Annotated in this window: 206 protein-coding genes (2 of these 206 only partly in view); 92 read left to right on the top strand and 114 right to left on the bottom strand. The window is 55.4% G+C overall.

What is annotated here, in order from left to right:
* Positions 1–120 carry the end of a ShlB/FhaC/HecB family hemolysin secretion/activation protein gene (locus AAAH10_RS11875; protein WP_343563793.1) on the top strand. 1,329 nt of this gene lie to the left of the window's left edge, so the window shows 120 of its 1,449 coding nt (coding positions 1,330–1,449); its start codon lies beyond the left edge, outside the window; the stop codon is at positions 118–120.
* Positions 121–800: 680 nt separating this feature from the next.
* On the opposite strand, the gene meaB is transcribed toward AAAH10_RS11875, so the two are convergent.
* The 6 genes from meaB to AAAH10_RS11845 form a co-directional block, all read right to left on the bottom strand.
* Positions 801–1,844 carry a methylmalonyl Co-A mutase-associated GTPase MeaB gene (gene meaB, locus AAAH10_RS11870; protein WP_343563791.1) on the bottom strand — a complete coding sequence of 348 codons (1,044 nt, stop codon included), beginning with the start codon at positions 1,842–1,844 and terminating at the stop codon, positions 801–803.
* A 4-nt stretch (positions 1,845–1,848) separates the two neighbouring features.
* Positions 1,849–3,762 carry an ABCB family ABC transporter ATP-binding protein/permease gene (locus tag AAAH10_RS11865; protein ID WP_343563789.1) on the bottom strand — a complete coding sequence of 638 codons (1,914 nt, stop codon included), beginning with the start codon at positions 3,760–3,762 and terminating at the stop codon, positions 1,849–1,851.
* Between the two features lie 21 nt (positions 3,763–3,783).
* Complete coding sequence (locus AAAH10_RS11860; RefSeq protein WP_343563787.1) at positions 3,784–6,174, bottom strand: hypothetical protein; 2,391 nt, start codon at positions 6,172–6,174, stop codon at positions 3,784–3,786.
* Between the two features lie 110 nt (positions 6,175–6,284).
* Complete coding sequence (gene scpA, locus AAAH10_RS11855; protein ID WP_343563785.1) at positions 6,285–8,429, bottom strand: methylmalonyl-CoA mutase; 2,145 nt, start codon at positions 8,427–8,429, stop codon at positions 6,285–6,287.
* A 363-nt stretch (positions 8,430–8,792) separates the two neighbouring features.
* Positions 8,793–10,340, bottom strand: a complete 1,548-nt coding sequence (locus AAAH10_RS11850; RefSeq protein WP_343563782.1) for an ABC transporter substrate-binding protein — start codon at positions 10,338–10,340, stop codon at positions 8,793–8,795.
* A 40-nt stretch (positions 10,341–10,380) separates the two neighbouring features.
* The gene (locus AAAH10_RS11845) at positions 10,381–11,898 is read right to left on the bottom strand and encodes a sulfatase family protein (RefSeq protein WP_343563780.1); all 1,518 of its coding nucleotides are present in this window, start codon (positions 11,896–11,898) and stop codon (positions 10,381–10,383) included.
* Between the two features lie 101 nt (positions 11,899–11,999).
* Here AAAH10_RS11845 and AAAH10_RS11840 point away from each other — a divergent pair, with 101 nt between their 5' ends.
* The gene (locus AAAH10_RS11840) at positions 12,000–12,878 is read left to right on the top strand and encodes a LysR family transcriptional regulator (RefSeq protein ID WP_343563778.1); all 879 of its coding nucleotides are present in this window, start codon (positions 12,000–12,002) and stop codon (positions 12,876–12,878) included.
* A 57-nt stretch (positions 12,879–12,935) separates the two neighbouring features.
* Here the strand turns inward: AAAH10_RS11840 and AAAH10_RS11835 are convergent, their stop codons facing one another.
* From AAAH10_RS11835 to AAAH10_RS11785, 11 genes are all read right to left on the bottom strand, one after another.
* On the bottom strand, positions 12,936–13,328 hold the full coding sequence (locus tag AAAH10_RS11835; protein WP_343563776.1) for a carboxymuconolactone decarboxylase family protein: 393 nt from the start codon (positions 13,326–13,328) through the stop codon (positions 12,936–12,938).
* A gap of 20 nt (positions 13,329–13,348) precedes the next feature.
* The gene (locus tag AAAH10_RS11830) at positions 13,349–14,797 is read right to left on the bottom strand and encodes an NAD-dependent succinate-semialdehyde dehydrogenase (protein WP_343563774.1); all 1,449 of its coding nucleotides are present in this window, start codon (positions 14,795–14,797) and stop codon (positions 13,349–13,351) included.
* Between the two features lie 10 nt (positions 14,798–14,807).
* Positions 14,808–15,893, bottom strand: a complete 1,086-nt coding sequence (locus tag AAAH10_RS11825; RefSeq protein ID WP_343563772.1) for an ABC transporter ATP-binding protein — start codon at positions 15,891–15,893, stop codon at positions 14,808–14,810.
* Complete coding sequence (locus tag AAAH10_RS11820; protein ID WP_343563770.1) at positions 15,890–16,690, bottom strand: ABC transporter permease; 801 nt, start codon at positions 16,688–16,690, stop codon at positions 15,890–15,892. Before AAAH10_RS11820 ends, AAAH10_RS11825 begins: the two co-directional genes overlap by 4 nt.
* Before the next feature lies 1 nt (position 16,691).
* Complete coding sequence (locus tag AAAH10_RS11815) at positions 16,692–17,579, bottom strand: ABC transporter permease (protein ID WP_343563768.1); 888 nt, start codon at positions 17,577–17,579, stop codon at positions 16,692–16,694.
* Between the two features lie 207 nt (positions 17,580–17,786).
* On the bottom strand, positions 17,787–18,803 hold the full coding sequence (locus tag AAAH10_RS11810; protein ID WP_343563766.1) for an ABC transporter substrate-binding protein: 1,017 nt from the start codon (positions 18,801–18,803) through the stop codon (positions 17,787–17,789).
* Positions 18,804–18,839: 36 nt separating this feature from the next.
* Positions 18,840–20,306: an aldehyde dehydrogenase gene (locus AAAH10_RS11805; RefSeq protein ID WP_343563764.1), complete on the bottom strand. Its 1,467-nt coding sequence runs from the start codon at positions 20,304–20,306 to the stop codon at positions 18,840–18,842.
* Positions 20,307–20,331: 25 nt separating this feature from the next.
* A complete protein-coding gene (locus tag AAAH10_RS11800; protein ID WP_343563762.1) occupies positions 20,332–21,369 on the bottom strand; it encodes an LLM class flavin-dependent oxidoreductase in 1,038 nt (345 codons plus the stop codon).
* A 34-nt stretch (positions 21,370–21,403) separates the two neighbouring features.
* A complete protein-coding gene (locus AAAH10_RS11795) occupies positions 21,404–22,312 on the bottom strand; it encodes a flavin reductase (RefSeq protein ID WP_343563759.1) in 909 nt (302 codons plus the stop codon).
* A 3-nt stretch (positions 22,313–22,315) separates the two neighbouring features.
* Positions 22,316–23,152 (bottom strand): alpha/beta fold hydrolase, encoded by an 837-nt coding sequence (locus tag AAAH10_RS11790; protein WP_343563757.1) that lies wholly within the window; start codon positions 23,150–23,152, stop codon positions 22,316–22,318.
* Entirely contained in the window at positions 23,118–23,726 is a 609-nt protein-coding gene (locus tag AAAH10_RS11785) for an amino acid synthesis family protein (protein ID WP_343563755.1), read from the bottom strand. The genes AAAH10_RS11790 and AAAH10_RS11785 overlap by 35 nt, the downstream gene beginning before the upstream one ends.
* A 109-nt stretch (positions 23,727–23,835) precedes the next feature.
* On the opposite strand from AAAH10_RS11785, the gene AAAH10_RS11780 reads away from it, so the two are divergent.
* Both AAAH10_RS11780 and AAAH10_RS11775 read left to right on the top strand, forming a co-directional pair.
* Complete coding sequence (locus AAAH10_RS11780) at positions 23,836–24,528, top strand: GntR family transcriptional regulator (RefSeq protein ID WP_343563753.1); 693 nt, start codon at positions 23,836–23,838, stop codon at positions 24,526–24,528.
* 22 nt (positions 24,529–24,550) lie between these two features.
* The gene (locus AAAH10_RS11775; RefSeq protein ID WP_343563752.1) at positions 24,551–24,841 is read left to right on the top strand and encodes a DUF1330 domain-containing protein; all 291 of its coding nucleotides are present in this window, start codon (positions 24,551–24,553) and stop codon (positions 24,839–24,841) included.
* 92 nt (positions 24,842–24,933) lie between these two features.
* Here the strand turns inward: AAAH10_RS11775 and iolG are convergent, their stop codons facing one another.
* The 10 genes from iolG to AAAH10_RS11725 form a co-directional block, all read right to left on the bottom strand.
* Positions 24,934–25,920 carry an inositol 2-dehydrogenase gene (gene iolG, locus AAAH10_RS11770; protein ID WP_343563751.1) on the bottom strand — a complete coding sequence of 329 codons (987 nt, stop codon included), beginning with the start codon at positions 25,918–25,920 and terminating at the stop codon, positions 24,934–24,936.
* A 75-nt stretch (positions 25,921–25,995) separates the two neighbouring features.
* Entirely contained in the window at positions 25,996–27,513 is a 1,518-nt protein-coding gene (locus tag AAAH10_RS11765) for a CoA-acylating methylmalonate-semialdehyde dehydrogenase (protein ID WP_343563750.1), read from the bottom strand.
* 74 nt (positions 27,514–27,587) lie between these two features.
* Positions 27,588–28,397, bottom strand: coding sequence for a 5-deoxy-glucuronate isomerase (gene iolB / locus AAAH10_RS11760; protein ID WP_343563748.1), 810 nt, complete (start codon positions 28,395–28,397; stop codon positions 27,588–27,590).
* Between the two features lie 11 nt (positions 28,398–28,408).
* Complete coding sequence (iolE, locus tag AAAH10_RS11755) at positions 28,409–29,308, bottom strand: myo-inosose-2 dehydratase (protein ID WP_343563746.1); 900 nt, start codon at positions 29,306–29,308, stop codon at positions 28,409–28,411.
* A 5-nt stretch (positions 29,309–29,313) separates the two neighbouring features.
* A complete protein-coding gene (gene iolD, locus AAAH10_RS11750) occupies positions 29,314–31,146 on the bottom strand; it encodes a 3D-(3,5/4)-trihydroxycyclohexane-1,2-dione acylhydrolase (decyclizing) (protein WP_343563744.1) in 1,833 nt (610 codons plus the stop codon).
* 69 nt (positions 31,147–31,215) lie between these two features.
* Complete coding sequence (locus AAAH10_RS11745) at positions 31,216–33,117, bottom strand: bifunctional 5-dehydro-2-deoxygluconokinase/5-dehydro-2-deoxyphosphogluconate aldolase (protein ID WP_343563742.1); 1,902 nt, start codon at positions 33,115–33,117, stop codon at positions 31,216–31,218.
* A complete protein-coding gene (locus AAAH10_RS11740) occupies positions 33,117–33,896 on the bottom strand; it encodes an ATP-binding cassette domain-containing protein (RefSeq protein WP_343563740.1) in 780 nt (259 codons plus the stop codon). The genes AAAH10_RS11745 and AAAH10_RS11740 overlap by 1 nt, the downstream gene beginning before the upstream one ends.
* Positions 33,896–34,993 carry an ABC transporter permease gene (locus AAAH10_RS11735; RefSeq protein WP_343563738.1) on the bottom strand — a complete coding sequence of 366 codons (1,098 nt, stop codon included), beginning with the start codon at positions 34,991–34,993 and terminating at the stop codon, positions 33,896–33,898. Before AAAH10_RS11735 ends, AAAH10_RS11740 begins: the two co-directional genes overlap by 1 nt.
* Positions 34,994–35,073: 80 nt before the next feature.
* Entirely contained in the window at positions 35,074–36,015 is a 942-nt protein-coding gene (locus tag AAAH10_RS11730) for a sugar ABC transporter substrate-binding protein (RefSeq protein ID WP_343563736.1), read from the bottom strand.
* Positions 36,016–36,244: 229 nt separating this feature from the next.
* Positions 36,245–37,084, bottom strand: a complete 840-nt coding sequence (locus AAAH10_RS11725) for a MurR/RpiR family transcriptional regulator (protein ID WP_343563734.1) — start codon at positions 37,082–37,084, stop codon at positions 36,245–36,247.
* A 146-nt stretch (positions 37,085–37,230) separates the two neighbouring features.
* Between AAAH10_RS11725 and AAAH10_RS11720 the strand changes: the two genes are divergently transcribed.
* A complete protein-coding gene (locus AAAH10_RS11720) occupies positions 37,231–38,385 on the top strand; it encodes a Gfo/Idh/MocA family protein (RefSeq protein WP_343563732.1) in 1,155 nt (384 codons plus the stop codon).
* On the opposite strand, the gene AAAH10_RS11715 is transcribed toward AAAH10_RS11720, so the two are convergent.
* Entirely contained in the window at positions 38,366–39,604 is a 1,239-nt protein-coding gene (locus tag AAAH10_RS11715) for an MFS transporter (protein WP_343563730.1), read from the bottom strand. The two genes, AAAH10_RS11720 and AAAH10_RS11715, sit on opposite strands and share 20 nt — an antisense overlap.
* A 67-nt stretch (positions 39,605–39,671) precedes the next feature.
* Between AAAH10_RS11715 and AAAH10_RS11710 the strand changes: the two genes are divergently transcribed.
* Positions 39,672–40,334 (top strand): cupin domain-containing protein, encoded by a 663-nt coding sequence (locus tag AAAH10_RS11710; protein ID WP_343563728.1) that lies wholly within the window; start codon positions 39,672–39,674, stop codon positions 40,332–40,334.
* A gap of 82 nt (positions 40,335–40,416) precedes the next feature.
* Positions 40,417–40,728, top strand: coding sequence for a Dabb family protein (locus tag AAAH10_RS11705; RefSeq protein WP_343563726.1), 312 nt, complete (start codon positions 40,417–40,419; stop codon positions 40,726–40,728).
* A 29-nt stretch (positions 40,729–40,757) separates the two neighbouring features.
* Here AAAH10_RS11705 and AAAH10_RS11700 read toward each other — a convergent pair whose 3' ends face one another.
* Positions 40,758–41,639 carry a TIGR01459 family HAD-type hydrolase gene (locus tag AAAH10_RS11700; RefSeq protein ID WP_343563725.1) on the bottom strand — a complete coding sequence of 294 codons (882 nt, stop codon included), beginning with the start codon at positions 41,637–41,639 and terminating at the stop codon, positions 40,758–40,760.
* A 106-nt stretch (positions 41,640–41,745) separates the two neighbouring features.
* Positions 41,746–43,179 (bottom strand): EAL domain-containing protein, encoded by a 1,434-nt coding sequence (locus tag AAAH10_RS11695; protein WP_343563724.1) that lies wholly within the window; start codon positions 43,177–43,179, stop codon positions 41,746–41,748.
* A gap of 156 nt (positions 43,180–43,335) precedes the next feature.
* Between AAAH10_RS11695 and AAAH10_RS11690 the strand changes: the two genes are divergently transcribed.
* Entirely contained in the window at positions 43,336–44,226 is an 891-nt protein-coding gene (locus AAAH10_RS11690; RefSeq protein ID WP_343563722.1) for an aldo/keto reductase, read from the top strand.
* 28 nt (positions 44,227–44,254) lie between these two features.
* Here the strand turns inward: AAAH10_RS11690 and AAAH10_RS11685 are convergent, their stop codons facing one another.
* A complete protein-coding gene (locus AAAH10_RS11685; protein WP_343563720.1) occupies positions 44,255–45,526 on the bottom strand; it encodes a multidrug effflux MFS transporter in 1,272 nt (423 codons plus the stop codon).
* Positions 45,527–45,677: 151 nt separating this feature from the next.
* Here AAAH10_RS11685 and AAAH10_RS11680 point away from each other — a divergent pair, with 151 nt between their 5' ends.
* Complete coding sequence (locus AAAH10_RS11680; protein ID WP_343563718.1) at positions 45,678–46,958, top strand: methyltransferase; 1,281 nt, start codon at positions 45,678–45,680, stop codon at positions 46,956–46,958.
* A gap of 7 nt (positions 46,959–46,965) precedes the next feature.
* Here the strand turns inward: AAAH10_RS11680 and AAAH10_RS11675 are convergent, their stop codons facing one another.
* Both AAAH10_RS11675 and AAAH10_RS11670 read right to left on the bottom strand, forming a co-directional pair.
* A complete protein-coding gene (locus tag AAAH10_RS11675; protein WP_343563717.1) occupies positions 46,966–47,910 on the bottom strand; it encodes a DMT family transporter in 945 nt (314 codons plus the stop codon).
* Positions 47,911–47,970: 60 nt separating this feature from the next.
* Positions 47,971–48,996: an asparaginase gene (locus tag AAAH10_RS11670; RefSeq protein WP_343563716.1), complete on the bottom strand. Its 1,026-nt coding sequence runs from the start codon at positions 48,994–48,996 to the stop codon at positions 47,971–47,973.
* 189 nt (positions 48,997–49,185) lie between these two features.
* Here AAAH10_RS11670 and AAAH10_RS11665 point away from each other — a divergent pair, with 189 nt between their 5' ends.
* The 3 genes from AAAH10_RS11665 (at position 49,186) to rlmN (ending at position 51,928) form a co-directional block, all read left to right on the top strand.
* On the top strand, positions 49,186–49,734 hold the full coding sequence (locus tag AAAH10_RS11665) for an RNA methyltransferase (RefSeq protein WP_343563715.1): 549 nt from the start codon (positions 49,186–49,188) through the stop codon (positions 49,732–49,734).
* A 212-nt stretch (positions 49,735–49,946) separates the two neighbouring features.
* Positions 49,947–50,543, top strand: coding sequence for an invasion associated locus B family protein (locus tag AAAH10_RS11660; protein ID WP_343563713.1), 597 nt, complete (start codon positions 49,947–49,949; stop codon positions 50,541–50,543).
* Positions 50,544–50,758: 215 nt separating this feature from the next.
* Entirely contained in the window at positions 50,759–51,928 is a 1,170-nt protein-coding gene (gene rlmN / locus AAAH10_RS11655) for a dual-specificity RNA methyltransferase RlmN (RefSeq protein WP_343563711.1), read from the top strand.
* Positions 51,929–51,992: 64 nt separating this feature from the next.
* Here the strand turns inward: rlmN and AAAH10_RS11650 are convergent, their stop codons facing one another.
* Positions 51,993–52,550 (bottom strand): cysteine hydrolase family protein, encoded by a 558-nt coding sequence (locus tag AAAH10_RS11650; protein ID WP_343563709.1) that lies wholly within the window; start codon positions 52,548–52,550, stop codon positions 51,993–51,995.
* A gap of 134 nt (positions 52,551–52,684) precedes the next feature.
* Here AAAH10_RS11650 and AAAH10_RS11645 point away from each other — a divergent pair, with 134 nt between their 5' ends.
* Together AAAH10_RS11645 and AAAH10_RS11640 are read left to right on the top strand one after the other, a co-directional pair.
* A complete protein-coding gene (locus AAAH10_RS11645; RefSeq protein ID WP_343563707.1) occupies positions 52,685–53,134 on the top strand; it encodes an Lrp/AsnC family transcriptional regulator in 450 nt (149 codons plus the stop codon).
* Positions 53,135–53,254: 120 nt separating this feature from the next.
* Positions 53,255–54,181 (top strand): DMT family transporter, encoded by a 927-nt coding sequence (locus AAAH10_RS11640; RefSeq protein WP_343563705.1) that lies wholly within the window; start codon positions 53,255–53,257, stop codon positions 54,179–54,181.
* 94 nt (positions 54,182–54,275) lie between these two features.
* Here the strand turns inward: AAAH10_RS11640 and AAAH10_RS11635 are convergent, their stop codons facing one another.
* The 3 genes from AAAH10_RS11635 to AAAH10_RS11625 form a co-directional block, all read right to left on the bottom strand.
* Complete coding sequence (locus tag AAAH10_RS11635) at positions 54,276–54,668, bottom strand: YkvA family protein (protein ID WP_343563703.1); 393 nt, start codon at positions 54,666–54,668, stop codon at positions 54,276–54,278.
* Between the two features lie 10 nt (positions 54,669–54,678).
* Positions 54,679–54,981 (bottom strand): 4a-hydroxytetrahydrobiopterin dehydratase, encoded by a 303-nt coding sequence (locus AAAH10_RS11630; protein ID WP_343563702.1) that lies wholly within the window; start codon positions 54,979–54,981, stop codon positions 54,679–54,681.
* A 201-nt stretch (positions 54,982–55,182) separates the two neighbouring features.
* Entirely contained in the window at positions 55,183–58,782 is a 3,600-nt protein-coding gene (locus AAAH10_RS11625; RefSeq protein WP_343563701.1) for a hydantoinase B/oxoprolinase family protein, read from the bottom strand.
* 150 nt (positions 58,783–58,932) lie between these two features.
* On the opposite strand from AAAH10_RS11625, the gene AAAH10_RS11620 reads away from it, so the two are divergent.
* Both AAAH10_RS11620 and AAAH10_RS11615 read left to right on the top strand, forming a co-directional pair.
* Complete coding sequence (locus AAAH10_RS11620) at positions 58,933–59,457, top strand: winged helix DNA-binding protein (RefSeq protein WP_343563700.1); 525 nt, start codon at positions 58,933–58,935, stop codon at positions 59,455–59,457.
* A gap of 194 nt (positions 59,458–59,651) precedes the next feature.
* Positions 59,652–60,113 carry a metallopeptidase family protein gene (locus AAAH10_RS11615; RefSeq protein WP_343563699.1) on the top strand — a complete coding sequence of 154 codons (462 nt, stop codon included), beginning with the start codon at positions 59,652–59,654 and terminating at the stop codon, positions 60,111–60,113.
* A gap of 36 nt (positions 60,114–60,149) precedes the next feature.
* Here the strand turns inward: AAAH10_RS11615 and AAAH10_RS11610 are convergent, their stop codons facing one another.
* Complete coding sequence (locus tag AAAH10_RS11610; RefSeq protein ID WP_343563697.1) at positions 60,150–60,737, bottom strand: uracil-DNA glycosylase family protein; 588 nt, start codon at positions 60,735–60,737, stop codon at positions 60,150–60,152.
* Positions 60,738–60,847: 110 nt separating this feature from the next.
* Between AAAH10_RS11610 and AAAH10_RS11605 the strand changes: the two genes are divergently transcribed.
* Positions 60,848–61,345, top strand: a complete 498-nt coding sequence (locus AAAH10_RS11605) for a low molecular weight protein-tyrosine-phosphatase (protein ID WP_343563695.1) — start codon at positions 60,848–60,850, stop codon at positions 61,343–61,345.
* Here the strand turns inward: AAAH10_RS11605 and thpR are convergent.
* Positions 61,342–61,941, bottom strand: coding sequence for an RNA 2',3'-cyclic phosphodiesterase (gene thpR / locus AAAH10_RS11600; protein WP_343563693.1), 600 nt, complete (start codon positions 61,939–61,941; stop codon positions 61,342–61,344). The genes AAAH10_RS11605 and thpR overlap by 4 nt on opposite strands.
* 237 nt (positions 61,942–62,178) lie before the next feature.
* Between thpR and AAAH10_RS11595 the strand changes: the two genes are divergently transcribed.
* Together AAAH10_RS11595 and AAAH10_RS11590 are read left to right on the top strand one after the other, a co-directional pair.
* Positions 62,179–62,637, top strand: a complete 459-nt coding sequence (locus AAAH10_RS11595) for a hypothetical protein (RefSeq protein ID WP_343563691.1) — start codon at positions 62,179–62,181, stop codon at positions 62,635–62,637.
* Positions 62,634–63,188 (top strand): isochorismatase family protein, encoded by a 555-nt coding sequence (locus tag AAAH10_RS11590; protein ID WP_343563689.1) that lies wholly within the window; start codon positions 62,634–62,636, stop codon positions 63,186–63,188. The genes AAAH10_RS11595 and AAAH10_RS11590 overlap by 4 nt, the downstream gene beginning before the upstream one ends.
* Before the next feature lie 9 nt (positions 63,189–63,197).
* Here the strand turns inward: AAAH10_RS11590 and AAAH10_RS11585 are convergent, their stop codons facing one another.
* The 11 genes from AAAH10_RS11585 to AAAH10_RS11535 form a co-directional block, all read right to left on the bottom strand.
* A complete protein-coding gene (locus AAAH10_RS11585) occupies positions 63,198–64,331 on the bottom strand; it encodes an alpha-hydroxy acid oxidase (RefSeq protein ID WP_343563687.1) in 1,134 nt (377 codons plus the stop codon).
* 2 nt (positions 64,332–64,333) lie between these two features.
* The gene (gene comE / locus AAAH10_RS11580; RefSeq protein WP_343563685.1) at positions 64,334–64,888 is read right to left on the bottom strand and encodes a sulfopyruvate decarboxylase subunit beta; all 555 of its coding nucleotides are present in this window, start codon (positions 64,886–64,888) and stop codon (positions 64,334–64,336) included.
* A 3-nt stretch (positions 64,889–64,891) separates the two neighbouring features.
* On the bottom strand, positions 64,892–65,389 hold the full coding sequence (locus AAAH10_RS11575) for a hypothetical protein (protein ID WP_343563682.1): 498 nt from the start codon (positions 65,387–65,389) through the stop codon (positions 64,892–64,894).
* Between the two features lie 64 nt (positions 65,390–65,453).
* Positions 65,454–65,870, bottom strand: a complete 417-nt coding sequence (locus tag AAAH10_RS11570) for a universal stress protein (protein WP_343563680.1) — start codon at positions 65,868–65,870, stop codon at positions 65,454–65,456.
* Positions 65,871–65,882: 12 nt separating this feature from the next.
* On the bottom strand, positions 65,883–66,890 hold the full coding sequence (locus tag AAAH10_RS11565) for an alcohol dehydrogenase catalytic domain-containing protein (protein ID WP_343563678.1): 1,008 nt from the start codon (positions 66,888–66,890) through the stop codon (positions 65,883–65,885).
* Positions 66,887–67,651, bottom strand: a complete 765-nt coding sequence (locus AAAH10_RS11560) for an SDR family NAD(P)-dependent oxidoreductase (RefSeq protein WP_343563676.1) — start codon at positions 67,649–67,651, stop codon at positions 66,887–66,889. The genes AAAH10_RS11565 and AAAH10_RS11560 overlap by 4 nt, the downstream gene beginning before the upstream one ends.
* Positions 67,651–68,961: a histidinol dehydrogenase gene (gene hisD, locus AAAH10_RS11555; RefSeq protein ID WP_343563674.1), complete on the bottom strand. Its 1,311-nt coding sequence runs from the start codon at positions 68,959–68,961 to the stop codon at positions 67,651–67,653. The genes AAAH10_RS11560 and hisD overlap by 1 nt, the downstream gene beginning before the upstream one ends.
* A 12-nt stretch (positions 68,962–68,973) precedes the next feature.
* Positions 68,974–70,302, bottom strand: a complete 1,329-nt coding sequence (locus AAAH10_RS11550; RefSeq protein ID WP_343563672.1) for a TRAP transporter large permease — start codon at positions 70,300–70,302, stop codon at positions 68,974–68,976.
* Positions 70,303–70,313: 11 nt separating this feature from the next.
* On the bottom strand, positions 70,314–70,829 hold the full coding sequence (locus AAAH10_RS11545) for a TRAP transporter small permease (protein WP_343563669.1): 516 nt from the start codon (positions 70,827–70,829) through the stop codon (positions 70,314–70,316).
* Positions 70,830–70,952: 123 nt separating this feature from the next.
* The gene (locus AAAH10_RS11540; protein ID WP_343563667.1) at positions 70,953–72,098 is read right to left on the bottom strand and encodes a TRAP transporter substrate-binding protein; all 1,146 of its coding nucleotides are present in this window, start codon (positions 72,096–72,098) and stop codon (positions 70,953–70,955) included.
* Between the two features lie 22 nt (positions 72,099–72,120).
* Positions 72,121–72,315 carry a hypothetical protein gene (locus AAAH10_RS11535; protein ID WP_343563665.1) on the bottom strand — a complete coding sequence of 65 codons (195 nt, stop codon included), beginning with the start codon at positions 72,313–72,315 and terminating at the stop codon, positions 72,121–72,123.
* A gap of 175 nt (positions 72,316–72,490) precedes the next feature.
* On the opposite strand from AAAH10_RS11535, the gene AAAH10_RS11530 reads away from it, so the two are divergent.
* On the top strand, positions 72,491–73,519 hold the full coding sequence (locus AAAH10_RS11530; protein ID WP_343563663.1) for a LacI family DNA-binding transcriptional regulator: 1,029 nt from the start codon (positions 72,491–72,493) through the stop codon (positions 73,517–73,519).
* A gap of 4 nt (positions 73,520–73,523) precedes the next feature.
* On the opposite strand, the gene AAAH10_RS11525 is transcribed toward AAAH10_RS11530, so the two are convergent.
* Genes AAAH10_RS11525 through AAAH10_RS11515 form a run of 3 tightly spaced genes read right to left on the bottom strand, consistent with a single transcriptional unit; the run spans position 73,524 to position 76,607 of the window.
* Entirely contained in the window at positions 73,524–74,570 is a 1,047-nt protein-coding gene (locus AAAH10_RS11525) for an NADP(H)-dependent aldo-keto reductase (RefSeq protein WP_343563661.1), read from the bottom strand.
* 43 nt (positions 74,571–74,613) lie between these two features.
* Entirely contained in the window at positions 74,614–75,876 is a 1,263-nt protein-coding gene (locus AAAH10_RS11520) for an FIST signal transduction protein (RefSeq protein ID WP_343563659.1), read from the bottom strand.
* A gap of 56 nt (positions 75,877–75,932) precedes the next feature.
* Positions 75,933–76,607 (bottom strand): arylesterase, encoded by a 675-nt coding sequence (locus tag AAAH10_RS11515; protein ID WP_343563657.1) that lies wholly within the window; start codon positions 76,605–76,607, stop codon positions 75,933–75,935.
* Between the two features lie 258 nt (positions 76,608–76,865).
* Between AAAH10_RS11515 and AAAH10_RS11510 the strand changes: the two genes are divergently transcribed.
* Positions 76,866–77,600: an ABC transporter ATP-binding protein gene (locus tag AAAH10_RS11510; protein ID WP_343563656.1), complete on the top strand. Its 735-nt coding sequence runs from the start codon at positions 76,866–76,868 to the stop codon at positions 77,598–77,600.
* A complete protein-coding gene (locus AAAH10_RS11505; RefSeq protein ID WP_343563654.1) occupies positions 77,597–80,182 on the top strand; it encodes an ABC transporter permease in 2,586 nt (861 codons plus the stop codon). The genes AAAH10_RS11510 and AAAH10_RS11505 overlap by 4 nt, the downstream gene beginning before the upstream one ends.
* A 2-nt stretch (positions 80,183–80,184) precedes the next feature.
* Here AAAH10_RS11505 and AAAH10_RS11500 read toward each other — a convergent pair whose 3' ends face one another.
* Entirely contained in the window at positions 80,185–80,601 is a 417-nt protein-coding gene (locus AAAH10_RS11500) for a MerR family transcriptional regulator (RefSeq protein WP_343563652.1), read from the bottom strand.
* A 101-nt stretch (positions 80,602–80,702) separates the two neighbouring features.
* Between AAAH10_RS11500 and AAAH10_RS11495 the strand changes: the two genes are divergently transcribed.
* Entirely contained in the window at positions 80,703–81,341 is a 639-nt protein-coding gene (locus tag AAAH10_RS11495) for a cation efflux transmembrane domain-containing protein (RefSeq protein ID WP_343563651.1), read from the top strand.
* 151 nt (positions 81,342–81,492) lie between these two features.
* Here AAAH10_RS11495 and AAAH10_RS11490 read toward each other — a convergent pair whose 3' ends face one another.
* Positions 81,493–82,233 carry an SOS response-associated peptidase gene (locus tag AAAH10_RS11490; RefSeq protein ID WP_343563649.1) on the bottom strand — a complete coding sequence of 247 codons (741 nt, stop codon included), beginning with the start codon at positions 82,231–82,233 and terminating at the stop codon, positions 81,493–81,495.
* A gap of 144 nt (positions 82,234–82,377) precedes the next feature.
* Between AAAH10_RS11490 and AAAH10_RS11485 the strand changes: the two genes are divergently transcribed.
* From AAAH10_RS11485 to AAAH10_RS11475, 3 genes are all read left to right on the top strand, one after another.
* Positions 82,378–82,776, top strand: coding sequence for a hypothetical protein (locus AAAH10_RS11485; protein ID WP_343563648.1), 399 nt, complete (start codon positions 82,378–82,380; stop codon positions 82,774–82,776).
* A complete protein-coding gene (locus tag AAAH10_RS11480; protein ID WP_343563646.1) occupies positions 82,776–82,952 on the top strand; it encodes a hypothetical protein in 177 nt (58 codons plus the stop codon). Before AAAH10_RS11485 ends, AAAH10_RS11480 begins: the two co-directional genes overlap by 1 nt.
* A 231-nt stretch (positions 82,953–83,183) precedes the next feature.
* Positions 83,184–83,648, top strand: a complete 465-nt coding sequence (locus AAAH10_RS11475; protein ID WP_343563644.1) for a hypothetical protein — start codon at positions 83,184–83,186, stop codon at positions 83,646–83,648.
* Between the two features lie 36 nt (positions 83,649–83,684).
* On the opposite strand, the gene AAAH10_RS11470 is transcribed toward AAAH10_RS11475, so the two are convergent.
* Positions 83,685–84,059, bottom strand: a complete 375-nt coding sequence (locus tag AAAH10_RS11470) for a PilZ domain-containing protein (RefSeq protein WP_343563643.1) — start codon at positions 84,057–84,059, stop codon at positions 83,685–83,687.
* Between the two features lie 274 nt (positions 84,060–84,333).
* Between AAAH10_RS11470 and AAAH10_RS11465 the strand changes: the two genes are divergently transcribed.
* The 10 genes from AAAH10_RS11465 (at position 84,334) to AAAH10_RS11420 (ending at position 99,194) form a co-directional block, all read left to right on the top strand.
* A complete protein-coding gene (locus AAAH10_RS11465) occupies positions 84,334–84,984 on the top strand; it encodes a glutathione S-transferase family protein (RefSeq protein WP_343563642.1) in 651 nt (216 codons plus the stop codon).
* A gap of 50 nt (positions 84,985–85,034) precedes the next feature.
* Positions 85,035–86,399 carry an MFS transporter gene (locus tag AAAH10_RS11460; RefSeq protein WP_343563641.1) on the top strand — a complete coding sequence of 455 codons (1,365 nt, stop codon included), beginning with the start codon at positions 85,035–85,037 and terminating at the stop codon, positions 86,397–86,399.
* 401 nt (positions 86,400–86,800) lie between these two features.
* Positions 86,801–87,676, top strand: coding sequence for a HalD/BesD family halogenase (locus tag AAAH10_RS11455; protein WP_343563640.1), 876 nt, complete (start codon positions 86,801–86,803; stop codon positions 87,674–87,676).
* Between the two features lie 41 nt (positions 87,677–87,717).
* Positions 87,718–89,271: an ABC transporter substrate-binding protein gene (locus tag AAAH10_RS11450; protein ID WP_343563639.1), complete on the top strand. Its 1,554-nt coding sequence runs from the start codon at positions 87,718–87,720 to the stop codon at positions 89,269–89,271.
* A gap of 79 nt (positions 89,272–89,350) precedes the next feature.
* Entirely contained in the window at positions 89,351–90,307 is a 957-nt protein-coding gene (locus AAAH10_RS11445) for an ABC transporter permease (RefSeq protein WP_343563636.1), read from the top strand.
* Positions 90,308–90,311: 4 nt separating this feature from the next.
* Entirely contained in the window at positions 90,312–91,139 is an 828-nt protein-coding gene (locus AAAH10_RS11440) for an ABC transporter permease (protein ID WP_343563634.1), read from the top strand.
* A gap of 12 nt (positions 91,140–91,151) precedes the next feature.
* Positions 91,152–92,795 (top strand): ABC transporter ATP-binding protein, encoded by a 1,644-nt coding sequence (locus AAAH10_RS11435; RefSeq protein ID WP_343563632.1) that lies wholly within the window; start codon positions 91,152–91,154, stop codon positions 92,793–92,795.
* A 61-nt stretch (positions 92,796–92,856) separates the two neighbouring features.
* On the top strand, positions 92,857–94,353 hold the full coding sequence (locus tag AAAH10_RS11430; RefSeq protein ID WP_343563630.1) for a trimethylamine methyltransferase family protein: 1,497 nt from the start codon (positions 92,857–92,859) through the stop codon (positions 94,351–94,353).
* 4 nt (positions 94,354–94,357) lie between these two features.
* Positions 94,358–96,775 carry a GcvT family protein gene (locus AAAH10_RS11425; RefSeq protein WP_343563628.1) on the top strand — a complete coding sequence of 806 codons (2,418 nt, stop codon included), beginning with the start codon at positions 94,358–94,360 and terminating at the stop codon, positions 96,773–96,775.
* A 4-nt stretch (positions 96,776–96,779) separates the two neighbouring features.
* Complete coding sequence (locus AAAH10_RS11420; protein ID WP_343563626.1) at positions 96,780–99,194, top strand: GcvT family protein; 2,415 nt, start codon at positions 96,780–96,782, stop codon at positions 99,192–99,194.
* A gap of 14 nt (positions 99,195–99,208) precedes the next feature.
* Here AAAH10_RS11420 and AAAH10_RS11415 read toward each other — a convergent pair whose 3' ends face one another.
* Positions 99,209–100,135 carry a LysR family transcriptional regulator gene (locus AAAH10_RS11415; protein ID WP_343563623.1) on the bottom strand — a complete coding sequence of 309 codons (927 nt, stop codon included), beginning with the start codon at positions 100,133–100,135 and terminating at the stop codon, positions 99,209–99,211.
* A 106-nt stretch (positions 100,136–100,241) separates the two neighbouring features.
* Here AAAH10_RS11415 and AAAH10_RS11410 point away from each other — a divergent pair, with 106 nt between their 5' ends.
* The 5 genes from AAAH10_RS11410 to AAAH10_RS11390 are packed head-to-tail and all read left to right on the top strand — an operon-like array spanning position 100,242 to position 106,719.
* On the top strand, positions 100,242–101,618 hold the full coding sequence (locus AAAH10_RS11410; protein WP_343563621.1) for an aminotransferase: 1,377 nt from the start codon (positions 100,242–100,244) through the stop codon (positions 101,616–101,618).
* Between the two features lie 51 nt (positions 101,619–101,669).
* A complete protein-coding gene (locus tag AAAH10_RS11405) occupies positions 101,670–103,160 on the top strand; it encodes an aldehyde dehydrogenase family protein (RefSeq protein ID WP_343563619.1) in 1,491 nt (496 codons plus the stop codon).
* Entirely contained in the window at positions 103,157–104,428 is a 1,272-nt protein-coding gene (locus AAAH10_RS11400; RefSeq protein WP_343563617.1) for a PLP-dependent aminotransferase family protein, read from the top strand. Before AAAH10_RS11405 ends, AAAH10_RS11400 begins: the two co-directional genes overlap by 4 nt.
* Positions 104,421–105,434: a glutamate cyclase domain-containing protein gene (locus tag AAAH10_RS11395; protein WP_343563615.1), complete on the top strand. Its 1,014-nt coding sequence runs from the start codon at positions 104,421–104,423 to the stop codon at positions 105,432–105,434. Before AAAH10_RS11400 ends, AAAH10_RS11395 begins: the two co-directional genes overlap by 8 nt.
* Positions 105,435–105,453: 19 nt before the next feature.
* A complete protein-coding gene (locus AAAH10_RS11390; protein WP_343563613.1) occupies positions 105,454–106,719 on the top strand; it encodes an aminotransferase class V-fold PLP-dependent enzyme in 1,266 nt (421 codons plus the stop codon).
* Positions 106,720–106,844: 125 nt separating this feature from the next.
* Here the strand turns inward: AAAH10_RS11390 and AAAH10_RS11385 are convergent, their stop codons facing one another.
* Together AAAH10_RS11385 and AAAH10_RS11380 are read right to left on the bottom strand one after the other, a co-directional pair.
* On the bottom strand, positions 106,845–107,399 hold the full coding sequence (locus AAAH10_RS11385; protein ID WP_343563611.1) for an ActR/PrrA/RegA family redox response regulator transcription factor: 555 nt from the start codon (positions 107,397–107,399) through the stop codon (positions 106,845–106,847).
* Between the two features lie 155 nt (positions 107,400–107,554).
* Positions 107,555–108,955, bottom strand: coding sequence for an ActS/PrrB/RegB family redox-sensitive histidine kinase (locus AAAH10_RS11380; protein ID WP_343563609.1), 1,401 nt, complete (start codon positions 108,953–108,955; stop codon positions 107,555–107,557).
* Between the two features lie 158 nt (positions 108,956–109,113).
* Between AAAH10_RS11380 and AAAH10_RS11375 the strand changes: the two genes are divergently transcribed.
* Positions 109,114–109,941: an ABC transporter ATP-binding protein gene (locus tag AAAH10_RS11375; RefSeq protein ID WP_343563607.1), complete on the top strand. Its 828-nt coding sequence runs from the start codon at positions 109,114–109,116 to the stop codon at positions 109,939–109,941.
* Entirely contained in the window at positions 109,934–110,782 is an 849-nt protein-coding gene (locus AAAH10_RS11370; RefSeq protein WP_343563605.1) for an ABC transporter permease, read from the top strand. Before AAAH10_RS11375 ends, AAAH10_RS11370 begins: the two co-directional genes overlap by 8 nt.
* A gap of 89 nt (positions 110,783–110,871) precedes the next feature.
* Here the strand turns inward: AAAH10_RS11370 and cobT are convergent, their stop codons facing one another.
* The gene (cobT, locus tag AAAH10_RS11365) at positions 110,872–111,921 is read right to left on the bottom strand and encodes a nicotinate-nucleotide--dimethylbenzimidazole phosphoribosyltransferase (RefSeq protein WP_343563603.1); all 1,050 of its coding nucleotides are present in this window, start codon (positions 111,919–111,921) and stop codon (positions 110,872–110,874) included.
* Positions 111,922–112,039: 118 nt separating this feature from the next.
* Here cobT and cobS point away from each other — a divergent pair, with 118 nt between their 5' ends.
* The 3 genes from cobS (at position 112,040) to AAAH10_RS11350 (ending at position 114,297) form a co-directional block, all read left to right on the top strand.
* Positions 112,040–112,846, top strand: coding sequence for an adenosylcobinamide-GDP ribazoletransferase (gene cobS / locus AAAH10_RS11360; RefSeq protein ID WP_343563602.1), 807 nt, complete (start codon positions 112,040–112,042; stop codon positions 112,844–112,846).
* 4 nt (positions 112,847–112,850) lie between these two features.
* Complete coding sequence (locus AAAH10_RS11355; RefSeq protein ID WP_343563600.1) at positions 112,851–113,492, top strand: histidine phosphatase family protein; 642 nt, start codon at positions 112,851–112,853, stop codon at positions 113,490–113,492.
* A 94-nt stretch (positions 113,493–113,586) separates the two neighbouring features.
* Positions 113,587–114,297, top strand: a complete 711-nt coding sequence (locus AAAH10_RS11350) for a lipid-binding SYLF domain-containing protein (protein WP_343563599.1) — start codon at positions 113,587–113,589, stop codon at positions 114,295–114,297.
* A 61-nt stretch (positions 114,298–114,358) separates the two neighbouring features.
* Here the strand turns inward: AAAH10_RS11350 and AAAH10_RS11345 are convergent, their stop codons facing one another.
* Complete coding sequence (locus AAAH10_RS11345; protein WP_343563598.1) at positions 114,359–115,417, bottom strand: cobalamin biosynthesis protein; 1,059 nt, start codon at positions 115,415–115,417, stop codon at positions 114,359–114,361.
* A gap of 160 nt (positions 115,418–115,577) precedes the next feature.
* Here AAAH10_RS11345 and AAAH10_RS11340 point away from each other — a divergent pair, with 160 nt between their 5' ends.
* Entirely contained in the window at positions 115,578–116,921 is a 1,344-nt protein-coding gene (locus AAAH10_RS11340; RefSeq protein ID WP_343563597.1) for a solute carrier family 23 protein, read from the top strand.
* A gap of 185 nt (positions 116,922–117,106) precedes the next feature.
* Here the strand turns inward: AAAH10_RS11340 and AAAH10_RS11335 are convergent, their stop codons facing one another.
* Positions 117,107–118,288 (bottom strand): methionine gamma-lyase, encoded by a 1,182-nt coding sequence (locus tag AAAH10_RS11335; protein WP_343563596.1) that lies wholly within the window; start codon positions 118,286–118,288, stop codon positions 117,107–117,109.
* A gap of 112 nt (positions 118,289–118,400) precedes the next feature.
* Between AAAH10_RS11335 and AAAH10_RS11330 the strand changes: the two genes are divergently transcribed.
* On the top strand, positions 118,401–118,874 hold the full coding sequence (locus tag AAAH10_RS11330; protein ID WP_343563595.1) for an Lrp/AsnC family transcriptional regulator: 474 nt from the start codon (positions 118,401–118,403) through the stop codon (positions 118,872–118,874).
* A 58-nt stretch (positions 118,875–118,932) separates the two neighbouring features.
* Here AAAH10_RS11330 and AAAH10_RS11325 read toward each other — a convergent pair whose 3' ends face one another.
* The 4 genes from AAAH10_RS11325 to AAAH10_RS11310 all read right to left on the bottom strand — a co-directional run bounded on the left by AAAH10_RS11325 (position 118,933) and on the right by AAAH10_RS11310 (position 122,446).
* Positions 118,933–119,127 carry a tautomerase family protein gene (locus tag AAAH10_RS11325; protein ID WP_343563594.1) on the bottom strand — a complete coding sequence of 65 codons (195 nt, stop codon included), beginning with the start codon at positions 119,125–119,127 and terminating at the stop codon, positions 118,933–118,935.
* Positions 119,128–119,238: 111 nt separating this feature from the next.
* Positions 119,239–121,128, bottom strand: coding sequence for a molecular chaperone HtpG (gene htpG / locus AAAH10_RS11320; protein WP_343563593.1), 1,890 nt, complete (start codon positions 121,126–121,128; stop codon positions 119,239–119,241).
* Positions 121,129–121,235: 107 nt separating this feature from the next.
* The gene (locus tag AAAH10_RS11315) at positions 121,236–122,078 is read right to left on the bottom strand and encodes a CopD family protein (RefSeq protein ID WP_343563591.1); all 843 of its coding nucleotides are present in this window, start codon (positions 122,076–122,078) and stop codon (positions 121,236–121,238) included.
* Positions 122,078–122,446, bottom strand: a complete 369-nt coding sequence (locus tag AAAH10_RS11310; protein WP_343563588.1) for a copper resistance CopC family protein — start codon at positions 122,444–122,446, stop codon at positions 122,078–122,080. The genes AAAH10_RS11315 and AAAH10_RS11310 overlap by 1 nt, the downstream gene beginning before the upstream one ends.
* A gap of 206 nt (positions 122,447–122,652) precedes the next feature.
* On the opposite strand from AAAH10_RS11310, the gene AAAH10_RS11305 reads away from it, so the two are divergent.
* Both AAAH10_RS11305 and AAAH10_RS11300 read left to right on the top strand, forming a co-directional pair.
* A complete protein-coding gene (locus tag AAAH10_RS11305) occupies positions 122,653–125,478 on the top strand; it encodes a helicase-related protein (RefSeq protein ID WP_343563587.1) in 2,826 nt (941 codons plus the stop codon).
* 12 nt (positions 125,479–125,490) lie between these two features.
* A complete protein-coding gene (locus tag AAAH10_RS11300; protein WP_343563585.1) occupies positions 125,491–125,949 on the top strand; it encodes an RNA-binding S4 domain-containing protein in 459 nt (152 codons plus the stop codon).
* Positions 125,950–125,966: 17 nt separating this feature from the next.
* Here the strand turns inward: AAAH10_RS11300 and AAAH10_RS11295 are convergent, their stop codons facing one another.
* Complete coding sequence (locus tag AAAH10_RS11295) at positions 125,967–126,728, bottom strand: substrate-binding periplasmic protein (RefSeq protein WP_343563582.1); 762 nt, start codon at positions 126,726–126,728, stop codon at positions 125,967–125,969.
* Positions 126,729–127,137: 409 nt separating this feature from the next.
* On the opposite strand from AAAH10_RS11295, the gene AAAH10_RS11290 reads away from it, so the two are divergent.
* Positions 127,138–127,605: a tellurite resistance TerB family protein gene (locus AAAH10_RS11290; protein WP_343563580.1), complete on the top strand. Its 468-nt coding sequence runs from the start codon at positions 127,138–127,140 to the stop codon at positions 127,603–127,605.
* A 25-nt stretch (positions 127,606–127,630) separates the two neighbouring features.
* Here the strand turns inward: AAAH10_RS11290 and AAAH10_RS11285 are convergent, their stop codons facing one another.
* The 3 genes from AAAH10_RS11285 to AAAH10_RS11275 form a co-directional block, all read right to left on the bottom strand.
* On the bottom strand, positions 127,631–128,287 hold the full coding sequence (locus tag AAAH10_RS11285) for a DUF938 domain-containing protein (protein WP_343563579.1): 657 nt from the start codon (positions 128,285–128,287) through the stop codon (positions 127,631–127,633).
* A 78-nt stretch (positions 128,288–128,365) separates the two neighbouring features.
* Entirely contained in the window at positions 128,366–129,154 is a 789-nt protein-coding gene (locus AAAH10_RS11280) for a transporter substrate-binding domain-containing protein (protein WP_343563578.1), read from the bottom strand.
* A 186-nt stretch (positions 129,155–129,340) separates the two neighbouring features.
* Positions 129,341–131,497: a transglycosylase domain-containing protein gene (locus AAAH10_RS11275; RefSeq protein ID WP_343563575.1), complete on the bottom strand. Its 2,157-nt coding sequence runs from the start codon at positions 131,495–131,497 to the stop codon at positions 129,341–129,343.
* 264 nt (positions 131,498–131,761) lie between these two features.
* Here AAAH10_RS11275 and AAAH10_RS11270 point away from each other — a divergent pair, with 264 nt between their 5' ends.
* Positions 131,762–132,355, top strand: a complete 594-nt coding sequence (locus AAAH10_RS11270; protein WP_343563573.1) for a PhnA domain-containing protein — start codon at positions 131,762–131,764, stop codon at positions 132,353–132,355.
* Between the two features lie 76 nt (positions 132,356–132,431).
* Here AAAH10_RS11270 and AAAH10_RS11265 read toward each other — a convergent pair whose 3' ends face one another.
* The 3 genes from AAAH10_RS11265 to AAAH10_RS11255 all read right to left on the bottom strand — a co-directional run bounded on the left by AAAH10_RS11265 (position 132,432) and on the right by AAAH10_RS11255 (position 136,040).
* Entirely contained in the window at positions 132,432–133,508 is a 1,077-nt protein-coding gene (locus AAAH10_RS11265; protein WP_343563571.1) for a M48 family metallopeptidase, read from the bottom strand.
* Complete coding sequence (locus AAAH10_RS11260; protein ID WP_343563799.1) at positions 133,508–134,596, bottom strand: YjgN family protein; 1,089 nt, start codon at positions 134,594–134,596, stop codon at positions 133,508–133,510. Before AAAH10_RS11260 ends, AAAH10_RS11265 begins: the two co-directional genes overlap by 1 nt.
* A 304-nt stretch (positions 134,597–134,900) precedes the next feature.
* Entirely contained in the window at positions 134,901–136,040 is a 1,140-nt protein-coding gene (locus AAAH10_RS11255) for a YjgN family protein (RefSeq protein ID WP_343563570.1), read from the bottom strand.
* Between the two features lie 378 nt (positions 136,041–136,418).
* Here AAAH10_RS11255 and AAAH10_RS11250 point away from each other — a divergent pair, with 378 nt between their 5' ends.
* Complete coding sequence (locus tag AAAH10_RS11250) at positions 136,419–138,233, top strand: DEAD/DEAH box helicase (protein WP_343563568.1); 1,815 nt, start codon at positions 136,419–136,421, stop codon at positions 138,231–138,233.
* 98 nt (positions 138,234–138,331) lie between these two features.
* Here the strand turns inward: AAAH10_RS11250 and AAAH10_RS11245 are convergent, their stop codons facing one another.
* The 3 genes from AAAH10_RS11245 to AAAH10_RS11235 form a co-directional block, all read right to left on the bottom strand.
* A complete protein-coding gene (locus tag AAAH10_RS11245) occupies positions 138,332–140,491 on the bottom strand; it encodes a methyl-accepting chemotaxis protein (RefSeq protein ID WP_343563566.1) in 2,160 nt (719 codons plus the stop codon).
* A gap of 156 nt (positions 140,492–140,647) precedes the next feature.
* Entirely contained in the window at positions 140,648–141,301 is a 654-nt protein-coding gene (locus AAAH10_RS11240; RefSeq protein ID WP_343563797.1) for a glutathione S-transferase family protein, read from the bottom strand.
* Between the two features lie 242 nt (positions 141,302–141,543).
* Positions 141,544–144,336 (bottom strand): bifunctional aconitate hydratase 2/2-methylisocitrate dehydratase, encoded by a 2,793-nt coding sequence (locus AAAH10_RS11235; RefSeq protein WP_343563564.1) that lies wholly within the window; start codon positions 144,334–144,336, stop codon positions 141,544–141,546.
* 297 nt (positions 144,337–144,633) lie between these two features.
* Here AAAH10_RS11235 and AAAH10_RS11230 point away from each other — a divergent pair, with 297 nt between their 5' ends.
* Positions 144,634–145,815 carry a GmrSD restriction endonuclease domain-containing protein gene (locus AAAH10_RS11230; protein ID WP_343563562.1) on the top strand — a complete coding sequence of 394 codons (1,182 nt, stop codon included), beginning with the start codon at positions 144,634–144,636 and terminating at the stop codon, positions 145,813–145,815.
* A gap of 1 nt (position 145,816) precedes the next feature.
* Positions 145,817–146,455, top strand: coding sequence for a HEPN domain-containing protein (locus AAAH10_RS11225; RefSeq protein ID WP_343563560.1), 639 nt, complete (start codon positions 145,817–145,819; stop codon positions 146,453–146,455).
* 83 nt (positions 146,456–146,538) lie between these two features.
* Here AAAH10_RS11225 and AAAH10_RS11220 read toward each other — a convergent pair whose 3' ends face one another.
* The 7 genes from AAAH10_RS11220 to AAAH10_RS11190 form a co-directional block, all read right to left on the bottom strand.
* Complete coding sequence (locus AAAH10_RS11220; RefSeq protein WP_343563558.1) at positions 146,539–146,886, bottom strand: RidA family protein; 348 nt, start codon at positions 146,884–146,886, stop codon at positions 146,539–146,541.
* A 22-nt stretch (positions 146,887–146,908) separates the two neighbouring features.
* Positions 146,909–148,027, bottom strand: coding sequence for an NAD(P)/FAD-dependent oxidoreductase (locus tag AAAH10_RS11215; RefSeq protein ID WP_343563555.1), 1,119 nt, complete (start codon positions 148,025–148,027; stop codon positions 146,909–146,911).
* A complete protein-coding gene (locus AAAH10_RS11210; RefSeq protein ID WP_343563553.1) occupies positions 148,024–149,463 on the bottom strand; it encodes an FAD/NAD(P)-dependent oxidoreductase in 1,440 nt (479 codons plus the stop codon). Before AAAH10_RS11210 ends, AAAH10_RS11215 begins: the two co-directional genes overlap by 4 nt.
* Positions 149,456–149,764, bottom strand: coding sequence for a (2Fe-2S)-binding protein (locus AAAH10_RS11205; RefSeq protein ID WP_343563551.1), 309 nt, complete (start codon positions 149,762–149,764; stop codon positions 149,456–149,458). The genes AAAH10_RS11210 and AAAH10_RS11205 overlap by 8 nt, the downstream gene beginning before the upstream one ends.
* A 124-nt stretch (positions 149,765–149,888) precedes the next feature.
* Positions 149,889–150,893: a TRAP transporter substrate-binding protein DctP gene (gene dctP / locus AAAH10_RS11200; RefSeq protein ID WP_343563549.1), complete on the bottom strand. Its 1,005-nt coding sequence runs from the start codon at positions 150,891–150,893 to the stop codon at positions 149,889–149,891.
* A gap of 60 nt (positions 150,894–150,953) precedes the next feature.
* Positions 150,954–152,252, bottom strand: coding sequence for a TRAP transporter large permease (locus tag AAAH10_RS11195; protein WP_343563547.1), 1,299 nt, complete (start codon positions 152,250–152,252; stop codon positions 150,954–150,956).
* Positions 152,245–152,724, bottom strand: coding sequence for a TRAP transporter small permease (locus AAAH10_RS11190; RefSeq protein WP_343563544.1), 480 nt, complete (start codon positions 152,722–152,724; stop codon positions 152,245–152,247). The genes AAAH10_RS11195 and AAAH10_RS11190 overlap by 8 nt, the downstream gene beginning before the upstream one ends.
* 152 nt (positions 152,725–152,876) lie before the next feature.
* On the opposite strand from AAAH10_RS11190, the gene AAAH10_RS11185 reads away from it, so the two are divergent.
* Positions 152,877–153,791 carry a LysR family transcriptional regulator gene (locus AAAH10_RS11185; protein WP_343563542.1) on the top strand — a complete coding sequence of 305 codons (915 nt, stop codon included), beginning with the start codon at positions 152,877–152,879 and terminating at the stop codon, positions 153,789–153,791.
* A 205-nt stretch (positions 153,792–153,996) separates the two neighbouring features.
* Here AAAH10_RS11185 and AAAH10_RS11180 read toward each other — a convergent pair whose 3' ends face one another.
* The 4 genes from AAAH10_RS11180 to AAAH10_RS11165 form a co-directional block, all read right to left on the bottom strand.
* Complete coding sequence (locus AAAH10_RS11180; RefSeq protein ID WP_343563540.1) at positions 153,997–154,980, bottom strand: MBL fold metallo-hydrolase; 984 nt, start codon at positions 154,978–154,980, stop codon at positions 153,997–153,999.
* Between the two features lie 125 nt (positions 154,981–155,105).
* Positions 155,106–156,071 (bottom strand): LuxR C-terminal-related transcriptional regulator, encoded by a 966-nt coding sequence (locus AAAH10_RS11175; RefSeq protein WP_343563538.1) that lies wholly within the window; start codon positions 156,069–156,071, stop codon positions 155,106–155,108.
* Positions 156,072–156,288: 217 nt separating this feature from the next.
* Positions 156,289–156,645: a helix-turn-helix domain-containing protein gene (locus tag AAAH10_RS11170; RefSeq protein WP_343563536.1), complete on the bottom strand. Its 357-nt coding sequence runs from the start codon at positions 156,643–156,645 to the stop codon at positions 156,289–156,291.
* A gap of 11 nt (positions 156,646–156,656) precedes the next feature.
* Positions 156,657–157,427: a Smr/MutS family protein gene (locus AAAH10_RS11165; RefSeq protein ID WP_343563534.1), complete on the bottom strand. Its 771-nt coding sequence runs from the start codon at positions 157,425–157,427 to the stop codon at positions 156,657–156,659.
* A gap of 126 nt (positions 157,428–157,553) precedes the next feature.
* Here AAAH10_RS11165 and AAAH10_RS11160 point away from each other — a divergent pair, with 126 nt between their 5' ends.
* Complete coding sequence (locus AAAH10_RS11160; protein ID WP_343563532.1) at positions 157,554–158,441, top strand: NAD(P)-dependent oxidoreductase; 888 nt, start codon at positions 157,554–157,556, stop codon at positions 158,439–158,441.
* Positions 158,442–158,512: 71 nt separating this feature from the next.
* Here the strand turns inward: AAAH10_RS11160 and pgl are convergent, their stop codons facing one another.
* Genes pgl through edd form a run of 4 tightly spaced genes read right to left on the bottom strand, consistent with a single transcriptional unit; the run spans position 158,513 to position 163,166 of the window.
* On the bottom strand, positions 158,513–159,199 hold the full coding sequence (gene pgl / locus AAAH10_RS11155; RefSeq protein WP_343563530.1) for a 6-phosphogluconolactonase: 687 nt from the start codon (positions 159,197–159,199) through the stop codon (positions 158,513–158,515).
* Positions 159,192–160,652, bottom strand: a complete 1,461-nt coding sequence (gene zwf, locus AAAH10_RS11150; RefSeq protein WP_343563528.1) for a glucose-6-phosphate dehydrogenase — start codon at positions 160,650–160,652, stop codon at positions 159,192–159,194. The genes pgl and zwf overlap by 8 nt, the downstream gene beginning before the upstream one ends.
* A gap of 50 nt (positions 160,653–160,702) precedes the next feature.
* A complete protein-coding gene (gene eda / locus AAAH10_RS11145; protein ID WP_343563526.1) occupies positions 160,703–161,344 on the bottom strand; it encodes a bifunctional 4-hydroxy-2-oxoglutarate aldolase/2-dehydro-3-deoxy-phosphogluconate aldolase in 642 nt (213 codons plus the stop codon).
* A gap of 1 nt (position 161,345) precedes the next feature.
* Entirely contained in the window at positions 161,346–163,166 is a 1,821-nt protein-coding gene (gene edd / locus AAAH10_RS11140; protein WP_343563524.1) for a phosphogluconate dehydratase, read from the bottom strand.
* A 181-nt stretch (positions 163,167–163,347) separates the two neighbouring features.
* On the opposite strand from edd, the gene AAAH10_RS11135 reads away from it, so the two are divergent.
* Positions 163,348–164,361: a LacI family DNA-binding transcriptional regulator gene (locus AAAH10_RS11135; RefSeq protein WP_343563522.1), complete on the top strand. Its 1,014-nt coding sequence runs from the start codon at positions 163,348–163,350 to the stop codon at positions 164,359–164,361.
* Here AAAH10_RS11135 and AAAH10_RS11130 read toward each other — a convergent pair.
* From AAAH10_RS11130 to pdxR, 10 genes are all read right to left on the bottom strand, one after another.
* Entirely contained in the window at positions 164,358–165,383 is a 1,026-nt protein-coding gene (locus tag AAAH10_RS11130) for a glucokinase (RefSeq protein ID WP_343563520.1), read from the bottom strand. The genes AAAH10_RS11135 and AAAH10_RS11130 overlap by 4 nt on opposite strands.
* Before the next feature lie 144 nt (positions 165,384–165,527).
* Positions 165,528–166,586, bottom strand: a complete 1,059-nt coding sequence (locus AAAH10_RS11125) for an ABC transporter ATP-binding protein (protein ID WP_343563518.1) — start codon at positions 166,584–166,586, stop codon at positions 165,528–165,530.
* 10 nt (positions 166,587–166,596) lie between these two features.
* Complete coding sequence (locus AAAH10_RS11120; RefSeq protein ID WP_343563516.1) at positions 166,597–167,850, bottom strand: MGH1-like glycoside hydrolase domain-containing protein; 1,254 nt, start codon at positions 167,848–167,850, stop codon at positions 166,597–166,599.
* 7 nt (positions 167,851–167,857) lie between these two features.
* Positions 167,858–169,057, bottom strand: a complete 1,200-nt coding sequence (locus AAAH10_RS11115; protein ID WP_343563514.1) for a carbohydrate ABC transporter permease — start codon at positions 169,055–169,057, stop codon at positions 167,858–167,860.
* Complete coding sequence (locus AAAH10_RS11110; protein ID WP_343563512.1) at positions 169,054–170,319, bottom strand: carbohydrate ABC transporter permease; 1,266 nt, start codon at positions 170,317–170,319, stop codon at positions 169,054–169,056. The genes AAAH10_RS11115 and AAAH10_RS11110 overlap by 4 nt, the downstream gene beginning before the upstream one ends.
* A 77-nt stretch (positions 170,320–170,396) precedes the next feature.
* Positions 170,397–171,758: an ABC transporter substrate-binding protein gene (locus AAAH10_RS11105; RefSeq protein ID WP_343563510.1), complete on the bottom strand. Its 1,362-nt coding sequence runs from the start codon at positions 171,756–171,758 to the stop codon at positions 170,397–170,399.
* A 41-nt stretch (positions 171,759–171,799) separates the two neighbouring features.
* Positions 171,800–172,786 carry a substrate-binding domain-containing protein gene (locus AAAH10_RS11100; RefSeq protein ID WP_343563508.1) on the bottom strand — a complete coding sequence of 329 codons (987 nt, stop codon included), beginning with the start codon at positions 172,784–172,786 and terminating at the stop codon, positions 171,800–171,802.
* Positions 172,787–173,075: 289 nt separating this feature from the next.
* Positions 173,076–173,411, bottom strand: a complete 336-nt coding sequence (locus tag AAAH10_RS11095) for a hypothetical protein (RefSeq protein WP_343563506.1) — start codon at positions 173,409–173,411, stop codon at positions 173,076–173,078.
* 209 nt (positions 173,412–173,620) lie between these two features.
* Positions 173,621–174,019, bottom strand: coding sequence for a GFA family protein (locus AAAH10_RS11090; RefSeq protein WP_343563504.1), 399 nt, complete (start codon positions 174,017–174,019; stop codon positions 173,621–173,623).
* Positions 174,020–174,144: 125 nt separating this feature from the next.
* Complete coding sequence (gene pdxR, locus AAAH10_RS11085) at positions 174,145–175,635, bottom strand: MocR-like pyridoxine biosynthesis transcription factor PdxR (RefSeq protein ID WP_343563503.1); 1,491 nt, start codon at positions 175,633–175,635, stop codon at positions 174,145–174,147.
* Between the two features lie 431 nt (positions 175,636–176,066).
* Between pdxR and AAAH10_RS11080 the strand changes: the two genes are divergently transcribed.
* From AAAH10_RS11080 to AAAH10_RS11055, 6 genes are all read left to right on the top strand, one after another.
* Positions 176,067–177,620, top strand: coding sequence for an alkaline phosphatase family protein (locus AAAH10_RS11080; RefSeq protein ID WP_343563501.1), 1,554 nt, complete (start codon positions 176,067–176,069; stop codon positions 177,618–177,620).
* Positions 177,621–177,700: 80 nt separating this feature from the next.
* Positions 177,701–179,707 (top strand): ABC transporter substrate-binding protein, encoded by a 2,007-nt coding sequence (locus tag AAAH10_RS11075; RefSeq protein WP_343563499.1) that lies wholly within the window; start codon positions 177,701–177,703, stop codon positions 179,705–179,707.
* A 117-nt stretch (positions 179,708–179,824) separates the two neighbouring features.
* The gene (locus tag AAAH10_RS11070; protein WP_343563497.1) at positions 179,825–180,820 is read left to right on the top strand and encodes an ABC transporter permease; all 996 of its coding nucleotides are present in this window, start codon (positions 179,825–179,827) and stop codon (positions 180,818–180,820) included.
* Between the two features lies 1 nt (position 180,821).
* Entirely contained in the window at positions 180,822–181,967 is a 1,146-nt protein-coding gene (locus AAAH10_RS11065; protein ID WP_343563495.1) for an ABC transporter permease, read from the top strand.
* A gap of 13 nt (positions 181,968–181,980) precedes the next feature.
* Positions 181,981–182,994 carry an ABC transporter ATP-binding protein gene (locus tag AAAH10_RS11060; protein WP_343563494.1) on the top strand — a complete coding sequence of 338 codons (1,014 nt, stop codon included), beginning with the start codon at positions 181,981–181,983 and terminating at the stop codon, positions 182,992–182,994.
* Complete coding sequence (locus AAAH10_RS11055; RefSeq protein ID WP_343563493.1) at positions 182,991–184,034, top strand: ABC transporter ATP-binding protein; 1,044 nt, start codon at positions 182,991–182,993, stop codon at positions 184,032–184,034. The genes AAAH10_RS11060 and AAAH10_RS11055 overlap by 4 nt, the downstream gene beginning before the upstream one ends.
* Positions 184,035–184,109: 75 nt before the next feature.
* Here AAAH10_RS11055 and AAAH10_RS11050 read toward each other — a convergent pair whose 3' ends face one another.
* Positions 184,110–185,366 carry a protoglobin domain-containing protein gene (locus AAAH10_RS11050; protein ID WP_343563491.1) on the bottom strand — a complete coding sequence of 419 codons (1,257 nt, stop codon included), beginning with the start codon at positions 185,364–185,366 and terminating at the stop codon, positions 184,110–184,112.
* Positions 185,367–185,744: 378 nt separating this feature from the next.
* Between AAAH10_RS11050 and nhaC the strand changes: the two genes are divergently transcribed.
* The 3 genes from nhaC (at position 185,745) to hemN (ending at position 190,295) form a co-directional block, all read left to right on the top strand.
* Complete coding sequence (nhaC, locus tag AAAH10_RS11045; protein ID WP_343563488.1) at positions 185,745–187,211, top strand: Na+/H+ antiporter NhaC; 1,467 nt, start codon at positions 185,745–185,747, stop codon at positions 187,209–187,211.
* A gap of 175 nt (positions 187,212–187,386) precedes the next feature.
* A complete protein-coding gene (locus AAAH10_RS11040) occupies positions 187,387–188,862 on the top strand; it encodes an NAD-dependent succinate-semialdehyde dehydrogenase (protein ID WP_343563486.1) in 1,476 nt (491 codons plus the stop codon).
* 74 nt (positions 188,863–188,936) lie between these two features.
* Complete coding sequence (hemN, locus tag AAAH10_RS11035; protein ID WP_343563484.1) at positions 188,937–190,295, top strand: oxygen-independent coproporphyrinogen III oxidase; 1,359 nt, start codon at positions 188,937–188,939, stop codon at positions 190,293–190,295.
* A 34-nt stretch (positions 190,296–190,329) separates the two neighbouring features.
* Here hemN and AAAH10_RS11030 read toward each other — a convergent pair whose 3' ends face one another.
* A complete protein-coding gene (locus AAAH10_RS11030; protein WP_343563482.1) occupies positions 190,330–190,827 on the bottom strand; it encodes a PAS domain-containing protein in 498 nt (165 codons plus the stop codon).
* A 287-nt stretch (positions 190,828–191,114) separates the two neighbouring features.
* Here AAAH10_RS11030 and AAAH10_RS11025 point away from each other — a divergent pair, with 287 nt between their 5' ends.
* On the top strand, positions 191,115–192,008 hold the full coding sequence (locus AAAH10_RS11025) for a DUF1223 domain-containing protein (RefSeq protein ID WP_343563480.1): 894 nt from the start codon (positions 191,115–191,117) through the stop codon (positions 192,006–192,008).
* Between the two features lie 9 nt (positions 192,009–192,017).
* Here AAAH10_RS11025 and AAAH10_RS11020 read toward each other — a convergent pair whose 3' ends face one another.
* The 3 genes from AAAH10_RS11020 to AAAH10_RS11010 form a co-directional block, all read right to left on the bottom strand.
* Entirely contained in the window at positions 192,018–192,530 is a 513-nt protein-coding gene (locus AAAH10_RS11020; protein WP_343563478.1) for a DUF2244 domain-containing protein, read from the bottom strand.
* A 77-nt stretch (positions 192,531–192,607) separates the two neighbouring features.
* Complete coding sequence (locus AAAH10_RS11015; RefSeq protein ID WP_343563476.1) at positions 192,608–193,090, bottom strand: hypothetical protein; 483 nt, start codon at positions 193,088–193,090, stop codon at positions 192,608–192,610.
* Positions 193,091–193,106: 16 nt separating this feature from the next.
* Positions 193,107–193,829 carry an EI24 domain-containing protein gene (locus AAAH10_RS11010; protein ID WP_343563474.1) on the bottom strand — a complete coding sequence of 241 codons (723 nt, stop codon included), beginning with the start codon at positions 193,827–193,829 and terminating at the stop codon, positions 193,107–193,109.
* 316 nt (positions 193,830–194,145) lie between these two features.
* Between AAAH10_RS11010 and AAAH10_RS11005 the strand changes: the two genes are divergently transcribed.
* Positions 194,146–194,763, top strand: a complete 618-nt coding sequence (locus tag AAAH10_RS11005; protein ID WP_343563471.1) for an SCO family protein — start codon at positions 194,146–194,148, stop codon at positions 194,761–194,763.
* Between the two features lie 45 nt (positions 194,764–194,808).
* Here the strand turns inward: AAAH10_RS11005 and AAAH10_RS11000 are convergent, their stop codons facing one another.
* From AAAH10_RS11000 to AAAH10_RS10985, 4 genes are all read right to left on the bottom strand, one after another.
* Positions 194,809–196,233, bottom strand: a complete 1,425-nt coding sequence (locus AAAH10_RS11000; protein ID WP_343563469.1) for an FAD-binding oxidoreductase — start codon at positions 196,231–196,233, stop codon at positions 194,809–194,811.
* A 15-nt stretch (positions 196,234–196,248) separates the two neighbouring features.
* Positions 196,249–197,664 (bottom strand): 2-oxoadipate dioxygenase/decarboxylase HglS, encoded by a 1,416-nt coding sequence (gene hglS / locus AAAH10_RS10995; RefSeq protein ID WP_343563467.1) that lies wholly within the window; start codon positions 197,662–197,664, stop codon positions 196,249–196,251.
* Between the two features lie 137 nt (positions 197,665–197,801).
* Positions 197,802–198,266, bottom strand: coding sequence for a DUF6789 family protein (locus AAAH10_RS10990; RefSeq protein WP_343563465.1), 465 nt, complete (start codon positions 198,264–198,266; stop codon positions 197,802–197,804).
* Between the two features lie 138 nt (positions 198,267–198,404).
* A complete protein-coding gene (locus AAAH10_RS10985) occupies positions 198,405–199,295 on the bottom strand; it encodes a LysR substrate-binding domain-containing protein (RefSeq protein ID WP_343563463.1) in 891 nt (296 codons plus the stop codon).
* 194 nt (positions 199,296–199,489) lie between these two features.
* On the opposite strand from AAAH10_RS10985, the gene AAAH10_RS10980 reads away from it, so the two are divergent.
* The 15 genes from AAAH10_RS10980 to AAAH10_RS10910 all read left to right on the top strand — a co-directional run bounded on the left by AAAH10_RS10980 (position 199,490) and on the right by AAAH10_RS10910 (position 218,305).
* The gene (locus AAAH10_RS10980) at positions 199,490–201,124 is read left to right on the top strand and encodes a GMC family oxidoreductase (RefSeq protein ID WP_343563461.1); all 1,635 of its coding nucleotides are present in this window, start codon (positions 199,490–199,492) and stop codon (positions 201,122–201,124) included.
* A gap of 41 nt (positions 201,125–201,165) precedes the next feature.
* Positions 201,166–202,275 (top strand): mandelate racemase/muconate lactonizing enzyme family protein, encoded by a 1,110-nt coding sequence (locus AAAH10_RS10975; protein WP_343563459.1) that lies wholly within the window; start codon positions 201,166–201,168, stop codon positions 202,273–202,275.
* 13 nt (positions 202,276–202,288) lie between these two features.
* The gene (locus AAAH10_RS10970) at positions 202,289–203,779 is read left to right on the top strand and encodes an aldehyde dehydrogenase family protein (protein WP_343563457.1); all 1,491 of its coding nucleotides are present in this window, start codon (positions 202,289–202,291) and stop codon (positions 203,777–203,779) included.
* Between the two features lie 40 nt (positions 203,780–203,819).
* A complete protein-coding gene (locus AAAH10_RS10965) occupies positions 203,820–205,403 on the top strand; it encodes an ABC transporter substrate-binding protein (protein ID WP_343563455.1) in 1,584 nt (527 codons plus the stop codon).
* Positions 205,404–205,560: 157 nt separating this feature from the next.
* Positions 205,561–206,517, top strand: coding sequence for an ABC transporter permease (locus AAAH10_RS10960; RefSeq protein WP_343563453.1), 957 nt, complete (start codon positions 205,561–205,563; stop codon positions 206,515–206,517).
* Between the two features lie 17 nt (positions 206,518–206,534).
* Positions 206,535–207,353 (top strand): ABC transporter permease, encoded by an 819-nt coding sequence (locus AAAH10_RS10955; RefSeq protein ID WP_343563451.1) that lies wholly within the window; start codon positions 206,535–206,537, stop codon positions 207,351–207,353.
* A 15-nt stretch (positions 207,354–207,368) separates the two neighbouring features.
* Positions 207,369–209,024: an ABC transporter ATP-binding protein gene (locus AAAH10_RS10950; protein WP_343563450.1), complete on the top strand. Its 1,656-nt coding sequence runs from the start codon at positions 207,369–207,371 to the stop codon at positions 209,022–209,024.
* Positions 209,025–209,104: 80 nt separating this feature from the next.
* Complete coding sequence (locus AAAH10_RS10945) at positions 209,105–209,989, top strand: bifunctional transcriptional activator/DNA repair enzyme AdaA (RefSeq protein ID WP_343563447.1); 885 nt, start codon at positions 209,105–209,107, stop codon at positions 209,987–209,989.
* 37 nt (positions 209,990–210,026) lie between these two features.
* Complete coding sequence (locus AAAH10_RS10940) at positions 210,027–210,782, top strand: M48 family metallopeptidase (RefSeq protein WP_343563446.1); 756 nt, start codon at positions 210,027–210,029, stop codon at positions 210,780–210,782.
* Between the two features lie 231 nt (positions 210,783–211,013).
* Positions 211,014–212,012 (top strand): threonine/serine dehydratase family protein, encoded by a 999-nt coding sequence (locus tag AAAH10_RS10935; protein ID WP_343563445.1) that lies wholly within the window; start codon positions 211,014–211,016, stop codon positions 212,010–212,012.
* Between the two features lie 113 nt (positions 212,013–212,125).
* Positions 212,126–213,940 carry a methyl-accepting chemotaxis protein gene (locus AAAH10_RS10930; protein WP_343563443.1) on the top strand — a complete coding sequence of 605 codons (1,815 nt, stop codon included), beginning with the start codon at positions 212,126–212,128 and terminating at the stop codon, positions 213,938–213,940.
* A 190-nt stretch (positions 213,941–214,130) separates the two neighbouring features.
* On the top strand, positions 214,131–215,612 hold the full coding sequence (locus tag AAAH10_RS10925) for an alkaline phosphatase (RefSeq protein WP_343563440.1): 1,482 nt from the start codon (positions 214,131–214,133) through the stop codon (positions 215,610–215,612).
* A gap of 89 nt (positions 215,613–215,701) precedes the next feature.
* Complete coding sequence (locus AAAH10_RS10920; RefSeq protein ID WP_343563438.1) at positions 215,702–216,172, top strand: hypothetical protein; 471 nt, start codon at positions 215,702–215,704, stop codon at positions 216,170–216,172.
* Positions 216,173–216,224: 52 nt separating this feature from the next.
* On the top strand, positions 216,225–216,905 hold the full coding sequence (locus AAAH10_RS10915) for an ABC transporter ATP-binding protein (protein ID WP_343563436.1): 681 nt from the start codon (positions 216,225–216,227) through the stop codon (positions 216,903–216,905).
* Complete coding sequence (locus tag AAAH10_RS10910; RefSeq protein WP_343563434.1) at positions 216,905–218,305, top strand: ABC transporter permease; 1,401 nt, start codon at positions 216,905–216,907, stop codon at positions 218,303–218,305. Before AAAH10_RS10915 ends, AAAH10_RS10910 begins: the two co-directional genes overlap by 1 nt.
* Before the next feature lie 14 nt (positions 218,306–218,319).
* Here the strand turns inward: AAAH10_RS10910 and AAAH10_RS10905 are convergent, their stop codons facing one another.
* The 3 genes from AAAH10_RS10905 to AAAH10_RS10895 all read right to left on the bottom strand — a co-directional run bounded on the left by AAAH10_RS10905 (position 218,320) and on the right by AAAH10_RS10895 (position 220,804).
* Positions 218,320–219,345, bottom strand: a complete 1,026-nt coding sequence (locus tag AAAH10_RS10905; RefSeq protein WP_343563432.1) for a glycosyltransferase family 4 protein — start codon at positions 219,343–219,345, stop codon at positions 218,320–218,322.
* Positions 219,342–220,316, bottom strand: a complete 975-nt coding sequence (locus AAAH10_RS10900) for a UDP-2,3-diacylglucosamine diphosphatase (RefSeq protein ID WP_442490271.1) — start codon at positions 220,314–220,316, stop codon at positions 219,342–219,344. The genes AAAH10_RS10905 and AAAH10_RS10900 overlap by 4 nt, the downstream gene beginning before the upstream one ends.
* Before the next feature lie 119 nt (positions 220,317–220,435).
* Positions 220,436–220,804, bottom strand: coding sequence for a VanZ family protein (locus AAAH10_RS10895; RefSeq protein ID WP_343563429.1), 369 nt, complete (start codon positions 220,802–220,804; stop codon positions 220,436–220,438).
* A gap of 220 nt (positions 220,805–221,024) precedes the next feature.
* On the opposite strand from AAAH10_RS10895, the gene AAAH10_RS10890 reads away from it, so the two are divergent.
* The 3 genes from AAAH10_RS10890 to AAAH10_RS10880 are packed head-to-tail and all read left to right on the top strand — an operon-like array spanning position 221,025 to position 225,181.
* A complete protein-coding gene (locus AAAH10_RS10890; protein ID WP_343563427.1) occupies positions 221,025–222,158 on the top strand; it encodes an ABC transporter substrate-binding protein in 1,134 nt (377 codons plus the stop codon).
* Between the two features lie 49 nt (positions 222,159–222,207).
* Positions 222,208–224,802 (top strand): ATP-binding protein, encoded by a 2,595-nt coding sequence (locus tag AAAH10_RS10885; RefSeq protein WP_343563425.1) that lies wholly within the window; start codon positions 222,208–222,210, stop codon positions 224,800–224,802.
* A complete protein-coding gene (locus tag AAAH10_RS10880; RefSeq protein ID WP_343563424.1) occupies positions 224,768–225,181 on the top strand; it encodes a response regulator in 414 nt (137 codons plus the stop codon). The genes AAAH10_RS10885 and AAAH10_RS10880 overlap by 35 nt, the downstream gene beginning before the upstream one ends.
* 93 nt (positions 225,182–225,274) lie before the next feature.
* Here the strand turns inward: AAAH10_RS10880 and AAAH10_RS10875 are convergent, their stop codons facing one another.
* Positions 225,275–226,228: an NAD-dependent epimerase/dehydratase family protein gene (locus tag AAAH10_RS10875; protein ID WP_343563422.1), complete on the bottom strand. Its 954-nt coding sequence runs from the start codon at positions 226,226–226,228 to the stop codon at positions 225,275–225,277.
* 235 nt (positions 226,229–226,463) lie between these two features.
* Here AAAH10_RS10875 and AAAH10_RS10870 point away from each other — a divergent pair, with 235 nt between their 5' ends.
* The 5 genes from AAAH10_RS10870 to AAAH10_RS10850 form a co-directional block, all read left to right on the top strand.
* A complete protein-coding gene (locus AAAH10_RS10870; RefSeq protein ID WP_343563420.1) occupies positions 226,464–227,507 on the top strand; it encodes a glycosyltransferase family 4 protein in 1,044 nt (347 codons plus the stop codon).
* Positions 227,504–228,376, top strand: coding sequence for an archaeosortase/exosortase family protein (locus AAAH10_RS10865; protein WP_343563418.1), 873 nt, complete (start codon positions 227,504–227,506; stop codon positions 228,374–228,376). The genes AAAH10_RS10870 and AAAH10_RS10865 overlap by 4 nt, the downstream gene beginning before the upstream one ends.
* Positions 228,366–228,872 (top strand): hypothetical protein, encoded by a 507-nt coding sequence (locus AAAH10_RS10860; RefSeq protein ID WP_343563416.1) that lies wholly within the window; start codon positions 228,366–228,368, stop codon positions 228,870–228,872. Before AAAH10_RS10865 ends, AAAH10_RS10860 begins: the two co-directional genes overlap by 11 nt.
* 89 nt (positions 228,873–228,961) lie before the next feature.
* Complete coding sequence (locus AAAH10_RS10855) at positions 228,962–230,461, top strand: lipopolysaccharide biosynthesis protein (protein WP_343563414.1); 1,500 nt, start codon at positions 228,962–228,964, stop codon at positions 230,459–230,461.
* On the top strand, positions 230,445–230,686 hold the 5' end (the start) of the coding sequence (locus AAAH10_RS10850; protein ID WP_343563412.1) for an O-antigen ligase family protein. It continues 1,156 nt past the right edge of the window; 242 of the gene's 1,398 nt are visible here — the first part of the coding sequence; the start codon lies at positions 230,445–230,447; its stop codon lies beyond the right edge, outside the window. The genes AAAH10_RS10855 and AAAH10_RS10850 overlap by 17 nt, the downstream gene beginning before the upstream one ends.

Here is a 230,686-nt window from a genome sequence, read left to right as displayed (position 1 = left end):
CTGCGCTTGAACGGAGGACTGATCAGAGGACAACTGGTTTTTGCCAAACCCTTGTCAGCGCCATCCTTCATCGACAAGCAAAGTCACGAAATCTACGCAAGAATAACGCTCAATTTCTAACCTGAAGCCCCTGATCTCTCAAAGGAAAGGAACAAGGGATCAGGGGTGCCATACCTCCCTAACATCCCCTCGACACAACTGTCGATTAATTGTCTGAAACCAAATTCCCCCGGTTATGAAATCAAAGAGAAGTTTTCCCGCCATACTCTGGGCCTATGAAAACAGTCTCTGTAACAAGACCTGTCCACAGCACGACGTCCACATCTGATTCCAGAGTTTTCAGCAATCACGGGCGCACGGAATTCGACGCGTCCTCGCTTCACTTGTAAGCCTGCAACCTCCAATGACGTCCTCCTTGTGTTCCCCACTGTCTCAACTAGACCCTGAGGCAGGTTTAAGCACAAGTCGCAACACTTGCTGCTTCACAGGGAAGACGTCCCTTCGCGGCAACCAGTTTTACACGGCCTGCTGCTGCCGTCTGGTTGCCGCGAAGACCTTTTGAAAGGAGAGTTCAGAACAGGAACAGGGAGGCAGACAAGGAGACAGATCAGACCGGAACAGCTGATCCCAAACCCTCAGTGGAACCAGAGACAATCTCCCCCGCTTGAGGAATCCGGCGGGTAATCTGCCCTTTTGCATGAACCTTGTGCTGCGACCCTGCCGCCCTGAACAGGATCGCAAGAGATCATTTCACAGACTGGAACTGTCGTGTGACACCGACCCCAGGTCGCTTTCACAGATCATTCTTTCCACAACAGCTCCAACAGCTCCTGCGCCCCCTGTCCGGGTCCGAGCTGTCCTTCCAGAACAGCCTTGCGGATTTTCTCAACAGCGGGCTCTGCCGCATCCAGCTTCGTGAAAAGCTTTTCCATCGTCTGATGACGCAGCTCCTCTTCAAACCATCGCTGTCTTTGTTGCAGGCGGCGCTCTTCAAAAGCGCCCAGATCAAGGCGCTCCTGCTTCAGTGACTGCAACTCCTGCCACAACAGGTCCAGCCCGCTCTTCTCCAGCGCGGAGCACAGCAGAACGGAACGGCGGCCTGATGGTGCATTCTCTGACGGGCGATGCCCCGAAAGCTGAAGGGCGGCCCGGCAATCAGAAGCGGCTCTGCGGGCAAAGGGCAACAGTGCCCCGTCTGCCTTGTTCACAACAAAACAGTCCGGAATCTCCATCACACCCTTTTTCATGTTTTGCAGATCATCCCCCGCACCGGGAGACAGAACGAACAAAAAGAGATCGGTCAAATCGGCCACGGCAGCTTCTGACTGCCCCACTCCGACGGTCTCAACAATCACAATGTCATAACCGGCCGCTTCACAGAGCAGGATACTCTCACGGGTGCGAAAGGCCACGCCTCCCAGCGAAACACCATCGGGGGAAAACCCGGACGGTGCCGGACGGACAAAAGCCTGATCGGAACAGGACAGCTGCTCCATCCGCGTTTTGTCCCCCAGCAGGGAGCCACCCGATTGCCGGGACGAGGGATCGACAGCCAGAACCGCCACGCGGTGACCCTGCTCCAGCAGGAAAAGCCCGAGGGCTTCGATCAGGGTTGACTTGCCGGCACCCGGTGCGCCGGAAATCCCCAACCGCAAGGCAGGGGCTCTCTGCCCTTTTTCAAGCACGCTGATCAGCTTCAGAGCCGCAGGACGGTGAGACGGAGCATGGGATTCAATCAGTGTCAGGGCCTTGGACAGAGCGCGACGCTTCCCGGCCATCAGATCATCAGAAAGCTTTTGCAAGGCCTGATCACTGTATCGGCTGACGTCACGCGAACGGGTCATCGCTCTATTCCTCCAAAGCTTTTTCCGCCTCGCTCTGACGGCTCTGTTGCTTCTGCCACATCTGGGCGTATTGCCCCCCAAGCGTCATCAACTCACCATGGGTGCCCCGCTCTGCGATCTGCCCCTGATCCAGCACGATGATCTCGTCCGCGCCAACCACAGTGGAAAGCCTGTGCGCAATCATCAGCGTCGTCCGGTTTTGGGACACGGCATCCAGACTGGTCTGGATTTCCTGCTCTGTCGCAGTATCCAGTGCAGAGGTCGCCTCGTCAAAAATCAGGATTTCCGGTTCTTTGAGAACAGTCCGGGCAATTGCCACACGCTGTTTCTCACCCCCCGAAAGCTTCAGTCCACGCTCCCCGACCATGGACTCATACCCGTCCGGCAGGGACAGGACAAAATCGTGGATCCGCGCCATGCGGGCCGCTTCCTCGACTTCTTCGCGTGTCGCATCCGGGCGGCCATAGGCAATGTTGTAATAGATGCTCTCGTTAAAAAGTACCGTGTCCTGCGGCACGATCCCGATTGCCAGACGGAGGCTTTGCTGGGTCACATCCGCAATATTCTGCCCGTCGAGAAGAATTTCCCCCTCGCTGACATCATAGAAGCGATAAAGCAAACGGCTGATCGTCGACTTCCCCGCACCGCTGGAACCGACAATGGCCAGCGTCTTTCCGGGCTCAAGCCTGAAGGAAACGCCCTTCAGGATCGTTCTTCGCTCATCATAGCCAAAGACAACATTCCGGAATTCCAGTGCTCCTCCCTGCAGAACCAGATCGGCCGCATCGGGATTGTCCCGCACCTCGACCTTTTCCTTCATCAGCTCGAACATCGTGTGAATATCGATAAGCGCCTGACGGATTTCCCGGTAAACAAAGCCGAGAACATTCAGCGGCATCGAGAGCTGGATGAGATAGGCATTGACCATCACAAACTCCCCCACTGTCATCTTGCCTTCCGACACGTCATAGGCCGACATGATCATCAGCACAGCCATACCCAGCGAGATGATTGCCGACTGAATAATATTCAGAAAGGACAGGGATGTCCGGCTCCTGACTGCTGCAGTCTCATACTCGGCCATCCCCTTGTCATAACGCGATGCTTCAAATTCCTCGTTACCGAAGTACTTGACCGTCTCAAAGTTCAGCAGACTGTCCACTGCACGGTTGTTCGCATTGTTGTCGGCATCATTCATTGCCCGGCGCAAGGCAATGCGCCAGTCCGTGATCCTGATGGTCAGATAGACATAGGCAAAGATCGTCGCAAAGGGCAGAACACCAAAGCGCCAGTCAAAAAGCCACCAGAGAAGACCACAGACAAAAACAATTTCGAGGATCGTCGGAACAACATTGAACATCATGAAGATAAACATGAATTCAATGCCCTTGGTGCCCCGGTCAATAGCCCGGGTCAAACCGCCGGTTCTGCGCTCCAGATGAAACCGCAGGGACAGAGCGTGAAGATGCCTGAAACTGCGAAGGGCCACCTTGCGAATGGCATTCTGCACCACTCTGGCAAAGGTGCCCTCCCGCAGATTGTCAAAGGCAATGGCCCCGGTCCGCGCCAGGGCATAGGCCACCAGCAGGCCGACAGGGATCAGGATGAAATCCAGCGTCCCGCTCCCGACCATATCCCCGAGCCCCAGTGTCTCCAGAATTCCGTTGTCTTCCGCTGTCGGGGTGGCCCCCTTCTCATAGCCGTTCAGACTGTCAATCGCCTCCTTCAGAAAAAAGGGAACCGAAATGTTGCTGAACTTGGCAAAAAGCAGAAACAGGAAGGAAACCGCGATGCGTGAGCGCAGTCCGGTCCTGGCTTCCGGCCAGAGATAGGGCAAAACCTTTTTCAGGGACTGAAACTGGCTTTCTTCCCTTGCTCCCTTGTCTTCCTTGCGAACCGGACTGGTTGTATCACTCAAAAAAAATACTCCGGAGAGGCTCTATTCCATCCGCCCGAGCGAACGGGACAGGAGAATATAAAGCTTGCCAACATCGGCAGTCATGAAGGTTGCTGCCAGAACATCATTGCTGTCGCAATCACGCGCCTGTTCCATCAGGGAATCAAACTGATCCACATAGCGGTTCACCGCATTGCGGAAGTCACGATTGCTTTCAAAGTTCTTCTTGATCGCAGGAATGGTGAACTGATCTTTCTTGCGCAGGATATTGCGTGCGAAAATCCCGCGTTCACCGCGCTGATAGCGCTTCCAGTATTCCTCTGGGATTTCCTCATCCAGCAACCGGTTCAGCTCGACAGCAGAGGAATTGATATCCTCGATCAGAAGAGTTGCAGAACGCAGGAACTGGTCACGCTTGTTGCTTTCCGTATCCTCCCTCAGGCTCAGGGACTGACGCAGTGCCGCCTCCGTCACATGGCGGACATCCTTGCTGCGCTGATCAAGTTCTGCCACCAGTCGCGACGTGGCGCTCTGTGCTGTTTCAACAGCAGAGGTCATGATGTCGGACTGATTCTGCAGGGATGTCAGCAGTTCTGCAGATTTCATCAAGGCTCCGGCCGCAGTGGAATCAAGGGAGGCGATCACCTTGTCCGCGCGTTCTCCCATCGAACCGATCCGCTCCAGCGTTTCACCGGTCATCTGCTCCAGACGCTTGCGCTGATTGTCCAGTTCGCGCCTGAGGCGATCACCGGAATCCCGGGCATCCCGGCTTGATTCACGCAGCAGCTGCACACGGCTGTCGACAGTCTGGCGCGTGTCTTCCAGCAAGGCCTTGTAATCATCTGTCAGGCTGCGGAAGGCATCAATCTCCTCGAAGACCCCCTGCCGCAGATCCCGCACGGCAACAGAGGCCGCATTGGCACCCTCTGCAAGGGCCGCAGTCTGAATCTGATAGACCTTTGTCACTTCGGTCGTATGGCGCATGGCCTTCTCGGCCGTGTTTTCAATCAGCTGGGCCTGTTCCTGAATGCCCTGGTTGTATTCGGCAAGACTGCCACGGGCCTCGTTGTAAACCCGGTTGATCTCGCGGGTGTGCTCGGCAACACCGCCCATAATCACATCGGCCAGATCATTCAGGCGTTCACTGCCTTCCTGCAGGCTCTCGATGCTCGGGGAAATACTCTGGCTCGCACGCAGCAGTGTCTCCTGCGCCTGCGCCGTCGCCTCTGTCAGACGCGACGCCTCATCCTGTCCTGCAATTGCAACCGCTTCAGCCAGATTGCGCGTCACACTCCTGAGGTTTTCCTCAATGCGCTGGGCCTGATCTCCCAGGGCGTTGCTTTCCGTCCGGAAGCTCGCGGCCAATTCACGGGCATGCTGTGTGTTGTCCTCGAAGACCTGGTGAACCGATTTGACCTCGCTTTGCAGGGCCGAGGTAAAGCCGTCTGCCTTCGCCCCGAGATCACCGACAAGGCCTTCCATGGCGCGGTTTTCCTCACCCAGGCGCTCACGCAGCTGATCCAGCTTGTCACCCGTACCGGCCAGAACGGCTTCCACATCTGCCATGCGTGTCTGAATCAGCTTCTTGTGGCGTTCGACCTCCTCATTCACCCGCTCCTGCACCTGTGTCATCAGCTCCAGATCCTGCTGGAGACTGTTGCGCATGGCCTCGCAGGACACCTCGGCCGTGGTTCCGGCGGCTGCCATATCCTCCGCATGCTGTTTCAGCAGATCACTGGCTTCTTCCGTCCGGTCAATGGCACGCTGAACCGCCTTGTCCAGATCCGAAGTCGCCCGGTTGATGGTCCCGGCAATGGTATCCGCCATCGCTTCGCTGCGCGCACCGGCTCCCTCAAGCGCCTGGACCTGCGTGTTCACAGACTGCTGGGAACGCTCGAGAGCCTGTTCGAAAGCCGCATTGGCCCGGTCCAGACTCTCTTCCTGTTTTTGCATGGTTTCGTGAATCTGCTCGGCATTCCGGGCCGCTTCAACAGTCAGATCACTCAGACTCTCGCTGTGGGAACCAAAGGTCTTGACCAGCGAACCGACCCGCTCCTCTGCAAAGCGCGCCGCATTGGTCAAATCGTCAGCCTGTTCCTTCAACTGGTCCGTGATGGCCCGGACGCGTTTGGCATCCTCGTCATCGGGATAGGTGAGCATGTCCATCCGCCGCAGGAACTCCTGCGCTTCATCCGACAGGGCCATCCCCCGGCCATAAAAAAGCAGCCAGCACCACAGAAGCAAGAGCGGCAAAACAACGCCGGAAACAATAAGCGCCTGTTCATGAGGCAGAAGGCTCTGCACCGCAGGCCAGCCCATCTGCCTTTCAATGTAGGTGTAACATGCCCAGAGCCAGGACAAACTCGCTGCCGCCCCCGCGACCCCCAGAATACGGTGTGACGTCTTGTAGCGTGACGTCTTCTTTGTGGACATGAAACCCCCGGCAGACAAATGCTTGAAATCTTTTTGCTACTATAGCCGTTCTGCCAGCCTCACAACAACCTGTGAATGCTGTCTTTTTTTCAGGCCTTTGAGCCAAAAGCTCAGGCGTTCGCAATCAGCTCCAGAATTTCAAGCGCTGCCTTTGGAATATTGCTGCCCGGTCCATAGATTGCAGAGACCCCGGCCTCGTGGAGAGCCGGGTAGTCGTCCTGTGGAATAACCCCGCCACACACGACCAGAATGTCGTCGGCTTCCTGTGCCTTCAGCGCCTCTATCAAAGCCGGGACGAGGGTCTTGTGACCAGCAGCCTGTGTGGAAATCCCCACCACATGGACATCGTTCTCGACAGCCTGACGCGCCACTTCTTCGGGTGTCTGGAACAGCGGTCCCAGATCAACATCGAAACCGAGATCGGCAAAGGCTGTCGCGATAATATGAGCCCCGCGGTCATGACCGTCCTGTCCGAGCTTGGCAACAAGCATCCGCGGCTGTCGTCCCTCTTCCCTTGCAAAGGCAGCGACTGCACTCCGGGCTGCTTCAAAATCCCTGTCCTCTTTCATGACGGCTCCATACACTCCTGAAATCCCCGCCGCCGAAGAGTGATGCCGTCCCCAGACATCCTCCAGCTTGTCGGACAGCTCGCCAACGGTCACCCGCGCGCGCATCGCAGTCACAGAAAGCTCCAGCAGATTGCCCTCGCCACTGCGTGCTGCCTTTTCCAGGGCAGCCAGCGCCTCTTCAACCGCAGACGGATCACGGGTTGCACGGATCGTCTCCAGACGGGCAATCTGGGCATCGCGCACCACTGTGTTGTCGATATCCAGCACCTCCAGGTCTTCCTGTTCAGCAGGCTGATAGCGGTTCACGCCGACAATAACCTCTTCTCCACGGTCAATCCGCGCCTGTTTGCGCGCAGCCGCTTCTTCAATACGCTGCTTGGGCAGACCGCTTTCGACAGCACGGGTCATGCCCCCCAGTTCCTCGACTTCGGCAATCAGCGCACGTGCTTCCCGGATCAGGCTGTCTGTCAGGTTTTCGACGTAGTAGCTCCCCGCCAGAGGGTCGATGACCTTCTCCAGTGCAGCCTCTTCCTGCAGGATCAGCTGAGTGTTACGGGCAATCCGCGCAGAAAAATCCGTGGGCAGGGCAACAGCCTCATCCAGTGCATTGGTGTGCAGGGATTGCGTGCCCCCCATGACAGCAGCCATGGCCTCGATTGTTGTCCGGATCACGTTGTTGTAGGGGTCCTGCGCAGTCAGGGACACGCCTGATGTCTGGCAGTGCGTGCGCAACATCAGCGATTTTTCCGACCTGGGCTGAAAAAGCTCCTGCATGTACTCCGCCCAGAGGATCCGCGCGGCACGCAGCTTGGCAACCTCCATAAAGAAATTCATGCCGATCCCGAAGAAGAAACTCAGACGCGGTGCAAAGCTGTCCACATCCAGTCCCTTGTCCAGCGCAGCGCGCACATATTCCAGACCATCTGCAATGGTATAGGCCAGCTCCTGAACCGCTGTCGCTCCGGCTTCCTGCATGTGATAGCCGGAAATGGAGATGGAGTTGAAACGCGGCATCTCCCTTGCCGTGTAGCCGATGATGTCAGCAACAATCCGCATCGAGGGTCTGGGAGGATAGATGAAGGTGTTCCGGACCATAAACTCCTTGAGAATATCGTTCTGGATTGTCCCGGACAAAGCCGAACGCTCGACGCCCTGTTCCTCGGCCGCAACAATATAGGACGCCAGAACAGGCAAAACCGCACCGTTCATCGTCATGGAAACAGACATCTGGTCCAGCGGAATCCCCTCAAAAAGGATTTTCATATCCTCGACAGAATCAATGGCAACCCCGGCCTTCCCGACATCACCAATCACACGGGGATGATCGGAATCATAACCCCGGTGAGTGGGCAGATCGAAAGCAACGGACAGTCCCTTTTGCCCGGCTGCCAGATTGCGTTTGTAAAAAGCGTTTGACTCCTCTGCGGTCGAGAAACCGGCATACTGGCGGATTGTCCAGGGGCGCCCGGAATACATCGAGGCACGGGGCCCCCGTTTGAAAGGTGGCAAACCGGGATAATCATCCAGCGAACCTGCGTCTTCCGGCAGGTCATCAGCCGTATAGAGGGGTTTGATCCCGATCCCTTCAGGGCTCAGCCAGACCTTGTCTTCCGGTGTCGTGCCCTTGAGTTCCTTGCTGTAACGCTCTTCCCACTGAGATCTGCATTCGCCAGACGTCTTACCCATCAAACAGCCTCCCGCTCTGGAAATTCATGTCCGTTTTCTGATTGTTTTTCTTTTTTCCGGGCAACAGTATGTCGGAGATCACCCGACAGGTCCACGCTTATTCCTTACTTCCAGTAATGGCTTTCTTTCCGGCTCCCTGCTTTCAAAGCAGCAAACAATCACCCTGCATTTTCCTTGAACCAAAAATAAAGCGCACTCTCCCGAAAGATCGTGCGCTTTCATTCATTAAAATCATCCCGGAACACATCAGGACCAGCAGTTGCCCGCTACAGCAGACGCAACGGAAAGCTGTTCTCTGCATGAATACTCCAGTATCACCAGCGATTTTCCAGGAAATCCGGATTTGTCTCTGTTCGGGAACAGCTATTCTGCAAACCACCACCGGTCCAGAATCTTCCAGCCATCAAGTTCCCAGTTTGATCCCAGATGACCGCTATGCGCCAGCTTGCTGGATCTCGCGTCAACATAGTTGGCATACATCGGAACAATCGTGCCTCCATCATCCCGGACAAGAGACTGCATTTCGAAGTACATGGATCGCCTTTTGTCTTCATCCAGCTCTGATCTGGCCATAATCAGCAAGCTGTTAAAACGTTCATTCTTCCAGCCCGTATCATTCCATTTTGCATCTGCTGAATAAGCAGTCGAAAACATCCAGTCCTCTGTTGGGCGCCCTCCCCAAAAACACATGCAAAATGGTTTTTTTCTCCAGACATTAGCCCAATAACCATCATTTGCTTCCTGATTAACCGTTACATTGATCCCGGACTTCAGTGCCTGCTCCTTGAACAGAACCGCAGCATCAACAGCCCCATTAAAAGCTGCATCAGCTGCTGAGAGTTCAATATTCAGGTGATCCAAACCTGCTTTGTTCAAATAAAACCTTGCCTGATCGGGATCATAAACCGTTTGTTCAAGATCTTTGGCATAATACCGGTTTGATGGGGCGATAGGATGATCATTACCAATCCGGCCTCTGCCCTTTAATATGAATTCCACCATTAAATCCCGATTTAACGCGTGCTTCAAAGCCAGCCTTACGTTTTTGTCACGAAAAGGAGCAGTATTGATAGCCATGGGCATTGTCATGTGCTGAGTACCCGTGACCTCTTCGATAACAATATGCTGTAACCTTTCCAGATGGTGAATCGTTTTCAAATCAACGCGATTTATTGCGTGGACTTCGCCTGTTATCAGGGCTGTCTGGCGCGCAACAGCATCAGCAATCCCCAGAAGCTCCACTTCATCAAAGTTGCCGTGCCCGTCTTTCCAGTAATTGTCCTGGCGCTTCAAGATCAGATTAACGCCTGGCTCAAAGCTTACGAATTTATACCCGCCTGTACCAATGGCAGATTGCCAGTCGGCCCTGCCATCTTTTTCCTGCATGATAACAAGATGCACATCGTTGAGAATAAATGGAAAATCGGCGTTTCCATCATCCAGATGGAAAACAACAGTATGTTTGTCAGGCGCTTCCATACTGTGGATCGGAGCAACCAGCGCCCGGGCAACAGATTTTGAATCTTCAACCCTGTGATGATTGATAGAAGCAATGACATCCCTGGAGGTCATTTCCTTGCCATTATGAAACTGGACACCTTTTCTTAACTTGAAAGTCCAGGACTTTGCGTCAGGAGTACTTTCCCAGCCAACGGCCAGCTCGGGCTTTAGTTCTCCCCCTGCGGCAACTTCTGTTAAATTGTTATAGACTCCTCCCATCATTCCAACCTGCATCATCACAGAAGTCCAAAGCGCGGGATCCAGAGAGTCAGATGTATTGGCTCCAGCCAGAGCAAGACGCAACTTCCCTCCCACTCTTGGTTTCGCCCGAGTTGGCGAAATACCCACAGCCATAGCCATAGCTGTGTATGCTGATGCTTTAAGTATTCCCCGACGGTCTATATTGAACATTTGCAAAAACTCCTCTGGATTTACCGGTTTTTATTTCTCTTCAATAAACAGCGATCATCTCTCCGCCTGCGTCAGGTCGTGCGGGCCAGTCTCTTTGAATTTTCAAGATCAACTCATCCCTGACAGCTGCAAATTTTTCGTCTGAAAACAAATTCTCATGCTCATTGGGGTCATTTCTCCGGTCAAACAACTCACCCCATTCCTGATTGAGCGGGTAAATAGTCAACCGCCAGTTTTTTGTAATAACTGTTTGATTATAAAGACCTCTGTCTACTCTTGGATGATATTCGCAGAAAATATGAGACTGACCATTACAATCAGGCAAAGCCAGCATTTCGGAAAAGGACTGTCCATCGCCGCTGCTTTTCTCCAAACCGAAATAATCCTGCAGGGTCGAACGGATATCCACATGGCTCGTCAGTTGATTACGGCTACCGGCAGCAATTCCCGATCCGGAAAAAATCAGAGGAATATTAAGGACCTGCCTGTACGGGGCCGGACCTTTACGAATTAAACCGTGGTCCCCCAAGAGTTCTCCGTGATCGGAAGTAAACAGAATAACTGTATTGTCCTGGAGCCCGTTTCTGTAAACAGCCTCTTTTATCTGTCCTACCTTGGCATCAATCATAGAAACCATACCGTATGTATGCGCGATGGCCTTCCGGATTGATTTGTTGGAAATATGATGAGTCGTTTGCATAAACCCCTGTTCTTTGGGCGCACCAGGACGAACCAGGAAATCCACGTAACTCTTGCTGCTCTCATCCATGCCGTCCGAGATATAAGCAGGCATTTTGCAGAGTTCCCCATCCTTTACTTCTGGCAAGGGCATGTTTTCAGGACAATGCAATTCACTCCACGGTCTGGGCGGGGAAAAGGGATGATGGGGATCAGGAAAGGAAACAAAAAGGAAGAATGGATCATCTGAAACATCTTCCAGAAAGCGACAGGCGGATTCTGCAATCCAGCTGTTGTAATGCAATTCTTCAGGTATGGCGCTTGTCCAAACCTCATCAAAATCTTCCGGAACTGCAGATGGGCTAAATTCCGGAGAATAAAGCTTGGCAGCGTCTGAAGAGATACTGCGAAGCCATTGCGCATAATGCCCACCCTGCGTCGCTGCGACAGATTCCCCGATCAGCATATCGACAGTATCAAAGCCATAAAAAGGGCCATTCCAGCTTTGATTTTCAGGTTTTTCCCAAAAGGCATTTGAATCCGGCATCTGATATTCAGGATCAGCCAGAATTGGCTGGAAATGAAACTTGCCTACACCGTGTGTCCTGTAACCAGCCCTCTTGAAATCATGAGTGATCAAAGCAGTGTCTTCAGGAAGAGAAATCCCGTTATGCGTTAGACCGTGATGACGGGGATACAGCCCTGAAAACAGCGTTGATCTGCTGGGAGAGCAAATTTGATTAGGCGTCATATGCTGCCTGAAAACGGCGCCACTTTTCGCGAGTTCATCAATATGGGGAGTACAGGCCAGAGAGTTTCCATAACACCCAAGACTGTCAGCCCTTTGCTGATCAGACATGATGACAATCAAGTTTTTCATTGAGTCTTCCTAAAAAAATCAATGAAAAGCATGCTTCAAATTTTGTATAACAAATAGTAATTTTTATTTTGTCTGTTATTCAAAAATGATATGGATCGTAAATGTTCACCTATAAACATATAGATGCGTTCCGGGCAGTCATGACGACAGGATCGGTCACACTGGCGTCCCAGACACTTAATGTGTCACAGCCCAGCGTGAGCAGGCTTTTGAATGACCTCGAACGTAAATTTGGATGCCGCCTTTTCACCCGCCAGAGTCGCGGGATGTCACCAACACAGGAGGCACTCTTTTTTTTCGAGGAAGTCGAGAAAACATACGGAGCCATAGCAAAGCTGGAAGAAATCGCACAGGAAATCAGTCAGAGTAAATTCGGCTCGATCAATATTGGCTCAATTGCAGCTTTTGCCCAGGATATCGTTCCAAAAGCTCTAAAGGATTTGGATTTAATCGAAAACAATATATCAACGCGCTTACACACGTTCAGCTCCAGAAGAATTACAACCTGGGTTGCGAACGGATATCTGGACCTCGGCATTGTTTTTGCCGAACAGGATCTGACTGCCATAGAAACGATATATACCTCTTCCGCCAGTCACAAATGCCTTATGCTCCCCGAGCATGCACTTGCCCAAAATCAGGATTCTCTGGATATAACAGATCTTCAACAAAACACTTTCGTGTGTATCCCTGACACAGCCGAAGAGTCTACACACAAGAACAAGAGCAATATACTGGCAGAAACATCGATTGCTGCAGCAAACATTGCCCGAAACCTGAAGTGTCTGGCTTTGGTGGACCCGTTTACAGCGCAGTTCTTCACGGAAAACTTCGGAATGATAGCAAAGGATATCCGAAACATACCGGAATATAGGTTCGCGATAATTAAACCTGTTGGAAAGCAGGCTTCACAACTGTCGGAAAAATTTGTGGCAACCGCGATCAGAGAGATCGAAAAAATAAGCAGTAAACCGGCATAACTGTTAATAACGCCAATTATGCCGGTTCAGGAACACTGCGCGATCAACTCGCGCAAACTACAACAGCCCCTCTTCCTCCAGAACCTTGCGGGCGACACGAAAACATTCCACGCCCTGGGGAACACCGGCATAAATCGCAATAACATGACAGGCGGCCCGGATTTGATCTCTGGTCACACCATTGCGCAGGGCGCCCTTACAATGCAGTTCCCATTCATGCATCTTGCCCAGGGCACCAATCATGGACAGATTCATCAGGGATCTTGTTTTTGCATCAAGAGTTTCATCACCCCAGCCAAAGCCCCAGCACCACTGGGTCATGGCTTCCTGAAAGGGTCTGGAAAAATCATCGGCAGCAGCCAGATTTTTCTCGACATACTCGGCCCCGAGTGTCGCCTTTCTCTTTTCCAGACCGACAGAGAAAAGCGTTTCATCAAAACTGTTCGACATTTTCTGCTTCCGATCTGTGACTAAAGGCTGAGACAGACATATTTCAGCTCAAGGTAATCCTCAATTCCGTATTTGGAACCTTCCCTGCCAAGACCCGATTGCTTGACGCCGCCAAAGGGAGCCACCTCTGTGGAAATCAACCCTGTGTTGACACCGACCATGCCGTATTCAAGCGCCTCGGCAACCTTGAAAACATTCGAGAGATCCTGCGAATAGAAATAGGACGCAAGACCGAACTCCGTGTCGTTGGCCGCCTCCAGAACCTCTTCAACCTCCGAGAAGCGGAAAAGGGGCGCGAGAGGACCAAACGTTTCTTCCTTTGCAATCTTCATCCCGGCTGTCACGCCGCTCAGAACCGTTGGCTCGAAAAAGGTTCCTCCCTGTTCGCCTCGTTTTCCTCCAACCAGAATTTCTGCTCCTCCGGCCACAGCATCGCCAAGATGCTCTTCCACCTTTTCAACAGCAGCCTGGCTGATCAGGGGACCAATCGCAACATCGGCCTCGAAACCGTCACCCATTTTCAACTGGCGGACCGCCTTTGCAAGCTTGCCTGCAAAGGCATCATAGACGCCATCCTGCACATAGATACGGTTGGAACACACACAGGTTTGTCCGGCATTTCGGAACTTGGAAATCAAAGCGCCCTCAACAGCCTTGTCCAGATCAGCATCGTCAAAGACGATAAAGGGTGCGTTGCCACCAAGCTCCAGACTCAGCTTCTTGATCTGTTCGGAACTCTGCCGCATCAGGATGCGTCCGACATTGGTTGAACCGGTAAAGCTCAGCTTGTTGACTTTCGCACTTGTGCACAGCTCCAGCCCGATACCGCGGCTGTCCGTGGAGGGAAGGACAGACAAAACGCCCGCAGGAATGCCGGCTTCCTCGCCCAGCAGCGCCAGCGCCAGTGCAGAGAGGGGCGTTTCCTGTGCGGGCTTGACAACCATTGCGCAGCCCGCAGCCAGTGCCGGAGCAACCTTCCGGGTAATCATGGCATTGGGAAAGTTCCAGGGCGTGATCGCCCCAGCCACACCGACAGGCTGTTTCATCACAACAATACGCTTGTCACGCTGATGTCCCGGTATGGTGTCACCATAGATCCGCTTTGCCTCTTCGGCAAACCACTCGACGAAGCTGGCACCGTAGGCGATCTCTCCCATGGCCTCGGCCTTGGGCTTTCCCATTTCCGCGGTCAGCAGGGTTGCAAGGTCCTCCTGATGCTCCATCAGCAGATCATGCCAGCGGCGCAGAACAGCAGAGCGCTCCTTACCCGTCAGGGCAGCCCATTCCTTCTGTGCCTTGTACGCCCGGTCAATCGCCCGTTTCGCATCATCAACAGAAGCATTGGCAACCAGCGCCAGTCTTTCCCCGCCAGAAGGATTGACAACCGGAAAACGCTCTTCCTTGCCGCACCATTCTCCTCCGATAAACATGTCTGATTGAAGGAGGTCCTGTCTTTTTAAATTCAGCATTCCTGTCTCTCTACTCTGCAAAGATATGCGCCACATCAGGTGACCAGTTCACGAAAAGCCGATCGCCCCGGGACAGCCCCTGAACACACTCGTGCCCGTACGGCAGGCGAACAGCCAGTTCATCATCCCAGGCCGTCGTTGCCTTCACATGCGTGTTGTTACCCAGAAAGGTCACGTCCGAGATCGTAACCGGAATACTGGACCGCATGGCATCGGGCTGACGGGCGAGATCAATGCGCTCCGGGCGCAGCATCAGGGAGGTTTCATTCCCGACCAGAACATTGCCGTGCGTCGGAATACCGGATGCAATGGAACCATCGGCGAAGCGGATATTGGCCTTCCCGTTCTCGACAGCCATGACCTGGCATCGCATAAAGTCGGAATCACCAATGAAATCGGCCACAAAACGCGTCGAGGGATTGCTGTAAAGCTCCGGCCCTGTTCCGATCTGGTCAATCACGCCCTTTGAGAAAACCGCGATCCTGTCAGACAGGCGCAGGGCTTCCTCCTGATCATGTGTGACATAGAGGATCGTCACACCGGTTTCGTGGTGAATGCGCCGGATTTCGTGCTGGATTTCCTCCCGCAGCTTTTTGTCCAGCGCGGAAAGAGGTTCATCCATCAGCAGAACCGGAGGATCGTAGGCCAGCGCCCGGGCCAGCGCGACACGCTGCTGTTGTCCGCCCGACATGTTGGCCGGCATTCTGTCTTCAAAACCTTCAAGGCGAACCAGGGACAGCACATGCCTGACCCTTTCGGCAATTTCAGCCTGCGGACGCCTGCGGACGCGCAGGGGGAAGGCTACATTTTCCCCCACGGACAGATGTGGGAAAAGCGTGTAACGCTGAAAGACCATACCGATATTGCGCTGATGCGAAGGCGTATCCAGCAAGGTTCTTCCGTTCAGCAGAATATCCCCTCTGGTCGGGTCCTGAAACCCTGCAAGAATATAGAGCGTGGTTGACTTCCCGGATCCCGACGGCCCGAGAAAGGTCATGAACTCCCCTTTCTCGATCGTCATGGAAACATTCTCGACAGCAACAACCTTGCCGTACTGTTTTTTCAAACCGTCAATTTGCAGAAACGGGGATGTCATGACTTTTTCCCTTTTCGAATGAAGGCCACCAGCACCATCAGGGCAACGGTAAAGGCGATAAGCAGGGTGGAAGCTGACGCAATAACCGGCGTCAGATCCTGACGAAGTGTTCCCCAGATCTTTACAGGCAGGGTCTGCAGGGTTGGACTTGCCATGAAAATGGCCAGCACCACCTCGTCCCAGGAAATCAGGAAGGAAAAGATCGCTGCGGAAAACAATCCATGCTGAATGGAGGGAAGTGTGACCCGGAACCGGGCTTCCCACGGGGACGCCCCGCAGAGGACAGCAGCATCTTCAATCGACTGATCGAATGACTCCAGGGCATTGGAAATCGTGATGATCGAAAAAGGCAGGGCAACAATCAGATGGGCGATCACAAAGCCTGTCAGGGTTCCGTTGAGACCCAGCTCTAGAAAAAGAGCATAAAGAGCCACAGCCAGCACCACGAGAGGTAGAACCATCGGCGTCAGGAAAAACGCCCTGAGCACTTCCCGTCCCCTGAAAGTTCCCTTTGTGAGAGCAATGGACGCCAGCAGACCAAAGATCAGCGACAAGACAGTCACAATCGATGCAATCTTGGCCGAGGTCAGCATGGATTCCAGCCAGCGCGGATCGGCGAACAGCTCTTCGTACCACTTCAGGGTCCAGTCCGGAGGCGGGAAAATCAGCCAGCGAGAAGAACCAAAGGAAAGAGCGACAATAAAGAGGATTGGAACCAGCAGGAAAACACCGGTCAGGACCGCAATCCCGTTCAGCACCCATTTCCAGGACCCAAGGCGTTGATACGACAACAACATCTCACTGTCCTCCCTTCTGCACGCCAACAAACTTCAATTGCAAACTGTAAAGAAGGAGCGTCACAACCAGCAGAACGAAAGCAGCGGCTCCACCCAGCCCCCAATCCACCAGGGACTGGACAAGCTGTGCGATCAGCTCGGCAAGCATCATGTTTGACGTGCCACCGAGCAATGCAGGCGTGACGAAGTATCCCAGAGACATCACAAAAACCATCAGTCCACCAGCAGCCATGCCCTGGAAGGAAAGAGGCAGCAACACACGGGTCAGGGCCTGCCATCGGCTCGCGCCGCACAGCGATGCAGCCTGGAGGATGGCCGGGTCTATTTTTTTGATAACGCCATAGAGCGGAAGAATGATGAAAGGCAGCATAATATAGGTCATGCCAATTGTGACCCCGACGAGATTGTTCACAAGAGGCAGCGGACTGTCGATGAGACCCAGGTCCAGAAGCGTCTTGTTGATCACGCCTGTTCTTTGCAGCAACACCATCCATGCATAGGTTCGCGCCAGCAGGTTCGTCCACATTGACAACAGGACAATGGCAAACAGTATCGTGGCCCAGCGCTGGGGCATGATGGCCAGCATCCACGAAACAGGGAACCCCACAAGAAGGGATAACGCGGTCACCAGCGCAGAGACCATAAAAGTGTTCAGGAAAACCTTGGCATAGGTCGCTGTACCAAAGAGTTCGGCATAGTTCTGAAAACCGGTCACAGGCTCTGTTACCGAACGCAATAGAAGCGACAGAACCGGCACAACGAAAAACAGCAGCAGGAGAATCAGGGCAGGCAGTGCAAAGTTGAAACCGTTTGCCTGCATGCGTTTCACCAGACTTCTCCGGTCCTTATCCTCTGGTGTTGTTCCTCCAGACAGAATTGTCTGACTCATCGTCTCATCCTCAATCAGGGTCTGTCAGATAAGGCAAACCAGCCTGCCGAGCTTTGCATCAGCAGCCTTCGCCTTCTTCCCGGTTCTTTTGTTTGATTTTTCAGACTTGCGGAGTGCTGTTTCCCTTCAGGACCCCGGCATCTGTCAACCTGAATGCCTGAGGCAGGAGCGCGGGAAAGACACCCTGGCTCCTGCCTCCTGCAACGTTTACTCGGCCTGCCAGGCGTACCAGCGCTTCCCGATGACATCCCGGTTTTGAGCCCAGTACCGGACATCCGTGTTCACCTGGTTTGCATCCTGAACATCAGGAAGCGTTGCCCGGACATCCGGCTCCATCACGTCACCTGATTTCAGGTTGATCGGCGCGTATCCGGAGAGTGTGGCAAACTCTGCCTGCCCCTTGGCACTGGACGCAACAGCCAGAAACTTCATGGCCGCATCCCTGTTTTTCGCTCCCCTGGGAATGACAAGCGCATCTGCGGCTGTAATGTTCTGGTCCCAGGAGATTCCGATATCAAGTCCGTCCTTCTGCAGGGCCGTCAAACGGCCGTTCCAGAACATGCCAAGCGGTGTTTCGGATGAAGCCAGAAGCTGCTGGGACTGCGCACCGCCGCCCCACCAGATGATGTCATCCTTGATTGTGTCCAGCTTCGCAAAAGCCCGGTCCAGATCGAGCGGATAAAGATTTTCCGGAGCCACACCGTCCGCCAGCAGGGCCGCTTCAATCACACCGGGTGCAGACCATTTGTAGAAAGCCCGCTTGCCGGGAAACCTTTCCGTATCAAACAGATCGGCCCAGGTTTTGGGGGTCTCACCGCCAAAGGCACCTGCATTGAAACCCAGCACAAAGGAATAGTAGAAACTGCCAATGCTGTAATCCGTTACAAAGCGCGGGTCCAGATTGCTCCGGTCAATAATGGAGAAATCAAGCTTTTCCAGCAGTCCGGCCTCACCGGCCTGGACAGCGTAATCGAACTCGACATCAACAACATCCCAGCTCACAGAACCGGATTCAACCATGGCTTTGATCTTGCCATAATCCGTCGGGCCATCCTGAACGACACTCACACCGCTTTCTTCGGAAAACGGCTTGGCCCAGGCTTCAGCCTGTGCGTCCTGCGTCGTGCCTCCCCAGCTGGAAAAAACCATTTCGTCTGCTTTTGCGCCCAGAGAGCTGAAGCCAAGTGCAACGCTCAGGGCACCAATAATGATACCGTTTTTCATCATAGTTGTTCCTTTTTTGAAGCTTTCCTCTGTTCCCTACCGCATGACAAACGGGTCATGGATCGGTTCGTCTGATGTTCTCAGCCAGACTGTTTTTGTTGTTGTGTAGTCCAGAGCGGCCTGCAAACCGCCCTCGCGTCCATGGCCGGAGAGGCCATAGCCGCCAAATGCAGCAATGGGCGAAACAGCCCTGTAGGTGTTGACCCAGACAACACCCGCCTGCAGTTTCCTGATCATGCGATGCGCACGTGTCAGGTTTTGGGTAAAGACCCCCGCTGCCAGACCAAAAGCTGTACCATTGGCCAGACGAAGGGCTTCTTCCTCCGTTTCAAATGAAAGAACGGACAGAACGGGTCCAAAAAGCTCATTGGTCACAGATGCAGCCTCTGGCACCTCTGAACAGTCCAGAATGGTCGGGGCATAATAGAAACCGGGTCTCTCAAGGGCTACGCCACCTGTCACCAGTCTGGCTCCCTGCTCACAGCTTTTCCCGACAATGGTCCGGATGTGATCAAGCTGCCTCTGCGTACACAAGGGCCCGACTTCCGTCCCCATGTCATCCGGCAGACCAATGGTGATTTTCTCGGCCTTTTCCTTCAGACGGGCCAGAAAACGGTCCTTGATCCCCTTCGCAATCAACAGGCGTGATCCGGCAACACAGCTTTGACCGGCAGCCGCAAAAATGCCGGAGACCTGTGCATTGGCAGCACTTTCAATATCCGCATCATCGAAAACAATAAACGGTGATTTCCCGCCCAGTTCCAGAGACGTCGTTGCAAGATTTTCTGCAGAATTGCGCACGATATGTCGCGCTGTTTCAGGGCCTCCTGTAAAGGCGATATGGTGGACATCCGGATGTTGTGTCAGCGCCTGACCACAATCCGCCCCAAAACCGGTGACAATGTTCACAACTCCGGCAGGGAAACCGGCCTGATGAATGATCTCGGCAAATTTCAGGAGCGGAGCAGGTCCGTCCTCTGAAGCCTTGAGAACAACAGTACAGCCCGCAGCAAGAGCCGGTCCCAGTTTGACAGCGGCCAGGAAGAGCTGACTGTTCCAGGGAACAATCGCGGCAACAACCCCGACAGGCTCCCGGCGCAGCCAGACATCCATGTCAGGCTTGTCGATCGGAAGGTGTGCCCCTTCGATCTTGTCTGCCAGACCGGCATAGTAGCGATAGTAATCCGCAACATATGCAATCTGGGCAGAGGTCTCCCGAATGATCTTCCCGGTGTCACGGGTTTCCAGCTCGGCCAGCTGCCCGGAATGCTCCTCGATCAGATCAGCAAGCCGCGCCAGCAGTTTCCCGCGCCGGGTCGCATTCAGATCCGCCCACTCCGGAGAGAGAAAAGCCCGATTGGCAGCTTTGACAGCTCTATCAACATCCGATGCGGAAGCCCGGGGCATCATTGCCCAGACTTTCCCGCTGGCAGGATCAAGGCTTTCGAACCGGGCAGAACCCTCTTCAAAAACCCCGTCAACATAGCATTTGAACTGTTGCATCGGGCTGTCCTTTCAAATCAGGCCTTTACTCAAAAGCAGGCATGACATCGTTGATAAAGCGCTCAAGCGAGGCCTTTTTACGCTCGAAGCTCATGCCGCTGTCGATCCAGAAGGAATACTCGTCATATCCCAGGGCCTCATAAGCCTTCAGACGTTTGATCACGGTGTCTGTATCGCCGATCACATTGTTCTCGCGCATGCTCTGCGCAGAATAGATCGGGTGGTTGGCGATATCCTCTTCACTCAGCTCTTCGATCAGTCCCTGCGTGATCGGCCGCTCATTTTTGAACCAGGCACCAAAGTAGTTGTAAAAACGGTTGATCTCTTCTGCACCCTGCTGAACATCAGCTTCGCTGTCACCAACATAGGTGTGACGCAACAGCATGATTTTGGGACGCTGAACATCCGGATTTTTATCGCAGGCAGCATTGAAGCGGTCCATCAGGCTTTCGACTTCATCATCCCCGAGCCACAGGGGGGTCACCTGGACATTGCATCCATTGGCAACGGCAAACTCGTGGCTGTTGGGATCACGCGCGGCAACCCAGATCGGCGGATGGGGGTCCTGCACGGGTTTTGGCGCCGAGGTTGTTTTCGGGAAAGACCAGAATTCCCCCTTGTGCTCGTAGTCGCCTTTCCACAGTTCCTTGACAGCCGGAACAATCTCGCGAAGCATCTGGCCACATTTCCACGGCTCAAGATCGTCTCCCATCCGCTCGTATTCAAACGAATAGGCCCCCCGGGCAATACCGATGTCCAGGCGTCCATCCATGATGATATCAGACATGGCAGCTTCACCGGCCAGTTTGATCGGATGCCAGAAAGGAGCAACAATCGTTCCTGTTCCCAGCCGCACATTTTTCGTCCGGCGCGCCAGATCAACCAGATTGAGGAAAGGATTGGGCGCAATGGTAAAATTCATCCCGTGATGCTCGCCGGTCCAGATCGCGTGCATACCGCCTCTGTCAGCAATCTCACAAAGCTGGATAAACTCGTCATAGAGCTTTTTCTGGCTCTCTTCAGCCGAAATACGTTCAAGATGAACAAAAAGAGAAAACTTCATCTTCGGTTGTTCCCTGTCTTTATAAGGTTAAGGTTCAATAAATCTGGCGAACCTCGCCCCTGTCCTGATTTCCCAGATAAATACCGTAATTGCCCATATGGCTCTCTTCCACAAAGCGGCGCAGCATGACCTGGACAGCAGTGTCTGCAACGCGCCCGACATTCTCCTCGTCTGCCGGGAGGAAAACACCCTTCACACTGCTCTCGTCAGCTGCGGTGCAGTGATAGACAAGATGCTGTGTGCTGCTTTGAAGATCCTCGTAAACCGAATAGATAAAACCGATCGAAGCCGTCGCCCCGACCTCTCCAAGGAGCTGTTCGAGATTGTTGCTGGGCACTCCCTGCTTCACGTCTCTGGTCGGAAGCGAGAGCTGTCCCCCTTGATCCTGCACAAAGAGAATTTTCCCGTCCTTTTCAATCAGGGCACTCACCACAACATCCGTATTGGACTGAAGCGCCTGCGCTTCCAGAGCCGGAGTAAAATAGGCTCCACGAGCATAACCGAGCCCGCTTGCAGAGCCATTTTCAAAGGCCTTCACCTCTCCGATCAGAATGGCGTGATCACCGGCATCAACAACCTGGTGCATGGAGCAGTCGAACCAGGCAGACACACCCTCGAATACGGGAGAACCGTTCGGCCCGTCTTTCCACGAGACAGCAGCAAAACGATCCTCGACCCTGCTGGCAAAGGTGTTGGAAACGTCCTTCTGTTCTTCAGCCAGAACATTCACGGCAAAACCGGCCGCAGACGTCATTGCTTCATAGTTGGAAGAACTCCTGGCCAGACAAACCAGCAGCAAAGGCGGATCAAGCGAAACGGAGGAAAAGGAGTTTGCTGTAAACCCTAGAGGTTTGCCATCTGCGCTGTAACTGGTCACAACGGTAACGCCGGTCATAAACGCTCCGAAGGCATCTCTGAGTGCACGTGGATTATCAATTGTCATGGCTCACGCCCTCTCCATCTCCGTCTGGTCAACGGCCTCTTTCAGCCATTCGGCCATCACTGCATTCACCTGATCCGGTGCCGTCAAATTAACCATGTGCTTGTGTTCCCTGATCACACAGGCTGTTCCATTCGCAGCAGCAGAAGCCATTTCCCGGCTCATGCTTTCGGTCGAGTTCGGATCATCCTCACCAGTCAGGAACAAGGCGGGGCAGGTCACCTGCTCCCATTGATCGGCAAAGACATCGTCGCCTCTGGAAAAGGCGCTGTAGGTCACGGCATAGCCCTGCGGATCCACCGCTTCCAGCCACTCCCTGACCCGGCGTCTCGCACTTTGCTCGGCTCCGCTCTCTCCAAACCAGCGTTTGAGTGGCCCCTGGACATCCATGTCGCCCTTTGCGATCTGTAACGCTCTTTCCTCGACAGCCTTGCGTGCCTCGGGTGTACGGCGATGAACACTGTTCAACAGAGCCACACGCCGCACCCTTTCAGGAAAGGTGATCGCGAAACCTCCAGCGATCAGGGCGCCCATCGAGTGTCCGGCCAGATTGACAGCCTCGAGATCAAGAGCATCCAGAACCTCGCCAAGCCAGCGGACGAAATCACGCAGATCCGCTCCCGTCGGCAAAGGCGTGCTCCCGCCATGCCCCGGCATGTTCAAGGCAATAACCCTGTGGGTTTTTGCAAAGAAGGCAATCTGCGGTTCCCAGGCATGGGAACACATGCCGACCCCGTGCACAAACACCAGTGGCTCACCCGTTCCCTGCTCATGATAGCAGACAACCCTGAAATCCTCAGGCAGGCCGTCAGGCTTTGATAGCTGCAGGGTTTTCAACGTCATGGCCCAGTTCTTTCAAATCCTGATAACGATCACCAATCCTGTGATGAGGGCGACCTCCGATGGATGCGCCCAAAGCAACAATAATTTCATCAGGCCCGGGAGCATCGGCAACAGAAAGCTGGATCGTCAAATAGTGGGAACGACGCCCTCCGTCATTCTTGTCCATAAGCGGGATCATGACCGGCGCATCCGCTCCCCCGCGTGTATTACAAAACGCGAGATAGGACTTAGCCCCGACAGCTTCCCTGTAATGATTGCCAAAGCGCAAGGTGTGAATCAGGGCCGAAGCGTGCTCGACCTCACCGTTCACACCGACCACTGCTGACTTGCCATAGCCCTCAACAGCCTCGCCGGAACCGGCAACATCGAGGATCATTTTTGTCAGCAGTTCCCCCAGACCGGGAGCGCAGTCATGAATGCCGGGCCTGAGGTCCTCGACAAAGCCCTGCCCTGCCCACGGATTTTTGATAACAGCAAGCGCCGCGATCATGCGCAGAGGCACCTCGGCAACCTTGCCTCCCTCAATAAGGGTATCCTCAACATGCAGGAGAGTTTTACGAATTTCGGTTGGCATTCTTTTCTCGTTCATTCTCTGGAATTCAATATTATCGTAATATGGTATACCAAAATATGGAATGTCAAGCTTTCTTGATTCCTTCTCCGGGACGCGTTAGACTAAGTCCATGAATCAAGAAACAAAATCACCGCTCAAAATTGAACGCCCACCCCAGACTCTGAGAGAGATGACTCTGGAGCGCATGCGCACAGCTATCATTTCAGGTCACTTCAAATCAGGGGAGCGTCTGGTTGAGCGCCCCCTGTGTGAACAGCTCGGGGTCAGCCGGTCCGTTGTGCGTGAAACCATCCGCTATCTGGAAGCAGAAGGCCTTGTGGAAATTCTGCCAAACAAGGGTCCCATTATCGCAAGAATGGACTGGACGCTTGCGGAACAGATCTACGATATACGCTGCCTGCTGGAATCCAATGCGGCCCGCGCCTGTGCCCGACATGCTGACACCGAAACAAAGGCAAAGCTGAAAAAGGCGCTCGATGATCTGAAGAAAGCCTACTCCAACGGGGAAACCGGAAAGCTTTTCAGGGTCACAACAGCCTTTTACGAAATCATCTTTGCTTCAAGCCGTCATGATGTGGCCTGGGAAATCGTCCAGCGTCTGAACGGGCGCATCAGCAGATTGCGCGCCATGACTCTCAGCACAAGGGACAGACATGAATCCGGTTTTGCCCGCATGGAAAAAATCTACAGTGGCATTGTCAACAACGATCCCGAGGCAGCAGGCCAGGCCACAGAAGAGCACATCCGCGAAGCGGCGGAGATTGCCAAGACACTGCTGACTCAAAACGAACCCGCGCTTTAGACGCTTATCAGGGAAAGAGGAAATGGCAAAAGGATACTGGATTGGTCGTGTTGATGTGACAGACCCCGAACAGTATAAAAACTATCTGGCGACCAACGGTCCGGCCTTTGAAAAATACGGAGCAAAATTCCTTGTCAGAGGTGGGGATTTTTCCTCTCTGGAAGGAGAAAACCGTTCCAGAAATGTTGTGATCGAGTTTGAAAGCGTCGAGACCGCACTTGCCTGTTACAACTCTCCGGAATATCAGACCGCCAAGGCCCACCGCCTCCCGGCCAGCGAGGCCGACATTTTCATCATCGAAGGCTATGAATAGCGTCGCGCTTTCCTGATCTTCCAATCAAAAAAGAAGGCTGTCTTTCCCCCTCTCGGAAAGACAGCCTTTTGACATCACACTGAAAAATGTGATCAGAGAAACACGGTTTTGCCCGTTTTCATGGCCTCTTCAGCCGCATCGGCAAGAAGCAGGGCCTGCAGGCCGTCCTGCCCGTCAGGGACCGAAACGCTCTCGCCCTGAAGCAGACGGCAGAAGCTCTCCAGTTCGCGGCTGTAGGCCTCTGCGTAACGCTCCATGAAGAAATCCATCAATGGCTCATCCTGGTAGCCCGCTGCATTGGCTGTCACAACCGTTGTGGTCTTCGGATTGTCCGCCATGACCAGCCCCCTGGAGCCATGCACTTCAACGCGCTGGTCATAGCCATAGGTCGCGCGACGGGAATTGGTGATCACGGCCTGTTTGCCTGAAGCCGTTTTCAGAAGGGCACAGGCCGTATCCACATCACCGGCCTCCCCAATGGCAGGATCTGTCAGCGCTGCACCGGTCGCGCGCACTTCGCTCACCTCTTCTCCCAGAAGAAAACGCGCCATGTCCAGATCATGGATCATCATGTCACGGAACAGGCCACCGGACCGTCCGATATAATCAACAGGCGGAGCAGAAGGATCACGGGATGTGATCTGAATCAGCTCGACTTCACCGGCAGTGCCCCTGTCCAGTTCGGTCTTCACACGCTGAAAACTCGGATCAAAACGACGGTTGAAACCGACCATCAGATGAACACCGGCTTGCTCGACCACCTTCAGGCAGTCCCGGACGCGCCCTGCATCGAGATCGATCGGCTTTTCGCAGAAAATCGACTTGCCGGCACGGGCAGCCAGCTCAATCTGGTCGGCATGGAGATCAGTTGGTGTCGCAATGATCACAGCGCCGATTTCCGGATCGGCCAGAATAGCCTCGACGGATGCACGCTTTGCACCTGTAAAGGCCATGACGGCTTCGGCAGCAGCATCAACCGGATCAAAGACAGCTGCAATCTCGGCACCGGCAACAGATTGAACAGCACGCGCATGAGTGACGCCGATACGACCAGCGCCCAACAAACCAATTTTCAACATATCAAAGGCTTTCAAGGAAAGGGTTTGAGCCTCCGGTGTTCCGGAGGCTCAAAACAAACTTGGACAGAACGCGACTTAACCCAGTGTCGGCATCACGAACTGAGGATTCTCGCGCTGACCGGACGGCCAGCGGGTCGTTGTCGTTTTCAGGCGGGTATAGAAGCGGATCCCTTCCATGCCGTGCATGTGGTGATCCCCGAACAGGGAGTCCTTCCAGCCGCCAAAGGAGTGAAACGCCATCGGAACAGGAATTGGAACGTTGATACCAACCATGCCCACTTCAATGTCCTGTGCAAAGGCACGCGCCACATCGCCATCACGGGTAAAGACCGCTGTTCCGTTCGCGTAGCTGTGGCTGTGGATCAGATCAACAGCATCCTGATAGCTCTCGCGGCGGACCATGGACAGCACGGGACCAAAGATTTCATCCCTGTAGATTTCCATGTCCGGTGTCACGTGATCAAACAGGGAACCGCCGACATAATAGCCGTTCTCGTATCCCTGTCTGTCCTGCTTGAAGGAACGCCCATCGACAACCAGTTTCGCTCCGGCTGCCTCGCCGGAATCAATGTAGCCCCGCACCTTGTCCAGATGCTGCCTTGTCACCAGCGGACCCATTTCGGAAGAACGGTCCGCAGCCGGGCCAATCTTCAGCGCCTCGATTTTCGGCACCAGCTTTTCAACCAGGGCATCTGCCACAGCATCCGTCACCGGAACGGCAACAGAAATCGCCATGCAACGCTCCCCGGCAGAGCCGAAGGCCGCGCCCATCAGGGCATTTGCAGCCATATCCAGATCCGCATCCGGCATAATGATCATGTGGTTTTTCGCACCACCCAGAGCCTGGACACGTTTGCCGTTTGCCGTGCCGGTCGTATGAATGTACTTCGCGATCGGAGTGGAACCGACAAAGGAGATCGCCTTGACATCCGGGTGCTCAAGCAGGGTGTCAACGGCAAGCTTGTCGCCCTGGACAACGTTGAACACGCCTTTTGGTACACCCGCTTCACTGAGCCACTCGGCCATCAGCAGCGATGCTGAAGGATCACGCTCGGATGGCTTCAGAATGAAGGTGTTGCCACAAGCCAGCGCCACCGGGAACATCCACATGGGAACCATGCAGGGAAAGTTGAACGGTGTAATACCGGCAACAACACCCAGCGACTGACGCGTGGAAAAACTGTCAACACCCGTGCCGACACTCTCGGTGTATTCCCCTTTCAGAAGATGGGGCGCCCCAACGGCGAACTCCACAACCTCCAGACCGCGCGTCACCTCGCCAAGGGCGTCGTCGTGCGTTTTGCCGTGCTCGGAGGAAATCGCCTCTGCCAACTGGTCTGCACGCTCCTGAATAATGAACTTGAACCTGTCCAGAATACGGGCACGGCGCAACGGAGGCATCTTTGACCACTCCGGCCACGCAGCCCTGGCCGAGGCAACTGCCGCTTCCACATCGGCCGCAGCAGCCAGACGAACCTGCTTTTCAACGCCGCCTGTTGCAGGGTTGAAGACATCCTGTGTCCGGTCGGAAGAACCGGAGACGATTTCACCGTCAATGTAATGAGCAATTTCCGGAAGGGAACTGTTTGTCATTAATCTAATCCTCGTGTTTGCTCTGTTCTACGCAAAGAATTCTTTATCGCTGATAGTCCCGCAAGAAAGCCTCTTCAGGCATCCTTGCTGTCACGCTGGAAAATCCAGTCGTGATCAGGATGATTCTGGAAACGCCACTTCCGCATGGGGCCCGCCATCACATTGAGATAATACATCTCGTACCCATAGGGCGAACCACAGGGATGATGTCCCTTCGGCACCAGAACAACGTCTCCATCACTGACAGCCATTGTTTCATCCAGTTCACCATCTTCGGTGAAAACGCGCTGAAAGCCAAATCCCTGTTTCGGATTCAGGCGATGATAGTATGTTTCCTCAAGATAGGTCATCTCGGGATAGTTGTCCTCGTCATGGCGGTGCGGAGGATAGCTTGACCAGTTGCCCTGTGGCGTAAAGACCTCGGTCACCAGCAGACTGCCGGCCACATCGCTTTCTTCCATCGCAATCGGATAGATATAGCGCGTATTGCTTCCCTTGCCCCGCTCGACAAGACCGATATCCCCGAGGACACGAACAGGATAGTTTCCTCTGGCCGGAGCCGTACAGACAGCAAGCGTACAGTCGGTTGTTGCCACAGCAGACCAGTCCGTTTGTCCCGGAACATAAACACAGTGAGGAGGCGTCTTCTCGAAAACATTCAGACGCTCGCCCAGTTCACCCAGCTCCTGACCATCGGCGACGATCTCCGCCTTGCCTTCGACAAGCACCAGGATAACTTCACGATCCCCCGTGTTCTCCTGTGCCCTTTCACCCGCTTTCAGATGATAGAGGCCAAAACCGACATAGCCCCAGTTTGCACTTTCAGCAGTGATGTCATGGACCTTGCCAGACGTTCCCTTTCGTTTCACCAGAAGTTCGCTCATTTGCCCTGCCCTCAAGCCTTGTCCAGTCCTGTGGAATGCGCCATCTCCCTGAGCGCTTTCAGCCCCATGGACTGATACTCGAAGGGATTGCGCACATCCGGATCCTGCTCCGCCTCAATCACAAGCCAGCCTTCATAACCGGCCTCCGCTGCAACCTTCAGAACCGGCTCAAAGACAACAGCACCCTCTTCATCACCCGGTACAGTGAAAACACCGCGGCGGACACCTTCCAGAAAACTCAGGCCCTCGGCATAGACCTGATCCCTGATATCCTTGCGAACATTCTTGGCATGGAGGTGAGCCACACGCCCCATGTATCTCTTTGCAAGCGCCTCCGGATCAGAACCGCCAAACCAGGCGTGACCGGTATCCAGCAACAGCCAGGTGTTCGGGCCGGTCACATCCATAAAGCGGTGTATCTCTGCTTCTGTTTCGACAATGGTCCCCATGTGATGGTGATAAACCAGCTTGATGCCCTGTTCCGCACAACAGGAAGCGATAGCTTCAACACCTTCACCAAACGCATCCCAGCGGTCATCATCCAGCACAGGACTTTCAGACAAAGCCTTGCTGTCGTCGCCATGAATGGCATTTGACGTTTCGCAAACGATACAGACCTTGCAGCCCATCGCCTTGAGCAGGTCAAGATGCGGCTGGATGGATTTCCTTTCCTCTTCAACAGAGCGCGTCAGCAGGTTCAGGGAATGCCAGCCGGATACAAAACGCAGGCCATGAGGATCAAGCGCCGCTTTCAGAGCAGAAGGCTCTGTTGGCATCTTGTGCCCCTTTTCAATGCCGTCAAAGCCGATCTCGGACGCTTCTGACAGGCAGGTTTCCAAAGAGATATGGGCGCCCAGGGTTTGATCATCATCGTTCGACCAGGCGATAGGGTTTGTTCCGTAAAGGATCATGGCTGTCAGTCTCCTGCACGCTGAATCTTGCGTGCCTCTTCATAGTTCCTGCGGGCCTGCTGAACCTGTGTCCGCCCGGACACCTCCGGCACAGCAACATCCCACCAGTGACCACCGGCCTCTGTTGAAGGCAGCGGGTCGGTATCAATAACAATGGCATAGGAACGCTCGGCCTTGCGTGCGCGTTCCATTGCCGCTTCCAGTTCATCCAGGGAACCAACCTTTTCGGCCAGAGCTCCCATAGAACGGGCGTGTGCCGTAAAATCAATGTCGGACGGGATCACGTGGCGCGCGGTATCCAGCAGGTTGTTGAAGCTTTCGCCCCCGGTTGCCATCTGAAGGCGGTTGATACAGCCATATCCGCGGTTGTCGAGAATCACAGTGATGATTTTGTGCCCCAGCATGACAGAACTCGCCAGTTCGGAGTTCATCATCATGTAGGAGCCATCACCAACCATCACGACAACCTCGCGCTCCGGCAGGGCCATCTTTACGCCCAAACCGCCTGCGATCTCGTACCCCATACAGGAGAAGCCGTACTCCATGTGATAGCCGTTCGGGCGACTTGCCCGCCAGAGCTTGTGCAGCTCACCCGGCAGACCACCCGCAGCACAGACCACAATTGCATTCTCATCCAGTGATCTCTGAACAGAGCCGATCACCTGTGCATCTGTCGGCAGGGCATTGCTGTCAGCCGGCTTTGCAGTCACAGCCTCCACAGCCGCATCCCATTCGGCTTTCAGCGCGGCATCCGGTACAGGAACAGCGTGATCCCCCAGAGCCTCAGTCAGTTTTGTCAGGGCAACCTTCGCATCACTCAGAACGGCGATAGCATTGTGCTTGTGCGTGTCATAGGAGCAGACATTGATCGACAGCAGCTTGCGCGTCGGATTTTTAAACAGCCCCCAGCTTCCGGTTGTGAAATCCTGCAGGCGTGTCCCGAGAGCAATGATCAGGTCTGCTTTTTCCGCAACAGCATTTGCAGAAGAAGCCCCGGTCACTCCGATGGACCCCAGATTAAGACTGTCATCCCAGGCAAGCGAAGACTTGCCCGCCTGCGTTTCTGCCACCGGAATGCCATGCCTGTGGGCAAAGTCCTTCAGGGCCCCCTCTGCACCGGAGTAGAGAACACCACCACCGGCAACAATCAGCGGATTTCTGGCTGCCCTGATGGCAGCAACAGCAGCTTCAAGCTCCAGCGGATCAGGCTGCACACGGCGCAGGGGCCAGACCTTTGGCTCGAAGAAGCTGACAGGCCAGTCATAGGCTTCCGCCTGGACGTCCTGACAGAACGCCAGTGTTACCGGCCCGCAATCGGCAGGATCGCGAAGGGTCGCCATGGCACGCGGCAAAGCTGTCAGGAGCTGCTCCGGACGCATAATGCGGTCAAAATAGCGGCTGACAGGCTTGAAGCAATCGTTCGCGGAAATGGTGCCATCCCCGAAATCCTCAACCTGCTGGAGCACGGGATCGGGCGCACGGTTTGCAAAGACATCCCCCGGGATCAGCAGAACCGGAAGGCGATTGACATGGGCAAGCGCTGCGGCCGTGACCATGTTGACCGCTCCCGGTCCAATTGATGTCGTGACAGCCATGGCACGGTTGCGGTTGTGCGCCTTGGCATAGGCAATGGCTGCATGGGCCATACTTTGCTCGTTGTGCCCGCGCCAGGTCGGCAGGTCATCACCGGCCGCATGAAGTGCCTCCCCCAGACCGGCAACATTGCCGTGTCCGAAAATGGCCCAGCAGCCTCCGAAGAAAGCTTCGCCCTCCCCGTTCTGCTGATTGGCGAGATAACGCACCATAGCCTGTGCTGCAGTGAGTCGAATGGTTTTCATAACAGCGGTTCCTGTTTCCATCGTCTTTATCAAGAAACACCGGGGCCTTTGACAGCCCGGTTTTCATCGTTAGCCTTGAGCACCGTGAACGCTGTCCCAAACCTGACAGAGTTCACTGTATTTGTCTGCCATCTGCCGAACGGCTGTTGCATCGTCGATTTGACCGGCAAACCACTCACGCGCCACATCACCAAAGATGGTACGCCCGATCGCAAAGCCTTTCACCAGCGGAAAGTCCGCCGCAAGCCTGAAGGACGCCTGCAATTCGGCACTAGGTGCATCCAGCCCCAGCACAACGATACCACGGCAATGCGGATCGTTCTGCTGAACGGCCTCACAGGATTTTGCCCAGGCTGCAGTTGTTTTCATCGGCTCCAGCTTCCACCAGTCCGGATAGACCCCCAGATCATAGAAACGCCGGATGATTCGCGCAGTGGTCTCATCGTCGCACTCCGCAACCTTGGACGGAATAACCTCCAGCAGGAATTCCAGACGGTTCGCACGCGCAGCCCGAGCCAGACGACACACGGTCTCTTCCTGTCTGAGCCGCATGTCCTCCGGATCGTCCGGATGATAGAAACACAGCACCTTGACGACATGCTCCAGCGGCCAGTCGCTCAGAGCCGATCCGTAATCATCACCGATTTCAAGCTTCAGTGGACGGGTTCCGGGATCTTCAACAGGGCGGCCAATCCAGAGCCCCTGTCCGGCAGCGGCATGAAGCGCATCCTCACCCAGACGATTGTCGCACAGCAGGCCGAAGCCGTCCTCGCCTTTGGAAACATCCAGCGCCGCTTCGAGGCAAAGCTTCTTGAAATCCCCGATGCGCTGGTGCGGCGCCCCTGCTGCATCAGCAATGTCTTCCAGCTGGGAACGATGATCAAAGGCAAAGACCTTCATGTTCGGCCACTCACCCGTGCGGGTTGTCGACCAGTGCAGCTGCTCCAGTTCCCCATCGTGACGCACGGAAGGATTTTTCACTCCCCGCTTCAGGAAGAACTGCAGCTCTTCCCAGCTTGGATAGGCCGGTGTACAGCCATGCCGGGACACGGCAAAGGCCCCGCAGGCATTGGCAAAGGTCAGGCTGGTTTTCCAGTCCTCATCCCTCAGCCAGCCTCTCAGCAAACCGGACATGAAACCGTCACCGGCCCCCAGAACATTGAACACTTCAACAGGAAAACCCGGTCCGGAGATACCGTCACCCAGATGGCTGCCGATTTCATCCGTAAAGGCAACCGCACCCATCGGTCCGCGCTTGCACACAAGTGTAGCGGACGAGAGTGTGCGAACCACCTTCAGGGCAGCCAGGGTATCCGTGCTTCCCCCTGCAATATGGAATTCTTCCTCGGTCCCGACAATCAGATCAAAAAGCCCAAGCGTTTCCTGCAGGGAAGCCGTTACCCGATCGGACTCGATGAAGCGGTTCTCACCGTCACCATGACCGGAAAGCCCCCAGAGGTTTGGCCGGTAATCAATATCAAGCGCTGTTTTCGCGCCGTTTTCACGCGCCAGTTTCAAGGCCTTGATGGTCGCCGCGCGCGTATCGGGGTGGGACAGATGTGTTCCTGTTGCAACAACGCAACCGGCCTCTGCGATAAAGTCAGGATCAATGTCCTCTTCGCAGATCGCCATGTCCGCACAGTTCTCCCGATAGAAAATAAGCGGGAACTGTTCCTTGTCGCGGATCCCCAGCAGGACCAGAGCCGTCAGTCGCTCGGGATCTGTTTTGACACCGCGGACATCAACGCCCTCGGCCTGGAGCTGCTCGCGGACAAAACGTCCCATATGCTCGTCACCCACCCGGGTAATCAACGCAGACTTCAGGCCCAGCCGGGCAGTTCCCGCAGCAATGTTCGTCGGAGATCCGCCAATGTACTTGTTGAAAGACGCCATATCTTCCAGACGGCCACCAACCTGCGCACCATAGAGATCAACGCTGGATCGGCCGATCGTAATCACATCAAGCGTCATTAAATGGTTCCTCCCAGGGAGCTTTCCAGTTCAGCCAGTTCCTGACCGCCGGCCATCAGATCCTGCAATTCCTCCGGCTGGATTTCACCCTTGGCAGCCGTTCCCAGCGTCTTGCCGCGGTTCAGAACAGTAAAGCGATCACCAACAGCCATCGCATGGCGCACGTTGTGCGTAATAAAGACAACGCCGATACCGGACTTGCGCACCCGGTCAATCGTCGCCAGCACATTGGACGTCTGGCGCACACCCAGTGCGGACGTCGGCTCATCCAGAATCAGAACCTTCGCACCGAAATAGACCGCGCGGGCGATCGCAACAGTCTGGCGTTCGCCACCCGACAGCGTTCCGACAGCCTGATCCGGTTCACGCAGGTTGATCCCCATCTTTTTCATCTCGTCCATCGTGACCTGATTGGCCTTTTCAAAGTCGATGGATTTGAAGGGACCAAATCCCTTTTCAGGTTCACGCCCCATCCAGAAGTTGCGGGTCACAGACATCAGCGGGATCATGGCCAGATCCTGATAGACGGTTGCAATCCCGGCTTCCATCGCATCACGGGGGCTTTCAAAGACAGCATCCTCACCACTCACGCGCATCAGGCCCGAGGTTGGCTTGTGCACACCGGCCATGGTTTTGATAAAGGTGGACTTGCCCGCCCCATTGTCGCCCAGCAGGCAGTGGCATTCACCCGGCATGACGTTGAAGGAAACACCACCCAGCGCAATCACTGCGCCGAAATGCTTTTCAATATCAATCATTTCAATCAGCGGCGTGGTCATCAGCGCTCTCCTGTAATCAGACGACGGATGTAGGTGTTCATGATCACAGCAAGGATCAGGATGGTTCCCAGGAAGACGCGGAAGAGAGAGCTTTCCGCCCCGGCAAAGAACAGCCCCTGCTGAACAACCCCAAAGATCAGCGCACCAAGTGCAGCACCAACAACAGAGCCATACCCGCCTGTCAGAAGGGCTCCGCCAATCACCACACAGATAATCGCCTCGAATTCCTTCAGCAGGCCGCGGTCTGCTGCGGCAGAACCAAACTCGATCACCTGACAAACGGCAAAGACAGTCGCGCAGAAAGCAGTGAACATGAACATCAGGATTTTGACGCGATTGACCGGAACGCCCACATACCGTGCCGCCTGGGTGTTGCCACCAGCTGCATAGATCCAGTTGCCAAACTTCGTTTTGGTCAGCAGCCAGTGCCCGAAGATGACAAGAACAATGGCCCAGACCACCAGCATCGGAACCCCTTCAACAACAGGCTGCCCCAGACGCTTGCCGCGTGTGTAGGCTTCCAGCAGACCAATGTCTGCAAACCACTGGAACAGATCCGTGAAGATCACACCACCAAAGAGGAATGCCAGCGCATCCCCTTCAGCCACATCCTTCACGCCGCCAATAATGGTTTGACGGGTTGTCAGGATCGACAGCCAGATGGTCAGTCCGCGCAGAATATAGAGAAAGGCAAGTGTTACAATAAAGCTCGGAAGCCCTGTCTTGATCACCAGAAAACCGTTCAGGGCCCCCAGTGCAAGACAGAGAATGAAAACAAGAATGATCGAGAACCAGACCGGCAGACCGAACTGAACGGACAGAATTGCCAGAATGACGCCGGCAAAACCGATCATGGAACCAACAGAGAGATCGAATTCTCCCGCGATCATCAAAAGACAGGCCCCAACAGCAATAATCGCAAACTGGGCAGAAACCACGCCCCAGTTCTGCACACCTTCCGGTGCGAACATACCGCTGTCACCAGCAATCATCAGGAAGAAAACAAAAACCAGAATGGTGCCGCAGATCGCCCCGAGTTCCGGCCGAATCATGGCGCGCCGAAAACCCGAGACCTGCTTGAGCCGCTCGTCAGACATGGGATCACTCTTATTCAAGAAAAACCTAAAAGAGAAGGCGGGGCCTCAATCGCCCCGCCCAACCAGGAAGAAATCAGCGCCTAGCGGTATTCACCAGCGTATTTCTCGACAAAGGAAATGCTGTCCTTTGTGATGAAGCCCGGACCGGAGTTCATGTGACCGGATGGCAGAACGCCGTAACGTGCATAGTTGGTCAGCACAACAACTGGCATGTAGCCCTGCAGATAAGGCTGCTGGTCAATGGCAAAGTTGATGTCCCCGGCCTTGATGCCGTCGGCGATTTCACCGGACAGATCGAAGGTACCAAAGAAGATTTCACCGTTCAGACCGGCATCTTTCAAAGCCGCCAGTGTCGGGTGTGCAGAGGTCGGACCCAGTGTCAGGACTGCACCTGTATCGGGGTTGCTGGACAGATAGGCCGCAACCTTGTTCTGAATTTCGGACGGATCCTGACCGGCATCAATCATCTGGTCACCCAGATCTGTACCGATGGCCTCGGCAAAACCGCGGCAACGCTCAACAGAAGCAGGGTTTGTGATGTAGTGATTGACGCAAAGGAAGGACGTCACACCAGCCGCCGCAGCCTTCTTGCCCGCCCCATAGCCGGCATCGTATTCGGGCTGACCAACGTGCATCAGGGCGCCAAGCTTCTCGGACTGCTCCTGTGTGCCGGAGTTGATGGTGATCACGGGAATACCCTTGTCGACAGCATCAGCGATCGGGCCTTCCAGCACGTTGTAGTCCGCGATGGTGACAATAATGCCATCAGGATTGGTCGCTGCAGCCTGCTGAACAATACGCGCCATATCCGCAAGGTCGCCGGTCGGCGGATTGCGATACTCAACATCAGCGCCCATCTGATCACCGGCAACCTGGATCGCATTCTTGATGGTGTTCCACCAGGAATCAGAATCAGGTGCGTGGCTGATCAGAACGATTTTTTCGTCTGCAGCCTGTGCAGACATGCCGAAACCGCCCACAGCAAGAGCGGCTACAGCCAATGAGCCAAGAAATTTTTTCACAGTTAAGTCTCCCTATTGAGGCCCTGCCCTTTCGACAGGAAATTCATTGCCTGCTGTTATGTCCTGCAGGTCGATGAAATGGATCACTGAGGATCATCCGGCCCCACCCTCCCCTGCAACAGGGGCAACAGAATGTGACGCCATATTCCGAAAAACAGCGATGCAGAATTTTTATTCCATTTTTGACTGAAAGCAACCCTCTTTTTGAACTTTCTGGCAAGCCGGAAAGTCAGCTTTCCCGAAGCGCTTGTTTTTCCTTGCTTTCCCTGGCGGCTCCAACCGCAACAGACAGAGCCACAGCCAGCGAAATCGTTGCCGCGAGTCCACGAAAGGCCCCGACATCAACCTCGGAAACACTCAGTGGAACAACATCAAGACGGCGCAGGGGACTCGTCAGACTGTCCGTAATGGCAATGACCTGATTCCCCATTCCACGCGCATAGGCAGCCAGATCAATCGTCTCCTGGGAATAGGGTGAAAAGGTAATGGCAATCACCACATCTCCCTTGCGCATGGCATGCCGTGGGTTCAGCTTTCCAACGCCATCGTGCAGAATGGCTGAAACATCCATCTTTTCAAAGGAATAGGCCAGATAACTGGCAACAGGAAAAGCCCGTCTGAACCCGATCAGGTGGATCATTGGCGCTTCTGCCAGAACCTCGACGGCACGGCCGAAACTCTCGGGATCAATCGTTGCTGTCAGGTTTTCCAGCGACTGCCGGCCAGCCTCGATAAACTCGGCCAGCAAGGCTGTGGGATGATCGCTGCGGGCCTCCTTGAGATTGTGGAGGCGACTCGCATAATCAGGCCACCCACCGGAATAGTTTTCACGAAAGAGCTTTTGCATTTCGCTGTAACCGGAAAACCCCAGCAACTGGCAAAACCGCATCACCGCCGAAGGCTGAATCCCGGCTCCCTGGGCGAGATCGGCAACAGTGGAAAAGGCAATACGTTCCGAGTTTCCATGAATGAAATCAGCGCATTGCTTCATACGCTTAGGCAAATCCCCTCCAACAGCGATCAGACGCTCGTTGAAGTCCTCCACAGTTTCCGGCGCGGAATCAAACATCTCGTTCCCAACCCAAAGTCTCGTTGTGCATCCCCCACCTTATAAAAAGCCACCGCAATCAGGTCACGTTCAAAGAGGGTCTATTGCAGTTTTTCGCAAAACAGAATAAATATTCTATTTTCGAAAACCGACAGGGTCCAGTTCTAATGTCAGAAACGACAAAACAATCTTCAAAAACCTTGGGCATCGGCCTGATTGGAACAGGTTTCATGGGCAAGACACACGCCCTTGCTTACAGAACAGCCAAAGCTGTCATGGGCGAAGGTGTTCCGGATATCAAACTGGCTCTTCTCTGTGACACGCCTGCAGACCAGGCTGAACGCATGGCAAACCAGCTTGGCTTTGAAAAGGCAACAGACCGCTGGCAGGATCTGGTCAGCAGCCCGGATGTTGATGTCGTTTCCATCACGACCCCCAACAAGTTTCACTTTGAAATGGCTCTGGAAGCCATCAGGGCCGGAAAGCACGTCTATTGCGAGAAACCCCTGGCCCTCACACTGGAACAGGCCCTTGAAATGAAGAACGCCGCTGAAAAAGCAGGCGTTCGCACGATGGTTGGCTACAACTACATCAAGAATCCGATCTTTGCGCATGCCTGTCAGTTGATAGGAGCGGGCGCCATCGGACGCATTGTTCACTTCCGCGGCTGGGTTGATGAGGACTACCAGGCCAATCCGGACCTGCACTGGACCTGGCGCAGCACACTGGCAGATGCAGGTCTTGGAACACTGGGCGATCTCGGTTGTCACCTTGTGTCGATGGCCTGCGGGCTTGTCGGCCCTGTTGAAAGCCTGATCGCGGAGATGCAAACCGTCCATGAAACCCGTCCGTTGCCAGACGGCTCCGGCAAGGCGGCCGTCGAGAACGAGGACACGGCAACAGCTCTCATCCGTTTCGAAAGCGGCGTTCACGGCAGTCTTTCCACATCCCGCTCAGCCTGGGGACGCAAGAACAGGCTGGCCTGGGAGGTTCACGGCACCAAAGGCATGATCTGCTTTGATCAGGAACGCATGAACGAGCTGCAGCTTTACCAGAATGAAGGACCTGTTTCCGAGCAGGGTTTCAAAACCATTCTGGCGGGGCCGGCCCATGCGCCATACGGAAATTTCTGTCCCGCACCCGGGCACCAGCTGGGTTTCAACGACCTCAAGGTCATCGAAGCTGCCACATTCCTGACAGCCATTGCCGAAGATCGGGAGGCCTCGCCAAACTTTGCGGATGCCTACGCATTTGAAAAGGTCATCCATGCTGTTGCACAGTCTGCACGGACGGAAAAACGCATCAGGCTGAGTGATCTCTGACACCGGAGTTTTTCGGGGCTGGTTTGCCCAGCCCCAGAAGCCCCGCGACGGGCCCCAAAGCCAGAACGACGATCACAACAGGCCAACCCTGCTGCTCTGCCAGCACAGGGACAATCTGCACGGACACAATTGTAATTCCAAACCCGATTGCAGTCTGCAGTGTCAGAAGTGATCCGGAAACCTCTGCCGGTGCAGCCTCGGCAACCATTGCAGAAAAAAGCGGAGAGTCCGGAATAACAAACAGCCCCCATCCCAGTATCAGCAGGATCGTCACGCCCTGCAGCCAGATGGTCCATCCCTGCTCACCCGCTGCCGAAATCGCCAGGGCACAGAGCAATGCAGACGCTCCGCTCCCCATGAGCATCCAGCGGGCGACCCGGTCCTTGCCCAGCCTGTCAGCCAGCAACCCGAAAGGGAAACAGGCCAGTCCGCCCAGCCCCATGGCCACAAAGGTCAGAAGCGCGGCAAAGGAACTCTCCTCACCCGAAGCCACGGCCTGAGCCAGACCAGACCCTGTCAGGATCAGGGGCACCCAGGCCCAGAAGGCATAAAGCTCCCACATATGTCCGAAATAGCCAAGATAGGCGCGCCGCAATTCCCGGTCCGTAAAGGTCAGCCTCAGGGCAGAAGCCGAAAACCGGGCAGCACGGACCAGCCTCATCTCCGGCATCAGGAGGCCAATTATCGCTCCGGCAGCAGCAAGGCCGGTCGTCACGACCAGCAAAAGGCTCCAGTCCTGAAACCTGAAAAGGGCCACCAGATGAGGCATGGCTGACCCAAACACCAGCGCCCCGACAAGCAGGCTGGCCAGAAGTCCCCTGCGATGCGGCGCAAAGCTCATCGCCATTTTTAGCCCGACCGGATAAACACCCGCAAGGGCAGCCCCGACCAGCAAGCGGGAAAGCGTCGCCCACACGCCGTCTGCCGGAAAAACAAGCAAACCCAGATTGGCAAAAGCCGCCAGAAAGGCAGAGCTGGCAAAAAGCCGACGCGGATCCAGACGATCCGGCAAACCAGTAAAGGCCAGAACCAGAGCTCCCAGAACAAAGCCCGCCTGCGTCGCCGTTGCCAGATGGGACAGGGATGACAGAAGCAGCCCCTGCTCCACAGCCAGTTCCGGCAGGATTGCAGAGGAGGAAAACCAGACACTCAGGGCAAAAACCTGTGCGGCAATCAAACCGGTAAGAGGCAAAAAAGCTGTAGAGGATGACTTTTCCATCACGACCCAACTTGCAGACTGGCAGAAACACACTACCTGTTAGTAGACAAAAATGCAGGAGGACACCATGGAGCTCAATTCCGATTTTTCCAAGCGTATTCTGATTCGAACCTCGGAAAACCCCTGGCGGGAGTCTCCGGCTGCCGGAGTGGAACGAAAAATGCTGGATCGCATCGGGGATGAAGTTGCACGCGCCACCACAATTGTCCGCTTTGCGCCGGAAAGCGCCTTTGCAGCCCACACTCACGGAGGAGGCGAAGAGTTTATCGTCCTCGAAGGCACCTTCCAGGATGAGCATGCCGACTATCCTGCAGGAAGCTATGTCCGCAATCCGCCAACCACCCGTCACACACCACGTTCTGATGACGGTTGCACCATTTTCGTCAAGCTCTGGCAGTTTGATGAAGCCGATCGCAACCAGTTTGATCTGATGATGTCACCGGACAGGGCGGTCGCTGACACCCATCGTTCCGGTGTCAAAAGCCAGCAGCTTCACAGGGACCAGCGCGAAGCGGTCTCCTTTGAAGTCTGGGACGCCGGGACAAGCCATGAGCTGGATGCTTCCGGTGGTGCAGAAATCCTCGTTCTGGAAGGCGAACTTCAAGAAGGAGGCGATCATCTGACCAGACAGGACTGGCTCAGGCTCCCGGCCGGCAGTCACACCATCCTCACCAGCGGAGAGAACGGGGTTCGCTTCTGGATCAAAACGGGCCACCTGCGCTTCGTCTGAAAAAACAGCCCTGAAACCATCCGGGACACCGGCCTGTGCTACAGTTGCGCTCAACCGAACCAGCCCGTTCAGGAAAGCGATCATGATCAGACATCTTGTCTTTCTCCGCTACAAGCCGGAGATCCCGCAGGACACCAGGCAAAAACTGATGGAGGCCCTCTCGGCACTCCAGGAGGAAATCGGCGGCATTCTGGCTTTTGAGCACAGGCCCAACGTTTCACCGGAAGATGCTGTTGTCCACAATTTCCGCGACATGTTCTGGTTTGACTTCAAAGATGCCGAAACGCGTGACAGCTACCTTGCAAACAGCAAGCACAAAGCCATTGGCAAGCAGCTTGTGGAAGCAACAGAAGGAGGCATCAAAGGCGTCTTCGTCTGCGATATCGAACTATAACCAGTCCCGCATTCACAAGGCTGCAGGGATCAGAACCGGAAGACCGGCAGAGCCGCAACAGGCTGTGTTCCATAATCGTTGCAGAGTTCTTCCAAAGCGGCTTTACCCTGCGGACTGTCCAGATCACCGATCTGATCCTGATGGATCCCGCCCGCAATAAAGAGGGCAGCCATACCGGCACGGTTTGCGCCTGTCACATCCGTACGCAGGGAATCCCCGACAGCAATCGCACGGGACAGGTCATCCACGCCCATTAACTCCGCGCAACGGTGATAGATATCCTGATGGGGTTTGCCGTGATACTGAACCCGGCCACCCAGCGCTTCATAACGTTCTGCAAAGGCTCCGGCGCAGGTTTCCCGGCTTCCTCCGCGAACAACAACAAGATCAGGATTTGCACAGACCATCGGGCAGCCCCGCTCTGCTGCCGGCTTGAGGAAATCGTCATATCCGGTCGGGTCCAGATCCCGCGGGGAATGTTCCATCAACCCACAAAGCAAAAAGAAATCGGCATCCTGCGGATCCTCAACAAACTCCAGATCCAGCCCCTTTTTCATTCCGTTGTCCCTATGCGGACCAATCAGAAAGACCTTGCGACCCAGCGTCCCGTAAAAATCACCTGTCGGGTTCTTCAGATTTTGCCAGGTCACCTCACCGGAAGACAAAACGGCATCCGCCATTTCCTCTGCAATGCCCTGCTCCCTGTTGCGTGCAACTACAGCATCCACCCGGCGCGGCGCATTGGAAAGGATCACAATCCTCTTCCCGGCCTCCCTCAAGCCTTTGAGAGCCTCCAGAGCTTCAGGAAAAGCCTGTCCTCCGCTGTGCATGACACCCCAGAGATCAATGACAAAACCGTCGTAGTTGTTCAGAAGCTCGGATGCACCCCGGATATAGCGAATGGAAGCCATGGGAAATCTCTTTTCATGGAAGGAATGGTCTCATCTGCTTTGCAGGAAACTGCCGGTTTTTCAAGCCCGGAACGATGCAGAAAGGGAAAAAGGACAGTTGGCCCTTTTACTCACGGCTCGGACGTGGCTCACCAAAGAGGAACCCCTGCCCGTAACTGACATCGTAATCCAGCATCTGGATCAGCACGTCTTCCGACTCAACCTTTTCCAGAACCAGCTCAACAGGCAGCTCCGCGATTTCATCCTGCAAGCGCTGTGTGGCCGTTGGGGATGCCAGCATCTGTTCTGCTGTAACGCGGATAAAACGCACGTCGCGGCGGGCCATCATGCCCGGATCAAAATCAAAGTGATTGACGGTATCCACCGAGAAGCGGCACCCCAGCTCGAATAGCTTGCGCAGATGGCGGTGATCCGGCTCTTCAAACTCCAGGAACTCGTCCAGACGAAACTCGAGAATAATGTAATTGGCCAGATGCTGATTGCTGCGGATGAACTCGATAAAGTCATCAAAAAACGCCCGATCCCGCAGGGAATGGGCCGAAAGATTGATAAAAAAGGACAGTTCTCCGTTTCGGCGGGCCACCTTGCGCACAGACTGAACAGCCCGGAACAGCAGCATGTTGTCGATTGCCGTAATCAGCCCGGCATCCCGCGCGACACGCACATAGTCGTTCGGCATGATCAAACCACCCTCGGGCGTGTTCAGGCGACTGAAGCATTCATAGAACCTGAGCTTGCGCTGGGGCAGTGAAAAAACTGGCTGCATGAAAAGCTCAACGCGATCCTCGCGCGTTGCCTTGCGCACGATATCCAGCAGTTCGCTTTCATCCAGACCACGCACCACCGGAGCCAGCATGACAGCAGGCACAACATCACTGTTGATCTGGGCCTCGTTGCTCTCCATCTTTTTGGGCAGGAAATCGGACCAGAAGTTTTCATCCTTTTCCGCTGCATTTGCCCGGCGACGATTGAGATCAACAACACGGGCATCGGACAAACCGTTCCCGTCGCGCTTGAAGCGATCATGATCTGACAGGACAGGATCAGAACGCATGGGCTCCCCCGCTCCCTGACTGGCTGAAAGGAACTCCGGCAGGGGAGAAAAGTCACTTTGTCCGCTCTCGACAAAGAAACCGTCCTGAGGATTGGACAGGGCCGGCATCAGGGATTTCAGCAGGTTCAGTTCACTGAGGGCTTTATTGAGGATGCCTTCCTCCTCATCCAGCGCCTCACGCTGTGCAGCTGATTCCAGTGCTTCCTGCAGGCCTTCCAGTTCGCGCTGACACAGACCGATCCTGTCGCGGAGAACGACCTGATTGTGATGGAGAACATCCATTTTTCGGCGCGAGGCATCTTCTGTCAGCCTTCTGCGCACAAGCTCGTGCGCGCCTGCTGCCACCAGAAAGAAAGCCAGCCCGAGCAGCCAGGCATCAAAGGAGCGCAACCCCTGCAGAACATCAGCCCCCCAAAGGGCAAGAAAGATTGCAATCAGGCTGTAACCCAGAAAAAGAGCGATGTGGACAGGGCCAGTCAGAGCCATGGAGTCAGATATTCCTTGAAGATGATAGAACCGAAACCTAGCATAGCAGCCCTTGAAAGAGAGTTAACAAAAAACGCTTGTCCTCAATCTCTTACCGACTGTTCTGCCTGTGTATTTCCTGTTTCTGAACACATTTAAAAAGTAAAGGCCCGCAGCATGCAACGTGTTTCTCTGAACCCGGATCTCAACCTCAGCCGCCTTGTCTACGGGATGTGGCGCCTTGCCGATGATCAGGATCGCTCTGCCGGCAGGACAGAGGCAAAGATTCAAGCCTGTCTTGAACAGGGTATCACGACCTTTGATCAGGCCGATATCTATGGCGGTTACCAGGCTGAAACCATTCTCGGGGAAGCTCTGAAAGCAAATCCGTCCCTGCGCCCGAAGATGGAAATCATCACCAAATGCGACATTGTCGTTCCCGGTGGTCCCTTTTCCCGTAAGGGTGTCAAACACTACAACACATCAAGGGAATATATCGAAGCCGCCGTTCAGCGCTCCCTTTCGAAAATGTCGACAGACTATCTGGATCTCCTGCTGCTTCACAGGCCCGATCCCCTGATGGACCATCACGAGACCGGCGCGGCTCTGGACGATCTGGTTAAAAGCGGAACAGTGCGCGCCATTGGTGTTTCCAACTTCCGCCCGTGGGACTGTGAGCTTCTTCAATCGGCCATGAGCAACAGGCTGGTCACAAACCAGATTGAAATCTCCCTGGTACAGCTGGCCCCCTTTACAAACGGAGACATCGCCTTTCATCAGAAAAACAGCCAGGCCCTGATGGCCTGGTCCCCGCTGGGAGGCGGCCGGATCCTGTCCGACAGTGGCGAACTGGGGCAGACCCTGGACAGGATCGCCGGGGAAAACGGCGTTGATCGCGCGGCCGTCGCAACGGCCTTTCTTCTCCATCACCCGGCGAACATCATGCCGATCATGGGCACAAACACCCTTGAACGGATTGCCTCCATTTCAGATGCCCTGCGCGTCAGGATGGATCGCGAGGACTGGTTCCTGCTCTACACGGCTGCCCTTGGTCACCGGGTGCCGTGAAACCAAGGGGGAGAGCTCTGTTTCGGCTTTACGCCTTTCTGAGTGCCAGAAGCCAAAGCAGGACACCCCCCATCAGCGCAGACAGGAACATGGTCAGGGCAACCGGGAAGAGCGTCTCCCCGACAAAGAGTGACGACAGGCTGCCAAGCCCTGCCCCCATCAGAAAGGTCGCTGCACCGCTGACTGCTGTTGCCGCTCCCGGACGATCTCCGAAATTGGCAAGATAGCAGGTCATGGCATTTGGTCCGTGCATTCCCAGTGCCCCGATCGCCAGAACAATACCGGGCATGACCAGCGCAATTGAAACAACCCCAAACGCAACCGGAACAAAGAAAAGCAGGGCCCCTGCAATCTGCAGGAAGACCGCCGTTTTCAGCAGATCCTCCGGCAATCTGTAGCGCAGGAAAAAACTGTTGAGACGGTTCATCACCATCATCAGGGCAATGTTCGCTCCGAAAAGCAGCGGGAAGGTTTCTTCGGAATAATCAAAATAATCCAGATAGATAAAGGCTGCATGGGTCAAAAATACAAACATTGTTGCCCAGCCCAGTGCCAGCGACCCCAGATAGCCCCAGCCCCGCCTGTGCCGGACCACACCGCCATAGCGACGAAAGGCCTCGAACAGTCCCCTGCTGGGAGGCGCCGTTTCAAGCGGCAGAACCGTTGGACGCTTGCCGCGCGTTTCCGGAATAACCATCAGGAAAACCGGCACGAGAATCAGGGAATAGACGCCCAGCATCACAAAAATGGAACGCCAGCCCCACAGCTCCAGCAACCCCACCCCGAGCGCGGGGGCAACAAGCGGGGCCAGCATCATGATAAAGCTCACCAGTCCGAGCAACCGCGAAGCATCCTTTCCTGTAAAGAGATCGCGCACCAGAGCATGGGGATTGACCATGATAAAACCCCCGCCGACTGCCTGACACACCCGCCAGAACAGGAAAAGCTCCAGTTGATCCGTAAAGCTCAGGGCAAAAGAGGACAGACAGAAAATACCAACCCCGATCACACCGATAAAGCGTCGCCCGTAGATGTCCGAGAGCGGTCCACCCAGAAGCTGACCAAAGGCATAGCCGATCAGATAGGCACTGACAGAAAGCTGCACATCCTCGACCAGGGACAGGTAATCCTGTGCGATGGCCGGAATGGCCGGAAGATAAACATCAATCGCCAGGGGGCTGAGAGTGATGACAAAAGCCAGAATAAAGGCCAGACGACGCGCATCTGTAATACCCGGAAAACGTCGCTTTTGACTGTCGTCTTCATCTTCTGACAGCACGCTGTCTTCATGACCTTGCATGGGTTCCGCCTGTTTTACTGTTTTTTTCTGTTCATTCCATAAGCCCAGAGACCTCCCGGCCTTGCAAGAACTTTTAAAAGAAACTTGCAGATCAGAAGCTTTATGAGGATGATCCCCGCACTTTCCTTCGCACTCCGGATCCGAAAAGACCATGAACCAGAACAAGACAACAGCGATCAGCACACTGCGCGACCAGTATGAAAACTATCCCTATCCGGATCGCAGGGCCGCAGATGAAAAAAAACGCCTGATCACTGGTTCACCCGGCATCCTCAACGAGATCAATCATTATCTCTTTGGCGGACAGCGCGACTTTTCAAAGCCCTTCCGTGTCCTCTTCGCAGGTGGCGGGACAGGCGATGGCACCATCATGCTTGCCCAGCAGCTGGCAGATGCCCGTGAAGCAGGCTGGATCACCGGAGAAGCGACCGTCCATTATCTGGATCTTTCACAAAAGGCACGCGAAACAGCCGAGGCACGGGCCAAAGCCCGCGGTCTGACCAATATCACCTTCCACACCGGCTCCCTGCTCGAGCTGCCCACCATGGGACTGGGAGAATTCGACTACATCGATTGCTGCGGCGTGCTCCACCATCTGCCGGAACCAGGCGAGGGACTGAAGGCTCTTGAAGCTGTCCTGGCACCCCGGGGCGGTATCGGGATCATGGTCTACGGCGCGCTTGGCCGGTCCGGGCTCTATCCGATGCAGGATGCCCTGCGCCGTCTGACATCCGGCCTGCCCGACCTCAAGGATCGCGTGGTCCTTGCAAAACGCGTTCTGGCCGACCTGCCCGACACCAACGGCTTCAAACGCAATCCCTTCCTGAACGATCACAGGGAAAGTGACGCGGGGCTGGTGGACCTCCTGCTCCACTCCTGTGACCGGGCCTACCGGGTTGAACAGCTGTACGATCTCGCCCAATCTGCCGAACTTCAGATCACAAGCTTTGTCGATCCGATCCGCTACAGGCCGGAGACCTATACAAAAGACCCGAAAGTCAGGGCTGCCTTTGCCGGGCTGGACAGACAGCAGAGCGAGAGCCTTGCAGAGGAGCTCGCAGGCAATCTGAAGGTTCACATCGCCTATCTCACCCGACAGGATGACCGGGCCAGTTCCGGGGTGGCCCGACCGGAAGACGACATGCTTCCGGTTCTGCGGGACATGGAAGCGGCACAGCTGGGAGCCTTTTGCAAAAAGAACAGGAAATTCCCCGCCTCCGCTGACGGCCTCAAGCTCAGTCTTCCATTGCCACGTCTGGCCGGAGCAATTGCAGAGCGCTGTACAGGGCAGATGACTGTGGGTGAAATCCTCGTCGAGCTGCAGGAGCTGGACCCCAGACTTGATCGCTCAACCTTTGACCAACAGTTCCGGGAATTTTTCGACATCCTCAACGGGATCAACCGCCTCTATCTGCGCAGGCGGGAGATCTGAGGCACCATCAGGCATCGCTGCTCCTGCGCAGCGACAGCACAATACCGCCTGTCACGACACCAAGCCCGATGACGGTTTCCACAGATGGGACTTCCCCCAGAACCAGCAGGGCCAGAACTGTGGCCCCGGCCGGAACCATGGCTGTGAAGGTCGCCTGTTTCGACGGCCCCAGAATCAACGCCGTTTTGACAAAGCAGCTCATGGCAAGCAGCGTTACGATGGGGCCCTGATAAACGGCCTGAAAGATCACCTCTTCCCACGGCCAGTCTTCAACGGCTGTCATCCGGAGATGTGATTCACCGAAACCGGCAAGCCAGATGATCAGAATCATCACCAGTGAAAAGCTCGGCACAACAGTCATGGCCTGGGCAGGCCGCACCCCCCACAGCCCCACAGAAACAGTGTAAAGCGCAAAGAAAAGACCTGCCCCCAGGAACAGGAGATCCCCGAACCAGACAGCCTGGCCACTGTCGCCGGAAAAGCTACTCCAGCCCACCAGGACACACCCGGCGACCAGAAAAAGGATCGAGATCAGCCTGTTCAGGCTCACCTTCTGACGGATCCAGAGGAAAAGCAGCAGCGCCACAAAAACGGGAACCGCACCATTGATAAAGATCCCTGCGTGCGCCGCAGGAGCATAGGCGAAACCGCCATAGGCCATAACCGCATAAGGGGTTCCGATGCCTGTCGTGATCACCAGTGCCTGAAAGAAACTCAGGCCGTGCCACCAGCCCCGCTTCATCCAGCGATTAACCAGAAAGGGCAGGATCAATGCTGCAGCGGTCAGGTAACGAACAAGCGTGATGTCAATTGGTGTCAGGGTCTGCTGGACACCGTAGCGCGAAACCACAACCCATCCGGACCAGATCAGCATGCCGAGCGTACCGCAAAGATAACCAAAGAGCTTGCTGGTCCAGAAGTTTTCCGGCTCTGAAAGGGCGGGGTTACTCATTGTCAAATCCGGTCCGGGGTCAGGAGACCCGACACCCTCTCCTGTCTTGGAGGGGATCAGTTAAAAGGGCAACTGTCTGGGAACACGCACATCCCCGACATGAACCCCTGCGCGATTGCGCAGCGGCTGCGTGATACGGTCTTTCAGTTCGGCTTCTGCTGCATCATCAAGGATTTTCAGTTTTCTCAAAACAGCCAGCAGGGCTGTTTCAGCGGCACGTGTCGCACCATCGCGCGCCTTGAGAGCAATACCAAGACCGTCTTCCGGCAAAATGGCACAGAAGAAACCTTCCGCACCGGTTTTGACAACAGCCCTGCCCTTGAGGGCACGGATCACATGGGAACAGAAACGATCTGTGCCTGCAATCATCACCGGTTCCCTGACAATCGCCTGAACAATACGCTCACAGGCCTTTGCGCGAGCCGCAGGCAGATCAACCGGATCAGCCATACGCGCCATACCCAGCGCGGTCTTGGCAAGGGAAATTCCGATCACGGGAATGCCGCAGCCGTCTGCACCGCGCGGTGCATTGCCAAGATCTTCGGAACACATGCTTTCCAGCACGCCCAGAATGCGCTGCTGAACAGGGTGTTCATACTTGATATATCCCCCGGTCGGCATGCCGCAGTGACGGGCAAAAGACAGAAATCCCGTATGCTTGCCGGAGCAGTTGTTGTGCAGGGCAGAAGCCTCGCCATTGGCGCGCAGAAGAGCCTCCATCGACGGCAGGTGATAGGGCAGATGCGCACCGCATTCCAGATCATCAACACTGCAGCCGATTTTTTCCAGCCACCCGGCAACGGTTTCAGTGTGAACTGTCTCGCCATCATGGCTGGCACAGGCCAGCGAAAGCTCCCGGTCTGTCAGGCCGAAGGCATCCGCTGCACCGGTTTCAACCAGTGGGATGGCCTGCAGCATTTTCAGTGAGGATCGCGCATAAACCGGAACATTGTAGTCTCCTGCAGCAGTGATAACCTTACCCGCAGCATTGACCACCGCAAAGGAAACCTCATGGCGGCTTTCCACCATTGTTCCGCGAGTGACTTCGACTTCGATGTTGCTGGATACGATATCGGATTGCTGCATTATTCTGTCCTGAAAATAACCTTGCCGCGGCGTCATGTTTTCTGCCACAGGAAACCCATGACTTGATTTTCTGGTCAAGACGCTATAGGCGAAGAAGCTAATCAGCCTCTCCCGGCTTTGCAAGAACTGGATTGTCACCCTGACAATTATTGAACCCGAGGCAAAGCCTGCAAGAAACAGGATCGAACAATGCAAATGCGCGGTTTTTTCGGAATGGGTGTAGAAGGTGGCAACAAGGCCATGAACCTCGGCAACCTGATCCGCAGTGCCCACAGTTTTGGCGCCAGCTTTTTCTTTACGGTGAACCCGAACTACAATTCCCGTGAAGTCCGGATGTCCGATACATCCTACGCAGAAAAGAACATGCCCCTTTACACCTTTGAATCAGCAGAGGAAATGGTGCTGCCCAAGGGTGTTCAGCTTGTCGGCGTCGAGCTGACAGACGAATCAATCGAGCTGCCAAGCTTCCGCCACCCGACGCAGGCGGCCTATATCCTCGGCCCCGAGAAGGGAAGCCTCTCCCCCGAGATGCAGGCCCGCTGTGACTACATGGTCAAGATTCCGATGAAGTTCTGTGTAAACGTCGGCGTTGCAGGAGCTATCGTGCTTTATGACCGCCTGATGTCCATGGGCCGTTTTCCCAAGCGTCCTGTCAATCCCCGTGCCGCCCTTGAGGCCCTGCCGGAGCACGTCCACGGCTCGCAGGTTATCCGCACAGGCAAAAACACGGACAAGTAGGGTTCTGTCATAAGAAAGCTGTGAACTCTTCGCAAATGGCTTGTTCAATGCTGCATATTTGCGTAACGTTCCCGACCATATAGTGATTTCACGAAGATCACAAAAAGGCCACACCAGCTTTCTTACGGACTGGGCATTTTCGCCACAGAATTTCCAATATTGGCATTTATGTCATTAATGACAGCAATCGACGGACAAGGATAGGAAGACCCTTGAAGACTACAAAAAGCCAACTGAACTCTGCTCTTCAGACTGTTACCAGACGCTGCCGCGACACTGCAGGCAAGGCTGTTCAAGGTCTTGCAGCCGTTGGTGCCCTGTCAGCAGCCCTGTTGACCTTTTCCTCCCAGGAGGCGTCTGCCCAATCCGTCAGGGTGCTTCTGGAAAGCCGTGACTGGACAGCCTACAGCTTCCAGGAGAACGGAAAGACAGTCTGTTATATTGCCTCTGCCCCGACCAAGGCAGTCGGCAACTACACCAAACGTGGCGACATCTTCATGCTGGTCACCCACAGGCCTGCAGAAAAGCTCTGGAACGAGGTCAGCATCTCCACAGGTTACACCTTCAAGGACAAGAGCGAGGTCGATCTGGCAATCGGCAAGCAGAAGTTCAAGTTCTTCACGGGCGGCGACACAGCCTGGGCCTATGACACTGCAGCAGACCAGAAGATCATTGATGCCATGATCAAGGGCAGCACCCTGAAGGCTGTGGGCTATTCCAGCCGGGGGACAAAGACAACCGACACCTATTCCCTGAGTGGTTTCACAGCAGCTTACAAGGCGATCAACACCACCTGCAAAAAGCCCTGATCTGCCCGGAACATCCTTTAGGAAAAGCCCTGCCCTCTTCCGGGACGGGGCTTTTCTTTTGCTTGAGACTTGATTCCTTTTATCCACAGGAGTAAGTAAGGCGCCAGAACCTGACCGCAATGCGCTTCCTGCTCCCGCTCTGGCACTGACCAGACATCTTCCCGGAAGCGCGCCTGCCCGAACGGGTCAAGGCGGTCTTCACACTGGAGCCTGACATGACGGATCAAAAAGCAGCCAAAGGCCACGCCGCAGCCTTTGCACCACCTTCCCTTACGGCAAAAGACGGACGCAAGGTCCTGGTCGGCCTGTCTCTCGAAGAGATGCAGGATGAAATCACCACCATGGGGGAATCAAAATTCCGCGCCAAGCAGCTCTGGCAGTGGATTTACAATCGCGGAGCCAGCGAATTTGCGGACATGACCTCCCTCAGCAAAACCTTTCGGGCCAAGCTGGAAGAGCACTATGTCGTCGGACGCCCGGACGTTGTCGAGGATCTGATTTCCTCTGACGGTACACGCAAATGGCTGCTCCGTTTTGCAGATGGCAATGAAGTCGAGACTGTTTTCATTCCGGACACAGAGCGCGGAACCCTCTGCATCTCCTCACAGGTTGGCTGTACCCTGACCTGCAAGTTCTGCCACACCGGGACCCAGCCGCTTGTGCGCAATCTCTCCCCCATGGAGATTGTCGGCCAGTTGATGCTGGCGCGTGATGCCATGGACGAATGGCCCAGCTCGGCCCCTGACCGTTCCATCACCAATATTGTCCTGATGGGCATGGGCGAGCCGCTGTACAACTACGACAATGTTGCCAAGGCCATGAAAATCGTCATGGACGGCGAAGGCATGTCGATTTCCAAGCGCAAGATCACACTGTCCACCTCCGGCGTTGTTCCGCAAATCTGGCAGTGCGGCGAAGAGCTGAATGTCAATCTCGCCATTTCCCTGCACGCAACAGATGACGAGACACGCAGCAAGATCATGCCGATCAACAACAAGTATTCCATCAAGGACCTGCTGGATGCCTGCCGCAACTATCCCGGCCTGAGCAATGCACGCCGCATCACCTTTGAATATGTGATGCTGAAGGATGTTAACGACAGTCTTGAGGACGCACGCCGTCTGGTCAAACTGCTCAAGGGTATTCCGGCAAAGATCAACCTGATCCCGTTCAATCCCTGGCCCGGCTCCTTTTTTGAATGTTCCTCGCGCAACCAGATCAACCGCTTTGCGCAGGCCCTGAACGATGCGGGCCTGTCCGCACCGATCCGCGCAACACGCGGAGAGGACATTCTCGCAGCCTGCGGTCAGCTGAAATCGGAATCAGAACGCAAACGCAAGGTGCGGCCATCCTCAACGGCTGTCCCGCAGGAAGCCGCAGAGTAGCTTTTCCCGTATCCACAAGGCACAAGGCCGGAGCGCACACTGCTCCGGCCTTGTGCTGTTTCACTCAGAGCAGGTCTGAACTCCTGACCACCTGACAGAACTCTCCATGCAGGTCAGACAGACAGACCCGATGGATCAGATCCGCCGGAAAGCTTTCCCCATCCGGCCCGACCCGGTCAAAGGTTGCACAGGCATCCCCGACCAGACGCACCTCGAAACCGAGATTTCCGGCCATTCGCGTTGAGGTCGAGACACAGTGGTTTGTGGTAAGACCGGAAATGACGAGTCTGTTGATCCCCAAACGTCTCAGCGCGACAGCCAGATGTGTTCCGACAAAGACGGAATTCTCCCGCTTGTGCATCACTTCTTCCCCTTCAAGCGGGGCAAGCTCCGGCACAATCTGTCCCGTTTCCTTTTCCCGGCGCAGGGGACTGGCCGGATTGGTACTGTGGTGAATAACATGAAAGACAGCCCCGTTCTTTTCCCGCCAGTGCGCCAGCAACCGGGCGGCATTGCTTTGCGCTTCCGGATTGTTTCTGTTTCCGCCCCAGTAATCCCAGTCATCAAAACCTGTTTGCCAGTCAATCATGATCAGTGCAGCATGATCAGGTGCGAAGGTCATGGTTTTCTTATCCTCTTGCTATTGCCTTGTTGCCCCCTATGATCCTCCGGGAGACAGACAGTCTCAATATGGGGAAAGCACCAAACTTTCGCTCTTCCATGTCAATTCCACATAGCAGACTGACCAAACGAGACATGAACAGGCCCTCAGACATCATGCTGGATGACCGCGATCAGAAGATCCTGATGCTTCTGGAAGACAATGCCCGCATTCCGATCAGCGCCCTGGCGCGCGCGGTCAATCTTTCCCCGACAGCAGTGCGCCAGCGCATGGCCCGCATGGAAAGGGAAGGCACAATCGAGGGCTTCACAGTTCTGCGCAAAAAGCCTGATGTGACCTCTGCAATGCAGGCCGTTGTCATGCTGCAACTCACAGGGTCCTTCTGCAAAAGACTGAAAGAGGCCTTTGGTCACCTGCCTGAAATCCGCAAGTTCTGGTCCACAGCAGGTGAACTGGATGCCGTCATGCTGCTGGAGGTCACCTCGGTCCAGCGCCTGAACGAGATCACCAGCCAGCTCAACGATCATGACCTTGTCTCCCGGATACAAACCCATCTGATCACCGAAACACAGCTCGACCGCTAGAAGCTTCTGAAAGAACCGGGAACTTTTGCTTGAAACTTCACCGGAGCTGTTCAAGAGTAGGGGAAACAGGTCCTTTCTTCCTGAACACACTTTTTCCTGTTTCTTCCGAAAGTCCGGATTATGCTCGCCCTTATCCCCGCATCCGTTCGGGGACCCGCCATTATGATGCTGGCTGTCGCCGGCCTTGCATTGATGAACCTCACGGTCCGTCTGATGTCGGAAGAGCTGCACGTCCTCCAGACCACCTTTTTTCGCAACGCCTTCGCCCTGCTCTTTATCACGCCCTGGCTGTTCTCAGCGGGCCTGAGCGGCCTGAAGACAACGCGCCTGCGCTTTCATGTTCTCAGATCACTCAATGGCTTTACTGCAATGGTGATCTGGTTTCTGTCCCTCAGTCTGCTTCCCCTTGCAGATGCGACAGCACTGAATTTCACCATCCCTCTTTTCGTGACACTGGGCGCGGCACTCTTTCTGGGTGAAAGCCTTCGCCTGCGACGCAGTCTGGCAACACTGGCAGGGTTCATGGGCGTGCTGATTATCATTCGTCCCGGCTTTGCAGAGGTCTCCCTTGTCACCGGTCTGCCTGTTCTGGCTGCGGCCTTCATGGCGGGTTCGATGCTCATGGTCAAGGCTCTCTCCAGGACGGAAAATCCTCATGCCATGGTCTTCTACATGAACCTCTTCATGACCATCCTGTCGATTGTTCCGGCTCTCTTTGTCTGGATCTGGCCATCCTGGGAAATCTGGCTGATGGGGGCCTTCATCGGTTTTCTGGGGGTTGTCTGCCATATCGGTATCAACAAGGCCATGAAACTGTCCGAGGCCTCGACCCTGGCACCACTGGATTACACACGCATGCCTGTCACAGCCGGCCTCGCCTTTCTGTTCTTTGGCGAGTTTCCAGATCTCTGGACCTGGCTTGGCGCCTTCGTGATCATGGGATCATCCTTCTACATCACCAGACGCGAGGCACAGCTGGCCCGCGAAGGCCAGCGCAATGTCAGCTGTTCTGCAGAAAGCCGCCTGCGCCAGAAACCAGTCCAGTAGGATCCCGAAGGCAAACAGCCTGTCTGTTCCCTCAGTCCGCCCACAACGCAGATCCGGGACGCAAGACAACGGGCCCCTCTTGCCAAAAGCACAGCTAGCGAAACTCCTCCATCTTTTGGCGGGCTTTCTCGCGGTGCTCGTCCGTGATCTCGCTGGACACCGCAGCAATGGCTGCCATCAGGACAGACAGATCGTCCGTGAAGCCGATAAAGGTCAGAAGATCGGGGATCATATCCAGCGGCACGACGAAATAGGCCAGCGCAGCCAGAAGGATCAGGCGGACACGCTTTGGCGTCTTCGGGTCCATCGCACAGTAATAGGCCGCCAACGCCGTTTCCAGAAAGGTGACACGTCCCAGCAACCCCTTCACCTTGGGCCAGAACCCCTGTTCGACCGTCCGCAAGTCCGTGCTGAGCCGGGTCCTGTCCGGATTGTCCGCATCCGGTCTGTCGCGTCTCAAGTCTCTGAAGCGATCAAGGATACGCATCAGCAATCCGTCAGGCCTGCTTTGCAAAGCGTTCGATCTTGCGCGCCAGTTCCAGATCAAGATTGCTCAGACGATCCAGATCATGTGTGGTCAGAGCTATGGAGACGCGATTGTAGACATTGGACCACTCCGGGTGGTGGTTCATTTTCTCTGCAGCCAGCGCAACCCGGTTCATAAAGCCCCAGGCCTGATTGAAGGTCTTGAAAACAAATTCCTTGTGGATGGCATCCCGGCCATGAACCAGCGCCCAGCCCTCCAGTTCCTCAAGGGCTTCCTTGCGCTCGTCTTCAGTCAGTGCATAGGCTTTGCTCATGCTCTCGGTCTCCTTCTGTGCTTCTATGATGTAGGAATATCTCACGGAAAGACCAACAATTTTTGAAATCCGCATGACAAGCCTGTGTCATTCCCGGGGATATTGCGTCTGTCCGGCCCCACAGAAAGCATTACACACAAAAAAGCCCTCCGGCCACATGCAGGCCAGGAGGGCTTTTGACAGAGCTCTTTCCGGAACAGGTCAGGCTGTCCCGTATCCGCCACCTCCCGGAGTGTGCATGACAAAGATATCACCCGGCTGCATCAGAGCCTCGTCATTGCCTTTGAGTTCCTCGACAGAACCATTCTGACGCTCGACCAAGTTCTCTCCGACTTTCGCAGTTCCACCGCCTGCCGCACCGTGAGGGGAGACCTCCCGGTGAGAGGAGAGAACCGTCGCCGTCATTTCCTCGAGGAAGCGCAGACGACGTGTGATCCCGTCCCCTCCGTTCCAGCGGCCCTTTCCTCCGGATCCCCTGCGGATGGAAAACTCCTCTACACGGACCGGGAACCGGCTTTCCAGAACCTCCGGGTCGGTCATGCGGGTGTTGGTCATGTGGCTGTGCACGGCACTGGTTCCATCAAAGCCGTCACCGGCCCCTGCCCCCCCGCAGATCGTTTCATAGTTCTGCAGCCTGTCATTGCCGTAAACAAAGTTGTTCATCGTTCCCTGGGACCCGGCTATCACTCCCAGTGCTCCATACAGGGTATCGGCAATCGCCTGACTGACCTCGGTGTTCCCCGAAATCACAGCAGCAGGGTATTCAGGGTTGATCATGCTTCCCTTCGCAGCCCTGATCTCAATCGGCTTCAGGCACCCCTCGTTCATCGGAATGTCTGCCCCGACCAGCGTGCGGAAAACATAGAGCACCACGGCCCGGCAGATCGAAAAGGGCGCATTGTAGTTGAACTGATCCTGAGCAGAGGTCCCTTCGAAATCAACCAGGGCAGAGCGCTCTGCACGATTGACCGAGATTTTCACCTTCAATTCGGCACCGGAGTCCAGCGGATAGACAAAGGAACAATCCCTGAGGACATCCAGAACCCTGCGGACACTCTCCTCGGCATTGTCCTGAACATGCTTCATATAGGCCTGAACAACCTCCAGCCCGAACTGCCCGACAATCCGGCTCAACTCCTGCGCTCCGGTTGCATTTGCGGCAACCTGGGCAGCCAGGTCGGCCATATTTTCATCAATGTTCCGACAGGGATAGCGACCAGAGGCAAAGAGTTTCCGTGTCTCTGCCTCTCTCAGCCTTCCCTGTTCAACAAGCAGGAAGTTGTCGATCAGCACACCTTCCTCATCAATGTGTCTGCTGTCCGGTGGTGCAGAACCCGGTGTTTTCCCGCCGATATCGGCATGGTGCCCCCGCGATGCCGTCAGGAAAATGATGTTGTCTCCCGCCTCATCAAAAACAGGAGTGATCACTGTCACATCCGGCAGGTGCGTTCCCCCGTTGTATGGATTGTTGATCATAAAGACGTCACCGGGGCTGATCCTGCCATCATTCTCCCGCAGGATCGTACGCACACTCTCGCTCATTGATCCCAGATGCACCGGAACGTGCGGAGCGTTGGCAACCAGATCCCCCTCTGCATCAAAGATTGCGCAGGAAAAATCAAAGCGCTCCTTGATGTTGACGGAATAGGCCGTGTTGGCAAGCGTTGCCCCCATCTGATCCGCGATCGACATGAAGAGGTTGTTGAACACCTCCAGCATCACCGGATCAACAGAGGTACCGATTGCTTCCTCGCGCTGGAGCGGCACAACGCGGCGCAACAGAAGCCCTCCGTCGGACAGGCCTTCAGCAACCCAGCCCGGCTCGACAATGTTGGTCCCGGTGGTTTCAATGATAATGGCCGGCCCCGTGATGACATCCCCCGCATCAATGGTTTCACGCTCCACCAGAGGCACACCCCACCAGTCATTGTTGGTGTACATGCTTGCCTTGCGGCCCTGGTTCCGTCTGCTTTCAGACTGCAGAAGCTGAACACCCTCCCCTGTCGAACCGACAGCCTCTGCTGTCAGGAGATCAATGATCAGATCATCATAATCCGGCACAAAGCCGAACCGCTGTTCATGGGCGCGATCGAAATCCCGGCGCATCGCGACCTCTTCCCCGAAAGAAACGGGAAGGGTCTGATGTGATCCGGGCGTGCGGATATGCGCCGTATAAATCAGGCTCAGACGTGCCTCGTCAATTCCCTGGGACAGTACTTCTTCCCTTGCCTGTGCGCCGATCCTCTCAAGCGCCCTGAGAGCCGCATCCCGTCGGGAAAGCGAGTCCGCAAACTGGTGTTCGCGGATGGCACGAATATCGGCCAGCCCCATGCCAAAGGCAGAAAGAACACCTGCAAAGGGATGAATATAGATACTTTCCATGCCAAGAACATCAGCCACCTGGCAGGCATGCTGTCCACCCGCACCACCAAAGCAGTTCATGGTGTATCCCGTCACATCATACCCGCGCTGCACACTGATCTTCTTGATCGCATTGGCCATGTTCTCGACCGCGATGCGCAGGAAACCCTCGGCCAGTTCCTCAACAGGCTTCGGGGCCTCTCCCGTTTCAGCAGCGATCTCCCGCGCCAGCCTTTCAAAGCCCTCACGCGCGGCCCCGACATCCAGCGGTTCGTTGCCTTCAGGCCCAAAGACAGCCGGGAACTCGTCAGGCTGGATTTTGCCCAGCACAACATTGCAGTCTGTCACAGCCAGCGGACCACCACGACGATAACAGGCCGGCCCCGGATTGGCGCCTGCACTTTCAGGCCCCACCTGCATGCGCCCCTGACGGAACGACAGAATGGAGCCTCCACCCGCAGCGACGGTGTGAATGCTCATCATCGGAGCACGCATCCTGACACCTGCCACCTCGGTTTCAAAGGAGCGCTCGTATTCTCCGGCAAAGTGACAGACATCTGTCGAGGTTCCCCCCATATCAAAACCGATGAGCCTGTCGAAACCCGCTTCCTGGGCCGTGCGCACCATGCCGACGACGCCTCCTGCCGGACCGGACAGGATGGCATCCTTGCCCTGAAACAGCTCCGCATCTGTCAAACCACCATTGGACTGCATGAACATCAGGGCGCCACAGCCTCCCTTGTCCGCGCCGAGCGCATCGCTCACCTGTTTGACATAGCGCCGCAGGATCGGAGAGAGATAGGCATCCACAACAGCCGTATCCCCCCGTGACACCAGCTTGATCAGCGGACTGACCTCATGGCTGAGAGAAATCTGGGAAAAACCGAGATCCTTTGCAATCCGCCCGATCCTTTGCTCGTGATCTGTGAAACGGTACCCATGCATCAGTGCCACGGCAACCGAACGGAAACCCGCTTCCCGGGCCTTGCCCAGGGCCTCCTGGACAGCCTGCTCATTCAGCGGCCTGATCTCGTTGCCATCTGCATCAAGGCGGGCATCAACCTCGATCACCTCGTCATACAGCAAATCGGGCAAAACAATATTGAGATCAAACAGTCTGGGGCGGTTCTGATAGCCGATACGCAACAGGTCGCGCATCCCCTTCGTGATCAGGAGAACCGTGCGATCCCCCTTTCGCTCCAGCAGGGCATTGGTGGCAACCGTCGTCCCCATTTTGACAGAATCAATGGTTCCGGCAGGTATCATCTCCTCAGGCGTCAGCCCCAGCAATTCGCGAATGCCCTGAACGGCAGCATCCCTGTATCTCTCCGGATTTTCGGAAAGCAGTTTGTGTGATTGCAGGCTTCCGTCCGGGCGCCGTGCCACGATGTCCGTAAAGGTGCCACCACGATCAACCCAGAATTGCCAGGTTCCAGACATTTTGTGCCTCCCAGAAAGATACTGTCTTTGTATGTTGACCAAGAAAATAATCAAAACACTGACATTTTGTCAACGTTTTGATTAAATCATTGAAAAAACACCCCGACACATGCTAGAAATGGTACAGACGCTTTCAAAAGAGATGGCAAAATGAGCGAAAAGACCAAGAAAACCAAACCGATAGTCTCTTCCCTGCATCTGGCGAACAGCAGTGAGGGCTGGCAGATCAGCGAGCTTGAATATGCCATGATCATGACCTTCAATGCCTTTTCCCGCTGGATGATGCATTGCATGAAAGCAGTCGGTTACAAGGATTTCAGCCCTCTGGACATCCTCGTTCTTCACAACGTCAACCATCGCAACAAGGAAAAGCGGCTGGCAGACATTGCCTTTATTCTCAACATCGAGGATCTGCACACCGTCAACTATGCGCTCAAAAAGCTTGTGAAGCTTGGCCTGGTCTCCGGGAAGAAAACCGGCAAGGAGATGTTTTACAGCACCACCGCCAAAGGCGTCGAAGCCTGCGAAGCCTACGCAGAAATCAGAAAGGTCTGCCTGCTGGAGACCGCAAACCTGTCCACATCGGACTATGAGGAAATCTCGGAAATTGCCAGATTTCTCAGAAGCACCTCGGGCCTTTACGATCAGGCCTCAAGGGCCGCTGCCTCACTCTGACCAGCCCCCCACGGTACAGGCCTCCGAACCCGATCACCCGTTTTCGCGGTGATCTCCGGTCTGTTTCCCGCCCGGTATCAGGCAATAACACGTCATCCGGATCAAAGAGACACCGAAATGATTTGACTCTTTGTCAAAGACAGGGCCTATTCGCCGGATTAATCACACGAGCACAAGGGCAAGGACCTCCGCAAATGGCGCAGTTCCACAGAATAGGTCGCTTTACGACACCGCCGGACCTGATTGATATCGAGTCCCTGGCGCGCGAAGCCTATGCCCACATGCCGGAGGAACTCCGTCAGTTCGGACAGAATGTCACCATTCAGGTTCTGGACTTTCCGACCGAACAGATGATGGAATCCATGGACTGTGAAACGCCCTTTGACATGCTCGGCCTCTATCAGGGCGCCGATCATCAGGCTAGTGAAGACGGACAACCCGCACTGGATCGCCGCAAGAGCGAGCGTCTGCCAAGCGGAACCCACCCGGACACCGTCTACCTTTTCCGCCGCCCCATTCTGGATTACTGGAGTGAAACGGGCGAGGAGCTGCCGCAGGTGGTTTCACACATCCTGTTCCACGAGATCGGCCACCACTTCGGTTTCTCCGATGACGATATGGAACGCGTCACGGTAAAGGCAGCCCTGCTGTCCTGACTCTGACAGCTTTTCTGTCCACCCATCAGCTCTGCTCTATTGCATCAGTGTCCCGACACGACTGCGCAAATGGGGCAGCACGTCCTCCTCAAACCACGGATTTTTCCGGAGCCACATGGTGCTGCGCCAGGAAGGATGCGGCGTGGGCAGGAAATCCGGACCGAAGGCGCGCCAGTCCTGAACCGTGGCCGTCAGGTTCTTGCGCCAGTCCTTGCCCAGATAATATTTCTGCGCATAGAGCCCGACCAGCAGCGTCAGTTCCACAGCGGGCAGCTCTGCGCGCAAACGGTCATGCCACAGGGGAGCACATTCCGGACGTGGCGGAGCATCACCGCCCTTGTCCAGCCGCCCGGGATAGCAAAACCCCATCGGCATGATGGCAACTTTGCTTTCGTCATAGAAATCATTCGGCTCCAGTGCCATCCATTCCCGCAGGCGCTGACCCGATGCATCATCCCACGGCTTACCGCTTTCATGCACCCTGGTGCCCGGTGCCTGTCCGATAATCAGAATACGGGCAGACGCCTTTCCCCTGACAACGGGACGAGGTCCCAAAGGCAGATGGGCTTCACAATGCCTGCAGGCTCTGATTTCCTCCTGCAGGGATGCCAGCGGGTCACTCATTTTCTTTCCTGACTCTTTTGTTTTCTTGAACCCTTCCAGATAAGTCAGGATAATAATTTTCCCCAGCCTGACCAAGAGCTTCGCTATCAAGAGATCGTGACAGAACTTCCATGACAGACACTCAACCGAAATCCCGCTGCTCCATCCTGTTTGTTTGTACAGGGAACATCTGCCGCTCGGCAGGCGCGGAGGGCATCCTGCGCCATCACCTGAAAGAACGCGGCCTGTGGGAAAGGGTTCATCTCGACTCCTGTGGAACATCCGACTACCACACAGGTGAGCATTCAACCCCGATGGGACTCGCCCTGTCATCAAAGCGGGGCTATGACTACAGTGATCTGAGCGCACGCCAGCTGCGTGAAAGCGACTTTGAGGATTTCGACCTGATACTGGCCATGGCCGGAAATCACCTGACCAAGCTCAAGGCGCGCTGCCCCTCGGAACACCAGCACAAACTCAATCTCTACGGGGAGTTCTGCGCAGGGCCTTTCAAGGGCGACAGCGTCAACGATCCCTATTACGGCGGTGCAGCAGATTACGAGGAAATGTTTGACCGCCTGGAAAGCGCAACGGAAAACCTGATCCGCTGGATTGAAGCCAGAAGCTAGAAGGCCGAGCCCGGAACAAAACCGGAAAGGCCATAGTCATCATCCGGATCGGCAAAGCAGCCATTGGCTTCATAGCTGTCCTCGATGAAGTAACTCGCCCCCTTCTCCCCCAGATGACTGGAGTAGAGGTGGAACTCTTCGATCCAGAAACACTCACTTCTGAAAAAGGCATGTTTTTCCAGATAGCGCGCCAGAGAAACCCCGTGTGGCCGTTTCAGTCTGGACAGGGTGACATGGGGCACAAAGCCGGCCTGACGCTCCAGCGCAATTCCGGCCTGACGGGTCGCATGGTCAACAGCCAGCTTGAGTTCCGACAATGCCTCCGAAGGCTCGACTGCAACGTAAAGCAGCTTTGGATTGTCTGCCTTCCCGAAGAAATCCACCCCCTTGAGCGAAAGAGGAAAGGCATCGAAGGTCACGGACTGAAGCTCCTCGCGCAAATCCTTGAGCTGCGCGCCCCTGACTTCATCCAGAAAACGGAGAGTAATGTGGAAATTCTCGCGGGCCTGCCAGCGCTGGCCATCCAGTCCCTTCTGCAACTCCTGCACTGATCGACAGATTTCCCCGGGCAGAGACAAAGCGGTAAAGCAGCGCATATCGACCCCCTCTGTTCAGAAGTTGCTTAACGGTGTCAGCCTATCACACAAACGGGCATCACCCATCCATAAATAAGACCTGAAATCTGATGATTTGATGACAGGATGGATTTTTTTGCCGTTCTTGCGGTGCTGGCGTAATCAGCAACAATTGTTTTCTTGCCAGGCGCCCCTGCAGACGCACAATGGAAACTCAAGGATAACAACACGCCGTTCAGGCAAGAGACAGGATCAAGCATGTCAGCACTCGCTTCCGGATCATCCGGCATTCCCCCGACCTTGAAAAAGGCTTTTCTGGTCAATTTTATCTGGATCAATCTGTCTGAAGTCTTTCGCTACTTTGTATTCATCATGCCCATGATCCGCAAAAGCTTTCCCGAGCTGCCGGGCATTGCCCCCATGAACCTCGGCATTTTCAGTCTCTGGGGCCTGTGGGACCTGATCCTGATTATCGCCACGACCGGTTTTGTCTGGCTCTATCAGAACCAGTTTGGCCTGACGCTGAAAAACAGCCTGAGCGCCGGTTTTCTGGTCTGGGTTGCAATCTTCGGGATCCTCTGGCTGGCACTGTTCAATCTCAATCTTGCAACAGCCTCCATTCTGTCCATAGCCCTGCCGCTGTCCTGCCTTGAACTGCTCATCGCGGCCTGGATCGTCTTTCGGGTCCGGACAGGCAGAAGGCAGGTCCCGGAATGAGCAGGGAACAAAAGATGTTGCCGCTGGTCATCCTCGATGTTCAGGATGCCATCGACCAGCCTGTGTGGACAGACAAGAACAATCCGCACTATCTCGATGTGATCTGCAAGCTCCTGGCCCACTGGCGGGCAGAGAACCGGCCTGTGATACACGTCAAACACAATGAAGCCACACCGACATCAAGCTATCACATCCACGGCCCCTGGAATGCCATCAAGCAGGAGGTCGTGCCTCTTCCCGACGAACCCGTTATCACCAAGGAACAGAACTGCGCCTTTATCAATACGGATCTGGACAAGACCCTGAAAGAGATTGGAGCATCAGGCTTTGTTCTGACAGGCGTCGTGATTCACAATTCCATGGACGCCACAATCCGGGCCGGCAAGGCGCTGAGGTACAGGATCATCCTCCCCCGGGATGCCACAACAGCAGTTCCGGTGCGCTCACCATCGGGGGAAAGCTGGGATGCCCGGACTGTTTTCGAGATGACACTCGCCATTCTGGGCAGTGAATATGCCGACGTTACCCACTCCAGCGAACTGCTGAAATAAAGCGCGACATCAGGAGGCCCGTACAAGCTCCAGAGCGTTCCGGTTCTGTCCGGTCGGCACTTCGGTCAGCCCTGTCTGCGCCAGCGTCAGACTGACCTCTTCTGACAGGACATCCCACAGCTGTCGAAGACCCCGCTCCCCGTCAGCCGCCAGTGCAAACAGCAGGGCCCGCCCCAGGAACACATAATCCGCCCCCATGGCACAGGCCTTGACAATATCCTCGCCGGAACAGATGCCTGAATCATAGAAAAGCGGGAAACCTTCCCCCAGTTCCTTGCGGATTTCCTGAAGGGCAAGAACGGGGGGCAGGACAGATTCCAGCTGCCGGGCACCGTGGCTTGAAACCTGAATGGCATCAGCCCCGCTTTGCTTGAGTCGGGTCGCATCCTCCGGGTGCAGGACACCCTTGACCACAAGCTTCCCCGGCCAGAGCTCGCGCAGACGGGCAAAGGTCTCCCAGTCCGCAGCAGCACGGCTTTCGGTCCGGTCAAAGACGTAATCCCTGCCATCAAAGTTTGCCATCTGCGGTTTTCCGGCGAGCAATGTCGAAAGGGACCAGCGCGGATGCAGGGCAAAATCCACAAACTGTCGAGGCCCGATCCGAAAGGGCATTTTGAAGCCGTGACGCAATTCACGCGGACGGCGACCGACTTCCGGCACATCCAGCGTCATCACCAGCGTCTGATACCCCGCTGTCTTTGCCCGCTCGACCAGCTTTACGGTCCCGACCCCGTCTCCACTGAAATAGAGCTGGAACCAGGCCTGACCATCAGAGGCCTCCAGAATCTCTTCCATTGATGTCGAGGACACCGTAGACACACCATGAGGAACCCTGAAGTCTGCAGCCAGCCGTGCCAGCATCAGATCGGCCCCCGGGGTTGCGAGGTTGCACATCCCCATCGGACTGATCCCGAAAGGACGTGTTTTCTCCTGACCGAAAAGGGAGACAGACAGGCTGCGGTTGCTGACATTCCTGAGGACACGCGGCCTCAGGTGCAGGGACCGAAAGGCCTGACGGTTTGCCCCGACCCCTGTCTCGTCCCCTGCAGCACCGTCGATGTAGTCAAACACCATCCAGGGCAAGCGCCGCCGCGCCAGCCGGCGTGCATCGGCAACCGCGTGAATGCCTCCCTCAAAGAGCATGATCAGGCCTGTACCGCTTTCATGAAGCGGTCACGGATCACAACCGGATCCATGGTGATGACCGGCATCTTTGCGTTTCCGCTCTCACACTTGCAGACAATAATCGTCATCCGGCGCGAGGCAATGGCGTCCTTCAGCACCTGCCCGGTTTCCTCGGCCTGACACTCAATGACAGTGTCACAGCCACAGGCACTGGCAACCGCACTCAGGGAAGTCTTCTTGCCGGCATAGGTCACCTGATCCCCGGTAGAGCCATAGGAGCCGTTGTCGACAATCAGCAGGATGTAGTTGTCAGCCGGATTGTTGGCAATGGTCGGCAGGGTTCCGAGATTGGTCAGGACCGAGCCGTCCCCGTCAATCACAATCACCGTCTTTTCCTGCGCCAGAGCCAGTCCCAAACCGATGGAAGAGGCCAGCCCCATGGTGCCCAGCATGTAGAAGTTGGTTGGCTGATCATCAATGGCGTGCAGCTCCTGACTGGGAATGCCGATGTTGCAAACCACAAGTTCGTCACGAATGATCGGCGCAATGTCCTTGAGAATTTCCGAACGGATCATGGCTTAGTATCCTCCCCAGAAGGTGGCATCAGTCAGAATGGCAACGGGCTTGTTACACATGAAGGTGTATTTCAGGATCGCGTCCAGTTCGTCGGCATCCTCGCGCCTGTGGAAATGGTAGGTCGGGATATTCATCTGGGCGAGCAGTGCCTTGGTGTGCAGGGCCATTTCCACCTGACAGGCCACAGGCTCGCCAAGCTCCCCGCGATAGGAAATCAGCATCGGCAACGGCATCCGGTAATACTGGGTCAGGGTCGCCAGAGTATTCAGCGTCACCCCCAGTGCGGTGTTCTGCATGATGATCGCGGGACGCTTGCCCCCCATCCATGCCCCCGCACAAAGGCCCATGCCTTCGTCCTCCTTGTTGGAAGGAATGTGAAAGACCTCCGGGCGATTATCGATCTCGTCGATGACCCCGGCCAGCTGCTTGCAGGGAACCGTGGTGACAAAGCTGACATCATTTGCCACCAGATCATCCACAATTTTCGTGTTAATGGACACCAGTCATACTCCTGTTCAATAAGGTCCTGTGAAACTGAAAAAGGACCTGTCCGTTGTATTTCTCTTATTCTTCCGGGTGTCTGAGAACATGCACATCACATCCTGCATGTCTGACAATGCGCGAGGCCGTCGACCCCAGGAAATAGTCACTCAGCCCCGGCATGTGGGACCCCACAATGATCAGATCTGCCTGAGTCTCGTCGGCATAGTCCATGATGGCTCTGGCGGAGTGCCCCGTCAGCATCACGGCCTGGACATCGCCCTCGTTGCCCACCTTGTCATGAAGCCGCTGCTTTGCTTCCGCATAGGCCTGCCTGACAAGTTCCTCGTCCAGAAAGGCCTTTACGGAACCGCTCGGCATTTCATAAACGTGAACCGCAACGATCTCGCCTCCTTCAGCGCAGAGATTGCGCGCCACGGTCAGGGCCTTGGGTGCAAAGCCGTGTGCCAGGGACAATGAAAGAATGATGCGCTTGTACATGGTCTTTCTCCTTCAGGGTTCTGATGATGTCTCTGGTACAAGAATGATCTTTGGTGCAGCGGTCTGTCCACTGCGAATATCAACAAAGGCCTGTGCTCCTTCCGAAAGCGAGCGCTCCTCTGTCCAGTCCAGCTTGCCAAGAGCCCCCTCAAAAATTGCTGCCGCCGTCTGCCGGAAATCCTCCTGCGTGTAGGTATAGGTTCCAATAAAGGTCACCTCCTGCAGGGTCATCCGGCGGACATCCAGCCCTCCTTCATTTTCTCCCAGCCCGATGTGCGCAATCACCCCGCCCGGTTTGGTCAGGCGCGTTGCACTCTGGCGGGTTGAGACATAGCCGACACCATCAATGATGATGTCAAAGCAAGCCTCATCCCCGAGGTCTTCCAGCCCGATCACAGGCACATCAAGCCGGGTCGACAGATAGTCCCGTCGCAGGGAACTGGTCTCAAGCACTGTGACATTGCCAATGCCCTGTGCCTTCAGGCTGAGCGCAGCGCCCACACCAATCGCTCCTCCGCCCAGAACCAGGGCGACCGGAGCAGAAACACTCTCGTCCAGAACCCGCCTCGCCAGTCTGGAGGCATGCCAGCCACAGGCAACCGGTTCCGCCAGCGCAGCCTTGCGCAAGGGAATATCGTCCGGCACCGCGACAAGATTGCTGCGCGGCATGGCGACAAGCTCTGCAAAGGCACCCTCACGGGGCGGCATGGAAATGATCTGTCGTTCGGCGCAGAGATTTTCCCGCCCGGAACGGCAGACCTCGCAGTTCAGGCAGGAGACAAGCGGATTGATCGTGACACGCTGCCCGTCATTCCCGCCCCCGACAACGACACCTGCAGCCTCATGCCCCAGAATAAGCGGCGCCGGTCTGCGCTCGTCGTGCCCCAGAAAGGCGTGCATGTCCGAACCACAGATGCCGACATGCGAAATCCGGACGAGTTCTTCTCCGTGCTGCGGTCGGGCATCGGGAACATCCTGATAGCTCAACTGCTCCGGTCCTCTGTAAACCAGTGCCTTCATTTCGCAGTAAAGCCTCCGTCCACCATCAGAACCTGTCCGGTTACATAGCTTGATGCCTCCGAACACAGGAACAGCAGGGGGCCATCCATATCTTCCGGCTCCCCGTTGCGTCCGATACAGGTCTGGGCTGCATTGCGCGCTGCACGTTCAGGATCGGCGAAAACCGGAGCTGTCAGCTCTGTCCTGAAAAAGCCCGGCCCCACGGCATTGACACAGATCCCGTCCCCCGACCAGGCCTCCGCCATGGCACGGGTCAACTGCCCGATGGCAGCCTTTGAAGCGCCGTAGGCAATACCTCCCGGAAAAGCCCGGGTTGTCTGGAGAGAGGCAAAGTTCACAATCCGCCCCCACCGTCTTTCCTTCATGCCGTGGACCAGGTGCTTGCTCAGAAAAAATGGCACCGTGAGATTCAGGCTCAACGTTGTGTCCCATCCCTCTTCGGTCACATCATCGGCTGCCTCGCGCGTGTTGATCCCGGCTGCATGAATCAGAATATCCGGTGTTCCAAAGGGCTCACAGATCTCTCTGGCAAGCTGTTTCACACCGGAGCGATCTGACAGGTCACAGGAAATCGCATGGGTCTGCCCACCGGCTTCCTCCTGCCAGGCCTCCAGAGCGTCCCGGCGCCGGGCAATGCCGACCACGCTGGCACCGGCCTGTGCCAGAACCGAAGCAGCCCTGCGCCCCAGACCGGAACTGGCTCCGGTCACGCACGCCACCTTGCCCTGCAGATCAAACAGAAAATTCGTTCGCTCGCTCATCAGGTCCGATCCGCTGTCAGATCAAAGGTTTCATCCGGGAAATACTTGGCCAGCCGCACATCTGCTGCACGGGCATGCCCTTCCATCCCTTCCAGTCGGGAAATACGCGCCGTGGCCTCGCCAATCTGTTTCGAGGCATCCCGGGTTGCCTGCTGCCAGGTCACGATCTTCATGTACTTGTGGACCGACAGCCCTCCCGTATAGGACGCCGAACCGGACGTCGGCAGCACGTGGTTGGTCCCGGACGCCTTGTCTCCGTAGGAAACGGTTGTTTCCTCGCCCAGGAAAAGCGAGCCGTAACAGGTCAGTCGACCCAGCCACCAGTTCAGATCATCGGCCTGAACGGTCAGATGTTCCGGCGCGTACCGATCGGATGTCTGCGCCATTTCCTCCCGGGTGTCACAAAGGATCACTTCGGCATAGTCCCGCCAGGCAGCCGCCGCGTTGTCACGGTTCAGCTCCGGCAGGTCGGCAATCAGGTCCGGCACCAGTCGCATGACCTCTTCCGCGAGGGGACGATCATCCGTCACCAGCCAGACAGGAGAGTTGTAGCCATGCTCCGCCTGACTGACGAGATCAACGGCAACAACCATGGGATCAGCGGACTGATCGGCAAGGATCAGGCTGTCTGTCGGCCCGGCAATCATGTCGATGCCGACACGCCCGAAGAGAATGCGCTTGGCTTCGGCGACAAACTGGTTCCCCGGTCCGACAAGAATGTTGGCTTTTGGCAAACCGAAAAGCCCAAAGGTCATGGAGGCCACACCCTGGACGCCTCCCAGAGCCAGAATGGTATCCGCCCCGCAAAGATGGGCCGTGTAGACAATGGCCGGTGCGATCCCCTCCCCCGGACGAGGAGGAGAACAGGCGATGATGCGCTCGCACCCGGCGACCTTTGCTGTTGTCACCGTCATGATCGCACTGGCGATGTGGCTGTAACGCCCGCCCGGAATATAGCATCCCGCCGTGTTCACCGGGATGGACTTCTGCCCGCAGATCAGGCCAGGAATCACCTCGACCTCGATATCCTTCAGGGTTTCCTTCTGGGCTTCTGCAAAGCGTTTGACGTTTTCGTGGGCAAAACGGATATCCCGTTTCAGGCGCTCGGGCACAAGGGCGCTAGCGGCCTCGATTTCCTCCTGTGTCAGAATGACATTGCCTTCATAGCGATCAAACTTTGCGGCATAGCTCAGGGCAGCCTGATCCCCGCCAGCTTCGATTTCATTGAGGATGGTCTGAACGGTTTGCGACACGTCTCCTGCATCGGATCTGGATGTCAGCGTTGCCTTTTTCAGATATTCAATCGACATTTTTTCTCAATCCTACTTGTAGATATCAGGCAGAAGCGTTGTGGAGAGTTCCGGCACATAGGCAATCATCAGCACAACTGTCAGCATAAAGAAAACAAAGGGAACAGCCCTTGCGGCAATCCTGAGAATGGACTCACCGGTGATCCCGGAGACAACAAAGAGGTTCAGGCCAAGAGGCGGCGTGATAAAGCCAACCCCGAGCGCCGTGATCATCATCACACAAAACTGGATTTCATTCATTCCGATGTTGTCAGCCAGCGGCTTGAGGATCGGAGCCAGAATGACAATGTTCGGCGTCGTCTCCATCACGCAGCCCGCAGCAATCAGAATGGCGATCATCAGCAAAATCAGAATGGCCGGGTCGTTCGTCAGGGAGGTCACGGAATAGACGAAACTTTGCGGAACTCCCATGATTGCCAGCGCCTGCGCCAGAGGAAGGGAAAAGGCAATAATCGGGAGGATCACCCCGTTGACCTTGGCCGAACTGACCAGCATCGAGGGAAAATCCGAAAGCTTCAGGGTCCCCAGAATGAAGCCAAGAACAATGGTCACAACAACAGCGATTGCCCCTGCTTCGGTGGGGGTCAGGCGACCGGAAAAGATGCCGTAGAAGATAATGCCCGGAACAATGAAGGCATACCATCCGGACTTCAGCGCCGCACCGACATTCCCCAGCCATTCGCGGGTCGAGATCATTCCGCCCCCCTCATAGGCATGGAGACGGTTGACCACAATGTTGGTGATCAGGATCGAGATCAGGATCGCCAGCCCCGGAATCAGGGCAGCAAGGAAGAGTGTTGAAGCAGAGATTCCCAGAACCAGACCAATGATGATGTAGGCGATCGAGGGCGGGATCAGAATGCCCGTACAGGCACCTGCTGCAACCAGCGCACAGGCATAGGGTCTGGGATATCCGCTTTCCACCAGACGCTCGATTGTCATGCGCCCGACCGCAGCCGCGCCGGCAGCATCCGATCCGGAGATGGCAGAGAACATGCCGCAAACCAGAACCGTCGCAGAACCGAAGCCGCCTTTGGCCCAACAGGTCAGGGCATCGGCGACATCCAGAAATTTCCGGCTCAGGCCCGTTCTGACAAGCACATCGCCCGTCAGAATAAAAAGGGGCACAGCCGTCAGGGCAAAGGCATCAATCCCGTCAAAGAGGCTTTCCCCGATCAGCGACAGCGGCAGATCTCCGGACAGCACCAGCATGGAAATGGCCGCCACACCGATTGCGGCCCAGACAGGAACCGCCATGGCACAGAGGAGAACAAACAGCAGGACAGGCAGATAGAAATCCCATCCCAGTTCAACTGTCTGATTTAAAGCATTCCAGAGCATCGCATCCTCACTCAGTCAAACAGTCGATCCCCTTCGTAAACGGCCTTGCCGTCCCGAAGGCTTTTCACATCACGCAGGAGGGATTGGAGCAGACGCCAGATCATCAGGGCAAAACCAAGCGGCACCGCCATCAGAAACCAGACCATGGACACCCGAAGCCCGTGACTGACCGAACCGAACTTTGCCGAAACCAGCACTGTCTCGAAGGACCAGTAAAGCGCCACCAGAGCCACGCCGAACATCACCAGATCACCAAAGATGTAAAGCAGGGCCTTGGCGCGGTGCCCCAGATAATGCATCACCACATCAATCCGGATGTGCGCGCGTTCCTTGACAGCCGAAGCAGCCCCGACCCACGCCAGATAGATAAAGGAATAGCGGACGATCTCCTCCCCCCAGATAGAGGAATAGGCAAAGATCTCGCGCCGCAGAACCTCGACGGCCATGGTCACGACCAGCATGGTGTAGAACACCAGCAAGGCCCAGCGTTCCGCATTCCGATCCAGGATTTTCAGGAACCCTCTCATGCGCACTCCTTTGGATCACCAGCCCTTCCGGGCAGAGAAATCCTGCTCTCGTTCAATTTCACAGGGGGGAGAATAATGCGGGATCAGGCCGACAGCCGGACTGCCCCGCATTCTGTTCCCGGATCAGGCGTCGTGGACGTAATAGCGCCCTTGTGTGGATGCCGCTTCCTCAAGCTTGTCAAAGGCATCCAGAGAACCCGCCAGTTCCTTCTTGAACTCGTCCCATTCCGAACGCTGGTATCCACCAGCAGCCTGCCACTCGGCCAGTTGATCCGTCCCGAGGGAGTGGAATTCAACACCCGACTTTGTCAGTTCCGACATGGCATAGGCCCGGGCTGCGGGAACCTTTGCAAGGTTCTGATGCGCTGTGATCTCCGACGCGAATTCAATAGCCTCCTGCACATCGGAAGGCAGACCATTGAACCACTCGAGGTTACAGGAATAGACCTGACTGTCCGGAACAGCCTGGGTGAAGGTTACGTGGCTGAGAATGTCCTTGAAACCGAAGACATAGAGCGCACCAACCGAAGGATCCAGAGCATCAGCCACGCCCTGTTTGATCGCAGAAGGTGTCTCGCCCCAGGCAACAGGGGTCGGGTTCGCACCGACAAGACGGTAATACTGCTGAAGCATTTTGGAACCCGGCACGCGGAACTTCACACCATCCAGATCACCCGGTGTGATCACCGCATTGCCGCCCTTGCGAACGGCCACAACACGCGGATCGATCACAACATAGAACAGGGCCTTGAATCCGGAGGCCTCAATCTTGGGATGGACCTCTTTTTTCCAGGCATCGGATGTCACCAGATTTGTGAAACGCTGGTTGGAGCCGCAGAAGTAGGGCATGTTGATCAGATCAACAGCCGAGGCAAAGGGGGCAAAGTTCGACAGCGAGTGCTGTGCCGCCTGAATGGTCCCGGTCTGAACCTTCTGGGCCAGGGCGCCACCCGCACCGAGCTGCCCGCCGGGAGCCAGCTTGACATAGACCTTTCCATTGGTCGCGTTCTGGATGTTCTCCTTCAGATCAAGCTGCAGAATGGGATAACTGCGTGATGCACCCAGCACATAGGCCGTTGCAACAGTCATGATGTGATCTGCCGCCTTTTCACGATCGCGTTCTTCAGCCGCCGTCTGGGCGACAGCCTCTTCCGACCACAAGGTTCCTGCCGCACCGGCAACCATCGCCGCTGTAAAGGCACCCGTACCAACCAGTTTGAAAAAATTGCGTCGTTCCATCGACACAATTTCCCTGCGTTCCTTATCCATGTTGAGCCTCCCTAAATGGCTATCAATGGCGCTGCCCTTTTTCTTTTTCCTTCTGAGCAGCTTCCTTTTGCAGAATCATCGCCACAAAAACGATGGTCGCCGCGAAAAGAACAAGCATCTCCATGACATCACCAAGAAAGACTGTCTGTCCCAGTGATCCCAACACCACGTTTGCCACGAAGACAAAAAATAACGCTATTGCAATACCTTGGAGCATGAGCCCACCTCAGTTTCGAGATGACAAAATCTTTAACGCAAGGACAATGTAAGCGCTTACATTTTTTTATGCAAGCGCTTACATTGATCTCATGGGCACGAATGGTCTAAAAGAAACCTGTTGTCACAGCGCCATGATGGCCTGCTTCCAGAACTTGCCAGAGGACCGCAATCCATTGAGCACACAGGCTCCTCCAACACTTTCAGACGTTGCCCGGCACGCAGGGGTTTCGACTGCGACAGTCTCCCGCTGCCTGAATTTTCCGGACAAGGTTTCCGCCGCGACTCGCGATCGCGTCCTGTCGGCTGTTTCAGAGCTTGGCTACACCCCGAACTTTGGCGCACGGGTTCTGGCAGCCAAGCGGACCAACACCATCGGCGCCATCATTCCCACGATGGAAAACGCGATCTTTGCCCGGGGATTGCAGGCCTTTCAGGAAGAGCTTGAAAAACATGGCGTGACCATGCTGGTTGCCAGTTCATCCTACAGTCAGGACATCGAAGAGCAACAAATCCGGACACTGGTTTCCCGCGGCGCAGACGGTCTGCTGCTGATTGGTGCCCACCGGTCGGAAGCCATTTACGATTTTCTGGAGCGCCAGCAGATCCCGGTGGTGCTGTCCTGGGTCTACAGGCCTGATCTGAAACCCTTTTCTGTCGGTTTTGACAACTGCATCGCCATGGAAGAGCTGACCCGCAAGGTTCTGGAACTGGGTCACAGAAAGATCGCCGTCATCTCTGCCCCCACAGCGAACAATGACAGGGCCTATCAGCGTGTCCTCGGGGTTCGCCAGGCCCTGCAGTCCGCAGGTCTCGACCCGGCAGAGCTTCTTATCCGGGAAACGCCATACGGTATTGACGAGGGCGCCGAGGCTTTCAGGGAAATCATGGCCGTACAGGACAGGCCGACAGCCGTTCTCTGCGGCAACGATGTGCTCGCAGCCGGCGCCATGAGACAGGCCCGCGAGATGGGGCTTTCCATACCGGATGAGGTCTCTGTTACAGGCTTTGATGACATCCAGCTGGCAAGCATCGTATCACCCGCCCTGACAACGGTTCACGTTCCGCACAGAAAAATGGGTGCGGAAGCGGCCCGCACCCTTGTTCGTCTGGTCAAGGGAGAAAGGGATGTCTCCAAAAGCCTGCGCCTGGACACAACCCTTCACCTGCGGGGTTCACTTGGCCCCGTCACCGGCCGCACCTGACACCTTACGGGCAGGGGAAGGTGTGCCTGTGTCCCAGTTCTTCCAGATCCGACAGCAGCTCCTCTGACAGAGACAGCTCTGCAGATTTGATCACATGCCTGAGCTGATCCATTGTCCTCGCTCCGAAGATGTTGGACGTCAGGAAAGGACGGGAGGTAACAAAGGCCAGCGCCATATGAACCGGATCAATACCGCGTTTTTCGGCAAGTTCCAGATAATCGGCAACGGCATCCTGTCCGCTCTGTTTCATGTAGCGGGTCTGTTCAGGGAACAGTGTCATGCGAGCACCGACCGGACGTGCGCCGTTCAGATACTTGCCGGTCAGTGTACCCGCAGCCAGAGGCGCATAGGCCAGCAGACCGACATTCTCGCGAACGGCCACCTCTGCCAGTCCGACCTCGAAGGAACGGTTCAGCAGACTGTAGGGATTCTGGATTGACACCATGCGAGGTCCCTTGCCCTGCTCGGCAAGTTTCGTATAGGTCATGACACCCCATGGTGTTTCATTGGAAACACCCACATGGCGAACCTTGCCCTCCTGCACCAGCTCATTCAGCGCAGAGAGCGTTTCTTCGGGGTGAACCATGTTTTCCTGCGGATCGTGCCTGAAATTGAGCGTTCCGAACTTGTTCACATTGCGGTCGGGCCAGTGAAGCTGATACAGGTCGATGTAGTCGGTTTGCAGCCGGCGCAAAGAGCCTTCAATGGCTTCCCTGATATTCCTGCGATCCAGACGCGGGGCACTGCCATCCTCGCGCATGTAGGTCATGTGCTCACTGGGGCCGGTCACCTTGCTGGCCAGAACAACCTTGTCACGGTTGCCTGTCTCCCGGAACCAGTTCCCGATGATTTCCTCGGTCGCACCATAGGTGCCGCTGCGTGGCGGAGCCGAGTAGAGCTCTGCCGTGTCAAAGAAATTGATCCCCTGTTCCAGGGAATAGTTCATCTGCTCAAATGCTTCGGCCTGTGTGTTCTGCTCTCCCCAGGTCATGGTTCCCAGACAAAGTGCGCTGACAGAGATATCTGTCCTACCTAGTTTGCGGTATTCCATTTTTCTTACCTATTTTGAAAGTTCATCAAGCGAGTGGCGAGACTCAATAAAAGAGTGTCAAAACGCCCGTATAGGAATAGAGCTGCTGGCCACAGATTTCCCCGCTGGCATAAAAACCAACCATCGGAATACTGCCCAGCTCTTCGTTGAGAATGCTCCATTCCTCGGAATTCGGACCAAAGAGTGCCCTGCCCCGCCCTATACAGGAAATATAAATGCCGCCTTTGGGTTCGGAAGGAAGCTTGCTGCGCATTTCATCCAGCATGCGATAGAAATCCTGACGCGCTGCCTGATTGTCCCTGCGACAGAAGAAAATCTCGTCCCCTTCGGCAAAGGATATATCGAGATGAAGCTCTCCGGTTTCAACCGTTATGCCCAACAAATGATGCACGCGATAGTCCCCGCCCGATACCTGATTGTGGCCTGCCCTCTCCTCATCCTGATAGCGGCGCGCCACGAAGACATAACCGCCAAGACGCCGCAGATCGCGGGCCAGAAGTTCGCCAACGTCCTCCTTGAGCACATCAAGCGCCGGTCGACCATCAAGGGACGTCAGCATGGTTCCGTCAACACCCGTTACCCTGTGCACCTCGCCAATGGCACTGCAGCCCTGCGTCAAACCGGCCATGACACCAACGGCATCATTGAGAATCACACCGCCAAAGCCGCCGTCCTGAACAGTGTCAGCCACCAGAGGCCACTCCATCCGGGAAGAGGTCAGTCCGCCGATCAGATCACAGGACAGAGTTTTCTGCAGTTCGGGGAAAACACTGGGCAGCTCCGTTTCACGCGGATCCGCATGGATCATACTCAAACGGGGTGTCTGCTTTTCCAGCCAGTCCGCCAGACCATTGCCCCGCATGTCCAGAAACATGGGAACCTCCAGCGGAAGGTTCGCAGCAAGATCGCGGTCAATCTCCGTGATATCGCTCTGTTCAGGTTTCAGATGCGCCTGAAAGGGCTGAAAGGCTCCGTCAGGCAGGGAAGCGATCATGACGCTCAAACAGGGAACATCATAAAATTCCCCGGTCCTGAATGCGCCCTGGCTATCGCGTCCCATGACACCGATCCCCAACCCGACAGTCCCGCAAAAACAGGATATGGCTGTTCGCGTTTTCAGCAGGGTAATGATGCTGGAAAGCTCTTCGGAAAGACCGTCACTGGCGTAGACAAAACCGATCGTCGCTCCGTCAAATCCTTTCGACGCCCCGCTCCAGTCTTCTTCCAGTGCAGAAAGAACCTCAAGGGTGGCCTGGGACCAGTCAGTCTTCAGACTGAAGGCTGAAGCGAACCGCAAGTTCGGCATAGGCAATACTCTTTAATCAATGGCTTCAACAAATTGCCCGCCCCGTGCAGATTTGCTCAGGACGCCGATTTGTACTCCGATGGTATCAGAGGAAGCAGGCTTGGCAAAAGCCTCTCTGTAATTTTCTCAACCCCTGCCCTGTTCGGATGGATGCCATCGGCCTGGTTCAGCTCCGGCACCTGGGCAACGCCCTCCAGAAAAAACGGATAGAACGCCGTGCCCTTGCTTTGCGCCAGCTCGGGATAAAGGCTGTCAAAAACACTCACATACTCTGTCCCGAGATTGCGGGGCGCCATCATCCCCGCCAGAAGGACCTTCACATCGGCCGCCTGAAAGCGATCAATAATCGCTTCGATGTTGCTGCGGGTCTGCTCGGGGTTTAAACCGCGCAGGCTGTCATTCCCGCCGAGGACGATAATGGCAACATCGGGATTGTCCCCCAGAGCCCAGTCCACCCGTGCCAGTCCGGCTGCGGTTGTATCGCCCGAGTTCCCTGCGTTGATCATGCTGATGTTATACCCCTGTTCCAGAAGAACCTGTTCCAGCTGGTCGGGGAAACTCTGCCCGGCCGGAAGGCCGTAGCCATGCACAAGGGAATCTCCAAAGGCCATGATCCTGAACGGCTTTTCCTGGGCCTGAGCCCCGGAACTTGTCACACCGGCCACAACCAGCAACGCTGCCAGCAGGGACAGCAAGGTTCGGGAAAGCTTCAGGGAAGGAAAAAAAGGCATACGCAAGGGTCCGAAAGGCAATTGGAGGAACATCTATAGCAACTGGGTTGAAAACCTTCCTGTTTCAAGAGCGAAATCTTTCAGATTCATCCGGCCCGGTCATCCGGAAAGACGCCCTGCCGTAAGAAGGAACAAGGGTCTGCCCTGATTGTTCTATAGAGAATTGGCTCCATGACATTGATTGTCAAATCATCTTCACTATATCCAGTTCTTCAACACGACCTCTTACCCGCGCGTTTTCTTAAACAGGTACAGCCGATGACCAGCACGCTTATCTCGATCAGGGATCTTTCCTACAGCCAGCCTTCCGCAGCCCACGCTGCAGAGGGAGGACTTGTTAAAATTCTCAAGGACATCGCGCTGGATATTCCCTCCGGGCAAACCCTTTCCATCGTGGGTCCGTCCGGCTCCGGCAAAACCTCCCTGATGATGCTGATGGCCGGACTTGAGGCACCAACCAGCGGCGACATTTCCATTGCAGGACAAAACCTCGGAGAGATGAACGAGGACGAGCTGGCACGTTTCAGACGCGACAATATCGGAATTGTCTTTCAGGACTTCCATCTGATTCCGACCATGACAGCACTGGAAAACGTCTCCATCCCGCTCGAATTTGCACGCGTACCCGATGCGCGGAAGCGGGCCGAAAAATGCCTTGAGGACGTTGGACTTGGACATCGTATGGACCACCTGCCCAGCCAGCTGTCCGGTGGTGAACAGCAGCGCGTGGCACTGGCCCGGGCCTTTGCGGTCGCTCCCAAGCTTCTCCTTGCCGACGAACCAACGGGAAATCTGGACACAGGCACAGGCGCCATCATCACGGATCTGCTTTTTGAAATGCAGCGCCAGCACAACACCACGCTTGTTCTGATCACTCATGATCCCGCACTGGCAGAGCGCTGCAACCGGACGATCACCATCCGCGATGGCGAGGTTATCAGTGACACCACAGAGACACGCCATCATGCCGAGCCTGTGGAGGCTGCTCAATGAGTTCCATCAGCGAAGCAGGAATTCCTGCATCCGGGCAAGGCAGCCGACGATCAAAAGCCCCCTCACTGGGCATGGCCTTCACTGTCGCCTTGCGCGAACTTCGCGGCGGCCTGAAAGGCTTTCGTATCTTTCTCGCCTGTCTTTTTCTGGGCGTCGCGGCCATTGCCGTCGTGGGCTCGCTCTCAACTTCGATTGAACAGGGTCTGAAAAACGATGGCCGCAGTCTTCTGGGCGGTGATCTGGCTCTCAACCTTGTGCACTACCCCGCAACCGATGAACAGCTGGACTGGCTGAACGGTCGGGCCGATGTCTCCCGCATTCGGGAAATGAACGCCATGGCCCGGGTGCCGGAAGACGGTGGCAAACGCAGCATGGTTGAGTTGCGGGGTGTTGATTCTGTCTACCCTCTTTTCGGGACTGTAGACCTCAGCACCGGCCAGGAGCTGAAAGACGCTCTGGCCTTCAGGGACGGGCACTGGGGGATTGTTGCCCCGGCCAGCATTGTCAACAAACTGGGCCTTTCCGTTGGGGACAAGGTCATGATTGGCGAGACAGCCTATGAGATCAGGGCCGAACTGGAAAAGCAGCCCGATCTGAATTCCCGTGCCTTTTCCTTCGCAGCCAGTGTGATCGTTGCCGACGAAAGTCTGGACAGCACCAACCTGATTCAGCCCGGAAGCCTGATTCGTCACGACTACCGTCTGGTTTTGCCAGAGGGCAGCGATGTAACGGCCTTCAGAACCGAGCTTGAGAGCAGCTTTCCCGATGCAGGATGGCGCATTCGTGATTCCAGCGGCGCCGCCCCGAGAATTACCCGCTTTGTCGGTATCCTCGGCACCTATCTGACGCTTGTCGGTCTCGCCACACTCCTCGTCGGCGGTGTCGGCATTGCCAATGCCGTAAAGAGCCATCTCGACAGGAAGGTCGCCACCATTGCCACCCTCAAGTGTCTGGGGGCTGATGCCGGTTTTATTTTCAAAAGCTATCTGATCCAGATTCTGGGGCTTTCTGTCATTGGCATTCTTGCCGGACTGGCTGTCGGTGCCATCACCCCGACCATTGCAGCTGTTCTGACGGAGGGACTGTTCAACTGGTCACTGGCAGGCGGCGTCTTTGTTGCACCTCTGCTGATCGCTGCTGCTTTCGGCCTTCTGACTGTGCTGGTCTTTTCGACCTGGGCTCTGTCCCGCGCCGGTCTTGTTCCCCCGGCCCGCCTCTTCCGTGATCTGACCTCGCCCATCACAGGACGCCCAACCAAACCGGCCATGCTTTTCATCCTGCTGTGCGTGATGGCTCTGGCTGCCGTCAGCCTGGTCTTTGCCCATGACCCGAAAATCGCCGGCGGCTTTCTGGTGGGAACGGCTGTTGTCTTCGCTCTCTATCAGGGGGCCGGGTCTCTGGTGACGCGCCTGTCGCGCAAGCTTCCCCGCGTCAGCAATCCTGCCATCCGAACGGCCCTGTCCAATCTGGGACGCCCCGGCGCCCCCACCGGCAGCATTATCCTGTCTGTCGGCATGGGCCTGACAGTGCTGGTGATCGTTGCCCTGCTGGAGGCCAATGTCCGGCAGGCCATCAATCAGAGCCTCCCCGAAGAGGCACCCGGTTTCTATTTCATCGACATCCAGCCCGATCAGGTTGAGGAGTTCGACCAGATCGTCAATGGCTTTGAGGGGATCGAGAAGGTTCAGCGCGTTCCCATGCTGCGCGGACGCATTTCTGCCGTTAACGGACGTGATCCGCAGAGTTACACCATCCCCGAAGACATCGAATGGATTTTCCGCAGCGACAGAGGCCTGACCTGGTCTGCAGACGCACCGGAGGGGACCGAACTGGCCAGCGGGACCTGGTGGTCCCCCGACTATGACGGTCCTCCACTGGTTTCCATTGATGATCGCGTGGTCCAGGGGCTCGGGCTCAAGCTTGGCGACAGCCTGACACTCAACATTCTGGGACGCGAGCTGGACGTCGAGATTGCCAACACGCGCGACATCGACTGGAGCGGCCTGCAAATCAACTTTGTCATGGTCTTTTCTCCCGGCGTTCTCTCCAGGGCGCCCCAGACCCATATCGCAACCATCAAGGCTTCACCGGATATCGAGGACGAACTGGAAGTCACCCTGACAGACCGTTTTCACAACATCTCCTCCGTCCGGGTCAAGGAAGCCCTGGCTGCGGTTACGGAAATCCTGAACCACGTTTCACTGGCCCTGACAGTGATTGCCGGTCTGACACTTGCTGTTGGCGTTCTGGTCCTCGGCGGCGCCATTGCTGCCAGCAACCAGCGCCGGGTCTATGACACTGTTGTTCTCAAGGTTCTGGGAGCCTCCAGAAAAGCGCTGGCCACAACCTTCTTTGTTGAGTTCGGCGTGCTTGGCCTGATTGCTGCTGTCTTCGCAGCACTGGTCGGAACAGCCGGAGCCTGGGTTGTTACGACAGTGATCTTCAAACTCGACTTTGTTCTGGCCTCCAGCGTGATTGTTCTGGTGCCGCTTTCAGGCCTGCTCTGTGCTGTGATCTTCGGTTATCTCGGCACCTGGTCCGCCCTGCGGCAACGCCCCGCGGCCCTGCTCAGGAACGAATAGCATCAGTCGTGCTCTCCAGAGCAGAGCGAGTGATCGGAAATAGCCGAGAGAATATTGCATTCACCCGCTGTGTGACTGTCACAGCTGGCCGTAATGCGCTCCAGTTCGCTCTCCAGGGCCTTCAGGCGACGAAGGCGATCCCGGACATGCTCCAGATGCGTGTTTGCAATGGCATGGGCCTCGGTACAGGAACGGTCGGGGTGATTGCTCAGTTCGACCAGTTCCTCGATCTGCTCCAGTGAAAGCCCCAGGTCGCGGGCATGACGGATAAAGCGCAACCGTTCCAGGGCAGCCGGCGGGTAGCGTCGCTGATTGCCGGCTGTGCGCTCGGCTTCTTCCAGCAAACCGATTTCTTCATAATAGCGGATCGTCGGCACCTTGACGCCTGATTCGCTGGACAACCGGCCAATCGTCAACATTTTTCAATTTTCCTCTTGAACCTCTAGTTACTAGAGCAATTAGGTTCACACTGTACAGATATCAAGGCCTCTTTGACAGGCCGGAAACGAGGACATGAAAAATGGCTGGATGCGGTTGCAACCACAACGCCCGCTTTGACGGACTCTCCAGGGATTACAAACGCAGGCTGTGGCTGGTCATTGCCATCAACGCCACCATGTTTGCCGTGGAGATGACCGCCGGACAGCTCGCCGGATCACAGGCTCTGCAGGCTGACGCGCTGGATTTCTTCGGCGACACCATGACCTATGGCCTGTCTCTTGCCGTCATTGGCTGCAGCCTTGCAATCCGCGCGCGCGCCGCCCTGCTGAAAGGAGTAAGCCTCCTGCTGATGGGGCTCTGGGTGCTGGGTTCAACGGCCTATCAGGTCCTTGTCCTCGACGTTCCCTCGGCGCCCATCATGGGTGCGATCGGCTTCCTGGCACTGATTGCCAATCTGCTGTCCGTACTTCTGCTGGTCCGTTACAAGGACGGCGATGCCAATGTCCGCTCGGTCTGGCTCTGCTCCCGCAATGATGCCATCAGCAATGTCATTGTCATGATCGCTGCAGCAGGGGTTTGGGGCACGAGCAGCGGCTGGCCCGATCTGGCTGTTGCCGGAGTTATGGCCACCCTGTTCCTTTCTTCAGCCTTCCAGATTCTCAAACAGGGAATGGAAGAATATCAGCAGGGTAAAAACGCTCCGAAGCCTCTGGCATAAATCTGTCGGGCTCAATGCAAGACGATGTGTCCCCCCAAACTCCTGAAGATCAGGAGGAAACGGCCCCCTTGAAAACGAGACAGGTCCGCGCTCTTTCCAGGCAACACCCGGACTCTGTTCCGGACAGACGCCTCACTCTCGCACTCCTCCCCTAAAAGAGGGAGAACTGGTCACTTTGACCGGACTGTACTGCTGATGCCTCGGCATCCTCTTCCTCCTGAAGGGCTTCCATACAGGCGGGATCGTCATGCCTGACCGCATTGACCCGTGTCGAAACCCTGAAAGCCTCCAGCACACCGGCCGGTGGCGCTCTCAGGAATAGTTCTCCGCCTTCCCATAACCAGCGGTTATAGTATGCAGGCGGCACCAGCACCGGTGAGCGATGGTGCAGATGGCGGATATCGGGACCGGCCGCCGTTGTCAGAATGGCACAGGACTGCACCTCACTGCCGTCTGCCCCCAGCCAGTCATCCCAGATTCCGGCGAGTGCAAAAGGCTCCCGGCTTTTCAGGCGTATAAACCAGGGCTGTCGCTTGTCACGCTGTTGCTGTCCGTTTTCCGACCACTCATAAAAGCCGTCGAGCGGGATCAGACACCTGCGGCGGCGGAACGGTCCCTTGAAAGCCGGTTTTTCCGCAACGGTCTCGGAGCGGGCATTGAACAGGTTCGCCCCCTTCATCGGCTCCCGGCTCCACGACGGAACAAGGCCCCAGCGCATAAGCGTCATGGACGGCACCGGCCGTTCTCCGTGCGCCGGAGATTTCAGACAAACCGTCACGACAGGTTGTGTTGGAGCCAGATTGTAGCGCGGCTCCAGATTGGGCCGTTCCCTGAACCCGAACTGGCGGGCCAGAAGCTCCATTGGTGTATAAAGCGCATAGCGCATGCACATGCCAGCACTCCCGGACAAAAAATCTCGTCACAAGGATATTGCACTGACTGCGCAAAAACACCAGATCCGGCTTGACCTCGGGACAGTAAAAAGAGACCTTGCGCCAGGCGGCGAAATCCCGAGCGGGTAGATGAGGAAGCCTTTATGCTTTTTGGAATGTTTGGTGCCTTCGGGCGCAAAAAGGAACTCCATATGATCGACGAGGGACTGCGTCGGCATGCTGTCATCTCGTCCAGTGTTCCCGAGTCTGTAAAGATCGCACTCTGGAAACGCGTCAGGGACCGCAACCCTGCCCCGGAGGAGAAGGAAGGCATCCTCAACGATCTCGGGGCCTTTCTGGCCTATCTCTGCCAGGGGCACGAAGACTTCAGCCATAATCTTGATCCCGATCTCGCCAACGGGATGGCAAGGCGTGTCGATCTGGCCGAAACCTTTGATGAATCACTGGATGCCGAAACCATTCTTCTGAGCCTCTATGCCGGTCTTGCTCACGAGGACTTCGCAAGCCGCTTTTCCATTGAAGAGACAGAAGGAGAAGAGTGATGCGCAACCCGGTTCTGATTCGCCTGGTCTATATCTTTTTCTGGCTGATCTTCATTCCCTTCATCCTGCTGCTGAACCTCTTTGAAGCAAGGAAGGGGGAAATCCGCCATGAAGAGGGCGGGAGTGATCCGCGAAAGACCATTGCCAAACGTCACCAGCCCCGTCATTTTCCCTAGAAGCAGGGTCCTCACAACAAAAGTGATCGCTGCAACTCCAGCTTTCCTTTCACAAAACAGCTGCTTTTGGTTAAAATAGCAGACTGCCGACCGAGAAATTTCAGGAGAAATCCGATTAGCAAGACCGGCTTTACAGAGTCTGAAAGAACAAGGTTCCGGAACCTTCTGGAGGTTGCCGCACAAAGCCCCTATGAGGGTGAGCGCGACAACGCCCTGAAGGCTGCTGAACGCATGGCCAAAAACCGGGGCATGACCCTTGATGAAGCGGCCTCGGGCGGAATCGATGATCGCCATTCGCGCGGCTCAGCCGATTTTCATCGCGAACGCTCCCAGGCCTCCGGCGAACGCAGACACAGCGGCAAGAGAAGCCGGGGTCCGGCAACAGCAACAGAACGCGTCTTCGCAAATGCCCTGCACCTGATGGACTTTCACCTGCAACAGGCAAAGGCACAAAGGGAGGCTGCCCTCAAGGCAGCCTATGACCGCGGCCTGGACAAGGGCGACAAGCCGACAGCCCAGCTGGCCAGCCCGGGCGGACGGAGCAAACGCAACCAGGGCAGGCGTCTGCCTCCGGAAGTGCACGCCCGCATTCTTCTGAACGAAACACAGTTTTCAATCAAGGAAGTGGCCCGCATCACCGGACTTGATGTCTACAAGGTCACAAGTCTGAAGCTGCAAATGCGAAAGGCGGCCTGAGCCGCCCTGTTTTTCACCCGGTGCATTCCGTCACAATCAGCCGAAGAGTTCGGATTGGCGGCCCGACTTTCCTGACGGCTTCGACAGGGATGCCTTGATCACGGAAGAGCCTTTGCTCCCCTGGGCATCAAGCCGGCTTCCGCTCGCAGACGGCATGGCCACAGCACTTTGCTGTTCGAGAATTTCAAGCCCCACACCATCCCAGGCATGACGCACGACCAGCGCACGCACCTCGCCCATTGTGGTGGAGTTCAAAAGCACTTCCTTCCCGATCGCCGGACGCGCCACAGTCTCGACAAAGACCCCGTTGCACGAGATATCGTGTAACAGGCACTCATGCCAAGCCTCGCCAATCCGGAGACTGGCGACATCATTTGCGCGATAACGTTTGAACTTACGGCTTTCTTCCATACAAGATCTCTTGTGCAATCAGGTACATAGAGAAAATACTCGTAAAATCTTACCAATTCCTTAGCACTCGGCCCCAAGGTGATCATTTCATCACAAAAAAACACTTTTTCTCACTTCCGGCCCCGCCAGAGAGGCTTTTTTTGTGTCAGTGACCGCACGCAGGAAAAAAGTGTTGTTGTTGACATTTGAAAAGATGTAGACAGCCGAAAAGGAAGCACGGAGAATTCCCTGTCACGATTTGCTTCCACCTCCACCTCTTGGAACAGGATTGAACATGAGCGCTCAATATCGCCTCCATTACGCGCCGGGTCTGGCCAACCTTCCCATCCACATGATGCTGGAAGAGATCGGTGCAGACTACGAACTGGTTCGGGTTGACAACAAAAAAGGCGAACACAAAAGTGAAGAATATCTGAAACTTAACCCGCTTGGCCGCATTCCTGTTCTCGAAGACGGACGTCTGGCAATCAGCGAGACGGCAGCGATCATGCTTCATCTTGCAGACCGCCACATGGAAGCACGCCTTGTCCCGGATTTCACCTCTCCGGAACGCGCCCGTTTTTACCAGTGGCTGATGTATCTCACCAACACCGTTCAGCCCGATTTCATCATCCTGAATTACGCAGACAGATACACAACCAGCGCAGATGGACAAGACGCTGTGGTCGAGGCCGCTCAAAAAAGGCTGCAGGAACATTTCGGTTTCATTGATGCCCACCTTGCACAAAAGGGACCCTTCATGATGGGGAAAGCCTTCTCGGCACTGGACTTCTTCCTGATCATGCTGTGCCGTTTTGGTCGCAATCTGCCATCCCACCCCCGCGATCTTCCTGCTCTTGGACAGTTCTGTGAAGCAGTTCTGACCCGCCCTTCTGTTCAGCGAAGCTTTGAACAGGAAGGCCTCCAGGACGCACCACTCGGTTAAAACAACAACAGGATCATCTTGATCCACAGGCTGGAAAGGACGGATCAGCCATGCTGAACGCCATCAGAGACACCTGGGCCATTCTCCTCGGCGTTGCCTTCATGATGCTGGGGAACGGTCTGCAAGGTTCAGCACTGGGCCTTCGGGCCGACCTGGCCGGGCTCGATACCTTTGTCACCGGTATTGTCATGACCGGTTACTTCATGGGTTATTTTATCGGCTCCCTCACCACCCCGAACCTGCTGGCGAAAGTCGGGCATGTCAGGGTTTTTGCGGCTTTTGCCTCGCTCGCTTCCGTCGCCAACCTGCTGTTCCCCATCTATACGGATCCGGTTTTCTGGTTCTTTGCCCGCGTCATTACCGGGATCAGTTTCTCTGCCCTGTACATTGTTGTGGAAAGCTGGCTGAACGAAAGCTCCACGAATGAAAACCGCGGACAAATCCTTTCCATCTACATGATCCTGTCCTACGGCGGTCTGTCCCTCAGTCAGCTGCTTTTGAACGTCGGTCCCGTCGAAGACTATATCCTCTTCGTCATCATGTCCGTGCTTGTCTCCCTCGCACTGGTTCCGACATCTCTGACGGCGACACGCGTTCCGAACTTCGAGGCACCGAGTCCTGTCTCCATTGTCAGGCTGTGGAGAATTTCACCGCTGGGTCTGACCGCATCACTCAACAGCGGCCTGAGCATTTCGGCCATTCTCGGTGTCGGGGCCGTCTATGCCAACCAGGTCGGCATGAAGACTTCTGATGTTGCGCTGTTCATTCTGCTGATGAACATGGGTGGCCTTGTCTTCCAGTATCCGATCGGGAAGCTGTCCGATACAATGGACCGACGCCAGGTCACAGTTGTCCTGTTCTTTGCCTCGGCCATACTGGCCTTTGCCTGCCACAAGCTTGCCAGTGCAGATGCCACGCTCTGGTTCCTTGGGGCAGCCTTTGTTTTTGGCGGAACAGCCCTGCCGATCTATTCCCTGTCGATTGCTCACACCAATGACCACCTGGACAGCTCGGAAATCGTCAATGCAACAGCGGCCCTGATCAAGGTCAATGCCGTTGGAACCATTCTCGGCCCCCTGCTCGTTTCCGGCGCCATGTCCTATCTCGGGACAGAAGCCTACTTCCCCTTCATGATCACGATCATGCTGCTGACCGGCGTCTTCGGTCTCTATCGTATGACCCGTCGTGCCGCTGTTCCGCTGGAGGATCAGGGCGACTTCGTTGCTGTCCCTGCCAAGGGTACAGCCATGGTCGCCACGCTGACACCGGAAGCCGAGGAATGGCTGGAAGAACAGGAGGCTTCAGTCTCCGTTTCCGACAGTGAAATCCTGACTGATGCCGAGGAACTGCTGGACGACGGCCCGGCCCTTTTCGAGGAAGAGACAGACGACAACAAACCGGACAAGGACTTCTAGTTCCGGTTCAGGAAAACGGCAAAAAACTCGAAAACAAAGCTGATCAAAGGCTCAGGCCCTCACCAACTGTGAGGGCCTTTTCCACTTCCCCCTGCATCCCTCAAAAGCCGGATAAAACACATCCGCACAACAGTGGACAAACAGAGGGAACAGAGGAATTTCCCCTCCCCCCATTGATGTGCTCCGTCTGTTTTTGAGCAAACTGCCCTGCTGCCAAAAACTGATCCCTGTTGGTTTTTTCATGAAATGACTGAAATCCATTCACGTAAATTGGAATATTATGTGATTGAATTTAATCCAATTGAAGCTGAGCCTAAAACCGATATCGCAGACGTCGTCGTTGAGTATTTTGACAATGCTTCGCGTGATTGGTTTTCATCTGGCAGAAGGACAATTGGAAGATGGCAGCTCTTGCAACTGAGACACCAACTCATCAATTAGGCTTCAGGACCGAAGAGCTGTTTGATACAGCCAACTACCCAATCCATCAGGCCGACAGCTCTGCATTCCGAGAACTTGTCGAGGACACAACCTTCAGGCTTGGCGAGACCAATTGCGCCCAACTCGGCAGCTTCATCCGCCCGGTCATTGTCGAACAGATGCAGGAAGAGGCCGCTTCGCTGTCCGGACATGCCGTCTTCCACTCCACATCCCTGAACCCCTATTTTACCGAACCCCCGGAAGGATTGCCCCGTGAGCATCCCCTGATGAGGTTCGCCCCCCGTCGCCACGGCATGGTTCGCGCCGACCGGTTTCCAAGAGAAGGCGTGATCTGGTCCATCTTCCAGAATGCAGACCTCTGCCATTTTGTCGCCCGGGCCCTGGGCCACGAGAAGCTCTACACCTACCGGGATCCCTTTGGCAGTGTGAACATCAACGTCCAGCCCGAGGGCTGCGAGTTCCCCTGGCATTTTGACAACAACGAATTCACGATTTCCCTTGGCCTGACCCAGTCCCCCGGGGGCGGGGCGTTCGAATACGTGCCCAATCTGCGGACAAGCGAAGACGAAAACTATGACGCTGTACAGAGGGTTCTGGATGGTGACCGCAGTCACCTGCGATCTCTTGTTCTCAAACCCGGAGATCTGCAGCTTTTCAAGGGAGGTTACACCCTTCATCGCGTAACAGCGCCTTCCACAGGCGAGCGGCAAAGCCTGCTGCTGAGTTACGTCACAGACCCCGAAGACATCACAACATCGGACAAGGCTATCCGCATCTGGGGAGAAGCCGCAGCAGAACACTATCAAAAAGACAAGAAGATCAAAGAAACTCAATAACTTTGACACATAAAAAAAGCGAAAACTGGGAGGTCTACAAAATGAAAGACAAACTGTTCAAAAAGGGATTAAATCGACGCCACTTCCTTGCCGGAAGCGCAATCGCGGCAGGTCTGACTCAACTGCCTGCCCCCTTGCTTGCAAGCCCCAAAAAGGGAGGAACATTCCGGGTCTCTGTCAATCAGGGCGGCACAAGCGACACTCTGAACCCGGCCGAAGCCAACGGTTCACAGCAGATCATGGTTGGCTGGGCTCTTCGCAACAACCTGACGGAAATCGGACCGGACAACAAGTTGCGGGCGGAACTGGCCACAGACTGGCAATCCGACGATGCTGCAACATGGATTTTCCAGCTTCGTCAGGGCGTTACCTTCCACAACGGAAAAACCCTCGGTGCGGAGGATGTTATTGCCTCCCTGAATCTCCACAGAGGTGAAGACAGCACCTCAGGGGCCAAGTCGCTCCTTGCGGCTGTGACCGAGATCAGTGCCGAGGGAAACAGCGCGGTTCGGATCACGCTGTCCGCGCCAAACGCCGACTTCCCGTTTATCCTGTCAGACTATCACTTCCAGATCATGCCTGTCGGTGCTGACGGTACGGTGGATACCTCCGGTGTTGGCACAGGCGGCTATACCCTGAAAGAATGGAACCCCGGGATCAAAACAGTCCTGTCCAGAAATCCGGATTACTGGAAGGAAAACGCAGCCTACTTTGATGAAGTCGAAGTGCTTCTCATTTCTGATTCCGCTGCAGCAACGACTGCGCTGGTCACTGGCGAGATTGATGCAATCCAGTCCGCCGAATACAGAACGCTGTCACAGCTCGAACGAAGCAACCACGTCTCCATTGAGTCGATATCCGGCGGCTTCCACCCCACCTTTGCCATGCAAACCGGCATGGCCCCCTACAACAATCGCGACGTCCGTCTTGCCCTCAAGTACGGCATCGACAGGGAAGCAATGGTCAAGCGCGTCCTGAGGGGCCATGGCATTGTGGCCAACGACCACCCCGTTGCACCAACCATGCCGTACTTTGATCCCGATCTGGAACAGAGAACCTACGATCCTGACAAGGCCAGATACCATCTCTCCAAGGCCGGTCTGGAAAGCCTTGATGTCAGTCTGAGTGTCTCGGACTCCCTCTTTGCCGGAGCCGTGGATGCCGTGACCCTCTACAGGGAACAGGCCCTTTCCGGAGGGATCGGAATTGAAGTCGTGCGCGAACCGAACGACGGCTACTGGTCAGATGTCTGGCTCAAAAAGCCTTTCTTCACCAGCTCCTGGGGCGCACGCCCCGTGCCGGACATGATCTTCTCGACAGCCTACGCAGCAAAAGCGGACTGGAATGAGACCCAGTTCAACAATGAACAGTTCGAACAGTTGATGGTCGCGGCCCGATCGGAACTGGACGAAAGCAAACGCGCCAGGATGTACGCAGACATGCAGTTGATCCTCCGGGATGAAGGTGGTGCTGTCATCCCCTTCTTCCGCAACTTTGTATACGCGCGACGCAAGAACATTGAACGCAGCCCGGAGGTTGCCTCCAACTGGTCCCTGGACGGTTACAAGGCAATCGAAAGATGGTGGCAAGCCTGATTTTCATCAGTCGCAAAGAGGTGACGGCACAGCTGTCACCTCTCTTCAACAACACGATTCTTTTTGGTTGGGCCGCGTAATGTACCCCCTTTTATTCCTGGTGCTTCAACGCCTTTTCCTGGGGGCGTTGACGCTGTTTGTCGTTTCCCTGGTCATCTTCGCTTCCATTGAACTGCTGCCCGGAGATGTTGCCGAACAAATTCTCGGTCAGTCCGCCACGCCTGAAACGCTGGCGGCCTTCAGGACAGAACTCGGGCTTGATCTGCCCCCGCACACGCGATACCTGAACTGGCTGAACAACCTGCTGGCCGGTGATCTGGGAACATCCCTGATCTCTCAGACGCCGATAACAGACCTCTTGTCGGAACGGCTGTACAACACCTTTTTCCTGGCTGGTTTCGCAGCGCTGATTTCTGTTCCGCTGGCGCTCTTTCTGGGCATCCTGACAGCGCTTCACAGAGGTTCAAGCCTCGACAAGGCTGTCAATGTCGTCTCTCTGGCAGCCATTTCAGTTCCGGAATTCTTCGTCGCCTATATTCTGGTCTTTATCTTCTCGGTCGAACTGGCCTGGTTTCCGTCAATTGCCAATCTGTCCTCGGATGCCTCCCTGCTTGAACGCCTGCACCGGACCTTCCTGCCGGCGCTGACACTCACGCTCATTGTGACGGCGCATATGATGCGCATGACGCGGGCCTCCATCATCAATCTGCTGGCCCTGCCCTACATTGAAATGGCGCGCCTGAAAGGGGCCACGCCAACGCGAACCATCGTTCGCCACGCCCTGCCCAATGCCGTTGCCCCGATTGTAACGGTCGTGGCCATCAACATGGCCTATCTGATCGTCGGTGTTGTCATTGTCGAGGTTGTCTTTGTCTACCCCGGTCTGGGCCAGTTGCTTGTCGACAGTGTGTCAAAGCGTGATTTCACCGTTGTCCAGGCCGCCTGTCTGATCTTTTCCGCAACCTACATCCTCTTCAACATGATTTCAGATCTGATTTCAGTCATGTCAAACCCGCGCTTGAGGCATCGGAAATAGAACCATGACTTCTGCTCTTCAAAAACTGCACAACATTCCAGCCACAGCCCTGTTCGGGATGTTTGTCATCGCCTGCTATATTTTTGTTGCCCTCTTTGCACCGGTTATCGCACCGTACGGGGAAAGCGAAATTGTCGCCTACGAGTTCGAACCCTGGTCGCGGGACTTCTGGCTTGGAACAGATTCACTGGGGCGGGATATGGCAACCCGCATGATCTACGGAGCCCGCAACACCATTGGCATTGCCTTTGTCACAACACTGCTGACTTTTCTGCTTGGCTGCGTTGCCGCCTTTCTTTCGGCAACGCTTCAGGGGTGGGTCGACCAGATCATTTCCCGCGCTGTGGATGTCATCATTTCCATCCCCACCCTGATCTTTGCCCTGCTTTTGCTGACCATTTTCGGGACCTCTGTCTACAGCCTGATCATTGTGATTGCGATCATCTACTCGACCTTTGTCTTTCGGATCGCCCGGGCTGTTGCTGTCGGAATTGTGGTGATGGACTACGTCGAGGCCGCACAAATTCGCGGAGAAGGGCTCTGGTGGATCATGAGCAGGGAAATCCTTCCCAATGCCGCCCCGCCTCTAGTCGCCGAATTCGGTCTCAGATTCTGCTTCGTCTTTCTGACCATTTCCGGCCTGAGCTTTCTCGGTCTGGGCATCCAGCCCCCCGCAGCGGACTGGGGCTCCATGGTACGGGAAAATGCATCACTCATCACCTTTGGCGATCTGACCCCGCTGATCCCCGCGTCTGCCATCGGCCTTCTGACCATCGCCGTGAACTTCATTGTTGACTGGATGTTGCACAAGGCAAGCGGACTGAAAGAATAAAGAGGGCGAAACATGAGCAAAGACACTCCACTGGTAGAAATCCGCAACCTTGTCATCGAAGGAAAGTCGGACAATCAATGGCAACCCATTGTCAAAGGCCTTGATCTCACGCTCAACCGTGGCGAGGTCCTCGGGCTGATCGGGGAAAGCGGAGCCGGAAAGTCAACTCTGGGCCTTGCAGCCATGGGATTTGTCCGCGACGGATGCCGTTTTGCCGAGGGCACTGTGCACTTTGACGGAACAGAGTTGACGAATTCGGACTGGGAAACACGAAGAGGCCTGCGCTCAACACGAATTGCCTATGTTGCGCAGTCTGCTGCAGCCAGCTTCAATCCGGCCTTTCAACTGATTGAACAGCATGTTGAATTTCCTGTCCTGCGCCAGACCCACACTGCCGAAGAAGCGCGGGAAGATGCGATAGCACTCTATGAGAAGCTCAGGCTCCCCGATCCCGGGAACATCGGTTTCCGCTACCCTCACCAGGTCTCCGGCGGTCAGCTGCAACGGGCCATGACAGCCATGGCCATGGCCTGTCGCCCGGATCTGATCATCTTTGACGAACCCACCACAGCGCTGGATGTCACAACACAAATCGAGGTTCTGAGTGCAATCCGGAATATCGTTGAGGAGTTTGGCACCGCTGCAATCTACATCACGCATGATCTGGCCGTGGTCGCACAGATGGCCAGCAAGCTGATGATTTTGCGCCATGGTGAAATTGTCGAGGAAGCCCCAACCGGACAGATCCTGACTTCGCCAAAGGAAGACTATACCAGGAGCCTCTGGGCTGTGCGCTCCTTTGCAACAGAACACAAGAAAGAACCATCTCCAGAGGCACAGCCGGTTTTGTCCCTGCAATCAGTAACAGCCACTTACCCGGGAATGGCCTGGCCGGTCCTCAAGGATGTGTCGATTGATTTCCACGCAGGACGAACGGTTGCCATTGTCGGTGAGAGTGGCTCAGGAAAATCGACACTGGCCCGAACGATCACAGGCCTGCTGCCGCCTGACAGCGGAACAGTCCTTCTGGAAGGAAAAGAGTTACCCGGACAGTACAAAAACAGGTCAAAAGACCAGCTCAGACAGGCACAGATGATCTACCAGATTGCCGACACAGCCTTGAATCCCAAGCAGAAGATCCGCGATATCATCGGTCGCCCCATGCAGTTTTACCGGGGGCTGAAGGGCAGGGAACTGACAGAAGAAGTCCGCGCCCTGCTCTCGGCCATTGAGCTTGATCCGGACACCTATATCGACCGCCTGCCCTCGGAATTGTCAGGAGGCCAGAAACAAAGGATCGGCATTGCCAGAGCACTGGCAGCAAAGCCCAAGTTCATTATCTGTGACGAGGTGACATCTGCACTGGACCAACTGGTCGCAGAAGGCATTCTGAAACTTCTGGACAAGCTGCAACGTGAATTTGAACTCAGTTACATGTTCATCACACACGACATTTCAACAGTGCGCGCAATTGCCGACGAGGTCGTGGTCATGAAAACGGGGCAGATTGTCGAACAGGGTTCCAGAGACCAGATCTTCTCCCCCCCACACGAAGCCTACACGGATCTGCTTTTGTCATCTGTGCCGGAAATGGATCCGACATGGCTGACACGGCTTCTGGAAGAACGCGCCAGCAAAGAACTTTCAGAGCTTTGATGCGTCAGGGATTTCCTGAACGAAATCCCTCCGAATACACTCTTCATGAACGAGACTTCCCATGCGTAGAAACAGACAAAAACGTGTCTCTTCGCCTTCTCAGGCGATGCCCACCCTTCCCCCGACTGGCGGACGGTTCCACCCCCTTACAGATGAAAAGGCAACGCTTATCACTGATGCTGCCTTTGATATCCTCGCACGGATCGGTGTCTCCAATGCCCCTGACGCGATCAGGGAGCTGGCTCTGAACAATGGAGCTCAGCAACGACCGGACGGACGTCTGGTCTTCTCCAGAACCCTGGTCGAGGACTTTATTGCGAAGGCCTGCAAAAAGGTTGAACTCCCCGGTTACCTCAAGAACAGGGGCATTGAGGTCGGCGGAGGCCGCGTTCACATCGGAACAGGCGGAGCAGCGGTACAGGTGCTCGACACTGTCCGGCAGGAGTTCAGGCACAGCACAGTTCAGGATCTCTACGAGCTGATGCGTATCGTGGATATCTGCGACAACATTCACTATTCCCTGAGACCCGTGGTGGCCCGGGATCTGGAAGACCCGCTGACACTGGACATCAACACGGCCTTTACCGCCATGAAGGCAACATCAAAGCCGATCGGCACCAGCTTCTTTGAAGCGGCCAATGTCGCCCCGGTGATCGAGATGTTCGATACAGCACTGGGGGGACAGGGTGCCTTTCGCAGGCAGCCTTTCTGCTTTGCATCGATCTGCCATGTGGTTCCGCCCCTGACACTGGCCGAGGAAGCCTGCGATGTCATGCTGGAATGCGTGAACCAGGGCATGCCCCTGCAAATCTGTTCCGCAGCCCAGGCCGGCGCGACCAGTCCTTCGGCTCTCGCAGGCGCTCTCGCACAGGGGCTCGCAGAATCACTGGTCGGCCTTGTGCTGACCAATATGATGCAACCGGGTTTCCCTTGCATTCTGGCGTTCCTGCCCTTTATTTCCGACCTGCGCACCGGCGCAATGACGGGCGGTTCCGGTGAAGCGGCAGTCGCCAATGCTGCCGCAGCACAGCTCCTTTTGCGTCTTGGCCTTCCATCAACGGTTTCGGCAGGCATGACCGACGCCAAAACCGCGGATGCCCAGTCCGGCTATGAAAAAGGCTACACCATTGCCCTTGCCGCCCAGGCCGGCGCAAACATGATCAATCTCAGCGTTGGCATGCTCGGGTCCATTATGGTTGCCAACAAGGAAGCCCTGGTCATTGACGATGACATGTGCGGAGCAATTCTGCGCTCGGTGAGAGGCATCGAACTCTTTGACGGAGCGATTGATCTGGACATGATCGAACAGGTCGTCACCGGAGAAGGGCATTTCCTCGGGACAGCACAAACACTGGACCTGATGACCAAGGAATTTGTCTATCCGTCACTCGGCAACAGACAGAGCGTCAACGACTGGCTGGACAGTGGAAGCCAGACAATTCTCGACCGTGCCCTCGCAAGGGTTTCCGAAATAGAAAACCTGCCTGCGCCCGAGCATCTGCCTGCAGATGTCGAAGCGCGCCTGCGTGCGCATTTCCCCATTCGCCTGAAAGATTAAGACTATGAAGAAACAAGCAAAAGTCGTCATTATTGGCGGTGGTGCCGTCGGTGTCTCCACCCTTTATCACCTTGCAAAGGCCGGTGTAACAGACACATTGCTGATCGAGAAAAACGAACTGACAAGCGGTTCGACGTGGCATGCTGCGGGGAATATCCCGACCTACGCCAATTCATGGGCGGGCATGCGCGCAGGCAATTACGCCTGGCGTCTGTACAAAGACCTTGCCGAAGAGGTCGATTACCCCATCACCTATCGCCACACCGGCGCCTTCTGGCCTGCCCACACACAGGAGCGCATGGAACTGTTCAGACACCTCGTCGGGATTTCCAGGGGGCTGAACTATGACATGGCAATGCTCACACCGTCTGAAATGGATGCGATGCACCCCTATTTCTCATCAGGTGACAGCATTCTCGGAGGAATTTATGACCCGTACGAAGGCGATGTTGATCCCAGTCAGCTGACACAGGCCCTGGCAAAGGGTGCCAGAAGCCTCGGAGCAGAGATTGCCCGCTTCACAGAGGTCAAAGCTGTCAGCCGTCGTCCTTCCGGTGAGTGGCAGGTTTCAACAGACAAGGGCGAGGTCCTGTGTGACATCGTCATCAATGCCGGGGGATACTACGGGCGCAAGGTCGGTGAAATGGTCGGACAGAAACTGCCCGTCGTGACCCTCGAGCACCAGTATCTTGTGACGGAGCACCTCTCTGCACTGGAAGAAAACCCCGAAAACTTCCCGCTCGTTCGCGATCCGGACATCATGTATTACCTCCGTCGGGAAGGAAACGGATTGCTGCTGGGCTCCTATGGGCACGAAGGTCGCCCGGCCTGGCTGGACGGAATGCCGGACTGCTTTGCCAACCAGCTCTATCCGGACAATGTCGATGATTTTATGGGTGTCTTCGAAGCAGCCATGGAACACGTTCCCCTGCTCGGAGAAGCCGGGGTCAGCCGCTTTGTCAACGGCCCGATCCCCTACAGTCCCGATGGCGCGCCTCTTTGTGGTCCGGCCTTTGGCCTGCCAAACTTCTATCATGCCTGCTGCTTCCCGGTCGGGGTCACCCACTCCGCTGCCGCAGCCAAAACACTGACGGAATGGATCACCGAGGGCGAAACGGAATGGGACATGTCCATGTGGGATCCCCGCCGTTTCGGAGAGGAATGGGCAAGCTTCGACTACACCGTCAAGCGCGCCAGCGAGCTCTATGAAAACCAGTATGCGATCCCCTACCCCCATCGCGTGTGGGAATCAGCCCGCCCGGTCCAGACAACTCCCCTCTACGACAAGCTCAAGGAAAAGGGAGCTGTCTTCGGACAAGTTGCCGGATGGGAGCGGGCCTTCTGGTTTGAAACAGACACAATCCGGAATGATGGCACCTTAAGCTTCCATCACGAAATCTGGCATGATGCCGTCAAGGCAGAATGTGAAGGCGTCAGAGACAGGGTCGGTGTCATGGATCACGGCGGCTTCACCCGTTATGAAGTTGACGGCCCGGATGCAACGGCATTTCTGGATTATGTTTTCTGCGGCACCATGCCAAAGGTCGGCCGCGTTAAGCTCAACTACATGCTGACCCCCAAAGGCAAGGTCTGGTCAGAAGCCACGATCGCCCGTCTGGAAGAAAACAGATATCTCCTGTGCGGCCCCACACTGGCTGACCAGCGCGATTTTGACTGGATGTCCCGCTTCTCATCAGACTTCAATGTCAAGATTCGCCGCGGTTCGGAGTTTGATGCTGCACTGATGGTCATGGGACCAAAGTCCAGAGAGACACTGCAGCCCCTGACCAGCAGTGATCTCTCTGCAGAAGCAGCCCCGTGGATGTCGGTTCGCGAGATTGACATTGCCGGTGTCCCGGCACTGGCCCTTCGTGTTTCCTATGTCGGCGAGTTGGGTTGGGAGCTGCACATCAGGTCCCGCGACCTTGAGACCGTCTATGATGCAATCCTTGCCGAAGGTGCCGACAAAGGTCTGGTTGAGTTCGGCTCCTACGCCCTGAATGCCATGCGGGTTGAAAAGGCCTACCACGGCTGGGGACAGGACTTTGGCATTGAATACACCGCCTTTGATGCCGGTCTGGACCGTTTTGTCAGCAAAACAAAGGAGACTTTCATCGGTCGGGACGCCTTTCAGGCCCAGTCCGAAGCCGGGCAGGACTACCATTTTACAAAGTTCGAGCTGGATGGCATCGGGGCCACTCCGCTTTCCTCCGACCCGATTTGTCGCAACGGCCAACCGGTCGGCTATGTCAGTTCGGGGGCCATCGGCTTCCGCATCGACAGGCGTATTGCGCTTGGTTTCCTGAATATCAAGGCTGAAGCGGGCGAAACCTTTGACATTGAAATCCTTGGTGAACCCGTCAGGGCAACCATTGTGGACGCGCCTTTCTATGATCCTCAAAACGACCGTCTGAAAGGATAACCCCATGACGAAAACCATCCCTTCAGAGGTTCAGGTTGCAATTGTCGGCGGCGGTATCATTGGCTGTGCAACAGCCTATCATCTCGCCAAAGCAGGCTGGGCCGTCGCCCTTTTCGAACGCAGGAAACTGACCAGTGGTACGACCTGGCATGCAGCCGGACTTGTCTCTGAAACCCAGGGTGTTCCCGTGATGTCGAAACTGGCCCGGTACGGTCTGGATCTGATGGAAAGCCTGGAAGAGGAAACAGGTCAGAACACAGGGTTCAAGCGCAACGGCTCCATAACCCTGGCCCTGCATGACGCCCGGATGGAAGAATTGCGGCGCAAGGTCGATTATGCGCACGGCTGTGGTATCAGGGCAGAGGAAATCTCCCCCGGGGAGGCCCGCGAACGCTGGCCCCTCCTTTCCACACATGATGCGAAAGGTGCCTTCTGGTTCCCCGGAGACGGCTATACCAATCCGATTGACACCACCATGGCTCTGGCAAAGGGAGCCAGACAGAATGGTGCACAGATTTTCGAGGACACCAAAGTCAATCAGGTTGTTATCGAAAACAGTCGCGCTATCGGCGTCGAGACCGATCAGGGGTTTGTCCGCGCAGAGCACGTTGTCAATGCAACCGGTATGTGGGCACGGGAATTCGGCCTGTCCCATGGCGTCCAGGTTCCGCTTCACTACACAAATCACTATTACGTCGTGACAGACCCCATCGAAGGTGTGACAGGCGACCTGCCCATTTTGCGTGTCATGGACGAATACGCCTATTACAAGGAAGACGCCGGCAAGCTCCTCATCGGCTGTTCCGAGCCCGATGCGACACCATGGCTCCCCGAAGGAGGAATCCCGGAGAAGTTCAGCTTTGATGAACTCCCCTGTGACGAGGAGCACCTTTTCCCGATCCTTGAAGCTGCAGCCGAGAGGGTTCCCGCCCTGGCAGAAACCGGCATTCGAAAGTTCTTCAACGGCCCGGAAAGCTTTACGCCCGATGGCAGACATTATCTTGGCCCGGCCGGTGACATCAGAGGACTCTGGATTGCAGCAGGCTTCAATTCCACCGGTATCCAGAATGGTCCGGGCGCAGGCAGGGCTCTGGCCGAATGGATCATGACAGGTCACATGACAATGGATCTGACCGATGTTGATTCACGAAGGATCATGCCGGGGCTGAACGCCCGCAGCTACACAGCGGAAAAGGCAGCGGAAACATTGTCGCTCGCCTATGCCATGCACTGGCCCTATCATCAGAAAACAGTGGCGCGGGGGCTGCGTCGCACGCCCTACTACAGGGATCTGAAAGTCGCCGGAGCCCGGTTTGGTTCCAGCAATGGCTGGGAACGCCCGCTGGTGTACAGCCCGGATTTCAGTGACGGCTTTGATCCGCAGCCCTGGTTTGAAGACTGGGAAGCAGAACACAAGGCCCTGCGCAGCGATCTGGGGATGATCGATCTGACCTTCGGACGCTTTGTTGTTGACGGGGAAAGGGCAGAGCAGCAAATGCAGCACCTTTGCTGTTCCGACATGGCAAAAGGTACGGGCACACTGACCTACACCCACATGCTCAATGAACAGGGGGGTATCGAAGCAGACATAACCGTCGCCCGCCTGTCCGAAAACCGCTTCATGATCATGGCTTCAGCAGGAGCCGAACCGCAGACAGAACACTGGCTCAGAACGCAGCTGGAGGGATCAGGCACCTCTGTTGTGAATGTCACCTCTTCAGAAGCGACGCTTGCGCTCATGGGGCCCCGTTCCAGGGAATTCCTTGCACAGCTGACAGATGCCGATCTTTCAAATGAGGCCTTTCCCTTCGGAAGCTGGCAGGATCTTTACATTGGGCATTGCCCGGTCAGAGCCCAGCGGATCACCTATGTCGGCGAACTGGGCTGGGAGCTTCATATTCCCTCGGAATTTGCCCAGCAGGTTTACGAAACCATCACATCCGCTGAAAAGCCGCCCAGACACTGCGGAGGGATGGCCGTTGATTCCTGTCGTATTGAAAAGGGGTTCCGCCACTGGGGGCATGACATTGGCCCCTTTGACAGCCTTCTTGAGAGCGGTTTGCTCTTTACCTGTGATTTCAACACGGACTTCCTTGGCAAGCAGGCCGTCTTAAAACGCCGCGAAGACGGTGCAAAAAGCAGAATGCTCCTGTTCCGCCTGAACGACGAAAGGGCTCTTCTCTTTGGCAAGGAACCCATTTTGCGCGATGGGAAAATCGTCGGGCGTCTGACCTCTGCAAGCTATGGCTGGACAACAGGCGGAGCCATTGGCATGGGGTATGTCTCCCGCTCCGGGGAAACCACATTGCAGGAGCTTGCCAGTGCCTCCTACCAGATTATGGTCGCAGGTCAGGCAATGGAAGCCACCGCAAGCCTGAAAGCCCTCCACGACCCGGCCAGCGAGCGGATGCGCGCATAAGCCCGGCCACCCGGCTAGACTGTATTGAAACCTGCTGCAGACTGCTCGCACCATTCGGCGAGCAGCTCTGCAACCTGATAGTTGGGATCTTCCTTGCTCATGTCTTCAGTCCGCAAGACAGCTTTCCAGGGAACATTGATGCCTTCCTCGGTGACCTGTGCACCAACAATCCTCTTTTCCGACAGGGCTGTCTGAATAGCCCAGCCTGCCAGCACACTGGTTCCCAGTCCTGACGCAACCAGCTCGACAATCGCTTCGGGAAGCTCGACCGTTGTCGACCATTTCGGATAGGTGTCTGTCGGTCTGAAAAGGCGCGCAAACTCCTTATCCGGCTCCGGCACCTTCGTGTAGGTGATAAAGGCTTCGCCAACGATATCGTCACCAACAATGAACTCGCGCCCGGCCAGACGATGCGAAGGCGGCATAATAAAATACAGGGGGTCTTCAAACAGCGGTACAGAAGAGAGGCCAATCTGGTTGTGCTCTCCCGAGACGATCGCAATGTCAATGTTGCGATTCATGATACTGGTGAGCGGATCCTTGCGCGCACCGGCCATGATCTGAAGATCAATTCCCTTGCGCCTTGATTTCAAAAACTTAACGAAATCAGGCAACCAGCGATAGTTGCTGTAAGCTTCCACAGCCAGACGCACCACATGCTGAACCCCGGCATTCATCCTGCGCACATCCTCTTCTGCCCGACCGAGATCGGACAGGATACGCTCGGCAACCACAGCCATGTAATCTGCTGCAGGTGTCCTGCGCAAACGCTTGTGTACCCTCGTAAAAAGCTGAACATCAAGACGGCGCTCGGCCTCGCGCAGGCGGTGAGACAAGGCCGAAGGCGTCACCCCCAGCTGCTCTGCTGCGTCTGTGATACGCCCTGTTTCGATAATGGCCTGAATTAGCTGAAGATGACGAAGATCAAGACGGGGCTTCATAACAATACCTGAAAAAAATTCAACAAAATTAGAAAACTTCGAGATTGGAATTCAGTCAAGTAAATTGTGAAATCCACAAAACGACACCTCATTTGGAGCCTTGAAAATGCATAACAACGCAGGACGTGCCATCTCCCAGGACATCGCCCACCACGTCCATCCCCAATCCAATCTTCGCCAGCATGCCGAAAAAGGCCCGACAATGATCACCCATGGCAAGGGTGTCTTCATCTATGACACTGAAGGACGTGAAATCATTGACGGTTTCTCAGGTCTGGGGTGTGTCAGCCTGGGCTACCACAATGAGCGCCTGGCAGAGGCCGCTGTGCGCCAGATGAACACCCTGCCCTTTGCACCGACCTTCTACAACCGCTCCCACCCGAGCGTCGCTGAACTGGGCGAACGCCTGACGGGCCTCGCGCCAAACGGCATGAACCGGGTGATGTTCCAGTGCTCCGGTTCGGAAGCCAACGACACGGCAATCAAGCTTCTGTGGTACACGAACACTGCCAAGGGAGAACCCAAGCGCCGCAAGATTATCGGTCGGGTCCGTGGGTATCACGGCAACACTGTCGCAACAGTATCCCTGTCCGGTCAGCCTCACATGCATGCCAAATTCGGTCTTCCCCTGCCGGAGTTCAAGCATACAGAACTGCCAAACTACTATCGTTTCCATGTCGACGGAGAAAGCGAAGAGGAATTCTCTGCGCGCATGGCAGCACATTTCGAGCAACTGGTTCTCTCCGAGGGGCCTGAAACGATTGCCGCCTTCTTTGCAGAGCCTGCGATTTCCGGCGGGGGCGCCCTGATGCCGCCCAAAGGCTACTGGGAAGAGATGCAGGCCGTCCTGAAAAAATACGAAATCAAGTTCCTGGCAGATGAAGTCGTTTGCGGCTTTGGCAGAACCGGCAACATGTGGGGATCTGAAACCTGGGGCCTGAAGCCGGATATGGTGTCCTGTGCCAAGGCTCTCTCGGCAGCCTTTTTCCCGATCTCCGCCCTGATGTTCAAGGACGAGATGTACGCAGACATGATGAAAAACTCCGATGAAGTCGGTGTTTTCGGGCACGGCTACACCTACGCCGGGCACCCGGTTGGCGCAGCAGTCTCTCTGGAAGCTCTGAACATTTACGATGAAATTGACCTCGTTGGACACGTCCGCAAAGTCAGTCAGACGTTCCTCGCAAACTGCCAGGCACTGAATGACCATCCGCTTGTTGCCGAGGTCAGAGGCGTTGGCCTGTTCTGCGGCTTCGAGCTGATGAAGGACGCCAAGAAACGCGAACCCTTTGATCCCTCATGGAAAGTCGGCGAGCTGGTCCAGAACTTTGCCCACGACAGAGGTCTCTATCTGCGTGCGATTGGTGACAGGATCAGCTTTATGCCTCCGCTGATCATCAATGAAGAGGAAATCGGCATCGCAACCAGCCGCTTCAAGCAGGCGCTTGATGATGCCTGGGCCGTGGTCAGGACACGGATCTGAGTGCTTCTTTCATCAGGATGCTGAAAACCGAAACATGCCAAGGATAAGAAGATGACGACGCTTCTTGAAATGACTCCCCCAACGTCCGGTCTGGCGGGAAGCTATATTAACGGCGAGTGGCATCGCCCGGAAGACGGGCGCACACTGGTCATAGAGAACCCATCCCGCCGCACCGCCATTTGCGAAATTGGCCGGGGCGGTAAAACAGAAATCGACAGGGCAGTCAAGGCCGCACGTGCTGCCCTGCCGGCCTGGCGCGCACTCCCCGCAAGCGAAAGAGGCAAGCTTCTGTCCGAGCTCGGGCGTCGTCTCGAAGAAAACGCCGAGGATGTTGCCCGCACTCTGGCGGCAGAATCCGGAAATGCCATCAAGACCCAGTCCCGTGGCGAAGCAATGGGGGCTTCAGGTGTCTTCAAATACTACGGGGGTGTCGCGGTTGAACAGAAAGGCGAAACCCTGCCGTTCGGCTCGGGTCTCTTCAGTTATTCCGTTCGCGAACCGCATGGAGTTGTCGGCTCCATCATCCCCTGGAACTCTCCGCTCCAGCTTGGTGCTGTCAAGATCTCCATGGCTCTGGCCACAGGCAACTGCATTGTCCTGAAACCTGCTGAAGACGCACCTCTTGCGGTTCTCAAGCTTGCAGAACTTGCAGATGGCCTTTTTCCTCCGGGCGTTTTCAACGTCGTCACCGGAACCGGGGAAGAAGCAGGCGCGGCCCTCGTCAGTCACCCCGATGTCAACAAGGTCTCCTTCACCGGTTCCAGCGAGGTCGGAAAACTGATCGGACACGCAACAGCAGAACGTTTTGCCAAGGTCACCCTGGAACTGGGCGGAAAATCACCAACAGTGGTTTTCCCCGATGCCATTGAAGGCGATCGGCTGGAACACACGGCCCAGCACGTTGTAAACGCCATGCGTTTTGCCCGTCAGGGCCAAAGCTGTACCGCGGGCTCCAGGCTTTTCATTCATGAAGAAATCTGGGACCGTCTGATGCCCCGGATCATTGAAAAGACCTCCGCCCTGAAAGTCGGCGATGCCCTTGATCCCGATGCAGACATCGGCGCCCTTGTAAACAGTGAGCGCTACAGCGAGGTCCGGGCCTTCATCGCAGAAGCCAAAGCACAGGGAGCAACATTCCTCCTTGGGGATGAGCCGGATGACAACCCGGCAGGCTTTACGCCTTCTCCTGTTATCCTGTCCGGGCTCGACAACAGCTGGCGCATTGCCCGTGAAGAGGTTTTTGGCCCTGTTATGGTCGCCATTCCCTTCAGGAACGAAGAGGAAGTCATTCAGATGGCAAATGACACCCACTATGGCCTGGCTGCCTTTATCTTCACACATGACAACAGCCGCATCACACGCCTGACCCGCGCCATTGATGCGGGCTGGATACAGGTCAATCAGGGAGGGGGTCAAATACCGGGCATGTCCTATGGCGGCACCAAACAGTCCGGCACAGGCAGTGAATACTCTATCGAAGGTGCTCTTGATGCTTACACCTATCGCAAAAGCATCACGATCCATGTGGAGAATGCCGGATGACTGTCGATCGCTTCGGCAATGCAATCAGCAAGAGTGTCGGGTACGCACGCGGGTCCCTGCTGGGGGAATCTGCTGACGAAGTGCGCCGTCTGACACAGGCCAATCGCACAGCCGCCGGTTTTGTGCAGCAACAGGGCATCGAGAAGGTTTCGATCTTCACAGGAAACCTGCGGTTCTATCCTGTTCAGGCCCCGGACCTCCCTGCGCTTTGTGAGGAATGGGTCGGCCCGAGCCTCTACGCCGAAGAACTGCGTGACGCTGCGATCAAACACATGGGGGGCAAAGGAGACGAAGCTGCAACCGTCATCAATCGCACGAGTGCAGGCATCATCGCCACCGTTCTGGCCCATGCGAAAGAACGCCCGGTCATTTCCCTTGTTCCGGAAAATGACCGGTCCCACGCATCGGTGACACGCGGCGCAAAACTTGCGGCAATTCCGGTCATCGACGCCTATCAGTTACCAGAGTTCAAACGGCTTCTGGCTGCTCACCTGCCCAGACTTGTGGTGATCACAACGGTGACATCCGAACTCTCTGTTCTTCAGGATGACGTCATTGCCAGGGCCGTCCATATGGCGAAACAGGCCGGGGCGACTGTTTTGCTCGATGAAGCTTACGGAACGAGGTTTAGACCCGTCCTGTGCGACGGTGCTCCCTCTCTCTCCTTCGGTGCCGATCTGGTCATCACCAATGCGGACAAGGCGGGGCTTTCCGGTCCGCGCGCGGGCGTTCTTTGCGGATCACGGGAGGCGCTGCTCCCCGTTCAGGCCAAAGCCGCAGAACTCGGGATGGAAGCCCGTGCACCTGTTGCGGTTGGCGCCATGCGAAGCCTGCAGAACTTCTCTCCCGATCTGCTTGTTCAGGAGGCCCGGGACGGCCAGGCGCTTGCCGATGCGATTGCAGACGTGATCAATCCGGATTTTGTGTCCCGCTCGGCTCTCGGGCCGAAAATTCAGGAAGAGGATGCCATGGAGGCCGTCCTGAAAATCGCCGGAACAGAAACAACCGGACGTGTCCCTGCAGAAATCACGGCCGCGATAGGCATGATCCTGCTCCGCGACAGGGGAATTGTCACCGTCAACACGCACGGACAGCCGGGCGGGCGCGTCTCGATCAGACTGAAACCAACGATCAACGCCGTTACCAGAGCCGGAGGTGCCGAGGCCATCGCCGGGGCCTTGCTTGCTGCCATGCAGGAAACAGCAGCCAACCTTGAGGACGACAAATGGTTTTCGGCACTCCTGTTCGGGGACACACAAAATGACTGATCAGAAGCTCCTGTCCCGGCTCGACAACAGGCTGGATCAGCTTGTGAACATCGATATCGGAGAACGCGGTGTGGAACACCTGTTCCTCGCGGCCCGAGAAGCACAGGGAGGTTCTCTGGTCGGTGCCGCTGCCGACGCCCTTCTCTCGGTTCCCCGGGGAGGAACAGTGTTCCTGACAACCGGCTCTGTCTCGAGGGCCTGGATCACCCCGGATCTGGGAGAAAACGATGGTCCTTCAGGTGCAGCAGCCGTTGCACGAGCGCTGGTTCTTGAACGGAATGCAACCTGCTTCATGCTCTGCGAAGAGACTCTCTTGCCTGCCATACAAAACGTGATGATGGCTGCCGGTCTTTTTCCCGTGACACCGGAGCAGGCTGCAATCGCCAGAGCCGACAGAAGCCTTGCGACAATCGTCATGCTTCCCTACGCAACAGAAGACGAAGAAGGCAAAAGTCAGGCGCAGACACTTCTTGATGACCTCAAGCCCGATCTGCTCTTCTCGACAGAACGGGTTGGTCGCAATGCGTTTGGAATTTATCACTCCATGCGCGGGATTGACTATGGCATGGGACGCGCCAGAGTTGACTTTCTCTTTGATGAAGCTCTGGAGCGCAACATTCCTGTCGTCGCAGTTGGCGATGGAGGCAATGAAATCGGCATGGGCAAGGTCGCCCGGCACGTGAAGGAATACGTTCCCTATGGTGACCGCTGTCAGTGCGGTTGCGGAGGAGGCATTGGGGCAACGACAAGCTGCGATGTTCTCGTCACAGCCGCCTGTTCAAACTGGGGCTGCACGGCCATTGTCGCAGCCATGGCAGCCAGAACAGGGCGGGCAAAACTCCTTCACACGCCAGAACGCGAAGCCCTCCTGCTTGATACAATGGTCGCAAACGGCCTGATCAACTCCACACACGGACTGGTCGATGACAATGTCGACGGCTTCCCCCGTCAGGCTCATCTTTCCATTGCAGAACTCTGCACAACAATCGTTAACTGCGCACTCTAGTGCCGTTCGGAAGAAAACCATGCTCCAAAACAATCCTGCACTCATTGATGCCATTCGGGACCGCTTCGCACACGTCGACAGCTGCCCTTTCCAGGGCCCTCGCACTTTCTTTGAAAATGCCGGGGGAGCGCTGACGCTAAAATCTGTCACCGAAACATCCGCCTTTTACGCTGCCATTCCCGACAATCAGGGACGGGAAAACGTGGCCTCCAAAGCTCTGGTGGAAACCATCGCGAAAAGCAAATCCGACCTCGCCACCTTCATGAATGCAAAATCCGGACAGTTCTTTGTCGGTGAAAGTGGAACGGAACTCCTGTTCAGAATGATCCGGACCGCCTGTGTCAATTCTCCGGAAGGCTCAAGAGTAATCGGCTCTTCCATCGAACACCCTGCCAGCCGAAGCGCCGCAAAGCGCTGGGCTGATATCGCCAGTCTGACTTATGTAAATGTTCCACATGATAATGAAACCGGGATGGTCACAGCAGAAGATTACGCCGCCCGGATGACACCCGATGTCAAGGTCGCAACCATTCTTCACGCTTCCCCTGTGACGGGCATGGGAATGGATGTTGCGGCCATTTCCGGCGCAATTCGTGCTGTTTCGCCCGATTGCCTGATCATTGTTGATGGCATTCAGCACGCTGCTCACGGCCAGCTGGATCTCTCGTCCTATGATGTGGATGGCTATGCGATCTCCCCCTACAAGGTTTTCTCCCGTCATGGCTACGGCATCGCATGGATTTCAGGCCGCCTCACCTCCCTTCCCCATGACATGCTGATCGATGCGCCTGCAAATGGCTGGGAGTTCGGAACCAGAGACACAGGGGCCTATGCAACAATGTCGGATGTTGTGTCCTATTTCGACTGGCTGGGCGGCGAACTGTCAGACGAAACAGAGCCTCGCAAACGCATCGAGGCCGCAGGCCGGGCGATCCACAGTTACGAAACCCATCTTACAAATCTCATGATCAACGGCACAGGCAATCTGCCCGGCCTCCGCGACATGAAGCACGTCACCATTCTGGCTGGCGCAGACAATCCGGCCCGGGAAGGCCTCGTCTCCATCACCGTTGAAGGCATTCCTTCACCCGAGGTTGTCGAGCTTCTCAACAAACAGGGCATCCGCACACACACCAGAAAGGCGGACCATTACAGCGGCAATGTACTGGAACCTCTGGGCTTGCCAGACTGTATCCGGATTTCACTCTGTCATTACAATACAGAGCAGGAAATCAGTCATCTTCTGTCGGTTCTCAATACCATCGGATCAACTGACGCTCCCTGAAGAACCTCAAGATCAGGACGGCCTGACAGACAAAACCGGTCACCCGAACAGCAAAAAGCGGAAGGTTGAGCCCTTCCGCTTTTTGCCTTGCAAGACTTTTCGGGTGTCACTCCTTGAAGGAGACCTCAGTCGTTCGGGGCATATTTCGCCAGAATACGCTGCAGTGTTCTGCGGTGCATGCGAAGGCGACGCGCAGTTTCAGAGACATTGCGATCACACTGCTCGTAAACGCGCTGAATGTGCTCCCAGCGCACACGGTCGGCTGTCATCGGCAGCTCCGGTGGTGGAGGCAGGGTGCCATCATCGCCGGTTTTCAGCAGCGTTGCGATAATCTGGTCAGGGTCCGAGGGCTTTGGCAGATAATCGATGGCACCGACTTTCACCGCAGCAACAGCAGTCGCAATATTTCCGTAGCCGGTCAGAATGATGGCGCGGGTCTGTGGAGAGTAATCGTGGATCGCCTTGATGATATCAAGCCCGCTGCCATCCTGCAGCCGGAGATCAACAATGGCAAACTGGGGTGGTGACTGATGCGCAATCCGGATGGCATCCTCAACAGAAAAGGCTGTGATCGGATCAAAGCCCTTGCGTTCCATGGTGCGCGCCAGACGCTCTGCAAAACGCTCATCATCATCCGCGATCAAAAGGCTCTTGAGATCGTCTTCTTGAATATCACTCATTTTATTCCGTCCTGTCGTTCAGCCTCTTCAGGCCATACCACCTTATCACAAAGCGATGTCCATCGCTTTTCCTGATCTATCCTGCCCTGTGGCAAAAAGCATTGAGATAAATCAGCCTCAAATCAAACGGATAGCAAACCCTGTCAGGCCTGCGTTCAGGACTCGCTCAAAACAGGCTGATACTCCAGCCGTTTGCGCTGCCAGGAAATCGAGACGACCGCTCCACCGTTCGGAGCATTGTCAAACTCCAGCTCTGCTCCTGTCCGGCCCAGCAGTGTGGTTGCGATAAAGACGCCCAACCCCATGTGCTCGCCGTCTTTTTCCTCCCGCAGGTCTGTCTGGTTCTCCGACAGGTTTTCCTCGGCCTTTCTGTTGGAAAGGTACGGATCACCCAGACGGGAAAGAACAGAAGCAGGAAATCCTGGTCCGTTGTCCTGTATCCTTAATAAAACCTGCTCATCATCCCAGTGAAGATCAAGGACCACTTTGTCGCGGGCAAACTGGATTGCATTCTGGGAAAGCAGCCCCAGGGCATGCAGCATCTCCGGACTGCGCACAACAGCGGGGGTAACACTTCCGTCCTCACTCCTGCTGTTGTACTCAATCGCAACACTGCTTTTTTCATAGGGAGAGACAGCCTCCTCAACCATGGAGAGGAAGGGCAGCACATTGTAGGGTTCACCGCCATCGATCTCCTTCCAGGCCGCCATGTCTCTGAGGATATCGCGACAGCGCATAACCTCGGACAGCATCAGGTCCAGATCTTCCTTCATTTCGATCTGATCCGGTTCCAGCTGTTCCTGCATATCCTTGGCCACAACATAAAGTGTCCCCAGCGGCGTTCCCAGTTCGTGTGCAGCTGCTGCAGCCAGTCCACCCAGGGCAGACAGACGCTGTTCACGCGAAAGGGCATCCTGAGTCGCCTGCAGCGCAGAGCGCATGGTATGGGCCTCACGCGTCAGGGAACTGACATAAACGGCAATGAAAACAGTCCCGACAATCAAAGCTCCCCAAAGACCATAGAGGTAAAGAGGCGTCAGGGTCAGTTCGGTTACGAGTTCCAGCTCCGTTCCCAGCTGAAGCGGATAATAAAACAATGCCAGAACAGTGATACAAATCAGGGTCAGTCCGGAGATAACCATCGTGCTCTTTTGCCCGAGAACCGAGGCCGAGACCGTCACAGGAGCCAGAACCAGCAGGGCAAAGGGATTGTAAAGCCCGCCGGTCAGGGCCAGCAGCACCGTCAGCTGGATCATGTCAAAGGCCAGTGAAACCGTTGCCTCGCGATCCTGTATCCAGGCCGTCTGGGGCCGGGACACCATCTGGATCCCGTTCAGGATTGCCGAGGCAGAAACCACGACAAGACACTCGACAAAGGGCAGTTTGAAACCGAGCCCGAAATAAACCAGCAAAAGCGTCACCAGCTGCCCCATGACAGCAAGCCAGCGGATCAGAATCATGGTGCGCAGCCGCAAGGCTCCACCCGGCAGCACCGGCGCGCTGTTCATTCCGATTTTGCGTTTGATGCGCTGGCGTTGTTCTCGGGCTTCTGGCATGGTGGCTGTGTCCATTTCGTCTGGCAGACGGTTTTTCACGCGTTTTTGATTGTCGCCATACTGGATGACGCAATCCTTTCAGTACAAACTTACGTAAGTTTCAAGTGCTTGCAACCACTTTGGCTGTTGAGCAGTCAAACAGGATCAGGACCCGAACAATGCTGGGAAAACGCGCGGAAAAAGAAGAAACGCCCCCCTTCATCCCGTCTGCTGTTATCGACGTGCAGAACCTCACCAAACGCTATGGCGATGTGACTGTGGTCAACGATCTCTCCTTCAAGGTGCACCGCGGCACCACTGTTGCGCTGCTCGGCGGCAATGGAGCAGGGAAGACAACCACCATTTCCATGCTGATGGGTGTTCTTCTGCCCACATCCGGTTCCATCCGTGTCCTGGGAGAAAACATGATCAGGGACCGTTTCCGGATCATGCATCGGATCAACTTTTCCTCACCCTATGTGGACATGCCCAAACGCCTGTCAGTGCGCCAGAACCTGATGTTCTTTGCGCGTCTTTTCGGGTTAAAAAAACCGCGGGACCGGATTGCGGAACTGGTAAACGACCTGCAGCTCAAGGACTTCCTGAAACGCCCCGTCGGCACACTCTCGGCCGGACAGAAAACACGCGTCTCTGTCGCCAAGGCCCTGATCAACAGGCCGGATATCCTCTTTCTGGATGAACCAACAGCCTCTCTGGATCCCGATACCGCAGACTGGCTGAGAAGCTACCTCGAAGACTATCAGCGCCAATCCGGAGCCGCCATCATGCTTGCCTCCCACAACATGGCAGAGGTCGAAAGGCTCTGCGATCATGTCCTGATGATGAAAAACGGACAGATTGTCGATAACGGCACGCCAGAGGGGCTGCTGGAACGCTATGGCCGAACCAATATGGAAGAGGTTTTCCTCGACATCGCCCGGGACAGGCAAAAGATCGAACCGGACAACCTTCCCGAATTCAACAACGGAGGACAGGGCCATGAATAGTCCCATGCCCCCCCTTGATCAGACCTCAGAGGATTTCCCCCAGTCTCCGGGCCGCCGCTATCGTATCCTCGCCCTCTTGCTGCGTCATATCTATCTGATGCAGGGCTCGTGGCCCCGGGTTCTGGAAATGATGTACTGGCCAACCATCCAGATCATTCTCTGGGGCTTTATGACCGAGTTCTTCCTGACACACTCCAGCTGGGTGGCCCAGGCATCCGGCGTCCTGATTTCGGCTGTTCTGCTCTGGGACATGCTGTTTCGCGCGCAGTTGGGTTTTAGTCTTTCCTTCCTTGAAGAGCTGTGGTCCCGCAACATAGGCAATCTTGCCATCAGCCCGATCAGACCGTGGGAATTCCTCACCGGTCTGATGCTCATGAGTTTGCTGAGAACAATCATTGCCATCATTCCGGCAACCTTTGTGGCCATCCTCCTCTATGAAACCTCGATCTATGATCTTGGTCTGCCTCTGGTCGCCTTCTTTGCCAATCTGATGCTGATGGGCTGGGCCCTGGGGATGATTGTCTGCGCTCTCATCCTCCGCGTGGGACTGGGCGCTGAATCAATGGCCTGGCTCGTGATCTTCCTGATCGCGCCGGTTTCTGCCATCTACTACCCGGTTACAGTCCTGCCGGAATGGCTCCAGACCGTGGCCTGGTCCCTGCCGACGGCTCCGGTCTTCGAAGGCATGCGCTCCGTTCTCTTTGAGGGAACCTTCCGGGAAGACCTCTTCACACGGGCCCTTTCTCTCAATGCTGTCTACTTCTCGGTCTCTGCCCTGCTGTTCCTCTGGTCGTGGCGCGATTCACGCAGGCGTGGCAAGCTGCTGGACATCGGAGAATAGCCTGCAGGCCCGGGAGAATAACAAAAAGGCCGGATAAAATCCGGCCTTTCCCGTTCTGTATCTTCCCTGGTCCCGGAAGTCGAAACCCTTCACGCCTCTTCGACAGGGCCGCTTACAGCAGCTTCTGCAAAGGTTGCCATGCCATTGTGGCAGGCCAGCGCAGCACGCAGGATCAGAACCGCAAGCACAGAGCCGGAGCCTTCACCAAGACGCATGCCAAAATCAACAATCTCTTTCTTGCCGATCCGTTCCATCAGGGCTTCATGCCCCGGCTCTTCCGAGCGGTGGGAGACGACACAATGATCCAGCAGAGCGGGATCGACAGCGTGCAGTACAGCGGCTGCAGCCGTACAGGTATAGCCATCCAGCACAACAGGTGTTCTCGCCAGACGTGCCGCAATCACAGCACCGGCAATGGCAGCAAGCTCAAGACCGCCAACACAGCGTAAAATCTGCAGGGGATCATTTTTCATGGTCGCACCATGCAGCGCCATGGCCTGATCAATCAGTCTGGTCTTCAGCGCCAGTGTTTCATCATCAACACCGGTCCCCCGGCCAACCCAGTCAGCAGCCGACCCGCCGTAAAGCGCTGTACAGATCGCAGCAGCAGAGGTGGTGTTCCCGATCCCCATCTCGCCAAGCGCGACAATATCCAGCCCTTCCTCGACCGCCATCATGCCATAGGCCATGGCCCGCACGAACTCTTCCTCGCTCATGGCAGGCTCTTCGGAGAAATCATGGGTCGGATCATCCAGCGCCATCTCGAAAACCCGCAGGTCCGAATCAGCAAGGCCACAGAGCTGGTTTACAGCCGCGCCGCCATTGATGAAGTTCGCAACCATCTGCGCTGTAACCTCTGACGGGTAGGCGGAAACACCTTTGGCTGCGATGCCGTGATTGGCCGCGAAGACAGCCGTGTAGGGACGCTCCAGCTGGGGACGCTCGCGACCCTGCCATGTGGCCATCCAGATTGCCAGTTCTTCAAGGCGTCCCAGTGCACCGCGTGGTTTGGTCAGTTCATTCTGGCGGGCTTCTGCGGCCTCGGCTGCCTTGAGGTCCGGCCCCGGCAAATCTTTCAAAAGATTACGAATTTCAGCAACAGTGTTCAACGATGTCGGGGAGACAGATGTCTGGCTCATAAAGCAGCTCCGCATTTCTTGACTTTACCGTGCAAGGCAGGAATGCTGCTGCCAGGCAGGGGACATGGATTTGGCGTGGACCCTAGCACGGCTTTCTGCTGGAAACAAAGGGTGAAGAATGGCGCAGGCCACAAAAACAAACGGATTTTTGAAAGCGGCTGTGGCCGACTTACAAATGGCAAGCTGCTTTCTGACACGCCTGCCCGTCGGCTGGCCCAAAGACCCTGACGGAAACTGGTGCCAGCGCCCGCTTGCCGACACAGTCTGGAGCTATCCCCTGGTTGGCGTCCTGCTCGGTCTGCTGCTCGCACCTGTTCTCTGGCTGGCAACCAGTCTGGGGTTGCCCGAGCTTGCAACGGGTATCCTTGCCGTGATTGCCCTGGTCCTTCTGACAGGAGCCCTTCATGAGGATGGTCTGGCCGATGTGGCTGACGGCTTTGGCGGGGCCTTCGAAAGGGAGCGCAAGCTTGAGATCATGAAGGACAGCCTGATCGGGAGCTACGGTGCCGTTGCCCTCGTTCTGATCACGATCCTCAAGGCCAGTCTCATCGGCGCCCTGAGCCAGAAACTGGACCTCCAGAGCCTCATTCTTTCCCTTGTCAGCGTCTTTGCCCTCTCCAGAGGAACCATGCCTCTGCTGATGCTCATCCTGCCCTATGCGCGCAGTTCCGGTCTGGCATCCAGCGCCCAGACGCCAACCAGACAGCGAACGGCTCTCGGGCTGTTCCTCTCGCTCACCATCGCCTTTCTTTTGCTCGGTGCAAGTCCGGGCGGCGTGGTTTTCCTGTGCGTTCTTGCAACGGTTGCCCTGATTGGCTTCATTGCGAAAAAACAGATCGGCGGCATCACTGGTGATGTTCTCGGCACCGCGGTCAAGCTGTCCGAAACCGTTGCCCTGATCGCGTTGACAGGCCTTGCAGGATAGCCCCATGGAACAGTTCGCCCCAACCCGCTGGTTTCTTGTCCGCCACGCCCCGGTCCGGGAAAACAACGGCAGCCTGTATGGGCGCCTTGATTTCAACTGCGACTGCTCGGACTCCGAAGCTTTTGGCAGGCTCCGGACCCAACTGGAAAGGCTGAAGCTTTCAGAAAACCCGGTTGTCCTGACAAGCACTCTGAAACGCACCAGCCAGACCCTCCACGCCCTGCAACTCCCCTGTGGAGATTCGGAAGCTGCGGCATTCCCGGAGCTGAATGAACAGGATTTCGGCGACTGGGAGGGCAAAAGCCATCAGGAACTCGACAGCACCATTCCGGAGATCATGAAAAGCTTCTGGGACAATGCAGCCGAGAGCATCCCGCCGGGCGGAGAGAGTTTCAGACAGCTCTGCGAACGGGTCAGTACCTTTGTTGGGACCAGTACAGAAACACACAGGGGACAGGATATCCTCTGCATCTGCCACGGCGGGACAATCCGCTCGGCCGTTGCCCACGCCCTGGGTCTGTCACCAACACAGGCACTGCAACTGAAAATCGACACGCTTTCCCTGACAGTGCTGGAAGCCTATGAACAGGACAATGAGGTTTCCTGCGGGCTTTCCTGGGCTGTTTCCGGCCTGAACCTTCGATGAACCCCTGAAGCCTTTATCATCTTTTCGCCACAACTGTTGTAGTATAGTTGGCGCAGTCCTTTTCAGAGCACCACCCTACCGGAGGTTTTCCAAGGTGTCCCACCGTTCTTTTGCCCTCACTGAAAAACAGAGTTCCCCGCTTCTTCTGCTCACAGCCTTTCTTGCCGTTCTCTTCAGCATGCTGTTCATCTCCAGCGGAAAGGCCCAGTCCAGCGAAGCGCAGGAAATTGTAGCGGAGTCCCGCTATACCGTTGAAAAGCTCAAGGCTGACAAGGATTTCGCCAATGTCAGCGACTATATCAGCCGGGCCAAGGCTGTTCTGATCATTCCGCAACTGATCAAGGCCGGCTTCTTTATTGGCGGTGAAGGCGGAACCGGTGTTCTTCTGGTCAAGGGCGATGACGGCACCTGGAGCAACCCGGCCTTCTACACTCTGGCCGCAGGAAGCATTGGTCTTCAGATTGGCGGAGAGGTCTCCGAGGTTGTCTTCACACTGATGAACGACGGTGCTGTCCAGTCCATCATCGACAATGAAGTCAAGCTTGGTGCGGATGTTTCCGTTGCCGTCGGTCCGCTGGGACGTGGACTGGAAGCCTCCACAACAACCAATTTCGATGCTGATATCTACGCCTTTTCAAGAACGGTCGGTCTGTTCGGTGGCGGCGCCTTTGAAGGAGCAAAACTCTTTGAGCGCGAGAGCTACAACAACGGATACTACGCCAACGGCGCAACACCCCGTGCGATCACGATCGAGCGAAAGTTCAACAATCCGCAGTCTTCCGAGCTTCGCAAGGCACTTCAGTAGTTCCGACCGAACAGCGAACCCGCAACAGCAGAAAAAAGGTCAGCCTCCCGCTGGCCTTTTTTCACGAGAAGCTGAAGGAATAGAGCAGCAGAAGAGCCAGAATCGTAACCAGAAAGATACCGGCAAAGGTCAAAAGCAGAGCCAGCCGCCCCAGCAGGGTCAAGGCCTCCGAACGTGAAGCCGGAAGCCCTTCAAGCTTCATGGCTCCCCCCACAGCGCCAACAGCAACGTTTCCACCCTGCCAGGCGCGGGCCAGAGCACCCGCCGGATTTGCTGAAGGGGTCAGACAGGCTGCGGCGATGAAAACAAAGGCCGCAATCGCCTCAGGAAAAAACTGGAACAGGCGATCCAGCTGTCTTGCCAGCCAGTCAAAGCCTTTTTCCATCGGAGCCTGAAGGTGCCTCTGCCTGTAGAAGCGGGCCACCTGTGCAACGGCCTGCTGAACAAAAAGCCCAGGCAATCCCAACAGACAATACCAGAAAACCGGCGTCACAAGTCCTGTCACAAAACCGGTGGCGATTCCTCCCATCACACCTGTTGTCACAGAAGGTTCCGACAGGTTCTGCAAATCCCGGTGACGCATCACATCGCTGATCAGGGGAAAGAGCTCCTCCCGCGCTGTGATGGGGCTGCCCGCCCCCAGCGCCTTGCGTATCCGTGACAGACGCATCTGCAATCCGCGCAGGGACAGAAACAGTGTGAGAATCAGGATCTCCAGCATCCAGACATAGGGGGCCTGCCTCAACAACAGTTCCAGAAAAAGGGCAAAACCGAGTGCAACCAGACCAACAATCAAAAGCATCAGGCTGCCCTGGACAGCCTGCCCGACCTGCGAAACCCCGGCCTTGCTCTTCCCTGTCGCCTGTCCGCGGTTGAACTGCCTGTCAAGCGCGCGGATCAACCGGACAATCCACTGCCGGGGATGCCATCCCCGCCCCGTGAAAAGGCCGTAGCCTCCCAGCAGGGCTTCCAGCCCCAGCGCAAGCAGCAGAAGCACCAGCGGCTCGGAAGAATTCAGGGCACCCCACTTGAAAAGGCCGGCCTCAGCCACCCCGGAAAGGTCGGGAAAAAGCGCAAACAGTGGCTCGAAGCAGGACTGGATTTCGGCAAGGAGAGACATCAGGCAGGTTTCTTTATTTTACAGGTCAAACTGTGCAATCCGCACACATTTGTCTGTAATATCTTGCATTTCTTTGCACTTTACGGCAAGTCTGTGCAGCTCTGGGTCTCAAAGAACAGGGCTGAATGGTTTAAAAACAGAACCTGACAAGGACACAGTGATGACTGATACCACAGCTTCGAATTCAGAAACGGTGCTGGGTGTTTCCGAGAAGCCACCCGTCAAGCTTTGGGGCCTTTTGAGCCTTCAACACCTCTGCGCCATGTTTGGTGCAACCGTTCTCGTCCCCTTCCTCGTCACTGGCGGCATTCAGGCTGCCAACCCTGACTCCCAGGGTCTGAGCACAGCCATTGCGCTGGTTGCTTCCGGTGGTGGCACACTGCTTTATCTGATGATCACCGGCTTTCGCATTCCGGCCTATCTTGGCTCTTCCTTCGCCTTTATTGCGCCCCTGATCGCCGCCGGGGCGGCAGCAGGACTGCCCGGCGCCATGCTGGGTGCCTTTGCAGCAGGTACCGTTTATATTGTGGTTTCCATCCTGATCACACTCTTTGGTGTGAACTGGCTGATGCGCATGCTTCCCCCGGTTGTGGTTGGCCCGGTGATCATGGTTATCGGTCTCGGTCTTGCACCGATCGCCATCAGCATGGCCACCAAGGGCGCAGGCAGTGACTACAACAGCACCTACTTTGCCGTTGCACTCTTCACACTGGTCATGACCATGATTTTCTCTGTGGTCCTGCGCGGTATCTTCAGCATCATCCCCATTCTGCTGGGCGTTCTTTCCGGCTATATTCTCTCTGTCATCCTTGGTCTGGTTGACCTGTCCTCCGTTGCCAATGCCCCGTGGTTTGCAGCACCGGACTTCACCAGCTTCCCGACTGCACTCGAAGGCGACTGGCCCTGGTTCGTTCTGCCTCTGCTGGTGCCTGTTGCCCTTGTCACCATTGCCGAGCACATTGGCGACCAGATGGTTCTCTCCCGCGTTGTTGGCCGCAACTTCCTGCGCAAGCCGGGCCTGAACCGCTCCCTGCTGGGTGATGGTGTGGCAACAATGTTTGCAGCCCTGATCGGTGGCCCGCCCAACACGACCTATGGCGAAAACATCGGTGTGATGGCCATCACACGCGTTTTCTCTGTCTATGTTATCGCCGGAGCTGCTGTGATTGCGATCCTGCTTGGCTTTATCGGCAAGATCTCGGCTGTCATTTCCTCCATTCCGGTTCCGGTCATGGGCGGTGTTGCCATTGCCCTCTTCGGAGTGATTGCCTCCTCCGGCCTGCGCACAATCGCAGAAGCAAAGGTTGACCTGAACGAGAAGCGCAACCTGCTGATCACCTCTGTGATCCTCGTTCTGGGTATCGGCGGTGCCGTCATCCACATCGGTGAATGGGCAACCCTGTCTTCCATGGCTGTTGCAACTCTGGCCGGCATTATCCTGAACCTTGCCATGCCGGGCCGTGACAAGGCCGGTGACACAGACGCCATGCTGAACAACGAATAAACCCGTTTCAGCTTTCAATTAAAAAGGTGCAGGCCTTTTGCCCTGCACCTTTTTTTCTGCCTGCTTTTCTGGGGTTCAATTTTCTGGGGTTCAATTTTCTGGAGTTCGATTTTTCACCCGATCTTTCGACCCGCCCTGTCTCTTTGAAAACTTGCAGTCTCTGAAGACATGCAGCAAGCCGGCTCTTACGACAGGGCCTGCTCCAGATCGGCCAGAATGTCCTCAACCTCTTCCAGACCAACAGAGAGACGCACCAGACCGTCGGAAATGCCGTGCAGGGCCCGTTCCTCCGCTGTGTAGGTTGAATGGGTCATGGAAGCCGGATGCTGTATCAGGGTCTCCGCATCCCCCAGGGATACGGCACGCTGGATCATCTCCAGACGGTTCATCAGGGCAATACCCGCATCATGGCCGCCCTTGAGTTCGAAAGCGATCATGGCACCGGGCTGCGCCATCTGTCTTTGAGCCAGCTCGTGCTGGGGAAAGCTCTCCAGCCCGGGATAGAATACAGCTCCGACAGCCGGATGAGCCTCCAGCCAGGTGGCAACAGTTGCTGCAGAGCTGCAATGACGATCCAGCCTCAGGGCCAGCGTCTTGATCCCCCGCAGGATCAGCATGGCATTGAAAGGTGCCATGACAGCGCCCGTCATGTCCTTCATGCCGATCAGACGGATATCCTGAATCTGCTCTGCAGAGCCGACAACCAGACCGGCAACCACGTCGCCATGCCCACCCAGATACTTGGTCGCGGAATGCAGCACAATGTCTGCTCCCTTTTCAATCGGACGTGTCAGAAAGGGCGTCGCATAGGTGTTGTCCACCACAACCGAGGCCCCGTGGCGACGGGAAATTCCTGACACCTGTTCGATATCAACCAGACGCATGTTCGGATTGGCAGGCGTTTCAAAATAGACAACCCGCGTCCTGCTGCTGATCACATCTTCCAGATTTTCGGGAACCGTCATGTCCACGTGAGTGATGGTCACGCCCCACTTTTCCAGACCATGCCGCATGTAGGCAAAGGTGCAGCCATACAGCGTCTTGTCGACGATCACCTCGTCCCCCGGTGACAAAAGCGTCCAGAGTGTCGCCGTAATGGCCCCCATGCCTGATGAGAGGGCCAGCCCCGCCTCTGCTCCTTCCAGAGAGGCAACGCGCCTTTCCAGCAAGTCGCAGGTCGGATTTGATATGCGGGAATAGATATGCCCTGCCCTCTCACCGGCAAACATTTCACCACCGGCTTCGGCCGTTTCAAAGGCAAACGTCGATGTCAAATAAAGCGGCGGCGTCAGCGCCCCCTCGTTTTCCTGCGGATCGTATCCAAGGTGAATGGCGCGGGAGGCAAAGCCTTTGGCTGTCGATGTCATAATGTCCTCACTCTGCAGTTTAAAGCAGATTACACCAAGAAGAAGAGCATTTAATTGCCAATACAAGCTTTTTTTATTAATATTTTGGCATATTATGCCAAAAGGAAGCATTATGGACGCAAAAGATCGCCAAATTATCAGAGCCCTGCAAAAAAATGGCCGGATGAGCAATCAGGATCTGGCAGATGCGGTTCAGCTTTCACCTTCCCCCTGTCTGCGCAGATTGCGCAATCTGGAAGCTGACGGCATCATCAGGGGTTTTTCAGCTGAAGTTGACGAGAAAGCCTACGGTCTTCCCATTACTGTTTTCGTCCGGATCAAACTGGAACACCACAATGCCGGGGATGTCCAAAACTTCGAGCGTCATATCCTGAACATCGATGAGGTTCTGGAATGTCACGTGCTGACCGGCGTCACCGACTACCAGCTGCGTGTTGTTGTCGCCGACCTCAATGCCTACGAGGATTTCATCCGCAAGCGCATTCATCCCATCGGGGGTATTGCCTCGATTGATACCAGTTTTGTCTACAGCACCGTCAAGAAAACCAGCGTCTTCCCGATGGTTCACCGGGAGCATCCCTCATAAACAAAAGGTGCAGAGCATCTGCCCTGCACCTTTTGGGAATTCAAAAATCTCTGGAACGCTAGCCCTTTTTCAGATCGACAGCGAGCTTCCCGTTTTTCGCCCAGCCTTCTTCGGCATCCACTTCATTGAAGAAAACATAGACAACGTTCGGATCGGCGTCATAGGCCTCAATGAAAGCCTGGGTAATACCCTCCACCAGTTTGCGTTTCTGATCTGCCGAGCGGGGGGACTGTTGAACGGTAACAATTGGCATTGTTCGCACTCCATGTTCTGCCTGTATTTTTATGCGACACAACCATGAAGTACATTTTTCAACAACTCAAGCTTTCATTGAAAAACTTTCAGAGACATTTCGGTGACAGCTTCACGCAGCCAGCCCCTTTGCCATGAAGTCCGTCAATCTTTTTGCAAAAGCAACAGGATCACGCGGCTGTTCTCCTTCCAGAATACGGGCCTGATCCAGCAACATGTTCGCAGCATCTTCCAGTCGGTCTGCTGCCCCGTCCTTCTTGGATTCCTCGATCAGATTCACAATCAGGGGATGCCTCGGGTTGATTTCCAGAATGCGTTTTGAGGCCTCGTCAAGTTGCTTGTGACTGCGCAGGATACGCTCCATGTGCATGTCCATATCGCTGCCGTCCGCAACCAGACAAACCGCTGAGTCCGTCAGCCTGCTGGAAGAGCGGACATCCTTGACTTCCTCGCTGAGGGTCAGCTTCAAAAGCGCGAGAAGGGTTCCAACATCCCTGTTGTCCTCTTCCTTTTCCTCTGCAGTGTCCTGATCGGCATTCTCCGCCTTCACCTGATCCAGCTCTGTGCCACCACGCGTGACAGACTGGAAGGATTTCTCTTCGAACTGCGGGACAGTGGACAGCCAGAACTCGTCAACCGGATCTGTCAGAATCAGAACATCAACGCCCTTGGCCCTGAAGCCTTCGACCTGAGGGCTGCGACGCAGAACATCGGCATCCTCACCAGAGATGTAGTAGATCTTTTCCTGTCCCTCTTTCATGGCGGCAACATAGTCTTTCAGGGAAACCCAGCCATCAGAATTCAGGGTTCTGAAACGGGCCAGTTCCAGAAGCGTCTCCCGCTGGGTAAAGTCCTCGTAAAGGCCTTCTTTCAGCACGGCGCCGAAATTGTCCCAGAACTGCAGATAGGCTTCCTGATCCTTGTCCGCTTTCTTTTTGAGGACAGAAAGAATGCGCTTGACCAGACCGCTGCGGATCTTGCGCAGCATCGGATTGTCCTGAAGCATTTCCCGGCTGACGTTCAGCGGCAGGTCCTCACTGTCCACCACACCGCGTACAAAGCGCAGATAGGGCGGAATCAGTTCTTCGGCTCCTTCGGTAATAAAGACACGGCGCACGTAGAGCTTGACCGAGTGCTTGCGCTCCGGCTGGAACAGATCACCGGGTTTGCTGCCCGGGATATAGAGAAGACCGGTGTATTCCAGATTGCCTTCCACACGGAAGTGCTCGCGCAGCCAGGGTTCATCATAGGCATGCGCCACATGATGATAGAATTCGCGATACTGCTCGTCCGTGATATCGGATTTGGAGCGCGTCCAGATTGCAGAGGCCGTGTTGAGGACATCCCACGCGCCCTCCTGTCCCTCTTCGCCTGCTTTCCACAAACGGATCGGCAGGGAAATGTGATCGGAGTAGGTCTTGACGATGTGATCCAGACGATAGGGTGTCAGGTATTCCTTTGCATCGTCTTTCAAATGCAGCGTGATACTTGTTCCGCATCCCTGGGGACGGCTGTCTTCTGCAACGGTGAACTCGCCCTTGCCATCCGATGTCCAGCGCCAGGCCTGATCCTCACCCGCCTTGAGAGACAGGACGGAAACCCTGTCCGCAACCATGAAGGCGGAATAGAACCCAACCCCGAACTGACCGATCAGGTTTGCGCCATCCTTGCGGTTTTCAAGCGCGTTCAAGAAGGCACCTGTTCCGGATTTGGCAATTGTTCCGAGGTTTTCGATCAGTTCACTGCGATCCATACCGATACCGTTGTCTGAAATTGTCAGCGTGACGGCATCGGGATCAGCAAGGAGATCGATCCTGAAATCGTGGCCTGCAGCGGCAAGATCCGGTTGCGTCTGTGACAGATAACGCAGCTTGTCACAGGCATCCGAGGCGTTGGAGATCAGCTCGCGTAGGAAGATTTCCTGATTTGAATAGAGTGCATTGGCTACGATATCCAGCAGACGGGAAACCTCCGCCTGAAATGACAGCTTTTCTTCTGACATTGATATCCTCTGTTTTTTATGACTGAAAAGATGAAATGGTTTTGCGGGCCTCAATAGGAATTCCGGATCCGGCCCTGTCTGCCATATGGCGCAAAGCTGCGCGTTTTTCAAGCCTCTCGATGCCAGAGCGGCGGCTCTGCAATCGTCATGACAGACAGACTGAGGAAAATTCCCACCATCAGAAGAAGCTCCAGCTTCATGCTGATGCGCAGCAGTCTGAAAGGCGCTCCCAGGGGAACCAGCACAAAACGGTTCAGCACCCCCAGCAAAAGAAGTCCTGCGGCCAGGAACAGCTTCAGGAGAAACCAGCCCCCATAACCCTCGAGTATCAGGAGATTGGCAAGGCTCTGCACAATGCCAAAGGCAAGGAAGCCCCCGGACAGGACCAGCGCAACCAGAAAGGCAGGTGCACGTTGTCCGAAATCCTCCGGGAAGGAACCGGCCTGCCGTTTCCCGGTCAGCACAAGCATCGGCACCAGAGCGGAAAACCAGAAGGCCGCAGCCAGAACATGCAGCCCGTGCGCCAGCTTCATCATGTAAAAGTTGCCGAAGCTTCCACTGTGCCCCGTCAGAACAGTCCCCAGCCCCAACCCCGTGACAGAAAAAACAATCCGGACAGAAGCCGGAAGACGCCAGATCCCGAGCGCGGCAAATCCGATCAGAAAGAGAACAAGCTGATACCCCTGATCCGACCCAAGCAGAATCAGGGCGATATCACGTGCAAAGGCAAGATCATCTGCAAAGCCGCCCGACCAGTGCCAGAGCGCCAGAAAGAAACCGGTCGTAACGAGCCCGCCACACAGAGCCGTCGGAGCGGCAAAGCGGCGCAGAGCCGGTGTGCTTTCCTGAAAGAACATCGCCAGCAGTCCCTGTCCCGCACCTGCCAGAACAAAGGCATAAAGCAGCGTCTTCAAAAGAATCAGGGGAAGAAGCTCACCGTCCAAAACCACTACTCAACACCAAAATCGAATGCACCTTTCACGGGATGTCCGTCCGCAGACAGAGCCTTCCAGAGCACCTGATACTGTCCCTTTCCGGCCTTTGCCTCTTCCAGAGACAGGGCATGCTTGCTGCTGCGCTCCAGGCCATCCAGAGGCAGCGCAACCTTGCGACCATCCGGAAGAACAAGCTGGACTCTCGTGAGGATGACCTCCTGATTGAATTCCATTTCGAGCTTTTGTGGCAGGGCCTCCAAAACCTGTCCGGCTTCCGGAGAGGTCCGTGGTCCCTTGGCATGAGACAGGGCCTCCTGCGAGAAGACAAGGCTCATCATCAGAACAAGGGCAAGAGAGCTGATCACATTTGACAAGGGTAACATTCTGAACAATCCCGAACTTCAATCCTGTACATTACATGATGAAGCTTCCCTCAAGAGGAAGGTCAAGCCACCAAAACGGATTTTATTCGGTTTGCAACGCTGCTTTTTCCTTGGAAGCACCGCACACAGAGGATACAAATCATTCAGCTTTTACCGATTTGAAGACAGTCTTTTCCCTGTCGCATTACCATGTGGATCTTGACCTGATGGGTCTGTTGCAATCATCCCGTATCACAGCCGTTCTGGGACCAACGAACACTGGCAAGACCTATTTTGCCATGGAACGGATGCTTGCCTATTCCTCGGGGATCATGGGCTTTCCCCTGCGCCTTCTTGCGCGCGAGAATTACGACAAGGCGATCAAAATCAAGGGCAGCAACAAATGCGCACTGGTGACGGGCGAGGAAAAAGTCATTCCTCCGGCTGCACGCTATTTCTTCTGCACAGTTGAGTCCATGCCACTGGATCGTCTGGTCGAGTTCGTTGCTGTCGATGAAATCCAGCTCTGCGCAGATGAGGAACGCGGTCACATCTTTACAGACCGCCTGATGAATCTGCGCGGTACGGCTGAAACAATGTTCATGGGCTCCAGCACCATCGCCCCGATCATCCGAAAGCTGGTCAGGGATGTCGAGTTCGTCGAACGCCCGCGTTTTTCGAAGCTCAGCTACAACGGCACCTGTCGGGTCACACGTGTGCCGCCCCGCTCTGCCGTGGTCGCCTTTTCAGCAAGCGACGTTTATCAGACAGCCGAGATGATGCGTCAGGCCCGTGGAGGAACAGCTGTTGTTCTGGGCGCCCTGAGTCCGAGGACACGCAACTCCCAGGTCGAACTCTTTGAAAACGGTGATGTTGACTACATGGTCGCCACCGATGCTATCGGCATGGGTCTGAACCTGAACGTTGATCACGTCACCTTTTCACGCATGGGCAAGTTTGACGGGCGTATCTCGCGCCGGTTGACCCCTGCCGAGGTCGGCCAGATCGCCGGGCGCGCCGGACGCCACACCCGTGATGGAACCTTTGGCACGACCAACGAGGTCGGCGGCATGGACCAGGAACTGATAGACCGGATTGAAAGTCACAACTATGCGGACATTGCAGCAATCTACTGGCGCAACCCCGATCTGGACTTCCGCAGCCCCAAGACCCTGATCAAATCCCTTGAGCGCCGTACAACGGAAGAATGCCTCCTGCGTGTCCGCGATGCCGAGGATCATCAGGCTTTGGTCGCTCTGGCGATGGAAGGCTCCATTCTGGATATGGCAAAAGGTCGTCAGGCTGTCGAACTGCTCTGGGACGTCTGTCAGGTTCCCGATTTTCGCAAGACCCTGACAGATCAGCACATCCGTCTGCTGTCCCAGATTTACCACTTCCTGATGACCGGCAAGGGGAAACTTGACACGGACTGGGTTGCTCAGCAGATTGAACGCATTGACAAAACGGGCGGGGACATTGATACCCTTGTCCAGCGCATTGCGTGGATCCGGACCTGGACCTATATTTCCCACCGTGAAAACTGGTTGGAAGATGCCGAACACTGGCAGGGGCAATCCCGTGCCATTGAAGATCGATTGTCAGATGCTTTGCACGAGCGTCTGACGCAACGTTTTGTAGACAAGAGGGCTGCGACACTGGTGCGCAGTCTCCGTGCGGGAGAAAGAATATTGGCTTCTGTCAAGGCGAATGGTGACGTCGTTGTTGAAGGTGAACTGCTTGGACGAGTGGAAGGCTTTGCCTTTACGCTTGATTCCAGCCTGCAGGGGGGCGACGTCAAGCCAGCACTGACTGCAGCGCGCAAGGCCCTGCTGTCCGACATTCCGGAGCGCGTTGCGCTGCTGGAACAGGACAATGATGGTTCCTTCCTGCTGGATGATCAGGCCCAACTGACCTGGCGCGGTGTACCCATCGGCAAGATCACCAAAGGCGACGCGCCCCTCAAGCCGCTGGTCGAGGTTTACAACAGCGAATTTCTCGACGGTCCCTCCCGCGAGCGCATCCGCGTCCGCATGCAGGGCTGGCTGGATCGTCACCTCAAGGCACAGCTCAAGGCCCTTTTCGCACTTCAGGATGCCAAACTGGATGCCGGTGCGCGCGGTCTTGCATATCAGCTGAGCGAAGAGCTTGGCTCGGTTCAGCGCCGCACTGTGCGCGACATGGTCAACAGTCTGGGCAAGGACGTGCGCAAGGAGATGGGCACACTCGGCGTTCGCATTGGCCGGGAATACATCTTTGTGCCAAGCCTCATGCGCCCGCGCCCGAGCCGTCTGCGCGCCCTGCTGTGGGCAAACTGGAACGGAAACAGTGTCCCCGCCCTCCCCGATTTCGAGGCAACGCATTTCGAACCTTCTGACGAGCACAGTGAAAACTTCTGCAAGGCTATCGGCTATCGTCTGATGCAGGATCGCAAGGGCAAATCCCTCGCCGTTCGCATTGATGTCCTCGAACGCCTGTCCCACGAAGCCTTCAAACTGCTCCGTGGCGAGAAACCCAAAACGGAAGCTGCCGGTCCTGCCGAAGAGAACAAGGCCGAAGAAAGCAAGACAGAGGAAAAGGCTGCTCCTGCGGATGCCACACCTGTTGCTTCAGAAGCTCCCGAAGCAGCCGTTCCTGGCGAGGAGGCAACTCCCGCTGCAGAGACAGAAGCACCAGCTGCTGAAGAAACCCCATCCGAAACAGCTGCTGACGCAGAGCCGGCAGAAGCTGCAGAAGGAAAAGCCGAAGAGCCGGAAATTCCGGAAGGTTCCTTTGCGATCAACGATGCCATGCGTGACATGGCAAAGATGGACGAGACAGCACTGGCCTTTACCCTGAAGTCCCTGCGGTTCCACCCGACACGCCTCAAAGGTGGTCTGACAGTCTTCTCCCAGCGCCAACCGGGCAAGGGGGGCAACAATGCCAATCGCAATTCCTCCTCTCCGGCCTCTGCCAACAAGCAAAAGCAGCGCAACAGGCAGCGTCAGGAAGAAAAGGCCCGTATGGCTGACTCTCCCTTTGCTGTCCTGCAAAGCCTGAAGACTGGAAAACGCTGAGCGATCAGCCCTATGGCAAAAGCGCGCAAACCCACAGTCGCAGCCGATGACAAATCATCAGGCTCAGACGTGCAGAGCGAAAGCCTGCGCCTCGACAAATGGCTCTGGTTTGCGCGCTTTTTCAAAACCCGTTCCCTGGCCAGCACAGTCTGCAATGGCCAAAAAGTCCGTGTTGACGGGCAAACGGTCTCCAAAGCCAGTTACAGCATCAAGCCCGGGCAGGTCCTGACCTTCCCGCAGGGCAAGCAGATCAGGATCATCAGAATAGAAGCCCTGGGAAGCAGACGCAGCCCGGCCCCGGAAGCCCAGGCTCTCTATACGGATCTGGCTCCTCCCGCAAAGGGTGGTTCCGATGACAGCTCACCGGACAGCAAACCGGAGGCAGCCCTGCCAAGGCGGGAACACGGCTCCGGACGCCCGACCAAGAAAGAACGGCGTCAAACGGACTCTCTCAAGAACCGGTTTGATTAAACCGTCATAACACCCGATCAGTCCTGCTCCTGCTGAACACCTGCTGTTCTTTTGCCCCTCAGATACGCTTCCCGAATGATCCGGATTTTCCCTGTGGTCCGCATCTCCATCAGAACCCTGTCAAGTTCCCGGATGAACTCGGCCTGATAGGGAAAGCTCTGCGAAGCCAGCGCGGAATAGCCCACATAACCGTTTTCGACAGAGACGATATCCACCTCGACAAAACGCGCAGCTTCACGTTCAGTGATAAGGCCTGCATCAAGCAGATCGCGGATGGCAACCTGAATATTGAGCCTGTCATTCACATAGCAGTCTGCACGCCTGGCCAGAAGCTTCTTCAGGTTCATTCGGGTCGAGGGTGCTTCCTCCAGCAGGATCTCCCCCCTTTCGACCATGCTGAGAAAGTGGTCTCCCCCGACAAGATATCCCGAGTTGTTGACAAATTTCAGTCCCCTGTAATCCAGAGGGTAGTGATCAAGCCTGCGACTGTCGACGATGCCTCTTCGACAGACCACAACAGTAATTTCGCTCAGGATCGGAACGGAATAGTGAGTCAGAAAGGGACGTTTTTCCGGATGATAATAAGGGGGAACCATCCCGACCCCCTTGCCCAGTTGCATACGAACCAGTGCACGTTTCCAGGGAACCGGTCTGAAAACAATTTCAAAGCTCTCAAGACGGCGGGAAGCTTCTTCCAAAATCCTCACATAAAGCCCATCACTCCGGTTGTTCCTTTCAAAGGAATAGGGAGGATAGGAATCATCAGCGTAGAGAATCACGCTTTGTTTGGAGACCTGTGCCCACGCTCCATCATGCAAAAAAATCAGCAAGAAAAGGCAAATCAATCCACGCAACACAGCCATGACCACACTCGGAGATTTGCTCGACATCAGCCTGAATCAGAACTGCTTCATCTCTGTCCAGGCCCTGTAAACCTTCAGTTTGGGCGTCTTTGAAAAAGGGACCAGTCTGCTGCCTTTTTCCTGTCGTGCCGGACAGCTTTTCAGTCCGGCTGTCTTGTACGCCCGTATTCATGAAAACATTTTAATACCATTCTGTCATTAAATATTGAACGGATCCCTTTATGCGCCGAGCCGTCATTTCCCGGATATGAACACAGTCTTGCCTTCTTTCCTTGCTGGGGTATTGTTGAGAGAAATTCCAAAAGCCTGCCTCGAAGGATGATCAATGCTCGACAAATTGAAAGAGCTTTTCCAACAGGGAAACAATCCCCTGACCGGGACCGGTTCGTCCGGTTCAAATGAAATGCAACTGGCCACAGCTGCCCTGCTGATTGAAGCCGCACAGCTGGACGGTGAATACTCCGTGGAGGAACATGGCAAGATATCCAGCCTGCTTCAAAAGCACTTCAAACTCGACGAGATCTCGGCCGGCACTCTGATCAAGCAGGCCGAAGACAAATCCGATGAGTCCATCCAGATCTTCGGCTTTACGCGTGTGATCTCTGATCACTGCACAAACGAAGAGCGCATTGAGATCATTGAACTGCTCTGGGCTGTTGTCTATGCAGACGGAGAGCTTCACCCCTACGAAGGCAATCTGATGCGCCGGATTGCAGGCCTTCTGCATGTCAGCGACCGGGACAGCGGCGATGCCCGGAAGCGTGCACTGAAATCACTGGGCCTGGAACAGTAGACAGACACAGCAGAGGCAGGCCCGCTCAGGCCTGCCTTTCATAAACCAGCACAAAATTGTTCGCCGGCATGGCGCGTTCCTGCCTGAAAGTCAGTGAGCTTTCACGCGCCAGATCATTCAGATCCTCAAAATAGCGAATACCCCAGTCTTCATTCCTCTGTCGAAGCGAAAGATCAAAATTCAGATTGCTCTCCACCGCTTCCCTGCCCTTCCAGAAGAACGGACCATAAAGCAGCAACAGGCCCCCGGGCTTCAGGCACTGCTCCGACAACCGGAACAGCTGTCGCGTCACATCCCAATGTGCAATGTGCGTCATGTTTGCTGAAAAGATGGCGTCATAGCAGCCCACACCATCCCAGCTCTCTTCTGCCAGCAAATCCAGCAACAGGGCGCGCCGGTGTTCAAAAGGGCTTTGCTCGCGTGCGACAGCAAGATGGGCGTCAATGGACTGCAGAAGCCTTCCCTCACGTTCACTCGCCTGCCACCCGAGAGGTGCCAGAGCGGGCGCAAAATGCGCAGCATGCTCGCCCGTCCCGCTGGCGATTTCCAGACAGCTTCCCTCTTTGGGCAACAGGTCCCTCAAAACCGGCAGGATCACATCCCTGTTGCGCACTGCTGCCGGTGCCGAAAGTCTCAGGTCTTCAAAGGCTTCTTCACTGTAAGTGTTGTCTTTCGTGACCATCGCCACCCATCCGTTGTGTTCTGACAAAAAAGGCAGGGAAAATCCCCTGCCTTTCGTTTGAAATATCTGTCGAAGGGTCTAGTTCAGCTTCCACTTGTCGCCAAGCTGTCTGAAGAAACCCTGCTCCTGCTTGAGGCGGATCCAGGTGTTCACATAGTTGATCCAGACCTGATCATTCTGTGGAAGCAGCATGGCAATCGGTGTCGGAGCCTTTGGCTCTGCAACAGGAACAATCATCATCTGCTCATACTTGTCGATCAGTTTGTTTGCCTCGACATTTGATGTGATGTGGGCATCGGCGCGACCTGCCAGGACTTCCTGGAAATCACGCGCCGGTGCTTCGATGATCCGGTGCTGTGCATTCGGGAAGAACTGCTTGACCTGCTTTTCCTGGGTTGTCCCCAAAGTTGCCGCAACAGAAACCCCGTCCTGATTGAGATCATCCCACGACTTGAAACGGTCCGCATTCTTTTTGAGGGTCAGAGGAACAGTCGCCAGAGAGAAATAGCTGGTGCTGAAGCCCGCAGCCTTCGCGCGCGCCGGAGAAATGGAAGCAGACCCGGTCATATGATACTTTCCGGATGTCACCCCATTGACCAGGGTCTTCCAGTCCGTCGGCACGAATTCCAGCTCGACACCCAGATCCTTGGCCAGCTCCGTCATGACATCGATGTCATAGCCCTTATAGCTGTCTGTTGTCGGATCCTTGATGGTCATCGGGTTCCAGTCACCAGTTGTACCAACCTTCAGAACACCGTTGTCCAAAATGTCATTCAGTGCGGATTGTGCTGAAGCAGTACCGGCGTTAACGCTCATACCCAGGCCGGCCGCCAGAGCCAGCGACGCCAGTTTCTTCATGATTTTCATAATACCCTCCCCGGGGATCTGTTTGTGTGGCAAATGCCTTAGTTATTGATCTGCAAAGAAGCCTTACGCTGTTTCCTCCAAACAGGATCAACAAAAGCATAGCAAAGTTGCCATGCAAAAGACAGTCTGCCCTCTCATCACGAAAACGTCACCCATAATATTGTGCTAATGCTTCAGTAGCAGTAACTAATCCTTGTTGTTGCGTTCCCAGATCGGGGTGTTGTTCGGTTTCCAGCGACTCTCGGACTTTTCCCCGTCTTTCCTGCTGTCCGATCCTCCCCCGAAGATACCCCCCAGCAGGCGTCCGATCGCGGTGGAGAAATCACCGGCGTCCTTCTGTACCTGTTCCAGAGCGGTGTCCAGTGAAGAGGGCACCTGCGTGTTCAGCGCCAGCGCAGGCGTTCCATATTCCAGATCCCGGACAATTTTCCCCCAGGACCGTGCAGGCAGTGTTCCACCTGTCACCCCCTTCATCGGTGAACCGTTGTCGTTTCCGTACCAGACCCCCACAACATGCTTGGGCGTATAGCCCACAAAAAGGGCATCGCGATTGGACTGCGTGGTTCCGGTCTTGCCCGCAACCGGACGGTCGATTTTGGCAGCCTTTCCGGTTCCCCAGTCAACAGCCGCAACCATGATGTTGTTCATCATGGCAACATGACCTTCCGTAACGACACGCGCCCCCTGTTGCGTCTGACGGCTGTACAGCACCCGTCCCTGACGGTCCCGGATACTTTGAATACCATAGGGCTGTGACCACAGTCCTCCGTTTGCAAAGATCGCATAGGCTCCGGTCAGGTCCAGCAGGGTTGTTTCCGATGATCCCAGTGCCAGTGCAGGCGAAGGATCAAGCGTGGCATCAATGCCCAGCCTTTGCGCCACATCCGCCACCCGCTCCGGCGAAACGCGCTGGGACACCTGAACGGCAACAGAGTTCGAAGACCGTGCAAAGGCCTCGCGGAGGGTTACTTCCCCATAGTATTTGTTTTTGTAATTGCCCGGTTTCCAGCCATCGACAGAGATCGGCTGATCATTCATCACCGTGTCCGGATTGAGGCCCCGTTCAAACCCCGCCAGAAAGACAAAGGGCTTGAAAGCAGAACCGGGCTGACGCAGCGCCTGTGAGGCCCTGTTGTACTGGCTGGCTCCGTAATCCCGCCCGCCAACAAGGGCCTGCACCGCTCCATCCGGTGCCAGAACCGTCACAGCTCCCTGTTCCACGCCATTCTTCTTCCCCGTTGCGGACAGCTGCTCCTGCAGGTGCTGTTCGGCAATGCGCTGGGCCCGCCGATCCAGTGTTGTCCGAATGGTCAGATCACCCTCGTATTCTCCGATCAGGCCATCAATCTGTCCCCGGACCCAGTCTGTGAAATAGGGCGCCTGTTCCTGTTTGCCTTTCCGGAATGAAACCGGGTTTTCCCGTGCTTTCTGTAACTGATCCTGTGTGATAAAGCCCTCTTCCGCCATGGCTCCCAGAACAAGCTGTGATCTCTCGCGCGCCAGCTTGGGCGAACTCGACGGATTGTAGCGGCTTGGCGCCTTGAGAAGCCCGGCCAGAACCGCCGCTTCGGACAGCTTCAAATCCCTTGCAGACTTCCCGAAGTAAACCCGCGAAGCCGCATCAAAGCCATAGGTTCCCGCTCCCAGATAGACGCGGTTCATATAGATGGACAGGATTTCATCCTTGGTAAAGTTCTGTTCCAGCCACAGGGACAGCAGGGCTTCCTGGATCTTGCGCTTGATGCTGCGTTCGGGACTGAGGAAGAGGTTCTTCGCCAGCTGCTGGGTCAGGGTCGAACCACCCTGGGTAAAGCGCCCGGTCCGCATATTGATCCACATGGCCCGGGCAATCCCCAGAGGATCAACCCCGAAGTGATCATAAAACCTGCGATCCTCGATTGCGATGATGGCCTGCGGCAGATAGCGGGAGACCTCTCCGACCTCGAGCGTATCCCCATAATAGTCACCGTAGCTGGCAAGACGGGTTCCATCTGCCGCCTCAAAGGTGACCGAAGGACGGCGGGAGGCCTGCTCCAGCGTCCCGACAGACGGAAGGTCCAAAGCATAATAGCCGATCACCAGTGCAACCGCGATCGAGCCCCAGATTCCCAGAACGAAAGCCCAGCCAAAGAGACGCCGCACCCAGCTTTTGCCCGATTTGCCCGACGCTTTTTTCCTTGATCCTGCAGAAGATCCGGAGGCTGCACGCTTCCGTTTTTCGCCCTTGATGTCACCGGCAGCAGGACGCCGCACTTTCGAACGGGTGGTGCCTTCCGATTTGCTCTTCGTCCCTCGCGTTGCAGTTCTCCGGCGGGAAGAGGAAGAAGTGGGTCGTCGTGCCATTCAAAGTGCGTCCTGTGTCATTATGAAGAGCCCTGCTCTTGACAATACATGAAAGTCCATTGTCACAATTGATGAAAGATTGTGAAAGTACAAGGGGCAGAGTGCGTTCATTTAAAGATAACTCTGTGTCATAAAAAAGACAGGAATTCCTCAGGATAAGGGTTCCTGCCGACAGAACTCCAGGGTGACAAAAGCGTAGCGGGCTGTCAGAAGGATTTTCAAACAGGCTTAACACCAGCATTCCCCGGGAAGGCAGAACGGACCATGGACACAGACGCTTTGGAAACAATGCTCACCACACGCAGCAACACGCAGTGCGAACTCTGCGGAGCTTCCGGAGAACTGGGCATCAAAACCCTGACAGATGCGCCGGAGAACCTGTCACCGGATGAGGCAAGCTTTCTTGTTTGCCCCCTTTGCGAGGAGGGTCTTGGTCGCCCTGACCTTCTTGATGAGGCCCACTGGGGCTGTCTTTCAACATCCATGTGGAGCACAGTACCGGCCGTTCAGGTCAGCTCGGCGCGTGTCCTCAAGGCACTCTCGAGAAAAAGCTGGGCCCAGGATCTGCTGGACATGCTCTACCTCGAACCGGAGCTTCAACTCTGGGCCGACAGCAAAGTCCCCTCTTCCTCAGAAGAGATCGAAACACCCCACAGGGATTCCAATGGTGCTATTCTGGAGGCTGGTGATTCTGTTGTCCTGATCAAGGACCTGCCCGTCAAGGGAGCCGGTTTCACAGCCAAGCGCGGCACAGCCGTTCGCAATATCTCTCTGGTCCCCGGCAACCCGGAGCAGATCGAGGGACGCGTCAACAATCAGCAGATCGTTCTCCTCACCAGATTTGTGCGGAAAAACTGAGACCGACCCGTACAGCAAGGACAGTCCCTGAAAAACGAAAAGATCTCTTGCAGGCGACGCCCGCCCGGCTCTTTCCCTATTGCAAGGCCTCTTCCAGCATCTGCAGGCGTTCATCCATACCCGGGTGACTGTCAAACCATCCCGTTCCCTCACAGCTGGCTCCACAGTCCTCGGCCAGTTTCTGCATGGCCCAGAGAGCATCACTGACAGGCAGATGAGCCGCCTTGAGCGCTTCAACAGCAAAAGCATCGGCTTCCCGCTCGAAGCCTCTGGAATAGGACGAGGTTTCAGCAGCAATACCGATTGTCAGCAACTCCTCCAACAGGCTTTCGTCCGCACCAAAAACCAGAGTGGCAGCGAGGATCAACCCGGCATAGCGCAGGGTCTGTCGCATTCCGTGCCGATGCAGGACATGACCGTATTCATGCGCGATCACAGCAACGACAGCACCATCGTTGTCAAACAGCTCAACCAGCTGGTCCGTCACGACAATCGGCCCTCCCGAAAAAGCCAGCGCATTTGCGCCCAGCGCAGGAGATGAACGGAAAAGGATATCAACAGAGGACAGATCATAGGAAGCCTCCTGCCTGTCCTGAATCATCCACTGGGAAATCATGCCCCTTGCCTTGGACCTGATTCGTTCCTGATCGGCCATGGAAAGTTCAGAGGGTTCGAAAAGCGTCCCGTCAGACTGCTCGAATGCACTTCGTCCAATGCTCTGATCCCAGGTCGCCGGGACATAGGCAACAGAATAGTCCGCAAGCAACGGCGTCCCCCACCTCAGACCGAGGATGAAACCGACAACGATGCAAAGCATGAGCGCAGCTTTGACAAGATTGAATTCCTCGAACCAGTAAACAACGGCTTTCAAGCCGCTTTCCGCTCCCTTGGGCAGAAAACCACTCGGAACAACGCCGGTTGTATGGAACACAAAACCGTTCGAGAGATGAAGCTGTCGCTCCTGTCCTGCGAAGGGGGTCGAAACAGAATCAATTCGGACGATCTCGTCCTCTCCCCAATTCATACGCTTCAGAACAAAGCGGTCACCATCGGCAATCAGCACGGCATTGCTGCGGCTTGAGGACCCCGCCTGATAGACAAGCCCTTCTACCTGCAGGCCGATATAATTCTTGTTTCTCTCGGCAACTTCCATCACAGGCCCACCCCGAAATCCAGACTTTCAAAGTCAGTAAAGCCTTCACCTATCGCGGATTGTTCGCTTTGCTGCGCCGAAACAAAGACAGCCAGCTCCCTGCTGGTCACAACGCCAGTCGTTTCCACAAGATACTTCTGATAGCGCACCATAAGCCAGGGGGTCGCAACCCCGAGGGACAGAACAAACAGAACCAGATTGGAAACGATAATCCATCCGCCCTTGCCCATATCAAGGAACGAAGTAAAGCGTGCAACATCCGGCAGTTGAAGGCTTCTCAGCATTTCCCTCAGAAGCCACAGCCTGAAAAGTTTCCAGGACAGGAAAATAACAACAATGAAAAGGATTAATATCGCTTCGACCAGACCGGAGAGAATCAGGTTGCGCAGTTCTTCACCTTCTGTCGACCAATTCAGAAACTGCCCGTTTTCTGCAGTGGAAACAGCCGCAAGGACAACTCCGCCCAGCAAAAGGACCAGGGACGCAAACAAAACAGCAAACGGCAACATAATGCAGAGAAAATAGGTCAGGGAAATCCGCCCCAGGCTCATTTTGGACAGCGAGAGGCGTCTGGTGCCCAGACTGTGATTTTCAACAAAATACTCCGCCGTTTTGCGCGCAACCCAGGGCCCAGCCAAACCGAAGCTCAGCAGAACCAGATAGGGTGCCAGAGTATAATAGACAAAGGTCCGCCCAAACGTTCCATGCCACTTGAAACGGACAGTACGCCACGATGTCATTCGCGCACTGAAGGCAAGACTTTTGTTCATCGCCCAGGGGTAGAGAACAAAAAAGAAAAGAATCATGAGGACAGGGAGGTAAAGGATCAGCTCTTCATCCATCAACAGGAAATCCTGCAAAAAGGTGAAACCTGCAAGACAGCCCAGAACGACAAGACGTCCCTTCAGAATCTGCATACCCGTTGCGTGATAGCCAAACCCGTCACCCAGTATTTTCGTGTGTCCCAGGAAATACTGTTTGTTCCTGACCTTGGCCCAGGCGGAATAAATTCCGGCCGTAACAATCGACAGAAAAATGTTGTTCAGCCAAATGCCGAAGTACTCCTTCCCGTCACCCGAGAAGGCCATCAACTGTCTGAAAACTTGTCCTTGAGACGAATCACCTTCAGATACAGCCCGTTCCAATGAACCAGCTGTGCCGACAAAATCACTCAACGATTTAACCCCCGGTTTTCCGCTTTTTTTATATCGCGATTAAACACAGAGACAAAATACACGAAAAAGATGCAGATATACAAACCTTTTGGAGAAATCTGCTTTAAAAACACTCTCTCAAAGGTCCCCCGAAACGGACGTCATACCTGTTTTTTATACAGAAAAGGCCAGTCCTGAAACGGACCGGCCTTTTGATCGCTCCTGTTCTTTCAGAGATCTAGAGACCTGCTCCGATGTCAAAGTCATTCATGTCCATGAACTCTGCACTTGCCGCAGACTGGGCCTGTTGTTCCTGTGCAATCAGTGTTGGCAGGTCATCCGATACACTGATCGCTGTCGTGTCCGTCAGATAACGATGCAGCCGTACAGCCAGCCACGGGGTCGCCAGTCCCAGAGTCAGGACAAACAGCACAACATTGGACAGGACAATGCCGACAACCTTCAGGTTCCCCTGTTCAGACCTGAAAGACGCCACCCTGTCGAGGGTCAATACATTCAGAGCCAGTTTTCTCAACTGGTACTGATAAGCGACGAAACCAAGGAAAAGCAGACCAAAGCCAAGATACTGGATCAGAACAAGATCTGTCCGCCCGGCGTCGATCAGCCCAAAGATATCAGGTGTGTCCACCTGACCGGACCGGATCAGACTGAAAAGCTCAACATACGCATAAGACACAATGGCAACACCTGTCACAACACCCAGCCCCAGAGTGCTCAGTGCAGCGCGATAGATGGCAGAGGTTTTCAAAGCCTCCAGATCAAAGCGATATTGCCCCAGAGAACGGTTCCGGGCGAGATAGCGTGCGACCTTCCCGGACACCCACGGCAAAGCCAGACCAAAGGAGAAATAGGCGGCAACCGGGTAGAGATACAGAAGGCAAAAGGCTTCAAAGTAGGTCCCGTGCCAGCCGAATCTGATGGTCCTCCACGAGGTGACACGTGCATCAAACGCCATGCTTCTGTTCAGAATAACCGGATAGAGCCCCAGAAGTACCGGGACCAGGACAATCAGCAAAAGCGGCAGAAAGCTCGAAAGCAGGAAAATCGCACCCAGAACGGCAAAGATGATCAGTCGTCCCTTGAAAATCTGCATCCCGGTCGCGTGGTAGCCGAAACCGTCCCCGAGAACCCGGGTATGCCCGTAAAAGTACTGTTTGTTCCGTACCTTCGCCCAGGCAGAATAGATCCCCAGGGTGATGATGCTGAGAAAGATATTCCCCAGCCAGATACCAAAGTATTCTCTACCTGTACCTGTAAACTCCAGCGATTTGAAATCACCTGTTTCCCTTTTCATGGACGGGGTAACGGCCTCTTCACCCGGTTCATGAATCCCTGTAGTCAAACCCAAATCAGTCACAGTTTCCCCCTCGGATCTGATTATATTACTGTATTCAACAAAGGGAAAATACACCAAATAGACGAAACCTTCATTCCTTTTATAGCAAAGACTGCAGCCAGAAGAGCAGACGGCTTTTCTGCGGATTTTCCTCTTCACAACGCAGCTATGCATCTCTCAGGCACAGCAAGGGATTGACCGCCCCACTGCAAGAGGATACAAGCGGCCTGACAAACACCTGCCTGCATGCTTCGCTGCGACCTGAAAGAACGGTTCCTTTTGCAGCGACCTCGTTTCTACACAGTCCGGAAAAGGACTGTCCGGTTCTCTTCGGTATCCTCTCAGCTATCGAAACAGAAACAACGATTGGGCAGACGAACAATGGAAAGCCCAATCACGATGACTGCACTGGAAAACCATGCAGAGCGTTTGCCTGAGGTAATCGCAGAAGCCCTTAGGGACAAAGGATACAACAGCCTCACTCCTGTTCAGGAAGAGGTCATTGCCGTAGAGGATCACGAACGCGATCTTCTGGTTTCCGCCCAGACCGGTTCCGGCAAGACCGTGGCCTTTGGTCTGGCCATGGCTGCCAGCCTTCTCGGCGATGCCAAGCGCCTCAAGCCTGTCTGGCGCCCTCTGGCCCTGATCGTTGCCCCGACGCGAGAACTGGCCCTTCAGGTCAATGAAGAACTCAAATGGCTCTATGGCAAGGCTGGCGGGACAACAGCAACCTGTGTTGGCGGCATGGACCCGCGCCGCGAGCGCCGCGTACTGGAACAGGGAGCCCACATTGTTGTCGGCACACCCGGACGCCTGCGCGATCACATCGAACGCAAGGCTCTGGATACCTCCAACCTGCGTGTTGTTGTGCTGGATGAAGCGGACGAAATGCTGGACATGGGCTTCCGCGACGATCTGGAATTCATTCTGGATTCAACGCCGGAAGAACGCCGCACCCTGCTGTTCTCGGCAACAATGCCCAAGCCGATCCTGTCGCTGACCACCCGCTTCCAGAACAATGCCCTGCGCATCAGCACAATCACAGAACGCGAGCAGCACCGCGATATTGAGTATCACGCCCTGACAGTTGCGCCAAGTGATCGCGAAAATGCCATCATCAACCTGCTGCGCTATCACGAATCCCCAAGCACGATTGTTTTCTGCTCGACACGCGAGACCGTAAAACACTTCGCCAGCCGCCTTTCAAACCGTGGTTTCTCGGTTGTCGCCCTTTCCGGCGAACTCAGCCAGAGTGAGCGCAACCATGCCCTCCAGGCAATGCGCGACGGGCGTGCGCGCGTTTGTATTGCAACAGATGTTGCCGCGCGCGGGATTGACCTGCCAAACCTCGATCTGGTTGTTCATGCCGACATTCCGAATAACTCGGAGACCCTTCTGCACCGTTCCGGACGCACAGGCCGTGCAGGCCGCAAAGGCATCTGCGCCATCGTCATTCCGGTCAACAAGCGCCGCTCTGCCGAGCGCCTGATGCGCTTTGCCAAGATCAATCCGGACTGGCGCACACCTCCGACCATTGAAGAAATCACAGAACGCGACCGCGAACGCCTGCTGAACGATGCCATCTTTACGATGCCGGCCTCCGAAGATCATGCAGAACTGATCAAGGAGCTGATGGAGCGCTACAGCCCGGAAGCACTCGCAACAGCACTTCTGGCTCTCCGCATGGAGAAGCTGCCCTCTCCCGAAGAACTGGCTCCTGTACGCGAACGAGCACCGGAAGGAGAACGTCGCGAGCGCAAGAAGTCCGATTTCTCTGACGGTATCTGGTACAAGCTCAACACCGGTCGCAAACACAAGGCTGATCCGAAATGGCTCCTGCCGATCATCTGCAAGGCAGGTGATGTCACCCGCAACGACATCGGTGCCATTCACATTCAGGATACAGAAACCTTCTTCGAGGTTTCCGGCCAAAGCTCTGCTGTTTTCTGGGAAACAGTCCAGGAACAGGGCACTGGTGAGAAATCACTGCACATCAACTTTGTTGGCGACATGCCTGACATCAAGCCATCCTCACGCCCAAGGGGCGGGCCACGTGGAGACCGGGACGGCAAGCCTTTCAACAAGAGCCGCAACTTTGGCGGCCGTGGCAAAGGCGGCGACCGGGAAGGCGGCAAGTTCCACCGCAAGGGTGGAAAGCCCGGTGGCGGAAAAGGCAAGCCGGGTGGCAAGAGCTACAAGCGCAAGAAAGACTGATTGCCAACTGTCCTTTCAGGAAACAAAAAAAGCCCTCGCATCAGCGAGGGCTTTTTCTCTGGTTTTTCCCTGAGGCTTTCACCCCGTCCGTTTCCGGATCAAATGGCCTTGATATCGGACGAAAACTTGCCGACCAGCTCCCGTATGTTAGTGGCCCGGTCAGAGACCTCCACAGCCACTTCACTGACAGAACGCGCAGCGGTATCCGTCTGGCTTGAAGCCTCGTTGACCGAGTGAATGTTTGTCGTCACCTCGGACGTTCCGGCAGAAGCCTCCTGAACAGAGCGGGAAATTTCGGAGGTTGCAGCGCCCTGCTGTTCGACTGACAGGGCAACGGACGCAGAGATCTCGCTCATCTTGTGAACCGTCTCCCCGACCCCTTCAATTGCCGTGACAGCCCCCTTGGTCACCTGCTGGATTTCATGAACCTGACCGGAGATTTCCTCGGTCGCCTTGGCCGTCTGGTTGGCCAGGTTTTTCACTTCACTGGCAACCACCGCAAAACCCTTGCCGGCCTCTCCTGCACGTGCAGCCTCGATTGTCGCGTTGAGAGCCAGAAGGTTGGTTTGCTCGGCAATCTCGGAAATCAGCTGCACCACCTCTCCGATACGGTTCGAGGAATCTTCCAGCTTGCGAATGGTCTGAACGTTTTCGTTCACCTCTGTAACAGCCGCTTCTGCAATGGTATTCGACTCACGAACCTGACGATTGATCTCCTCAATGGAGGAACTCAACTCCTCGGCCGCGGAAGCAACTGTCTGAACATTGGCAGACGCCTCTTCTGCTGCGGCAGCAACCGCATGAGAACGCAGGCTTGTGTCCTCGGCACTCTGAAGCAGCTGATCAGAGGTCGCTGTCATTTTCGTCGCAGATCCCGTGACCTCTTCCAGCAGCTCCCCGCTGGACTGTTCAAATTCACTGATCAGACGTTCAATGGCCCGCGTTCTGTTCTCGCGGAAAGCCAGCATCTCCTTCTCTTTTTCAGCCATCTCGTCCTGTTTGATCGCCGAAGCCTTGAAAACAGCCAGAGCACGGGCGATGTCCCCGACCTCATCCAGGCGGTCCTCTCCGGAAATCTCAAAGGACTTGTCCCCCTCGGCAAGCGCCAGCATTTCCCGGCTGGAACGCGAGAGAGGTACAACGATGGATCGGGAGAACAAAAGGCCCAGAACCACAGCCACCAGTAGCACAACAGCGCCGACGATCAGAACCGTGATTTCGAGGTCAATGACGGATGCAAGGGCTTCATCGCCGGCAATATCCAGAACCAGCGCCCAGCGGGTTCCGTGGAAATCAATCGGCTGATAGGACATCAGATAGTCACTGCCATCGGCACGGGTTTCCCACAACACACCGGTTTCTCCGGCCAGACCCTTGCTGACAGCTTCACTGTCCAGAGCAGGCTGAAGCACCTGGCTCTCGCCCTCCGGTGTGAAGCGCGTGTTGGTTCTCAGCAAATTGTCGGCACCGACAAGGATCGCCTGCCCCTGCTCCCCGAGGCCGACAATGTTGGCAATGATTTCATTAAGACGCCTTTTCGGCATCTCGGCAACCAGAATGCCCCGGAACTTGTTTGCGGCAAAGACAGGGACGCCGATGAAACTCTCTGCTTCACCATCCTTGCCCGGATAGCTGGTAAAATCGGCAAAGGCCACCTGACCTTCCTGCGGATTTTCAACAATCCTGTTATAGACCTCTGCCAGCCCCGTCTGGGCCCATTCACCCTGGGTGAGATTCACCCCGAGATCATTGTTCTTGTAGACAGAGTAAATAACGTTCCCCTTGGTATCCACCAGAAGGACATCATCATAGAGGTTCTCTTCCGCAATCGAACGGAAAGGGGCATGAAAAATCTTGTGAAAGCGGTCATAGCTCTCGGAGCTTCCATCCACACCATCCATCAGGTGACGTTCACCCGCAGGATTGGGGTTGTCCTGGATGTAGGCCTTTTTCAGGTAGGCTTCGACATCAGTTCCCTGTCTGACAATTCCGTCAAACCCTCTGGAAAAGGAGTTCAAACCTCCCCAGACGGCTTTGGCCTTTGTTGCCGTCGTCAGTTGGTTCTCAATCGTCCTGAGCTCCTTTTGCAGGAATTCAGAACGGGTCTCTGCCAGAGAAACCAGTCGTTCCTTCGCAATGCTTTCCAAAGAGGAAGAAGAGCTGAGAAAAGTCGCGAAACCCAATGCAAACACACTAAGTGTAACCATGAGCGTGATGAGCACAGGTAGCTTCACGCTGATCTTGAAACGAGATAACATTCTTTTGCCTTTTAATTTGAGACGGCACCACACCCGCACGATGCCTCAAACACAATCATGACAAATTGTTACCCGTGATCATTTAAGACTTTCTGAATCCCGTGTGCAAAATACGACCATATTGATAAAAAAAACGACTGATCTTGTGTCGCCCTTTCACCCCTCTGCCAGCTTTCGCCTGACCCAGGCATCTGTTGCCTCAACGGCACGGGGCATCACCTCCTGCACAGCCGGGGTTTGCAGGAGCGTCTGATACCAGTCCTCAAGCGGTTTCGAGAGCCTGAAATCACGTTCCAGTGTCTCGAACATCTTTTGCATCATCATGATTGTCGGCCCATAGGCGCAATCGGCAAGGGAAAAGGCACTGCCGGCAAGATAGGGGGCAAAACGGCCCTGTCTTTCAAGTCCCTCTAGTGCTGTCATCACGGCTTCAAACTTCTCTGTCACAAAGGCCTGATCCCTCTGGGAAGGCGCCATGTGTTTGAAAAGCGCTCTGGCATGGGGTTCAAGCTTCTGATCGTGATAACGCGACAACAGGCGAACCCGGGCGCGTTCGCGGGCATCCACGGGCAGCAGGGCAGGACGATCCGGATAGGCATCTTCCAGATATTCCATGATCAGTTCGGATTCAGAGAGAACAAAATCCCCGTCCACCAAACCCGGGATCGTTCCGAGCGGGACAATTTTCCTGTACTCGTCAGACCCATATCCTCCGGGTGGCAAGCTGCGCTCGCAGTCCAGCCCCTTCCAGGCCAGAGCGATATCAACCTTGTTGCAAAAATTACTGACCGGATTGGTGTAGAGATGCATGGCCACGCCGCAGTTTTCCTTTTCCTGTTCAGTCGCACCTTGGGCGGATGTTTTTATGAAAGGGAGATTGATCCCCTCCTTCGGAAGACAGCAATCAGACAGTTTTCGTCCGGCAGAAAATTTTCTGCCTGCATTTGCTGCCCCACAACAGAAGCATAGGCCTGAAAGGCTTCCGGATACAAGGACGGACCCGCACCAGGGCACGGGTCCGTCTGTACAGATTCGGAAATGAAATCCGGCTGTTAGAAGTGAACCGACTGACTGTCCAGCGGTTTCTGCAGCGGAGGAGCAAACTTTGTCAGGTCAATTCCTTCTACTGCCGCCTTGTACTCCTCGATTGTCGGGGTCCGGCCCAGAATGGCGGACAGGACAACAACCGGAGTGGAAGCCAGAAGGGATTCACCGGTTTTCTCTGCAGAATCCTCAACAACACGTCCCTTGAAAAGGCGGGTGGAGGTCGCCAGAACCGTGTCGCCCTTTGCAGCCTTTTCCTGGTTGCCCATGCAGAGGTTACAGCCGGGTCTTTCCAGATAGAGAATGTTTTCGTATTCGGTCCGTGCCTCCTGCTTCGGAGCCATATCGTCAAACTCGAAACCGGAATATTTCTGCAGAACAGTCCAGTCTCCCTCTTCCTTCAACTCGTCAATGATGTTGTAGGTCGGGGCAGCAACAACCAGCGGCGCCTTGAACTCGACACTGCCATGTTCCTTTTCGAGGTTGCGAAGCATCTGCGCGACGATCTTCACATCACCCTTGTGGACCATACAGGAACCGACAAAGCCCAGATCAACCTTTTTCTCGGCATGATAATAGGAGATCGGCCTGATTGTATCGTGGGTGTAACGCTTGGAAACATCGGCGTTGTTGACATCCGGATCGGCAATCATCGGCTCGTCGATTTCACTCAGATCGACGACAACCTCCGCAAAATACTTCGCATTGTCATCCGGACTCAGAGCCGGTTTCTCGCCGGACCTGATCTCGGCAATACGCTTCTCGGCAATATCGATCAGACCGCGGAGCATCTTCGCATCGTTCTCCATGCCCTTGTCAATCATGACCTGAATACGGGCCTTCGCAATCTCGAGGGATTCAATCAGAACAGAATCTTCCGAAATACAGATCGAGGCTTTCGCCTTCATTTCTGCCGTCCAGTCCGTGAAGGTAAAGGCCTGGTCCGCCAGCAGGGTTCCGATATGAACTTCAATCACACGCCCCTGGAAGACGTTGTCGCCAAACTGTTTGAGCATCTGCGCCTGTGTGGCATGAACCACATCGCGGAAATCCATGTGGTCTGCCATGGCTCCCTTGAAGGTCACCTTTACGGACTCAGGGATCGGCATGGTTGCCTCACCTGTCGCCAGCGCCAGTGCAACAGTCCCGGAGTCTGCACCAAAGGCCACGCCCTTGGACATCCGGGTGTGCGAGTCACCACCGATGATCACCGACCAGTCATCCACAGTAATGTCATTGAGAACCTTGTGAATCACATCTGTCATGGAGTGATAGACGTCTTTCGGGTCACGCGCGGTGATCAGGCCGAACCTGTGCATGAAGGCCATCAGCTTCGGTGTGTTTTCCTGCGCCTTGAAGTCCCAGACAGAAGCCGTGTGACAGCCCGACTGATAGGCGCCGTCCACTGTTGGCGACAGAACGGTCGCCGCCATGGACTCCAGTTCCTGCGCGGTCATCAGACCTGTCGTGTCCTGCGAACCCACAATATTTACCTTCACGCGGACATCAGAGCCCGCATGCAGGACAGAGCCTTCGGGAACACCAACAGCGTTGGCATTGAAGATTTTCTCGACAGCCGTCAGCCCCTGCCCTTCATGGGAAATTTCCCTGGAAGCCGCAAAGGCGGATTTCAGCTCGATCCCGAGCGTTTTACAGGCAAAGGTCTGGAGCTTCTTGCCAAAGACAATGGCGTAGGAACCGCCAGCCTTCATGAACTCGACCTTCTGGGGGCTGAAAGATGTTGCAACATCTGCCAGCTCTTCATCGCCCGCATCGTTCAGCAGCTTCTTGTCTTTCGTGTTGATGGTCAGCACAGTCCCGGTCTCGACAGAATACTTCTGTTCAAGGATCGGGTTGTCGTCATTGTTCAGAATCGGCTTGCCATCGGAGTCCAGCTTCTTGACCCAGTTTTTCAGATCAATCCCGATGCCACCGGTTACGCCCACCGTTGTCAGGAAGATCGGGGAAATCCCGTTTGTGCCTGCAACAATCGGGGCAACGTTGACGAACGGTACGTAAGGGCTGGCCTGCTTGCCGGTCCACAGCGCGACATTGTTCACACCGGACATGCGCGAGGACCCGACACCCATGGTCCCCTTTTCAGCGATCAGCATGACGCGCTTGTCAGGGTGCTGTTTCTTCAGCGCTTCGATTTCATCCTGTGCTTCCTTGGAAATAAAGCACTTGCCATGCAGTTCCCGGTCGGAGCGGGAGTGTGCCTGATTGCCCGGAGACAGCAGATCCGTGGAGATGTCCCCTTCGGCAGCAATGTAGGTAACAACCTTGATTTCTTCCTCGACATCGGGAAGCTTGGTAAAGAATTCAGCAGCGGCATAGCTTTCAAGGATCTCGCGCGCCACAGCATTACCGGCATCGAAGGCCGCCTTGAGACGGTCGGTATCGGCATCGTAAAGGAAGACCTGCGTTTTCAGAACCTCGGCCGCCTGCGCGGCAATTGCCGGATCATCACCCAGCGCCAGATCAAGCAGCACCTCAACGGACGGGCCGCCCTTCATGTGGGACAAAAGCTCAAAGGCAAAGGCCGGAGTGATTTCCTCGACATCCGCATCCCCGAGAATGATGTCCTTGAGGAACCCCGCCTTTTCACCCGCAGCAGAGGTCGTGCCCGGCAGGGTGTTGTAAATAAAGAACTTCAGCGAGTCCGCGCGGTGTTCGTGGCTCTTGTCTTTGATTTGCTCGATAATCTCTTTCGTCAGAGCACCGTCATCAATCGGCTTGGGGTGCAACCCCTGCTCTTTACGCTTTTCTATCTCTTCAAGGTAGGCTGTGTACAATCTCATGGCTGACCCGGTCATATCTGTTTGATAATTATTTTTTACCGGCGCGTCGGGTTTTCAACGCACCCGCTGAACATTTTTATAGCAGAGTGACTTCACCGTTGCCAAGTTGATTGACCCACAAAGCAAAAAAGCAGTCCAAGATTAGCTATATATTTTGTTATTTTTGATTCTTGGCAACTAAAATTCGCTTGTTGCAACTCATACTGCTTAACCTCTAACAATCAACCCTTCTTTTAATAGAAAAACATTGCAAAATAACACAACCAAATATACACAGAAAAAGTTCTCGGAGGTACCATGTTAGAATATAGAGACGATCTTTTTGAAGACGAAGAAACTGCTTCAGAAACAGACGAAAATTCAGAACCCAATCTAGGCGATTTTGACGGCCTTTTAGTTGCGCCTAGTGACTGGACCATCAGTTCTCTATACGGACTGATTGGTAAACAAATTGACCTCGACCCTTCATTTCAAAGAAGAAGTGTTTGGGCCGAAATGTCACAATCATCACTCATAGAATCATTATTTCTTAATATACCAGTTCCACAGATACTACTTGCCTCAAAAAGAAAAGATAAAAATTCTTTTATTGTTATTGATGGAAAACAGAGACTAACTGCCATTAAAGAATTTATGGATGGTAAGCGTCACAATGGTAAAGTATTTCGCTTAAAAGGTATGAGAGTTTTAAAACAGTTAGAAGGTAAAACTTGGAACGAAATTGAAGAAGAGCCTGAGACAGCCAATCTATTTAAAAATGCGACTCAAAGATCAATTGTTTTAAGAGGTTGGGAACATGATGAAACATTATATGAGATTTTTTACAGATTAAACTCTGGTTCTGTTAAGCTCTCTCCAATGGAACTGAGAATGTCTCTCTATCCTGGGCAATTCATTAAACATATTATCACTTGGACCGAGAGTTCTGAAGCGCTCAAAAAGTTATTGAATTTAAAAAATCCTGATAAACGTATGGCAGATGTTGAACTCACAATTCGCCATATTGCCTTTTCTAATCAAAACGCCATTTATCAAGGAGATCTTAAGAAATTCCTCGATGAAACTTGCAGTACTTACAATGAGAAAATTTCAAGAGATGAAAATTTCCTCCATAAAGTCAATACGACTTTAGAGAAAATGGAAACTGCAATAAATATAGCAATAAACATTTTCGGAACAAATGTCTGCAAGAAATGGGATGCTCACGAACAACGCTATGAGACACGTTTCAATAGAGCAGTATTTGACATTATAGTTGGGAGCCTCACCAATCAGCAAGTATTAGATTGGGCACATCAGAATAAACGAGAGTTTGAGAAACTCTTCATTGAAACTTCAAATGCAGATAGAGAGTTCGTAGCAGCTTTTGAAACCTCAACGAAAAATACAAAGATAGTTAGAAAGCGCTTCGAAACTTGGTACAACAAAGTAAACGAAATTTCCGGATCTGAACTAGTAATTCCCCAATTAAGAAATTGACATGAAATCTCCTACTAGTCATTTACGGGCAGTCAAACGCTCTCTAAAAAAAGCTGAAAAAATTGTTTCTGGGGTTGATCCGAATCAAACAACGACAGATCTTCAACGTTTGAAAGTAAGATCTTTCATAATGCTCACGCACGCAGCATTAGAAGAATACTTCGAGACGATATCGAAGTCTGTAGCAATGGAAGCCAGAAAGGCTTTCATAGAAAGAGGAACTATTTGTCACTGCTTGATGGCTTTAATCTCATTAAAAGCACAAAACGGCAAAACTGATTCAGAAAAAAGAGATAACATCAAGAACTTATCAAAAAACATAGACGATTTCTCAAAAGAAGCCCTGAATCAATATATCAATATAATCAATAACAATCATGGAATCAGAAAACAAAACCTTAACAACATACTATTACCAATAGGAATTGACATAGAATATGAAGATATTTTGTTATCAAATGCTTTAGATACATTTGGCTCTACTAGAGGAAATGTCGCTCATAAATTCCACCACATCCAAACGGAGCCAACACTATCGAGCATAAAAACCGAACTACAAACAATAGAAAACAATCTTATAGACTTTGATAAAGCTGTTTGTTCTACATTGCGTTATAAAAAACAAATACGGCCAACATAGATATTACAAGACAAAAGGCCCCGCCGGTACCTGCTGGCGGGGCCTTTCTTTCAAACATGGTGACTGTCTGATCAGTTGTCTGATTACAGGGCTGCCGTGACAGACAGCTCGACCAGAATTTCAGGGCGGGCCATGCGGGCTTCAACGCAGGCGCGGGCCGGTTTTTCGTAGTCGGCAATCCAGGCGTCCCAGACTTCGTTCATCGCCGCAAAGTCCTTCATGTCACGGACATAGATTGTCACAGACAGAAGTTTGTTGCGATCACTGCCCGCTTCTTTGAGCAGGTCCTCGATCTTGTCCAGACAGCGCTGCGTCTGTTCCTTGATATCCCACTCCGCTTCACCAGCCGTCTGACCACAGAGATAGACTGTGCCGTTGTGCTTGACGATTTTGCTCATGCGCTGGGTGGAGCCAATCCGTTCGATTGTCATATGTATTCCCCTGACCTGTGAATTAAAGAACCTTGCGTTCAAAGCGGTCGACCCTGAACGCATCCAGTGAAAAGTTACAGCCCCCCGTTAATACGAGATCTGCCATGATTCGTCCAACAACAGGTCCCATCTGAAAGCCATGGGCCGAAAAACCGAAGGCATGCCATGCATTTGGCTCCTGCACACCCGGTCCGATAACCGGCAGATTGTCCGGCATGTAGGCTTCCAGCCCCGCCCACATCCGGTTGATGGACGCCGACGCAATAATCGGAAAGAACTCAATAGCGCTGCGTGCGCCATTGGCAATCCTTGCATAGTCCAGTTCTGTCCGGTTGTTCTCCCGATCGGCAAAGCCCTTGGCTCCGCCCCCGATCAGAACAGTCCCGTTTTCAAACTGCTTGAAGGAAAGCGGACGGCTCACAGCCCCCACCACAGGATGCGCAAACTGCGGAACCCGTGTTGTGATCATCAGCATGGGCGCACTGCAGGACATCGGCGCATTGTCCCCGATCATCATCGCGATACGATCCGCCCAGGCTCCGGCGCAGTTGACCAGATGTCCGGCTTCATAGCTGCCCTTGTCGGTCTGCACCAGCCAGTTCGACCCGATCCGGCGCAGGTTCTGAACCTCCTCACCCTCATAGAAGGCCGCACCATGGCGCAGGGCCGCACGCCTGAAAGCCAGAACCGCCTGATAGGGAATGGCATAGCCATCATCCTCGCTGACAGCACCACCGACACAGAAATCAGCCACCTGCGGCAAGCGTTCACGCAGTTCCCTGCGATCCAGCAGCTTCTCGTGGTAATAGCCCAGCCCCTGCATGATTTCCTGTCGCCTGCAGAGCGTTTCCATGTCCGCATCATCCGCAGCAATATTGATCAGCGAACGGGAGCGAAACCCCGTTTCCTCCCCCAGCTCATCAGCAAGCTGCAACCAGAGTTCCATCGACAGCTTGCTGAGGGGAACCTCGGCCGGATCACGACCCAGAAGGCGAACGCCTCCGGCATTCACCCCGGATGCGTGTCGACCGCTGTAATCCTTTTCCACCACCAGAACACGAACCCCCTGCCTTGCAAGGTTGTAGGCTGTTGCGCAGCCCTGGATACCACCACCAATGATCAGAACGTCAGGGTTTCTCATTGCGCGGCACTCCCGATCCTGTCCTCTTTGTCCTTCAGGGCACTGCTTTTGGGCTTGACCAGATTGAAATTGCTGAACTCCTGCAGGGACAGGAGTCTGAGTGGCGAACGAAGCCTGTAGTATCCGACCCCGGCCACGGGTTTGTTCTGCCAGCGGGCCAGAAGTTCGGAAACCGTGTGTCCGCACTGCCTGCCCTGGCAGGGCCCCATCCCGCAGCGCTTCAGGGCCTTGAGCGCATTGGGATCTGTTGCCCCCTGTTCAAATCCTGCTCTCAGATCCCCCAGCCGTTGCTCTTCACAGCGGCAAACCATCGTATCCGGGTCCGACGGCATCCGCAGCTCATCCGACGGACGATAGAGGCGATCCAGGAAAAGACGCAGTCTGCGCAGACTTGCCATCTGTTCGTGCAGGGTTGCTGCCTTTCTGTCCCGCTCCAGGGATGAGAGATATCCCAGCTTGCCCAGCTGGTTGAGCGCAACAAGGCGTCCGGCAATGACGGCGCCATCAGCGCCCACAATACCGCTGCCATCGCCAGCAACAGAAATGTTCGGGACCGAACTTTGCCCCCATCTGTCCAGTCGTGGCTGCCAGCTGAGCTGCGCGCTGTTCCAGTCGTGTTCAAGGTTCAGGGCACGGGTCAGATTGAGATTTGGCAGAACACCCTGATGCAGGAAAACCTGTTCTGTCATCAGGTTCTGAAGCCGCCCCCCGCAGGAAAAGGAAAGCCCTTCTGCTGCTGTTTCTCCCAGAACCCTGAGGTCCCTTGCCCCCCTGTAAAGCGGCAGGCCGCTCCGGCGTATCTCCTGCAGAAGCCCCAGGCCCTTGCGCAGGGTTTTCCACTCCTTCAGTGCGCCCAGAAACTCGGGGATCACTTGAAAGGCTGTTCCGGGTTGTGTGGTATCGACAAGCGCACGGACCCTGACGCCAAGGCGCAGATACTGTGCCACAATCAGGTAGAGAAGCGGACCGCTTCCGACAAAGACAGCGTCCTCCACCACCAGCCCGTCCGATTTCAGCATCACCTGCGCACTTCCCGCTGTCATCACGCCGGGAAGGTGCCAGCCCGGAACGGGAAACGGGCGTTCCATGGCTCCCGTCGAGACCATCACTTCCCGTGCTGTCAGGCTGTGGGTCTTCCCTTCTCTGGAAAACAGGACCTCGCCTCTTGTGCTCACATGCCAGACAGAGGCTTCCCGGATGGTTTCAACCGCTGATGCTTCAAAACGCGCAACCAGCGCTTCGCCCCGGGTATAGTCCTCTCCCAGAACTGAACGATCCGGAAGGGGACTGCTGCGCACGGAGCGATAGATCTGACCGCCGGCTTCGGCCTTGTCATCCAGCACCACGACAGAGGCACCTGCCTCACTTGCCTCAAGCGCAGCCGCCATCCCTGCCGGGCCGGCACCGACAATCGCAATGTCAAAGCAATCACGCATCTGCAGCCCCTCCTGTTTCCTGAACAATGGTCTGGCGATTGATCGCCATGCCATCGCGCACTCTGTGGAGGCAGGCCTGCTGGTTGGGCAGTCCGTCAATTTCGACAAGGCATTCAAAACAGACCCCCATCGCGCAATAGGCGGAACGGGGCCCGGAACTGACCGGAGACAGACGTGTCACCGGTTGCCCGCAAAGCGCCATCGCCGCCCAGACCGAGAAATGACCGGGGACCTTCACCGCTTCTCCATTGATCACCACTGTGACCTGCGGACCATTGTCCTTGGCAAGGGATCGAAACATGGAAATCTTCCTGCATCTTGATCATGATCAGAAGGAAAGAGGCGCTGTAGCCATGCCAAGCGCCTCTTCAATACAGGCAGGACCGGAGGAAAGGGTCACTGTCTGACAGGGATGTTCAAGAGGATCAGTTGGCGATCTTGTCCAGGATGCCCTGACCCCAGTCGGCACCGATGTCTTCAAGAATTTGCGGCCAGACTTCGGCACGGACCTTTTGCGCTGTTGCCGTCAACTCCTCATCGGAGAGCTTGACGATGTTCACACCCAGCCCCGCAAGCTTGTTTTCGTACTCGCCCTGATCGGCTTCCGCGCTTTCCCAGCGTTTGGCTTCAAAGTTCAGCGCCGCTTTCCTGAGGGCTTCCTGATCCTCTGCGTCCAGATCAGCCAGCACTTCGGAGTTGATGATCATGTACCAGACCTCAAAGTGCGTGTTCACAGGGATATAGGTTTTGGTCACATCGCGGAAGGACGCGTAATAGCCCTCCGCACCGGAGCCGATAACGCCATCGACGACACCGGTCTGAACTGCGGTGAAGGCCTCGGAGAACGGGATCGGAGAGCTGATGTAGCCCAGTGCATCACTGGTCAACTGGAAGCTCTTGATGCCCGGCACACGGACCTTGATACCCTTCGCTTCATTCGGATTGCCCGGTGCAACTGCATCCGTGTTCAGGGCAACGCCGCCAAAGTAAACCGGATAGGCCGCCAGCATGGTGATGTCCTGCCTGGCATAGAGCTCTTTCATTGCGCCGTGGATCACACCGCCCGGGCCATAGATCCTGCGAGCCTGTTCCCAGTTCTCCGCAACATAGGGAAAGGCACTGATCTGCATTCTGCGCGATGCCGCTGTTGCAGCGGGCTGGACAGCCATATCAACGGCACCAACAGAAATGCGCTCCTGCACGGTTGTGTAATCCCCCAGTGCGCTGGCAGCAAAGATGCTGATTTTCACATCCCCTTCCGTTGCCGTTTCCACCTCACTGGCAAAGTCCCTGATTTCCTGGTCCACAATTGCGCCTTGCGGGCGAACGTGGCTGATTTTCAGTGTTGCAGCTTCGGCAACAGCTGTTGCGCCCAGAGCTGTCATCAGGATAACAGAGCTCAATGTCCTGTTCAGAAAACGTGTCTTCATGAAAAGTCTCCTTTTGTGAAAAGTCCTGTTTGGTTTTTTTATGATTGTGAAAGCTGCCGTTCAGTATCCGAAGAGAGCCGGAAGGTAGAGAGACAGCTGATCCCAGAAAGACGTGAGGAACACGACGGGCAGGTACCCGGTCAGGATCAGGATCATCGCCGGGCGAATGACCTCTGTGACCTTCACCTTGCCAATGCGGGCTCCGAGATAGAGGATCGAGGCATAGGGCGGTGTCACCCCGCCCATCGCGGTGTTCACCCCCATGATGGCAGCGAACTGAACCGGGCTGACCCCGATTGCTTCCATCAGGGGCAGCAGCAACGGCGCAATCAAAATGATCGCCGTAATGTCATTGACCACCATCCCGACAAAAAAGAGCAGGATGTTGATCATGATCAGCAGCACAACCTTGTTGTCCGTGATCGAGAAAATCGCTTCAACCAGTTGCTGGGGAATGGATTCCAGAACAAACATCTGGGACAGGATCATGCTGAACAGAATCATCAGCATGATGGCTCCGACAGAGGTCGACGCTTCCTTGCCGGCAAAGAGGAATGTTTTGATATCAAGCCCCCTGTAAATCAGGAAACCAACCGGAATCGCATAGATCACAGCGACAGCAGCTGCCTCGGTCGGCGTCATGACCCCGCCGTAGATACCCCCCAGAATGATCACCGGCATCAGCAGCGCAGGCGTTGCCCTGAAACCGCGGGACGAGGCTTCACGGACGAATGCACGACCCTTCGGACGCTCCTCCAGCACCAGGGGAAATCTGCGCGCCAGCCAGAGATTGACCGCCGAGAAATTGGTCATGATCAACAGGCCCGGCCCCAGCGTTGCCAGAAAGCAGGCCAGAATGGAGGTGTCGGTAACCCAGCCGTAGACGATCATGGTCACGCTCGGCGGGATCAGAAGCCCCAGAAGGGAGGCATTGGCAATCAGCGCTGTCGCATAGGACCGCGGGTAGCCCTGCTTTTCCATTTCGGGGATCAGCAGGGGACCAATGGCTGCAACACCTGTCAGCCCGGAGCCGGAGATCGCACCGATCAGGGCGCAGCTGACAGTCGCAACGACCCCCAACCCGCCTCTCAGATGCCCGATAAAGATATTCACAAACCTCAGGAGACTGGCGGCAATCCCGCTGACACTCATGATGGTACCCGCCAGTACAAAAAGCGGAATGGCCAGCAGGACAGGATTCCCCAGTTGCTGCATGCCCCAGAGCATGTTGCCCTTCATGGTGACATCCCCCACGAAGTACATCACCATCAACCCGGCGCCAAAACAGTACGGCAGGGGCAGTCCCAGTGTCAGGCAGATCACGAGAACCGCCACAGCAAGAAGTGCGACTTCAACCATTTGCCTTCTCCTCTGCTGTGGCAAACTCACGAATATGACCAATGAGGTGGATCGCGGTGTAGAGCATCATCAGGCCCAGCCCGGTGACAAGCGCAACATCCGCATAGAATGTCGGGATATAAAGCGTCGGGCTTTCCCGCCAGACACGCAGGGAATAGCGGGTAAAATCCCAGGCCCACCAGGTCAGCCACAGGCCGATGGCAAGGCTCAGAACCTCCCCGACAATGGCCAGAAGCGCAAACTGGCGTGGTGTTTTCAGGAAGATTTCCAGAACATTGGCCCGAATGTGGGAATTTTCACGCGACGCATTGACAGCCCCCAGGATGTAGAGCCACAGCGTCGGATAAATAAGGCTTTCCTCCAGTCCGAGCACCGGAATTTCAAGCAGGTAGCGTGTGATCACCTGTACAAACTGCCCGCCGGCGACAAGACAAATCAGACTTGTCAGCAGCACATTGGCCAACCTCTCCATCGTATGAAACCCTGCTGTTCATTTCTTTTCCCGTTCGTTGATCCAAGGTTCCGTTTCACAAGCCATAAAGTCAAAACGATTAAATTGATAACTTCATAAATTTAAATTATATGATTGGAGAATTCTTTTTCTTTTCTGCAGGATAGCCTCTCATGAACATCACGATCAGACAGCTTCAGGCCTTTCGGGAAGTGATGCAGACAGGTTCCATTTCCGAAGCGGCAAGAACCCTGGGGCGTACCCAGCCTGCTGTCAGTCACATGATTGCCAGTCTGGAAGAAGAGCTCGGCACACCGCTTTTCGAAAGACAGCGCGGGCGTCTCTTTCCCATGCCCGAAGCCAACTTTTTCTCGTCGGAAACAGAGGCCATCCTTCAGCAGCTCTCAAGCACCTGCAAGGTCATGAGTGACATGGGGCGCCTTCAGGAAGGACGACTTCGCATTGTATCGATGCCAGCCTCGTCACAGTTCTTCTTTCCCCGCCTGATTGCCGATTTTGTAAAGGACAAACCCAAGGTCCAGGTGTCGCTGATGATGCGAACATCCAGTACAATCCAGAAGTGGATTGCAGCACAGCAGTTCGACATCGGACTGGCCGAGACGCCCTATCCTGACCCGGCGCTGCTGGTCAGAAACTTCAATCTGCGGTGCGTTTGTGCCGTAACCCGGGATGACCCTCTCAGCGACAGGGAGGTCATCACAGCAGCCGATCTGTCCGGCAGACCAATGGCACTGCTTGATGAGGGGCACCCCAACAAACTTGAAACAGAAGCAGCCTTCAAGGCCGGAAAGTCCCGTCTGGTTCAGCGCTTTGAAGTGAACAACTTCCAGCTGGCCCTCCAACTGGCCGAACGGGGACTGTGCAACACCCTGTGCGATCCCCTGACAGCCAACAGCTACAGGGAATACAACAGGGCCGAGCCCAGACTTGTCTTCAAGCCCTTTGAGCCGTCTGTCAGTCTTGCAGTCTCCCTTCTGCAACCTGCGCACAGGCCCGCATCAACACTGGTCTCCGCCTTTGCCGACAAATTAACCGCCGAGCTGGAAGGCCTGGAAGAACCGGTCTGATTTACAAAATCCGTAACAGATCGCCAAACCATCTTTTGGGACAGACAAAAGTCTGCCTTTTACATTCTGCGCTCTGACAAGCTGTCCCCGGTTTTCATTTCCACGCCATGAACCAAACAGCAGCAAAGGGGCCGGAAAATCCGACCCCTTTTGATCCGGTTTCCTTGCAGTCTGCTCCGCTCTTCGGAACAGATGGTCCAACCTGTCAGCTTGTCTGGGCGTTATGCCCGAAATAAAGGAATTCGCGATCCATCTGCGCGATTTCCTCTGCCGCAAGCTGCAAGCTCGCACTGCCAAGCATCTTGTAGCTCTTCTGATCCTTGACCCAGTCATCGGCTGTTTGCAGTGTCGACAGGGTGTAGGTTGTTGTTTCGCTCAGATAGTGGGTCGGGATGACCACTTTCGGCTTCAGACGGTCCACAATGCTGTTGGCCTGCTCATAGGACAGGATGTGTTCGGAACCATCCACAGGCAAGGTCAGGACATCCACACGACCAATCGCCTCCCAGAATTCAGGCCCCGGATCAGGGCGATTGTCCCCCCAGATCAGGGTCCGGACACCACCGGTTTCCACCACATAGACCACCATGTCCATATGTCCGACATTGTCAGGCGGACAGGCATTGACCCCGAACTCTGCAAGCGCGTTGGTCCAGTTGTACCAGCCCGGTGCAACACAGGCGTGCTTGTCCGCAAATCCTGTGATTTTAAGGTCAGCAAACTCGAACGCGCCAACCATGCGATCCAGAACCATCGTGGACACGGGGCGGTCGATTGCATCATGGTCAAAATGCGTGTGGGTCGACATTGTGATGTCAACAGGTGTCTCGGCAAACTCCTGTTTGAACCAGAGCCCCCACGCCCCGGACGGATCATCGCGCCAGGGGTCAAACATAATCGTTGCGCCGCCCGGTGATGTGATTTTCAGTGCACAGTGACCGTAGTAGTCAAAGCCCACAGCACCATCCGGAAAGCTGGCGGCATTCTGCAGCTCGATCACGTGATTGTTGTTGCCCGGCTGTGTCCAGTCTGTTGACTGGGCCCTGGTTTCGGATGGCGTCACCAGAGCCGCAGCCGCACCGACACCGGCAGCTCCAGCCGCAGCAAAGAAGGAACGACGGGACAGGCCTTCGGCCATTTCATCCTTGCGACCATCCACGACAACCGGTTTCAAATCTTTCTTATCCATTTTTCTGCTCCCTGAATTTTTTCTGTAAAATCAGGGTAAGGAAAAACGAAACCTCGCCATCCCCAGAAAAATGACAGCAAAATATGGGTAAGCACCCCATATTCACAGAATATTTCCCAGATCAGTCAATGAGATAGACAGGCAAGATGTTGTCTTAAATTCTGGTGCCGCTTTAATCCGAGTTTCTGCCGGATGTTGTTGCGATGAAAGTCGATCGTGCTGGTCTCCCGCGACAGGACATTGGCAATTTCCTTGGTCGTGCGCCCATAGAGGATCAATTGTACAATCTCTGTTTCCGTCGGTGTCAGCCGTTCCAGAGCCTGTGCCACGTCCGACGATACAATGGTCGAGAGCCCTTCCAGATTTTCACTGATCATATCCAGATAAACAGCCTCCACATCCTCATCGGAATGGAGTTGACGCAGCTTCGTCACAAGGGGCAGGATCAATTCCCTGATCTGGTCATAGACCCTCTGTTCGGCGTCCTTTCTTCTCTCTTCAACATTGTCGACCAGCACCCGGAGCGCAATGTTCGCCTCTTCCAGAGCCTTGGTCCGCCGCTCAATCTTCGCCTCCTGGCTTGCCAGTGTTTCCCGCAGGGTCTGCTGGACAGTCTTGCGACGCTCCACTTCCATCAGCATGGCCAGATCATCTTCGACAACACCACAGAATTCCTGCAACCCCTTGCGAAAGAGCAGGGCTTTTTCATTGCGGCTGCGATCCAGAACACAGATGGTGCCGAAAACACCACCATCAGGCCATTTGATGGGATAACCGATATAGAAACCCATCTCGTCGGCCTCCAGATCCTCGTTGCAGGACCAGCGCGGATCACAGGCCGCATCTTCCACGACAAGTTCCCCGTCGTTCTGCAAAACACCGAAACAGTAAAGGTTTTCATGCAGGGTGAAACTCTGCCCGACGACGTAGGGGTTTTCCGGGGACGCACTGGACACAGCAACGGAATGATCAGGGGGCAGAGTGCGCATAATCAGCGTTGCCGGAACATCGGCAATTTCAGAAATGAGATCGACCATACGCTGCCATTTTTCCCGCGTACGCTCGGGGATATCCGGTCTTGGGGTAGTCATGGTGATCAACCTCCAACAGGGCCTGAAGCAAGGTCTGCCCTCCCACAGCCACGTCCCCGAAGCTCCCGTCTGAACAGCGAACTCCCCGAGACAGCTTTTACGCCGTAAAGGCGACAGACAAGGGGCATTATAACCATGGCTGCAAAAAGAATACAAAAGGCAGGCTCAAAGGTCCGGCAAGCGTCACAGGGCTCCGGCAGAAACGCAAAGGTTTCCCCTATCCCCTGCTCTTCAGATCCCTGATCAGATCATCAATCTGTTTGTCGTTCAGCGTTCCTATTTTTTCGGACAGGAGATTGGCCAGCTCTGTGGCCTTCGGGGACAGACCGGCCGTGTTGATGGCAACCTTGGGATCAGAACGCCTGGCCAGGGCTTCCAGTTCCTCGGCTTCATCCCAGATAATATTGAGATACTGACAGACCCGGTGCACAAAGCGTTTGCTCGGGACCGATTTTCTTCCGTGTTCCAGCGCGGAAAGGTAAGCCGAGGTGACACCCAGGCCCTTCGCCATCTCCTTGAGGGTCAGATTGCGCTCTGCCCTGATCTCCCGTAATCGTGCTCCAAAAGGTGTCATGGTTCTTCGCCTTACAAGCGCTTGCGGCTTTTCGGTTTGCGTCTTGGCACAGGCTTCAGGGCTTCCGACGATCGCTCCCTGCCTCCCAGTCCTTTCAGGGACGGTTCATCCGGCAGGCGACGGCGTTTCAGCATGACGTAAAGCGCCCCGGTTCCACCGTGATGATGCCGCGCCGTCGTAAAGGCCAGAACCCTGCTGCGGGAGGGAGCCATGTTCAGCCAGTCCGGGACACGGGCCTTCAGTACACCGTCCGATCCGGCTGCAGTTCCCTTCCCTGTGATCACAAGAACACACCTCAGGTTCCGTTCCCAGCAATCGGCAATATAACCGTCCAGTGCCGCATGGGCCTGTTGCTGGCTCATACCGTGCAGATCAAGCACCGCATCCATCGGCAAGAGGCCCTTGCGAAAGCGATCGGCCTGTCTGCGATCCATCCCGTCCAGATTGCCGGATCCCAGAAGGCCTTCTGCCCGGGGTTCGAGAGCCTGGGGACGCGCTGTTTTGGGCGCTTCCCGCCAGGGCACAAAGTCCTGCTCCGGCTGAGGGGGGCGCGGCGCATCCTCATAGAGCTCCTCCGGCATGGGCAGGGGACGGCCAAAGCTGAAATTGTCCCTCTTTTCCAGCGGATTGACTGTCTTCAGAACGTACCCCCAAAGCTCCATGTCTCCCGGCACAGCCTTTTTTCTGCCCGGTCCGCCACTGTCAGGACGTGCTCCAGCCGTTCCGGTTCCCTTTGAAGAACCGGATTTGCCTTTGCTGTTCTGACGTGTGCTTTTGCCCAAGGGGAGTTCCTTTTTGAACGACTTCAGTCTTCTTGCTACTGGAGCAAGCGATTCAAGGCAAGAGAGACTTGCATGCCTCAATCCGGGCGCTTAGGCTGTTCGCTCAATTCCAAGGGAGACACAGGCATGGAAAAAGTTGCTTTTCTGGGTTTGGGCGTCATGGGCTATCCAATGGCCGGGCACCTGAAAGCCAAAGGGTATGATGTTGTTGTTTATAACCGCACTGCAGCAAAGGCGGAAAAATGGGTTCAGGAACACGGCGGTTCCTTTGCAACGACACCCCGGGAAGCCGCAGAAGGCTGTGATATTGTTTTTGCCTGCGTTGGCAATGATGATGATCTGCGATCCGTTACCATTGGCGCTGACGGAGCCTTCGAAGGCATGAAGGAAGGCTCTGTTTTTGTGGACAACACAACCACTTCGGCAGATGTTGCACGCGAACTGGATGAAGCAGCTCGTGAAAGGGGCTTTGCCTTTGTGGACGCCCCGGTTTCAGGTGGTCAGGCAGGCGCGGAAAACGGTGTTCTGACTGTCATGTGCGGCGGAGATACCGAAGCCTTTAACAAAATGCATCGCGCGGCAGAATCCTTCGCCCGGGCGGTCACCCTGATGGGACCGGTCGGTGCTGGCCAGTTGACCAAGATGGCCAACCAGATCTGTATCGGTGGCCTCATTCAGGGCCTCAGCGAGGCTCTCAACTTTGCTCAGCGCGCCAACCTGAACACAGATCAGGTTATCAGTGTTATCTCCAAGGGTGCTGCCGGGTCATGGCAGATGGAAAACCGCGGGACAACCATGTGCAAGGGTGAATTCGAGTTTGGTTTTGCCGTCGACTGGATGCGCAAGGATCTGGACATCTGCCTGAACGAGGCCGAACGGAACGGAGCACGCCTGCCCATCACGGCCCTTGTCGATCAGCTTTATGCACAGGTCCAGGCACGTGGTGGCGGTCGATGGGACACATCCAGTCTGATCCATCTCCTCCAGAACGACTGGAAGCCGTCATCCAAATAGGAAACAAAGAAAAGGCAGCCTCTCCCCTCTAAAAGAGGCTGCCTCAAGTTTATGCAACCGGCTCCAGGAGCCTAGTCCGCATAGTGAATCAGTGTTGGGTCCTCGCGATCCAGAACCACGCGGACAGGGGCCGCAAGAACAGAAGCAGCCTTCCCGGCCTGTGTCAGAGCTGCCCGCTTTTCCTCTCCTGTTATCAGCAGATGGACGACCCCGGCCATCCGGAAAACCGGTGCCGTCAGGGTCAGGCGGGGTTCATCCGCACCGGGTGCCCTCATGGGAAGCAGAACCGGCGCCCTGCAATCAAGAGCCCGGGCGAGCAGGTCTCCACCGGGGAAGAGTGAGGCAGTGTGCATGTCTGCCCCCATGCCAAGCACACACACATCCAGCGGCAGCACCGCCTGCACACGCTCCTGCAGCAGGTCCAGAACGCGTTCCGGAGTGGCGGCCTCTTCATAGAGCGGGACATAGTTTGCCTCTGCAGCTTCTTCCTGCAAAAGGGTCTGCCGGATCAATGCCGTATTGGAACGCGGGGAACTCTCGGGAACAAAGCGCTCATCTGTCAGCAGGACAGAAACCCTGCTCCAGTCCAGCTTGATGGCCCGCAGATGTTCGAAGAAAGGCCCCGGTGTTGTCCCTCCGGGAACAGCCAGAGACGCAGATCCCTTTTGCATCAGGGCCCTTTTCAATTCTTCAGCCACCAGTCCGGCAAGTTCCTTCATCAGGCTGCTTCGACCGGGGTACTGTCTGAACTCAGTCATTTTCTATCTCCCGCCAGCGCCGGTTGTCACGATGCAAAAGCATCAGGGCATCCTCCGGCCCGGAAGAGCCGCTGTCATAAGGACGCGGGATGTCTCCGGCCTCGTCCCACGCGGCAATAACACTGTCTGTCCAATGCCAGGCAGCCTCGACCTCGTCTCCGCGCATGAAAAGCGTCTGATCACCACGGATCACATCCATCAAAAGACGTTCGTAGGCATCCGGCACCTCGACCCCGTCACGGGCATTCAGCTCGGCAAAGGTCATATCCAGAGGCACCTCTTTCAAGCGGATACCACCGGGACCAGGCTCCTTGATCAGAACATGCAACTTGATCGCCTCACCCGGTTGCAAGCGGATAATCAGTGTGTTCCCCGCCAGCGAACCGGTCTGACCGGCAAAGATATTGTGCGGCGGCTCCTTGAAGGCGATTGCAATTTCCGTCAGACGGGACCGCAAACGCTTGCCCGTGCGCAGATAGAACGGCGTTCCGGACCAGCGCCAGTTTCCGACATGGGCCTTGAGAGCAATAAAGCTCTCGGTCCGGCTGGTCTCGTTCCCGACATCCTCAAGATAGGAGCCACGGCTGGAATCCCCCCGATACTGTCCCCGAACGATCTGCCCGGCCGTAACCTCTTCCAGCGCACTGATCACCTTGAGCTTCTCGTTGCGGATATCATTCGGAGCGATACTGGCAGGCGCTTCCATTGCCGTCAGACAAAGCAGCTGCATCAGGTGATTCTGCACCATGTCACGCATGGCCCCGGACCGGTCATAATAGGCTCCCCGGCCCTCAACACCGATTTCCTCGGACGCCGTAATCTGGACATGATCAATGTAATGGGAATTCCACAGCGGCTCAAACAGGACATTCGCAAACCGCAACGCCAGCAGGTTCTGGACGGTTTCCTTGCCCAGATAGTGATCAATCCGGTAGATCTGCGCCTCGTCGAAACAGCGGGAAAGAGCCGCATTGAGCGCCTTTGCACTGGGCAGGTCATGCCCGAACGGTTTCTCCACCACCAGACGGCTCTGTGCTGTCGCAATGGAATGGCTTGTCAGGCGTGCCGACAGTTCCGCAAACAGCGAGGGCGCAACCGAGAAATAGAAACTGCGGATCACATCATCACGAAGGGTCTCCTGCAGCTCCTTCCAGCCGTCATCACCAAAGGCATCAAGCTGTACATAGGAACACTGCTCGAGGAATGCCTCGATCAGTGCCTTGTCCTTGTGGCGCTCATCCAGAAAGGTCTCCAGAGCTTCCCGGACCAGAGAACGGAAGTCTTCATTGCTTTTGCTGCTGTGAGCAGCGGCAATGATCCGTGCTGTTTCCGGCATCTGCCCCGCCAGCCTGCGGCGGTAAAGGGCGGGCAGAATTTTTCTCCGCGCCAGATCCCCCGATCCACCAAAGATCACCAGATCAAAGTCTTCAACAGCGATCACCTTCGCAACCATTTGTCTCTCCGCTTGCCTGTCCTGCTCTTCCTGCCGGGCCTTTTTCTTTCTCAAAACCCGGCAGCCTCTCGCGCCAGAATTTCAATCTCGCGCCACTGTCCCGCCTGCATCAAAGCTTTCGGAGCAACCCAGGACCCACCGGCACAGACGACATTTGGCAGTCCAAGATAGGATCGCGCATTGTCCGGTGTCAGTCCACCTGTCGGGCAAAACTTCAGCTGCGGCAGGGGACCATTCAGGGCCTTCAGCAGGGCTGCACCACCTGCAGCCTCCGCCGGAAAAAACTTTGCAAAACGATAGCCCCGCTCCAGCAGAGCCATCCCTTCCGAAGCTGTTGCCACACCAGCAAGCAAAGGCAGGCTGAACTCCTCGCAGGCCTCAATCAGGGCATCAGTCGCACCGGGGGACACCGCAAACCGGGCCCCTGCTTCCTTGCTGGCCTTCACATCATCACGGCACAGAACAGTTCCCGCGCCAACGATGCCACCTTCGACAGAAGACATGGCCCTGATGACATCCAGCGCCGCTTTCGTTCGAAGGGTGACTTCAAGAACCGGAAGCCCTCCGGCCACCAGAGCTCTTGCCAGAGGCTCGGCATGGGCCACATCTTCCACCACAAGAACCGGAACAATGGGCGCCTTTGAGCAAATCTGCTCCAACTGTTGGTTGGCGCTTTCAGCAGTAAACGTCATATCAAACCTCGAAAATCGATGCGCCCTGACCGGCAGGACCTACATTCTGACGGAAAAGAGCAAAAAGCTCACGCCCCAATCCTTCGTGACTGGCAGAAAGATCCGGTATCTCGAAGGAACGCTCCAGAACGGACGGGTCCAGGATTTCCAGCTTTCCGCCAGTGGCATCAACCCGGACAAGATCTCCATCACGCAACCGGGCAATTGGTCCTCCGTCGAGGGCTTCCGGACTCACGTGAATGGCAGCAGGCACCTTGCCGGAAGCACCGGACATACGACCGTCGGTGACCAGAGCAACGCGATAGCCCAGATCCTGCAGGACCGACAGCATGGGCGTCAGGCTGTGAAGCTCCGGCATGCCGTTTGCCTTTGGCCCCTGATAGCGCACAACGACGATGACATCCTTGTGCAGTTCACCCTTTTCAAAAGCATCCTTGACCTCGGCCTGATCCTGATAGACCTGGACCGGAGCTTCAATAACATGGCGCTCGGGTGCTACGGCAGAAACCTTCATCACGGCCGTTCCCAGAGTTCCGTCAAGACGCTTCAGTCCTCCCTTGTCCTGGAAGGGATTGTCAATGTGGCGGACAATTTCCTCATCAAGCGAGCGTCCGGCACCGGCAACCCAGCTGACCTCACCGTCCCCGTCAAAGCGCGGCTCCTGCGTGTAAAGCTCCATTCCGTCCCCGGCCACTGTGGTCACGTCATCGTGCAGGAGGCCTCCCTTGAGAAGCTCTCCCACAACCAGCCCCAGACCACCGGCAGCATGGAAATGATTCACATCGGCCTGCCCGTTCGGATAGACACGCGTGAGCAGGGGTATCACCTCCGAAAGATCGGCAAAGTCTTCCCATGTGATGATCACACCGGCCGCACGTGCCATCGCCAGAAGGTGGATCAGCAGATTTGTCGATCCGCCTGTTGCATTCAGCCCGACAATGCCGTTTACAACAGCCCGCTCGTCCAGAATGTGGGCAACAGGCCTGAAATCATTGCCCATTGCCGTGATTTCCAGCGCCCGCTTGGCCCCGGCCTGAGTCAGGGCTGCCCGAATATCCGTACCAGGGTTCACAAAGCTCGACCCCGGCAACTGGAGTCCCATGAATTCCATGAGCATCTGATTGGAGTTGGCTGTTCCGTAAAAGGTACAGGTGCCCGGACCGTGATAGGAAGCCATTTCGGACTTGAGAAGCTCATCACGCCCGATCAGCCCCTTGGAATAGTCCTGTCGCACACGGGCCTTTTCGGAGTTTGAAATGCCGGACGTCATGGGACCAGCCGGGATAAAAACTGCTGGCAAGTGACCAAAGGTTGCTGCCGCAATCACAAGACCGGGGACGATCTTGTCACAAACCCCCAGAAAGACCGCGCAGTCGTAGACATTGTGAGACAGGGCGATGGAAGAGGACATCGCAATAAGGTCCCGGGAAAAGAGCGAGAGATCCATCCCGTCCTGCCCCTGTGTCACGCCGTCACACATTGCCGGAACACCTCCGGCGACCTGCGCTGTTGCTCCGACAGATCTGGCCGCTTCACGGATGATATCCGGATAACGCTCATAAGGCTGATGGGCGGAAAGCATGTCATTGTAGGCCGTGACGATCCCGAGATTGGGTGTTCTCGCATCCGCCAGCTTGCCCTTGTCCGCAGGAGAACAGGCTGCGAAGGCATGGGCCAGGTTTCCACAGGCCATCATCCCCCGTCCAGGCCCCTGGGCAATGGCCCGGTCAACCTTCGCCAGATAGGCCGCACGACTTTTGGCGCTTCGCTCACGAATGCGATCTGTCACCCGCCTGACTGAATCCTGAAGCGGCGTTCCCATTGCTCATCTCCTCCTGAACAGCGCTTTATGTTGAAAAACATTATATGTTAGCGCTAACATAATTCCGACAATAAAGGAGTCTTTCCAACTCTTCAAGCCTTCAGGACTGTTTATTTTGTGATGTTTTTGCTAAAGCAGTCATTCCCTTTGCAACGATGACCAGCATGTGGACCCGACGCCGATGAACAGAAAACCGACCCTCAAGGATGTTGCCCTTCTGGCAGAGGTCAGTGAAATGACAGCATCCCGCGTTTTGAGAGGCGTCGGTGACGTGTCCCCGAAAACGCGTGAGCGCGTCCGCCATGCCGTGCAGGAGCTCGGATATGTGCCCAACAGGATTGCCGGCGGACTGGCATCACGCTCGGTCAATCTTGTCGCCGTCATTGTGCCCTCCATCCGCAACTATGTTTTTCCGGATGTGCTGACAGGTATTTCCGATGCCCTGTCAGGCTCCCTGCTTCAACCTGTGTTCGGTATTTCCAATTACGATCCGGATCAGGAAGAACGCGTGATCGCCGACATGCTGTCCTGGCAGCCCCGGGGCCTGATCATTGCCGGGCTGCACCACACAGAGATCGCAACAAAAATGCTGGCTGCTGCAGACATTCCGATTGTGGAGATCATGGATTGCGACGGAACGCCCGTTGATGCCTGCGTCGGAATCTCCCACAGACAGGCCGGGCAGGACATGGCCAGACTGATTCTGGAACGCGGTTACAGCAGGATTGGCTTTGCCGGCACCCAGATGCCTCTGGATTTCCGCGCGGGCAAGCGCCTGAAGGGGTTCGAAGACACGCTGGGCGAGGCCGGACTGCAACTACACGATCAGATCTATTATGATGAGCATTCCTCAACGGCCAAGGGCCGGGAAATGACCGCCGCCCTGCTGGAACGCAGCCCTGATCTGGACTGCATTTACTATTCAAGCGACCTGCTCGCAGCCGGTGGTATCATGCACTGCATGAGCAACGGCCTGACAATCCCTGATGATATTGCACTGGCAGGTTTCAACGGCCTCGAGATGCTTGACGGCTTCCCCATTGAACTGGCGACAAGTCATGTTCCGCGTTACGACATCGGCTTCAGAGCGGCACAACATGTTCTGGATGCCTCCCGAAACAGGGACAGTCAGGCGTCCCGTCCGGACCTCATCGATCAGCTGGAGCTGAAAACCAGCGCCGGAGAAACGCTCTAACCATCAAGGGGCTGGTAGCGCATGGCGTTCATTGCGCCCAGCAGGCCGAAGTCTCCATTGCCATAGAGATAAACGGAAAAGGCTTCACGGAAAGGCGTGTGCCGCCCCCCTTCATTAAAGGCTTTCAGAAAAACAGGGAGATCAAATATCCAGCTGTTGGCCTGAAGAACACCCCCGGTCAGGAAAACGCCACCACTCGCGGACAGGGTCAGGGCCAGATCCCCGGCAACCGCTCCCAGATAATGGCAGAACAGCTCAACAGCCTGCGAAGACAGCCCATCCGGATGAGCCTTTGCCTCGGCAAAAATTCCGGCGGCCTGCAGATTGCTGACGTCCCTGCCATTGATCTCCTCCAGCGCCCGTTGCACAAAGGGCAAGCCCGTACCACTGACAATCGCTTCAGCTTCCAGCGCAAATCCCGCCCCCATCACCACTTCCGGCCAAATGGACGACAGAGCATCAAAAAGCGCGACATGCTCCCGGCACTCGGGCGCGATGCGAATATGCCCGCCTTCTCCCTGAACAACATGAGGCTGCCTTCCGGCCCAGACCTGCGCTCCGACTCCCAGACCGGTTCCCGGCCCGACAATCAGACGGTTTCCTGTTGGTACGGGGGATTGCTCCTGTGCCGCGATCATCGTCCCCTGCAGAAGGGTCAAATCCTCCGGAACCGCCGTGACGAGGGACCAGGCCGCCGCTTCAAAATCATTGATGATCCGGGCAGTCCGGCTCCCTGTTGCACGGACAAGACCACTTGCTTCCAGAACCTGATTGGCATTGGTCAGTCTGACAGAACCGTTCCGGACGAGACCGGCTGCAGCCACCTCGACATGATCCGGGGAAGACCCGACTTCCCCGACAAAATCCGCAAAGACGTCCGTCAGGGAATGATCACCATCCGTCTGATAGCGCGCGCGGGAGACAATCCTGTTGTCCTCCACAACGGCCAGACGCGCATTGGTCCCGCCAATATCCGCAACCAAACTCCAGGATTTACCGGTGACAGGCTTCTCAATCGTCATGATCTGATTTCCGCATTCGGGTCAAAGAGAGGCCGCAGTCTGCATCTTTTGTCCTGCTCCATCAAGCCCGGCAGGTATCCCGTACAGCAGGAAGAGGAAAAGTTTCACCCCTTTCCCGACTGACAGGAAAACCCGGACCATCTGTCATGACCCGAGGGCCAGCCCCTGCTCGTCGAAGAAATGCATCCTGTCCGCCCGGAAGGAAAGGCCAGTCTTCTCTCCGGCCCTGAGGGTATTTTCCCCGTCCGCGCGCACAGAAACCTTCCCGAGCGGACCACAGTCAACAATCAGGAAAACATCCGAGCCCAGATACTCGACGATATCGACAACACCGGAACAGTGCCCCTGTCCGGATGCAACCAGATCAATCGCTTCCGGACGAATCCCCAGATGAGTGGCAACGCCGTCAACCGGCATGGCGCCACCCCCTTCGCCTTCCAGTTCGAACCGTCCGGCATTCCCGTGACAGGGCAGGATATTCATCTTCGGGGAACCGATGAACTGGGCCACGAACAGATTGGCCGGTGCTTCATAAAGCTCCCGCGGCGTACCAACCTGCTGAATATGCCCGCCTTCAAGCACAACGATACGATCTGCGAGTGTCATGGCTTCAACCTGATCATGCGTCACATAGATCATCGTGGCATTAAGCTGCTGATGCAGCTTGGCAATTTCGTAGCGCATTTCCACACGCAGGGCGGCATCCAGATTGGAAAGGGGCTCATCAAACAGGAAGGCCGTCGGGTTGCGGACAATGGATCGTCCAATGGCCACACGCTGCCGCTGCCCGCCGGACAGTTCTTTGGGGCGGCGCTCCAGATAGTCCTCGAGACGCAGAGCCTGTGCCGCAGCATTAACCTTCTCGTCGATCTCCGACTTTGGATGTCCGGCTGTTCGAAGACCAAAGCCCATGTTGTCGCGCACATTCATGTGCGGATAAAGCGCATAGGACTGAAAAACCATGGACAGCCCGCGCCTGGCAGGCGGCTCGGCGGTCACGTCACGGCCCTCGATCATGATTTGCCCCCGGCTCGTTTCCTCAAGCCCGGCGATCATACGCAGGAGGGTCGACTTGCCACAGCCCGACGGTCCGACAAAGATGATGAACTCCCCCTGCCGGATTTCCAGGTCAATCCCCTTGATCACCTGCAGGCTGTCTGTGTACCACTTTTCAACGGATTTCAGTTCAATTGATGATGTCATTCCTCGTCCCTCACCCTTCCCTTGCAATCCATGCAAGCCAGACTGCTGCCGTCCAGGAGAAAGCATCACCTCCCGCAGCAGATCCGTCTTCGGGATTGAAATATTCAGCAAAACCGTTCCGGCCAATCAGATCCCGACAGTCCTTGCGGATTTTTGCAGCCTGTTCCCCGTGCCCGGTTTCTTCCAGGCCAAGTCCGATCAGCGTGTTCACCACAGCCCAGATCGGCCCGCGCCAGTATCGTCTGGCATTGAACTGCGCATTTGCCGGATCAAGGCTCGGAATTGCATAGGTGCTTTCTTCCAGAACCCGGTTGAGCGGGACAAGCATCCGCGCATCGTCCACACCGCCATACCAGCACAGAAAGGAAGCCGAGGTGATGGACCCCGAAAACTCTCCGGTCCGCAGATCTCTCGAGTCATAGGAGCCAATCTCCGCGTTCCACAGCAGCTCCACACCCTTTTCCAGACGGGCAATCCATTGATCCAGCTCGGCCGTATCCTTTCCCAGCTGGTCTGCCAGCCACCTCAGGTCGCGATGAGCCCGCAAGAGGATAAAGCTCAGGGTCGGATCAGCAACACGAAAAGGCCCCGCATCGCGAATAACCGCCTCGTCCCAGCCGTTGTCCCTGCCGAACTTCACAATGGCCATGTAACGATCGTAATCGTATTTGGTCGGACGCATGGAGGCATCGACATGCGATGTATCCTTGCGCTCATAGGGCTCGATACCGCCTGGATCGACATTGGCGAGCGCCTTGTCCCAGTCCGTTGCATTGTCGCGTCCTGATTCCCAGGGATGGATCACACAAACCGCACCGCTTTCAGCACGCCATTCCATAAACCAGCGATGCCACTCCAGAAGCCTTGCATAAAGCCCCTGCATTTTCACAGCGCCCAGTTCCGGGTCCTGCTCGAAGGTCTTGCGGGCAAAGGTGGCTGCAACAGGGGGCTGGGTGATCCCGGAAGACGGCACCCTGCCGTTTGTTCCCCAGGCCTCAGGTCCGGGGAAATAGCCGTCATCCTGCTGGTGATACAGGATATGTGGCACCATCCCGTTGTCCCACTGCCCGCTGAACAGCGTTTCAAGCTCAAGCCAGGCGCGTTCCACATCAAACTGGGCAAAGCCGAATGCCGCAAAGGCACTGTCCCAGTTCCACTGATAGGGATACAGACCTGCCGTGGGGATCGTATAGCCCCCCCGGTCATTGCCCCGCAAAATGGCCCGGGCCTGTTCGTTCATTGACTGCACATTCAAATCTTTCATTCCTGCGTTACCCCTTCACCGAACCTGCAGCCAGTCCTTTGGTCATGAAGCGCTCAAGGAACAGGAACAGGGCCATAATGGGTACAGTTGCGATCACCGCACCGGCCATCAGGTGTTGTCGGGGGATTTCTGACGAATTCAGCATGGCAACACCACGCGTGAGTGTAAATTTGGCCGGATCATCCAGCAGCATGAAAGCCAGCAGGAATTCATTCCAGGCGATCATGAAAACATAAAGCGAGACCGAGGCCAGAGCAGGCCGCGCCAAAGGCAGGGTAATCTTCCAGATCACTTCCAGACGGGACAGGCCGTCCATGAGTCCGGCCTCTTCAACCTCTGCCGGCAGATCCCGGAAATAGCCCTGAAGCATGTAAAGCGCGACCGGGAAAGTGGTCACCGGATAGATCATCAGCAGACCGGTCAGGGTGTTCCGCAAGCCAAGCATGGAAAAGCCGATATAGATCGGCAAGGCCAGAACAATCAGCGGCACCATGTAAATCAGCAGAATGGAACGGGACATCGCGGCCTGCCCCCGGAAACGCAGCCGCGCAATGGCATAGGCCCCCGGCACACTGAAAACCAGCGTGATCAAAACCGTCAGAACCGAGACAAACAGGGAGATCAGAAGATAGGACCCGAAATTGAACTGTGTGAAAAGCTCGTAGTAGGATCGGAACATATCCCAGCCCCTGTCCCATTCGACGGAGTAGTCCAGCGGATTGACCAGCAGGGCCTGCTGCCCCTTCAGACTGGTCATCACCATCACGTAGAAGGGAACGAGCACCATAGCTGTAAAGAAGACATATCCAAAAGCCGTCAGAAAGCGAATGATCGCCTCTTCAAACTGATGACGCGTCAAAAGCACGGCAGGCACATCCTCGAGCATCTTGCGCAAGGGGAAAACAAGGGACAGGACATACACGACCATTCCTGCCACCTGGGTTTTCCAGCTCAACTCAAGGCTCAGGGCAAAAGGTTCAAGCAGACTCAAAACCAGCACCGCAATCGCCGTAAGCCCGACAGCAAGGGGCCATGCAAACCCTCGCTGCACCACCAGGGCCGCCACAGCCCCCTGCAACAGGGCAACCAGCCACAAGGGCCTGACAGGCAGTCCCGTTGTAAAGGCCAGAACAGTGGTTACACAGGTGATCATCACCAGCCCCCAAAGGGCACCGATCACCGAAGAAAGAAGCAAACCGTGTCTCACAGGCCTTCCTCCTTGCTGATAAAGCGGAAAAAGAAAAGCATGAAGGTCAGAAGACAGGCAAAGATCACAACAGCCACAGCAGCACCTGCACCGATATTGGAAATTGCAAAGGCCTGCTCATAGACATTCACAGTCAAAGTCCGGGTTCCGGCATTGCCTCCGGTCAGGAGGAAGATGTCGTCGAACTTGTTAAAGGTCCAGATAAAGCGAAGAAGGAACAGGACAGAGAGAATACCCAGCAACTGTGGCAGGGACAGATACCAGAACTTCTGGAAGGGCGAGGCTCCATCCATGTCGGCAGCTTCATACATGTCACTGTCAATGGATTGCATCCGGGCCAGAATGAACAGGAAGGCCATCGGGAAATAACGCCAGATTTCAAAAACGGTCACCATAATCAGGGCCATCGGATCCTCACCGAAGAAATTGATCGGCGCACTGATCAGCTCCATCTGCATCAAAAGGGCATTGGCAGAGCCGGAAAAGGGGTCCAGCAGCGTCACCCAGGTAAAGGCAACAGCAATCACCGGAGCAACATAGGGGAAGAGGAACAAGCCCCGCAGAATTCCCTGCCCCCTGAAAGACTTATTGAGGATCAGAGCTGCCATCAATCCGACCACCAGCGCTCCGACAGTCCCGAAAACCGTATAGAAAAGCGTTGCCCAGAGGACGTTCAGAAAATCCGGGGCATGAAAAACACGCACAAAGTTGTCCAGGGTAAAGTCCGCATTGAACAGAATGGAACGGGCTTCGCCCGTCATCTCCGGCTCACTGTCACGAATATCGGGCGCAGCGTTCAGAAAGCCGTCCTGCACAATGGCCCCGATTTTCAGCTTTTCCCTGTGACCGGCTTCCCAGTCTCCCAGCTCACAGGTCAGGGCTGTTTCGCTCACCATACAGCGGGGATCAATATCGACAGCCTGCAACCCTGCAGGCCACTGATCCTGCAAACGGACAGAAGCAATCGGTTGCTGACGGGACGAGTTCCTCAGGCGATATTCAATCACCACCTGGTCTCCCGCTGCACCGGGCTTGCCTTTCAGACGTTCATAGACTGTGGGTTCCGGCGGCCGCAGATCTGCAAGCGTTACAGGCTTCACACTGATCCAGAACACAGCCAAAAGAGGCAGCAATACAACAAGGGCAACGCTGACAAGTGTTGGCGCCATAAGGCCCCAGGCCAGACGCGCTTCCCTCTTTGCCAAGGCTCCAGCTCTTGCAGGGGGCTGAACCGACAGGCTTTCCGATGTGGATTTGGACACGTTTCCACACTCCTGAAAATCACAGGGGACAAAGCCGGGCGGCTCATCCTGTCCGCCCGGCTCTCGTTGAAGGAGACTTACTGAATCCCGGCGACAGCTTCATCAATCAGGCGGACGGCCTCATCAGCCGTGATCTGATCGTCTGCGTACTGACGCGCAATCTGGTTGATTGTCTGGGAATTCACAATTTTGGACGCAAGGGCCAACTGGCCTTCCTCAACGCCCCAGCGTTTGGCCACGTTCAGTCCGCCCACAATCCCGTCAATCACATCAGCCGGATAGAAACTGGAAAGCGGAGCCTTGCGATCAACACCCACGGGCAGCTTCGCCCAGAGGTCAACAAACTTGCTGGCTTCCTCTGCATTGCCCTGGCGCACAGGAAACTTTCCTTCCGGCGCGATGGACAGCGTGCTTTCATAGCCCTGATCCATGGAATAGGACACAAACTGCTGGGCAACCTCGATGTTCGCATCAGACGTGATTCCGAAGTAGTTCATCTCCGCCCAGGCTGCTCCCTCAGGATTGGATGGACCGGAAAAAGTCGTCACAAACCCTGTCTTGCCGGCCAGCTCGGCGCTTGTCGGATCATTATTGATGGTCGGTGGCGCACTGTCACGCAGGCCCGCCAGTTCATCCAGAATAAAGGGAGACCAGATGATCATGGCGGCCTTACCGGCAAAATAGAGTTCCCGCGATTGCTTCCAGAACAGCTCCCCGGGTGGAGAGGCCTTCACAATGGTCCTGTAGAAATCCAGCACTTCGCGAGCCCTGACCGGATCCAGCTTTCGCACACCGTTTTCATCAACAGGCGAAACCCCGTTTGCCAGGAACAGGTGCTCCAGAGACTGGCTCATAAAGCCTTCATCAACCTTCGTCGCAGCAACAAAGCCGTAGAGTTCCGGCGGGTTGTGCAGTGCTTCGATTGCCTTGACCACATTTGCAAAATTTGTCGGCGCTTCCAGTCCTGCCGCTTCAAACAGATCTTTCCGGTAAACCACCATCTGCGTCCAGCCATCAACGGGAACGGAAGCATAGCCATCCGGAACAGAAGCCATGGAAAGCGCGCCCTGCGCAAAGCTCTCAGCCCCCAGTTCATCGACAACTTCAGTCGCCAGTTCGCTGTCCAGAATACCCGCTTCAACCCACGGCAGGGCGTATTGCAGGGAGTGATAGATCACATCCGGCAGATCACCGGCCGCGAAAGCTGCCGTCGCCCGCGTGCCAAGATCCTTCTCGGTAACGGGAATAACCTCAACCGAATGGCCTGTCTCTTTTTCGAAGGCTTCGGCCATCGCCTGCTGCTTGGCCAGACGGTCCGGCTGTTCCTCCACGGTCCAGAAACGGATTGTATCGGCCTGCGCAACACCCAGTGTCATCATCAGGCCCAGCGATGTGCCAGCAAGAAGCTGCCCCATTCGCGGCAAAACAGATGTCTTCATTCTTGTCTCCCTATTATCCTTGTTGACCTGCTCTTTGTGAGTCAGGACATTCCCCGCGGTGGACCGTGTGAAAGCCGTTCAACCAGCCTCGCCTCCTGCACCATCCGCAATTCTGCAACGTCTGCTCCCTTGATACGCTTCAGCAGCATATCCGCCAGAATGGCTCCGGCTTCCCCGTTATCAAACCTGAAAGTCGTCAGGGGCGGCGTCGCATATTCTCCTTCCGGCAAACCGTCATAGGCGATGACCGAAAGATCCCGTCCGATTGTGATTCCGCGTTTTTCGGCAGCGCGGTAAAGCCCCAGCGCCGCCTGATCGAGGGCGCAAACGATAGCTGTGGGCGGGTCATCCAGATCGAGGAGCGCTCCACCAAACTCTTCTCCGGACGGCTTGCTCACCACCCCCTTGCGCACCAGCTGTTCATCGACACTCAGCCCGGCCTTGTGCATGCCGGAGCGAAAACCCTCGTCCCGGAGCTGGGCGTACATGTAATGCTCATAGGCATTCAGGAAACCGATGCGGCGATGCCCCAGTCCGGCAAGCCTGAGAACAGCTTCCTCCATTGCCTTCTCGCTCCTGATGTCAAACCAGGCGCAGTCGTCGGAATTTCCGGTTCTGCCATAAAGGACAAAAGGCACCTGGGCGCGTTTCAGATAGGCAACTCGCGGATCAATCACGCGGGCACGCGGCAGAATGAAACCGTCTGCCTTTCGCTCCTCGACAAGTTGCTTGATGGTCTCGAGTACACCATCAAAGCTCGCCGCTGTTGCAACGGTCAGCGTCCAGCCTTCCTCGCTTGCCCTCTGGGAAATACCATCCAGGAAATCGGCCAGAAAGGGACGATGGCCGCTGTCGCTGTCAATATTGAGAACCAGACCCAGTGATCGGGCCTGCCCTGTCCGGATTGCCTGCGCATAGGCCAGCGGGCGATATCCGAGTTCCTCAGCAGCCTGCTTCACCCGCAACCGGGTTTTTTCCGCAATATCCGGATAACCGTTCAAAGCGCGGGATACCGTACTTTTTGACATGCCGAGATGCTGCGACAACTCAATGATTGTCACCCGCTTCTGCCGCACAGTCCCCATCGTTTTTTCAAGCTTCCCGCTCATGCAGATTTCTCCTCTGAATCCAAGCAAAACGACCGAAACCGGTTTCGGCAAGTGAAAAAAGAAACCGGTTTCGGTGATCTCTGTGGTTCCCGCTTAAGCCATGGAAAATCCTGATTCTTTCGGAAACGAATCAGATGCGGGAAAACAGCGATACAAACGCAAAAAAGGCGGCCATCCGGCCGCCCTTTGCACCAGTCCTTCAACAGGATTACTGGAAATTCTTATCGTCTTCCGTTCCGAAAACCGGACCGATCAGCTTGCCATTGGCAATGACGATAATGGTCACAATCATTGTCGGAACCATAACAAGTGCAACATGGTAAACGCCCTGGATCCCGAAGAAGTAACCGGCCAGAACGTAGACAAACAAAACGTTCAGAAAGAAGAAGGTGTGCGCACCGGAATTCGGATCGCGCAGTTCACGAATGATCCACCCCACAATCGGGATGAACAGCAGAATGCGCATAAGAAGGGAATCCCCGGAAGTCACAGGTCCGGCAACAACAGGCGCAACAGCGCTCTGCTCGGCAACAAAATTCGTCATGATATTCTCTCTCAAATCACACTGAAGTTAAGCCGTTTGCCCCTGACTGTTACATCAGGCGACTCTTTTCATTTTGTTCAATTGCTGCGCAAACTAGACAGAAGTCTTCGAAAGCGCAAGACAAGTCTTTACAGTGTTATATGGCTGAAAATCCGACAAATTTCATCGGTTTTTGTGCAGGTGAGACAATTGGGCGCAAACAGCCCTGCTCACGCTCCGGGCGGATGCCCGGGGGCCTGTTCAGCCCCGTCACAGATTTCATACCATGACGGCTTTTCTGCAACGAACTCGTGGAAGCTGTTTCGCACAACCAGTTCATCATCCAGTGCATGGGCCGCAATCGGGAAGCTGTCTTCGCTTGAAAGGATTTCCCCGAGTGATGTTCCGCAGTTCTTACAAAAACACCGGCCATACCTGTAGGGCGGAGCCGGCTGGTAAAGTGCAACCTGCTCCCTGCCCTCGATCCATTCCAGATCGCCCTTTTTGACAAAGACAATAGTGCTCGCCCCGGCCTTGCGACAACGGCTGCAATGGCACGTTCCCATCATCGAGGGTTCGGCCAGAAGCCTGAACCTGACAGCGCCACAATAACAGCTTCCCCTGATCATGATATTCCTCCTCTGTATATCTTCAACAACAAAAAAGAACATAACATGAACATCCTGTTTTCAACAGTACTATTGCAAACAGGGCAAAAGGCACACCCAATCCCCCGGGCATTCGGTCCCTCATATCAGGAATAGAGTTCAAAAGCCCTTTTGATCACACCGATCCCGTAAGTGATTTCATCTTCGGTATAGCCCGCAAACCCCAGACCAATCCCCCTCAACCGATCAGCATCGGTGTGATAGTAATACCCCAGGGGACTGAAATAGAGCCCGTGATCAATACAGGAAGCCCTCAGCTTCTCTTCATCAATGGACTGATCCCTGAAAATGGCAGCGATATGGAAACCGGCATTGTAGCGGTCAAAGCTCAGATAGTCGGAAAGCTCGCTCCTTAAAAGCCGGGCGAGCAGATCCTGCCTGTCCGAATAGATCTTCCGCATCTTGCGCATGTGTTTTGCGAAATTGCCTGTTGCAATAAACCGGGCCAGAACCTGCTGATCAAGATGGGACACGGACCGGTTCATGGAATCCATGGCCTGGGCTATAATCGGAGCCAGCGCCTTTGGCAGGATCATAAATCCCATTCTCAGGGCCGGGATCAGGGTTTTGGAAAAGGTGCCCAGATAGATCACGCGCGACCGCTGATCGAGCGCAAAGAGCGGGGCCAATGGGCTCCCCCGATATCCGAACTCGCTTGAATAGTCATCCTCGACAATGAAACCGTCCTGTTCATCCGCCCAGTTCAGAATTTGCATGCGCCGCGCCAGACTCATCGGCATGCAAAGCGGGTGCTGCTTCGAGGGCGTGATCAGCGCCAGACGGCCAGCCCTGTTCCCAAGGGCACTGATGTTCATGCCCTGACCATCCACCGGCACCGGAACAATATCCAGCCCCTGTGCAAGCAGGGGAGGACGGGCAATCCGCGGCCCCGGATTCTCGACAAGGATGCGATCCCCCGGCGAGGTCAGAACCTGTGCAAGCAGATTGAGACCCTGCTGCACCCCCGATGTCACAACAATCTGTTCCGGCTCGCAATCAATCCCGCGGGCAGAGCGGATATGACGCGCGATCTCGCAACGAAGACTATAGTTTCCAGCAGGCTCTGTGTATCCGGCCTGTTCGGGCTCCAGTCCCTCCAGCAGCTCCGAATAGTACTGGAGCCAGAGCTTTCGCGGAAAAAGCCGGTAATCCGGTGAAGACATATTGAAGATGTTGCGACCGATGTAGAGTTCCTGCTTCGGCGTCTCCAGAATGCGCTTCCCGCGCGGAGAGTAGTGCCGGAGCATTTCCTCATCTGTTGTCGCCTGGATATCCTCGCGTTGCTGGAATTCCGTCAGCTCTGTCTGGATCGCATCACTGACGTAAGTTCCGGAGCGGTTCCGCGTCTCCAGAAAACCTTCCGAGAGCAGGAGATCAATCGCATGATTCACCGTCGAACGGGAGATATTCAGCTCCTTTGAAATCTCCCGCGTTGCCGGCAACTTGTCCCCGATCTGGAGCGTTCCGCCCAGTATCATGGCCGATATGGCATTATAAAGCTGGAGATAAAGGGATGTGGAGGCATTGTGATCCAGCACAATGCCGCTCAGGGGCACACCAGAAGACTGACGAGGCACAGTGTTCCTACCTTCCTGTTCATCAACACAAGCGAAGAAACCCTTATCCCAAGTCTGTGTGTCTTTTTTATTTCAGAGTTTCATTCCGGCAACAGGCATTCATTGATATTCTGGCATGGTCAATTGAGCCAAACAACAAAAAGCGTGTTTTTTTCCCACAAAAAAACAGAAACAGCAAAGATTTAACAGAATCTTCAAGAAAATATTTTTATAAAAATATCAATATGTTAACCTTGCATAATACAAACTGTTTCACTTCGATGAATTCTGGACTGCATGAATCCTTTCGTTCTGACCCTTTCACAAAAGAGTGACTGTCTTAGGATCAATAGCGGACAAGGACATTCACTCCGTTTTCAGGCTGTGAAATGTGCTTTGCTGACTGTTCTGCATCTGCAGTCTGCAAAACCTGACATCTGGGGTTCTGACGAATGAAGCAACAACGCGTTTTGATGATCGTGGCCGATCAATGGAGAGGAGACACACTGGGGTGCACTGGACATCCCGTGGTCAGGACTCCCAACATTGATGCGCTTGCAAAGGACGGCGTTGTCTTCCCGAAACACTACACCTGCTCTGTGCCCTGTGGTCCGTCACGCGCAACATTCCTGACAGGAATGTACCCCCAGAACCATCGCATGATCACAAACGGCACCCCGCTCAATCGCGATTTCACCAACATGGCACTGGAACTGCGAAAGGGCGGATTTGACCCCGTTATGTTCGGCTACACGGACATCACGCCGGACCCGCGCGATCGCGCTCCGCAGGACCCCGCGCTGAAAAGCTACGAAGGTGTTCTGCCGGGTTTTACAGTTGGGGCCGGACTGATTGAGGACAACAAGCCCTGGCTGTCCGATCTGAAGCGCAAGGGATACCATGTTCGCAAGTCCGGCTATGACATCTACAGGCCGGATCGCTCTGTTCCCGAAAAGGGCCTGACCTCCCAGCCTGCCGTCTTCAGGGCCGAGGACAGTGACACAGCCTGGCTGACAGATCGCGTGATTGATCATCTGGCCATGACGGAAGGCGAACCCTTCTTCGTTCAGGCCAACTTCATCAAACCGCATCCTCCCTTCATTGCGCCTGCCCCCTACAACGATCTCTACAGAGGCTCCAACGCCATCCCCTCAAGAACCCGCGCCGAAAATCCGGAAGCCGAGGCGGAATCACATCCCTTCATGGAATACAGTCTGGGCATCCAGAAGCTGTCCGGTTTCATCAAGGGCGTTGCCGAGGAAGAGGGAGATCGGCCGGATCAGTCCGTCGCCAGCCTGAGTGACGAGGACATCGGCAACATCCGCGCCACCTATTACGGCCTGATGACCGAAGTCGACAATCAGATCGGTCGCCTGATCCGGCATCTGAAGGATAACGACCTGTACGATGACACCATGATCATCTTCACCTCCGACCACGGAGAGCAGATGGGTGATCACCACATGCTGGGCAAGGCATCCTACTTCGAGGCGTCCTATCACATTCCCCTGATTATCAAGGGCCCGAAAGGAAGCGTCTGCGGACAGACCATTGATCGTTTTACAGAGTCCATTGACCTGCTCCCGACCATACTCGAGGCCAATGGCCTTTCTGTTCCCCATCAATGTGACGGTCACTCGCTCCTGCCCTTCCTGCAGGGCCGGGAGCCGGAGACATGGCGCAGCTTTGTCTGCCACCACTATGATTTCAGAAACGTTGCAACCCGATCAGCAGAAGAGCACTTCGGCCTGCACTCCGATAGCTGCAATCTGTCCATCATTCGGGATGACAACCACAAACTCGTTCACTTTTCGGCTCTGCCGCCCCTTCTTTTTGATGTGAAGGCAGATCCCGGTGAACTCAAGAATCTGGCTGGCGAGCCAGATTATGCTCCGGTTTTGCTGGACTATACACGCAGGCTTCTGAGCTGGCGCATGCAGAACGAATATGGAGCTCTGGATTTGATGGCAGCGACACAGGATGGCCTGTGCGTTGCAAATCGATAAGGTGTAAGACCCAGAAAATATAAAAAGAGCAAAAGCTCATTTTTCAGGACTATCTCTGACAGCATAAGGAGGCTGTTGACATGAAAACCAAACTGACCCTGATTGCAGGTGCATCCGCACTTGCGATGACAATGGGCTTTTCGCCTGCTGCCCATGCAGCAAGCTGCCCGACCGTTAACGACCCGATGGGTGTTGATACCGCCTTTCCCCAGCAGCTGGATCTGACAGATTACAAAGCGCTGGAAATCAAGGGCAATCCTCTGTTTGACGGCGAGAACCTGCCGGCAGCAGCCGATCGTATCCCTGCTGAAGCGCTGGTCGTCCTGCCATACGATGATTGCGGCCAGTACGGCGGAACCCTGCGCGGTCTGTCCAACGCAACGGAAGCCGGCACATCCGACCTGCTCTCCGTGCGCCACGTCAACCTTGTCCGCTATTCCGATGACCTTCAGACAATTGTTCCAAACATTGCGAAGTCCTGGGAATACAACGACGACTTTACAAAGCTGACCTTCAAACTGCGTGAAGGCCACAAGTGGTCTGACGGCGAGCCTTTCACATCCGCAGATGTTGCCTTCTGGTACAACGACCTGATACTGAACAAGAACATCTTCCCGGAAACTCCATCCGCATGGCTGTTCGACGGCAAGCCGATGAAGGTTGAAACACCGGATGCGACAACTGTTGTCTTCAACTTCCCGGTTCCTGCACCAAGCCTGACGGTCAAGCTGGCCTCCACCTTTGCGCAGCCGTTCCAGCCCAAACACTTCTTCGAGAAGATGCACGCAACCTACAATCCGGACGCCGACAAGCTGGCCACGGAAAAAGGCTTCGAGAACTGGGCCGCAATGGTCAACAACTACTACGGTGCCTCCGACTGGAAAGACGTCCCGTCCCCGCTGCTGAAAGGCACAGACACCGTTGTTGTTCCGACACTGGAATCCCACATCCTGATCGAGGAAACGTCCGAGGGGCGCAAGCTCAAGGCAAACCCCTACTTCTTCCAGGTTGATACAGCCGGCAACCAACTGCCCTACATTGACTTCATCGATGAGCGCTATGTTCCGGACAAGGAAGTCCGCAACCTGAAAATCGCAAACGGCGAAGTGGACTACAAGGCACAGGCCCTGTTCCTTGAAGATTTCTCCTACTACAAGGAGAACGAAGGCAACGGCAACTACACCGTAGAGCTTTCCCCGGGTCTGGGTACAGGCAGCTACTACTCCTTCAACACCACAATTGAAGACGAGAACAAGCGTGAGTTCTTCGCAAATCCGAAGTTCTCCGAAGCCATGTCCATTGCGCTGAACCGCGAAGAGATCAACGAACTGGTCTATCTGGCTCAGGGTGAGCCGATGATGAGCTCCCTGTTCGAACCTCTGACAGCAGACTTCATCGATGAGGACCTCAGCCGTTTTGCAATCGATTACGATCCGGAAAAAGCCAAGGCCATTCTGGACGAGCTAGATCTGGTTGACCGGAACGGCGACGGCCTGCGCGATCTGAAAAACGGTGACACCCTGATCGTTCGCGTGATCTACTCCAACCAGGGTGCTCCGGTGCGCATGCACGAACTGGCTGCCGGTTACTGGGGTGACATTGGCGTTCGCGTTGATCTGAAGGAGGTTACTTCTGACGAATACCGTGAACTGGGCAACAACAATGCCCTTGATATCGCCACATGGAACGGTGCCAGCAAGTCCTACACAGCTGTCTTCCAGTCCAGTGAAAACATTGTCCCGCCATTCGGGGACTACTTTGAGCCTGTCACAGGAGTTGGCTGGGCACAGTGGAAACAAAGTGGCGGCACAGAAGGTGTCGAGCCACCTGCCGACATCAAAAAGCTGTGGGACCTGACCGACCAGTTCCTGCAAAAGGCCCCCGGCACTGCGGAAAACGAAGAGCTTGGACAGGAGCTTGCCGCAATCCACAACCGCAACTTCATCCGTATGGGCGTAATCGGCAACGTTTCTGCTCCGGTGATCAAACACAACCGCGTCAAGAACATCCCGCTGTTCTCTGCCGCGACGTATGATTACTACCGCACTTACCCGTTCCGTCCATCTCAGTGGTACATTGAAAACTGATCCGTTTTCATAAAATCATCTGACAGGGCCATGCCGGGAATCAATCTGGGTTCCCGGCATGCCATTGCACAAGCAGGGCAGGTTAAAAAAACTACAAAAAACTGCGAGGAGAGAGCAGTGCTGTCATTTCTGGTTCATCGCATCGGCGGAATGATCCTGACGATGCTGGCTGTTTCTGTTATGGTTTTCGCCATCATGGAACTGCCACCCGGTGACTATGCGGAACGCTACATGTTTCGCAAGGCTTCCGGTTCGGGCATAGCCATTACTGAAGCTGACATCCAGAACGTTCGTGTCAAGTTCGGGCTGGACAGACCCGCACCGGAACGTTACTTCAACTGGATCACAAATATCGTGACCGATTTCGACTTCGGTCAGGCTTTTGCCTATGAAACCACCGTTAACAAGGTGATCGGCGACAGGCTGTGGCTGACACTGGCCATTCTCTACTCCACCCTGATCCTGACCTATATACTGGCCATCCCCATAGCCATATACGCCGCAGTCCGGCGACACTCTCTCCCTGATTATTCCCTGACTGTGTTTTCCTATCTCGGGCTGGCCCTGCCAAACTTCCTGCTGGCCCTGATCATGCTCTACATTTCCGTGACCATTTTTGACACCTCGGTCGGCGGTCTCTTTTCCGAGGAATATGTCGGGCAGCCCTGGAGCTGGGGCAAATTCACGGACCTGCTGGCACACCTGATTGTTCCGGCCATTGTACTGGCCTGGTCTGCAACAGCGCTTCAGTTGCAGACTGTCCGCTCGACAATGCTGGATGAGCTGAACAAGCTCTCGGTCACAGCTGCACGCGCACGCGGTGTTCCGGAAAAACGGCTGCTTCTCAAGTACCCGGCCCGTCTGGCAATCAATCCGGTCATCTCCACCATCGGCTTTGATGTGAACCGTATTTTCTCCGAGCTCCCGATCGTCGCCCTTGTTCTCAGCCTGCCTGAACTGGGCGAGCTTCTGATCAAGTCCTATCTTGACCTCGATATGAATGTCGCAGGCGCAATCCTGCTGATGCTGACCTTCTTTATCGTCGTTATGAACTTCGTATCTGACCTGCTTCTGGCTCTGGTCGATCCTCGCATCAAGCTGCAGGGAGGTTAAGATGAGCACAAGCGAAATGACGAACGAAACCAGGAAACAACAGGATGCTGTGAAATACTACACGGCCTCCCAGTGGCAACTGATCTGGTGGCGTTTCCGACGCCACAAGGCCGCCATGGTAGGAGCCATTGTTCTGCTCACCATGATCATCACCGGCGTCTTTGCAGAGTTCTTTGCCCCCTATGGCCCGACCACACGCGACAGCAAGCAGGTCTATTCCGCTCCGCAAATTCCGCAGTTCTGGGATCACAACGGCTTCTCCCTGCGGCCCTTTGTTCACGGCGTCACCACAAAGCGTGATCCGGTGACACTGCGCCTGATTGCCAAACCTGATCCGGAGACACGTATCTACCTCGAGTTTTTTGCCCACACCGGCGAAGACTACGATTTCTTCGGACTGTTCAAATCGGATCTGCGCCTCTTCGCGCTGGATGATCCCAAGGCAAAGATCCACCTCTTTGGTACCGATGATCTGGGACGGGATGTCTTCTCCCGGGTTCTCTATGCGTCAAGAACATCCCTGTCTGTCGGCTTCATCGGCGTGATGCTTTCCTTTGTGCTGGCGCTCGTGATTGGCGGCATTGCGGGTTACTACGGCGGCTGGACGGACTACACCATCCAGCGGGGTACAGAAATCATCCGGGTGATCCCCATCATCCCGCTTTACATGGGGATTTCGGCAGCCTTCCCGCCCGAGTGGACAAACATTCAGGTCTACTTTGCCATGACCATCATCTTCGGTTTTCTGGGCTGGCCGACCCTGGCACGACGCATCCGGGGGCACCTGCTGTCCCAGCGCCATGAAGATTATGTGCTGGCAGCAGAACTGTCCGGAGCTTCGCCCTACCGTGTGATCTCCAAACACATGCTGCCTTCTTTCACCAGCTACATCATTGTCGATCTCGTGATCTCCTTCCCCTACATCATCCTGAGCGAAACGGCTCTCAGTTTCATTGGCCTGGGCCTGCGTCCGCCGTCCGTGTCCTGGGGCATCCTGCTGCAGGAAGGCCAGAACGTGCGCGCAATCGAACAGGCTCCGTGGCTGTTCATTCCGGCCGCCTTTGTCGTGGTGGCGGTTCTGGCCTTTACCATCCTGGGCGACGGTTTGCGTGATGCTGCCGACCCCTATCAGGTTGCGGACAAATAGGAAGGAAATGATGATGACTGCAGAAACCATTCTGTCGTTTGAAAACCTCGACGTTTCCTTCAAAACCGATGAAGGCATGATCAAGGTTCTCGACGGCGTCTCTTTCAAACTCGAAAAGGGCCGGACCCTCGGTCTGGTCGGAGAGTCCGGTTCCGGCAAGTCGGTCTCGACGCGCTGCGCTGTCCAGCTCAACGCAAGGAACATCAGGATCGGTGCGGGATCACGCATTGTCCTCACCGAGCAGGACGGCACGCAGACCGATGTTCTGAGCCTGAAGCCCAACAGCCGGAAAATCCGCGATATCCGCGGTGGAGAGATCGGCATGATCTTTCAGGAGCCCATGGCGTCCTTTTCCCCGGTTTACACCATTGGCAACCAGATGGTGGAAGCCATACGCCTCCATCGCGATGCCAGCAAGAAACAGGCTCGCGAACTGGCAATAGAGATGCTGCGCAAGGTCGGCATCTCCAGCCCGGAACAGCGGATTGACCAGTACCCTGGGGAACTCTCGGGCGGAATGCGTCAGCGCGCCATGATCGCCCTGGCCCTGTCCACCAACCCGAATGTCCTGATCGCGGATGAACCAACCACGGCACTGGATGTCACAATTCAGGCCCAGGTTCTCGATCTGATGCGCTCACTCCAGCAGGAGCTGGAGATGTCGATCATCTTTATCACCCATGATCTCGGTGTTGTGTCACAGGTTGCCCACGACATTGCCGTTATGTATCTGGGCAAGGTTGTTGAATATGGCAGCACAAAGGAAGTTCTCAAGAACCCTCAGCATCCCTACACACAGGGTTTGCTGAAAGCACTTCCGAACGTGGACCATCTGGAGGACCGGCTCTCCCCTGTCGGCGGAGACATTCCCAGCCCCCTTGAACGCCCCACCGGCTGCCCCTTTCACACGCGTTGCCCGCAAGCAATATCCGGGCTTTGCGCAAGCTCGATGCCGGCACCGACACAGCTTACAGACAAACACGAAGTCAGCTGTCACCTGCTGACCCAACAGGAGGCCGCATCATGAGTCTCGCTGAACAACAGGAGAGCCCGCGCAACGAAAAGCTGATCGAGGTCGAGGATCTCCAGCTTTACTTCCCCATTGGCAAGAAAGGTCTCTTTGGCGGCAGCGAAATGTTCGTCAAGGCCGTCGACAGTGTGTCCTTTGACATCAATCGCGGCGAAACCCTTGGCCTTGTAGGCGAATCAGGATCAGGCAAGACGACGGTTGGTCGTGCGCTTTTGCGGGCCTACAGACCCACAGGGGGTGAAGCCACGTTCCACACTGGCGACGGACCGGTCAACCTGATCACGCTGGAAGGCAAAAACCTGCAGAAATTCCGCAGGCACATGCAGATGATTTTCCAGGACCCCTATGCGTCCCTGAACCCGCGGATGACGGTGCGCGACATCATCGCCGAGCCTCTGGAAGCCAACAACATCGAAGGCCTGAGCAAGGAACAGATCGACGAGCGCGTTCGCGAGACAGCAGCCCTGTGCAAGCTGAACCTCGAACACCTCCGCCGTTTCCCCCATGCCTTCTCCGGAGGGCAGCGCCAGCGGATCTGCATTGCCAGAGCCCTGGTCGGACGCCCGGAATTCGTGGTCTGCGATGAGTCTGTTGCCGCCCTTGATGTCTCCATTCAGGCCGAGATCATCAATCTGCTGCAGGACCTGCAAAAAGAGCTGAACATCACCTTCCTCTTTATTGCACACGACCTGTCTGTGGTGGCTCACATCTCGGACCGCGTTGCCGTGATGTATGTCGGCAAGATTGTCGAGATCGGGCCAACCGAGGAGATTTTCTATCGTCCGCGCCACCCCTACACACGCGCCCTGCTTTCAGCTGTTCCGCGTCCGGATCCCGATGCGGAATTCGAACCCGAACGCCTGACAGGAGAGATCCCGAACCCGGCAAACCTGCCACAGGGGTGCCGCTTCAACACCCGTTGCCCCATGGTCACAGAACGGTGCCGCATGGAAGAGCCGGACCTGCGCAGCTTTGGCGAGGGACACAATGTCGCCTGCCACTATGCAGAACAGATTGTTGAACGCTTCAAGGCCTGAACAGGATACAAAAAGGCAGGGACAGTCCCTGCCTTTTTACTGTCCGGATTTCACAGACTTCAGGACAGGTCAAAATCACCCTTTCGCCCTGACCTTGTCGAGGAAACCGTCAACCTGCCGGGTCAGGTAATTGGACTGCTTTGCCAGTTCGTCGGAGGCTCCCTGTGTGTCCAGTGCGGCCTGTCCGCTTTGCTGGGACGCTTCCTTCACACCAGCGATGTTTTCGGAAACATGCTGAATGTTTTCGGCCTGCGCTGTCATTTTGTTGGCCACTTCAGTCATAACCGATCCAACCTCGCCAATGGCCTCACCCATCGCGTCAATCGCATGGCTGGCGTTGCCACTGGCATCACGGATTGCGTCAATCTGGCGGGCAATGTCCTCGGTCGCTGCCGCTGTTTTCTGCGCAAGGGATTTCACTTCGGTTGCCACCACGGCAAAGCCCTTGCCGGCTTCCCCTGCACGGGCTGCTTCAATGGTGGCATTCAGGGCCAGCAGATTGGTCTGACGGGCGATATCGTGAATGGTTTTGCTGAACGAACCAATCTGCTCTGCGGCCTGTGTCAAGCTCTCCATTGTTCCCTTGGAATGCTCGACGGACCTGGCCGCCCGGCCTGAAACCTCCTCGGCCTGATGGGTTTGACGCTGTATCGCCTCAACAGAAGCCGCAGCCTGTTCCGCAGCCGTCGAGACTGTTTCCGCCTGAACAGAGGTCTCCTCTGCCGAAGCTGCCATGGTCTGGGAGGTTGCCTGCAGTTCGGTCGCCGCAGAGGCCACGCCGTCGACGACAACCTTCACTTCGTTCTCGAAACTCTCTGCATGGCGGTTCATCGTTTCCTGAACCTTGTCGTTGGCCGCATCAATGTAGACTGATATGGCAAGGTCCATATCCAGAAAGACAGCCTTGTTGACGGCCTCCACAAAGCGCCCCGATTCAGCCGGATCGGGATAGTGTTCCAGTATCAGGTTCATCAGTCTGTTGGAAACAAAGCAGTACCCCCCGATATACCAGCGCGGGTTCAGACCGATCCGCGCATGGGCCATACCAATCGCACGGATCGACTTTACATAGTCCTGATCAAACTTTCCGGAAAAGACCCGATCCAGCCAGTGGATCTTCTGACGCTCCCTGGCATGTTTCAAAACAGCAGGGTCCTCGAAAAAGGCCTTCAGCGTCGGCTCGGACAGGACATGCTCGTAAAACAGATCGAGAACCTGATCCAGAGCGGATGCAATCAAAGGATGAAGAGCAACAAGAGCAGCCCTGTCTTCATCCGTAATACGCGTGAACTGTACTCTTCTGTTAACATCGATATTCCGTGTATTTTCCATTCCTGACATCTTGGATAACCCCGGTTTTTAATTTTTATACATAGCCTATTAAACAATGAATTAATGTTAAATGGAATTTATTTATGATTGAAAAATAAAAGAACAGCTACATCAAACCCTTTACCGGAAACAGAATTCCAACAACTTCAGAACAGAACCAAAACCACTTTCAAACCTTTCTGGAATCTGAAATCGCGGCGCTCACGACTTGAACAGACCCTCACCGAAACAGCCCGGGTAACGGCCTTGCCAAAGCGCAGAGGCCCCGGACAGCCCATTGGATATTTCCTCGGGGAAACGATTGTGCTATTGGCAAAGGAATTGTGCATAAACTGCACTGAAACAGTTCAATAAGACAAATACATGGACGTAAAAAACATGGAACGCACTCCCAGCCTGCCAATGGCGTTGCTGCCCATTCTGGCAACACTCGCCTTTCTGATTGTTCAGCTCTTTTACTTTGGTGATTTCACCCCCCACATTCCCATCGTCATGGGCATCACGGTCACAGGAATTGTCGGCTATCTTCACGGTTACAAATGGCAGGACATCCAGGAAGGAATCTTCCACGTTATCTCCGTTGCCCTTCCTTCCGTTTCCATTCTCCTGATCGTCGGCATGGCCGTTGGTGTCTGGATTGCATCCGGCACCGTTCCTTCCATGATCTACTATGGACTGGGCCTGATTGACCCCGCCTTTTTCCTCGCCACAGCCATGCTGCTTTGTGCATTCGTTTCCGTTTCCCTCGGGACCTCCTGGGGAACAGTTGGAACCGTCGGACTGGCACTGATGGGGATTGGCAGCGGATTTGACATTCCCGCCTACTGGACAGCGGGTGCCGTCGTTTCCGGTGCCTTTTTTGGCGACAAGATCTCGCCTCTGTCCGATACAACAAACCTGGCTCCGGCGGTTTCCGGCGTTGATCTTTTCGATCACATCCGCAACCTGCTGCCAACAACCATTCCGGCCATGCTGATTGCCCTTGCAATCTATGTTGTTGCCGGTTTTTCGGTTGCCGGCGAAGGCGCATTGAGTTCCGAAAAGATTGCCGGAATGACCACAGGTCTGGAAGAAAACTTCAACATTTCACCTGTGACACTTCTGCCGCTGCTCCTTGTCATTGTTCTTGCCGTGCGCAAGATGCCTGCCATCCCCTCCCTGTTTGCAGGCGTCGTTCTCGGTGGCCTGATTGCCCTCTTCCAGGGTGTTGGCCTCCACGACATCTGGACCTATGCGCACAGCGGCTACAAGATTGAAACCTCTGTTTCCGAACTCGACAGCCTGCTCAACCGCGGCGGTGTCATGTCCATGACCTGGCTGATCACCCTCGTCCTCTTCGCACTGGGACTGGGCGGCGCACTGGAACGCACCAAATGTCTGCAGGTGATCCTGCAGGTGATTGTCTCCGGCATCCGCAGCTTTGCCGGTCTGCAGATTTTCTCCACCTTCAGTTCCATTCTGACCAATGCTATTTCCGGTGATGTCTATCTGTCCATCACCCTGCCAGGCCGCATGTTCGCCCCGGCATATCGCGGCATTCGCTATTCAACAAAGAACCTCTCCCGCGCACTGGAGGAAGGGGGCACACTGATCTCCCCGCTGATCCCCTGGAACGTCGGGGGCGCCTTTGTCATCTCGGCACTGGGCCTCGGCATTGTTGACGGCACCAATCTGGAAAACCTGTGGTACATCCCGCTCGCCTTTGCCTGCTGGATCTCCCCGCTGCTGGGTATCGTCTACGCGCTGCTGGGCAAGTTCAGCCCGAAAGCCAGCGAAGAGGAAGTCGCCCAGTGGCACGAAAAGGGTGAGGAAATCTTCGAAACGGGTCTGAGCGACCGGAAGTAAACCCTTTCGATCCTGACAGAAAAGGCGCGATCACTTTCCGGGGATTGCGCCTTTTTTCATGGGCTCAGGGCACTTTATCGCTTCACGCCAAAGGTGCTTAACTGCTATCAAATCAGAACGGCACCCCGATGCTCTCAACAAAAGCCCAAAACAGCTTCCAGAACAGGATCCGGCCATGACCTCTACAGATCTTTCATCCAGACTGAACCGCCCCGAACTTCTCTGCTCCAGAGCCTATGTGAACGGCCAGTGGATCGACGCCGGGGATGGTACAACATTCCCCGTGCACAATCCTGCCCGCGGTGATGTTCTGGTTGATGTGGCCGATCTGGGAGTCGAGGAAACACGCAACGCCATCGAGGCGGCCCGTCTGGCCCAAAAGGACTGGGCTGCCAGAACTGGCAAGGAACGCTCTGCCGTTTTGCGCCGCTGGCATGATCTGATGGTCGCAAACGCCGATGATCTCGGCACAATCCTGACTGCGGAGATGGGCAAACCTTTTGCAGAAGCCAGAGGCGAGATCCTTTACGGCGCCAGCTTCATCGAATGGTTTGCCGAAGAAGCCAAACGCGTTTACGGGGAGACCATTCCCGGGCATCAGGCCGACAAGCGCATCACTGTGATCAGGCAGCCCATCGGTGTCGTGGCCTCGATCACACCATGGAATTTCCCCAATGCCATGATTGCCCGCAAGGTTGCCCCTGCCCTGGCTGTCGGCTGTGCCTTCGTTGCCCGTCCTGCCGAAAACACGCCACTGTCCGCCCTTGCGATGGCTAAGCTGGCAGAGGAAGCGGGTGTTCCCGCAGGGATTTTCAATGTCATCACCTCCTCGAAATCCGCGGCAATCGGGCAGGAGTTCTGCTCCAATCCGACCGTGCGCAAGCTGACCTTTACAGGATCAACCGAAGTCGGTCGCATCCTGATGCGTCAGGGGGCTGACCAGATCATGAAGCTTTCTCTGGAACTGGGCGGCAATGCTCCCTTTATTGTCTTTGACGATGCCGATCTGGACAAGGCTGTCGAGGGCGCAATGATTTCCAAATACCGCAACAACGGGCAAACCTGCGTCTGCGCAAACCGCATCTATGTTCAGGCCGGTGTCTATGATGCCTTTGCTGAAAAACTGGCAAGGGCTATTGCCGAAATGAAACTGGGCGACGGCCTTGAAGAAGGTGTCACAACAGGCCCCCTGATTTCCGAGGAAGCCGTCCACAAGGTCGAGGAACATATCGCGGATGCTGTTTCCAAAGGAGCCAGCGTAAAGCTGGGTGGGAAACGCCATGCCGATCTGGGCGGAACCTTCTTTGAACCGACCGTTCTGACCGGCGTTACCCGCGAAATGATGGTTTCCAGCGATGAAACCTTCGGCCCGGTGGCCCCCCTCTTCAAATTCGAGGACGAAGAGGATGTCATCCGGCAGGCGAACGATACAATCTTCGGTCTGGCCTCCTATTTCTACGCAAACGACCTGTCCCGGGTCTACCGGGTGGCAGAGGCCCTCGAATACGGAATGGTCGGTGTCAACACAGGCCTGATTTCCACCGAGGTCGCCCCCTTCGGTGGCATCAAGCAGTCCGGGCTGGGCCGTGAAGGCTCCCGCCACGGCACCGAGGACTATCTGGAAATGAAATACATCTGCATGAGCCTCTGATTTTTCCCGAAGGGGAAAAACAGTCTTGATCTGAGTCATGGCAGTCCGTCCCTGCGGGGACTAGTCTCCCCGTTATGAAGACGGACACCATACTCAAATATGACCGCGGGGTTCCTCGCTATACGAGCTACCCAACGGCACATCTCTTTCAGGACGGATTGAGCGAGGAGGACCACATTGACTGGCTCGAAAAACTGCCAGCCGACGCTCCTCTTTCTCTCTACATTCACGTTCCTTTCTGTGACAGCCTCTGCTGGTTCTGCGGCTGTCATACTAAGATCACGCAACAGCACAAACCTGTCTCGGACTACCTGAAGGTTCTCCGGCAGGAGATCAGGCTTGTCGGAGGTCATCTGGATGCCCATACAGACAGGCGCCCTGTTCGCCATCTTCACTTCGGTGGCGGCAGCCCCACAATCCTGACAGGGGAAGAGGTCACAGACCTCTTTGAGGATCTTCAGAGATTCTTCACCTTCACAGAGGATGCAGAGCTGGCCCTGGAGATCGATCCGCGGGACCTCCCGCGCGAGCATCTTCAAAGCTGGATCAGGGCAGGCATCAACCGGGCCAGCCTTGGCGTGCAGGACATCAACCCGCTCGTTCAGCGCACCATAAACCGCATTCAGACCATGGAACAGACACGTGACGTTGTGGACACCCTGCGCGATGGCGGCGTGAATGCAATCAACATGGATCTGATCTACGGCCTGCCTCACCAGACTGTCGAAAGTGTGACAGAAACAGTCGACGCCGTTCTGGAAATGGCCCCGGACCGACTCGCCCTTTTCGGTTATGCCCACATGCCGAAGTTCAAGGCCCACCAGCGCCTGATCCCGGAAGAGACCCTTCCGGATTTCTTTGAACGCTTTGCCCAGCAGGATGCCGCAGCAAAACGCCTCACAGATGCCGGCTACATCCAGATCGGGCTGGATCACTTTGCAAAACCTGATGACAGCCTGTCGCTCGCCCTGAAAAACGGCACCCTGCGCAGAAACTTTCAGGGCTACACCAGTGACAGGGCAGAACACCTGATCGGCCTGGGTGCGTCCTCCATCAGCGCGCTTCCCCAGGCCATCATCCAGAACAAGGTTCCCATCAACCTTTACAAATCAGACATTTCCGAAGGCCGGCTCCCCATGGGTAAATTCATTCCTCTTTCAGCAGAAGACCGCCTGAGAGGTGAGGTTATCGAGAAGCTCATGTGCTTCCAGAGTGCCGACCTGAAGGAAATCTGTGCCCGGCATGGCGTTCCGGCCAATCATTTTGATCAGGAGTGTCAGGAACTTCACCCCATGATCGCAGACTCGATTGTGTCTGTGAAAGACGGCGTTGTCGAAATGCAACCCGGCGGGCGGGCTCTGGTCCGGGCCGTCTGCGCTGTCTTTGATGCCTATCACGACACGGTGAAGCGCAGCTACTCAAAGGCTGTCTGAGATGCGAAAGCGGAGCTGACCAGCTCCGCTTTTTTCACTCGGGGCTCCAGGCCGCAATGATACCGATGATCATATCGGCATGGGTGCCATCACTGCTGATCGGACAATCGATGGACTGGAAGCTGAGCGAGGGCTTGTTCACGTAGTTCAGATTGCCATTGTTCACAAAGCAGGCCTTGCGTTCCAGCACGGTATCATAATAGTGAAACAGCTGGTCAACCTCGCCCTGTCGGCGCTCATCCAGATCCGACAGCTTCGTTGTTTTTCCAAAGAGTGCAATCACTTCCTCGCCCTGCAGAATCCACTCGTAATCAGAGGGCCCCTTTCTTTTGAACAGAAAGATGTTGGGCACCAGGCTTTTGAACTGGACAATGTCAAAAGCGGATCGCAAAGGAAGGAAATCACCGCGATTCCCTTGCCACCAGTTGAACAGCTGCCCGAGCCGTTCATCAGCAAATTCCGTGTTATCTGCTGCACAAGCCAATTCAAGACCACGCTCCTCATGGAACGTCGAGTCGAGCTCGTCTGGCATGGAAAGCCCCCCTTTTTAGGTTCTGCTTTTTCTTTTTCTGAAAAGTTTACATACTTTTTAACGAAAATCATCCCCTAAAATCCTCTAAGGTCTTATTTTTTAATATTTTTATTTCACTTTCCCCAAACAACCCCATCCGGTTGCACACTTTTACAGCAAGCGTCACACAGAAATGACACCAATGTGAGTGGTGTTGAGCAGGCCTGCCTTCCATACTTGAAAAAAGACACAAAGGGCGGTGGACGGACCTTGCCCTGTCAACTGTTACAAAGTGTAGACACACTCACATGACCTTTTTAACCGAACAGAAATCCCTGCTGTGGGGCGTGCTCATTGTCGCTCTCTTCACCTGTGGCCTTATTCTGGCAAAGGAAGCCATGGAAATGTTCATGGGGCTCCCCAGCGAGGAGAAGGCCAGGCTGGAACAAAAGCTGGCCGACGGGCAGATTGCCAGAGCCAGTACAACAGAAATCGGCTTTGTCTCACCTGTTGTCGTCGAACTCTTCACTTCACAGGGCTGCAGCTCCTGCCCCCCTGCCGAAGCCCTGCTGAACCAGCTTGCGGAACAGCCCGGTGTGATCGCTCTGGCCCACCATGTTGATTACTGGGACTACATTGGCTGGAAAGACCCCTTCGCCCGCCCGGAGGCCACAGAGCGTCAGCGGGATTACGCCAGCACACTGGATCTGCGCTACATTTACACACCGCAAATGGTCATTGACGGTCAGGAAGAGCTTGTCGGTTCGCGACGTGCACAGGTGCTCAGCGAAGTGCAAAAGGCTGCCAGCACGCCCAATCCGGTTCAACTCCGCATGAAATCCATGACAGGTCCCCTGCCTGTCGGTTCAGACCTGCGCATTGAGCTGAAGCCCCGGGACGAGCAGGTCTCCGTCTCCCAGGCCGTTTTGTGGCTCGCGGTTTATGACCAGAGCCACGAAACCCAGATCAGAAGAGGAGAGAACGCCGGCAAGCTTTCAATCAACAATCATGTTGTGCGTCACTGGCTCCCCGTCACCGTCTGGAACGGTACCGATCCCGAAATCAATTTCACCTTCCCTGAAATCGAAGGCTCGGGGGTTGATCAGGGTTTTGCCCTTATCCTCCAGCAGGGAGAGACAGGCCCGATCCTTGGCGCATCCCTCTGGGAAAACAGCCCGGATGTAACAGCACTCAATCCCTGATTTTTCTCTTTAACGGTAGTGATGCAGAGCGTCAGAAACCGTTCTGTAAAGCTCTTTGCGTTCCTGGTGGGACAGGAAGGTTCCCACAGAGACAGTCATGCCCCCCATTGACAGTTTGAGCCTGGAATCCTCTTCCTGACCGGAAAATTCCCAGCGCGACCAGACCGGCTGAAAAAGCCATTCCCTTGTTTTTCCCCAGTGATCCCGTCTGGAAAAAAGCAGCTGATGATCCCTCAGTGTCAGACGCTCCTGTCTCAGCGCAGAACGGGAACTCGCACGAAAGGCCCACCAGAGCAGCAGGACGTCCACACCAAGAAAACCGACAATAGGCCAGGCTCCAAGGGAAAACAGGATAACACTTCCCGTCAGGGCAACGGCTGAGACAATCAGCAAGACCCTGTTCAGAATCGGATCGGAAAAGCTGCGATGAGGCGTCAGAATCAGATCAAAGCCGGGTTCCTGCGCCACCATAGGCACAGAAGTGATCTGCCTTGTCCTTTCATCACCGCCCTGCTGTGACATTCTCTCTTCCATCCTGTTCCACGGGCACTATAGCACAGTTTACGGAACAAAAGAGCTGTCGGTTCGCTTTCAGGGCCTCACCGGCTGGCTGGTTGCACAGCATTCTTTCGGAGATATTCGGCTGTCAAAAGGGCTTTGAGGCACTCTTCCAGCTTCACTTTTTTAACCGCCCGGTCCCTGGCTTCCAGATAGCTTGAAAGTCCATCATAGAAAACCACATCCAATACGCAGTCCTCTGCATGAAACTGCAACAGCAGTCCCGGGGGTTCGGAGCGCTCCAGAACAGCAGAACCCAAAACGTCGCGAATTTCGGCGGGGTCCAGACCCCTGTAACTCTCGGGCTTCAGATCAAAATCAGGCAGTTCCGGCTGTTCAGGCCTGTCCGTTTCTCTTTCGGCTTCCTGTTTCTCAAGAGTTTCAGGCTCCAGCTGCTCTGTTTCAGCAGCAGGAATATCCGCAACAGGTTTCGTCTGATCCGGGGCAGAGCCACAGGCAGCCAGAACAGCCAGGAGCCCGACAGACAGGCCAGCACGAAACGGAAAGGTCAGGGAACTCAACATGCGCCGAACCCTTCAATCAGCTCTGGCTTTCAGTCAGTTTGCCCTGCTCCCGCCAGCCCTCGTAGCGGTGCAGCATGACTGCCGTCATCCAGAGTGGCGTCAACAGGTTGACCAGCGGGATTGTAAAGAGAAAGGCGCCCAGCATACCGGTGCGGAAAGCCGGACCGCTGAGTTTTGAATGGTTCATTTTCATCTCTCCGTGCCCCATCCGGCGCAGGGCAATCATCTCGAAGTATTCCCGTCCGAAGAGATAGCCATTGATCAGGTAGTAGAGCACGAGACTCAAACCGGGAATAAAAATGGCCATGATATAAAATGGCAGAGCCAGGAGGTTTACAGCCAGTGTCAGCCCCAGAAACTGAAGGGCAGAGATCAGAACCTCCGCCACGGGCTGCTCCCGCCCGGCGGTTCGCACGGGGTAATGCTTGCGCTCCACGGCACTGGCAATGTCCTCAAGGAAGAAGGCCATAACGGCAATCATAACCGCCGGAAACAGGATAAAGCTGACAAAGACCACAAGTGCCACACCTGTCAGGGCATAGATCCAGTCCGGCATCCAGTCCGCCAGCCATGACGGCATGAAGCTCTCGATAAAGCCGCTGTTGTCAGAAAAGACAAAGCCTGTTCCAACCCAGAGGATAACAAAGGTCACAAGCGACAGAAGAAGCGATTTGACAAATACCTTGCGAAAGGCCGGATCCAGTGTCTGTTCGACAGCTTTTACCAGTGCAGAAAACATCCTGTTCAATCCTCTTCGTTCAACCTGAAGCCCCGATATTGGCTCTTGAGACAAAAAACCACATGGATCATGACTCTCTACTGGTCTTTGATTAGGTGTTTCCAAAGCGGATTGCAAGGGCAAGAGGCAACCAATGAACCATCCTTCAAACAAAAAATGCTGAAGAATCTCAAGGTCATGTAAAATATTCACTTTGGCGAAAAAATATCCACATTACAGAGGCGCCTTGATTTTACCCCTTGCTGAACAGACCAAAATACAGGCACATTTACTCACAGAAACGATCCAAACAGGACAGGACAACAGGACTCTCAGAATGGATAAAACTTTCAATCGCCTCCTGCTGGTTCTCGGTTTCGGCCTGATGGTCGCCATTGGCGGCGCAGCAGGCCTTTACCTTTTCAAGAATGACTCACAAGGCACGTCCGGATCGGGGACAGCCCTGATCGGCGGCCCCTTCGAGCTGACCAGTCACGAGGGTCAGCGCATGACACAGGAAGATTTCAAGGGCAAATACATGCTGATCTATTTCGGCTACACCTATTGCCCGGATGTCTGCCCGACCTCGCTTGCCCTGATGTCCCAGGCACTCGACAACCTTGAAAAGACCGATCCGGCGATCGCGGAACAGATCACCCCTGTTTTCATCACAGTTGATCCCGAGCGCGACCAGGTCGAGGAAGTTGCTGCCTATGTCAGCCACTTCTATCCCGGCATGGTGGGCCTGACCGGTTCTCCGGAAGATGTGCGGGCTGCGGCCAAGTCCTACCGCGTTTTCTATCAAAAGGCGGAAAGCTCTGAAGCCAGTGACTATCTGGTTGATCACTCCTCCATCACCTATCTGATGGGGCCGGATGGAACCTATGTGCAGCATTTTGCCCATGGCACACAAGCCGATGCGATCGCCAGCAAAATCCGCGAACTGCTGGGATAAAGCTGACCGGCACAACAAAGAAAAGGAGGCCCGGGGCCTCCTTTTTCATGACAGCGTGACAGCCCCGAGCGGATCGGGAGACGTCATTTTCTTCAGCTCTTCAGACATCTGTTTCAGCTTTTGCGGTGTGTAGCGATCATAGAAGGCCTGATTGCTGCGCCCGACGGCATGCTCGGCTGAAAAGCTGCCGTTGAAGCGTTCAACAACCTGCACGATAACCCAGGCGCGGAGCCTTTCGACAAAGGAACTGTCCCTGTAACCCTGATGGTCCTGCGGAATGACAAGATTAAAATGCAATCCGCCGTCGCCGATATGGCCGAAGTCACAAATCCGGACACCCGGGAATTCCCGGGGCAGCTCTTCTGCCATTGCAGAACGGAACGTCATGAGTTCCCTGCGCGTAAAGGAAACATCGAAGGGAACGATTTGCCCCGCGTGCTTGACCCCTTCTGACAGGGCATGACGCAGCGACCACATGTCGTGAACAGAGCCAACCAGTGCATCGACAAGAGGTTCACTCTCAAACGACCAGATATCTCCCAGCACGGTTTCCAGGCGTCCGGAAAGAGGTTGCTCCCCTTCCATTGTTTCCCAGCTCTGACTGAGCTCAACCAGCAGGGCCATCTCCGGAACATCCCCGCCAGCAAAGGGATTGCGCAGGGAAGGTACATGATCATAGGCACAGAGCATGGCCTCTCTGGACATGCCCTCGAAAGCGGTCAAGAGCGGACCACAGCGACTTTCCAGCGCTAGCAGGATTTCAGAAACCGCCTTGTCGTCCCTTGGAACAATCAGAGCAGCCGCCTGATCCCTTGCCAGCGGTTCGACATTCAGAACAGCCCGGGTGATGACACCGAAAGCCCCACCCGTTCCGATAAAAAGCTGCTTCCAGTCCACTCCGGTGTTGTCCTTGCGCAGGCCTTTCATGAAGTTCAGCTGCGTGCCCTGCTCATCATAGAGAACGACCTCAAGCCCCAGAGTGTTCTGGCGCACATCCCCGTAACGAAGGAAACGGGCTCCGCCGGTATTGGTGGCCAGCATTCCACCCACAGCCGGATCGGCCCCCAGATCAATCGGGAAGGAAAATCCCAGCGGCTCAAGACAGGCATTCAGTTCCGACAGACGGACACCTGCGCCAACTGTCACCGAACGATTGTCCGGATCAAAAGCGATCTCTCCCTTGAGATGGTCAAGGCTCAGAACCCCCTGCACACCGGACTGATCCGGCACGGAAGCTCCCACCAGCCCGGTGTTTCCGGACTGCGGGATCAGCGTTACAGCAGCTTCGTGACACAGGGCAATGGCCCGGGACAGCTGCTGCGATGTTTCCGGCCTGAGAACAAAAGCAGCCTTTCCCTGTCCATAACGCACACAGGTTTCATAGGCGGCAAGATCGTGATCTTCGGGAAGAAGAAAGCCTTTCGGTCCCAGAAGCGCCGACAGGCTCTCGCGTTGTTGAGCGTTCAGCATCCGTTCGCCCACTCCCTATTCCGCCGCAACAGCACCGCCAAAGGCCTGCTGGCAGCTTTCGATTGATTCCTGCTGCAAACGGGAATAGAGCGCCATTTCATCCTGGACAGAAGCCCCGAGCGCCGCTTCAAAGCTTTCCTGATTCGGCGTTGTATAAACAACCTCCTGTGCGCCATCCCCAAGGTTTGAGCGGAAGATACCGGCAGCAGACACAGGCAGGAAATCCTCATAGATGATCGGATCAAAACGGACCAGCCCAGCCTGGAGAAGAGCAGCAATATCGCTGGAGACAGCCTGGCCTTCAGCCGCCGCCTTCTGTCCCTTTTCCGTGAGGGAATACCGGAACCAGGCCAGATCCTGTGCCCGCAGGTCCTCATAGCTATCCGGGAAAGACGCAAAACTGTCTTTCAGCAGCTCCCCGTAACTCCCCTTGCCTTCACGCACACCGGCACGCGCCTTGTCCAGCAGTTCGTCATAAAGCTCGCGGCCTTTTCTGGTCACGGCAACACCGCGCTGCTCGATTTCACCAAAACGGGCCGTGTGCGTGCCTTCATCAGACCCTGCATCCGAAGGAAAGGCCACAGCCTCCTCAAGCGCCTTGAAAGAGGTCTGACGCAGAAGAATGGGACATTTGCGCAGGGGTGGCCCCTCGATCACGGCCTTGGGATCAATGCCGCGCTTTGGCATGCCAGCCTGGACAGCATCAATGTCCAGCGTCCGGGGTGTCAGGTGATTGATATGCGGTCCCTTGAAGGAAACAATATCCGCGATCAGACGGTGCTCGTCATGCAAACGCTGGTAAAGCTGCGCGCTCACATTGGCATCACGGTGCCAGCGGAATGTCTCCAGCGCTTCTCGCACAAAGCCCTCAGCCTCTTCAGGTGTCAGACCACCCTTTTCCTCTGCGCTGGCAATCAGTTCACGGCATTTCGCTGTGTAGATGTCACGCCCGGCCAGAACACCAGCAGCTTCAGCACGCAGCGCTTCATCCTCGATCAGTTCCAGACGCAGCAGGGAACAGAAAACGCGGAAAGGGTTCACATTCAGGTCCGTCTCTTCAACAGGGCGGAAAGCCGTGGAGTGAACAGGAATTCCCGCAACAGACAGATCATAATAACCGACAGGACTCATGCCCATCACGGCAAAGAGGCGACGCATTGTGAAAAGCTCTTCAGCCGTGCCCAGACGGATGGCTCCGTGGCGCTCCTCTGTGATCCGCGCCAGACCGTCCGTGTGATCAAGCTGGTCCTTCAAAAGGGGATCAACAGCCAGCGCCTGTTTGTTGACGTCCTCAACGAGATCAACCAGCTCTCCATAGGCCGGAACCTCATCCCTGTACATCGCAGACATGGCGCGGGAAAATGCTGCGCGGATTTCGTTCTTCGGGGCAAACCCGTCCTGATCTGCTTCAATTCTGTGCGTTGAAGTCATGGCCTTATCCTTCCTGAGGCATCCTGTCGGAAACGGGGCTCCCGAACAGGAGCCCCGCCTTTACAGTAGATTTAGGATGACACAGACCATTTTCGCAAGCGATACCTTCTCATTCCCGCATGAGTTTTGGGAATGACTTACGCACGATCTGCCATACGATGGATCATCAGGGCCAACACCAGGGTATAGGCCACATGCGCAATCAGGGATGCCCAGGTCAGATTGGCAAAGTTGAGCATGAAGGGAATGCCCGCCAGCGGAGCCATGATGCCCAGTGCCACAAACCAGAGTGCCACACCATAGATCACCCCCTGAAGGGCCGCCGGCATGGACCGGAGCGGAGAAGCCCGGAAAAGGATAATGAAACCAACAGGAAAGGCGACAAGGCCAATTCCATAATGAAGCAGCTCGGCAAACCAGCGCAAGTCCTTGCCCAGTACCAGCAGAGACATCAGAAGTGCAGCCGGCTCCATCGGTCCGCCCCCGGTAATGATCCGGGCAAAAGACCGCGCGAAGATTTCAAGAACAATGGATGCTGTGGTCGTTGCAAAGGCAAACGGCACCCAGTTGCGCATCACATCGGTACGAAGTGCAGATAACATTGTAAAAGCCCTTAAATCATTTCGTTTTGCGAGAGTGCGATACAGGCATCGCCTCCTGATCAGGACTTAAGTATTCCTTCAGGTTATTGAAAATCACTCATCCATAAACTCCGGTTCATAACTCTGTGATCACTGCACTCAGACCCTGAAATTCGCAAGCAGCCATTCGCGGAACAGCAGGGCCTCGGGCTTCGCCATCTCGGTCCCTTCCGGAATCAGGACATAGTGCGCCTGTTCCACATCCAGTTCCTGTTCCACTGCCCTGACCAGAACCCCGCTTTCCAGATAGCGTCGCGCAAAGGATTCCGCGACCAGAGTGGTTCCCATCCCGTTCATCGCCATCTCAAGCGCGACATAGGAATTGTCGGCAATTGTTCCGACCTTGACATCTACGCCACTCAGATCATAAAGCCGGAGCATCCGGGTCCAGAGGTCCTCGCACCCCATGACCTGGACAACCCCCTGCTCTGCCTGTTCCAGCAGGTATTCACGCTCGCTCTGTCCTTCCGGTCTGGGTGTGGCACTGACCACAACGGAATGGGTGTGATCGAGACGATCCGCCGACCAGCCCTGCCACTTCCCGTCCCCGTAACGGACCTCCAGATCAACCGCTTCCTCGGATACCCTGTCCGCCCAGACCGATGAGAAAACGCGCAGATCAATATGGGGATGCTGGTCCCGGAACTCTTTCAGTCTGGGAAGAATACAGAAAGAACCATAGGAAATCGGCAGGCGCACTGTAAGGGTGCGTTTTTCATCCCCGCCAAAAAGCCCCATGGTTGACATGGAGATATCATCGAAGGCCTTGCGCAACGAGGGCAGATAGGCTCCGCCGATATCAGTCAGGCGAATTCCGCGCGGCAGGCGATCAAAGAGCTTGAACCCCAGATACTCCTCCAGCGAACGGACCTGATAGCTGATTGCCGCCGATGTCAGATGCAGTTCCTGGGCCGCAGCCGCAAAACTGTTATGGCGTGCTGACGCCTCAAAGGCCCGGAGCCAGTTCAGGGGAGGAAGCTTGTGTTTCACCAGGGGCACCTTTCTCACGTCAACATAAGGCCAAAAATATTTAACCCTTAACCCCATATTGCTTTGTTTGTTTTTTCGCAAGTCTCCTCTGATACTTTTCACAATTCTGCTCTTCCCCGGATCAAAACCGGCGCTGAAGCAGAAAGACAGGGACACAAAAGCTGATCTCCTCCCGATCAGGAGCGGCTTTCGAAATGAAACAGGACAGTTTTCACGCAATGGATGCCTTTGACTTTATCATTGTTGGCGCCGGTTCTGCCGGTTGCGTACTGGCAGAACGCCTCTCGGCGGATGGCCGGAACTCTGTCCTCGTTCTGGAAGCCGGAGGCAGCGATCTCAATCCCTGGATCAAGATGCCCATTGGCTACGGCCGCATCTATTTTGATGAGCGGGTCAACTGGAAATACTCGACAGAACCGGATGAAGGCCTGAACGGGCGCAGGTCCTACTGGCCGCGCGGCAAGGTCATCGGTGGTTCCAGCTCTCTCAACGCCCTGGTCTATTGCCGCGGCCTGCCCGGAGACTTCGATGACTGGGAAGCCGCCGGTGCGACAGGCTGGGGTTGGGAGGATGTCCGCCCGGAATACGAAAAAATCGAACGGCGCATTGCTCCGGACGGTTCCTGCAGGGGTGAAGGTCCACTGGCTGTCAGCGATGTCAGCAATCGCATTCACACAGCAAACCGCTACTACTTCAAGGCCGCGCAGGAAATCGGACTGCCCCGGACAGACGATTTCAACGGCGACAGCCCCGAAGGCGTCGGCATCTATCAGATCACCATGCACAATGGCATGCGCTGTTCTTCTGCAGATGCCTTTCTCCGCCCGGCCCTGAAACGACAGAATGTTGATCTTCTGACAGGAGCCATGGCCCAGCGCATTGTCTTTGAGGGAAAGCGTGCCGTCGGCATTGAAGTGCTCCACAGGGGGCAGAGGAAAATCCTCCGGGCCAGACGCGAAGTGATTGTCAGTGGTGGCGCTGTAAACTCCCCCAAGCTGCTCCAGCTCTCCGGCATTGGTCCCGGAGCCCTGCTGCAATCGCTGGATATCCCCGTGCTGCACGACAACAGCAACGTGGGTGGAAACCTGCAGGATCACCTCGGGATCAATTACTATTACAAGGCAACCGAACCAACGCTGAACAACCAGCTTGCTCCCTGGTGGGGCAAGCTCTTGCAGGGCATGCGCTATGTCCTGACGCGCAAGGGTCCCCTCAGCCTGAGTGTAAACCAGTGCGGCGGCTTTGTCCGCTCCCGCAATGCAGGCAGGCAGGCAGACATGCAGCTTTATTTCAATCCGGTGACCTACACGACAGCCCCGGAAGGCAGCCGTCCCATCATCAATCCCGACCCCTTCCCCGGTTTCATTGCGTCCTTCCAGCCTTCGCGACCGACCTCCCGCGGCCGGATTGACATCACCTCGGCAGATGCAGCCACAGCCCCGGCGATCAAACCGAACTCGCTTTCCACCAATCAGGATCTGGATGACGTTCTGGCCGGTGCGGAGATCATCCGGAAGCTTATGGGCACAGAGGCGATCCGCCCCCTTGTCAGAGAAGCCATGCCCCCGAACCTTCTGGAGCTCGACGAACAGGGCATCATTGATGATTTCAGGGAACGCAGCGGGACAGTTTTCCACCCTGTTTCAACCTGCGCCATGGGCGGAGACGAAAAGGCCTCTGTCGTCGACCCGGACCTGCGTGTCCGCGGTGTTGACGGGCTGCGTGTTGTCGATGCCTCTGTTTTCCCCAATATCACATCCGGCAACACCAACGCTCCGACCATCATGCTCGCCCACAAGGCAGCCGAACGCATTTTGAAAACAGCCTGACTGCAACAGCAGCAGCCTGAAAAGAGACAGGACAGATCGCCATGGCGCGGATTACAAAACTCGAGAGCTTCTGCAACGAATTTGTCGGCTTCATCCGCCTGACAGCGGAAGACGGCTCAACGGGCTGGGGACAGCTTTCAACCTACAACGCCGACATTACTGCACAGGTCTTTCATCGCCAGATCGCGCCCTGGGCCCTTGGCCGGGACACAGACGATCTGGAAAAACTCGTCCGGGAAATCCCCGAAAGAGAGCACAAATATCCCGGGTCCTACCTCCGTCGTGCCCTGTCGGGACTGGACACCGCAATCTGGGACTGGCGCGGGAAACAGGCCGAAAAGCCTGTTGCCGAACTCCTGGGTGGAACGGCAGGTCTTCTTCGCGCCTATGCATCCTCCATGCGCCGGGACATCACACCGGAAGAGGAAGCCAAACGCTTCAAGGCCCTGAAAGACAGGTACGGCTATGATGCCTTCAAGTTCCGCGTGGGTGCAGAATGCGGTCACGATATTGACGAATGGCCCGGCCGCACGGAAGCCATCGTTCCGGCAATCCGCGAGGCACTCGGGCCGGATGTCGCCCTGCTTGTTGACGGCAACTCGGGCTTCAGTCCGAAAAGAGCACTGGAGGTGGGACAGATTCTCGAAGCCAATGGCGTCGAGCACTTTGAAGAACCCTGCCCCTACTGGGAAATGGAACAGACCCGTGAAGTCACCAACGGTCTGTCCCTGGACGTGACCGGAGGTGAACAGGACTGGGACCTCAAGCACTGGGAACGCATGATGGACATGGGAGCCGTCAACATTGTGCAGCCCGATATCCTTTATATGGGCGGTATTGCCCTGACACTCGAGGTCGTAAAGATGGCAGCGGAAAAGGGCTACAGTGTCACACCGCACTGCGCCAATCTCTCCATGGTGACCCTCTTCACCATGCACCTGCTGCGCGCCATCCCCAATGCCGGGAAATACCTCGAGTTTTCAATCGAGGGCTTTGATTACTACCCCTGGCAAAAAGACCTTTTTGTCGATTGTCCCTACGATATAGTGGACGGTAAGGCGACTGTTACAGATCGCCCGGGCTGGGGAGTGGAAATCTCCCCCGAATGGCTCGCTCTTTCCACCTGTCAAATCAGCGAATACACCGCGTGAAGGGTCTCCAGTAATGACTGATACAACTGCACAACTCGTTTCCGATTATCTCGACCACGGCAAGCTGCCAAACCTGCCGAACGGTCATTTTATTGACGGTAAATTCGTTGCGGGCTCCACAGGGGAAATGCTGCAAAGTTTCGATCCGGGCAATGGCAAAGTCATTGGCACATTCGCAACAGGCAACGCGAAAGATATTGATGACGCTGTTGCCTCTTCCCAGAAAGGCTTTGAAATCTGGCGCCGGATGAAACCTTCGCAGCGTTGTGACATTCTCAACAAAGCCTCGGAACTGCTGCTGAAAAACGAAGCCATTGTTTCTGTCATGGAGACGATCGACTCAGGCAAAACCCTTGTCGAAGCGCAAGGTGACGTCAGAAACTCTGCCCGCCTCCTGCAATACTATGCAGGTGCCGCCGACAAGCTTGACGGACGCTCGATCAACATGGGCGAGGACCTCACAGCCTGGACGAGCCGCGAGCCTGTCGGAGTGACGGCACACATCATCCCGTGGAACTATCCGACATCCACCTTTGTTCGCGGTGTTGCCCCCGCTCTGGCGGCAGGATGCTCCGTCGTTGCCAAACCGGCGGAAACAACACCCTACACAGCCCTTCTGATCGCAGAAATTCTCAGCGAGGCCGGTGTTCCGGATGGTGTTGTCAACGTCGTGACAGGTCTGGGCAGCACGGCCGGGGCCCCTCTCGTGGTCGACCCTCGCGTCAAGCACGTGACCTTCACAGGCTCAGTCGGAACCGGCGTGAACGTCATGCAGGCTGTGGCTCCGAACGTGACGCGCCTGACCCTTGAGCTGGGCGGAAAATCTCCGCTGGTCGCCCTGAGCGACAGCGATGTGGAGGCCGTTGCCGAGGGCGCGCTCTGGGCGATCTTCTCAAACGCCGGCCAGATCTGCTCTGCCGGGTCCCGACTGGTCCTGCACGACAGCATCCACGACGACGTAATGTCCCGCCTGCTGGAAAAAACCAAAGGGCTGAAGTGGGGTCATGGTCTGCGCAACCCGGATATGGGAGCCATCAACTCCGACCTGCATCTCGGTCGCGTCAAGGCACACGTCGATGCCGCAAGGGATCGCGGACGCAGCATCCTGACGGGCGGCAATGTCACAACAGATCAGGAAACGGGCCAGGGCTGGTTCTTTGAGCCCACCATCATCGACCGCCTTGCGACAGATGACGCCGCCGTTCAGGAGGAAATCTTTGGTCCTGTTCTGGCTGTCCAGGTTGTCAAGTCAGATGAAGACGCCATTCAGGCCGCCAATGCGACCGAGTTCGGTCTGGTGGCCGGTGTTTACAGCCGCGACATCAGCCGCGCCCTGCGCCTGGCACGCGAGCTGGATGCCGGCCAGATCACCATCAACGATTACTGGGCAGGCGGCATTGAACTGCCGTTTGGCGGTAACGGCAAGTCCGGCTTTGGCCGCGAAAAGGGCTGGGAAGGCCTCGATGCCTACACCAAGACCAAGTCCATCGCCGTCAGGCTCTAGCAAAACCATCGACATGTTCTGAAACAGGGAGACTTAATTCATGTCCATGAAAGACCTTCAATCTGCCCTCGTCAAAGGGATGATTGGCCGCCGCGAATTTATGGCAGGGGCAATGGCTCTGGGTGCAACAGCATCCACAGCTTCCCTCTTTGCCGCACAGGCTGCGGAAACACCACAAAAGGGAGGCCAGTTGAAAGTCGGCTTCCAACAGGGCAGCACAACAGACTCTCTGGACCCGGCAACTTTCAACAACGATTTCATGTTTGCAATCGGCTATGCCGTTTTCAACGGCCTGACAGAGATCACACCGGATGGCAAGGCAGCCGGTGAACTGGCAGAAAGCTACGAAGCCACACCCGATGCAAAGGTCTGGACCTTCAGGCTGCGTTCCGATGTTGTCTTCTCTGACGGAAGCAAGCTGACGTCGGCCGACGTCATCGCAACCCTGAACCACCACATGAGCGAGCAATCCAAATCGGGCATCAAGCCACTGCTTGCACAGATCAGCGCCATGAAAGCACAGGGCGACCACACTGTTGTTTTCGAGCTGGAAAGCGGCAATGCGGACTTCCCGTTTGTCTTCAACGACTATCACCTCGGCATTCGCAAGGCTGTCGACGGCAAGATTGATCCCCTGAGCCCGATCGGCACGGGAGGCTACACAATCGAAGCTTTCGAGCCGGGTGTTCGCGCCCTGCTGAAACGCCGTGACGGCTACTGGAAGGAAGGCCGCGCCCATATCGACGAGGTGGAAATTCTCGCCATTGCAGATGCTGCCGCGCGTCTGAACTCCCTGATGACAGGAGAGGTTGATCTGATCGACCGCCCCGATCTGAAAACCATCCACCTGCTCAAGCGTCGCCCGGGCATCAACATCCACACGCAAAACGGGACCCTCCACTACACCCTGCCCATGCACACCGACACGGCACCCTTTGACGATGTAAACGTCCGCATGGCCCTGAAATACTCCATTGACCGCGAGGAACTGGTCGAGAAGGTCCTGCAGGGCTACGGCGCTGTTGGCAACGATCAGCCGATCTCCTCTTCGGTTCCCTACTTCAATGCGGAACTGGAACAGCGCAGCTACGACCCCGACAAGGCAAAGTTCCACCTGAAACAGGCCGGGCTGTCGTCTCTGGATGTGACCCTGCACACTGCGGATGCTGCCTTTGGCGGTGCCGTTGATGCCAGCCTTCTTTTCTCGGAGAGCGCAAAGGCTGCCGGTATCAATGTCAAGGTTCACCGCGAACCAAACGACGGCTACTGGTCCAACGTCTGGCTGCAAAAATCCTTCAGCGCAAGCTACTGGGGGGGACGCCCGACACCGGACCTGATGTTCTCCGCAGCCTACGCAGCCGGTGCCGACTGGAACGAGACCCGCTGGAAAAATCCGCGCTTCAACGAGCTTCTGGTGTCTGCGCGCGCCGAACTGGACCAGGGCAAACGCGCGGAAATGTACGGTGAAATGCAGAGCATCTGCAGCAACGAGGGCGGAGCCATCATTCCCATGTTCGGACAATATGTGTCCGCCATGAGTGACAAGGTGAAAAAGCCCGCAGCCGTGACTGAGATGTGGGATCTGGACAGTCAGCGTTTTATCGAGCGCTGGTGGGTCGCCTGACCCCGCTTTTCAGCAAAAAACAGGAAGGGGTCGACATAATAGTCGACCCCTTCCGATCTTTTGTGGCATAGTTTCACGACTCACGTTCTGTGAGTCACAAAAAAACAAAGCAACAAAAACACAAATAAAAGTCCGGACAGGGATAGATTGGTAACTTATGAACAGCCTGGTTGTTTTAATAGGTCAGCGCCTGACATTGGGCCTGATTACACTTTTCGTCGTTTCCATTCTGATTTTTGCAGGTGTCGAATTGCTCCCCGGCGATTTGGCACAGGAAATTCTGGGGCAATCCGCAACGCCTGAAACACTGGCAGCCTTCAGGGCAGAGCTTGGTCTCGACAAACCGCCGCTCACCCGGTACATCGACTGGCTTGCCGGAGTCTTCCAGGGAGATCTCGGAAATTCCCTGGCCAACAAGCGGCCCATCGCCGAGCTTCTTGACAATCGTCTGAAAAACACATTTTTCCTCGCGGCCTATGCAGCCGTCATTGCTGTTCCTGTTGCGTTGATCCTCGGTGTTCTTTCCGCCCTGTTCCGCAACTCTGTTTTTGATCGTTCAGCAAACGTCTTTGCCCTGACATCGATCTCCTTTCCGGAGTTCTTCATGGCTTATCTGCTGATCCTTTTTCTGGCGGTTCAGAACCTCTACTTCCCGCCGATTGCCAAGATCATCGGTGACGAACCTCTGGGCGAGGCTCTTTACCGAACCTTCCTGCCTGCCCTGACCCTGACCCTGATCGTCATTGCCCACATGATGCGGATGACCCGGGCAGCAATCATCAACCTGCTGGCCACGCCCTATATCGAGATGGCGAGACTGAAAGGTCTGTCTCCCCTTCGCATTATTGTCGTCCACGCCCTGCCCAATGCGCTGGCCCCGATTATCAATGTCATCGCCCTGAACCTGGCCTACCTGATCGTTGGCGTTGTCGTTGTGGAAGTGGTCTTCGTTTACCCGGGCCTGGGACAAATGCTGGTCGATGCCGTTTCCAAGCGTGACATCCCTGTCGTTCAGGCGATCAGCCTAATCTTCGCAGGAACCTTTATCTTCCTGAATCTTTTGGCAGATATCTTATCAATCCTGTCAAATCCGCGTTTGCGGCACGCTCGTTAAGGGGAGGTATAATAACAATGTGGACACTTTTAAAAACAGCTCCTGCATCCGCGTGGTTCGGCATGATTGTCATTGCCCTGATTGCCTTCATGGGTGTGTTTGCAGACATTCTGGCGCCCTACAGCGAAACCGAAGTTGTCGGACCGCAATACGCTCCCTGGAGTGACGAGTTCATCCTGGGCACGGACAATCTCGGACGGGACATGCTGTCCCGCATGATTTACGGTGCACGCAACACCGTCGGACTGGCTCTTCTGACGACAGCCATCGCCTTTTCCGTAGGATCTTTCCTTGGCATGCTCAGCGCCCTGAAAGGCGGCTGGTTTGATATGATACTCTCCCGTATCGTCGACGTGCTGATGTCGATCCCCTCCCTGATCCTGGCTCTCATGATTCTGGCAATTGTCGGCACATCCATTATCAACATGGTCGCCGTGATTGCGCTGATTTATCTGGCCCCAGTCTTCCGTCTGGCCCGTGCAGCAGCTCAGTCGATCGTCGTTCTCGACTATGTGGAAGCAGCCAAGCTTCGGGGGGAAGGTACCTCGCGCATTATCTGGCGCGAAGTCCTGCCCAACATCACTCCGACCCTCGTCGCTGAGTTCGGCTTGCGTTTCTGCTTCGTCTTCCTATTCATCGCTTCTCTTTCCTTCCTTGGTCTCGGCATTCAGCCTCCGACCGCGGACTGGGGTGCAATGGTCAAGGACAATGCCATTCTGATCTCCTTTGGCGATATCACACCACTGATCCCGGCCGGAGCCATCGCTCTGCTGACAGTTTCCATCAATTTCGTTGTGGACTGGATGCTGCACAAGTCCAGTGGTCTGAAAGAATAAGCAGGGAGTTTGAACATGACAGAAACATCACAGAAAAACGACCTGCTGCTGCGTGTACGCGGTCTGAAAATCGAAGGACGGTCCCAGGAACAGTGGAACGAGATTGTCCACGGCATTGATCTGGACCTTCACCGTGGCGAGGTTCTCGGTCTCGTTGGAGAGTCCGGTGCGGGCAAATCCACAATCGGCCTGGCCTCCATGGGTTTTACCCGGGACGGCTGCCGCATTTCAGATGGGGAAATCGTCTTTGACGGCATGGACCTCGCACAGGAAAAGGAAAGCGTCAAACGCGACCTGCGGGGCAAGCGCATTGCCTACGTTGCCCAATCTGCCGCGGCGTCTTTCAACCCGTCGCACAAGCTGATTGACCAGTATTCGGAAGCCCCGGTCCAGCACTCCGTCATGCCACGGGAAGAAGCCGAAACCGATGCGATTGATCTCTATCGCCGCATGCGCCTTCCAAACCCTGACGAGATTGGCTTCCGTTATCCTCACCAGGTTTCCGGCGGCCAGCTTCAGCGCGCCATGACGGCCATGGCCATGGCCTGCCGTCCTGATCTGATTGTCTTTGACGAGCCCACAACTGCTCTGGATGTTACAACCCAGATCGAGGTTCTCAGCGCCATTCGCGACATCGTCGAGCAGTTCAACACGGCTGCGATCTATATCACGCACGACCTTGCCGTTGTCGCCCAGATGGCTGATCGCATCATGGTTCTGCGTTACGGCAATCTTGTCGAGGAAGCCCCAACCAAACAGATGCTGGACACCCCGAAGGAAGACTACACCAAGTCCCTCTGGGCCGTGCGCCAGGTTCAGCGCCACGTCAAACCGGCTGTTGAACCCGGGGCCCAGCCGCTGTTGTCCCTGCAAAATGTTGATGCCCACTACGGCAGCTTCAAGGCCCTGAAGGATATCTCCTTTGACATTCACCCCGGTCGCACCGTGGCTGTCGTCGGCGAGTCCGGTTCGGGCAAATCGACAACCGCACGTTCAATGACAGGTCTTCTGCCCCCGAGTGCAGGCAAGATCATGTTCCGCGGCGAGGAACTCCCGGCAAGGCTGGAAAAGCGGTCCAGAGATCAGTTGCGGCACATCCAGATGATCTACCAGATTCCTGACACTGCGCTGAATCCGAAACAGCGGATCCGGGAAATTATCGGCCGCCCCGTCGAGTTCTATCTCGGCCTGAAAGGTGCGGAAAAGGAAAAACGTATCCGCGAGCTGCTGACCCAGATCGAACTGAATCCGGATGACTACATCGACCGCCTGCCATCCGAACTTTCCGGCGGTCAGAAACAGCGGATCGGCATTGCCCGTGCGCTTGCAGCCGAGCCGGACTTCATCATCTGCGACGAGGTGACCTCTGCTCTGGACCAGCTGGTTGCCGAGGGCATCCTGAAACTTCTTCTCAAGCTGCAAAAGGATCTGGGGCTGACCTATATGTTCATCACCCACGATCTGGCAACGGTTCGCGCCATTGCCGATGACGTCGTTGTCATGCAGCACGGCGAGGTGGTCGAGGTTGGTGAATGCGAGGATATCTTCACACCACCACACAAGGCCTACACAGACCTGCTTCTGTCCTCTGTTCCGGAGATGGATCCGGACTGGCTCACAGGCCTGCTGGCGGACCGTGCAAGCAAGGGCATCACCACGCCCGACAGCTAGCAGCACAACATTCGGATAGTGAGGCATTCTTCATGTGTTCATAATGGCTTCATCAACAACCCAGCTATGAAGTCGTGATCATGAAAGCCTCACTGTCCCAAGCGCTCCCCAAATCCAGAAAAGATCTCGTCCTGCAAATCTGCAGCTATCTGGAAGAACAGGAAGGCGAGGTCGTTTCCCTGACAAAACTCGGGGAAATCTTCGGCTACAGCCCGTGGCACCTTCAACGCATTTTCAGAAAAGCCCTGGGTGTTTCTCCGCGCGATTACGGAGAAGCCTTGCGATCCGACCGTTTTCGCAAGGCACTCAGACAGTGCGGGTCCGTCACAGAAGCCCTGTACGAAGCCGGTTACGCCTCCTCCTCCCGCGCCTATGAAAATGCTCTCGGACATCTGGGAATGACGCCGTCTTCCTATGCACGGGGTGGAGAAGGCGCACGGATGAACTACGGCATTGCCGCCTGCCCGGCGAATTTTCCCGAAGATCATCTGCTGGTTGCGGCCACAGACAAGGGACTCTGTTTTCTGGCTCTTGGAACAGATCAGGACACGCTTGTCAGGGAACTCCATGACGAGTTCCCCAATGCCAGTGAAATCCAGCGCAACCAGACGGCCACAGAACCGGCTCTCCAAACAGTTCTGGATTACCTTGCCGGTACCCTTCCCCATCCCGAACTCCCGCTGGATGTTCAGGGCACCGCCTTCCAGTACCGAGTCTGGCAGGCCCTGATGGCAATTCCGGCCGGAGAGACCCGCAGCTATCAGGAGCTTGCCGAAACACTGGGTATCCCAAAAGCCAGCCGGGCCGTTGCGCGTGCCTGTGCGACCAATCCGGTTGCCCTGATCATTCCCTGCCATCGCATTATCGGCAGCAACGACAGCCTCACAGGCTATCGCTGGGGCGTTCAGCGCAAGAAAGCCCTGCTGGACCAGGAAGCCATTCAGCTCTCGGACCAGGCAGTTTAGGGATGACCGGCAAGGAGCAGTCGTTTATCGTGCGAGAATGCTCAAACGCCGCCTCTTTTCCCGCAAACAACCGCCTCTGAAGGAAACCAGTCTGGAGCTGACAGAACGGGTCTTGCCCGTCACCATTCAGCGGCATCCGACAAGCCGGAAATTCTCCTTGCGGATTTTGCCATGCGGTACACGTCTGAAAGTCGTCGCCCCCACCTTTGTAAGGGAGAGCGAGATACAGGATTTCCTCGTCAGAAATCGCGACTGGGTTGAAGTCCGTCTGAGTCAGGGCAGAACAGATGATGCGGAAAGACCCTTCAAAACTGTTCCTCTCAGGGGACAGAACCATGAACTTTCGATACAGCCACCAGCACAGCGCCCCCGAGGCTCAGCCTCCCTGTCACTGGAAGGCAACAGCTTCAGGCTCTATTGCCACGAAGACCATGCACCGCGACGTGTGCTGGATTTCCTCAAACGGGAGGCCCGCACGGAACTGTCAGCCAAGGCCCGTGCTCTTGCAGAACAGGAAAGGCTGTCTGTGAACTCCGTGCGCCTGAAAGACACCCGCAGCCGATGGGGAAGCTGTTCGGGCAAGGGCAATCTCAACTTTTCCTGGCGGCTGATCATGGCGCCGACCTTCGTACTGGACTATGTTGTCGCCCATGAAGTTGCCCATCTGAAACACCTGGACCACAGCCCCGCATTCTGGCGCTATCTGGATCAGCTCACCCCGCACAGAAACGCTGCAGAACAGTGGTTGAAAGCAAACGGCAACACATTGCACGCTTTCGGAAACAAAAAATGAGATTCACTCTCAGCAATTGATGCAGATCAAGGTTGCCATAAAAGAATCGGTTTATCTCTTAAATCAGTTCAGGAGTTGTGCGAACTCCGGAGCTATCTCTCTTATTCAATAGTCACACTGGCCTCTGTCTTCTGACAGAGGCTTTTTTTTGCCGAAATTTTTTGCCGGAACAAGGCTTTGCTTTTCCCTGCCCTGTGCTATCGTTTGCCAAAAATGAAAAGAGGACAGGCCATGCCGATTGATTTCAGCACATTCCCCATCCGGTTCGATGACATTCTGGAAGCCCGCAAGCGCATTGAGAACCGCGTGTTCCGCACGCCTCTTCTGGAAGCTCCCCTGCTGAATGAAAAGCTGGGCCATCGCGTTCTCTTCAAGGCAGAAGCCCTGCAAAGGACCGGAGCCTTCAAGCTGCGCGGGGCCTTCAATGCCCTCCTCCAGCTGTCACCGGCTGAACGCGAGGCCGGGGTCGTGGCCTTTTCATCAGGCAACCACGCCCAGGGAATGGCCTATGCGGCAAAACAGCTCGGTATCAGGGCGACGATTGTCATGCCCGCAGATGCGCCGGAACTGAAACGCAGGAACACCGAGGCCTATGGGGCTGAAGTCGTTCTCTATGACCGCTACAATGAAAACCGGGAGACGATAGCCTCCCGCCTGCTGGAAGGCTCGGGTCGGGCTCTGATCAAACCTTTCGACGATCCCCGCATTATTGCCGGTCAGGGCACAATCGCCCTGGAAATCATGGAACAGGCACGTGAACTGGGAGTCGAACAGATTGACCGACTCTTCGCTCCGATTGGCGGAGGCGGTCTGGTGGCCGGTCTGTCCCTGGTCATCAAGCACGAAAGCCCGCAAACAGAGGTCTGGGCTGTCGAACCCGAAAAGCACGATGACACCTGGCGCTCGCTGAAAAGCGGCCGACGTGAAGTGAACGAAAAAACGGAAAGCTCCGTTTGTGATTCCATTCTGACCGAGCAACCCGGAGAGATAACCTTCCCCATAAACTATAAAACCCTGAGTGGAGTTTCCAGAGTCAGTGATCAGGAAGCCCTTTGCGCAGTCAGGGATGCAGTCCTCTATCTCAAGACAGTTGTGGAACCCGGCGGAGTCGTTGGTTTGGCAGCGCTTGCAAAACACGACATCCAATCCTCCGGAACAGTTTCCGTTGTGGTTCTGTCCGGCGGCAATATCGACCAGTCCGTTTTAAAGTCTGCAATGGATATTGCGTGAGGCAGGAATCCCCACCTTCAATATGTGAAAATTTAAACCAAATTTTAATAAAGCCCTCATTAAAAGAAAGGGAAATGAACACGATAATATTCAGTAACAGCAAGGCTTGAAACATGTCTATTTCAGGACGGATTTTCATGATCGTCGGACTGCTTTCCGCTATCGCCATAGCGATTGCAGGTGTCGGCATTACCAAAATGATTCAGGTTGGCGATGAGTTGACAGAAATCGCCCATGAGGACATTCCCCTTACTTCCAAGGTCACGGCAATTACAGTCCACCAGCTCGAACAGGCGATCCTGATGGAACGCGCCCTGCGCTCCAGAGGCATCACAGCAGGAGCTGATTTTGATCGCGACATGGCTGCCTTTGATGCCCTGTCCCTGAAAATCAACAGGGAACTCCGTGAAGGTGAAGAGCTTGCAGCGGAGGCAGTGACCCTTGCCCTGACAGAAGAGGCACGCAAGGAATTCCAGCTCGTCCTGGACGCGCTGACCCAGATTGAACACGAACACAAACTCTACGAAGAGCACGCTGCACAGCTGATCAGTGCAATCCGTCAGAATTCAGAGGCTCCGGACTCACTGGTTCACAAAATCGAGGAAGAGCAGCACAAGATGGACACGACTCTTGCAGAGCTTCTCTTTGAGCTGGATCGCTTCACTGAAGAGTCTGCCGAACACGCTCTGCAAACCGAGAAACAGGGTATCTTCCTGATGAGCCTTATCGGTGGCGTCGGGATCGTGCTGGGTCTGGTGATCGGCGGTCTGATCGGTCGCGGTCTGTCCCGCTCCATCAATGACATCACAACAGCCATGTGTTCCCTTGCAAACAAGGATCTTTCTGTCGAAGTCAAGGGCATGGAACGCACTGACGAAATTGGCGAAATGGCCAATGCCGTTGATATCTTCAAGCAAAACGCCATCCGCGTTCATGCACTGGAAGAAGAACAGAAGCGTGCCCAGGGCCGTCTGGAAGCAGAACGCAAGAAAGCACTGCTGGAAATGGCCGAGCGTGTCGAGCAGGAAACACAGAAAGCCGTAAGCTCTGTGGCCGGCAACGCTTCAGGCATGCGTGAGATGGCTGACAAGATGACCCAGTCCTCGACACTGGTCAGCTCCAACGCACAAAGTGTTGCGGCAGCGGCAGAGGAATCCCTGCGCAATGCCCAGACTGTCGCCTCGGCAACCACACAGCTTTCAGCCTCCATCAGCGAGATTGTCGGTCAGGTCGACCGCCAGAACTCCATTGCCCGCGATGCAGCCGAAAAGGCCAAGCCAACCGCAGCAGCGATGGAAGATCTCAATGCAGCCTCCCAGAAGATCGGCGAAGTTGTCTCCCTGATTCAGGAAATTGCAGAACAAACCAACCTGCTCGCCCTGAACGCAACCATCGAAGCCGCCCGCGCAGGCGAAGCCGGTAAAGGCTTTGCTGTCGTGGCCTCCGAGGTGAAAAACCTTGCAGACCAGACCGCCAAGGCAACGGGTGAAATCGAACGCCAGATCAACGAGATGCAAAGCAAGACCTCGACCTGTGTCGGTGCCATCAACAGCATCACATCAGTCATCGAGGACATGAACGAGATTTCCGCAACAATCTCTGCTGCCATGCAGGAGCAGGATTCCACCACACAGGAAATCAGCCACACGGTGAGCGAGACCACCGAAGCATCCAACGAAGTAACCGTGCAGATCACACAGGTTTCCACAGAAACCCAGCACTCCCAGGAAATTGCTGCCTCCGTTCAGGATTACGCGGGTTCCATCGAGGAAGAGATCGGCCAGCTTCAGACCATTCTGAACCGCATTGTTCGCTCGTCTCACAGCGATGTTGACCGTCGTCAACGGGATGTGCCTGTTGAAAACGATCGCCGCAAGCGCAATCGCGAGGACACACCTGCAACAGAAGAACTGGCTGTCGCTGTCTAGAAACGGACCACACCCTAACAGATCAAGGCCTGCCCTTTTAAGGGCAGGCCTTTTTTCATTTTTCAACTTCTGCGAAACAGCCCCTCACAAAACCCGGAAACGAAACTGTAATAAAAACAACATTTTAAGGAAATCTGCACCCGATATCCCTTGCTGGTTTCCTATTTTAAATTATTGACCGAGGTTAACAATGAAACGCCTTCTCATTGCTTCAACCGCTCTCTCCCTTCTTGGTGGTGCTGCCCTTGCCGGCGGCCACGTCACACAGGAAAAGAACGAGTGGTACAAAGCCGCCCAGCAGGAGCTGAAAGCCAAAATGGCCGTGGCTCCAATCACCAGCAAAGCCAAAAACATCATCCTGCTGATTGCAGATGGTAATGGCGTCGGCTCCAACTATGCGACCCGCCTCTATCAGGGTCAGCAGAAGGGTGGCTATGGTGATGAAAACGTCATGTTCAAAGAGCAGCTGCCACATCTGGCTCTGGTCAAGACATACAACACAAACGCCCAGACACCGGATTCAGCCGGAACCGGCACAGCCATGCACTCCGGTGTGAAAACCAAGGCCGGGGTCGTTGGTGTTGATGAAACCCTGAACCGTGGCGATTGCAGTGCCGTCGCGTCCGCCCGTGTTGATTCGATTGCGGAAATCCTGTCCGGACAGGGCAAAGCAGTCGGTGTTGTCTCCACGGCACGCCTGACACACGCAACCCCGGCTTCTGCTTACGCACACGCGGCAGATCGCAATTTCGAAGACGACTCCAAACTGCCCGAAGACTGTACAACACCGGACATTGCCTCCCAGTTGATCACAGCAATGGACAAGGGGATTGTTGACCTCGCCATGGGTGGCGGCCGCCGTCACTTCCTGCCAAAGGAAGCCACGGACGAGGAAGGCAAGAACGGCAAGCGGACGGATGGCAAAAATCTGATCGAAACAGCCAGGTCCAGCGGTGTGCAGTACGCCTGGGATGATGTCTCTGCGAAAAGGCTCAAGCTTGATGGTTCCCCGATCCTGGCCCTGTTTGAATCCTCTCACATGAAATACGAGCACGACCGCACCGGTGAACCTTCCCTTGCCGAGATGACAGAAAAAGCCATCAAGGCCCTGTCCAACGACAAGGACGGATACTTCCTGTCCATTGAGGCTGGCCGTGTCGATCATGCAAGCCACGACAGCAACCTGCACCGCACCGTGACGGACGGCGTTGCCTTTGACGAGGTTGTCAGGGTTGCCATGGAAATGACCAGCCCCGAAGACACCCTCATCATCGTCACAGCCGACCACGAACACGCACTGGCCTTTAATGGCTACTGCGGTCGCGGCACTCCCATTACCGGCCTGTGCTACGGCATCAATGCCGACGGTGAGAAACACACAGGCGAACTGAACCTCGCAAACGACGGCAAGCCCTACTCTGTGGCAACCTTCGCAAACGGCATCGGCTCCATTCTGAGCGAAGGCGGTCAGGGGTCCCGTCCGGTTGTCACACAGGACGAGGCTGTCGATCCGGACTACGTCCAGCAGGCTCTGATCCCGCTGGATTACGAAACCCACTCCGGCGAAGACGTTGCGGTTTATGCCCGTGGCCCATGGGCTCACCTGCTGAACGGCACAGTGGAGCAGAACTTCATCTTCCACGTGATGATGCAGGCTGCGCACAGTCACTAAAAAATGAAGGAAGGCCCCGTATTCTCCGGGGCCTTCTCCCTTTACAAAGAAACACCCGTAGCGCACCATGGTTGCAAGAGGGTTTTGCCATGAAGAAACACGTCCGGAAGATTTCAGATCCTGACAGACGCCACCTGCTGCGTACTGCAGCTGCTTTTGGCGCTCTCGGTCTTCTTCCCTTTCATCCTGCCACCGCTCAGGATATTCCCTCGCTCAAGCTGCGGGAGCTTTACACCAAAGCCCTTGATTTTTCCCGGAAAGCACAAGAGCTTGAAGGAAGCATTGTTCGCATCCGCGGCTACATGGCACCTCCCCTCAAGGCTGATTCCTCCTTTTTCGTTTTGACGAAGCGCCCCATGGCTGTCTGCCCGTTCTGCGAGGGTGAGGCCGACTGGCCGGACGACATTCTCGCGATCTATACCCAGCGGACCATCGAGGTCGTTCACTTCACCAGGCCACTCTGGGTGACCGGCGAGCTTGCCCTGGGCAATCACAAGGACGCAGATACAGGCTTCTTCAGCAAGCTGCGCCTCATCAACGCCCGTTACGAACGCGCCTGATCCTCCTCTCTTTTCCCTATTTTTCTGATTCCACAAAAGCAAAGGTTCTGACATGGGCTGCTCACTTGCGGTTTCCGACCTGCTCGTAAAAGGTGATGATGATCGCACCCTGCTGCAGGTGGAACGACTCTCGCTTGCAAAGGGAGAAATCCTGGGGCTGCGCGGCCCTTCGGGAGCGGGCAAATCAACATTGCTCTACACCCTCGCCGGTCTGGTCAAACCTGCTGCCGGATCGGTTCTGTGGGACAACAACGAGCTGACAGCACTTAACAGCAAGGACAGAGCCCGCTTCCGGCAAAACAGCATTGGCCTGATCTTTCAGGATGCCTTCCTGTTCGAGGAACTCAGCCCCCGTGATAACGCGGCCCTTGTCTCTGCCTTTGCCCCCGCCCGGGAACGCAGGACAATCAGGGAAAAAGCTGACGCTGCCCTCTCCATGCTGGGGCTGGGATCAAGCAGCACAGGCGATGTCAGCAAGCTCTCCGGAGGCGAGCGCCAACGCGTATCCATTGCCCGCGCACTCAGCAGGCAGCCCTCCATTCTGCTGGCTGACGAACCAACGGCCAGTCTGGACCGCAAGACAGCAGACCGGCTGATCGAGGATCTTCTCGGGAGCTGCAGGGCAACGGAAACAACAGCCGTGATCGTCAGCCATGATCCGTACCTTCTTGAAAGAACAGATCGCATCATCACCATCGAGGATGGACAGATGTCATCCGGAGGAGAAGCCTGATGCTCCACAGCCTTGAAAACCTCTGGTACAGCCTCTCCCCGCTTTATCAGGACCTGCTGTTCACACTGGTCCTGCTGCTTCCGACCCTTGTTCTGGGGCTTTATCTGACACGCTCCTTCTCCCTGCGTCCGCTGGTTCAGTCCCTCATGCTGCGCTATCGCTGGACAAATCTTGTCCTGATCCTGCTCATTGCGGTTTCAGTCGGTCTGGGTGTCGGCCTCATCACACAGGAACGGGGATTGAGGAAAGGCACAGCACAGGCTACCGACAAATTCGATCTGGTGATTTCCGCACCGGGAAGCGAAATCACGATGCTGCTGGCATCTGTCTTCCTGCAGCCTTCCGATGTGGCCCTGCTGGACGGGGAAACCTTCAACCGGATTGCCAATGACAACCGTGTTGATCTGGCCGCCCCGCTTGCCTTTGGTGACAGCTACAATGGCGCTCCGATCGTGGGCACAATCACAGCCTTTCTGGAGCATCTCGCAGGTCCTCTGGAAAGCGGACGTCTCTTTGAGCATGAACAGGAAGCCGTCGTCGGAGCTCTGGTTCCCCTGAAAACCGGTGAACACTTTACACCGGCGCACGGGTTTGAAGATGGTGCCCATGACGATCACGACCATGGCAGTCACGGACATGGCGATCACAATGATCATGCAGAAGAAGACGAAGCCGGAGAAACGGATAACATACACCACGGTTTCGACTATGAAGTTGTTGGCCGGATGAAACCGACAGGCACTCCCTGGGATCAGGCCATACTTGTTCCGGTTGAGGGTGTCTGGGCTGTTCATGGCCTCAGCAACGGGCACGCCCCTTCAGACCGGGATCGCCTGGGGCCACCCTATCATCCGGAATACTTCCCCGGCACACCTGCCATCATTGTCAAATCACAGCAGCTCTGGGCGAACTATGCCCTGCGATCCGACTTCACAACCGCCGAAAGCATGGCCTTCTTCCCCGGCGAGGTTCTCACGCGCCTCTATTCCGTAATGGGCGACATTCGCCAGGCCATGTCACTGATGGCTGTGATCACAGAGGTTCTGGTCACGGCCGGTGTTCTTACCGGCCTTGTCATGCTGACACGGCTGCTTGGCCGTCGCTTTGCATTGCTGAAAGCCCTGGGGGCCCCGGACCGTTTTGTCTTTGCACTGGTCTGGTGCTACGCAACCACTCTCATCCTAACGGGTGCTCTGACCGGTTTCGGGCTGGGTTATCTGACCAGCAAGGGATTGTCAGCCCTCATTACAGAGCACACCAGCATTCTGATTGACGTTGCACCCGGCTGGGCCGAAGTGCATCTGGTCGCCGCCTTTACGAGTCTGACAGCCACTCTGGCGCTGCTGCCTGCATGGCTGACAATCCGTCGACCTGCCCTGGAAGACCTGCGGCAGAACTGAACGGAAAAGCAGGATCAGGAGCGAACCGGAACCAGATTGTCTCTGAAACGCTGTACACACCGGGCCCAGGAAAAGCCCTGTGCATGGGCGCTCGCAAGTTTGCGGGCCTCTTCGGGGTTCCTGCGGGTCAGTTCAAGCGCCCTGAGTGCAGCAGCTCCCAGATCCTCATCCAGTGCAGCCGCTTCTGCATCCGCAATCACATCCAGCGGCCCGGTCACCGGATAGGCCGCCACGGCCAGGCCACAGGCCATGGCTTCCAGAAGCACCAGGCCAAAGGTGTCTGTCCTGCTCGGAAAGACGAAGACATCTCCCGAACGATAATGGGCGGCCAGATCCTCTCCGAAACGGGCACCGCTGAACAGAACCTCCGGCCAGCGGGCCTTCAGGCTTTCCAGTTGGGGGCCGTCCCCGACGACCATTTTACGGCCCGGCAAATCCAGCGCGAGAAAAGCCTCGATATTTTTTTCGACCGAGACCCGTCCAACATAGAGAAAGAGGGGCTCATCGAAACAGTGTGCCCTTTCCCCCTCCGGATTAAAGCACTCCAGATCCACTCCTCTGGTCCAGGCCACAGCATTGTCAAACCCCCGCGCTCTCAACTCGTCGCGCAGGGAAGCCGTTGCCACCATCATCGCAGAGGAACAGCCGTGAAACTTGCGAACAACACGATAACCCCAGGACAGGGGCACAGGGATACGTGCAGAGAAATATTCCGGGAAACGCGTGTGATAGCTGGAGGTGAAGGCCAGCTTGTTGCGCTTGCAATAGTTTCGGGCGCCCCACCCCAGCGGACCTTCGGTCGAGATGTGAATGTTCTCCGGCCTGAAGCTGTCCAGCATCCGGCACAGCTTGCGGCCCGGCAGCACAGCGAGGCGGATCTCGCTGTAACCCGGCATCGGAACCGTTCGGAAAAGATCGGGAGAGACAACCAGAACGTCATGGCCCTGCTTCCTCAGACTGTCGACGACAGTCGTCATGGTGCGAACGACCCCGTTGACCTGGGGATGCCAGGCATCTGTCACGATAGCGATGCGTGTCATACTCTCTCGGAAACCTCTTTCGCAGCAAGAGACCGTCCGGAAACCGGATCATAGGACTCTGAAACCCTTTCAGCACCCGCTTGTCCGGTGCGAAGACCATCTTCACTGTGCCAGCGGATCAGCTCCATCTGGCCATCCTGATGCTCGACCAGCGCCGTACAGCTTTCAACCCAGTCCCCGTCATTCAGATAGAGGATATTGTCAATCATCTTGGCCTCCGCATGGTGAATGTGTCCACAGATCACACCATCCACTTCATGCCTCGCGGCCTCGCGACAGACCGCCTGTTCGTAATCGCTGATAAACTGGACAGCATTTTTCACACGCAGCTTGAGATAGGCCGAAAGGGACCAGTAAGGCATGCCGATCCTGCGACGGATACGACTGATCACCGTGTTCAGGTTTAGCATCATGCCATAGGCCCAGTCGCCAACATGTGCCAGCCACTTGGCATGCAGGACAACATTGTCAAACTGATCACCATGGATCACCAGATAACGGCGACCGTCAGCCCCCTGATGAATGTCGGTCAGCTTGACTTCGACCCCGCCAAAGTGCTGGCCAACATACTGGCGCAGGGCTTCATCATGATTGCCGGGGACATAGATGATATTGGCACCCTTGCGGGCCTTGCGCAGCAGCTTCTGGACCACATCGTTGTGTGACTGCGGCCAGTACCAGCTTCGCTTCATGCGCCAGCCGTCGATAATGTCCCCGACAAGATAGAAGGTATCGGCTTCATTGTGTTTCAGGAAATCGAGCAGCAGCTCTGCCTGACAGCCCCGTGTTCCCAGATGGACGTCGGAAATGAAAATCGTACGGTAAGTTCCGGATCGCCCCGAAGGACCCGTTGTCTCTTTTTGAGCGTTCTGATCCCGCATTTTTGCAGGCTGGAAGGATGTCTTTTCATCCCTGTTCAAAGTCGTTTTTTCCGACTTTGGCAGGTCTTCGGAAAAGGGTGCTGTACGCATGAATGACTGCATTTTTCTGCCTCGCTTCATTCCATGCGCTCACCTAAGCAAACAATTGTTACAGCATTCGGTAACTTTTTTGTCGTTCTGGTTTTAATAAAATAGAAGAAATTTAAAACCTAGGACAAACGGCTCCCCGATCTGAGCAGCCTGCTCCCTGCAAACAGGGCATAACCCAATAAAAAACCCAGGAAATTTGCATAGACATCCCCCCAGCTGACTTCCCTTTCCGGGATATAGATTTGCACGGCCTCTGCCACACCGCAAAGCAACAGGAGAACCGGAAGAAGCTTGCCGGAATGCGCTTCAAAGCAGTGCAGCAGCACAAGGGTAAACAGAAAAAAGGCTGACAAATGGAGCAACTTGTCATGCTCCGGTTCCAGAAGCCAGGCACGACAGAAGAAGTCGAGCGTCAGACAACTGTCAGGCGAGGCAAACAAGGCCGCTGCATTTGAAACGACAATCAGACAATAGATAACAGTTTTCATCGCTGTTCCCTTCAGGCCAACACCGAGCAAAGCTCATGCCATTCAGATTCGGCACGCTCCTTGCTGTGTCCCAGTAACAGGCAAAAGCTTGTCAGAAATGACAAACCACTGATTTATAAATGGAATTCGAAAAATGAACGCTTTTCAACCCCACAGGTTTTCCAAAAAAGTTGTCACAGCAGTGCTTTTTCTCTTTTTGAGTTTCATTTTGAGAAGCTTTTTGACACCCGCAACAGCCCAGGACCAGCAGACAGACGCGATACGCTATCTTGCACTGGATGCCGACCTGTCCGGCAACACCCGGGAAGCCGGCCAGACCCTGCAACGCGGCATTGAAATGGCCTTGAATGAAATCAATGCCAATGGCGGTGTTCTCGGCGCAGAACTTCGCCTGAAGCTTTTTGACCACAGAGCCAACCCGGCCAGAGGCATCTACAATGTGGAAACCATTGCGAAGGACGAAGATGTTCTGGCCATTATCGGCGGCGTCCATACACCCGTTGCCCTGGCACAGCTGCCTGCCATTCACGAAAACAGAATACCCTATCTTGGTGCCTGGGCAGCCGGGACAGGCGTTGTCGAGAACGGATATTCACCCAACTACGTTTACAGGCTTTCTGTCCGGGATGAATACGCAGCGCCGTTTTTCCTGAAACAGATTCAGAACATGGGCTACAAGCGCATTGCCCTTTTGCTTGAAAAAACCGGGTGGGGCCTTTCAAACGAAAAGGCGCTGAAATCCCTTGTTGATCAGACCGATATTACCATCACAGGCACACACTGGTTCTTCTGGGGTGCCACCAAAGCGGACTTTGAAAAACACATCGACAGAATTCAAAGGGAAGACGCCCAGATTATCATTCTCGTCGCCAATGCAACCGAGGGAGCCGCCTTTGTTCAGGCCATGGCCGAGGAAGAAGCACCAAAGGAAATTCCCGTTCTCTCTCACTGGGGCATTACCGCTGCAGACTTTCCAACCTTTGCCGGTGATGCTGTTCACAGTATTGATCTTTCATTCCTGCAAACCTGGTCACTGGATCAACCCGGAGCAGAGCAGTTCAAGTCCCGCTACTGCGCGCTCTACGCCCCCTGCCCGGAACCTTTCAGATTGCCTGCAGCTGTTGGCCTCGCCCACAGTTACGATCTGACCCTGCTCATCGCAGAAGCCCTGCGCCTGAACGGAAATTTGTCACGCGAGGGCCTTGTCGCAGGCCTGCAGGAGATCCGGAATCTGGAAGGTGTCATCAAGACCTACGATGCCCCCTTTGCCAACGGAAACCACGAAGCCCTGTCCCTGGAGGATATCGGACTTCACCGCTACAACTCAAACGGTCAAATTGTTAAGGCACAATAAACACATCGGACGCTATAATTTGTAACACTCTGTATACGGAGCCCTTCAGATGACCACCACCGGCGATACCCGAGAAAACAAGCCGACACGAAGCCTGACGCGCTTTGTGTCCCGGCGCGTTCTGGGTTTTATGGTCCCTGCCCTGCTGGCTGTTTTCATGGTCACCTATGAATTTTCCTACCATTCCATCGAAAAACATCTGAACGAAAACATTCAAAGCCAGTTGCAAGCGGCCTGCAAGACCCTCTTCAAACGCTTTGAAAACACGCGGAGCTGGTTAAACAACCTTTCACGCAACGGGCTGATCGTGAACTCCTTTGTCGATCCTGCCGGCGCAGGGAGCTACATCCCCCAGCTTTTCAAAACCCTGAATGTCCCCGGACCCCAAAATGGCGGACATCTGATCCTGACAGATTTCAAGGGTGACATCATCGCCAGCAACAGCAACACAGAAAATCCGAACCTCGATCTGGATGAGGCCTGGCTACAGGATGTGCTGGGCGGACAAAGCTTTGAACGTGTCAATGAGCAGGGCCTGATCATCGCCACACCGATCACCATCAACGGATTGCCCGAAGGAGCGATGATCCTCCACTTCAATCCCCGGACCCTGTCGCGGTTCCTGCGCGTTTCAACAATCAACGGAATTGTAAACGTTGCCAGTGCAGACAGTGTTCTGATTTCCACCCCCGGCAATCAGGACAGTTTCATGGAAGGCAAGACCTTTGCCCAGGAAGCCCACGAAGACTGGGCCATTCTGCAGGCCACCATCCCCGGAACAGGCGGACTTCAATTGATCACCGCACAGGAAAAGGAAGCAGCCTTCGAACCTGTCGAGGATGTCAAGGCGGCCATGATCGCCTTCATCCTCATTGCACTGGGCGGCATGATCATTTCCCTGTCGCTGTCCGGGCGCCTGATTTCAAGGAACCTCAGGGATTTCTCCCGTCAGATCAAGGAAATCAGGGAGGATAACGATCTGGCATTGCGCCTGTCCGTCAGCGAGATCACCGAAGTCAGAGAACTTGAGCTTTCCTTCAATGAACTCATGTCAGCCCTTCAGAACACAACTGTTTCCAAGGATTACATCGACAAGCTCTTTCAGGGGCTTCCCCTGCCGGTCTTCGTGCTCGGTCTGGATGGAAGAATCAACAAGCAGAACAGCCATGCAGAAAACTCCTTTACCAACAGGGAAGGCGAACCGCTGCTTTATCTTCAGGATGCCATTTCACGGGCCAATCTGGAAAGTCATCAGGAGCTTCTGGTTCGCGATTTCGGCTACAGGCCCGGGAATGACTGCGATACCCTGATGCACCTGCCCCGCATTGCCGATCGCCACGAGATGGAAGTTGAACTCCATCAGGGGCACGGCCACAGGAAACCCTGCATTCTCTCGACAACGGCAATCAAGGGCCCCTGCGGTGAAATTATCGGTTTTATTTCCTCCGCAACAGACATTGAAGAGCAGAAGAGAACGGAAAAGGAAATCCTGAAGCTTGCAGAGGAAAACAAACTCATGGCCAGAGCCATTGAGGAAATCGATCTGGGCGTTACCATCAGCGACAGCCAGCAAAAGGGTCATCCGATTATTTTCTGCAACTCGGCTTTCACAGCTCTCTCCGGACGGGAGGAGGAGGAAATCCTCGGTCATTCCTGTGCATTCCTTCAGGGGCCGGAAACAGACCCGGAAACCGTCCGGCAGATTTCCAGCGCACTCGAAGATCAGCGCGCCATCACTGTTGAAATCCAGAACTATCGCAAGGATGGTTCTTCCTTCTGGAATGAACTGAGCCTGAATCCCATTTTCTCCAGAACCGGTGAACTCAAATACTATGTCGGGATTCAAAAGGACATTTCAGAGCGCAAACGCATTGATGAGATGAAAAAGGAATTCATTTCAACAGTCAGTCACGAGCTGCGCACACCGCTCACAGCAATCCACGGTTCCCTTGGCCTGATGACCGTGCTCAAGGAGCACGAACCCGACAGCCGTGAAAAGGAACTGGTCACAGTCGCCTACAGAAACAGCGAACGCCTGAAACTGCTGATCAACGATATTCTGGACACTGAAAAACTCGAAGCTGGAGCCATGCGCTTTGAGTACGGGGAACATGATTTGACCGAACTGCTCCAGCACTGCGTGATTCTGAACACACCCTTTGCTGAAAAATACGGTGTACGCTTTGAAATTGTCGGTGAGATTCCGGGCCTGACCCTTTCGTGCGACAAGAACCGGATGTCACAGGTGCTCACGAACCTGATGTCCAATGCTGCCAAGTTCTCCCGTGTAAATCAGACCATTGAGCTTTCCGTGACCCGGGTTCCGGAAACAGACGAATTGCAGATCAATGTCACCGATTTCGGGGAAGGCATTTCCGATGCCTTCAAGCAGGAGCTGTTCCAGAAGTTTGCAAAACAGGACGCTTCCGATGACGGTGACAAACCCGGCACCGGCCTGGGACTTTATATCAGCCGGAAAATTGTCGAAGCCCACAAAGGAAAACTCACCGTTGAATCCGAGTTGGGCAAAGGCTCGACCTTTACAATCTCGCTCCCCCTGAAAGAAGCATCCGCACGGGACGAGACAGCAAAACCGGAACAGGCAGACTATGGCGAAAGACCTACAGAAATTACTTACCATTGATGACGATGACGACCTGCGCATGATCGGTGCCCTGATACTTGAAACACAGGGCGGCTTTGCAGTCGACAGCTTTGGATCAGGCCAGGCAGCACTCGATCATCTGGACGGTCTTGATGAAGGCTCTCTTCCGGATCTCATTTTGCTTGATGTGATGATGCCCCACATGGATGGCCCGGACACACTGCAGAAAATCCGGACCCTGCCCTCCGAAACCAAGCGGGATATCCCGGTCATCTTCCTCACAGCCAAATGCCAGCCGGATGAAATCGTCAGACTTGTCGAACTCGGTGCCATCGGCGTGATCCCGAAGCCCTTTGATGCCATGACCCTGTCCCAAGAGGTTCGGGACCTCTGGCAGAACCACCTGCAAAAGTCATAGGACATTCCCTCACCTGAATATCAAAAAGGGCAGGTTGAACCTGCCCTTTTCTGTTTCTGTTGCCTTCGGGTTCACCCGGGACAGGAAGACGCTCTATTCCGCAGCATCCAGAGCGGACTCACGCTCTTTCTGCAGCCAGCCGAGAACCTTTTCAAGCCCCTCGCCAACCCTGACATCAGGCCTGATGCCAAACGTTGCGATGGCCTTCTGCGGATTTCCTAGAGACAGGCGAATGTCACCGGTTCTCTCCGCTTCGAAAACAATTCCGGGGTCCCGTCCGACAATGCGTATCATGGACTGGGCAAGCTCCTTGATCGTCGTTTGCATCCCCGTACAGATATTGAAGACATCATGACCGCTTTTGCATTTTGACATACCGGCCATCAGGAAACGCACGAGATCAGCGACATAGATAAAATCGCGGGACTGTCCGCCATCCCCGAAAATCACCAGCTGTTCTCCCTGCAGGATACGGTCTGCAAAGATGGACATCACCCCCGAATAGGGAGACCTGGGATCCTGCCGCGGTCCGTAAACATTAAAGAAGCGAAATCCGAAGTTCGGAACAGAATGCACAAGGCTTGCAACACGTCCGTGCAGCTCTGCTCCCAGTTTGTCCGCTCCATAGGCTGTTATCGGGGACGGCTTGTCTTCCTCTGACAGTGGAACACAGGCGTTGTCTCCATAGACCGCTGCAGAAGAGGCAAAGACAACGGGAACCGGCCTGTCCTTCTTCGCTGCTGCCTCGAAAACCTGAATGGTTCCCGTCAGATTGCATCGGTGCGTATTGGCCCAGTCCTCATTGGACTTCTGAACGGAGGCAATTGCAGCCAGATGAAAACAGCCATCTGCTTCATCCATGGCACGATGAACATCAAAAGGGTTACAGACATCCCCGACGATCAGCTGCGCCTCTGGATTCAGATTTTCAAGTTTTCCTGTCGAGAGATTGTCCAGAACGACAACCTGGTGGCCTTCATCAATCAGGGCATCCACAAGATTTGAGCCTATAAAACCGCACCCTCCGGTTACACAATATTTTGGCATGGGATTCTCCTTTCCCCGGAGACATCGCAAGGATCAGGCCCAAAGCATTTTTCTTTTTATATCAAACAGTTAATGAAGGAGCAGATCTCCCTTTCCACGATCTGCAAATCTTTATGTTTCGCAAATTGAGAAAAGAAAAACCGGAAAGAGATAACCTCTTGTAAAACAACAAAAAACAAAACGGCATCCCTTTTGCTCCTGTGAACAGAACACATGAAATGTCTGGAGCAAAGCCATGCAAAGCGTTCATTCAATCTGGCAAGTCGTAGACAGCCGCTTCTACGGTGGTATCGAAAGCCACATTCTTTATCTGGCGAGCGCCCTGAAAGAGAGCAACATGGATGTCAGGGTCGTATTCCTGCGGGATTACGGCGCACACCCCCTGAAAGAAAAGCTGGATCAGGCCGGCATCATCCATTTCTGCTGCTCCGGTGTCGAAAGCTTCCTCAATCTGAGCGCCATCAAGAAACCCGATCTCATTCACAGTCACGGGTACAAGGCCAATCTCGTCTGCAGACTGACCCGTATCCGGTACAACATTCCTGTTGTGACCTCCTTCCATGCCGGCGACAGCGAAAGCTGGAGACTGAAGCTCTATACCCTGCTGGACAGGAAAACAGCCTTTCTGGCTTCATCCGTGGCCGTTAACGCACAGATCGCCAGTTCTGTTTCCGGGTCCATCCGTGTGATCGACAACTTTGTCCCGCTTCCCAGACTTTTCTGTCCACCCATGTCCCTGAAGAGGATCGGGTTTGTCGGACGCCTGAGTCATGAAAAGGGACCGGATCGCTTCCTCGCCCTGGCCCGTGAGTTCCCCCGGTTTGATTTCAATCTTTACGGAGACGGGCCACTGGCAACTGAACTGCAGGAGGCAGCTCCGTCTAATGTCAGCTTTATGGGGCATCAACAGTCCATGCAATCAGCCTGGCGCTCCATGGACCTGCTGTGCATGCCTTCCAGAAAGGAAGGACTTCCACTGGCGGCACTGGAAGCCATGTCTCATGGTATCCCCGTCCTGTGCCTTGATGCCGGTGCCCTGCCCAAACTGGTGATCAACGAACTGAACGGATGGGTCGTCTTCGGACAGCACGACGAGCAGCAGGTCGTCCGGAAACTGGCTGGCAAACTGGATCAAATCCAGAGCGCGAACCTCGCTTTTTTCGGTCAAAAGGCTCGCGCCACCATAGAGAAGAAATTCAGCCCTCAGGCCCTTCTTCCCGACTTTCTGTCCCTCTATCAGCAAACGGTCTCGGCGCATCCGCTGGAGGAAACAGCATGAAGCAGACAGAAGCTTTCTCTCCTCTCACTGTCATCAGGCACAGGGACCTCTTTTTGCTGGTTCTGAGTTTCGGCCTGGCGAATGCGATGCTGCGCCCCATTCTGGAAAGCATTGAGGAGTTCAGTTTTTACAGTGCCCTGTGGCAGGGTTTCGGAATCAGCTTCATTGTCTGGTTTGCCGTCCATGTTGTTTACGAACAGCTCCTGAAATCCTCCAGCGCCCCTGCCGACACAACAAGTCTGGCTGTCAGCTTTCTGACGCTGCTGCTTTTCCTCTTTCCCTCATCAATGATGGCCTGGATCGGACTCGGTTTTTACTGTTTCTACTACAGTTTTCTGATCCCGGCTCTGAAAGATCCCGATCACAGGATTTTCCGAAACGCTGTCCTGATCGCAATGGCCCTGTCTTTCAGAGTTCCTGTCTCTGACATTCTTCTGAAGATCAGTGCAGATTTCTTTCTTCGCTTTGATGCCCTGGCAACCGAGCTTCTGCTGCAGCTTTACGGACTGAATACAGAAAGAAAGGGCAACATCGTCAACATCGAGGGTGGTCATGAGCTCCTGATCATGACCGGCTGTGCCTCCTTTACCAATATCTCTCTTTCCCTGCTGCTCTGGTTCACGATCGTCAGATCACAGAACGACTACTGGAAAAACAGCCATTATCTTTTCCTCGGGCTTCTTGCTCTTGTGGTCTTTCTCATAAACCTTGTCCGCCTGAGTCTGATGACGCTCTCGAAGGAGGATTATTTCTTCTACCATGATGGAACTGGTGCAGACATCGTTGACGCCCTCATCGTTGTTTCAAGCATTGTTCTGGCCTTCGCCTGTGTTTTCCAGACAAAAAGGGAGGTCCACAATGCGCACTAGACTCCTGCAGACTTCAATCATCAGCCTAATGCTTCTGACAGGCTTCAGCAGCCTGTTTCTGAAAGCCAGACACGAAGGCGGCGGCGTTGCCCCTTCTCTGAGCCGGGATATCAGCGCGCTCACCCAGTACATGTCGGCACATGCCCTTGCACCGCTTGATTCCCCTCGGTCACTAAACAGGGAAGGCAGTTTTCAGGCCCTCTTTTTCAAGGGACAGAACTGTCGTGGCGGATGGCTGATCTCCCCCATGTACAGGAACAGCGAAGCCGTCACGCTTTTTGAATCGCAATCACTTGGCTACGCCCGGGCTCCCGGTGCGCTCTTTTTCGTTCTCAATGGACAATCCTATCCTGAATTCCCGGCCCTTGAGCTCTGGTTCTACCAGAAGGCGGATGCCTTCCAGAAAGCACTGGGACTGAAAAGCGGCAGCCTGAAGCCTCTCTATGCTGTCAGGTCCTTTGGAACATGTGGCCGACAGCCCTTTGAGGCCTCCTGATCCTTTTGGCCTGCTCCTTGCTGAACAGTACGGGAAGATTTGAGAAAAGCCTCTTTTTCTCAAAAAGAGATGCAAAACGGGAGACAAAGATGTCAAACACCCCTCTATCGCCCTCATCCGGATTGCCGGGTCGGTGGAGAACCCTGCCTCAAAGCCTGAAAGACTCGGTCTTCTACGCAGCAGGAATTCTGGCGACCAAGGGGATCGGCTTCATCATGATCCCTGTCTTCACCGCTTTTCTCTCCCCTGCCGACTATGGACGGCTTGATATTCTCCAGACGCTTGCAGACCTCTTCAGCATTGTCCTGATGCTTGGTCTGGGGGACGCACTGTTTCGCTATTACGGAATGGCGGACAGAGATGACAGAAACACTGTCCTGCGCAACATCTTTGGCCTGTCCTGTCTTCTGTCTCTGGTCTTTTCCGTGTCGCTGCAGCTTCTCGCCCCTCTTATCCTGTCAGTGCTTCCCGGTGAAATTGATATCATTTCTCTGCGCGCACTGCTGTTGAGCCTCGGGCTGTCCATCGGTCTTTTCATTCCCCTGTGCAACTTCCGCATGCAGGGCCGGGCCCTGGATTATTTCAAAACCTCGACCGGTCGCGTCATCATGCAGGCCGCTTTGGCAGCAGGGCTCCTCTATCAGGGATTTGGTGTGAACGGTGTCATGCTCGCAACCGCGGCAACATCCCTGTTCTGGGTTCTCAAGAACACGGCGGAGCTCTACAGGGAAAACGGGATTGCCTTCGATCTGCACCTCTGGAAACGCTATCTGGGCTACGGCGCTCCCCTGATTGTTGCCGGACTGGCCGGTTTTGTTCTCAGAAGCTTTGACAGACTGCTTCTTGCAGACACAATCGGCGTTGCAGCAATGGCTCCCTATGCACTTGCTGCGAAATTTGGTTTGCTTGCGGCCCTGATCGTTTATCCCTTTGAACTTTACTGGCAACCCAAAAAATTTGCCGTCCTTTCACAGGAAAACGGCTCAGAGACATGCGCCAGGATGATTTCACTGGGACTTGTTCTGTCAGCCCTCGCAGCACTTTTCATGAGCCTGGCAGCACCCTACGTCATTGTTCTGATCACGCCCGGAAGTTACCATGACGCGGTACATTATATTGCCCCGCTCTGCTTCTTTGCCTCGCTCCACTTTGCAACCCAGCAAGTCAATCTGGGACTTCTCAGCGGCACCAGCACCAAATGGCAAGCCATTATTGACTGTCTTGCAGCCTGCCTTGCCTTTGGTGGCTATCTTCTTCTGATCCCCCTGACCGGAACATGGGGCGCCATTCTGGCAACGGGGCTTGTTCTCTCTGCCAGACTGATTGTCACCTATGCCGTTTCGCAAAGGTTCCACCATCTTCCATACAATCTGTCAGCCCTGACCGTTCTGCTGGGCAGTACAGGGATCACGATCGGTTTTCTGACTCACAGTCTCCAGGCACACAGCCTGTTCGATCCGGATCATCTGCTTTTCGGGCTGTGCGGGACAGCACTTGTGATCTGGCAGGCGCACCTGACAGGCCTTCTTCCCTCCCTCGACAGCCTGAAGGCTCAAATGAAAGGCCGGGACAATGCTGGAACAGAATGACAACAAACGCCTCAGACAAACACTGGTTGCCTGCTTTGCCTGCACCGTTCTGCTGGCGGTCTGGTATCTGGGGAAAAATCCGCTGATCCCCCTGGCTCTGGCCATGATGCCTCTGGGACTTCTTCTGGTGCTGTCCAACAGCTTTCTGGTCATTCTGGGTTTCATCATCTTTTCCTTTTTCAGGATCCACGAAGTCTTCCCACTCCTCATGCCCTTCAAGCTTCC

The organism is Carbonatibacter coralli, assembly GCF_039592655.1.
GTDB classification, from domain to species: Bacteria; Pseudomonadota; Alphaproteobacteria; order Kiloniellales; family Kiloniellaceae; genus Carbonatibacter; species Carbonatibacter coralli.
The sequence above is the reverse complement of the archived record's forward strand: the minus strand, read 5'-3'. Positions and strand labels throughout refer to the sequence as shown.

Coding starts and splice junctions, on each gene's coding strand:
- AAAH10_RS11645 (WP_343563707.1), top strand. CDS start 52,685: ATGAACAGGCCCTCAGACATCATGCTGGATGACCGCGATCAGAAGATC.
- AAAH10_RS11715 (WP_343563730.1), bottom strand. CDS start 39,604: ATGGAAAAGTCATCCTCTACAGCTTTTTTGCCTCTTACCGGTTTGATT.
- AAAH10_RS11745 (WP_343563742.1), bottom strand. CDS start 33,117: ATGACGCTTGATGTGATTACGATCGGCCGATCCAGCGTTGATCTCTAT.
- AAAH10_RS11590 (WP_343563689.1), top strand. CDS start 62,634: ATGAGCAGGGAACAAAAGATGTTGCCGCTGGTCATCCTCGATGTTCAG.
- AAAH10_RS11340 (WP_343563597.1), top strand. CDS start 115,578: ATGACTGATACCACAGCTTCGAATTCAGAAACGGTGCTGGGTGTTTCC.
- AAAH10_RS10860 (WP_343563416.1), top strand. CDS start 228,366: ATGCGCACTAGACTCCTGCAGACTTCAATCATCAGCCTAATGCTTCTG.
- AAAH10_RS11040 (WP_343563486.1), top strand. CDS start 187,387: ATGACCTCTACAGATCTTTCATCCAGACTGAACCGCCCCGAACTTCTC.
- comE (WP_343563685.1), bottom strand. CDS start 64,888: ATGATCCGTTCGGAAATTCTCAAGGACATTGCGCCGATCATTCGTGAC.
- AAAH10_RS11625 (WP_343563701.1), bottom strand. CDS start 58,782: ATGTCTGGAACCTGGCAATTCTGGGTTGATCGTGGTGGCACCTTTACG.
- AAAH10_RS10980 (WP_343563461.1), top strand. CDS start 199,490: ATGAAACAGGACAGTTTTCACGCAATGGATGCCTTTGACTTTATCATT.
- AAAH10_RS11330 (WP_343563595.1), top strand. CDS start 118,401: ATGGACGCAAAAGATCGCCAAATTATCAGAGCCCTGCAAAAAAATGGC.
- AAAH10_RS11585 (WP_343563687.1), bottom strand. CDS start 64,331: ATGCTCTTTGAGGGAGGCATTCACGCGGTTGCCGATGCACGCCGGCTG.
- AAAH10_RS10870 (WP_343563420.1), top strand. CDS start 226,464: ATGCAAAGCGTTCATTCAATCTGGCAAGTCGTAGACAGCCGCTTCTAC.
- AAAH10_RS11125 (WP_343563518.1), bottom strand. CDS start 166,586: ATGACATCATCAATTGAACTGAAATCCGTTGAAAAGTGGTACACAGAC.
- AAAH10_RS10955 (WP_343563451.1), top strand. CDS start 206,535: ATGTGGACACTTTTAAAAACAGCTCCTGCATCCGCGTGGTTCGGCATG.
- AAAH10_RS11845 (WP_343563780.1), bottom strand. CDS start 11,898: ATGAAAAACTTGATTGTCATCATGTCTGATCAGCAAAGGGCTGACAGT.
- AAAH10_RS11015 (WP_343563476.1), bottom strand. CDS start 193,090: ATGTTGAGTTCCCTGACCTTTCCGTTTCGTGCTGGCCTGTCTGTCGGG.
- AAAH10_RS11605 (WP_343563695.1), top strand. CDS start 60,848: ATGACAGACACTCAACCGAAATCCCGCTGCTCCATCCTGTTTGTTTGT.
- AAAH10_RS11735 (WP_343563738.1), bottom strand. CDS start 34,993: ATGTCTGACGAGCGGCTCAAGCAGGTCTCGGGTTTTCGGCGCGCCATG.
- AAAH10_RS11235 (WP_343563564.1), bottom strand. CDS start 144,336: ATGAGATTGTACACAGCCTACCTTGAAGAGATAGAAAAGCGTAAAGAG.
- AAAH10_RS11205 (WP_343563551.1), bottom strand. CDS start 149,764: ATGTTTCGATCCCTTGCCAAGGACAATGGTCCGCAGGTCACAGTGGTG.
- AAAH10_RS11280 (WP_343563578.1), bottom strand. CDS start 129,154: ATGAAAATCATGAAGAAACTGGCGTCGCTGGCTCTGGCGGCCGGCCTG.
- AAAH10_RS11630 (WP_343563702.1), bottom strand. CDS start 54,981: ATGAGCAAAGCCTATGCACTGACTGAAGACGAGCGCAAGGAAGCCCTT.
- AAAH10_RS11490 (WP_343563649.1), bottom strand. CDS start 82,233: ATGTGCATGCGCTATGCGCTTTATACACCAATGGAGCTTCTGGCCCGC.
- AAAH10_RS11615 (WP_343563699.1), top strand. CDS start 59,652: ATGGCGCAGTTCCACAGAATAGGTCGCTTTACGACACCGCCGGACCTG.
- AAAH10_RS11260 (WP_343563799.1), bottom strand. CDS start 134,596: ATGGCCTTCTCGGGTGACGGGAAGGAGTACTTCGGCATTTGGCTGAAC.
- AAAH10_RS11785 (WP_343563755.1), bottom strand. CDS start 23,726: ATGCCAACCGAAATTCGTAAAACTCTCCTGCATGTTGAGGATACCCTT.
- AAAH10_RS11130 (WP_343563520.1), bottom strand. CDS start 165,383: ATGACGATTGAGAAGCCTGTCACCGGTAAATCCTGGAGTTTGGTTGCG.
- AAAH10_RS10925 (WP_343563440.1), top strand. CDS start 214,131: ATGAAACGCCTTCTCATTGCTTCAACCGCTCTCTCCCTTCTTGGTGGT.
- AAAH10_RS11690 (WP_343563722.1), top strand. CDS start 43,336: ATGCAACGTGTTTCTCTGAACCCGGATCTCAACCTCAGCCGCCTTGTC.
- scpA (WP_343563785.1), bottom strand. CDS start 8,429: ATGGGTAAGACGTCTGGCGAATGCAGATCTCAGTGGGAAGAGCGTTAC.
- eda (WP_343563526.1), bottom strand. CDS start 161,344: ATGACGTTTACTGCTGAAAGCGCCAACCAACAGTTGGAGCAGATTTGC.
- AAAH10_RS10895 (WP_343563429.1), bottom strand. CDS start 220,804: ATGAAAACTGTTATCTATTGTCTGATTGTCGTTTCAAATGCAGCGGCC.
- AAAH10_RS11740 (WP_343563740.1), bottom strand. CDS start 33,896: ATGACCACGCCGCTGATTGAAATGATTGATATTGAAAAGCATTTCGGC.
- AAAH10_RS11680 (WP_343563718.1), top strand. CDS start 45,678: ATGAACCAGAACAAGACAACAGCGATCAGCACACTGCGCGACCAGTAT.
- cobS (WP_343563602.1), top strand. CDS start 112,040: ATGGCGCAGGCCACAAAAACAAACGGATTTTTGAAAGCGGCTGTGGCC.
- AAAH10_RS11480 (WP_343563646.1), top strand. CDS start 82,776: ATGCGCAACCCGGTTCTGATTCGCCTGGTCTATATCTTTTTCTGGCTG.
- AAAH10_RS11090 (WP_343563504.1), bottom strand. CDS start 174,019: ATGATCAGGGGAAGCTGTTATTGTGGCGCTGTCAGGTTCAGGCTTCTG.
- AAAH10_RS11305 (WP_343563587.1), top strand. CDS start 122,653: ATGGGTCTGTTGCAATCATCCCGTATCACAGCCGTTCTGGGACCAACG.
- AAAH10_RS10865 (WP_343563418.1), top strand. CDS start 227,504: ATGAAGCAGACAGAAGCTTTCTCTCCTCTCACTGTCATCAGGCACAGG.
- AAAH10_RS11570 (WP_343563680.1), bottom strand. CDS start 65,870: ATGTACAAGCGCATCATTCTTTCATTGTCCCTGGCACACGGCTTTGCA.
- AAAH10_RS11265 (WP_343563571.1), bottom strand. CDS start 133,508: ATGGAAGTTGCCGAGAGAAACAAGAATTATATCGGCCTGCAGGTAGAA.
- AAAH10_RS11345 (WP_343563598.1), bottom strand. CDS start 115,417: ATGTCTCTCCTTGCCGAAATCCAGTCCTGCTTCGAGCCACTGTTTGCG.
- AAAH10_RS11500 (WP_343563652.1), bottom strand. CDS start 80,601: ATGTTGACGATTGGCCGGTTGTCCAGCGAATCAGGCGTCAAGGTGCCG.
- AAAH10_RS11840 (WP_343563778.1), top strand. CDS start 12,000: ATGTTCACCTATAAACATATAGATGCGTTCCGGGCAGTCATGACGACA.
- AAAH10_RS10945 (WP_343563447.1), top strand. CDS start 209,105: ATGAAAGCCTCACTGTCCCAAGCGCTCCCCAAATCCAGAAAAGATCTC.
- AAAH10_RS11435 (WP_343563632.1), top strand. CDS start 91,152: ATGAGCAAAGACACTCCACTGGTAGAAATCCGCAACCTTGTCATCGAA.
- dctP (WP_343563549.1), bottom strand. CDS start 150,893: ATGAAGACACGTTTTCTGAACAGGACATTGAGCTCTGTTATCCTGATG.
- AAAH10_RS11135 (WP_343563522.1), top strand. CDS start 163,348: ATGAACAGAAAACCGACCCTCAAGGATGTTGCCCTTCTGGCAGAGGTC.
- AAAH10_RS11620 (WP_343563700.1), top strand. CDS start 58,933: ATGAGCGAAAAGACCAAGAAAACCAAACCGATAGTCTCTTCCCTGCAT.
- AAAH10_RS11300 (WP_343563585.1), top strand. CDS start 125,491: ATGGCAAAAGCGCGCAAACCCACAGTCGCAGCCGATGACAAATCATCA.
- AAAH10_RS11420 (WP_343563626.1), top strand. CDS start 96,780: ATGACGAAAACCATCCCTTCAGAGGTTCAGGTTGCAATTGTCGGCGGC.
- AAAH10_RS11095 (WP_343563506.1), bottom strand. CDS start 173,411: ATGACGAATTTTGTTGCCGAGCAGAGCGCTGTTGCGCCTGTTGTTGCC.
- AAAH10_RS11545 (WP_343563669.1), bottom strand. CDS start 70,829: ATGAGAGGGTTCCTGAAAATCCTGGATCGGAATGCGGAACGCTGGGCC.
- AAAH10_RS11310 (WP_343563588.1), bottom strand. CDS start 122,446: ATGTTACCCTTGTCAAATGTGATCAGCTCTCTTGCCCTTGTTCTGATG.
- AAAH10_RS11080 (WP_343563501.1), top strand. CDS start 176,067: ATGAAGCAACAACGCGTTTTGATGATCGTGGCCGATCAATGGAGAGGA.
- AAAH10_RS10930 (WP_343563443.1), top strand. CDS start 212,126: ATGTCTATTTCAGGACGGATTTTCATGATCGTCGGACTGCTTTCCGCT.
- AAAH10_RS11190 (WP_343563544.1), bottom strand. CDS start 152,724: ATGGAGAGGTTGGCCAATGTGCTGCTGACAAGTCTGATTTGTCTTGTC.
- AAAH10_RS11075 (WP_343563499.1), top strand. CDS start 177,701: ATGAAAACCAAACTGACCCTGATTGCAGGTGCATCCGCACTTGCGATG.
- AAAH10_RS10885 (WP_343563425.1), top strand. CDS start 222,208: ATGACCACCACCGGCGATACCCGAGAAAACAAGCCGACACGAAGCCTG.
- AAAH10_RS11705 (WP_343563726.1), top strand. CDS start 40,417: ATGATCAGACATCTTGTCTTTCTCCGCTACAAGCCGGAGATCCCGCAG.
- AAAH10_RS11725 (WP_343563734.1), bottom strand. CDS start 37,084: ATGTTTGATTCCGCGCCGGAAACTGTGGAGGACTTCAACGAGCGTCTG.
- AAAH10_RS11815 (WP_343563768.1), bottom strand. CDS start 17,579: ATGAGTCAGACAATTCTGTCTGGAGGAACAACACCAGAGGATAAGGAC.
- AAAH10_RS11470 (WP_343563643.1), bottom strand. CDS start 84,059: ATGGAAGAAAGCCGTAAGTTCAAACGTTATCGCGCAAATGATGTCGCC.
- AAAH10_RS11065 (WP_343563495.1), top strand. CDS start 180,822: ATGAGCACAAGCGAAATGACGAACGAAACCAGGAAACAACAGGATGCT.
- AAAH10_RS11520 (WP_343563659.1), bottom strand. CDS start 75,876: ATGCCGAACTTGCGGTTCGCTTCAGCCTTCAGTCTGAAGACTGACTGG.
- AAAH10_RS11510 (WP_343563656.1), top strand. CDS start 76,866: ATGACCAGCACGCTTATCTCGATCAGGGATCTTTCCTACAGCCAGCCT.
- AAAH10_RS11120 (WP_343563516.1), bottom strand. CDS start 167,850: ATGAAAGATTTGAATGTGCAGTCAATGAACGAACAGGCCCGGGCCATT.
- AAAH10_RS11355 (WP_343563600.1), top strand. CDS start 112,851: ATGGAACAGTTCGCCCCAACCCGCTGGTTTCTTGTCCGCCACGCCCCG.
- cobT (WP_343563603.1), bottom strand. CDS start 111,921: ATGAGCCAGACATCTGTCTCCCCGACATCGTTGAACACTGTTGCTGAA.
- AAAH10_RS11105 (WP_343563510.1), bottom strand. CDS start 171,758: ATGAAGACATCTGTTTTGCCGCGAATGGGGCAGCTTCTTGCTGGCACA.
- AAAH10_RS11375 (WP_343563607.1), top strand. CDS start 109,114: ATGCTGGGAAAACGCGCGGAAAAAGAAGAAACGCCCCCCTTCATCCCG.
- AAAH10_RS11425 (WP_343563628.1), top strand. CDS start 94,358: ATGAAGAAACAAGCAAAAGTCGTCATTATTGGCGGTGGTGCCGTCGGT.
- AAAH10_RS11175 (WP_343563538.1), bottom strand. CDS start 156,071: ATGACTACCCCAAGACCGGATATCCCCGAGCGTACGCGGGAAAAATGG.
- AAAH10_RS11810 (WP_343563766.1), bottom strand. CDS start 18,803: ATGAAAAACGGTATCATTATTGGTGCCCTGAGCGTTGCACTTGGCTTC.
- pgl (WP_343563530.1), bottom strand. CDS start 159,199: ATGACTGAGTTCAGACAGTACCCCGGTCGAAGCAGCCTGATGAAGGAA.
- AAAH10_RS11225 (WP_343563560.1), top strand. CDS start 145,817: ATGAAATCTCCTACTAGTCATTTACGGGCAGTCAAACGCTCTCTAAAA.
- AAAH10_RS11800 (WP_343563762.1), bottom strand. CDS start 21,369: ATGAAGTTTTCTCTTTTTGTTCATCTTGAACGTATTTCGGCTGAAGAG.
- AAAH10_RS11450 (WP_343563639.1), top strand. CDS start 87,718: ATGAAAGACAAACTGTTCAAAAAGGGATTAAATCGACGCCACTTCCTT.
- AAAH10_RS10855 (WP_343563414.1), top strand. CDS start 228,962: ATGTCAAACACCCCTCTATCGCCCTCATCCGGATTGCCGGGTCGGTGG.
- AAAH10_RS11390 (WP_343563613.1), top strand. CDS start 105,454: ATGCTCCAAAACAATCCTGCACTCATTGATGCCATTCGGGACCGCTTC.
- AAAH10_RS10970 (WP_343563457.1), top strand. CDS start 202,289: ATGACTGATACAACTGCACAACTCGTTTCCGATTATCTCGACCACGGC.
- AAAH10_RS11805 (WP_343563764.1), bottom strand. CDS start 20,306: ATGCAACAGTTCAAATGCTATGTTGACGGGGTTTTTGAAGAGGGTTCT.
- AAAH10_RS11030 (WP_343563482.1), bottom strand. CDS start 190,827: ATGCCAGACGAGCTCGACTCGACGTTCCATGAGGAGCGTGGTCTTGAA.
- AAAH10_RS11610 (WP_343563697.1), bottom strand. CDS start 60,737: ATGAGTGACCCGCTGGCATCCCTGCAGGAGGAAATCAGAGCCTGCAGG.
- AAAH10_RS11670 (WP_343563716.1), bottom strand. CDS start 48,996: ATGCAGCAATCCGATATCGTATCCAGCAACATCGAAGTCGAAGTCACT.
- AAAH10_RS11250 (WP_343563568.1), top strand. CDS start 136,419: ATGACTGCACTGGAAAACCATGCAGAGCGTTTGCCTGAGGTAATCGCA.
- meaB (WP_343563791.1), bottom strand. CDS start 1,844: ATGACCCGTTCGCGTGACGTCAGCCGATACAGTGATCAGGCCTTGCAA.
- rlmN (WP_343563711.1), top strand. CDS start 50,759: ATGACGGATCAAAAAGCAGCCAAAGGCCACGCCGCAGCCTTTGCACCA.
- iolD (WP_343563744.1), bottom strand. CDS start 31,146: ATGAAAACCATTCGACTCACTGCAGCACAGGCTATGGTGCGTTATCTC.
- AAAH10_RS11245 (WP_343563566.1), bottom strand. CDS start 140,491: ATGTTATCTCGTTTCAAGATCAGCGTGAAGCTACCTGTGCTCATCACG.
- zwf (WP_343563528.1), bottom strand. CDS start 160,652: ATGGTTGCGAAGGTGATCGCTGTTGAAGACTTTGATCTGGTGATCTTT.
- AAAH10_RS11010 (WP_343563474.1), bottom strand. CDS start 193,829: ATGTTTTCTGCACTGGTAAAAGCTGTCGAACAGACACTGGATCCGGCC.
- AAAH10_RS11440 (WP_343563634.1), top strand. CDS start 90,312: ATGACTTCTGCTCTTCAAAAACTGCACAACATTCCAGCCACAGCCCTG.
- AAAH10_RS11850 (WP_343563782.1), bottom strand. CDS start 10,340: ATGTTCAATATAGACCGTCGGGGAATACTTAAAGCATCAGCATACACA.
- AAAH10_RS11635 (WP_343563703.1), bottom strand. CDS start 54,668: ATGCGTATCCTTGATCGCTTCAGAGACTTGAGACGCGACAGACCGGAT.
- AAAH10_RS11825 (WP_343563772.1), bottom strand. CDS start 15,893: ATGACATCCCCGTTTCTGCAAATTGACGGTTTGAAAAAACAGTACGGC.
- AAAH10_RS11475 (WP_343563644.1), top strand. CDS start 83,184: ATGGCCAAAAACCGGGGCATGACCCTTGATGAAGCGGCCTCGGGCGGA.
- AAAH10_RS11640 (WP_343563705.1), top strand. CDS start 53,255: ATGCTCGCCCTTATCCCCGCATCCGTTCGGGGACCCGCCATTATGATG.
- AAAH10_RS11665 (WP_343563715.1), top strand. CDS start 49,186: ATGCAAATGCGCGGTTTTTTCGGAATGGGTGTAGAAGGTGGCAACAAG.
- hglS (WP_343563467.1), bottom strand. CDS start 197,664: ATGACTTCAACGCACAGAATTGAAGCAGATCAGGACGGGTTTGCCCCG.
- AAAH10_RS11525 (WP_343563661.1), bottom strand. CDS start 74,570: ATGGAATACCGCAAACTAGGTAGGACAGATATCTCTGTCAGCGCACTT.
- AAAH10_RS11830 (WP_343563774.1), bottom strand. CDS start 14,797: ATGCTGAATTTAAAAAGACAGGACCTCCTTCAATCAGACATGTTTATC.
- AAAH10_RS11025 (WP_343563480.1), top strand. CDS start 191,115: ATGACCTTTTTAACCGAACAGAAATCCCTGCTGTGGGGCGTGCTCATT.
- AAAH10_RS11700 (WP_343563725.1), bottom strand. CDS start 41,639: ATGGCTTCCATTCGCTATATCCGGGGTGCATCCGAGCTTCTGAACAAC.
- AAAH10_RS11100 (WP_343563508.1), bottom strand. CDS start 172,786: ATGTCAAAAAGTACGGTATCCCGCGCTTTGAACGGTTATCCGGATATT.
- AAAH10_RS11445 (WP_343563636.1), top strand. CDS start 89,351: ATGTACCCCCTTTTATTCCTGGTGCTTCAACGCCTTTTCCTGGGGGCG.
- AAAH10_RS11465 (WP_343563642.1), top strand. CDS start 84,334: ATGAGCGCTCAATATCGCCTCCATTACGCGCCGGGTCTGGCCAACCTT.
- AAAH10_RS11795 (WP_343563759.1), bottom strand. CDS start 22,312: ATGACAATTGATAATCCACGTGCACTCAGAGATGCCTTCGGAGCGTTT.
- AAAH10_RS11055 (WP_343563493.1), top strand. CDS start 182,991: ATGAGTCTCGCTGAACAACAGGAGAGCCCGCGCAACGAAAAGCTGATC.
- AAAH10_RS10915 (WP_343563436.1), top strand. CDS start 216,225: ATGGGCTGCTCACTTGCGGTTTCCGACCTGCTCGTAAAAGGTGATGAT.
- AAAH10_RS11325 (WP_343563594.1), bottom strand. CDS start 119,127: ATGCCAATTGTTACCGTTCAACAGTCCCCCCGCTCGGCAGATCAGAAA.
- AAAH10_RS11415 (WP_343563623.1), bottom strand. CDS start 100,135: ATGAAGCCCCGTCTTGATCTTCGTCATCTTCAGCTAATTCAGGCCATT.
- AAAH10_RS11230 (WP_343563562.1), top strand. CDS start 144,634: ATGTTAGAATATAGAGACGATCTTTTTGAAGACGAAGAAACTGCTTCA.
- AAAH10_RS11460 (WP_343563641.1), top strand. CDS start 85,035: ATGCTGAACGCCATCAGAGACACCTGGGCCATTCTCCTCGGCGTTGCC.
- AAAH10_RS11860 (WP_343563787.1), bottom strand. CDS start 6,174: ATGTCCACAAAGAAGACGTCACGCTACAAGACGTCACACCGTATTCTG.
- AAAH10_RS11240 (WP_343563797.1), bottom strand. CDS start 141,301: ATGCATCTCTACACCAATCCGGTCAGTAATTTTTGCAACAAGGTTGAT.
- AAAH10_RS11775 (WP_343563752.1), top strand. CDS start 24,551: ATGGCAAAAGGATACTGGATTGGTCGTGTTGATGTGACAGACCCCGAA.
- hemN (WP_343563484.1), top strand. CDS start 188,937: ATGAAGACGGACACCATACTCAAATATGACCGCGGGGTTCCTCGCTAT.
- AAAH10_RS11290 (WP_343563580.1), top strand. CDS start 127,138: ATGCTCGACAAATTGAAAGAGCTTTTCCAACAGGGAAACAATCCCCTG.
- AAAH10_RS11275 (WP_343563575.1), bottom strand. CDS start 131,497: ATGGCACGACGACCCACTTCTTCCTCTTCCCGCCGGAGAACTGCAACG.
- AAAH10_RS10910 (WP_343563434.1), top strand. CDS start 216,905: ATGCTCCACAGCCTTGAAAACCTCTGGTACAGCCTCTCCCCGCTTTAT.
- AAAH10_RS11170 (WP_343563536.1), bottom strand. CDS start 156,645: ATGACACCTTTTGGAGCACGATTACGGGAGATCAGGGCAGAGCGCAAT.
- AAAH10_RS11695 (WP_343563724.1), bottom strand. CDS start 43,179: ATGGCTCTGACTGGCCCTGTCCACATCGCTCTTTTTCTGGGTTACAGC.
- AAAH10_RS11380 (WP_343563609.1), bottom strand. CDS start 108,955: ATGCCAGAAGCCCGAGAACAACGCCAGCGCATCAAACGCAAAATCGGA.
- iolG (WP_343563751.1), bottom strand. CDS start 25,920: ATGTTGAAAATTGGTTTGTTGGGCGCTGGTCGTATCGGCGTCACTCAT.
- AAAH10_RS11710 (WP_343563728.1), top strand. CDS start 39,672: ATGGAGCTCAATTCCGATTTTTCCAAGCGTATTCTGATTCGAACCTCG.
- AAAH10_RS11160 (WP_343563532.1), top strand. CDS start 157,554: ATGGAAAAAGTTGCTTTTCTGGGTTTGGGCGTCATGGGCTATCCAATG.
- AAAH10_RS11765 (WP_343563750.1), bottom strand. CDS start 27,513: ATGACAAACAGTTCCCTTCCGGAAATTGCTCATTACATTGACGGTGAA.
- AAAH10_RS11410 (WP_343563621.1), top strand. CDS start 100,242: ATGCATAACAACGCAGGACGTGCCATCTCCCAGGACATCGCCCACCAC.
- iolB (WP_343563748.1), bottom strand. CDS start 28,397: ATGAGCGAACTTCTGGTGAAACGAAAGGGAACGTCTGGCAAGGTCCAT.
- AAAH10_RS11210 (WP_343563553.1), bottom strand. CDS start 149,463: ATGCGTGATTGCTTTGACATTGCGATTGTCGGTGCCGGCCCGGCAGGG.
- AAAH10_RS11050 (WP_343563491.1), bottom strand. CDS start 185,366: ATGGAAAATACACGGAATATCGATGTTAACAGAAGAGTACAGTTCACG.
- AAAH10_RS11675 (WP_343563717.1), bottom strand. CDS start 47,910: ATGAGTAACCCCGCCCTTTCAGAGCCGGAAAACTTCTGGACCAGCAAG.
- AAAH10_RS11270 (WP_343563573.1), top strand. CDS start 131,762: ATGGACACAGACGCTTTGGAAACAATGCTCACCACACGCAGCAACACG.
- AAAH10_RS11060 (WP_343563494.1), top strand. CDS start 181,981: ATGACTGCAGAAACCATTCTGTCGTTTGAAAACCTCGACGTTTCCTTC.
- hisD (WP_343563674.1), bottom strand. CDS start 68,961: ATGTCGATTGAATATCTGAAAAAGGCAACGCTGACATCCAGATCCGAT.
- AAAH10_RS11540 (WP_343563667.1), bottom strand. CDS start 72,098: ATGGATAAGGAACGCAGGGAAATTGTGTCGATGGAACGACGCAATTTT.
- AAAH10_RS11370 (WP_343563605.1), top strand. CDS start 109,934: ATGAATAGTCCCATGCCCCCCCTTGATCAGACCTCAGAGGATTTCCCC.
- AAAH10_RS11335 (WP_343563596.1), bottom strand. CDS start 118,288: ATGACATCGACAGCCAAAGGCTTTGCCTCCCGCGCCATTCACCTTGGA.
- htpG (WP_343563593.1), bottom strand. CDS start 121,128: ATGTCAGAAGAAAAGCTGTCATTTCAGGCGGAGGTTTCCCGTCTGCTG.
- AAAH10_RS11820 (WP_343563770.1), bottom strand. CDS start 16,690: ATGTTGTTGTCGTATCAACGCCTTGGGTCCTGGAAATGGGTGCTGAAC.
- AAAH10_RS11550 (WP_343563672.1), bottom strand. CDS start 70,302: ATGCTCTGGAATGCTTTAAATCAGACAGTTGAACTGGGATGGGATTTC.
- AAAH10_RS11180 (WP_343563540.1), bottom strand. CDS start 154,980: ATGGATAAGAAAGATTTGAAACCGGTTGTCGTGGATGGTCGCAAGGAT.
- AAAH10_RS10950 (WP_343563450.1), top strand. CDS start 207,369: ATGACAGAAACATCACAGAAAAACGACCTGCTGCTGCGTGTACGCGGT.
- AAAH10_RS10905 (WP_343563432.1), bottom strand. CDS start 219,345: ATGACACGCATCGCTATCGTGACAGATGCCTGGCATCCCCAGGTCAAC.
- AAAH10_RS11650 (WP_343563709.1), bottom strand. CDS start 52,550: ATGACCTTCGCACCTGATCATGCTGCACTGATCATGATTGACTGGCAA.
- AAAH10_RS11560 (WP_343563676.1), bottom strand. CDS start 67,651: ATGAGCGAGCGAACGAATTTTCTGTTTGATCTGCAGGGCAAGGTGGCG.
- AAAH10_RS11285 (WP_343563579.1), bottom strand. CDS start 128,287: ATGGTCACGAAAGACAACACTTACAGTGAAGAAGCCTTTGAAGACCTG.
- AAAH10_RS10875 (WP_343563422.1), bottom strand. CDS start 226,228: ATGCCAAAATATTGTGTAACCGGAGGGTGCGGTTTTATAGGCTCAAAT.
- AAAH10_RS10880 (WP_343563424.1), top strand. CDS start 224,768: ATGGCGAAAGACCTACAGAAATTACTTACCATTGATGACGATGACGAC.
- AAAH10_RS11505 (WP_343563654.1), top strand. CDS start 77,597: ATGAGTTCCATCAGCGAAGCAGGAATTCCTGCATCCGGGCAAGGCAGC.
- AAAH10_RS10935 (WP_343563445.1), top strand. CDS start 211,014: ATGCCGATTGATTTCAGCACATTCCCCATCCGGTTCGATGACATTCTG.
- AAAH10_RS11430 (WP_343563630.1), top strand. CDS start 92,857: ATGCGTAGAAACAGACAAAAACGTGTCTCTTCGCCTTCTCAGGCGATG.
- AAAH10_RS11495 (WP_343563651.1), top strand. CDS start 80,703: ATGGCTGGATGCGGTTGCAACCACAACGCCCGCTTTGACGGACTCTCC.
- AAAH10_RS11185 (WP_343563542.1), top strand. CDS start 152,877: ATGAACATCACGATCAGACAGCTTCAGGCCTTTCGGGAAGTGATGCAG.
- AAAH10_RS11220 (WP_343563558.1), bottom strand. CDS start 146,886: ATGACAATCGAACGGATTGGCTCCACCCAGCGCATGAGCAAAATCGTC.
- AAAH10_RS11385 (WP_343563611.1), bottom strand. CDS start 107,399: ATGAGTGATATTCAAGAAGACGATCTCAAGAGCCTTTTGATCGCGGAT.
- AAAH10_RS11455 (WP_343563640.1), top strand. CDS start 86,801: ATGGCAGCTCTTGCAACTGAGACACCAACTCATCAATTAGGCTTCAGG.
- AAAH10_RS11400 (WP_343563617.1), top strand. CDS start 103,157: ATGACTGTCGATCGCTTCGGCAATGCAATCAGCAAGAGTGTCGGGTAC.
- edd (WP_343563524.1), bottom strand. CDS start 163,166: ATGGGAACGCCGCTTCAGGATTCAGTCAGGCGGGTGACAGATCGCATT.
- AAAH10_RS10900 (WP_442490271.1), bottom strand. CDS start 220,316: ATGCGTACAGCACCCTTTTCCGAAGACCTGCCAAAGTCGGAAAAAACG.
- AAAH10_RS11835 (WP_343563776.1), bottom strand. CDS start 13,328: ATGTCGAACAGTTTTGATGAAACGCTTTTCTCTGTCGGTCTGGAAAAG.
- AAAH10_RS11535 (WP_343563665.1), bottom strand. CDS start 72,315: ATGCTCCAAGGTATTGCAATAGCGTTATTTTTTGTCTTCGTGGCAAAC.
- AAAH10_RS11215 (WP_343563555.1), bottom strand. CDS start 148,027: ATGAGAAACCCTGACGTTCTGATCATTGGTGGTGGTATCCAGGGCTGC.
- AAAH10_RS10940 (WP_343563446.1), top strand. CDS start 210,027: ATGCTCAAACGCCGCCTCTTTTCCCGCAAACAACCGCCTCTGAAGGAA.
- nhaC (WP_343563488.1), top strand. CDS start 185,745: ATGGAACGCACTCCCAGCCTGCCAATGGCGTTGCTGCCCATTCTGGCA.
- AAAH10_RS11485 (WP_343563648.1), top strand. CDS start 82,378: ATGCTTTTTGGAATGTTTGGTGCCTTCGGGCGCAAAAAGGAACTCCAT.
- AAAH10_RS11685 (WP_343563720.1), bottom strand. CDS start 45,526: ATGCAAGGTCATGAAGACAGCGTGCTGTCAGAAGATGAAGACGACAGT.
- AAAH10_RS11595 (WP_343563691.1), top strand. CDS start 62,179: ATGTCAGCACTCGCTTCCGGATCATCCGGCATTCCCCCGACCTTGAAA.
- AAAH10_RS11720 (WP_343563732.1), top strand. CDS start 37,231: ATGTCAGAAACGACAAAACAATCTTCAAAAACCTTGGGCATCGGCCTG.
- AAAH10_RS10920 (WP_343563438.1), top strand. CDS start 215,702: ATGAAGAAACACGTCCGGAAGATTTCAGATCCTGACAGACGCCACCTG.
- thpR (WP_343563693.1), bottom strand. CDS start 61,941: ATGCGCTGCTTTACCGCTTTGTCTCTGCCCGGGGAAATCTGTCGATCA.
- AAAH10_RS10965 (WP_343563455.1), top strand. CDS start 203,820: ATGTCCATGAAAGACCTTCAATCTGCCCTCGTCAAAGGGATGATTGGC.
- iolE (WP_343563746.1), bottom strand. CDS start 29,308: ATGATCCTTTACGGAACAAACCCTATCGCCTGGTCGAACGATGATGAT.
- AAAH10_RS11000 (WP_343563469.1), bottom strand. CDS start 196,233: ATGCTGAACGCTCAACAACGCGAGAGCCTGTCGGCGCTTCTGGGACCG.
- AAAH10_RS11005 (WP_343563471.1), top strand. CDS start 194,146: ATGGATAAAACTTTCAATCGCCTCCTGCTGGTTCTCGGTTTCGGCCTG.
- AAAH10_RS11395 (WP_343563615.1), top strand. CDS start 104,421: ATGACTGATCAGAAGCTCCTGTCCCGGCTCGACAACAGGCTGGATCAG.
- AAAH10_RS11565 (WP_343563678.1), bottom strand. CDS start 66,890: ATGAAGGCACTGGTTTACAGAGGACCGGAGCAGTTGAGCTATCAGGAT.
- AAAH10_RS10975 (WP_343563459.1), top strand. CDS start 201,166: ATGGCGCGGATTACAAAACTCGAGAGCTTCTGCAACGAATTTGTCGGC.
- AAAH10_RS11790 (WP_343563757.1), bottom strand. CDS start 23,152: ATGACGTTGAAAACCCTGCAGCTATCAAAGCCTGACGGCCTGCCTGAG.
- AAAH10_RS10960 (WP_343563453.1), top strand. CDS start 205,561: ATGAACAGCCTGGTTGTTTTAATAGGTCAGCGCCTGACATTGGGCCTG.
- AAAH10_RS11515 (WP_343563657.1), bottom strand. CDS start 76,607: ATGCCTTTTTTTCCTTCCCTGAAGCTTTCCCGAACCTTGCTGTCCCTG.
- AAAH10_RS11195 (WP_343563547.1), bottom strand. CDS start 152,252: ATGGTTGAAGTCGCACTTCTTGCTGTGGCGGTTCTCGTGATCTGCCTG.
- AAAH10_RS10990 (WP_343563465.1), bottom strand. CDS start 198,266: ATGTTATCTGCACTTCGTACCGATGTGATGCGCAACTGGGTGCCGTTT.
- AAAH10_RS11405 (WP_343563619.1), top strand. CDS start 101,670: ATGACGACGCTTCTTGAAATGACTCCCCCAACGTCCGGTCTGGCGGGA.
- AAAH10_RS11020 (WP_343563478.1), bottom strand. CDS start 192,530: ATGTCACAGCAGGGCGGTGATGAAAGGACAAGGCAGATCACTTCTGTG.
- AAAH10_RS11780 (WP_343563753.1), top strand. CDS start 23,836: ATGAATCAAGAAACAAAATCACCGCTCAAAATTGAACGCCCACCCCAG.